The sequence below is a fragment of the Collimonas antrihumi genome, assembly GCF_018304965.1.
GTDB classification, from domain to species: Bacteria; Pseudomonadota; Gammaproteobacteria; order Burkholderiales; family Burkholderiaceae_D; genus Collimonas; species Collimonas antrihumi.
In genome coordinates this window covers 57,089-276,363 of sequence record NZ_JAGQED010000003.1, presented here as the reverse complement: position 1 = coordinate 276,363, position 219,275 = coordinate 57,089, and the positions used below count along the sequence as shown (strand labels likewise).

Below are 219,275 nucleotides of genomic sequence, written 5' to 3'. Positions count from 1 at the left end.
CGTTGGTCAGGTGCCACACGGAACTGGGATTTGAAGGACGAGGTCTGGCTTAATCCGGAACGGGTTCAGCCGGAAATACTAAAGCAAGCTGCTTGAAGTGACGCGACATCTTTATTGACAACTACCGATACTGCGATCCAACCGTATATCGGCTTGAAAATGGGGCTCAGTGCCGTGCGCAATAAAGCTTCTGCCGACAATCCACTAATCGAAGATATCGACAAATTGATGGCAATGGCAGCACAGGTCATTGGCGATTTACGTCGTTATGCTGGAACATTTAAAAATGCACTGGGACAGACTGAACCGGTATTTCTCGTGGTTCTGCGTCAGCAAGCTGCGCAAGTCAGGGAATTCTACGGGATCGATATCGAGGTCAGCATGGAGGGTGAGCTCAACGTCAGCGATCGCCTGATTGCGGAGGTAATGCAAGTCGTGCGCGAAGGGTTGAGCAATATATGCAAGCACACCGTCGCGCAACGGGGATGCGTAAAACTCCAGTGTGCAAACGGATGGTTGAAGATTCAGATCGAGAATGAAGGCGCCGGTGCTCCGGCAGTCGACTTCATGCCGCGCTCGATTACCGAGCGCGCTGCAGCGCTGGGCGGAAGAGCACATGTGAGGTCAGGGACGGACGGCGGCACATCCGTACAAGTCGAGATACCCGTTTGAAGAGGTGAAATCATGAAGCCGGTAGATGCAGCCATTCGCGTAATGCTGATCGACGATCATCAGACCATGCTGTGGGGATTGGGTAAATTGATTGACGGTGAGAAACCACGGATGGAGGTGGTCGGAACCGCGCGAGATTGTGAAGAAGCTCTTGCTAAATTTGAGAAACTGCTTCCAGATGTCATTTTGCTAGACCTTGACCTGGATGGAAAAGACGGCCTTGATATCCTTCCGACCCTGCTAGCGAATGGCGTGTCACGCGTATTGATCCTGACCGGCGAGCGCAAGCAAGCGACGTTGGATGTGGCGGTTCTTAGGGGTGCACGGGGAATATTGCACAAGGATGCCTCGGCGGAACAAGTGCTGAAGGCAATAGAAAAAACCCATCAAGGCGAACTTTGGCTTGACCGTGAGGCGCTCGGCAGGGTATTCGGAGAACTCATGAACCCTTTGGCTGCGCGCAAACCTGACTCTGAAGCGGAAAAGAAAGCAACACTGACAGCCAAGGAACAAAAAATCATTCACACGATTGTGGAGGGAAGCGGCGCTTCGAATAAAACGCTGGCGCAGCGGCTGTTCATCTCCGAGCATACGCTGTGCAACCATTTGACTTCGATATATCACAAGCTGGATGTGAGCAATCGGCTTGAGTTGTATGTTTATGCGATCAAGCATCAATTGGGGAGTCCCAACCCTTGATTTGCCGGAATATGAAAATCGATAGTGTAGCAACCAACACGCCCGCAACGATATCAACTAAATAGTGCCCGCCGAAGGTGGGTGTTGACAATAGAAGCAGAAAATTCAGTACAACAATTGCGGGGAACAGGAACCGCTGGCCACGATGCACATACATGAATATGACCGCCATAGCCGCATGATATGAGGGAAAAGTGACGATACCCTCCATGGTAAGCGACGAGAAATTTTTCTGCGTCCCCGCCAGCAGATGAAACAGATCGGCTAAATGAGTGGCGCGTGCCATTTCTATCTTGAAATGATAAAACGCACCGACAGCCGGAAAAGTACCAGCGACCACCTCCGTAAGGCAAAGCGCAACAACGGCCATGCAGAACAATTCCCGATTTCGATTCGCGCGTTCAGCGTGGGCAAAGAAGATGATTGATCCGATAATTTGCGGTATCAGACTAAAGTAGGCAAGAAACAGGACGACATCAAGAATGCCGTGCGTCCGGATGAATTCAAACCACCCTGGCCAATAAAATCCAAGTACAGCGTCAAGCTTGGTAAATTCAACATCGTATAAGGGCATGCGCATGTATGCGACAAGATACGAGAGAATGCAGCCAAGTTCTGTAAAGCTGAGCCACATCGCGGCATAGTAACCGATCTCAGAAAGACGCCGGCTGCGGCCCGAAATAGCATAAAAACCCCACAGAGAGAGCATAAGCGCGACGACAGCAAGTACCCTTCCATAGTCTCGAAAAACAAGCCCCACCTGCCTTGACCAGGTTATGTCTACCGCCAGAAGTAACAATATTACAAACAACTCCGAAAATCGGAATAAATTGGCTTGCCATGCTGATAGCTGATTGGCTCTGTTGTAAACAACTGAAAACATCATGCCTCCTCCGCCTCCACGTTTTTTTGTATGCTGCGCTTTAAAATATCGTCTGGCAGCAGCATCGTTCCCACTGAGCCGAGCTGAGCGAGGCATTTGTGTGGTTTGCTTACACTCCCACTGGCAGGTCGAAGCTCGTATTGAATGACGCGGGAAAAAACAACGCAAAGTAGTTTTGTCACAATGCGCTCTTCGCCTCAATTAATTTTTCAGCGAGTTATTCAATCGCCTCCGCACTTCTCAGAACCGTTGGCTGAGGATCGCGCACGTTGTTCACGGATCGGCCGGTCTTCAAAAAATAGAGCGGGCGATGCTTGCTTTCGTCGAACATGCGCGCAAGGTACTCCCCGATGATGCCGATACCCAGCAGTTGCATACCACCGAGAAACATGATAGCGACCAGCAAGGATGGATAGCCAGCTACCGGGTTGCCATAAATTAGCGTGCGCAAGATCATGTAGAGGCCATATCCGAACGCTCCGACCGCACTGGCCAGACCGACGTAAGTGGCCACCTTGAGCGGAAGCCCGGTAAACGAGGTAATTCCCTCGAGAGCGAAATTCCACAGCTTCCAATAATTCCACTTTGTGGCGCCTGCGAAACGGGGCGCGCGCCGATAGAGAACCGCCTTTTGCGGGTAGCCGATCCAGGTAAACAGGCCCTTCATGAAACGGTGCTGTTCACGCAGCTGACCGATCGCTTCGACCGCGCGCCGACTCAGCAAGCGATAATCGCCTGTATCTTCGGGAATCTGGACCCGACTCATTTTCTGGATCAGGCGGTAAAACAAAAACGCTGTGACCTTTTTGAACACATCCTCGCCGTCACGGCATGTGCGCTTGGCGTATACGACGTCGTACCCGGCAAGCCATTGCGCGACAAGTTCGGGAATCAGTTCCGGCGGATCTTGCAGATCGGCGTCGATGACAATTACGGCATCGCTGTCGGTGTGATCCAGGCCGGCGGTAAGCGCAATTTCCTTGCCAAAATTACGGCTCAGGTCAACCAACGTCACGCGCGCATCGCGCATCTGCAACCCGTTGATGACGTCGACCGTCCCGTCGGTGCTGCCATCGTTGACGTAAATGAATTTGCTATTCATCTCCAACGTATCGAGCACAGCGCCCACCCGCCGATGGAACTCAGGCAAGACTTCCTGTTCGTTAAAGACCGGGACCACAACGGACAGCGTTCTCCGGGGAAGTTGTTCTATCTCCATTTTATCGAGTAGCATCGCCTGCCCTCCAAATGAGAAAACATGTGACGTACAATCACGGCGCATCAGGATTCAATTCGCGCCAGTTAACCTGGTTCCTGGTTAGCTGACCTACTCAGCAGTGCGTGGTACTTCTGGATATCGCGCAGCAAGACTGAATGGTGTTCGTCAAGAAAGACCTCTTTGAAACTGCCGTCCGCCAACAGCAGTTGCCGGATCGGTGCGTCCTTGCCAACGATGGCAAAGTCTATCGAGAGCCGGTCGAATTTCTCTTTCCAGTTGGCTTTGCCTTCATAGATATCGAGAAAATCCGTAAAAAACTTGTCCCCGTACATGTCTGCACGCCCGTCAATAAACACTTTCAAGGCGGGCGACAAGCGATAAATCAAATAGCCTCCTTCACCGTAATTATTAAACATATTGCCGGTGATGCCGTTGGCAGCCACAAAACTGGCGGCGTTGACCGGCAGTACTTCATTGGCTTTCTCCTTGTCTTTGGAATGAAATGTCGGCGCGTAGGCAACCAGGCTGGTAATTAGGATAGCCAGAACGATCCAGTTCAATACGAATTCACCTTGACCCAATTCTTTACTACTGAGCCATTTCACACACCACGTCGCCAGACTCGATCGAAGCCAACCCCTCGAAATAGCCGCTATGGTGCCTCGTGAAAGTGCGAGAGCAATGAAAGGAGTGACGGCCAGGACCGCTACCGGAATATGCCGGGCCGCCAAGAAACCGATCACAAGGAAAAATGAGGGAATCAGAATTTCCGTGACATCAGGTTTACGTGATGCAAAAGTGTAGGAAAGGATGAAGAGCAGGACAAGCGCCAGGTATGCTTTTGGGCCGAAGTCATGGAAATTCGGACTTTGCCATTCCTGTATCCGCTCGTTCGCCGCCATGCCGAGCACTTGGAAGGGATACAGCCAATGCGCCAGGAATCCTGGATTGATCAAACTCGCTAGCGTTGTAGCGCATGTCACCTGCGTCAACCAGACCAGGCGCTGCTTTTGCTGGTGCGCGCGCACAGGGCCTATCCAGTAGCTAATCCATTCGCAGGCCGTGAACAGGCTGATGAGCGCGATGCCGATCACGTAGCCACCGTGAGCGTTTACCCAGATGATCATCAGGAACGGCAGCAGGAGCAGGGATCGTCCTGCGTTGTAATATTTATGGCTCAGCAACACAAACAGGAAGATAGCGAAGCAGGTATAGGTAACCAACTGCGGTCGAGGTGAAATACCGACGACAAAAGGAACAAGGGCGACAAGCATCAGGACAGATGCGGCCGACGTAGACTGCCCGATCCGCCGCGTGAGGACAAAGACGAGGCCGAGGGCGGACATCGCGAAAGTGACTGTTAACAACTTGACGCCCAATGGCCCCAGCCATGCGAACATGCCGTATAGCACAACCTCAAAGAGCCATTCATGCAGCACCCAAGGTTGTCCGAAGCGTGTGAATGAGAAAATATCACCCGCTGGCAGCGCGTGACGGGAGACGATGTATTCCCCCGTTTTGAGATGCCAAAAATAGTCGGGATCAATTAGGGGCTGAATAAAAAACAGCAACAGGAATACGGCAATGAACGCCAGCCTTGTTTTATTGAGGAGCGCCGTTATGGTCATCAACATGGTGAGCAGACTTTCATGTGCGTCGACATTAAGACACCGTTTTAAATTGAATCAGCACAAACGATCCCGTGAAACCCAATAAGTTGAAACTAGAATCCGCATCTCTCATTGCACCGCAAGCCATGTGGCATTTGCACCGTTGCGTCTGGTCCTTTCGGCGTCATCTCAAGTTCTCAATGGACTCCACTCAGCAGTGGCAGTATGGTTCGGATAATTTGAATTGCCGCTGGTCCCATGATGACCATGATGATCGCCGGGAAAATACAGACCACCAGCGGAAACAGCATTTTCGTAGGGACCTTGGCAGCCATTTCCTCAGCACGCATTTGTCTCTTATTCCGCAAATCGTCGGAGAATACGCGTAGCGATTCGCCAATGCTTGTTCCAAATTTATCTGCCTGGGTCAACATGGCGGCGAATGTACCGATTTCTTCAACACCGGTGCGTAGCGCAAGATTGCGCAAGGATTTCTCACGCGTACCGCCTGCCCTCATTTCCAGATTTGTCAGATGCAGTTCCTCCGCTAACGCGACACTTTTCATCTTGATTTCATCGACCACTTTAGTGAGACCGGCATCCAATCCCAAACCTGCTTCTACGCAAATCAGCATCAAATCAGCCGCATCAGGAAAATTTTCGAAAATCTCCCGCTTACGACTTTTTATCTTCCAATGAAGCAGGACGTTAGGCAGGTAACAACCAATCATCGCTGACAAGACCACATACAGTAGGAGTGTCATACCCTCAATGCTAGTCGATGATCTAAGCACCAGGAATGCCGTTGCCGCAAAGGCCAGGGGCAGCAATGTCTTGATGCCAAAATAGATCAGATGCGCATCAATATGGCGGATCCCGGCATTGAGAAACTTGATTCTTAGCGGCGACGTTTCCCAATTGCCAGTCGGTGAAGACAACTTGGCGAACGGGCCGACGAGGTTCACCATAGTTTCTGTCCACTGCGGCTTCTCAACCGGATGAGACATTGCTTGCAGTCGCTGCGCTGTTTTGGTAGGCGCCAACCAGACAAATACCCCTATCACTCCAAGCGTGACAGCGACGAAAATCAATACGGGAAGTATTAGCATTTTAATTATCCTTCTATACCCGGATTTTGGTTATTTTTCTGAGAATCAAAACACCTACGGCCATTAAGATGAGCATGTATTTCATGATTACAATGCCGATCGGGTCCGTCCACAAGGGAGCCATAAACTCCGGATTGAAATAATTCATGGCTGCTCCTAGTGCGAAAGGCATGATGGCTAAAATCCGGGCTGACAACCGCCCCTCGGATGACAGCACTCTTACCTTCGAAATCAACTTCAGGCGCTCCCGAATCAAGCGGCTCAGATTAGCCAGAACCTCGGTCAAATCCCCACCTGAATCGCGTTGAATGAGAACGGCGACCACGAAGTAACGCATATCGACAATCGGTACGCGTTCGCACAAGTTCGTCAATGCCTGCTGTAGCGACACACCAAAATTGACTTCGTCGTGCACGATACGGAACTCATTAGCAATTGGTTCCGCCATTTCCTCCCCGACCATTTGCAATCCAGATGAAAAAGCATGTCCGGAACGTAGAGCTCTGGTCACCAGGTCAAGCGATTCAGGTAGTTGCTGCTCAATCGTGGTCAACCGAAGGTTCCGTTTTCTGCTTACATACAATAAAGGCAGAGCCGCAGCGGCAGCACCGATCAACAATCCCAACAGGATCGATTGATGAGCCAGCACACTGACGATCATGCAGGTTATGACTGCTGATGCCGCACAAGATAACAATAGCTTGGATACAGCCCAGTCCAGACCTGCCTGGAGGATGAATCGGTCCAGTCTTTGCGCTCTGGGAAGACTCAGCAGCAGTCGCTCAAACCCGGGGGTTTCGCTCAGCATGCGCTGTTTCAATAACTGCGATTGGTGAGTCCTATCCAGCGAAGCTGAAAGTACCCGGAGCCGATTCGCAATCTTCCTGGCCTCAGGTCCCTTATATGATTGCCACATCATGTAAATGCCTTCCAGAAGGAGGACTACAGCGACGAAAACCAGCACCGCTATGATCAAGAAGGCGTTACCGCCGATCGATTGCAGCATGATTTACCCTCCTCTCATTGGTAGTGTTTAGTGGGATCGAACATGGCGTCCGGCATCACCACGCCAAACGCACGCAGACGCTCCGTAAACTTCGGTCGCACGCCTGTTGCGTGGAAATAGCCTTGAACGTCGCCATCGAGGCCAATTCCGGTTTGCTTGAAAGCGAATATTTCTTGCATGGTAACGACCTCCCCCTCCATGCCTGTTATCTCCTGAATGCTGGTGATTTTGCGCTTTCCATCGATTAATCTGATGCCCTGAATCACCACCGTGATTGCTGAAGCAATTTGCTGTCGCGCTGCTTTGTGCGGAAGACTCAAATTCGCCATTCCGATCATGTTCTCAAGCCTGGACAATGCATCTCGCGGCGTGTTGGCATGGATGGTAGTGAGCGACCCCTCGTGACCGGTGTTCATCGCTTGCAGCATATCGGCCGCTTCCGCTCCGCGTACTTCGCCAATAACGATCCGGTCAGGCCGCATCCGCAGTGCGTTGCGTACCAAGGCACGCTGGGTAATCTCGCCCTTGCCCTCGATATTCATAGGTCGCGTTTCCATCCTCACCACATGAGGCTGCTGCATCTGCAGTTCGGCGGCATCTTCTATCGTGACAATCCGCTCCGATGCAGGAATGTAGCCGGACAAGATATTCAGCAATGTCGTCTTGCCGGAGCCGGTGCCGCCTGAGATGATCATGTTGACCTTGGCTTTACTTAGTCCTTCCAGCATGAAGGCCATTTCTGGCGTCAAGCTCTTGTATTCGCTCACCAGATTATCCATTTTCAGCGGAATATGGGCGAATCGCCGGATCGACATCATAGGCCCATCCAAGGCCACCGGTGGAATGACTGCGTTGACCCGCGAACCGTCAGGCAGCCGGGCGTCCACCATGGGGCTGGATTCATCTATCCGCCGGCCGACCAGGGACACGATCTTGTCAATTATGCGCAACAGGTGTTTTTCATCGGTGAAGGTGACGTTGGTAAGCTCCAGCTTGCCCCTGCGCTCCACATAAATCTGCTCGTAGGAATTGACCAGGATGTCGGATACCGTTGGATCAGCCATCAACAACTCAAGCGGACCAAATCCCAGCATTTCATGCTGAATGTCACGAATCAGCGAGCGTCGCTCGACATCATTGATCACGGCCTGCTCTTCGTGCAGCAGACGCTCAACCATCGCAGCGATTTCCTGCCGCAGCATTTCTGGAGCTAAGGTCTCCAATACTGTTAAATCGAACTTATCCAGCAGCTTGAGATGCATCCTTCCCTTCAACAGCTTATACGCATCACTTGCCACCTGGAGTTGCGGCTGCGCTTGTGTCAGTGGCTCTATCCTGGCGGCGTTTAGTTTTTCTCGAAAAGACATTTTTATATGCTCCCGTTATGCTTACTTGCTCACGCTTGGATCGAATTGCAATTTTTTCGCTGCTCTGATGACACTACTTATGCCCGCCTGAACAGACGTTCCAACAAACTGCGACTTTCTTCCTCTTTGGGACTCAGCGTCAGTGCGAACGCGGCCAGGTTCTTCGTCACAGCATTGGAACGCGCCGTTTCGATCATTGGATCACCGTGGTTGATCGACGCATTCACCTCTTTATAGGAGTTGGGAACGGTGTGCAGAATGTCGGCCCCCAAGGAGTGGCGTATATCATCAACACCTATTTCCCCGCTCCTCTCGAAGCGATTGACAATCAGCTCGATCTTATCTTCCGGATAGCCCAGCGATGTGAATATTGCGAGCAATTTTTTTGCGTTTCGAAGGTATGGCAGTCCTGCTTGCAATACGGGAAAAATCCGATAAGCCCGATCCAGCGCCTTGATAGCAAGCGTGTCCAGCGTTCTGCCCACATCCAGCAATACAAAGTCATACTGGGTTACTGCCAGGCTGAGGATGATCTCGATATACTCCGGCTTGATTTCCATGGCTTGCGATGGCTCTTCGGGCGCCGCCAATATGCAGTAGTTCGGTGAAATCTTGACCGTACTGGCTGCGAGCAACGATGCATCCAGCCGGTTAATATCCCGGGCAACATCTGCCAAGGTGGAGATCGGCTTGCCGTCATGCACGAACGACAGCGCATCACCGAATTGCAGATTCAGGTCAATCAGCAGCACAGATTTGGTGTCCGCCAACTGGTAGCCGAGATTGGTCGCCAGGAACGTGGCGCCGCTGCCGCCTTTACAGGGCATGAATGCCAGTATCTTGCCGACCGGCGGGACATGCGCGCCGAAACGCTTGGCTGCGATGCGACTTACCGCTGCTTCCAACGCGCCGGCGGTCACCGGCGATGGCAGTACTTCCCGCACACCGGCACGCATCGAGTTGATCAGAAATTCCGGGGTCTGGGTCGCGCAGAGCAAAATGACTGCAATGCCAGGATGATGGGTAGTGACATATTCGACCTGGGCAAGTTCGGCCGGATCGCAACACATTCCCTCAACAAGCATCAGATCTGGCTGCTCCTGTTCAGCAACGACGCGCATCTTGCTTTTACCACCTTCAATGAGAGTAACTGAATGCGAACACGCGCCGATTATTCTACCCATCTCTTGTAGATTATTCATATTGGGAGAAATTATCGCGATCTTCATTTGATCCCTCTTGGCGTTGATTGTGGCGATGTCACTGGGCTAGGCGCGGCGGCGTATAGGTGCCGTAATAGGGGCCGACCCCGCTGGAACCGCTGCTGATCGCGCCTTGAATAAAGTGACCCTGAATGTACTTGCCGCTCCCCCCCTGTATATCGTCAATGTGAAAGCCGGCGAACCCAACAATCGGTGTTTGCGTATTCGTGCTCCAACCGGAAGGCTGGTTGACAACGACCACCGTGACGTCCGCGCCCGGTGGCGTCGGATACTGGCTGGACAGAGAGTTATAGAGTGAGTCCTTGGTGCCCGGTTGAATCCACGTGTTATCTGTTATGTTCAGTGCCGTCGGGTTGCCATTAGCGATCAAATCTCGCACCGTGGGCACGTCATTCGCATTCTGTTGAAAGGAAGTCCACTGACCTGATTCGCAGCTGGGATAATGATAGGACGAACCGATCCTGACTTCCCATGGCTGGCCCAATTTCGATAATCCATAGGGATCGACATCCCCTGATTTGAAGAGAACAGGTTGACCTTTAACTGAATCCCAATATTGGTCAAACATGCACTGGTTGATGGCAACCGGAATCAAGGCTCCCGGCACCACGCTGCCCGGAGAAGAGATAACGGCAACTGCTTTGGCAGTCATCGGCACATCGGATCCGCCAAACATCCATCGGGTCAGCATCGTGATAGGCCCGTTATTCTTACCCACGTCTTTTGTGATGGTGACTCTCACCGCTGGCTTGTCATCGTTTGTCAGCGGAGTAAAGGTCTTAGACAGCGTTCCGCCTGACGGACTCTTCGTTAGCAAATTCCAGTACCCCACATCAATCTGGTGCCCCGAATCCGTGGTGGAAATAGCTCTGTTGTCAGCCGTATTACGGCCCAGTTCATCGGTGGCTTTGGCGCTGGCCCTGTCCCAGTTCAACGTCGTCGACGTAGCACTTGTGCATTCCGTCGTGGATCCGGCAAGCGATTGCCTGTCCAGGCAATTAGCGCCAGCCAGGGCGGCCGCATCTGCCACATTTTGCATTTCGTTGCGAACGATGAATACTCTGCCTACGTCGATTGCAGCTACTGCAAAGCCGGTTAGGACCAAAAGTATGCCCGCCACGAATACAAGAACCGACCCCTTTGCTTGTAGCGACATGGCATTGAACTTAGACATGATGTTGGCCTTATTCATGATTCATTTGCGTAGTGGAAACCAAGGTAATTGCGCTTCCGACAGTGTTGGGGCCAGTCCCTAGTGACCACCAGGATCCTAAGGAAAATCCTTTAACTGCGTAGGATACGGTGACTGTGACAGGCGTATTGAAAACCGGGGCGGCAGAGGGGGACACGGTGATAACAGGATCTGCGGAACCCGCTCCCCCAGTACAGGTACTAGTACGTGTGCCGCTATTGACGGTGATGAGCGCGCTTTTGGCATAATTGCAAGCTACCTGCTTTATCGTTGCCGGATCCCATGCCGCAGTACTCAAGACTATCCCTTGCCGTGCCGCTTCCCTACTGGCGTTGGTGATAATAGCCTTGTCGTAGGCAAGAATGCCGAAATCCAGGACAGCAAAGATAATCAAAATCAGGAACGGCAGGACCAGCGCAAATTCCACGGCCTGCGAGCCTTTCTGTTTGTTGCTGTCCATGTTAATTCCTTTTTCTGGGAAGCAATGAGAGGTAATGCCTACTCTTAATGCTTACCTCTCATTGACACAACCACTACCATCTATTAAGTGCATGTACTACCCGCAGTGAAGCAAGTGATAATACGATTGACTAGCACGGAAAACGAATTCACAAGCCCTGTCGTGGCGTCTCCCAAAGCAACGACGAGTGCAATCGAGATTACGGCGATGATTAATCCGTACTCAACAACTTGGGAACCGCTTTCATCTTTTATAAGATGGACTAGATTCTCGACAACGGCAGTCATAAGAAAATCTCCAAATGGGATGATCACGCCACGCTGGCTTGCCTACTCCTAGTTGCAAACGGTGTTAGCTGTAAAGCAGGCCGTCACCCTGGTAATGAGCGTATTAAAAGAACCTTTGAGACCACCACTGGTCGCGCCGCTTAACGCCACCACTAATCCAATAGAAACTACAGCGATGATCAGCGCATACTCGACAACTTGGGCGCCGTCTTCGTCTTTCGCAAAAGATTGGATGGAATGTTCGACTGAGTTAATAAATTTTTTCATTTTTTTTGCCTCTTGAAGATAGTTGTGAATAAAATTTACTGCGCCGATATTGCATGGGTACCACCTACTTCTCCTTCAGAACAACAAACTACAACAACAAGTGAAGTTTTTTCCTGTGTAGCCCCTCCTCGATCATCAAGATCGCCGGTTCGTCATTTAGACTTTATGGAGATCCGCCGCTGCCAATGTTCCCACCAATATTGATGACATTGACCGCTGGCGGCGGCGATCTAAAGGTGCCCTGATAAAGAATAATGGTCTCCCTAGCCGTTTTGCCATCCATACCTGCCACCTGATCGGGATTCTTTCCAGCGTCAGGATTAATGGTCATCTTGAGTTTGGCCGCGCGCACGGCGTCGCCGAACTTGGTGTCGTAATTGGGGGTCATCGTCGAGCAGCCCGTCGTCAGGACGAGCAACAGTGCGATTGCGAGCTTGTTCATGGACTTTCCTTTTTTTATTTGATTTCAGGAGCGGCGACGGCAACAGAACTAGTTTCTGCGACAGGGGCTGGCACTATCGCAGCGGCTGGAGCCAGAACTGGTGCTGCATCTGCGGCCGGGACCGGTGCTGGAGCAGGGGCCGGAACCTGTGCTGGAGCAGAACCTTCCAGGCTGCCGTTGAAATACACCTCGCCACGACTAGGCACAACATGGTTATCCGTCGGCAGCACAGGTACTTCCGCCAGCGGCTTCACCAGGTGCGGCGTAATCACGAACAACAGTTCCGTCTGGTCGGTCTGGAACTCGGAACTCCTGAACAGCGCCCCCAGGACCGGCACCTCGCCCAAGCCAGGAAAGCGCTTCATGGACTCAGTGACGTTGTTCTTGATCAAACCGGCAATGGCGAAGCTTTGTCCATCGTTGAGTTGCACCGTGGTGTCTGCCCGGCGCACAGTCAGTGATGGCAGCACTGCCGTGACGCCACCGACAGTAGTGAATGGCGAGCCAACCTGCGACAGATCCGACACTTCCGACACCATCTTCAAATTGATCCGGGTGCCGTCCAGCACGGTAGGCATGAACTTCACGCCAATGCCGAATTCCTTTTCTTCAAGCGTAATCGTGGGCACGCCATTGTTGTTGGTTTGCGATACCGGAATGAAAATCTTGCCACCCGACAGGAAGCTGGCTTGCTGACCGCTGATGGCCATGATGTTCGGTTCAGCCAACACCCGCACCAGCCCATCATTCTTCTGCCCATCCAGATTTACCGCGGTTCTGCCGATCTTCAACGCCTGCAGCAAGCCACCGCCGTTGCTCAAGAAACTGGACAGCAAGGAGAAGCTATTGCTGCCGCCGTTGCTGGCACGGGTCAGGTTGACACTCGCACCTAGTTTGTCGAGCAGCGTCTTGCTGACTTCGGCGATCTTCACCTCCAGCATTACCTGTTGCGGGGTCATGATGCGCAGCATGTTAACCACCCTCTTGCCGTCGCCATAGGCAGTCGCCAGGTTCATCGCCTCGTCAAGCTTGACGGCATCAGTAACTTTGCCGGTCAGCACCAGTGCGTTTTCTGCTCCCCGCACTCTAATTCCGGTTTCTTCAGGCATCAATTCGGTTATCTTGGCTTGCAGGCTGCCCGGATCGACGGTAACGATGATGTCCTTGATGACGCAGCGCCCATTCGAACCCTGCAAGACGACATTCATGGATCCGGTCTTCTTCCCTAGAAAGAACAGCTCTGTAGGGCTGAGTAGCGTGATTTCCACATCTGCCACGCCATCCGAAGCTCCCTGTGCCGGCGCTGGCGGCGCATTCCCCGGTGCTGCCGGTGCGTTCTTGTCGTTCGCTGCAGGAGGCTTGCCAGCCCGGCTCGACGACTGGCCGCCGATCAGCATGCGCGCTGCGGGAGTATCCAGCCTGATGACGCTCGATTTTCCGAGCGTGACATAAGTCACAGGATCGACCGTTACGGATCCGCAAGGTTTCAAACCTGAGGAGCCAGGGGCGTGAGTGGCAAAAGGTGCGGTTGCCGCGAAAGCGCCACCAGTCGCGGTCAACGCAGCGAAGAAAATCGCATTTTTGTAGTTGTTATTCACTTGAACTGCTCCCTAGATTGTTTTAATTAAAAACAGTTGAGCGCTCGGCTTCCGTTTTGAATTACCTCGACACATTCCGAGGCTGGCGCCATCGCCGGCTTGCTGCGCGCTATCCTGGGCTTGGCAGCTGCGACCTTGGTCGGCAGCGTCGCCTGTTCTACATGCTCTCCAAACAGTTGGTTCTTGGTTATGCCTGCTGTGCCTACCGTCTTCTGGTCCACCTGGTTACGCAGCACCAGTGACAGCGTGCCGACACTCCGGGCAAGATCAAGTTTCTCCGCATCTTCCAGCGACAACTCCAGCGTCACGGCACTGACCACCTTGGGCTTGGTATCGTCCCGACCCGACTCCTGCGCTACCGCCAGCACCAGTACATGCTCCAGTACCGTTTTACTAATCTGTTTGCTTTCTTCGCCTTTGCCCTTGTCCTGCTGCGCATTCACCACGACATCGACATAGTTGCCAGGGAGTGCGAATCCGGCGACGCCGACCACGTCATTGACGCGCACCGTCATTGCTCGCTTGCCCTCTGCAATCACAGCCGAAAGACCGCCTTGCGTACCGATCGGCGCCAGCTTGCCGTCGAGTATGGCTTCGCCGCGCAGCACACCAACTTTCACCACCCGATCCTGCACATCCTTGATTTCCTTGAATGCGCCGGCAGGCACCGACCCGCTAGGCCAGTCAATGGTCGACAGCATTTGTGGATTGATCTTGCTGCCCAGTTCGATATCGGTCACGGCTACCACGACCTTGTTGGATGCGATGCTCCCTTGCTGCGATACCCATCCCGCCGCATAGACCGCGGCTCCGAGACCGATCACCGCTGCCAGTAACAGCAATCCGAGTGCTTTGATGTTTTTCATGTCCGGTCCCTGTCAGGTTTAACGCTTAGAGCTAACCACCTACAAATAACCCAGTTGATTCGCCACCACATAGCCAATGGTGCCGATGCCAATGCTGACGCCATACGGCATTCTCCCTACCGATCTGCCTGCATCCAGGCTGACATCCGGCTTGAAGCCTCCGGTTGCAGAGAACACCATGGTTTGCACGATATTCTTTACGTTGATCAAAATGCGCCCCAGCGCTTTGTTAAACAACGCGAATCCCAATGCAACGATGCCGCCTGCGATGAAAGTGGCGATGACCGCAAAGACGATATAGGGAACGCCAAGGAACGTCCCGACCATCGCCATAAGCTTCACATCTCCCGCCCCCATCGCCTTGATCGCATAGAGCGGCAGCATCATACAAAAGCCCAACAGCATGCCCTCTAAACCCCACAGCAAACCTGCCGGCAGCGAGACCGCCGCCGCAGTGCTGTAGATCAGGCCGAACAGCGTGCCGCTCGCGGTCAGCCAGTTCGGTATCTTGTAGGTGCGGCAATCGCTTACTGCGGCAATGATGAGCAGGATGAACAGCACGCATGTGCGTGGATCTGTCACCAGCATGCCGAGAAGCTCAAGTAGCGCGTAAAATTCATGCATGATCTGTCTCTATGTCTATGTTCGGTGATAAGACATGTATCCGGAAAATCGCTGGAGCTTGAAATCGCTCTGATTTCTTACATTTCCTTGACCAGCGCTAGCAGCATCAGCAAACAAACTACGACGATAAGCGCGCCTACCAGCGCAAACTCTATTAGCGACGCGCCAGAATCTTCCTTCAGGAAATACCTGGCGGCATGCGACAGATCCTTGGAAAATCGCATAGGTTTCTCCTGAATTATTTTTCATGATTGACTCGGCTTGTCTCAACTGAGCAGCAATGTTTGTATTGTTGAGTGGAGTATAGGCAGGAGAAAAAGCGGGGGTATGAACGATGAGTCCTTATTTGAATAGGACCGAGCGCCTTATTTTGATTGGGAAAAGGCAGGAGGAATCCACTAGGACGAATAGGAGAAATCCGTCCAAAAACGTGTCGTTGCTGGCAAGCAACTGGAAAGCGCGCTGACGAATAATCCCGGCGTCAGGCGTAACAAGGCGTAAAAATAATTTCCGAATGGATTTATCCTGCCCGCGCTGGTGGATTTATCCTGCCGGTCCTGGATTAAATGGAGGCACTCGGTCCTATTCAAATAAGGACTCTCCTCTCGTGTCCCCACTTCCTATCCTGCTTATACTCAACTCAACAACACGAGCATTGTCGTATCAAGCTGGAACAGATCAGGGACAACGATGACAACCGCATTGCGCGATCGCAGTAAAGCCTGCAGATCCAACTAATTTCTCCGCTCAGTCTGTAATGGCTGATTTCCGCTCCTGATTCCAGTCGAGCGGTTTTTTTTGTCCTGCACGAAAGCGCAATCAGGAATCGCTCCAGCCTCCACCCATCGCCTTGTATAAATTGATCCGGTTGCTTTGTTCAAGCAAACGCAATGAAATCAGATTTTGCCTGGCGCCGTACCAGCTGCGCTCGGCCACCAGCGAATTCAGGTAGCTGTCGAGACCACTACGGTATCGCGCCTCCGACAGGCGATAGCTCTTGGCGGAGGCATCGGCCAGCCGTTGCTGGGCTGACAGGCGCTGATCGAGCGTTGCCCGCTCGGCCAACGCATCGGCGACTTCCCTGAATGCGGTCTGGATCGCCTTTTCATAATTCGCTATCTCGATCTCTCTGCTCACTTTTGCAACATCGAGGCTGGCGCGATTGCGGCCGGCGTTGAAAATCGGGACATTGATAGATGGCATGAAACTCCATGCACCGCTGCCTGCCTTGAACAAACCGGCCAGACTGCTGCTGGCAGTGCCACCGGCGGCCGTCAGCGTAATGCTGGGGAAGAATGCCGCGCGCGCCGCGCCGATATCGGCATTGGCGGCGATCAGGGTCTGTTCCGCGGCTAGCACATCGGGCCTTTTCAGCAACAGCACGGAAGACAATTCTGCCGGCGTCGCCAGGAGCGGCGCGGATGCATTCGGGATGCTATCCGGAAGCAAGTGCGCCGGCACGGTAATGCCGGCCAACAGATTGAGCGCATTAGCGTCCTGTTGCGCTCGACTGGTAAATTCGCCGAGATCCACCTGGGCCGCTTCGACGCTAGCTTGCGCAGTCGACAAATCGAGGCCTGAAGTAGCACCTATGGCGTGGCTGCGCTGACTCAGATCGTAGGAAATCTGCTGGCTTTTCAAGGTGTCGCGCGCCAGCTGCAAACGTTCGCTATCTGCAGCCAGCGCCAGCCACGCGCCGGCAACTTCCGCCACCAGGCTGATCTGGACACTCCGCTGCATCTCGACATTGAACTGATAGGACGCCAGTGCCGCTGCACTGAGATTTTGCAGGCGCCCGAAAAAATCCAGCTCGTACGAACTGAAGCCCAGTTGCACGCTCTGGTTGCGGGCGATCACTGCGGCATTGGCGCTGCCCTGCCCTGCGGGCGTTCGTGTGACACTGCCACCGGCAGTCACGCCGAGCGCTGGAAAGCCGGCCGCATCCTGGATACGGTACTGCGCGCGCGCTTTTTCGATGTTCAGTACCGCTATCCGCAGATCGCGGTTGTTCGCCAGCGTCAATTCGATCACTTCACGCAAGCGCGCATCCATGAAGAAGTTGCGCCAGTCAATCACGTCGGCCGCTTCCTGCGCCGTACCTTGGGTTGCCCCTTGGGACCAGGCAAGCGGCACCGGCGCCGCCGGCCGCACATAGTCGGGCGCCAGGTTAATACAACCGCCAAGCAGGATTGCCAGGCTCGATACCATTACGGTTTTCAATATTGGCTTACGCATCAAATCATGCATCACTCACCTGCCTTTTGCAGTGCTGCTGCCGGCGTTTGCTCACCTGCACGGCGCTTTTGGAACAAGCGGCAGATCAGGTAATAAAACAAAGGGGTAAAGAAAATTCCCAGCAAGGTCGCTGAAATCGTCCCGCCCAGCACGCCGGTGCCGATAGCGCGCCGGCTGGCCGATCCGGCGCCACTGGCCAGCGCCAGCGGCAGCACGCCGAACATGAATGCAAGCGAAGTCATCAAGATCGGCCGCAAGCGCAGATACACCGCTTCCAGCGTCGCATCAAGCAACGATTTTCCTGATTCGTGCAGTTGCTTGGCGAACTCGACGATCAGGATCGCATTCTTGCAAGACAAACCAACCGTGGTCAGCAGGCCGACCTGGAAGTAGACATCGTTCGACAAACCGCTGGCAGAGGTCAGCAACACAGTGCCGATGATCCCCAGCGGCACGATCAAGATCACCGCAAACGGCACCGACCAGCTTTCGTACAAGGCCGCCAGGCAAAGGAATACGAACAGGATGGAAGCCGCATACAGCAGCGGCGCCTGCGAACCGGACAGGCGTTCCTGGTAGGATTGGCCGGTCCATTCATAGCCTATCCCGACCGGCATCTGCGCCATGATGCGCTCCACTTCCTGCATCGCCACGCCGGAACTGACGCCAGCCGCCGGCTCACCGACGATTTCAAAGGACGACACGCCGTTGTAGCGCTCCAGCAAGGAAGGTCCGTAGGTCCAGCCGGCGCTGGTGAAGGCGGAAAACGGCACCATCTGGCCGGCAGAATTTCGCACATGCCATTGTTCCAGGTCGTTCGCTTGCATCCTGAAGCGCGCATCGCCCTGCACATAGACGCGTTTGACGCGGCCATTGTTGAGGAAATCGTTGACGTAGGTGCCTCCCATCGCAGTCGACATGGTGGAGTTGATGTCTGCCGTGCTCACGCTCAGTGCGCCAGCCTTGCTGTCGTCGATCTCGATCCGGAACTGCGGCGTATCGTCGAGGCCGGTGGTGCGCACGTTTGCCAGCTTGTCACTCTTGTTCGCCAATGCAATGAACTCGTCGCGCGCTTTCATCAGCGCCTCGTGGCCGACACCACCGACATCCTTCATCTGCACATCGAACCCCGAACTTTGCCCAAGGCCGCGCACTGCCGGCGGCAAGATCACGAAAACCCGCGCGTCGCGTATCTTTGCCAGATCCTGGTTGGCCCTGCGGGCAATCTGGGCCGCGCTCTGGGATTTGTCCCTACGCTCGCTCCAGTCTTGCAGCTTGATAAAGGCGCGTCCGACGTTTTGGCTATTGCCGCCCGAACCGGAACCGGTGACCGACAACAAGGCGTCAATGACTTCCGGCTGCTTCAGGAAATACTGTTGCACCGTGCGCATGACCTGGGTCGTCTGTTCCTCGGTTGCGCCCACCGGCAGCTGGATCTGCGCGTTCAGCACGCCCTGGTCTTCATCCGGCAGGAAGGACGTCGGCAAACGCATCAGGCACACCGCCATTGCCGCGACAATCAGGACATAGGTCAACAGGCTGCGGCGGCCGCGTCCCAATACACCGGCGACGCCGGACTGATAACGTCGCGCGTTACGCTCGAAAGTGCGGTTGAACCAGCCGAAGAAACCTTTCCGGGCAACCTGGCCGTGAGCATGCGGTTTGAGCATGGTTGCGCACAGCGCCGGTGTCAGCGTCAGTGCGACCAGTACCGACAAGCTCATGGCCGACACGATGGTGATGGAAAACTGGCGGTAGATCACACCGGTGGAGCCGCCGAAGAAGGCCATCGGAATGAACACTCCCGACAGTACCAGCGCGATGCCGACCAGCGCGCCGCTCACCTCTGACATGGCCTTGCGCGTTGCTTCCTTTGCGCTCAGCGCTTGCTCCGCCATCAGGCGTTCGACGTTTTCCACGACCACGATGGCGTCATCGACCAGCAGGCCGATCGCCAGCACCATGCCGAACATGGTTAAAGTATTAATCGAATAGCCGAACAGCGACAGCACGCCGAAGGTACCCAGCAAGACCACCGGCACCGTAATCGCCGGGATGAAGGTAGCGCGCAGGTTCTGCAGGAACAGGTACATGATCAGCACCACCAGCACGATCGCTTCCAGCAAGGTCTTGACCACTTCCTGGATGGAAACGCGCACAAACGGCGTGGTGTCGTAGCTGACCGTGCTGCTGAGTTTCAGGGCCGGCGGAAAATACGGTTCCAGCTCTTGCAGTTTCGCCAACACTGCCTTGGAGGTCGCCAGCGCATTAGCGCCCGATCCCAACTGCACTGCCAGGGCCGCCGAATGCCGGCCGTTCTGCTGCGCCTTGACGTCGTAGCTCTCGGCGCCGATTTCAACCCGCGCCACATCCTGCAACCGCACTACCGCGCCGTCGCTGGCCGATTTCACAACGATCTGGCGGAACTGCTCCGGCGTACTGAGTTTACTACGAGCTGTAACGGTAGCGTTCAGCTGCTGGCCCTGGATTGCCGGCAAACCGCCCAGCTGTCCGGCCGAAACTTCGGCATTCTGCGCTTCCAGCGCGCGGCTGATATCGGACGGCATCAGCGAATATTTATGCAATTTACCGGGATCGAGCCAGATGCGCATCGCATAATTGGTACCGTAGGCGGTGACGTCGCCGACGCCTTCCACCCGGCTGATCTGGTCAGTCAAGGTGCTGTTGATGAAGTCTCCGATATCCACCCCGGTGACATTCGGATCACCTGAAACCAGCGACACGATCATCAAGGTATCGCTGGCGGCCTTGGTCACCGTCACGCCAGTGCTTTGCACCGCCTGCGGCAAGCGCGAACTGGCTTGCTGCAGCTTGTTCTGCACCTGCATCTGCGCCACGTCCGGGTTGGTGCCGGCTTTGAAATTCAGGGTAATGTTGGTCCTGCCGGCGGAACTGCTGGAGGCTGACATGTACTCCAGGTTATCGATGCCCTTCATTTGCTGCTCGATCACCTGAGTGACCGAATCTTCCAGCGTCTTGGCCGATGCGCCGGCGTAATTTGCCCGGATATTGACCTTGGGAGGAGCGATGTCGGGATACTGCTCCAGCGACAGCGAAAAGATGGAAATCGCACCGGCCAGCATGATGGCGATGGCCAGGACCCATGCAAAGATGGGCCGGTTGATAAAGAAATGCGCCATGATCTGTTCCTTAGCGCGCGCTGATCTGCTGCAGATTGGCCGGCGACCTGGACGGCGATTTGGACGGCCCGGCACTCATGTCGACGGCGCGGACGCTGTCACCTGCCTTGATTTTTTGCAAGCCATCGACGATCACCTTGTCGCCCGCCTGCAAGCCTTCGCTCACCCACCAGCGATTGCCGATGGCGCGTCCTACCGTCAACGCGCGCCTCTGGACTTTGCCGGCGTCGTCCAGGATCAGGGCCGTGGCGGCGCCCAAGGCATCGCGGGTAACCGCTTTCTGCGGCACCAGGATGGCTGCTTCATCGATCGCTTCTTCCAGTTGCGCCCGCACATACATCCCGGGCAGCAGCATGCCGTCCGGATTCGGGAATTCCGCGCGCAGCGTGATCATGCCGGTGCCGGTGTTGACGCTCAGGCCGCTGAATTTGAGTTTTCCCGGCTGTGGATAAACGCTGCCGTCTTCCAGCACCAGCCTGACCGGTGCTTCGTCGCGGCCGACAGCCTTGATATTGCCGCTGGCCAGCTCGCGCCGCATGCGCAAGACATCGACGCTTGATTGCGTCACATCGACATAGATCGGATCTATCTTCTGTATGGTGGTCAAGGCGACGCTCTGTTGCGCCACCACCAGCGCGCCTGGTGTTACTGTCGAAGTTTCGATGCGGCCAGAGATCGGCGCCGCTATACGGGTAAATTCAAGATCGATGGCCGCCGTCTTCAGCGCCGCGCGCGCGACTTCCAGCGCCGCCTGGTTTTCACTGAGCACGCTTTGCGCATCGTCGTTATCCTGCTTGCTGACGGCGTCTATCTTGTTCAGCTCGATATAACGTTCAGCCTTCAGCCTGGAGGCGCGCAGCGTGGCTTCCGCTTTCGACAGCGAAGCCTTGGCGCTGTCGAAAGCAGCCTGATAGGTGGCCGGATCGATCTGGTACAAGGCTTGTCCTTGTTTGACATTCGCGCCTTCGGTAAACAGGCGGCGTTGAATGATGCCGCTGATCTGCGGCCGGATATCCGCCGTCAGGTAGGCGACAGTACGTCCGGGTAATTCGGTCGACACCGACTGCCGCTCCGGCTTCACGGTCACGGTGCCCACTTCGGCTGCCGCCTTGGGTGCCGGCACATCGGTTGATCGTGAGCAGGCGCCAAGTACGGCAACGACCAGCAGCGGGGTCAGCATCAGTTTCAGCAAGGATTTTCTTGGTAGCATGGCTGTGGTCGCAACCGCCCTGTCACAATGTGCACCTGGACATGGCTGCGATCTTGAAATTTATCGAATCTGCCATGGTAAGAACCAAATGTGGAGGAATATTGAGGAAGCCCGCAGTCCGGAAAACTTCCCAAGACCGGCGTTCCTTGCTACCCTAACCCGCAAATCCACTCGCCTCCAAGGATCTTGCCGTGCGTCTCATCCTGCCCGGAACCAGCATCAGACTGAAACTTTTTTACGCCATGCTCGCCATGGCGATAGCGGTGATTGTCGCCATGAGCGTGGTTGCGCGCCTCAGTTTTACACATGATTTCCTCGGTTACCTGAATGAGCAGGCGCAAGGACGGATGGAAGAATTGATACCGCGCCTCGAACAGGCCTATCGCGAACACGGCAGCTGGCAGTTCATGCAGGAAAATCGCGGCACCTGGTATGACCTGCTGCGCACCACCCGCCCCGAGCTCGACCCGGACGCGCCATTTTCCCGGTATGCACCGTCGGGGTCAGACCTGACAGGTGCCCATTTGCGCTTTACCCTGCTCGACGCCGACCGCAATTTCGTGATCGGCTTCCACGGCATGCAATCGGATGCCTTGCTGCGCCCTTTGATGCGTGACGGCGCCATCATAGGCTGGGTGGCGTTGACACCGTTCGAGAGTGTCATTGCCGCCATCGACCAGCGCTTCCAGCACAACCAGCTGCTGGCCCATCTGTTGATCGGCCTGGCGTCGATTCTGTTTACCGGGTTTGTCGCCGTCAAGATAGCCAATGTCTTGCTGTCGCCGCTTACGCGTCTGGCGCAAGCCACGCACCGACTGGCCGGTGGTGACTACAGCACCCGTGTCGAGGTGGCGACGCAAGATGAAATCGGCCGCCTGTCCGCCGATTTCAACCAGTTGGCGCTGACGCTGGAACGCAATGAAAAGATGCGGCGCGACTTCATGGCCGACGTCTCGCACGAACTACGGACGCCGCTCGGCATACTGAACGGCCAGTTGGAAGCTATAGAAGACGGCTTGCTGGACACCAGCATGGATACCGTCAAATCCTTGCAGTCGGAAGTCAGCACGCTCAACAAGCTGGTCAACGATTTATATGAATTGTCGCTGGCCGATGCCGGTGCGCTGACTTACCGCAAGGCCGATATCGATATCGGCGTGCTGCTGCGGTCCAGCCTGCAATCCTACGAAGAACCCTACCGCGAGCACAGGCTGGCTGTCGCTATCGACCTGCCGCAGCAACCGATGCTGGTACACGCCGACGCCGGCCGCCTGCAGCAATTGTTCAAGAACATCCTGGAAAACACCCTGCGCTACACCGACAGCGGCGGTCGCCTGCAGATCAGTGCGCGGCGCGAACAGCAGCGCTGGCTGCTGCAGTTCGACGACAGCGCGCCCGGCACCACCGCGGACGCGCTGCCGCGCCTGTTTGAACGCTTCTTCCGTGCCGACGCCTCGCGCAACCGGGCACATGGCGGCGCCGGACTCGGGCTGGCGATCTGCCAGCACATCGTCGATGCGCATGAAGGCGGCATCAGCGCCGATGCTTCCGCGCTCGGCGGCCTGCGCCTGAGCATCTGGCTACCTGCCAGCCTGGTCTGAATATTCATTATGCCGATAGATACCTTCAAATTTTCCGCCCCGGCCAGCGCCGACATCCTGATTGTCGAGGATGAACCGAAAATGGCCGAATTGCTGCAAACCTACCTGACCGCCGCCGGCTATGCCTCACGCTGGATCAGCGACGGCCGCGAAGCATTGCCGCAGGTGCGCAGCCGGATGCCGGACCTGATTTTGCTCGACGTCATGCTGCCGGGTTGCGACGGCTGGCAGATTTGCCGCGAACTGCGCGAGTTCAGCGACGTCCCGGTCTTGATGCTGAGCGCGAGGATCGGCGAAGAAGACCGCCTGCAAGGGCTGGAACTGGGCGCCGACGACTATATCTGCAAGACACCCTTCAGCCCGCGGGAAATCGTGGCGCGGGTAAAAGCGATGCTGCGCCGCCGCCAGCGCGACACTCCCGCTGCGGCTTCATCCACAGCCCTGAGCATCGACCATGAATTGCATAGCGCCAGCATCGATGGCGTGACGCTCAATCTGACGCAGCAGGAATACCGGTTGCTGAAGGCGCTGGCGGCGGCCCCGGGACGGGTGTTCTCGCGCGACCAGTTGCTGGATAAGCTGCATGACGACTACCGCGCAGTCACCGACCGCGCGGTCGACAGCCATATAAAGAACCTGCGGCGCAAGCTTGAACCATTCTTTGACGGACGCAATGTCATCCACGCCATTTACGGTGTCGGCTACAAGTTTGAAATCACTGAGCCGTAACGCCGCGCTCAACGGCTGATCCGCTGAAAAAAACGTTCATGTCAAACGCTTGTCATATTGTTTCGTTAAGATATATTCCAGATGCGCACGTGGCTATCGATATGTGAGTAGATTCACGAATAGCCTTGTCACTTTGCAGATAGCACTGGACGGCTAGAATCTTCTCACATATCGATAGCTCAAAAAAAAATGGGCCGGAAGGCTAATGCCGTTCAGTTAAGACGCCAGAGATATCTCCCTCATGCGTCGTTCCCGCGAACGTGGGAATCCATTTTTCATTGTTTCACTCGGTAATTTGGATCCCCGCGTTCGCGGGGATGACGGAGCCGCCGTGGCGGCTGGTCACGTCATATCACTTAACTGAACGGCATTGGGGCCGGAAGGCCCATTTTCATTCTAATGGCCGTGCCGCGGATGGCCGATTGCAGATGTTCGCCTTGCCTGCCGGCTTAGCAGCAATGTCACTACTGCCGACACAGCCAGCGTTGCCGCAACTACGTAGAGGCCTGCAGCATATCCGCCGGTCACATTCTTCAACCAGCCGATCGCAAACGGGCCGACGAAGCCGCCGAGATTGCCTACTGAGTTGATCATTGCTATGCCTGCTGCTGCACCCGCTCCCGACAGGAAAGAGCTTGGCATGGCCCACAACGGCGCCTTGGCGGAACTGATACCGACATTTACCGCGACCAGTGCAAGAACCACCAGCAACGCCGTGGTCGCCAGGCCGGCAAAAACAAGGCCTACGCATGCCAGCACACAAGGAATCACGACGTGCCAGGTGCGCTCTCCGGTACGATCCGAATGCCTTGCCCACAGGATCATGGCGACCACAGCGACAACACTCGGCACACCGGTCAGCAAACCGGTTTCCAGCGGAGTGAAGCCAAATTCACGAATGATCAGCGGCGCCCAAAGGCCCAGCGTATAAAGGCCGGCGGAGGTGCCGAAATAAATCAGTGCGAGCGCCAGGACACGCGGATCTTTCAACGCGCTAAAAGCGCCTGCGGTATGCCCTGCATTGGATTGTCTTGCATCGGCTTCAGCCTTCAGTTTGGCAATCAGCCAGTCACGCTCGTCGGTCGCCAGCCATTCCGCCTTGGCAGGGGTATCGGTCAGGTATTTCAATACAAAAAAGCCGAGAATCACAGCCGGGACTGCCTCAATGACATATAGCATCTGCCAATCTGCCAGGCCGAAGATGGGCGGCAACTGCATGATTGCGCCTGACAGCGGGGAGCCGATCGCTACAGAAATCGGCACCGCGGCCATGAACCAGGCTGCCGCGACTGCGCGTTGCTTCACAGGAAACCACAAGCTCAAATAAAGAATGATCCCGGGGAAGAAGCCTGCTTCGGCAACACCCAGCAAGAAACGCAATGCATAGAAGCTGTTCGGCCCGACAGCGAAGGCCGATATGGCAGAGATGATGCCCCAGGTAACCATCACTCGCGCGATCCAGATGCGCGCGCCGACACGATGAAGTATCAGGTTGGACGGGACTTCAAATAAGAAGTAGCCGATGAAAAACAAACCGCCGCCCAAGCCGAATGCCGTGGGCGAGAGGCCGATTGCCTTGTTCATCGTCATCGCAGCAAAGCCGACGTTGACACGGTCAAGGAAGCTGACAAAGTAAAGCACCATGACAAACGGAATAATGCGCCACATGAGCTTGCGGGATACGCGGGATTCGAGATCGGATTTCATTGTCTCCTCCTTGGAGGTTATAGCGTTGTATTGTTAAAAAATGGATAGTGCTGCCGAGGAAACTACCGTTTAAACCGGTTCTTTTTAAATCAATTCGCGGTAGTACGGGTCGCTTTCAGTCTGGGCGATGATGAGACCCATCATGCGAACGGCTTCAACCGGATATTTACCGCTGGCGGATTCAGCCGACAGCATCACGGCGTCCGCACCGTCATAGATGGCAGTAGCAACGTCAGACGATTCCGCGCGTGTCGGCACCGGCGCCGAGATCATGGATTCAAGCATCTGCGTGGCGACGATGACCGGTTTACCTGCCTTGCTGCAGGCACGCACAATGCGTTTCTGTATCGCAGGAACCTGTTCCGCAGGCATCTCGACGCCCAAATCCGTCAGATCGTCGGAAGCGTTCATTTCCGGGTCCGTGTCGAAAGCAACCAGCAGGCAGTCAATGCAATAAACATGATGTCTCCAGCTTTATTTTTGCAAGGGGTAGTGAAACCCCGGCTCAGTGCGAGCCGGGTTGCTCCCCATATTTTTATGTTTTACCGGCCCGGACTTGCCGGGCAGCTGATGGCTACGCAGCAGCTTTTTCTGCTGGAACTGCGGCATTTTCAATGAATGCACAGACAGCAGCAGTCACTTGTGATGTTGTGGCATTGCCCCCCAGATCGCGGGTGTGCAAGGAAGTGTCGGCAGTAACCGCTTCGACAGCCTGCATGACACGTTTTGCAGCGTCATATTCGCCCAGATGTTCGAGCAGCATCACAACCGACCAGAAAGTGCCGACCGGGTTGGCCAGCCCCTTGCCCATGATGTCGAACGCCGAACCATGGATCGGTTCGAACATCGATGGATAGCGGCGCTCCGGATCGATATTGCCGGTTGGCGCGATACCCAGGCTGCCTGCCAGTGCCGCTGCCAGATCGCTCAGAATGTCTGCATGCAGATTGGTAGCGACGATCGTATCCAGCGTTGCGGGACGATTAACCATGCGCGCCGTTGCAGCGTCGACCAGTTCCTTGTCCCAGGTCACATCAGGAAATTCTTTTGCAATTTGAACCGCGATTTCATCCCACATCACCATAGCGTGACGCTGCGCATTGCTCTTGGTGATAACGGTCAGCATCTTGCGTGGGCGGGATTGCGCCAGGCGAAATGCGAAGCGCATGATGCGTTCCACACCGGCACGCGTCATCATCGAGACGTCCGTAGCCGCTTCGATCGGATGGCCTTGGTGGACACGGCCGCCGACGCCGGCATATTCACCTTCGGAGTTTTCGCGGACAATCACCCAGTTCAAATCGTCTTGCTTGCAACGCTTCAACGGCGCGTCGATACCTGGCAGGATGCGGGTCGGGCGCACATTGGCGTATTGATCGAAACCTTGGCAGATTTTCAGGCGCAAGCCCCATAAGGTGATGTGATCGGGAATATCCGGGTCGCCTGCAGAACCGAACAAGATTGCGTCCTTGTCACGCAGCGCATCCAAGCCATCGGCCGGCATCATCGCACCGGTCTTGCGGTAGTAGTCGCCGCCCCAGTCGAAATCTTGAAATTCGAATGCAAATGTCTTGTTTGTCCTGGCCAGCGCCTCCAGCACCTGCTGGCCTGCCGGAACAACTTCCTTGCCGATGCCGTCACCTGGAATAGTTGCGATGCTATAAGTTTTCATGGTTTTCACGGTTTTCATGTCTCCTGCCTTTCAAGAATGTTTGGTGTGACTGCACTTTACCTACGTTTTTTGGCAAAAACCGGTGCTAAACTTAAAGCATTCTTAACTATTATTCACAAGTGAGACGCCATGCAAGATACGGTTCTGCCATCGGATTTGGGCTTTTTCTCAACCCTTGCAGCTTCTGGAAGCCTGAGCGCTACCGCCCGTGAGCTAGGGCTGACCGCAGCTGCAGTCAGCAAGCATTTGACGCAAATGGAGAGCCGGGCCGGCGTGCCGCTGGTTAATCGAACGACTCGGCGGATGATGTTGACACCGGAGGGCGAGCTTTACCTGGAACATGCACGCCGGATTCTGGACGAAATCAACGAACTTTCGGAGTTGCTTGGCAGCGCCAAGAAGCGGCCGGAGGGTCTGTTGCGTGTCAACGCAACGCTTGGGTTCGGGCGAAGCCATGTGGCGCCGGCGATCTCTAAATTCGTCGCCGCTTATCCGCAAGTATCGGTGCAACTACAGCTGTCGGTTATGCCGCCGCCGCTAACCGACGACACATTCGACGTCTGCATCCGATTCGGCGAGCCGCCGGATACACGAGTCGTCGCGCGGCGTCTAGCCCCCAATCGCCGAGTGTTATGCGCAACACCGGCTTACCTGGCGCGACGCGGCACGCCAATCACTCCGCACGATCTGGCGAAGCACAATTGCATCGGTATCCGGCAAGGAGATGAAGCGTATGGCGTATGGCGCCTGACGACCGGAAGCGGAGCGGCCAGGAAAACGGAGACCGTGAAGATCCGCGGCAACCTGACAACCAACGATGGCGAAATCGCAGTGAAATGGGCTTTGGATGACCATGGCATTTTGTTGCGCGCCGAATGGGATGTGAAACAATATCTGCAGGATGGCAAGCTGGTTCAGGTGCTGTCTAATTGCGAGACGCCCAATGCAGATATTTTTGCAGTCTATTCACAGCGTCATCAGATGTCGAACCGGATTCGCGCGTTCGTGGATTTTATTGCGGCAGAGTTGGCGCCCGCTGCGCAAGCTGCGTAATAGAGATTTCGCAGATAACTACCAAGCCGCCACACATCCGTCAGTACGTGGCTCGGTGCCGCCGCATAACACACCGTTCTGATCGCGCCAGATGATCTGGCCGCGGCCGAAACCGAGTTGATTGGCCGACCACGACACCTCGTGCCCGAGGCCGCGCAAGCCGCGGAATATGTGCTCGGCATTGGTATGCTCGATGCTGACATTATTGCCGCTCTCCCATTCCCAGCGCGGAGCGTCGAGCGAGGATTGCGGATTGAGGCCGAAGTCCACCGTGTTCATGACCATCTGCACATGTCCCTGCGGCTGCATGAAGGCGCCCATCACGCCGAACGGGCCGACCGCGTGGCCGTCCTTGGTCAAAAAACCCGGGATGATGGTGTGATAAGGCCGCTTGCCCGGCGCCAGGCAATTCGGATGGGCTGCATCGAGCGTGAAATTGTTACCGCGGTTATGCAAGGCGATGCCGGTTCCCGGCACCACCAGCCCTGAGCCGAAGCCCATGTAGTTGCTCTGGATAAAAGATACCATGTTGCCTTCATTATCGGCGGTGCTCAGGTACACGGTGCCGCCGCGCGACGGCTGGCCGGCCACTGGCAACGTCGCGCGCGCGCCGATCAGTTGGCGCCGCTCATCGGCATAAGCATCAGACAGCAGATCCTCGACCGCTACCCGCATGTGCCCGCTGTCGGCGATATGCGCCAGGCCGTCGGCATAAGCCAGCTTGATGGCTTCGATCTGACGGTGATAGGTCTGCAAGGTATCGCGTTCGCCGAAGTCGAAGCCTTTCAGGATATTCAAGGCCAGCAACGCTACCAGGCCGTGGCCGTTAGGTGGAATTTCCCAGACATCGTAACCACGGTAGTTGCTGCTGATCGGGGCCACCCATTGCGGCTGATATGCCGCCAGGTCGGCAGTGTCCAAGTAACCGCCGGCGGCGCGCACGAAGGCTGCAGTCTTTTCAGCCAATGCGCCACGGTAGAAACTGGCGCCATTGTCGGCGGCGATCGCACGCAAGGTATCGGCATGTCCTTGCGAACGCCAGATTTCGCCGGCGCGTGGCGCCCGGCCGCCTGCGTCAGCCACACTGAAAGTATCGAACCAGGACTGAAAATGAGCGCCCTCGAACTCATCTCGACATGATTTGTATGCCTGTTGCCAGGCAAACGCCACCATCGGCGATACCGGATAGCCGTCTTGCGCCAGTGCGATGGCGCCGGCCATGGAGTGCTCCAGCGGCAGCTTGCCGAAACGTTCAGCCATGCTGGCCCATGCCCCCGGCGCACCGGGTACGGTGACCGGCAGCGCGCCGTACTTCGGCATGCTTTGATGCCCGGCCGCATGCAGTTTATCGATGGAGATTGCCTGCGGCGCGGCGCCGCTGGCATTCAAACCATGCAATTCGCCCTTGTGCCAGATCAGCGCAAAGGCGTCGCCGCCGATACCGTTGGCAGTCGGCTCAACTACCGTCAACGCGGCGGCGGCAGCGATCGCCGCATCGATGGCGTTACCGCCGGCTTGCAGCACTGCCAGCCCGGCTTGCGCGGCCAAAGGTTGCGAAGTCGCGACCATGCCGCGTTTGGCATACACCGCGCTACGGCGGGAGGTGTAGGGATAATGATTAGGGTCGAAGGTAAACATATGCTCTCTTATCGATAAACGATGCGGCGTGACGAACATATGATGTCGCAAGTCAAAATCAATGTATACAAGGAAGTAGACAAGTCTTTAGACAATGCAGACTGTGCAGGCCACGCATTAAGCATGTCAAACGCTCGCGAGAACTAGCGTTTTGTGGCCGCCTTGCCGCAAATCAGTTTGATCCCCGCATCTGCCGTCTCCTCCAGCGATGCACGCGTATCGCCGGCACGCGAGCGCAGCGCTAACGTATGTAAAACAGCCGATGCCAGCTTCGCCAGCAGCGCCGGTTCAGCATCGGCATCGAGCTCTCCCTGCTCTAGCGCCCGCTGCAAGCGTATCTCGAAAGCCGCATCAAAACTGCGCAAGCCATTCCCCAGGCGATCACGTACTTCGGCATCCGTCACGGCTTGCGTCGCCGCAGTGCCGATCAGCAGACAACCACGCGCCTCGCTGCCGGCCGGCAGATACATCGCCAGCGCCAGGTGGTAGATCTGGCGCAAAGCTTGCGTCAACGGCAGGTCGGCGGCCAAGGTCTGGTCCATCTTGCGCCGGCTGGCCTCGACGTAACGATCCAGGGTCTGCAAATAAAGCGCGTGCTTGTCGCCGAACGCGGCGTATAGGCTCGGCCGGTTCATGCCAGTGGCCGCGCTCAGGTCGTCCAGCGAACTGCCGCCATAGCCGGTATGCCAGAACACATCGCGCGCGCTATTAAATGCCTGCTCGGGATCATAGGCGCGCGGCCGGCCGCGGGCTCGCTTGTTTTCTTTTTGTTCCATACGGTATAAAAATATTGACCAAGGTATTTTTGTACATTATAGTACAAAATAAATGCCCAAAAGGAGATTTCAGATGAACCTGTACTTTTCCCCGCTCGCCTGCTCGATGGCAACCCGGATTGCGTTCTACGAGGCAGATGCGAAAGTCGACTATATCCAGGTCAATACCAAGCTCAAGCAGTTACAGGACGGTGCCGATTTTTACGCCATCAATGCACTTGGGCAAGTGCCTGTATTACGTACCGGCGACGGCTCGCTGTTGAGCGAGAACACTGCCATCCTGCCCTACGTCGCCGAACTTTTCCCTGATGCGCAACTGGCGCCTTCGGACCGGCTGCAACACGCCAGGATGCAACAATGGCTAGGGTTCATCAGCACTGAACTGCACAAAGCCTTGTTCGTCCCGCTGCTCGATCCGCACGCCTCCGAGCCGGTAAAGACCTACGCACGCGAGCATGCGGCATTGCGTCTCGGCCATCTGCAAGAACATTTCACTTCGCACGAATTTCTGCTCGACCGTTTCAGCGTTGCCGATGCCTACCTGGTCACGGTGCTTAACTGGGCGCCGTACTGCGGCATCGATCTGGCGCAATGGCCTCAGCTCAAAGCTTATTTCGATCGGCAGCTGCAACGCCCCAGCATCGCCAAGGCACTGGCCGAAGAACTCGCTTTGTATCGCGCGAAATCCTGAAGCCGGCAAATTTGGCCGGCTGTTTTTTTCGTGCCATCGCTTCAAAAAAAAAGAAATAAACTTTCGTATGTGGCTTAGCGAACAGATAAATGCTTCGCAATTGGCTAAAGTTATCCTGTCTTCCCCGCCCGGCCTCCGAAGCTTGGCGGTTTAAGCTTAGCGATAAGTACGCTGCGCCTGCTTTGGAGACGAGATTGCGTTACAAACAATTTCATCGGGAGACGTAAGTGTAAATATCGGACTACCGGGGCTGGCGGTCGGGAAACATACCAGCACCACTCTTTCAAATTCGTAAATTCCCGTGCTACTGGCAGTTACATTAAACCGGCGATGGACGCCGCAAAGAATGCTATCGTTCTTTGATTGTGCGTTGCCTCGGATTACATCAGAAGATCCTCAGATCCTCCCACCGACTGCAAGGAGTTGCCAAATGAGCTCGACGCTTTCCACCTCCGCACTCGACGAATTGTGCGTCAACACCCTGCGCTTCCTGTCGGTCGACGCTGTCCAGCAAGCCAACAGCGGCCATCCAGGATTGCCGCTGGGCGCGGCGCCGATGGCGTACGTGCTGTGGACGCAGTTTCTCAAGCACCACCCCGCCAATCCCCGCTGGTTCGACCGCGATCGTTTCGTACTCTCGGCGGGCCACGGTTCTGCCTTGCTGTACAGCCTGTTGCATCTCACCGGTTATGACCTGCCGCTAGCCGAGCTCCAGCATTTTCGCCAGTGGGGCAGCCGCACACCGGGCCATCCGGAACGGGGCTTGACACCTGGCGTTGAAGTCACCACCGGTCCGCTCGGCCAGGGTTTTGCCAACGGTGTCGGCATGGCGATGGCGGAAGCCAACCTGGCCGCGCGCTACAATCGCGGCGATCTGGATATCGTCAATCATTTTACCTACGGCATCGTGAGCGACGGCGACCTGATGGAAGGCATCGCCTCGGAAGCCGCGTCGCTGGCCGGCCATCTGCAGTTAGGCAAACTGATTTACCTGTACGACGACAATCGGGTGACCCTCTCCGCCGGCACCGATATCACTTTTACCGAGGATCGGGCACGTCGTTTCGATGCCTATGGCTGGCACACGCAGATAATAGAAGACGGTAACAATCTGGCGTCGATAGCGCGTGCGCTGGACGCCGCACGCGGCGAAACCGGGCGGCCCTCCCTGATACTGGTGCGCACCCATCTCGGTTACGGCTCACCCAACAAGCAAGACAGTTTCGAAGCACACGGTTCCCCGCTCGGCGTCGAAGAGCTGCGCCTGACAAAACAGAAGCTGGGCTGGCCGGAGCAGCCGTCGTTTTATATTCCCGAAGCCGCCGCTGCACATTTTCTCGAAGCCGGTGAATCGGGGCAAAAAAGCGAATCGGCCTGGCACGAAAAATTCGCCGTCTATCAGCAACAATTCCCGGAACTCGCCTTGGAACTGCAGCAACTTATACAAGGTGGAGCGGCAGCCTTGCCTGCCGGCTGGGATGCAGATATCCCGCAATTCCCTGCAGACGCCAAAGGCATGGCGACACGGGTCGCATCGGGCAAAGTCATGAACGCAATCGCCGCGCATCTGCCGGCACTGATCGGCGGCTCAGCGGATCTCGATCCTTCGACTTATACCGCGTTGAAAGGATTGGGGGATTTCGAGCCTGCCGACATCATTGCCGGCGACAGACAAGGTTCCGACGGTGGCGGCTGGAGTTATGCCGGCCGCAACCTGCACTTTGGCGTACGCGAACTTGCCATGGGCGCGATTATCAACGGCATGGCGGCTCACGGCGGCACGCTGCCGTTCGGCGCCACTTTCCTGGTTTTTTCCGATTACATGCGGCCGGCCATCCGCCTTGCCGCTCTCATGGGCCTGCAGGTAGTCTATGTGTTTACCCATGACAGCATCGCGCTGGGCGAAGACGGCGGCACCCATCAACCAGTAGAACAACTTGCCAGCTTGCGTGCGCTCCCCAACCTGATCGTGCTGCGTCCGGCAGATGCCAACGAAACCGCGATTGCCTGGCGGGTAGCAGTGCAATCGCATGAGCGGCCGGTGGCACTGGTGCTGACGCGGCAGAACGTTCCAACCTTGGATCGCAGCCAATTTGCACCGGCCGAAGAGTTGCGGCGTGGCGCCTATATCCTGGCCGACGCTCCTGACGGCAAACCGGACCTGATCCTGATTGCGAGCGGCTCGGAAGTCGGGCTGATCGTGGCAGCGCGACTACAATTACTGGCGCAAAACATCCAGGTGCGGATTGTCTCGATGCCGAGCTGGGAACTGTTCGACGAACAGCCGCAGACATATCGCGACTCGGTGCTGTCGCCGGCAATTGGCGCAAAACTGGCGGTGGAAGCCGGCGTGGCGCAAGGCTGGCATCGCTATGTCGGCGATCATGGCGACGTGCTGGCGATAGATCATTTTGGCGCCTCGGCTGCGGGTGAGGTCGTGATGCGCGAATATGGCTTTACCGTCGACAACGTGTGCCAGCGCGCCCTCGCCCTACTGCGCTCCTAACCAGCCGCCGCTAAAACCGGCACGCTGCAAACCGTTTCTGATATAGGGACAATTCCGCGTCAGACGCCAGAGCATTTCACTGCGATAGTTCTCTATCATCAGGATGATCGGTCCCTGGTCGATGCCGAAGTGCCAGGGCGATACCCAACCGTAGGGGTTAGCGCAGTTACATGGGAAGCTTGGATTGAATGTCGCCTTGAAACCATAAGGGTTGCCGGTTTTCAGATCGACCTGATGCACAAAATAATCGATGGTCGGCAAGACGATTTCTGGCGCAAATGGCAGCGAAGCTACCACTACCCATGGCGCAATGGTGCCGTCATCGGGACCGTGCGGTACGCCGCGCGCCACATAGTCAAAGAACTCCCGCTTTACGCCATTGACATCGAGTGTCGCCGGGCCGGGGCCGTCGCTTGCGGTAATGCCCCAGCAATATTCACCATAACCGGCGAAACCACCGGGATTGGCGATCGCATATTGCTGTTGGACCAGTGTGGCGCGGCGGCTGTTTTCGAAATAGTCGATGCCTTTCCCGCGCATGGGGCCGTCTTGTATGCCGCGAAAATCCACCCATATATGCGACAGCTGATGCGTAAACATGGAGCCGGAATAAAAATAATCGTAGCCGTAGCTACGCTGCCACTGATAAGCCGAGGTCCAATCGGAGTAACTATCTGCAGGCAAAGGATGCGACGGCGAACCCAGCCCGAGGATGTACAACAGCAGCGCCTCGTCATAGCCGTCCCAGCGGTTGGCCAGAAACCCGGACTCCGGTTTCCATCCCATGGATACCGCCTCGCCGCCATTCTGCGCCCATGGCCAGTCGACACGCAGATAAAGCGCTTCGGCCAGCCTGCGGATTTCTCCTTCGTCAGCACTAGCCTGATCGTCGAAATAGCTGCCTGCCGTCAAGGCTCCTGCCACGAAAAAAGTAGTGTCGATCGTGGACAGTTCGCATTGCCAGGCCCGGCGGCCGGTTTTCATATCCAGGAAATGATAGTAGAAACCCCGATAGCCGGTGGCATCCGCCTCCGTTCCTTGCGGGCTGTTCCAGAAAAATCGCAAAGTCCTCAATACCCGTTTGACTGCCTCCGCACGCTTGATGAAACCGCGTTCGATCGCCACCGGATACGCCGCAAGCGCCAGCCCCACCGCGGCAATGCTGGCAGGCCAGCCAAGTGCGGTCTTGTCGATCACCAGGCCGCTTTCCAGATTGGTCTCGTGCATGAAATAACTGAATGATTCGCGCTGCAGCATGTCCAGTTCGGCTACTGTCGTCAGCGCTTTGCGGTTCATGTTTTAGTTACATCCAAAGAATGCGAACTGTCTGCCAGAGCGGCATCGACAATCGCCTGCGCCTCTTGCACGATGCGCTGCAAATGATCCTCGCCGTGAAAACTTTCGGCGTAGATCTTGTAGATATCTTCCGTGCCTGACGGCCGGGCGGCAAACCAGCCGCCTGCCGTCACCACCTTCAATCCGCCTATGGCAGCCTGGTTGCCTGGCGCCGTGGTGAGAATATCCTGGATTTTTTCGCCGGCCAGCTCATCGCGCTGCACTTGCTGTGGCGATAATGCCGACAGCATTTTTTTCTGCGCCGGCGTGGCACTGGCTTCAACCCTGGTGCTGACAGGATCACCCAGCTCGGCAGCCAGTTTACGGTAAACCTCGCCGGGATCGCGGCCGCTGCGTGCCGTGATCTCCGCCGCCAGCAAGGCTGGCGCCAGGCCATCCTTGTCGGTAGTCCAGACCGAGCCATCAAGCCGCAGAAAAGTGGCGCCGGCGCTCTCTTCGCCGCCAAAACCGAGTGAACCGTCGCTCAAGCCGCCGGCGAACCATTTGAAACCGGCCGGCACTTCATACAGCTTGCGATTCAGCCTGGCGCTGATGCGATCGATGATCTGACTGCTGACAACCGTCTTGCCGACGCTGGCATCCTTCGACCATAAGGTGCGGTGCTGGAACAGATAGTCGACAGCAACCGCCAGATAATGATTAGCCGGCAGCAGCCCGGCACTTTTTGTGACGATGCCGTGGCGGTCATGATCGGTATCGCAGGCAAAGGCAATATCGTAACGATCCTTCATTCCAAGCAGGCGCTGCATGGCGTAGGACGACGACGGATCCATGCGAATCCTGCCATCCCAATCTACTGTCATGAAACGGAAAGTCGGATCGACTTCGTCGCTGACCACGGTCAGGTTCAACCCGTAACGTTCACCTATCCGTTCCCAGTAATGCGCGCCGGCTCCGCCCAGCGGATCGACACCGAGATGAATGCCGGCGTCGCGGATTACCGCCATATCGATTACCTGGTCGAGCTCGTTCACATAGGTGTTGAGATAGTCGTAGCGATGCGTGGTGGCCAGACGCAGCGCCTTCTCCAACGGCATTCTCTTGACATCCTTGAGCGCATTTTTCAGATGAGCATTGGCTGCGGCCTCGATCCAGCCGGTGACATCGGTATCGGCGGCGCCGCCATTCGGCGGGTTGTACTTGAAGCCGCCGTCTTCCGGCGGATTGTGCGAAGGAGTAATCACGACACCGTCGGCAAAGCCGCTGCTGCGGCCTTTGTTGTATCTGAGAATGGCGTGCGAAATTGCCGGCGTCGGCGTGTATTCGTCGCCCTCTGCCAACATCACGTCTACACCGTTGGCGGCCAACACCTCGAGCGCGCTGGCGCAAGCAGGAACCGACAGCGCATGGGTGTCGATGCCGAGGAACAGCGGGCCGTTGATGCCCTGTTTGCTGCGATAGGCGCAAATGGCTTGCGTGATGGCGAGTACATGCGCTTCGTTAAAGCTATGCGCGAGGGAGGACCCACGATGCCCCGAAGTACCGAAGGCAACGCGCTGGTCCGGAATTTCCGGATCCGGGACATTTGTGAAATACGCTGTGACCAGCCTGGGCACATCGGCCAATAATGCCAATGGCGCCGGCTTACCGGCCAGGGGACTTATTTTCATCATTTTTTCCTGGGCAGTGGCAACCAATATTTTTGATATTTTCGGCCACTGCCGTCATCAATCTTCCTGTGGTTTGGCCGGCTTTTCGACATGACCGCCGAACCCTTGCCGCATCGCCGACAAGACCTTATCGGCGAAATCACCTTCGCCGCGTGAACTGAAACGCGTGAAAAGAGCGGCGCTCAAAATCGGTACCGGCACCGCTTCGTCGATGGCGGCGTTGATGGTCCAGCGCCCTTCGCCCGAATCCGACACGTGGCCGGCGTACTGCTCCAGTTTCGGATCGTTCAGCAGCGCACCGGCGGTCAGATCCAGCAACCACGAGCCGATCACGCTGCCGCGCCGCCAAAGTTCGGTGATCTCGGGCAGGTCCAATTCATATTGATAGTGCTCGGGATTGCGCAGCGGCGTCGTTTCTGCATCCTTGTCATGGTTGCGCTTGCCGATATTGGCGTTGCGCAGGATGTTCAAGCCCTCGGCATAAGCGCCCATGATGCCGTACTCGATACCGTTATGCACCATCTTGACGAAATGCCCGGCGCCTTGCGGACCGCAATGCAGATAACCCTGCTCGGCGCTACTGTCAGACTTCTTGCGGCCTGGCGTTGCACTTGCCGCATCAACTCCTGGCGCCAGCGTGGCAAAGATCGGCGCAAGATGCTGCACGGCTTCCTTATCGCCGCCAATCATCAGGCAATACCCGCGATCGAAACCGGCGACACCGCCGCTGGTGCCGACGTCGACGTAGTGGATCTGCTTTGCTTGCAATTCGACGCCGCGCCGAATGTCATCGTGATAATACGAATTACCGCCGTCGATCACGATGTCGCCAGCGTCCAGCAAGGGCGTCAGCAGCGCCAGGTTTTCATCGACCACGGCAGCCGGCAACATCAGCCACAGCACACGCGGCTTGCTCAATTTGCTCACCAGGTCTTGCAGTGAAGATGCGCCTGTCGCGCCGGGATGCACCAACGCCTGGACCGCATCCGGATGAATGTCATATACCACGCATTGATGGTCGCCACTGGTCAGGCGCCTTACCATGTTGGCGCCCATGCGCCCCAGTCCAATCATCCCTAACTGCATCGTGCATCTCCTCGCTGAATAATCTTTACTTTGGAATCTTCCTGATTTCGCTACGTTTGCGCGTGATGCTTACGTCGATTTTACAACTCTGCTTTCCTGCCTTTTTCTATCATCGAAATGGCAAAAACACGAGCCTCTGCCTCCGCTTCCTGTTCGCTGGAAAAGACGGTGTCAACCGCAACCCGTTGCGACGGAAAAATATCATTTCGATGCATGGGATTGGTGGATGGCGCATAAATGGCCAGATTGGCGACCCAGCCTTCGCTGTCGGGCAACTGAATTCCGGAATATTCGATTTCATAGTTACCAATTGTTTCGGTACGCATTGCAGTCTCCAGGCAGTGTGCAAATTGCAGTGTGTAAATCGCCCCCCTGCATCTGCAGGACTTTGTATTCTGTCACAATAAACGCCAGACTTCCGGCCAGCTCATTTTTTGATCAATACTACTACGGTAAACATCTACCGAAAATTCAGGTCAGCGATCGCCAGGCAGGCGATCTTGCGATCTTGCGATCTTGCTTTGTACGCCAGCGTACAGACCTTGTGATCTTTCCCGATTATCTTGGTTCCATACTTAGCCGGGAAAAGTCACTGCAATCACAGCAACCACAGCGTTAAGTTCCTGTCGCAAGCTACGCGCTCTTGCCTGCGACCCAGTCTTTCAACCACCTCTCTAGGGGCCAAGCATGGGCACCATCTTACTCATTCTCTTGATTCTCATCGTCATCGGCGCTTTACCGAGCTGGCCACACAGCCGCAACTGGGGTTACGGCCCCAGTGGCATCACCGGCCTGATCGTTGTCATCCTGATCGTCATGTTGCTGACAGGGCGACTGTAAACCCGTTTCGGCAATAAAAAGCGCGGCGCGATTTGCGCCACGCCGCTTCCCGAGATGCCGGATAATCGCCTAAAACAACGCGCTATCGCTGCGCGCGGCGATAGCGCTATTTCTTGGCCAGGATCACGCCTGCCAGGAATCCCACACCGGCCGCTGCAGCCAGTGCGCGCCACGGATTCTCTCTCACATAGACTTCTGCGGAATCCGCCATTTCCCTGCCAGCGACCATTGCATTCGCTTGCGCCCCTTGGGCTGCGAGTACTGCCCTGTCGAGCAGCCGCATGCCACGATTTCGCATTTCTTCCGCCTTGTCGCCGGTCAAATCAGCGGCTGCCAAAAATAAGGCTTGCGCATCATTGATCAGTTTTTTTACGTCATCGTTGACGGCCTTCAAATTTGATTCCAACAAGATATTCTCCTCAAGATGCTGGTGAGGCGCGATCGACGCGCCAATGTTGTCCGACAAAATGACGCGCGGCATTCAAGCCAGCAAATCCCGCATATCGTCAGCGTGCTCCTCTTCCTTGGCCATGATGCCGACCAGCATATGGCGCGTGGTTGGATCGCTGTCGCCGATGCGTTCAATCATCTGGCGATAGGCCTCGATGGCGACACGTTCGGCAATCAGATTGGCTTTGATCATGGACTTGACGTCACCGGCATCATCGTATTCCGCATGACTGCGCTGCACCAGCGTACCAGGATTGAAATCAGGCTCGCCGTTCAACTGCACGATACGTTCTGCGATCTGATCGGCATGCCCCTGCTCTTCCATTGCATGCTCCAGGAATTCCGCCTTGATGGAGCCATTTTGCAGGCCGGATGCCGTGTAATAGTGGCGTTTGTAACGCAGCACGCAAACCAGCTCCGTCGCCAGCGCACCGTTGAGCATGTCAATTACTTGCTGCCGATTTCCCTGGTAACCCGCTGTTACTGCGCCATCGTCCATATTTTTGGCGGCCGCGCGAATGGCTGCGGTATCGATTTCAGAGGAAGTTGTTTCAAGTGTTTTTTTTGATGCGTGCATGGTTTCTCTCCATAAGAATGAGGAAATGGCAGAGCGTCAGAATCGAATCCTGCCAAGCTGCCATTGACAGGCCACTCAAGGATTCCGGCGCGCGATATCAACGGCAATTCTGTGCCGAAGCAATGCGTCCAATGTACGTCGTATATCGCGAGAGATCGGTACGCTGACGCACATACCCGCCGTTTTAATGCCGAACATATCGGCACATTTCCATATACATTGTTCGCTAACGTACAGACCGGAATAGCGCTCAACAATAGGCTTCTTTTGAGCAATAGCATGAAAACGTGAAATTCCTGCCGTAGCGCATTAAGCAAACAACAACACGGCTAACCTCAAACGAATATTGAGACTGACTTTCTGGCAGGCGGCTCACAAATGACAAATCCAAATCCAAAAGAATCTTGGCTGAAGAAGCTAGGGCCGGGCCTCATTACCGGCGCCGCAGATGACGATCCCAGCGGCATTGCCACTTATTCCCAGGCAGGTGCGCAGTTTGGGTTCAATCTGTTGTGGACGCTGTTTCTGACCTATCCGCTGATGGTTGGCATCCAGATGGTCAGTGCCAAAATCGGCCGCGTCAGCGGTCATGGCCTGGCTACCAATATCCGCCGTCACTATCCGCCTTGGCTGTTATATGGCATCGTCGGCTTGCTGCTGGTAGCCAATACGATCAATATTGCTGCCGATGTTGCCGCCATGGGAGAAGCATTGAAACTGCTGGCGGGCGGCCCCGCGCATTTATATGCATTCGGCTTCGGTCTATTGTCGCTTTTGCTGCAAATTTTGATTCCCTATAATCGTTACGTCCGCCTGCTGAAATGGCTGACGCTGGCTTTGCTAGCCTATGTCGGCACCGCATTCGTGGTGCATACGCCGTGGACCGAGGTGTTGGCAAAAACCGTTTGGCCGCACTTATCCTGGAAGCCGGAATACATCACTACGGTAGTGGCCGTATTCGGCACCACCATCAGCCCTTACCTGTTTTTCTGGCAAGCTTCGCAGGAAGTGGAAGACCTGCAAGCCAATCCGGACGCTAAACCGTTGAGAGATGCCCCTGACCAGGCCAGCGCCAGCTTTCGCCGGATCAAGACCGACACCAGCCTTGGCATGGGCTTTTCCAACATCGTCGCCTACTTCATCATGCTGACGACAGCGGTCACCCTCGGCCTGCACGGCGTCACGGATATACAAACCTCGGCGCAGGCGGCTTCCGCATTGCGCCCGATTGCCGGCGAGTTCGCCTTTTGGCTGTTTAGCGCGGGCATCATCGGCACCGGATTGCTGGCGGTCCCGGTACTTGCCGGTTCAGCCGCCTACGCCATGGCGGGGGCTTTCCACTGGAAAAACAGCCTGGAACTGAAACCTGCGATGGCCCGAAAATTCTATGGCATCATCGCCATCTCGACCGCCATCGGCGTAGCGCTCTGCTTCGCTCCCATCGATCCTATCAAGGCACTGTACTGGAGCGCTGTGATTAACGGCGTCATTTCGGTGCCTATCATGTGCGTGATGATGCTGATGGCTGCGCATCCGAAAATCATGGGACGATTCGTGATCACCGTCAGATTGAAGAGATTAGGCTGGCTCTGCACCGGAGTCATGGCGCTCGCCGTGCTGGCGATGTTTTGGACGCTTGGGAAATAGGCCGGCTTTGGTAGATCCTATGATTTAAAAAAGCGGAGTCGGCAGCAAATCTATCCTTAAAATAAAAGTTCGACGAATTACCTTAAGGAGAACGAAATGAGGCCGACCAGAGCGAATTCCGATCGATATTCGGAGTTCGCCCCGAGAAACTGCTAAGCTGTAAAGCGTAGGACGGTCCGCAGCGCACCAGTCTGTCCCTACGGCCTCCATCCCTACTGCCCCCTGTCGACCGCCCCTCTTGACAGCGAACGCGTGCTGTTGCCTGAAGCGATATTTTGCAGGGCCAGAATCAGATCTCTGACAGAAATGTCTACGCTCTGTGATCCGATTCTTCTCAGTTTCATTGCACAAATGGAAACGTCAGAATTGAAAACAGACCATACATCTCTCTACGACAGCTTACTCGGCATCAAGAACGCATTGCTGCCCGGCAGCATGCGCAACGGACAGGCAGAGGATGAATTACCACTGCGCGCAGAACTGTTCAGCGCCTTGCAGATGGAACAACACGGCCGTATCCTGGCCAATGCGCACAAACTCAGCAGCGAACGCGGGCGCGACCAGCTGCTGTCGCGTCTGGCCGACAATGAAAATGTCATCATCGACGCCTGCAACCAGCTGACCGAAGCGATCAAGGCTAGCCGCCAGGTCACCCCTGCCGCCGAATGGCTGCTGGATAATTTTTATCTGATTGAGGAACAGATCCGTACCGCCAAACGGCATCTGCCAAAAAACTACAGCAAGGAACTGCCACGCCTACTGCGCGGCAACTCGGCCGGCCGGCCGCGTGTCTATGACATTGCGCTGGAAACCATTTCGCACGGCGATGGCAGGGTCGATCCTGAAAGCCTGAGCCGCTTCGTCGCCGCCTACCAGCAAGTTACGCCCCTGAAGCTGGGTGAGCTGTGGGCGATTCCTATCATGCTGCGCCTGGCGCTGATCGAAAACCTGCGGCGCGTTGCCACCCATCTGGCCAACACGCGTCTCAACCGCAATCTGGCCGATTCCTGGGCCGACGCCATGGTGGAGAGCGCTGAAAACGATCCCAGCAACCTGATTTTGCTGGTGGCCGACATGGCGCGTTCCAATCCGCCGCTGGATAGCGCGTTCGTGGCCGAACTGGTACGCCGCCTGCAAGGACAAAGCCCGGCGCTGACGCTGCCCTTGACCTGGCTGTCGCAACGCCTGGCGGAATCCGGCCAGACCATCGAGCTGCTGGTTCAGTCTGAAACTCAGCAACAAGCCGCCGATCAGGTATCGATCAGCAATAGTATCGGCAGCCTGCGTTTCCTGAGCGCCATGGATTGGCGTGAATTTGTCGAGACCATGAGTGTGGTCGATCATATCTTGCGCAAGGATCCGGGTGATATTTATGCTCGCATGGACTTTTCCACGCGCGATCACTATCGGCACGTCGTCGAAAAAATTGCCAGATACAGCCCACAGTCGGAATTCGACATTGCCGAGCATGCGGTGCGCCTTGCCGGCGCCCAGGCAACTGATGCCGACCAGCACACCGCGCATGTCGGCTATTACCTGGTCGGCAAAGGTTTAACGCAGCTGGAACAAGCAGCAGCGGCCAGGCTGCCATCGATGGAAGTGTTGCGACGCGCTGGCAAAGCCGCGCCGCTGGCCGCTTATCTGGCCAGCATGCTATTGATCACCTTGGCGGTCACCGGCGGCATCGTCGCCAAGGCGTATGACGATGGCGCAGCCGACTGGCTGCTGGCAGTGGTGGCGGCACTCGCGCTGGTAGCCGGCAGCCAGCTTGCGCACGCCATGGTCAACTGGCTGATTACCTTGATCGCCATACCGCACCCGTTGCCGCGCATGGATTTTTCGAGCGGCATTCCAGCTGAATCGCGCACGTTGGTGGTAGTACCTACAATACTGTTCACCAGGCAAAACATCGATAACCTGACCGAAGCACTTGAAGTGCGCTATCTGGCCAATCGCGACGCCAACCTGCGTTTTTGCCTGTTGACCGATTTCGCCGACGCAAAGGCCGAAGCGATGCCGGAAGACGACGGCCTGTTGCAGCATATCGAACACAACATTCAGGAATTGAACAAAAAATACCAACAGGATCAAGACAGCAATTTCCTGCTGCTGCACCGCCCGCGACGCTGGAATCCGCAAGAAAAGACCTGGATGGGTTACGAGCGCAAGCGCGGCAAACTGGCTGATCTCAACGCGTTCTTGCGCGGCGGAGCGGAACAAAGCTTTTCGCTAATCGTCGGCAATACGGAAGGTTTGCGTAATATCAGATACGTGATCACGCTCGATACCGATACCGAAATGCCGCGCGACGCCGCCAGAAAATTCGTGGCCACCATGGCCCATCCGCTGAATCGCGCACATTATGACGCCAGCCGCCAGCGCGTGGTCGAAGGCTACGGCATCCTGCAGCCGCGGGTGGCGGTCAGCCTGCCCAGCGCCGGCGCCTCACGCTACGAACTATTGTGCGGCGGCGAAACCGGCATCGACCCTTACACCCGCACTGTATCGGATGTCTACCAGGATCTCTTTGGCGAAGGCTCTTTCGTCGGCAAAGGCATCTACGATGTCGACGCCTTTGAACAGACATTGAAGGACCGCATGCCGGAAAACCGCGTGCTCAGCCATGATCTGCTGGAAGGTTGTTATGCACGTGCCGGTTTGCTCAGCGATGTCCAGCTGTACGAACAATATCCCTCACGCTACAGCGCCGACGCCAACCGTCGCCATCGCTGGATACGGGGCGACTGGCAGATAGCTTCCTGGCTGCTGCCGAGGGTGCCGGGTGTGCGCGACGCGGCAAGCGGCAAGATCGGCCATCACCGCAATCCGCTTTCGGCCTTGTCGCGCTGGAAGCTGTTCGACAACCTGCGGCGCAGCGTGGTCCCGTTTGCGCTGACGGCCTTGTTGCTGGTCGGCTGGATCGGTTTGGCTTCGGCCTGGTTCTGGACCTGCGTCGCGCTCGGCATCTTGCTGATTCCATCCATCTGCGCCAGTACGCTAAGCCTGCTCAGGAAGCCGGATGATGTACTGTTTCGTCAACATTTTTCCGCATCGCTGCGCGCGGCTCTGCAGCATTTTGCCCATGCTGCCTTGACCTTGATTTTCCTGCCGTATGAGGCCGCAATGAACCTCGACGCCATTATCCGTACACAATGGCGGATACTGGTTTCGCATAAAAAACTATTGGAATGGAACCCGTCCAGCGAAGCCAGTCGCCAGGCCAGGAACGGTTTGTTGTCCTACTATAGATCGATGTGGACCGCGCCGGTGATCGCACTTGCCACGGCGGCTTGTCTGGTGCTCAGGAATCCACACGCGCTGCAAGCGGCTGCTGTGATTTTGCTGCTGTGGTGGTCGTCACCCGTTATCGCGTATTGGATCAGCCAGCCGATTGCGCGCCGCGTGGCGCAACTGTCTCAGGAACAGACACGCTTCCTGAAATCGCTGTCACGCAAGATGTGGCTGTTTTTCGAAACCTATGTCGGTCCCGAAGATAACTGGCTGCCGCTAGACAACGTACAGGAACACCCGGTGGCGGTTGTCGCGCGCCGCACCTCGCCCACCAACATCGGCCTGTCCTTGCTGGCCAACCTGAGCGCCTATGATTTCGGCTACATACCGTCCGGACAGCTGCTCGAAAGGACTCAGAACACTTTCCAGGCCATGGCTTCCCTGGAACGCTACCAGGGGCACTTCTACAACTGGTACGACACGCAATACCTGAAACCGCTGCACCCGATCTATGTTTCAACGGTGGATAGCGGCAATCTTGCCGGTCACCTGATGACTCTGCGGCCTGGCCTGACCGGCTTGCTCGATACGCCGATATTCGACACCAGGATATTTGCCGGCATCCGCGACACCTATGAAATCCTGCGCGACACGGCAGGCGGCGGACCGCTCGCGAAACTTATCCAGTTCGAAAAGGATCTGGAAGCCGCCTGCCAATCTGCGCCGGCCACACTGATGGTAGTGCACGACTGCTTGCAAAGCCTGAGCCACTGTTCGGCAAGTTTCGTTGCCGGCCTCGACACCGTTCCCGATACCCAGCTCAATGTCTGGGCCCGCGCCCTGGCCAGCCAGTGCCGTGAAGCCCTGAATGAGTTGAACATCCTGACGCCATGGGTACATATGCTGGCGCCGGCGGATTGGATAAATGAGTTCCCGCAGCTGGACCAGATTCCAACCTTGCGGCAACTGGCGCGGATACATGCCGATCTGGCGCCGCTGCTTGAGGCGAAGCACGCTGCTGGCGATGGCATGCCGCAAGCCGAAGCGCAACCTGGCCTAAGTCAACTGGTGGCCGAGGGCAGCCGCCATGCCGCCGAGCGCATGCTGCTGATCGAACAGCTGGTAACACAAGCCGCAGAGTTTTCTCACATGGAGTATGGCTTTCTGTACGATCCGGCCACCCATCTGCTGGCGATCGGCTACAACATCAGCGATCGCCGGCGCGATGTCAGTTTCTATGATCTGTTAGCCTCCGAAGCCAGGCTCGCTACCTTCGTCGCCATCGCTCAAGGGCAGATCCCGCAGGAAAGCTGGTTTGCGCTAGGGCGCCAGCTCACCATCGCCGGCGGCGAACCGATCCTGTTGTCGTGGAGCGGCTCGATGTTCGAGTACCTGATGCCTCTGCTGGTGATGCCGAATTTTGAAAATACCTTGCTGGCCCAGACTTACCGCTCGGCGGTAAAACGGCACATCGAATACGGCTTGCAGCGTGGCGTGCCGTGGGGGATTTCGGAATCGGGTTATCACACTTTCGATGCCAGTCTTAATTATCAGTATCGCGCATTCGGCGTGCCTGGCCTCGGCTTCAAACGCGGCCTCGGCGACGACCTGGTGATCGCTCCGTATGCCTCGATGATGGCGCTGATGGTGGCGCCGGAAGAGGCTTGCCGCAACCTGCAGCAATTGTCGGCTGAAGGCTTCGAAGGCGAGTACGGCTTCTTCGAGGCGATCGACTACACGTCGTCGCGCGTTCCGCGTGGACAGCCCAGTGCCGTAATCCGCTCATTCATGGCGCATCACCAGGGCATGGGCTTTTTGTCACTGGCCTATTTGCTGCTCGACGCGCCCATGCAAAAGCGTTTCGAATCGGACCCGCTATTCCAGGCCACCATGTCGCTGCTGCACGAGCGTGTGCCGAAAGCCAGCGCAACTTATTCGAACACCACGGAACTGGCCGACATCCGCACTGCGGCAGTCGACCAGGGCATGCAAATGCGTGTGCTGCGACGCCCCGATCCACGGACTCCGGAAGTGCAGCTGCTATCCAACGGACGTTATCACGTGATGATCACCAGCGCCGGTGGCAGCCGCAGCCGCTGGAACGACCTTGCCGTCAGCCGCTGGCAAGAAGATAGCACGCGCGATAACTGGGGCACTTTCTGTTATGTGCGTGAATTGAACGGGGGCGAACCGGGTCATTTCTGGTCGACGGCATTCCAGCCCACACTGGCGCCGGCGGACAGTTACGAAGTGATCTTCTCCGAAGGCCGCGCAGAATTCCGCCGGCGCGACAACAATTTCGACATGCATACCGAAATCGTGGTGTCGCAGGAAGACGACATCGAATTGCGCCGTACCCGTATCATCAATCGCTCGCGCACGCTCCGTACCATAGACATCACCAGCTACGCCGAGGTGGTGCTGGCGCCGGCCGCGGCCGATGCCACCCATCCGGCATTCAGCAATCTCTTCGTGCAGACTGAAATCGTCGCGGCCCAACGTGCCATCCTGTGCACGCGCCGCCCGCGCTCGATGAATGAAAAAATGCCGTGGATGTTCCATCTGATGGCGCTGCATGGCGCCGAAGTCGGCACGGTATCGTATGAAACCGACCGCATGCAGTTTATCGGCCGCGGCAATACCGTCGCCGCACCGCAAGCGATGCGCAATCCCGGGCCATTGGCAGGTAACGCCGGCCCGGTACTCGATCCGATCGTCGCCATCCGTTATCAAATCACGCTTGAAGCAGAACAGACTGCCACCATCGATATGGTGACCGGTATCGGCGATTCGCGTGATGCCTGCCTCGGCTTGATAGAGAAATACCAGGACAGGCATCTGGCAGACCGCGTGGTCGAACTATCCTGGCCGCATAGCCAGGTGGTGCTGCGTCAGCTCAACGCCAGCGAAGCCGATGCCCAGCTATATAGCCGGTTGGCGAATTCGGTGATTTACGCCAATCCGCTGCTGCGCGCCGACGCCAGTATTCTGATCCGCAATCACCGCGGTCAATCCGGTTTGTGGGGTTACGCTATCTCCGGCGATTTGCCGATCGTGCTGGTGCGGCTCAAGAGCCGGGAAAACATCGAGCTGGTGCGCCAGCTGGTGCAAGCGCATGCGTATTGGCGCTCGAAAGGACTGGTGATCGATCTGGTCATCTGGAACGAAGACCACGCCGGCTATCGGCAATTATTGCAAGAACAGATCCTGGGGCTGATTTCGTCGGTGACCGGCGCCCACGAAATCGACCGCCCCGGTGGCATCTTCGTGCGATTGATCGATCAGATCTCCGAAGAAGACCGGATTCTGTTCCAGTCGGTGGCCAGGGTGATCTTGAGCGACGGCCGTGGCACGCTGGCGGAGCAAATCAACCGGCGCGACCTGATGGAAATCCGCGTGCCGCGCCTGACGCCGGCATTGAGACAGGCGCCGTTCGCCATCGCGCAGGAGATTGAAGTGCCCAGCCGGGATCTGCTGATGGAGAATGGCCTTGGCGGCTTTACAGCGGACGGACGCGAATATGTGATCATTACCTCCAGCACACAGGTCACGCCGGCGCCATGGGTGAATGTCATAGCCAACCCGCAATTCGGCAGCGTCATTTCTGAAAGCGGACAAGCTTACACCTGGGGTGAAAACGCCCATGAATTCCGCCTGACGCCTTGGGCTAACGATCCTGTCAGCGACATTGGCGGTGAAGTATTTTATTTGCGCGATGAGGAGAGCGGACATTACTGGTCCCCTACTCCGCTGCCGCGCCGTGGCACGGGCGACTATGTGACACGGCACGGCTTTGGCTACAGCGTGTTCGAGCACGTCGAAGATGGCATTGTGTCCGAGTTGACCGTGTATGTCGCGATGGATGCATCGGTTAAATATTCGGTACTGCGGGTGCGCAACGAATCCGACACGGTGCGCAAATTGTCTGCTACCGGCTATGTTGAATGGGTGCTCGGCGATCTGCGCCCAAAAACTGCCATGCATATCGTCACTGAAACCGATCCGGCTACCGGCGCGTTGTTCGCGCGCAATCCCTACAACACCGAATTCACCGATCGCACCGCGTTCTTCGATGTCGACGCCGGCGCCCGCAGCATCAGCGGCGACCGTAACGAATTCATCGGCCGCAACGGATCCTTGCAAAAACCTGCGGCGATGGAACGTGTCCGCCTGTCAGGCAAGGTCGGCGCCGGCCTCGACCCTTGCGCAGCGTTGCAGATGCAATTCGAGCTCAACCAAGGCCAGCAACGCGACATCGTGTTCATCCTCGGCATGGCCGATACCCGCCAGACTAACGTCAGTAACCTGGTGCAGCGCTGCCGTGGCGCAGCTGCTGCACAGAACGCCTTGCAAGTCGTGCATGCGTTCTGGGAGCGGACGCTAGGCGCAGTCCAGGTCGAGACGCCGGACCAGGAACTCAATCTGCTCGCCAACGGCTGGCTAATGTACCAGGTCATCGCTTGCCGCCTGTGGGCGCGTAGCGGCTACTACCAGTCCGGCGGCGCCTTCGGCTTCCGTGACCAGCTGCAGGATGCAATGGCTCTGGTGCACAACCAGCCGCAACTGTTGCGCGCCCAACTGCTGCTGTGTGCGGCTCACCAATTCATCGAAGGCGATGTCCAGCATTGGTGGCATCCGCCTACCGACCGTGGCGTGCGCACCCATTGTTCCGACGACTACCTGTGGCTGCCGCTGGCGGTCCATCGTTACGTCAGCACTACCGGCGATAGCGGTGTGCTGGAAGAAAGCGCACATTTCCTGGAAGGCCGTGCGCTCAATCCGGAGGAAGACTCTTACTATGACCTGCCAGGCCATTCGAGCCAGGTGGGTACACTCTATGAGCATTGCGTGCGCGCCATCGAGAAGGGCTTGAAATTTGGCATACACGGCCTGTCCCTGATGGGATCATGCGATTGGAACGACGGCATGGACAAGGTCGGCGACAAGGGCAAAGGTGAAAGCGTCTGGCTCAGTTTCTTCCTGTATGACGTGTTGATCGGTTTCGCTGAAATAGCCGACATTCACCAAGACCAGGTTTTCGCCGGTCGTTGTCGTTCTGAAGCCGGGCAACTGCAGAAAAACATCGAAAAAAACGGCTGGGACGGCGGCTGGTACCGCCGCGCCTATTTCGACGACGGGACTCCGCTCGGCTCGGCTCAAAACGTCGAATGCCAGATCGATTCGATTTCGCAAAGCTGGGCGGTATTGTCCGGCGCCGGCGATCCGCAACGCGTGCGGACGGCGATGCAGGCTGTCGACAAGCGGCTGGTGCGGCGCACTGAAGCCATTATCCAGTTGCTGGACCCGCCGTTCGACAAATCCGACCAGGATCCCGGTTATATCCGCGGCTACGTTCCCGGTGTACGCGAGAATGGCGGGCAGTATACCCATGCGGCGATCTGGACCGTGATGGCGTTTGCCAAACTGGGGAATCATTGGCGCGCCTGGGAATTGATGCGGCTGATTAATCCTCTCAACCATGGCAAGACCGCCAGGAAAATCGCTACTTATAAGGTCGAGCCTTATGTTGTCGCCGCTGACGTCTATGCCAGAGCGCCGCATGTCGGCCGCGGCGGCTGGACCTGGTATACCGGATCAGCGGGATGGATGTATCGCCTGATTGTCGAATCGCTGCTGGGCCTGAAACTGGAAGGAGACAAACTGCATGTCACGCCCTGCCTGCCGAATGACTGGAAGACCTATCGCATGAATTACCGCTACCGCGACACCATGTACAGGATAATAGTCACGCAAACCGTGGTCGGCGATGCTGGTACTCAGGTTACCGTCGACGGGGTTATGCAAATGGATGCGGTGATCGTCCTGCAGGATGACAAGCGCGAGCATGCGGTGGAAATAGTGCTGCCTGGGCGGCCAGATGCGGAAAAACCCTGATCCCTATGCAATTCGCTAGTTTCACAAACGTTGCAGCCAGCTGCGCGCACCTTGCAATGAACGGAACTCGCTCACCGAGCGGCATGCGATATGCGGATGACGCGCCTGCAACATCCGCGACAGCGCAGCGCCCGGCCCCAGTTCCAGCGCCGCTGTGATGCCTTGCTCGGCACAGGCGTCCATGCAATCGCTCCAGCGTATGGTTTGCGCCAATTGCTGCGACAGCACCGTTATCGCCGGTTCTTTTTTTGTCAGGACTTGCCCGCTCAGGCCCGAGAGCACAGGCACTGGCGGATCTATCGAAAACTGCTGACGCAGTTGCTGCGCAAATGGCAGGACTGCATGGTCCATCAAGGGAGTGTGGGAAGCTACCGTCACCGGCAGTACACGGATTGTGCCGCCCAGACGCTCGATTTCGCTGGTTGCCGCATGCATATCCTGAGCCAGACCGCCCGCGATACAGCTATCGGCGTCGGTCTCAATCGCCACATATAAGCGGTATGGCGCCAGCAAAGCCGCAAGCTTGCTGGCAGCAATGCCGCTAACCGCGAACAGGATTTGAGAGGATGCCGGCTGCAGGCAAGCGTCCATCAGCGCGGCACGCGACCTCGCCAGCTGGATCGCTTGCGACGCGGAAATTGCGCCGGCGACATGGTAGGCAGCGATCTCGCCGACGCTATAACCGGCGACCAATGCCGGCGGCGGCAACAACGGCTGCAACGCCGACCAGACCGCAGCTATCGCCGCCACTATCAGCGGCTGCGCCAGCCGGTTTGAAAACAACAAGGCGTCATCAGCCAGTATCTGCTGCAGCGGTTGCCCCAGCGCGGTATCGGGCAGCCATTGCTGCAGCAATTCCACGGTTGCCGGATCGGAGCGCGGCAGATCGAACATCGCAGCATGCTGCCCGCCCTGCCCCGGGCACAGGATTGCAAGGCGCGGAGTCATATACGATCCACTTCGCGGTGTGGCTTAAAGCCTGTTTGAAATCTATCTATAAACATCAATATGCCCCCCCTCTCTGCAGATGCGCATTGACGACATAGTGATCCGGGGTCGGAGTCTAATGCCGTTAAGTTAAGCCACGAACGGTATTCTTTAGATGGACCAATGCGGTCACTCCGTCATCCTCGCGAACGAGGGGATCCATGTTGCAGAGCATGGTGGTTAAAATGGATTCCCGCGTTCGCGGGAATGACGTGCCAAGCGCTATAACCGGTAACCTTAACTTAACGGCATTAGGGCCAGAGTCGGTTAGTTCGGATTGCTCGTCGCGTATACCGTAAAAACCTTGGTGACTTAACGCAGCACGTAACCATCCTTACCAATCACTGTCAATTCAATGAAATTGAGGCCATCGCGGCTGTTCGGGCCATATTTAAGCGCCATGCCGCCTATATCGTAACCGCCCATGCCTTCCAGACCGCTGACCAGGCTTTCGCGGGTCGGTTGTTTGCCGGCGCGGCGCAAACCTTCTACCAATACCTTGGCAGAAATGAAGCCTTCCAGGGTCGGATAGGAATCGGACAATTCACTGCGGGTCTTGAGCGCTGTCATGAATTCCTTGGAAATCTGCGTGCTCGAACTTCTTGGATTCGGGAATACCTGCGTCATGCCGAGGCCGCGCGCATCTTTACCCAATCCTTGCAAAAACACTTGCGAACTGACATTCGACAACGCAATCAGTTGCTGCGAGCCGCCGGCCTCGCGGTACTGTTTGATAAATGCCGCGCATGGCTTGGCGGTGCATATCAACAGTACTGCTTGTGGTTTGGCATCGAAAATCTTTTTCACCGCACCTTCCACCGCCACCGTGTTGCGCTCGTAATTGGCGATCACCGGCTCCGGCAATTTATGTTTCTTGATCGCCTGCTTCAAGCCTTCCAGCGCGTCGTTGCCAAACGAATCGTTGGACACCAGCACGCCATAACGCTGCAACCCCATGCCGGACAACTGCTCGATGGCGGTGCCGACTTCATCCCGGTATTTGGAGCGCACATTAAACAGATAGTGCTGCATAGGTTCATGCAGCGAAGTAGCGCCGCTGACCGGGGCGATCAAGGGCACTTTGGCCTCATTGATGGCGCTCATGATGGATTCGGTGGTCGGCGTGCCGCGATACAGGAACAATGCGAACGCATTCTTTTCATTCAACAGCTTACGGGTGTTTTCGACAGTACGCTTGGGTTCAAAGCCATCGTCGAGCGATTCCAGCACGATCTTGCGGCCGAACACGCCGCCTTGCTTGTTGACGATGTCGAAATACAATTGCGCGCCGGCCGTTGCCTGTTTTACTTCCTCAGCCGCAGTACCGGTAAAGCCGGCCGACTGGCCGATCACGATGGTGTTGGAGGTAATGCCCGGTTCAGCGTTAGCGCTACCAACTGCAAGCAAGCCAAGCAAACCGATGCCGACAGCCAAAGACAACTTCTTCATTTATTCTCCAGAGATGATAAGGATCAATTGATCGATGCATTAAGTGTTTGGTCGAGGCAGTAGCAGCATGGGCGATCGGCAGACGGTCTCGATCACCGCAAGTAGCTAAGTCCATGCATGAAATAAGTGGCGGCCAATAAGTCGGCTGCGCCACCGGGCGACAGCTTATCCTGAATAAATACCTTGTGGCAACTAATTGCGCGCTCGCGCCAGTCTTCTGTTGCGCAGCCGCCTGCATCCAGAAATTGACGGGCGCTGGTTTTCACCTTATCGGCGCCGGCCAGCCCGCCCCTATGGTAGAGATTAGTGTCGTTGATTGTTGCCATCAAGGCAAACAAAGTATCGATAGCAGCGGCATCGTAGCCGCGCCCTGCTCGCAGCGTCTGCAGAAAACGTGGCAAGGCAAGCTCGAACAAGGACGGGAAGCCAAGCGCAGCCTCTTCGCTGGCGCCGCTCACTGCGTATTTTTGCGCAACCTGCGTACCATGCGACGTCGCCGTCCGATCCTGCATATGCCGGCTCAATCCGTCGCCCCATTGAATCAGCAAGCTAGCGCGAATCGCAGCTGCCGACAACGGCATGCGCCGAGCATGACAATAACCCGCCGTTGCGCACAACATGCCAAGACAAAAAATCGCCCCTCTATGGGTGTTGATGCCGGCAGTGGCTTGCAACATGGTTTGCTCGGCATCCATGCCCAGTTGCTTCAGCACGGCAAATTCCTTGCCTGCCATGCCAGCCTGCGTAATCCGTATGAAATAGTGGCGCAGCGCAAACAGGCTACGCATGAAAGTGACGGCGTCCATGTCAGCGTGACTACCGCTGTCCACCGGCGACACCAGCCCGGGTTTTGGATAGAGTTGCAATTCACGATACAGACTACGCAAGGCTAGCTGGCCGACCGTCAGGCAAAATGCGCGCTGCTGGCGCGAACTCTGCTGTTGCGCCAAACCTTCGCGGCGCAATTGTGGAGACTGCGGGGGCCGCGTATCGACATGGTGATTGGTCAGCATCATGCGCCCTCCAGAGTGGAGATCAGTGCTGCCAGGGGCGTCAGCTTGACTACATTCCCGGTCTTGACTAGCACTCGTTGCCGGCTGTCGGTCTGCAGCGCCTGCCAGCATTCCTTCCAAGCCACTGCCTGGCCTTCCGCAAAAACGATTTCGCCATCCAGTGGCAGCAGTGCCGCATGTTGCGCCAGCAAGCCAAGGCCGCGCGTCAATTCTTCGGCGCTGACGGGCGCAAACAGCAGATCGATATCCGAACCTGTCCTGACGTAGCTTTGCTGCGTCAGGATTTGCCAGGCCCAGGAACCGTATATCCGCATCGCTATGCCGCTGTTCACGCAATCATCGGCAAACGCATGCAACGCGCCACTCCAGCCGGAGGGCGCATGTTTCAAGGCTGCTCGTAATGCCAGCGGATCAGTAATCCGCTGCACGTCGGCAAGCTGCACCTTGAAAGGGATTCTGGTCTTGTCGCCGTTGCCGTCAGGCGGCAGTGCCAGCCCGAGACATAACTGATCTTCCGGAATGCCCGCTTCACGGCGGCGCAGGACCGCCGGCCAGTCATGATGCCGCCAGCGTTGCAGCACGGGCTGATAATCCCGCTCTGCCGACACTGTTTGCGCTGCGCGTTGCCAGCCCTCGGCGCTCAGCCAGACCAGGCTATGGCGGGCCAGCATAATCCATCACAGCCTGGGTTACCTGCCAAGCCTGGCTGCGGCCACCGCGTTGCAGGCCGGCTGCGCTGCGCCGGTCTTGCGGGTCGGCCTCGCGCAAAGCCGTTACCAGTTGCCGGGCCAGATCGCCATCCCAGATCGCTTCGATGCCGCCCATATGCAGATAATTGACGGCGCCGGGTGCAAATACAGGGTTGCTCTTGGCCAGCTCTGTCAGTCTTGCTTCAGGCACCTTGGTAATCCTCGCCATGGCTGGCAGACCCATGACGCGGATGGTGGCGTCCGGCAAGGCATAACAGGCGTCGGCCATCAAGCCGCTGGTGATAAAGCCGCCCGACAATGCCTGGTCGTAAACCAGCCCGACGATCTTGTGCTGCCGCCGCCGCGCCAGGTCGATACACTTTGCCAGCTGCGCCATATAGCTGTTAATGCCCAGCATTTCATCCCGATGCCGCAGGCGCTGGCCTTGGGTATCAACCAGGATCACGATGGATCGTTGCGGATGCTGGCGGACGGTCGCCAGGATCGCCTGCGCCTGCAACAAAGCGATTTCAACGCCGATCGCAGCATGGCCGGTAGTGCCGATCACCGTCACGGTGCTACCGTCGACCTCTGCCGTGCCGCTTAAGAAATCATCTTTCTCGACCACGGTATGGCCATCGGGGAACAGCTTCGCTGTCAGGGCTTTCCAGTCCATGTTCAAACTCCCAGCCGCAATTCGGCAGTAGCGGCAACGAAAGCATCCGCTTCCAGCATCGGCAGCTGGTTGGCATCAACCACGCCGATTCCACTCCAGATATCGAGCGGATCGGCAGCGGCGCCAAAGCGGACGATACGGTTCTGTAAAAATTGCTGTTCTGCTTCCAACGCCGCCAGCGTCAAGGGAATATTACCGGCGTTGGCATGGGATTCTTGCGCCAGGTCGAACGCTGCCTGTCGAAACGCGGCGTTGCTGTCGGCCACCAGCATCTGGCAATCGCCAAGCAAATAACGATGCTTGCCGCCGCTGGTGCGCCATACCAGCGCACGGTCGCGCGAATCGAATTCTTCGACGCCGTTAGCCGTCTCTATCACCTCCGGCCCCGACATCGCCAGCCGCCCTTCTTCCGACATCACGATCGCATTGGCGCAGCGGGCGACGATGCCCATGCCGCCGAAGCAACCGTTGGAACCGCCGACCAGCACAATCACTGGAATACCGGCAGCGCGTACCCCAAGCAAGGCGCGCATGACTTCAGACACGGCAATCAGCCCGGCGTTGGCTTCATGCAGACGCACGCCGCCGGTTTCCAGCAACAGCAGCACGGCATACGGGCGGTCCCGCAGAGCGCGTTGCAACAAACCGGTGAGCTTGGCGCCATGCACCTCGCCCACCGCGCCGCCCATGAAACCGCCCTCTTGCGCCGCTACGAATACGCACTCGCCGTGCAGCCGTCCCTGGCCGATCACCACGCCATCGTCGAACGACACCGGCGCGTCCAGCTGGCCCAAATGCGGGCTGACAATCCTTAGCGCTGGCGGCAGGAATTCATGAAAACTGTCGACATCCAGCACCGCAAACAAGCGCTCGCGCGCGTTCGCTTCCAGGTAGCTGCTCATGGCGTGTTCCCTGTCATTGCCTGCAACGCCTGATCCAGGCGCAAGCTGACCACCGCCGGGGTGGCCCCCATGTCATTGATCGCGATACGGGCGTCGGCCAGTTGCCAGCGCTCCTGGAAATCGCCCAGCACGGCTTCCCAGATAGCGCCGAATCCGCGCGCCGCAGTCCTGATTTCAATCGTGCAGGCGCCGTTCAGCGCGGCCGGTTCGACCAGCACTTCCAAGTTACCCGAACTGACCACGCCGGACAGCTGGGCAGCGGGCGGAAGCCGGTGCTTACCGTGCTCAAAACGAAAATTCAAAGTTTCCACAAGACCTCCATTCACCAGCTTATTGCACCAACTCTTTGCTGCAGCCGTCTTTACCAGTTCCTGAAGCGCCTTGGCGGACTATACAAACCGCCCGAGGCACGCACCAGATCTTTCATGCTTTTCGCCGCCAGCAAGTCGCGCGTCGCCAGCCGCTTATCGATGCCGAGATCTTCAGGCCGCCGGATAATCCCGCGATCACGCAAGTTCTCGACCATGCGTTTGTCGCGCCCCAGCCCGACCGGGGTATAGCCGGCAACCCCGCGCACCGCCTGCTCGCGTTCTTCGTCGCTGCGGCATAACAGCAGATTGGCTAGTCCTTCTTCGGTCAGGATGTGGCTCACGTCATCGCCATAAATCATCACCGGCGGAATCGCCATATCGGCTTGTTCAGCCAGTTCCCAGGCATCCAGCCGCTCGACGAATGCCGGCTGCATGTGCTCGCGGAACGTCTCGACAATTTGCACCACCAGCTTTTGTCCGCGCGGGATCTGGTTCTTGCCTTCGCGCGCCTGGCGTCCGGCTTTCAGCCAGGCCGGGCTGGCATGGCGCCGGCCGCGTGCATCGGCGCCCATGTTCGGCGCGCCGCCGAAACCGGCGATGCGGCCGGCGGTCGCGGTCGATGAATTACCCTGTAAATCGATTTGCAGAGTCGAGCCGATGAACATGTCGCAGGCATAGTGACCGGCCATCTGGCTGAAAGCGCGGTTGCTGCGCATGGAGCCGTCGCTGCCGACAAAGAAAACGTCCGACCGGGCACGGATGTACTCTTCCATGCCGAGTTCGGAACCGAAGGAATGGACAGACTCGACAAAACCGGCTTCGATCGCCGGGATCAACGCCGGATGCGGATTAAGCGCCCAGTGCTTGCAGATCTTGCCTTTCAAACCCAGCGATGCCGCATAGGTCGGCAAAATCAGTTCAATCGCGGCAGTGTCGAAACCGATGCCGTGGTTCAGACGCTGCACCTGGTATTCAGCATAAATTCCCTTGATCGCCATCATCGCCATCAGGACCTGGATCTCGGATATCTGCGCCGGATCGCGGGTAAACAATGGTTCGATATAGTGCGGGGTCGGCGCTTCCACCACGAAGCTGACCCAGTCCGCCGGAATATCCACGCGCGGCAGCACATCGACTATCTGGTTGACCTGGGCGATCACGATGCCGCCGCTGAAGGCAGTGGCTTCGACAATCGCCGGCGTGTCTTCGGTATTCGGCCCGGTGTAGAGATTGCCGTGGCGGTCCGCCGCCTGCGCCGCGACCAGGGCCACCCGCGGCGTCAGGTCGACAAAGTAGCGGCCGAACAATTCCAGATAGGTATGGATCGCGCCGATATTCAGCTTGCCAGCCGCCACCAGCCTGGCCAGGCGCACCGCCTGTGGTCCGGAAAAGGAAAAATCCAGACGCTCGGCGACACCGTTTTCAAACACATCCAGGTGTTCCGGCAAGGCCAGCACCGACAGCAGCATGTGCAGGCCGCTGATACGGCCGGAATCGAGTTTAGCCAGGGCCTTGGCCAGGAAATCGGCCTGTTTCTGGTTATTCCCCTCCAGGCAAACCCGGTCGCCGGATTCCAGTACGCTGTACAGCAAATCCGCAATCCGTCCGGTGTCTACCAGTTTGCCTTTGCAGGCGCTGCCAAGAACGTTGGCGGCGCGCTGCAGGCGCTGTTCGCGATTAGTATTGCGTAAATCCCAGCGCCGCCCGTCCATTACCTTACTCCCATCAACATATCAGGCAATCCGGTGACAATGCCGGGGAACAGGCAAAGCAGGATGATCGCCAGGAACATCAGCAGCAAGAACGGCAACGTGCCTTTGATCACATCCGATAATGGAATATCGGGCGCAATGTTCTTGATGACAAACAGGTTCAAACCTACCGGTGGATGAATCAAACCCATTTCCATCACCACCGTCATCACCACGCCGAACCAGATCAGGTCGAACCCTGCTTCGCGCAGCGGCGGCAAGATGATCGGTGCGGTCATCAGGATGATCGATACCGGCGGCAGGAAAAAACCAAGCACGATCACCATCACCAAGATCACCGCCAGCAGCAGCCATTTCGACAGATGCAGGGCGACCACCCATTGCGCCGCCGACTGGCTGATATGCAGGTAACTCATGACATAGGAATACAGCAAGGACATGCCGATAATCAGCAGCAGCATGCAGGATTCCTTGATGGTCGAATTCAGGTACGGCATCAGGTCGCTTGGCCGCCACATGCGGTACACCACCGCGATCAGCACGATCGCCAGCAATGCGCCAAGGCCGGCGGTCTCGGATGGCGTGGCAAAACCGCCGTACAAGGCAATCATCACGCCGATCAGCAAAATCAGGAAAGGCAGCACGCGCGGCAGCATTTCAACTTTTTGCGCAAGGGTGAAATGCTCGTCGTCCAGATAGGCTGACTTGGCGCCGCCCTCGCTGTAGATGGCATGGGCGATCCGGTATTCCTTGCGCGCCCGGTACACGGCATAACCGGCAAACAGGACCACCAGCAGTACGCCAGGACCGACACCGGCCAGGAACAGCCGGCCCAGCGATTGCTCCGACGCCACCGCGTACAGGATCATGGTGATCGAAGGCGGCAGCAAGATGCCGAGCGTACCGCCGGCAGCGATGATGCCGGCGGCAAAGCCCGGCGAATAACCGCGCCGCCGCATTTCCGGAATACCGGCAGAACCGATCGCCGAACAAGTTGCAGGCGAAGAACCGGCCATTGCTGCAAACAACGCGCAGGCAAAGACGTTGGCGATGCCGAGGCCGCCCGGCACCCGGCTCAGCCAGGCATGGATCGCCGAATACAGATCGCGCCCGGCCGGCGATTTACCGATAGCCGCCCCCTTCAAGATGAACAGCGGAATCGACAGCAAGGTGACCGAGGCAATTTCCTCGTAGACGTTCTGTGTAATCGTATCGAGCGAGGACGCAGGCATGAAGAAGTACATGAAACCAGTCGCGACGACACCGAGCGCGAACGCAATCGGCATGCCGGAACACATCACGACAATCGTGACGATACCGTACAAGACACCCAAGGTAAGCGGACTCATTGCTCTCCGGAGACAGTTTTAGGATTAGCAGCAGTGCCGCGGTCAGTCAGGCGTGTCAACACTTGCACCAGTATCTGCAAGGTCAGTACCGTCATGCCAAGCGCCATCAGCGAATAGGGAATCCACAATGGCGGTGCAAAGGTGGATGAGGTAGTCTGGCCTTCCGACCATGCTTCATGGAACAGCGTCCATGATTTCCATGAAAAGAATCCGCAGAACAGGAAAGAGATCACATCAACCAGCAGCAAGCGCACGGCGTTCACCCCGGCCGGCAGTATCGAGGACAAGGCTTCGATGCCGATGTGGCCGCGATACGATTGGGCATAACCGGCACACAGGAAAATCACGCCGACCAGCATGAATACCGTGGCGTCGTCCTGCCAGTCGGTAGGAACATGAAAGAAATAGCGCGCGACCACTGAATAAGTCATGATCAGCGCCGTCAGCATCAGCGCTGCCATGGAAAGATACAGCGCCAGCTTATTGAAGCGTTCGAGGACGCCGGCCAGGACCGCCACTACCGGATTATCCGGCATGGCAGGCAAGACGGGTCCGGCGGTCGGCTTCGCGTCGAAGCCGTGGCTCATAGGAGTTTCTCAGCCAGTTTCAGCAATTTTGCGCAGTTATCGTTTCTTGCAGCGTAGTCCTTCCACGCTGTAGTACGTGCGATGTCCTGCCACTTCTTGACGGTCGCAGCGTTCAAGTCGACTACTTTGGCGCCGGCTTTTTGATAGACCGCAGCCACACCGGAATCATCGAGCCGCGCAGCGTCAAGGGCAAACTTCTCCATGTCGGCGCCGACGGCCATCACCGCTACCTGCTGTTCCTTGGTGAGACGGTCGAAGGTCGCCTTGGAAATCATCAAAGGTTCCAACATATACCAATAGGCCTTATCGCGGCCGCTGGTCAGGCTCTTGGAAACTTCTTCCAGACGGAAGGAAATCAGCGAGGTAGATGACGTCATGGCGGCATCCATCGCCCCGGTCTGCATCGCCGCATAGATTTCGTTGGAAGGCAGCGTCACGACTGCAGCGCCGGCTTCTTTCAAGATCAAATCCATTTCACGCGAACCGCCGCGTACCTTCAGTCCCTTGACGTCGGAAGGATCGACGATCGGCTTGGTGCGGGACGCCACACCGCCGGCCTGCCAGATCCAGCTGACGATGATGACACCCTTTTCCAGCAGGATGCGCGACAATTCCTTGCCGACTTCCGCATTCTTCCAGGCCGCGCCTTGCTCATACGAAGTCACCAGGCCAGGCATCAGGCCGATGTTCACTTCCGGGACTTCGCCACCGGCGTAGTTAAGCGGCACCAGGGAAAAATCCAGGGCGCCTTTACGCATTGCAGAGAATTGGGAGTTGGTCTTCATCAATGAAGAGCCGGGATAGATTTCGAACTTCAGGCTGCCGTTGGTGCGCTTGCCGACTTCAGCGGCGAACACGCGGGTCAGGCGATCACGGAAGTCGCCTTCGCTGATTGTCCCGCCGGGAAATTGGTGCGAAATTTTCAGGGCGCTCGACTGCGCCCAGACTGACGGCATTGACCAGAACGGTGTGCTCGCTAGCGCGCCCAGCACCGCTCTTCTGCTGATTAAAGGCATATCTCCACTCCTCTGTTGGAAAAATTATCGATACAGTTTTAGCTACTTTTCACGCCATTATTGCTGAAGATAGATGCTATGTATTCTTCTTTCATTTCCTTGTATACACAATATTCCATAAAACATTTTCATGTCAACGAATAAATACGCTTTACAATCAAATCTCGGATACACATAATCCCAGAAACGGCCAAATTATGCTCACGACAAAAAATCGCTCGGAATCGCTACGCGAAACCATCGAAGAAATGATTGCAGTTGGTGAGTTTCGCCCAGGCCAGCATCTCGATGAAACCGACCTGGCCATCAAGTTCGGCGTGTCCCGCACTCCTGTGCGGGAGGCGTTGATCCAGCTGGCTTCGATGGGCATCGTAGTGACCCGCCCGCGGCGCGGCACCGTGGTTGCCGAAATCGGTCCACGCCAGCTGGTGGAAATGTTTGAGGTGATGGCGGAACTGGAAGCCATGTGCGGACGCCTGGCGGCGCGCAGGATGTCCAGCGAAGAACACGCCAGCCTGCTGGCGGCGCATCAGGCCTGCATGGAAGCGCGCGATGCGCACGATCCCGACATCTATTTCTACAAGAACGAAGCCTTCCATGGCGCCATCTATGAAGGCAGCCATAACGCCTTCCTGGTGGCCCAGGCGCAGTCGCTGCAACGCAGGCTGCGGCCATATCGACGGCTGCAACTGCGAGTGCGCGATCGCTTGAATGCCTCGTACCAGGAGCATGACGGCGTAGTGCAAGCCATCATCGCCGGCGACAGCGAACTGACTGCCGACTTGCTACGCCAGCACGTCACGGTCCAGGGCCAGCGCTTTGCCGATCTGATCGCCTCGCTGCAACAGCTGATTGTCAAGCCGGAGCCGCAGTACAAATATATCTAGCGCATTACTGCCCGGCCAGGTCCCGGCAGCGACCGGACCCGGCCGGGCCAGCCCGCTATGCACCGGCATGCACTGCAAGACGCCGAAGACGACTTCCATCATCGTGAAGCCGAGAATTGCTGAGACGAGTGGCGTTGAAGTGTCCGCTACTGAGCGCGCCGGAGGCTGGATAGAAAGAACTGCGGGGTTTCACACTGCGAGCCCCCTCCTTCTACGAGCGGATCAGTCAGTCACTGGCCGTACGCTACGCTGCGATGGGCTCGATCTTCGGTCGCTTGACCTTACCTGCCTGGTGTAAATCGTATTGCAGCTGCATTCCTGCCCACAGTTCAGGGCTGGTGCCAAAGGCAGCACCAAGGCGATACGCCATGTCAGGAGAAATCCCCGCAGCGCCGGTAACGATGCGTTGAAGCGTGACGCGACCAACGCCAAGACGGGTGGCCGCGTCCGTCACCGTCACGTCGCCCAAGTACTCTCTTAATACCTCGCCAGGGTGTGCGGGTTGTGCATTCGAGTCATATAAACCTCCGTAAAAATCAGTGATAGCCGCGATAATCAACAAGAATCGCATCAATACCATCAAAAGCGAAAATCATTCGCCAGTTCCTAATGCCGTTAAGTTAAGCCACGAACGGTATTCTTTAGATGGACCAATGCGGTCATTCCGTCGTCCCCGCGAACGCGGGGATCCATGTTGCAGAGCATGGTGGTTAAAATGGATTCCCGCGTTCGCGGGCATGACGTGCCAAGCGCTATAACCGGTAACCTTGACTTAACGGCATTACCCATAGGGGCTAACGGTAGGTATATTCGCTCCAATGTTTCTGCTGCAGGCGCTCCGCCGTATCGGGACATCGTTGGCAGGACAGGGGCTAAGAGCAGCTTAGTGCCTAAGTTCGCCAATCGATATATACACAAGAATATTACGATAATCCTGTGCTTGATATGCGACCTACTTACTACTATGCGCAAATTCGAGCGAGAGATTACCCTCCAGCATTGATATTGATAGGCAATTTCGCCCCGTTACTTGGCAATCCACTGGCCACGTCCTATATTTAGTAGGCTTGTTTGGCAATTGGCGGAGGTTGTCATTTTCTGGACGATGTCCGGGCCGTTTTTCGATCACCACTGGAGGATCGCAAATGAGGAACATCTCTATCCTGTCAGCAGTTCTTGCCGCAGTTCTCGCGGGCTGCGCCTCAGCCCCATCGGACTCCGGATCCATGACAGCGCACACGGAAGTTTGCAAGGCGACCAATGAGCAGGAAATCTCAGCCTTGTTTGACCGATGGAATAGCTCGCTGCAAACCGGCGACCCGCACAAAGTTGCCGCCAATTATGCCGAGCGCTCCGTCCTTCTCGCCACTGTATCGAACAAACCGCGGCTAACCCAGGCCGAGAAGGTGGATTACTTCCAGCACTTCCTTGAAAACAAGCCCGCAGGAAAGATCGACTCGAGAACAATAGAAATTGGCTGTAATACTGCGGTTGACGCCGGACTCTATACGTTCACCTTTGGTACTACGGGTGCGCAAGTCAAGGCTCGCTACACATACACCTACAAGTGGGATGGAAAGCAGTGGTTGATTACAAGCCACCACTCTTCCGCGATGCCGGAGAAGACCTGAGGCACCAACGGGCATACCCTTCGGTCGAACTGACCGTCAACAGGCTGCGCCTTTCCCTCGGTCACACACATCAAGCGTTGGCAGACTGCTTTTTTGCGAAACATGACCGTCAGCTTCGGCTCGCCTAAGCTGACGTGATCTTTCCATATAGCCTACTTATTGCCGTCGCGATATAATTCGCCCCGCACCTCATCTCTTCGGTGCTGAAACCCTCGTAAATCATCCATGTTACGTATCCGCCGTCAAAAACTCGTTGTCTGGGCCTGCCTGTTTGCCATCTGGCTGGGTATCCTCATGCCGACGGTTTCACAGTCCCTCAAGGCGGCTGGAACGATACAGATATACAACGACATCTGCACCGCGGCCGGACTGGTGCATGCCGGCCCGTCTGACAGCGGCAAGTCTTCCGCGCCGAACCCCGATCACTGGAACGCCTGCGGCTACTGCACTCTGCTGGCCAATAGCCCGCCGCCGGCTGTTTCTTTCGACTTGTTGCCGATAAGTGCTACAGTTTCCACACATGCCGGCTTGCCGCTATACAGCTACATTCCACCACGTCCGTTTCGCGGACAGACTCACCCGCTCGACCCTCCCCTGACGCTTTCCTGATTTCCATTACCGGCATCTGAGAAGCCGTCTATCTCCGGTTGCGCCTGCAATCCGGGGACGATTATCGTTTGAAGTCCAGGGGAATTCATGTTTGATTTGCTCGCGCAAACCAAGAGCGTTTCGACGCGCCGTTATTTATCATCACCACATTTTTTACACCACGCATCCCGATTATCTACAGCGCTGCGGCCACTGCCGCTCTCCCTCATGCTCGCCCTGCCCGTGCTGTCGCAAGGCGCATGGGCGGCCGAGGATGATGGCCATGCGGCCCACGAAGTGCTCCACAACGTGTTCGTCACCGGCGCCAGGGAAAAGCGGGTGCTTGATCCCAACCTGCCCGCCAGCAGCGAACGCATCACCGCGTCGCAGTTAGAAAATCTCAACGTCATCAATACCGAAGACGCCTTGAAATACATGCCGAACATGGCGATTCGCAAACGCTTTATCGGCGATGAGAATGCCACGATCTCGGTGCGCGGCAACGGCACTTCGCAAACCGCGCGCAGCCTGGTGTATGCCGACGGCCTGTTGCTTAGCAATTTCATGGGCAATACCCATAGCTTTCCACCGCGCTGGTCCATGGTTTTTCCGGAAGATATTGCGCAGGTGGATGTGATCTACGGCCCATTTTCTGCTCTGTACCCGGGCAACTCCATGGGGGCGACGGTAGCGATCACCACCAAGATGCCGACCAAACTGGAAGCAATGGCCAAGGCCCAGGTCTTCAGCCAGCAATTCAACCTGTTCGGCGTCAACGGTCATTTCGACGGTAACAAGAGCACGGCGGCGATCGGCAACAAGGTCGGCGACTTGTCCTTCCTGCTCGGCATAGACCACCTCAGCAATGCCGGCCAGCCGTTTGTCTATGCCAGCCAGCCGCGTTCCACCAAGGTTGCGACTGCCGCTGCGGTTCCGGTCACTGGCGCCTACCCATATACCGATCCTAACGGCGCTCCCGCCACCATCTTCGGCGTCAATGCCGAGGGTGCCGAACGCGCGGTGAAGGATCTGTTCAAGTTCAAGGCTGTCTACGATATAACGCCGGCGGTGCAGGCCGGCTTCACTTTCGGCTACTGGCGCCAGCAGGTCAGCAACAGCACCCAGACCTTCTTGCGCGACGCCAAGGGCAATCCGGTGTATTCGGGCCTGGTCAATATCGACGGCTATCAATACAACCTGCCGGCATCCTTCTTTGCGCCGGCGGCCAGCGAAAGCGAGAACCAGTTGTACGGCCTGACGCTGAAAACCCGTAATGCCAGCGGCTGGAACTACTCGGCCATCGCATCGTATTTCGATGTATCAAAGAGCATTTCCAGATCCGCCAGCAGCGGGCTGACCAGCAATCTCAGCGGTGTCGCCACCTATGGCGATGGCTCAGGCTGGAAGACGCTGGACCTGGCGGCCGACTATAAACCGGCGGCCATCGGCGCCGGCAGCCATTGGCTGACTTTCGGTTACCACTACGATAATTATTTCCTGGAAAATACCACGCTCAACCTGAGCAACTGGCGCAGCAACGATGGCGGCGGTTTCAACAATGCCTTTGCCGGCAAGACTGAAACCCAGGCGCTGTTTGCGCAAGACGCCTGGCAAATGAGCCCGCTCTGGAAACTGACCTACGGTTTACGCTATGAAGACTGGCGCGCTTACGATGGCGCACGTGCGACCAAAGCTGCGGCCCAGCGTTACGACAACCGCAACCTGTCTTACTGGTCGCCCAAGGCGGCACTATCGTATAAGGCTACATCTGACCTGACGATTCGCTTTTCTACGGGACGCGCTTACCGCTTCCCCACCGTCAGCGAACTGTTCCAGGGCAGCCTGACCGGTTCCACGCTGGTCAACAACGACCCGAATCTCAAGCCTGAAAACGATCTGGCGAAAGAACTGAGCGCCGAATGGTCGCAATTGAACGGCATAGTGCGCATGTCTTTGTTTGAAGACGATGTGAAGAACACCTTGTTCAGCCAGACCAACACGACGGTATTCCCCAACGTTACCAGTATCCAGAACATAGACCGGGTACGCTCGCGCGGGATAGAACTCAGCTATTCCGCCGAAGACGTCTTCCTGCGCGGGCTGGACCTGAGCGCCAGTGTCGGTTACACCAGATCGATCATCATGGAGAACAGCAAGAATCCGGCGACCGTCGGCAAGAATTTTTATCGTATTCCTTTGTGGCGCAGCAACCTGGTCGGCAGTTATCGCATCAACGACCAGGCCAACGTGATGCTGGCCGGGCGGTACTCCGGCCGGCAATACAACACGCTGACCAATACCGACATCAATCCGGGCACCTTCGGCGGCACCAGTTCTTTCCTGGTGTTCGACACCAAGCTGACGTTCAAGCCGACTAAAAATACGGAACTGGGACTCGGCATCGACAACCTGACCAATCGGCGCTACTACGTCTATTACCCCTACCCGGGCCGGACGCTGTACCTGGAAGCCAAGATCAGCCTATAAGCGGTCAAAAACCCGGATCGGACCATTATTTTTGGCAAGGAACATTCATGCAAACAATCAATCAGCAACAAGCGGAGGATGAGACAGGCTCAGTCTCATCCCGCAATTACCGCATCCTGTGGCGCTGGCATTTTTATGCCGGCTTGTTCGTGATGCCTTTTTTGATCGTGCTGGCGATTACCGGTGCAATCTATGTCTTCAAACCGCAGATAGAAAGCGCTCTCTACGGTGACAAATTGTTTGTGCCCGCCAGCACCCAAGCAAGGCTCGGCTACGACAAACTGCTCGGCATCGCCGCCAGCGCGCTGCCGCCGGATGCAACCGCCAGCTCGATTGCCGTCAGCCAGGATCCAAGGCGCAGCACCGAAGCGGTATTTCGCCTGCCTTCCGGCGACAGCAGCAGCGTGTACCTCAATCCGTACACCGGCCAGGTGCTGGGCACGCTCAGCGTCGAGCACCGGCTGATGAAACAGGTGCGCCAGATCCATCGCGATTTGCTGCTGGGAAGATGGGGCGGCTGGCTGATGGAGCTGGCGGCCTGCTGGACCCTGATCATGGTCGGCACCGGCATCGCCTTGTGGTGGCCGCGCAAGCAGTTTTCGGTGTGGGGTACTTTGCTGCCCCGCCTCAGTTTGAGCGGCCGGGCCATCTGGCGCGAACTGCATCTGGTGATCGGCATCTGGATCTCGATAGGCGCGGTGTTCTTCATCATGAGCGGCTTGCCGTGGTCCAGCTTCTGGGGCAAGAATTTCCAGGCTGTCGTCACCTGGGCCAGCTTTGCGCAACCGCCAGCGGCCGCGAAGAGCGAGCACGCCCACAGCGCAGCTACCCAGGCAGACGGCCATGGTGCAATGGCTAGCATGCCCAACATGCAAACGATGCAAAAGAAGATGCAAGACCTGCCTCTTGCCGAAATTCCGTGGGCGGTGGGCGCAACCACGGTGCCGATGTCGCATGGCATGCAGCATCAACCGCTGGCAATTGATCAGGTAGTGGCGATCGCTGCGCACAACGGCATGCAGACCTATCAGCTCGCGCTGCCCGGAAAGAGCTCCGATGTTTTCACCGCGTCCTATGCCCCGGGTGCAGGAGAATTCGTGCGCTCGGATCTTGACCGGCAACGCACATTGCATATCGACCAGTACAGCGGAAAAATCATGAAAGACCTGCGCTTTTCCGATTACAGCCCTGTCTCCAAGTTGGTGACCTTGGGTGTTGCGCTGCATATGGGAGAATATTTCGGCTTGGCGAACCAGCTGATTTGCGCAACTATTTCATTAACCTTGCTGGGAATGGCGGTCACCGGTTTCGTGATGTGGTGGAAGCGCCGCCCGCAAAACTCCATAGGCGCACCAAAGCGCGTACTGCAGCCGACGCCGTCGATCACACGCTGGAAAAGTTATATGGCGATCCTGGGCATCATCTTTCCGTTGATGGGAGCGACGATGCTTGCCGTATGGCTGGGCGACACGCTGTTTTTCCGAAAGCGGGCCTGAATTTCCAGAACCGCTTGACTCCAAACCCGGTCAGGAAACGACTTCCACACGATTGCCGCCTGCTGCCATTTCACCGATGACAGCAGCATCGGCAAAACCTTCGCGCCGGAACAGTCCCAGCACCTGCTCAACCGCAGCGGGATCACAAGAAACCAGCAATCCGCCCGACGTCTGCGGGTCGCTCAGCAAACTGCGCTGTACCGCTGTGATGCTGTCGGCGAGCGTCACGTCGTGCGCGTAGCCGTTCCAGTTGCGGCCGGAGGCGCCGGTGATATATCCTTGCTCGGCCAGTTGCTGCACTTGCGGCAGCAAGGGGATCGCCCCCATCTCTAGCCTGGCCGACAACTTCGCCGCGCGCGCCAGTTCCAGCATATGCCCTAGCAATCCAAAACCGGTGACATCGGTCAACGCGTTCACGCCAGCCAGTTCAGACAACAAGCGGCCCGGCTTATTCAGTTTGGTGGTGTTGCTGATGAGTGCTGCATAACCGGCGGCGTCCAGCTTGCCCTTTTTCAATGCCGCCGACAAAATGCCGACACCGATCGGCTTGCCCAATATGAGTTTATCGCCCGCCTTGGCGCCGGCGTTGCGCTTGACCTTGGACGGATGGACCAGGCCCAGCACCACCAAGCCATAGATCGGCTCGACCGAATCGATGGTGTGGCCGCCGGCAATCGGGATACCTGCCTCCGCACAGATGGACTCGCCGCCCCGTAGAATCTTGCCGATGACCTCCACCGGCAATTTGTCGATCGGCATGCCGACCAGGGCCAGCGCCATGATCGGCGTGCCGCCCATGGCATACACATCCGAAATGGCATTGGTAGCGGCGATGCGGCCGAAGTCATACGGATCGTCGACGATGGGCATGAAAAAATCGGTGGTCGCAATCAAGGCCTGTTCGTCGTTGAGCTTGTAGACGGCGGCATCGTCGGCGGTTTCAATCCCCACCATCAATTCTTTCGGCACCGGGAAGCCGTTTGAGTTCTTGAGGATTTCCGCCAGCACCCCCGGCGCGATCTTGCAGCCGCAACCGCCGCCGTGTGAAAAGGAAGTCAGTTTGATGTTTGGTTCAGCGAGATCGGACATAGGGATCCTGGAATTGAAATCTGTAAGAATGTAGATGAAGCATACGCTTCATCCGGGCTTATTTGTCTTGATGCAGCTGTCTTGCCACGCGCTGAAAAGTGCTGTCCGAAATATCAGGAAGATCCAATATCTGCGCCTCGGAAAACTGATCGAAATTTCTCTTGATCGACTGCCCATAGGCGGGATCATAATGTTTCAGCAATAGCTCATCAACCAGTTCCTCGATCCGGCCGGATGAGCTCAGCTGCTGCCAGTAAGCGACCTTCTCGCGCCCGTGGACGTAAGTCAGGCAAGCCAGCTGGGTGTTCAGCAAAGCGGGATCGGTAACGAAGTGGGCATAATCTTCCAACAGCAGCCGCACACGATCCGGCCGCGACAGCGCAACCGCAAAACATGGCGAGCCGCGCACGATTTCCATCAGCACTTCCGGCACCCGCAGATTGCCAACCTTCTTGCTCTCGGATTCGACGAATACCGGATACTGCGGATCGAATCGCTGCAGCGAATCCCAGATACGGGTCTCGAAAGTCTTTTGCGAAGGCTGCAATTCAGCCGGCAGATTGCCCAGCACCGAACCGCGATGCGCCGCCATCTGCTCCAGGTCGAGTACTTGCGCGCCCTGCTGCGCCAGCACTTGCAGCAAGCGGCTCTTGCCGCTGCCGGTAGGACCGCAAATCACCTTGAACCGGAAGCGCTGCGGCAACTCGGCCAGGCTGGCGTTGACGTATCTGCGGTAGGTCTGGTAACCGCCATCGAGTTGCACTACCGGCCAGCCGATTTTTGCCATGACGTGCGCCATGGCGCCGCTGCGGTTGCCGCCGCGCCAGCAGTAAACCAAAGGCGTCCATTCGCGCGGCTTATCAAGGAACAGCGTTTCGATATGTGACGCAATGTTGCGCCCGACCAGCACCGCACCCAACTTTTTCGCTTCAAATGCATTGACCTGCTTATACATGGTCCCCACCTGCACCCTCTGCGCGTCGTCCAGCACCGGACAGTTGATGGCGCCGGGAATATGGTCCTCGGCAAACTCCGACTGGCTGCGGACATCGATGATGGCATCGAATTGCTTGAGTTGAGGAAGGACTTCTTGAAAAGAAAGTAATGCAGGGTATTTCATTCGCGTTTTTCTAAATCGATTTTTGGCTGGCGGAGCGACAGTAGTCATGCATTATAAGCATTTGCTCCGCCCCGCATTAAATCGCGCGCACTCTTCAGGAGTCATCCTGCTGCGACAACATGCCCCAGGCCAGCCGCACCAGTTCATCTTCAAATTCAATACTGCCGAGCAGTGGCGATCTTTCCAGCGAAGCGCTGCGGATGGTGCCGATAACGGCCCGGGTAACCACGAACATCATGGCTGGCGTGGGCGGCCTCAGCTTTGGATGGTGGATTCTTTGCATGCTGATGGCAATCCGTTCCGCCGTCTCACGCAGGGCCTGGGTAATATCTTCGTGATGATCGTGTTGCCAGGCAAAACGGATCATCGCGCGCTTTGCGCTTCTGCCGCTGCCTAGACCTTCGATATTGATGCGGATGAACTGGCGCAGGAAGGTTTTCGGATCGAGCTGGCCTACCTGGTTCTCGGCGCTTTCCATCAATGCATCGAGCTCATCCATCACGCGCCGCCGCTCGCGCGCGATCAGCGCGGTCAGTATGGCCTCCTTGCTCGGGAAATACTGGTACAGGGTGCCAATCGAAAAACCGGCCTTTGCAGCCACCTTATTGGTAGTCAGGCCGGCTTCGCCTTCGCTTTCCAAAATGTGAGCAGTGGTCTGGAAAATGGTCTCGATGGTGCGCTGCGCGCGCTCTTGCGTGGGCAGTTTACGCATGATTTCAGAGGAAGAAGCTGGATTGGTCTTGGCCATGTCGACACCTGTCAAAAACTGAGCAACTTGCGAGTTTAAAAACTGAATAAAGCTCAGTATAGTACTTCTGTCGATGCATCACATCGTTACCTAACATCCTTACCTGATATCGCTATTCCATAAAGGCAGTCCGTGAACACATCCAATCCGTTAATGGTAAGAAAACTATTGGTCGACCTGTCGCAAGGCTTCCCGCGCCACTGGCTGGCGGGCAAAGCTTTCCGCACGCAATTCTTCAATGCCTTATCGATGAGTTTTCCAGTCGGAGAACAAGAGTTCATCGACTCCGTGCGCGCCTCCGCCCGTTCCTTGCCGGCGGAAGCCAAATACGCATCCCTGCACGCCACCATCCAGGATTTTGTCGGCCAGGAAGCCACCCACCGCCGGATACATTCCTTGTACAACGCCGAACTGGAAAAACAAGGCCTGGTCAATCACTGGCAACACTGGGCCGCCGACATGATCGCCTTGGGCAACAAGCGCAACGTGCCTGAAATCAGCAAGCTGGCCGTTACCGCCGCCTTTGAACATTACACCGCGGTGCTGGCCGATCTGACCTTGCGCTATCCCGCAGTGCTGGAAGGCGCAGACCCGATGCTGGCGACACTGTGGCGCTGGCATGCGGTGGAAGAAACCGAGCACAAGGCAGTTGCGTTCGACTTGTATCGCGCACTAGGCGGCAGCTACAAGAAGCGGGTGCGTTGGTATGCTTTTGCCATGTCGCGTCTTAATGTGATGGCAACCAGGCAAACCATCAACAATCTCTGGCATGACGGGGTTTTGTTCAAACCAGGCACCTGGATCGATGCTGCGCGCTTCTTTTTTGGCCGCCACGGCCTGGTCTGGCTCACTGCCATCCCTCTGCTCAGGTATCTGAAACGCGACTTCCACCCTTGGCAGCATGACAACCGGGAACTGGCTGCAGATTGGCTTACCGCCAATTCCGAGCACTATTCAATCGTACGCGGGCCGAAAGAAGCTTGAACAATTGCAACGAAACTCCTGAACTTCTGTCGAATCGGCTGAATATTGAAGGCGTGATGGACTAAAATGCCACCGCCGCTTTAATTTAGCCGATTCAAGGAGTTTTCGTTTATGTCCAGGATGTACAGCTTTTCGCGCGCCACGCTACCGGTTTTGCTGGCTGGCGCCCTTGCCGCCTGCTCAACCACCAAACCTACGGTCTATCAAGGCGAGGAATTCAGCGAAACCAGCACCTTTTCCCACGATTTTGCCACCTCTGCTCCGGCTACCTGCGAAGCGGCGCGTCGCACCTTGCTGAGCCAGGGTTACATCATCAAGCAGGCCAAGGACGATCTGGTCGACGGCCACAAACACTTCCAGCCGGAGAGCGACGTGCACGTGGAAATCGAATTCCATGTAGTGTGCGCGCCTAACGGCAAGCTGGGCAAAAGCACCACGTTGTTTGTCAGCGCCACCCAGGATCGTTACGCGCTCAAGAAAACCAACAACTCCGCCAGTGTCGGGCTGAGCGTGCTGGGTTCGGTATCGATGCCGATTGGCAGCACCTCCGACTCATTGGTCAAGGTCGCCAGCGAGACGATTCCAGCCGGCCAGTTCTATGACCGCTTCTTCGGCTTGATCGAACACTACCTGGGTCTTGACAGTGGCTTGCCTGTGGCCGATTTCGATGATAAGCCGGCGCTGCCGGTCAAATCTTCGACAAAAACCTCCGAATAAGGTCGTAGGGTGCGCACGCTTTTGTGCCCACGCGGACCTCAAACACATCGGTCACGTTTATAGATAACGCGTGGGCACAAAACGTGCCCACCCTTCTTAAAACGCTTTCTTCAAGCCCACCTGGAAAGAGTTGGTCTTGTTACCGCCCGCAAACTGGCCGCTATAACTGGCATAAGCGCTGAAATCAGTCGCCAATGCAATGCTGGCGCCGAGATCAAGGCGTGCGCTATTGGACGGCCCCATGTACGCTGGCAAACCGAAGCTGCCGCCCATGCCGACGACGTTGGCACGCACATCGCGCTCGCTGTCTTCAAACTCTTTTTCCCACGCCAGCTTGGCAAACGGCTGCACCGTATATTTGCCCAGCGCGAGCTTGCTGGAGACTTGGGCGCCAAGGCTGGAAACCAGCGAGTTGCGCTTTTGCGACTGGAAATTCATCGCTGTGCTGTCGTTGCCGTTTTCCATATAGCCGCCAACATGGACTTGCTGCCAGGTCAAGGCGCCGACCGGACCGAGGACCGCTGCGCCAAGGTCGAAATCATATTGACCACCGATGCGCAACAAGAACTGATGGCCATTGGTGCTGCCGGTCTCGCTGCGGGTGGCCGCCCCCAAGGCAATGTTACGCGTCACGTCGTTATACTGCAGCGAGCCGACCATGCCGAGGCCGTTAAGCGCCCAGGCGCCGTCACGGTATTGGGTATAGGCCGACAGCATGGCTTGATCCAGCTTGAAACCACCGGTATCGCCGCCGAAATGCGCCCGGTTATGCGCAAAGCCGAAAGCGCCGCCGACCGTGACATTTTGATTGACCGCGTAGTCGACGCCAATCGACAAGCTGTTGGATGAACCATCCAGGCCGGGATTATTGCCGTTGTGATCCAGACTTTGGTGGGTGTTGTCGTACGCTGCATAAGCTTCGACCTGCCCTGCCCGCGGTGTCAGGCGCAGACGGTCGTCGATCACCCGGGTGAAGGTTTGAGCGCTAGCCAGCGGCGCTTCTGCCAGCATGCCGATCTGACCGGGAGCCTGCAATACCGATTCGATGTATTGCGCAAGAATCGCGTGGCCGGCGCCGGTCGGATGAACGCCGTCGGCAAACAGATAGGTTTTATCGGCATTCGGCGCAACCAGGGTCGATGTGGTGCACGTCGAAGAACTGGTGGTACAGGCCGGCGTGGTGACGTTGGTAAAGCCGTACAGACCAGGATTAGCGATAGCTTCACGCAGCAGGCCGAAGGCGTTGAGCGCAACGATATTGCCGCCCAGGCCACTCAAGCCGCTATTCAAGCTGGTATTGAAACTGGTTGAAGCCGCAGTCCACAAGGTGGCCAGTGCCGGAATCGACGCTCCCTGCGGGGTGCGGCCGATGTCGGGCAAATTGATCACGATCACGGTGCCGGCACCGGCTTGTTGCAATTGCTTGACCAGGCCGATCACATTGCCGGCTTCTCCGGTAACTTGCTGGATGGTTTGCACCGCGGTAGCAAGCTGGGTCGACGGATTCAGCAACCCGGCGATATTCGTCTGGGTGTAGCCGAACACATCGTTGGCGCCGGCCCAGACCGCATACAAGCCCTTACTGTCCAGTCTTGGATTAGCGGCCAGATAACCCCGGACCTGGCTGGTGACCGTCGGCACCAAAGGTGCTGTGGCTGCATCCGGCCAGCCGTTCTGGCTGGTCACGCGGGCGCCGCCGACGGCATAATCGGTGCCGCCGGCAGGCTGGGCGCCGGACGGCGTCAGCACTGCGGCGGGATTGGCAGTGGCGCCGTATTTGTGGGCCACGATTTGCGCCCAGACCGGATCCGGGTTGGTGGTGAACGATGGCTGCCTGCCGACGCCGGTAAAATATCCGCTATCGGTCAGCGAATCGCCGAAAAACACCATCTGGGAAAAATTCGCCGCGCTTGCCGGCGCACAAAAGACAAACCCGGCGCCGAATACTGCCGCGGTGCGTGTCGCCATAGTCAATGCACGGGCCATCGGGCGCAGGCGGAATTTGGGTAAAGATAATTGCAAGTGTGTCTCCTTCTTGTATTTATATTATAGATATCGCGTCGTTAATATCTTCCAGCCCGGCATCGTTGTCAATCAAACTGCATAGACAAAACATTCGGAATGCAACGGCGCCGCGCGCGTCGCACCAAATGGCTTGTCAAACGTGCTGGTTTTCACGCCATTTGTGCCAAACTGTGTTACGTTCGCCGCCAAAAACTGACGCAGGCCGTTCTCTACATTCAAACCGACCATGGACAAAATAGACAAACAAATTCTCGCCATATTGCAAGAAGACGCCAGCACGCCGGTGGCGGAAATCGCCGAGAAAGTCAATCTGTCGTCGACGCCGTGCTGGCGCCGCATACAGAAGCTGGAAGAAGACGGAGTGGTGTTGCGCCGGGTGGCGCTGCTGGATGCCGAAAAGCTGAATGTCGGCGTGACGGTATTCGTCTCGATCAAGACCAATCAGCACAACGCCAACTGGTATGCCCAATTCAGCAACACCGTAAAACTGATTCCCGAAGTGGTGGAGTTCTACCGCATGAGCGGCAACATCGATTACCTGTTGCGGGTGGTGGTACCGAACATCGCTGCCTACGATGCGGTATATCAGAAGCTGACGCAGTCGAACGCGTTGTTCGACGTCAACGCCAGCTTCGCGATGGAACAAATCAAGCACACCACTGCGCTGCCGCTTGATTATGTCGGATTGGACTGATGCAATCCGCCCGGATTGCAGCTTAGGTTACTGCTTCAGTTACAGCGCCTGCTCCATACATCTGAAAGCCTGTCCCATGTCGGCCATCAGATCATCGATATGCTCCAGGCCGACATGCACCCGCACCAGGGGATTCTGGTAAGTCGTCGCCGATGCTACCCGGGTAGGCGGCTTGTCCAGCGGTAACGCCAGGCTTTCAAAGCCGCCCCACGACAAGCCGATGCCAAACAATTGCAGGCTTTCAAAGAATTTAGACAGCGCGGGACGGCCGACTTCTTTCAACTCAACCGTGAATAAGCCGCTGGCGCCAAGGAAATCACGCTTCCACAGCTTATGGCCAGGATCAGATGGCAACGCCGGATGCAATACCCGCTCGACCAACGGTTGCGTGCGCAGATATTCCGCCAGCTGGATACCGCTCTCCCAATGCTGGCGCAGGCGTACCGCCATGCTGCGCATGCCGCGCAAGGCCAGGTAGATATCGTCCGGACCGGCAGTCTGGCCGAAATCATGGGCGCCGTGCTTGAGGATGCACCAGGCCCGCTCATTGGCGCTGGCGACACCCAGCAAGGCATCGGAATGGCCGACGATGTATTTGGTAGCGGCATGGATCGACACATCGACACCGTGTTCGAACGGTTTGAAAAACAGCGGCGTGGCCCAGGTATTGTCGAGCAACACGTAGGCGCCGACTTTATGCGCTTCTTCGGCGATGGCCGGAATATTCTGCACCTCGAAGGTCCACGATCCGGGGGACTCGACAAACACCACGCTGGTATTCGGCCGCAGCAAGGTGCGGATTTCGCCGCCGATCAAGGGGTCGAAATACTCCACTTCAACGCCCATGCGACGCAATACGCGATCGGCAAAGGTCCGGGTCGGGCCATACACGCTGTCGGTAATCAGGATATGGTCGCCGCTTTTGACGAAAGCCATGATGCTATGGGTACAGGCAGATAAACCCGATGGAAACACCAGGCAGTTGTGGCCGCCTTCCAGCGTCACGATCGCCTGTTCGAAGGAACGGGTGGTTGGCGTGCCGAAACGGCCGTAGTTGGACATGGGATTATCAATCTGGCGGCTGGCTTCCCAGTCTTCCAGGTTGTTGGCGATGATGGTCGAACCGCGGAACACCGGCGTATTGACCATTCCCGCGAAACGCGCCGGTTCGCGGCCGCAATGCACCAACTGCGTATCGACATGCGTGGCCGGGGAACCTGAGGAATTATCGGGAGACATAAGAAATACTCCATGCTGAACTGTACGGCGAGATTACCTGGGTCTATTGTAGAATTCTGGACGTGGAAAATTATTGCAACAAATCGCCTTAAATCAGGATTTATTGGAATATTTTTCTAACATTTCAATAATTAAAAGAAATTATTCACAAAACAACAAGAAAATCTGCAGCCTGGTGCCTCCTGACTACTAAGCTAAGCCATTCGATATATATGCAATTCATATCAATGGCGCACAAATCATATATTTGACACGGCGTTATGGGCGAGGCACTCTAGGGCTAGCCCTGCAGCCATTATTTCTGGAGATGTAAATCATGCCGCAATATCGTTCCCGCACCACCACCCACGGCCGCAACATGGCCGGCGCCCGCGCCCTGTGGCGCGCCACAGGCATGAAGGACGGCGATTTCGACAAGCCGATCATTGCCGTGGTCAACTCGTTTACCCAATTCGTCCCGGGTCACGTCCATCTGAAGGACTTGGGCCAGATGGTTGCCCGCGAGATCGAAGCCGCCGGCGGCGTTGCCAAGGAATTCAATACGATTGCGGTCGATGACGGCATCGCCATGGGCCATGGCGGCATGCTGTACTCGCTGCCATCGCGCGAACTGATCGCCGATTCGGTCGAGTACATGGTCAACGCCCACTGTGCCGATGCGATGGTATGCATCTCCAATTGCGACAAAATCACCCCGGGCATGTTGATGGCTGCGATGCGCCTGAACATCCCGGTAGTGTTCGTTTCCGGCGGTCCGATGGAAGCCGGCAAGGTAGTCGAAAAGCTGCCAGGCGTTGCCGTGATCGATCAAAAGGTTTTCAAGATCGACCTGGTCGACGCCATGATCAAGGCTGGCGACGCCTCGGTCAGCGATGCCGACATTGCTGAAATCGAACGCTCCGCCTGCCCGACCTGCGGCTCCTGCTCCGGCATGTTTACCGCCAACTCGATGAACTGCCTGACCGAAGCGCTCGGCCTGGCCCTGCCCGGCAACGGCACCATTCTCGCCACTCACGCCGACCGCAAGGAATTGTTCCTGCGCGCCGGACGCCTGATCGTTGAACTGGCCAAGCGCCATTACGAACAAGATGACTACTCGGTCCTGCCGCGCTCGATCGCCAGCAAGGCTTCGTTTGAAAACGCCATGACGCTGGACGTCGCCATGGGCGGCTCGACCAACACCGTGCTGCATTTGCTGGCCGCAGCACAGGAAGCGGAAGTCGATTTCAAGATGGCCGATATCGACCGCATCTCGCGCCATGTTCCTTGCCTGTGCAAGGTAGCGCCGATGACTGACAAATACCATATCGAAGACGTGCATCGCGCCGGCGGCATCATCAGCATCCTGGGCGAACTGGCGCGCGCAGGCTTGCTGGATACCAGCCGTCCGACGATTCACAGCCAAACACTGGGCGACGCCATCGCCAATAACGACATCACGCAAACCCAGGATCCGGCAGTGCACAAGCTGTTCAGCGCCGCTCCCGGCGGCGTGCCGACCCAGGTTGCGTTTTCTCAGGAAAAGCGTTTCACCAGCCTGGATACCGACCGCGACAACGGCTGTATCCGCAACAAGGCGCACGCTTATTCGCAAGACGGCGGTCTGGCGGTCTTGTACGGCAACCTGGCGGAAAACGGCTGCATCGTTAAAACCGCAGGCGTCGACGAAAGCATCCTCAAGTTCAGCGGCCGCGCACGCGTGTTCGAAAGCCAGGATGACGCGGTGGAAGCGATCCTGGGCGATACAGTCCATGCCGGCGACGTCGTTATCATCCGTTACGAAGGACCGAAAGGCGGCCCTGGCATGCAGGAAATGCTGTATCCGACTTCGTATATCAAATCCAAGGGCCTGGGCAAATCCTGCGCGCTGTTCACCGATGGCCGTTTTTCGGGCGGTTCGTCCGGCCTGGTGATCGGCCATGCTTCGCCGGAAGCGGCAGAAGGCGGCGCCATTGGCTTGGTGGAGGAAGGCGACACCATCGAAATCGACATCCCTGAGCGCCGCATGCACCTGAAAATCAGCGATACCGAACTGGCGCAACGACGCGCTGCGATGGAGGCCAAAGGCAAGGATGCCTGGAAGCCGGCCAACCGCCAGCGTTACGTCTCGCAGGCATTGCAGGCCTATGCTGCGATGGCAACTTCGGCCGACCGTGGCGCGGTGCGTGACATCAGTCAGTTGAAACGTTAAGCGACATGCAAGCTTGTGTCGTAACGTTTACTTAACAAGAAAAATGTAACTCTCTGTAAAAGAGGCCGGTGCAAACCGGCCTCTTTTTGCTTCTACTCCCTTGCCGGCGCTCAATTTTCGCGCCTCGCCAGACTCCTCCCCAGGTCATATTCTTTGTCACGATATGGTAAAGTTGCGAACTGTTTCCTGTGGCAGATCCTGCACGACATTACCGCAACCGATTCCCTGGCGAATCTTATGGCAGTCCCTGCATGTCTCCCCGTTAACGCTACCCCCTAAACCACACTATCGGATTGGCATCTAGCAACAGATGACGTCGTTGAATAATTCCGGAATGCAAAGAAAAACAGTCGCCATTATTGGCGGCGGCCCTGCTGGCCTGATGGCTGCCGAGGCGTTGGCTGCAGGCGGCGTGCAAGTGGATGTTTACGACGCCATGCCTTCCGTCGGCCGCAAATTCCTGCTGGCCGGCAAAGGCGGCATGAACCTGACCCATTCCGAACCCTACGACGCCTTCCTGTCCCGCTACGGATCGCGCGCTCCTCAAATTGCGCCGTTGCTGGCCCAGTTCACTCCGGACGCGTTACGCGAATGGGTTCATGGTATGGGCATCGAAACCTTCGTCGGCTCATCCGGCCGCGTTTTCCCGACCGACATGAAAGCTGCGCCTTTGCTGCGCGCATGGCTGCATCGCTTACGCCAGGCCGGTGTGCGGTTTCATATGCGCCATCGCTGGCTGGGCTGGGCTGAAGCCGGAACACTGCGCTTCGATACACCGCAAGGGCAACAAACCGTCAGCGCCGACGCCGTTGTGCTGGCGCTGGGCGGCGGCAGTTGGGCGCGTCTTGGCTCGGATGCCAGGTGGGTGCCGCTGTTAAGCCAGCGCGATATTGCAGTTGCACCGCTGCAGCCGTCCAATTGTGGATTCGAGGTTGGCTGGAGTGAATATTTTCGTAGCCGCTTTGCCGGCGATTATCTGAAATCGGTCGCTATTACCGTTGCGCATGAGGATGACCCTGACGGTCAGCCGGCATCTCGTAAGCAAGGCGAGTTCGTGATTACCACCGAAGGCATTGAAGGCAGCTTGATTTATGCCCTGTCGGCCGGCTTGCGCGATCGGATTTCTGCCAGCGGCAAAGCGCTGATTCAGCTCGACCTGCTGCCGGACTGGCCTTTGCAGCGGGTGATCGACGAAGTAACGCGGCCGCGTGGCGCGCGTTCCTGGTCTAGCCATCTGCAAAGCCGTTTGGGACTGAAAGGCGTGAAAACCGGTTTGTTGCGAGAGCTGGTTACAGCAGCCGATTTTGCGGATCCATTGCTTCTGGCGCACGCCATCAAGGCGTTGCCGCTAACCTTGCTGGCGACCCGACCTATCGACGAAGCCATCAGCAGCGCCGGCGGCGTCACGTTTGAAGGCATGGACCAGCAACTCATGCTGAAAGCCTTGCCGGGCGTCTTTTGCGCCGGCGAAATGCTCGACTGGGAAGCCCCCACCGGTGGCTACCTGCTAAGTGCCTGCCTGGCCTCCGGACGGGCTGCCGGCAATGGCGTTTTGAACTGGTTACGGTAACATGACGACGGCTGAATTGATGAAGGAAGGAAGTGTGAATCCAGGCAGGCTATCGCAGGCGGACCTGCAGCAGGCCGGTGAATGGCGCACTTCCAAGACCGTTGGCGTGGTGGTGTCCGTCCTGGTCCACATCATCGGCATCTGGTTTTTGCTGACGAAGCTGACGATCGAGACGCCAATGTCGCCGCCGCCTGGCAATATGGGGTTGCTGCTCATCAGCGCAGCGCCGGCGCCCAGCAGCGTGCCGCCGCCGAAACTCCAGACGCCTCCGGCCAAGCCGAAATCCCCGCCCAAACCGCGCAAGACAGAGCAAAAACAGGAACAGGTTCGCAAGCCCGCCGCCCCCCCTGCCGCAGCGCCGCAACCAACCATTCCGCCGCCGCCCGATGCGCCTAAGTACGAGCAATCGGTGCAAGAGGATTTTTCTTCGCACATCCAGGCTGCACGCCAGCGGCGCGAAGCAGCCCAGACCCAGGAACGCGCCGAAGCCGGCGAAGCTGCGGAAGAAGCGCCACAATCGCCGAACGACATTGCACGCGCCAACATCCAGGCCCAAAGAGGCTGGATGGGTATCGACAAGGACAAATCCGGTGGCATATTCCAGGTGCGCGATAAAACGCCGTTCAGCGCCAGTTTGATTTTCCGCGGCTGGAACGCCAGCGCCAGCCGGAGTGCGCAGCAGAATATTCCGGTTGAACGCGGCAGCGAAGAAAGCATCGAAATGGCCATCATCAATAAAATGATAGAGATGATCCGCAAGAAAACCAGCACCGACATTCCCTGGCGCTCGCAACGCCTGGGCCGTGTCATTACGCTCAGCGCGCGCTTGAAAGATACCGCCGAACTGCAACAGTTCCTGATGCGGGAAATGTTTTTCCAGGATAGCGCGCCGAACAGGTAAGCCCAAGCCGGCGTAGCCAATCCCCATATCTGTATTGCTGACATCTCGAACCGCAAAAAATGTCGGCTACGCCCTTGTTCGGCTTACAAATTCGCAATCCATGATCAATATGACATCAATAAAATCATCTTGACATAATATCACGAGGAGATGATAATTGGCCGATCCCAAGAAATGGAAAGTGTCTTTTCACGACGAATTTGATCCCGAATTCGACGCGTTCTCAGTAGATGTTCAAGATGAATTGCTAGCTGTTGCCGCCGCCGTAAAGGAACTCGGACCAGCCGCCGACCGGCCCCATGTCGGAACGCTGGAGAACCCCAGGCACCCCAATATGAAGGAGCTTCGCTTCAAGGCAAACAACGGCGCGGAAATTTGGAGGGCCGCCTTTGCCTTCGACCCTGATCGTGAAGCGGTCATCTTGGTGGCAGCCGACAAGCAAGGCATTGATGAAAGCAAGTTCTACAAAGATCTGTTGAAAAAGGCCAACAAGCGTTTCGATAAGCACTTGGAAGATATCAAGTTTGCTGAAACTGCCAAGCCTGCGAAGACGAAGACCAAAAGCGCCAAGGGGAAGAAATAGGAGATGGACATGGGAAGAAATCTAGACGACGTCATCAAAAGCCTGCCGGCTGGTCGCCAGGCGAAAATTGCAACTCTTTCTCAGAAAAAAGTCGAAGAGATGATCGCACACGCCGCTACGCTCACCGATTTCCGCAAAGCTGTGGGAAAGACCCAGGCTGAGGTGGCCAAAGAGCTCGGCATCAAACAGAACGCCGTTTCGCAACTCGAAAAGCGCTCCGACACCTATGTCTCCACACTGCGTCGATTCTTGAAATCTCTTGGAATGACACTGGAGCTGTCAGTCGTCGCAAAAAACGGCACCCGAATCGACCTGCCGAACTTCCTGCCGTGGGACGATACCGAAGCGTTCGCCACGATGCCCACAAGAGCTCCTGCAAAGAGAGCGGCTGCCGCTACCAAATCCGCACCAAACGCGACCAAAAAGAAAGCAACTCCCTCGCGCAAGCATGCCGCACCGCCCCGGTAATGGTCTGGTTTAGCCAAGCCGGCACCCTTGCGTACCGGGACATCCTAAACCGCAAAGAAATAGCCGCTAAGCCTTGTTCCGCTTACAATATCGCCTATTCCCGAATATTAGCGATCAGACGCGATTCCGCGCCTGAGAAAGAATCCATTTAATGCAATCAAATTTTCAACAACGGGCCGCCCGATGACGGTAGCGGCACAAAAAGTTTCACCTGGCATGCAGCAATATCTCGGCATCAAGGCCGACTATCCGGACACGCTTGTGTTCTACCGGATGGGAGATTTTTATGAACTGTTTTTCGAGGATGCGGAAAAAGCCGCGCGCCTGCTGGGCATCACGCTGACCGCACGCGGCACTTATAACAATGCGCCGATCAAGATGTGCGGCGTACCGTTTCACTCCGCCGATCAATATCTGGCCAAGCTGATCAAGCTCGGCGAATCGGTGGCGCTGTGCGAACAAATCGGCGACCCTGCCACCAGCAAGGGGCCGGTCGATAGAAAAGTGCTGCGCGTGATTACGCCCGGCACCTTGACCGACTCCAACCTGCTGCCGGAAAAATCGGATCAGCCTTTGCTGGCGCTGTACGTCACCCAGCAACGCAAGGTGATGAAGGTTGGTCTGGCGTGGCTGTCGATGGCCAGCGGCGCGCTGAAGATGATGGAATTCGCTTGCGATCCGGAGACGCTGGATACCCTGCTGAAGCAGGAACTGGAACGGATTGCACCGGCCGAGATCCTGGTGGCCGACATGGTCGAAGCTATGCTGGCCAGTAACGTGGTCGACAAGACCACCACCGTGCCGGAATGGCACTTCGATATCACCCACGGCCTGAAATCCCTGCTGGACCAGCTCGCGGTCAGTAGCCTGAGCGGTTTCGGCGCCGAAGGCTTGAGCGCTGCCATCGGCGCTGCCGGCGCCCTGCTGCGCTATGCCCAGTCGACTCAGGGCAAAGGCTTGCAGCATGTGCGCACGCTCACGGTCGAAACGGAAAACGAATTCATCGGCCTCGATGCCGCCACCCGCCGCAACCTGGAACTCACCGAAACCATACGTGGGCAGGATGCGTCATCCGGCGCACCTACCCTGTTTTCATTGCTGGACCACTGCCGCACCGCGATGGGATCACGCTTGCTGCGCCATTGGCTGCACCATGCCAAGCGCGATCAAGCTGTTGCGCGCGGCCGCCATGCGGCGATCGGCGCCCTGATCGCCGCCGATACCGGCAGCGCCATCTCCGGCACGCTGAGCGCAGTGCCGGATATCGAACGCATCACCGCCCGCATCGCCCTGCTGTCAGCGCGGCCACGCGACTTGGCCGGCTTGCGCGACGGCTTGCTGCAACTGGATTCCCTGCGCGCCGACATCGCCATGTGTGGCAGCCAGAATCAAGCTGACAATCAAGCGCCGCTGCTGCAGGAACTGCAATTTGCACTGGAAACCCCGGTTGATTGCCTGCAGCTGCTGCAAAGCGCGATCGCTACCGAACCATCGACCATGGTGCGCGACGGCGGCGTCATCGCCACCGGTTTCGATGCCGAACTGGACGAATTGCGCGGGCTTTCGGAAAACGCCGGCCAGTTCCTGGTCGACCTCGAAACGCGCGAACGGGCCCGCACCGGAATTGCCAATCTGCGCGTCGAATACAACAAGGTGCACGGCTTCTACATCGAAGTCACGCACGGCCAGACCACCAAGGTACCGGATGACTACCGCCGGCGGCAGACCTTGAAAAACGCTGAGCGCTATATCACGCCGGAATTGAAAGCGTTTGAAGACAAGGCTTTGTCGGCGCAAGAACGCGCGCTGATACGCGAGAAAGCGCTGTACGAGCAGATTTTGCAAGATTTGGCGCCGCATATCGGCACCTTGCAAAACATCGCCCACGCACTGGCGCAACTCGATACGCTGGTAGCCCTGGCCGATCACGCCGCACGCCACGACTGGTGCGTGCCGCAGCTGGTGACGGAACCTGCAATCCAGATCGTGCAGGGCCGCCATCCGGTGGTCGAAAAGCAGATTGAACGCTTCATAGCCAACGACTGCCAGCTGTCCACCGAACGCAAGCTACTGCTGATCACCGGCCCTAACATGGGCGGTAAATCGACATTCATGCGTCAAGTGGCGTTGATCACGCTGCTGGCTTATGTCGGCAGTTACGTACCCGCCGACAGCGCCGTCCTGGGCCCGATCGACCGCATCTTCACCCGTATCGGCGCCGCCGACGACCTGGCCGGCGGCCGCTCCACCTTCATGGTTGAAATGACCGAATCGGCAGCCATCCTCAACGGCGCCAGCGAAAACTCGCTGGTGTTGATGGATGAGGTCGGTCGCGGTACATCCACCTTTGACGGCCTGGCGCTGGCATGGGCAATCGCCCGTCATCTGATCGACGCCACCCGCAGCTTCACCTTGTTTGCGACGCATTATTTCGAGCTGACCCAATTGCCTGACTTGCACCCGTCGGCAGCCAACGTGCATTTGTCCGCTGTCGAGCATAAGGACAGCATCGTCTTCCTGCACGCAGTGCAAGCCGGTCCGGCATCCCAGAGTTACGGCTTGCAGGTGGCGCAACTGGCCGGCGTGCCGCCGCCGGTGATCCGCGCCGCCCGCAAGCATCTGGCTTTGCTGGAATCGCAATCGATGCAGCCGACGCCGCAATTCGATCTGTTTGCGCAAGTCGCCAATATGGATGACGACAGCGACAAGCAGACTTTGGATAGTGAGCTGATGATTGCCCTGGATAGCATCGATCCCGACGCTTTGACTCCGCGTGAAGCGTTGGAGCAGCTATATCGCCTGAAGCATCTCACTGCGACGCAGAAAGCCTGATGAACGCCTTCGCCTCTCGCAGACTGCCGTTTCGGCCAGCGTTATTACTAACGCTGGCGCTGGCGGCAGGCTGCGGCGCGGCGCAGGCCGAAACCACCAATTTCAGCTTTGGCGTGATCGCACATGTCTTTCGCAGCGGCGCGGATGAAACTCCGTTACGCGACGCCATCAGCGAAACCGATGCCGATAATCTTGCCTTCGTTGTGGCAAACGGCATCAAGGCCAGCAGCGAACCCTGTACCGACAAGCTGTACAGCCAGCGCAAGGCACTGCTGAACAGCGCAAAAAACGGTTTGATCGTATCTTTATCAGCCAGCGACTGGGTTGCGTGCAAAACTTCGGCCGACCGCTCTGCCTCCATAGAACGCCTGAGCCGGATCCGCGACTTGTTTTTTTCTGACGAATTTTCTTTTGGCGACAGCAAGATTCCGTTGATCAGGCAATCGACCTCGCCCAAGTTTCGCAGCTACGTAGAGAATGCGCGCTGGGAAATCGGCAATGTGATATTTGCCACGATCAACCTGCCGGCCACCAACAATCACTACCTGCCGGAAGGCGGCCGTAACAGCGAATTCGAGGACCGGCAAATCGCCAACCGGGAATGGCTGCAACGGATTTTCCTGAATGCATCGCAGAAGAAATCCGATGCGGTTGTCTTGTTTTGCGATGGCGATCCGCTGGCAACCCAGCGCCACCGTGCCTTCGACTTTAATATCAAGCGTGACGGGTTTTCCGAGATCCGCCAGAAAATCAGTTCGCACGCGGCGCATTTTGAAGGCAAGGTGCTGGTCATTCACGGACCACATGGCAGCAGTTCGCCACCCCCGGCGAACATTATCTGGCAGCGCAATCTGGGGGATCTGGAGATCCCGAGGGGCTGGCTGAAAATAACCGTGAATCCGGCCAACCCTAAACTGTTCGAACTCGGCAAACCTGCCGATTCGCAGACGCTCTCTAGGCGATAGCCGTATCGTAGGGTGGGCACGCCTTTGTACCCACCCTACGAATTAGTGAATAGGATGACTGCGGAAATGGTCATCCGCGCCATCGTCGTCCAGATCGTCGTGATGATGACCGTGGGCGCCGTGGACATGCTGATGGGCGATTTCTTCTTCCGATGCGGCACGGACTTCCGTCACGCTCAGATCGAAACGCAGGGCTATGCCGGCCAGCGGATGATTACCGTCGAGCACAACCTTGTCGTCGGCAATGTCGGTCACCGTGAAAATCAATGCCTGCTCTTCTTCATCCTCGTTGTCTGGCGTGCCTTCAAATTGCATGCCGACTTCCAGCGGTGTCGGCAAGCGATTGCGCGGCTCTATCTTGACCAGATTCGAGTCGTACTCGCCAAACGCGTCGTCCGGCTCAACTTGCAGCTCGGTTTGATAGCCGACTTCCTTGCCATCCAGCGCCTCTTCGATTTTCGGCAACGTGTTTTCGTACCCGCCGTGCAAATACACCATCGGTTCGCTGCTTTCTTCGATCAGATTGCCTTGGGCATCTGACAATTTGTAGCGCACAGTCACTACCGTATTTTTGGCAATCTTCATGATCATTCCTTTCATTTAACATGCGTTGGGATTATACCCGCTGATTACACGCCAATTCGTGAGCCGGGCCTAATTTTGCGGCATACAACCCGATATAATGACGAAATGAAAAATTCCACACTCCTGGGCGGCCTGTCCCCCGCGCACTTTTTACGCGATTACTGGCATAAAAAACCCTTGCTGATTCGTCAGGCCTTGCCCGGCTTCAAGCCCTTGCTCTCGCCAGAGGCCCTGTTTGAACTGGCGCAGCGGGACGACGTCGAATCACGCCTGGTGACGCATTTCAAGCAGCAATGGCAAGTAACCAACGGTCCTGCCAACGATTTGCCGAGTACCGACCAAAAGGATTGGACCCTGCTGGTACAGGGCGTCAACCTGCACGACGACGGCGCGGATGCCCTGTTGCGCCAGTTCCGCTTCATTCCCGATGCGCGGCTGGACGACCTGATGATCAGCTATGCCACCGATACCGGCGGCGTCGGTCCGCATTTCGACTCTTATGATGTGTTTTTGTTGCAGGCTCACGGCCAGCGGCGCTGGAAAATAGGGGCTACCCAAGACCTCACCCTGGTAGAAGGCAGCGCGCTGAAGATACTCAAGAATTTCGAGCCCGAGCAGGAATTTATCCTGGAACCCGGCGACATGCTCTACCTGCCGCCGCAATACGCCCACGACGGCACCGCAATCGGCGAATGCATGACGTATTCGATCGGTTTCCGCGCCCCGCCATTCCAGGAGTTGGGTGAAGCGTTCCTGCAGTTCATGGCGGATTCCATCGACCTGCCGGGGCGCTATGCCGATCCCGACCTGGAACCCAGCAAGCATCCGGCGGAAATCAGTGGCAGCATGCTGGCGCAAATCTCGGATGAACTCAATAAAGTCCGTTTCACCGACGACGATATTGCCATTTTTGTCGGCGAATATCTGTCCGAACCGAAAGCCAACGTATTTTTCGAATCGCCGGCGCGGCCGCTGACGCTGGCGCGCTTTACCGCCGCATTAAACAAACGCGGCGTGGCGCTTTCACGCAAAACCCAGATGCTGTATCGCGGCAAGCATGTATTTATCAATGGCGAGTCATTCGCCGCCGGACGTGCCGACAAAACATCATTGACATTGCTGGCAGACCAGCGCCGGCTCGACAGCGAAGCCGCCGCCAAAGTCTCGACCGACGTGCTTGAAGCGCTCTACACCTGGTATGAAGACGGCTGGATTACGCTAGGCTGAGCGCGTCAGGTATAAAAACAATAAAATCAGGATTTTATGGCTGATGTTTAAATAGGCATAAGAGAAAGAAGATATTCTCTTAAAACATTGAAATAGAATACATAATATTTTGAATAAGACTTTATTTTAATGTCATTAACAATAAAACAAATACGGGATTACTTAATCCGATTTGCATAAATATTATCTGCAAGTGACATTATTTAACAAATCAGCTGCGAAATGTATGTATCTCAACATATCTGCCGGGAGTCGCCATGCAACGACGGCGAATGTGTTTTCGGCGGCAATTTTGAACGAACGCAGTGAATCGCACCCGCCAGCGAAATAGAAGCGGTTACCAGCACCTCTGAAAGCGCTGTTGCATTGATACAAATTCTTACCAAATAGCAAACCGTTAATGTCATATTTAACAAATTCCAGCTATAATTCTGAGCTGGAAAGTTTTTGTTGCATCGCGATGCGCAGTCCCGGCAAAGCACTGCGAAAACATCCTGTAGAGCGATAATTACCGGTAATTATTCATCGCAAAATTTTTGATTACTACTGAAGGAACATTCATGAAAAAAACACTGTTGATCGCATCCCTGTTGGCTCTGACTCTGGCTGCTTGCGGCAAAAAAGACGAAGCTCCTGCCGCTGACGCTGCTCCTGCTGCATCCGTTGCTGCTCCTGCTGCCGCTGACGCTGCTGCATCCGCTGCATCCGACGCTGCTGCTGCTGCAACTGCCGCTGGTTCGGCTGCTGCTGACGCTGCAACTGCTGCTGGTTCCGCTGCTGCTGCTGGTTCCGCTGCCGCTGATGCTGCTCACACAGCTGTTGACGCTGCTGCTGACGCTGCTAAAGCTGCTGCCGCTCCTGCTGCTTCCAAGTAATCATTGGTTGCTTAAAAAAAGCCGACCCCTGGGTCGGCTTTTTTATTATCGAAATTATTGTCGAAAATTTCGGATGAAGTTCGCGCCTCACGGCAATTGACAGCTTCACACGTCACGCACCACTTTCCTTACATCTCGATCCAGTCGAAGCCCTCTTCCTGGCACGCGATCGTCACTTCCACCAATTCACTATGACGCGCACCGCACAGCGCCGCGTACGCCAACTCCGGTAAATTGTTACGCACACTCAGGTGCGCACCGACTACCTTGCGCAAACGCGACTGATCCAGCGCCGCCAGGATTTCACGCGCAACATCATTCGACAAATGCCCGTACTGGCCGCCGATACGACGCTTGAGCGATGGCGGATAAGCCGAATCGCTGAGCATCTGCCGATCGTGATTGCATTCCAGCACCAGCGCATCGCTACCGCCGAGGACTTGCACCAGATGTTCGGTAAGCTTGCCGGCGTCGGTCAGCACGCCGAGCCGGCGATCGCCGTCGGTTGCCACGTATTGCACCGGCTCTCGCGCATCGTGCGGAACCGTATAGGGAATCAATTGAAGATCGCCGATGGCGAAGCGATCGCCGTCGCGGCAAAAATTAACCGCGACATCGTTGGTGCTGTCCTGACGCAAAGCTTGGTAAGTACCGTAGGTGAGCCACACCGGCAAGCGATGACGACGAGCGAATTTGAAAACGCCGCCGATATGGTCCTGATGCTCGTGGGTGACGATAATTGCGGAGAGTGCGGCGCCATCCAGACCCAGGCGGGCCAGGCGGCGTTCGGTTTCCCGAATGCCAAAGCCGCAATCAAGCATCACGTTAGTAGTCGTGCTGCCTGATGTTGCTGAAATCAGCAATGCATTGCCTTCGCTACCACTACCCAGACTTGCGAATTTCAAGAGTAGTTCCTGGTTCCTGGCAGCTTCCTGGTAGCGTTAACCATGGTTCCGCATTGCGTCTTTACGACTGGCGGCCAGCTTACTTCAGCTGTTCGTTCAACAAAGCCAGGATCTTGTCGGAAGTTTTCGACAGTTCAGGCTTGCCATCCTTGTTCAACACGGCAACCTGGCTGCCGGCATCAGTACCCTTGACCAGAATACGGTAACTAGCCGCATTTTTCGCCTTGTCGCTATCCGAGCTGCTGAAAATCTTGGCGAAGAAACCCTTGTCCGATTTCTTGTTCTTGGCATCGGCATCCTGATCGACATAACGTACGTAGTAAGTACCTTGCGTACGGTCGCGGTCTTCCACGGTGAAGCCGACGCGGTCCAGCGCCAGCCCGACACGACGCCATGCGCGGTCGAATCCTTCATCAACCTGCACGTAATCGCCGGCAGCGTTCTTGACCAGCTTGGAGCGTGCATGCAACGATGGCGCATTGGCGACCGCAGCCTTGGCCTTCACTTCGTCGCTGCCCAGACGCACCATCAGGCGCGACAGGAATTCAGCTTCCAACTGCGGATCGGAAGGACGTGCAGTCCAGATGCTCGATTCCTTTTGCGCACCGGACAACACTTCTTCCGCGCCACGTTGGCTGATGTAAATCTCGGTAGTGCCATTCGGTCCGCGTTCCAGGCGGGTGCGGAACTTGTCGCGCTCACCGGTCGAATACAGCGAATCGAATACCTTGCCGAGCGTGTTGCGAACGAAATCCTGCGGAATCTTGGCGCGATTTTCAGCCCAGTCGGTTTCCATCACACCGGTTTCCGAATTCTCGATATTGATCAGGAAGCCAGAGTCCTGCCAGAAATCCTTGACCTTAGGCCACAGGCTTTCCGGGCTTGCATTGACCACCAGCCAGCGCTGCGAACCATCGCGCTCGATGTGCATGTCGGGAGTAGCGTTAGGTGCAATCGCTGCGGCAGCTGCGGCCGGGCGAACGCTCTGGTCGAGGTTGTAGCCGGAAGCGGTCGCAGTGCCTGCATTCGCTTCAGGAATCGCATAACGATTTTCGCGCTGCAACTGAGTCAGATCAGGAGGGATATCCAGTTTTGGCGCCGTCACCTTGCCTGCGCTTTTATAATCGATGCGATCCGGCTCGAGCACCGAACTGATCGACGAGCATCCTGCCAGACCTGCTAGCGCCAAGGCGATGACAGCGCTACGTTGTGTGAGACTGATTTGAGTCGATGAAATGTTCTTGCGAATAGTCATGTGGATACAGGATCAAAAAAACGAGAGAAGTTCTAGGGAAAACGCCTGTCAGCGCAGCTTATTTTAATACACCCGATTCACGCAGCGCCGCCCGCACCGTTTCATGAAACTCGGCGGCCAGCGGCACCAACGGCAAACGGATACCGTCAGACATCATGCCCATCTCTGTGAGCGCCCATTTCACGGGCAGAGGATTCGGTTCAACAAACAATTTATTATGCAGCGGCAAAAGCTTGTTGTTCAGTTTGACAGCTTCAGCAACATTTCCGTTCATCGCGGCGACGCACAACAGGTGCATATCGCGTGGCGCGACGTTGGCAGTTACCGAAATATTACCCTTGCCGCCGCAGAACATCAGCGCCATTGCGGTAGCGTCATCGCCGGAATAGACAGCAAAATCGGCCGGCGCCAGGCGAATCAGATCCGAGCCGCGGCCGATATTGCCGGTTGCATCCTTGACGCCGATAATGCCAGGCACTTGCGCCAGGCGCAGGATGGTCTCGTTGCTCATGTCCGCCACGGTACGGCCGGGGACATTGTACAAAATGACCGGCAAATCGACCGACTCGGCGATTTTCTTGAAATGCTGGTACATGCCTTCTTGCGTCGGCCGGTTGTAGTAAGGCACAACCTGCAGCGATGCATCGGCGCCGGCTTCCTTGGCAAAACGGGTCAGCTGAATCGCCTCTGCCGTGGAATTGCCGCCGCTGCCGGCAATGATAGGAATCCGTTTGGCCGCGTGGTCGACCGCCAGCTTGATCAGGGCACAGTGCTCTTCCACCGTGACCGTCGGCGACTCGCCTGAAGTGCCGACGATGACGATGGCGTCGGTTCCTTCTGCGATGTGCCAGTCAATCAGCTTTCGCAAACCTGGCAGGTCGAGACCGCCGTCAGTGTGCATGGGAGTAACGATTGCAACAATGCTGCCCTTGATCATGATCGTGAATGCTAAAAAATAAAAGACTGATTGTAGCGGATCGCCGTGGCTATGGGTTATTTCAGCTTGTAAATCAGTTTACAAATACAATTGCCACATGGAAATATCAAGCAACCCGCCTACACCCTGAACCAAACTGCTTACGCGGTACGCAAGCTTGAAGCTGCGCTGGCGGCACCCTTAGCGGAGCCCTTAGTGGCCCCCTTAATGGCGCATATCCGCTGCACCATAGCCGGTTTCGGCCCTTCCACATAGCCATCCTCAAAGGCCACCACGCGCCAGTTGCTGCCCGTATTGGCCGTATCGGCGGCCAGCAAGTCCAGCAATTCGCCAGGCTGCAGCAAAAAATCAGGATTGGACGGCTTGCCAAATTGCGCATTACCGGCGGCAAACGTTTCATAGAGCAAGACGCCCTGCTCTGCCACGCTTTCCAGTATCGCAGGAAACAAGGGCCGATGCAGGTAGTTGGTCACCACCACGGCGCTGAACCGACGGGACTGGAATAGTGCCGCAAGCGCATCCGAGGGGCCGGCTTCCAGCTCAATCTGGCGCGTAGCGATATCGCTTATGCCGGCAGCGTCGATCTCGGCCAGCAATTCCGGATTGCGATCAACCGCCAGCACCTGCAGGCCTCGCTGCGCCAGCCACAGAGCATGACGGCCATTGCCGCAAGCCAGGTCCAGCACGGTACCAGCCGGTATCAAGCCGCCGAAGCGGCTGACCCAAGGTGAGACTAGATTTAGCGGGACTGCATTTATCAAGATGTCATCCCTGGCCAGGTCGGGTTGCACGGGTTGCACAGGTTGCATAAACAGGCTACATAAATTATTTAAATCGCCCGTCATTCCCGCAGACGCGGGAATCCAAGCTGCATAAAATGGATTCCCCACCTTGGTGCCCGCGTTCGCGGGGACGACGCCGCTGCGCACTTTAGTTGTAACTCAAGCCCATCGCCTCGCGCACATCACGCATCGTATCCTGCGCCAGCTTGCGCGCATGATCGCAACCGTCTGCCACAATCGCCCGCACCAGTGACGGATCGTCAAGATACTGCTGGGCGCGTTCGTGCATCGGCTCTTGTTCCTTGATGATGGCGTCGATCACCGGTTGCTTGCATTCAAGGCAACCAATGCCTGCGCTGCGACAGCCCTTGGTGACCCATTCCCTGGTTGCATCGTCGGTATACACAACGTGGAATTGCCATACCGGGCATTTGTCCGGATCGCCGGGATCGGTGCGGCGCACCCGCGCCGGGTCGGTCGGCATGGTGCGGACCTTCTTGGTGACCACAGCCTTGTCTTCGCGCAGGGCGATGGCATTGCCATAACTCTTCGACATCTTCTGGCCGTCCAGCCCCGGCAAACGCGAAGCTTCCGTCAGCAGCGCTTGCGGCTCCGTCAGAATCAGCTTGCGGCTGCCTTCCAGGAAACCGAACAAGCGTTCGCGATCTATCATCGACAGGTTCTGGGCATCGTCCAGCATAGCCTTGGCCTGGCCTAGCGCGTCTTCGCTGCCCTCCTGCTGGAATTCGGTGCGCAGTTCGTTGTAGAGCTTGGCACGTTTGCTGCCCAGCTTCTTGACGGCTTCCTGGGCCTTTTCTTCAAAGCCCTTTTCCTTGCCGTACAGATGATTAAAACGACGGGCGATTTCACGCATCATTTCAACGTGCGGCACCTGGTCGTCGCCCACCGGCACCTGGCTGGCGCGATAAATCAGCACATCGGCGGCTTGCAGCAGCGGATAACCGAGAAAACCGTAGGTCGCCAGGTCGCGGTCGGCGAGTTTTTCCTGCTGATCCTTGTAGGTCGGCACCCGCTCCAGCCAGCCCAGCGGCGTCGCCATCGACAGCAGCAAATGCAGTTCGGCGTGTTCCGGCACCCTGGACTGGATGAACAGCGTGGCCTGCGAGGGATCGACCCCAGCTGCCAGCCAGTCGATCAACATGTCCCAGGTATTGGTTTCGATCTGGCTGGGATCGTCGTAATGGGTGGTCAATGCATGCCAGTCGGCGACAAAAAACAGGCAAGGCAGCTCGGATTGCAGCCTCACCCAGTTTTTCAAAGCGCCGTGATAGTGGCCAAGATGCAAAGCGCCAGTCGGGCGCATACCAGAGACAACACGGTCAGGGTACATGGGTGATTAAATTAGCGGAGTAAAAAGGAAATTGGCAACGTGATGAATTGCAGCAAATCAAGCGCGAACGAACGAACCGGATTGACCCAAAGATACAACAACGATACACCACCGATTTTAATAAAAAGCAGTGCCAGTACAATAAAAAAACCATATGGTTCGATTTTCGCAAACTGATATGCATATTTATTCGGCAGCAAACTTGTGAGGATGCGCCCCCCGTCTAAAGGAGGAATTGGAAACAGATTGAAAGCAAACAGCGCCAAATTGACCAGAACACCGGCTTTAGCCATCAACGCAAAAAATTCTTCCGGTCCGTAAAACGTCACTGAAAACTGGTAGAGCACGAACCATACCAATGCCATGAAGAGATTCGCCGCCGGCCCGGCCAGCGCGACCCAGGCCATATCCCGCTTGGGCTTGCGCAACTGGCCGAAATTAATCGGCACCGGCTTGGCATAGCCGAACAGAAAGGCGCCGCCGGTAGAGAAATACAGCAATATCGGGATCAGGATGGTGCCGAGGGGATCGATATGCTTGATCGGATTGAGGCTCATGCGGCCCAGCATATAGGCGGTGGAATCGCCGAAATACCTGGCGGCGTAGGCATGCGCGGCTTCATGTAGCGTAATCGCGAAAAGCACGGGCAAGGCATACACTGCGACGGTTTGGATAAGATCATTCATGGGCGGGATTCTATCAGAGGGGCGCTAAGACACGGCGAAGCATGCGACAAATGGTCCGCGGGCAGGCTGTATTTGGCGGGGAAATTTCAAAAAGGCAATAAGGACAAAGTATCAAATATCGGGAACAAGTCCTTACCTCACGCTAATAATCCAACTTTCCAACAATCACAAACCAAACAAACCTGCATCGCCACGTCCCTGGCGTATCAGTTCCGGCTCGTCGCCGGTCAGGTCAATCACCGTGGTCGGTTCCAGGCTGCAGGCGCCGCCATCGATCACCAGTTCGATTTGCTTTTGCAGTTGATCGCGCACTTCTTCCGGATCGGTCAAGGCATGCTCCTCACCCGGCAAAATCAAGGTGGTGCCGATCAATGGCTGTCCGAGTTCTTCCAGCACCGCACTCACGATACCGTGCTGCGGCACGCGCAGGCCGATGGTCTTTCGCGCCGGATGGCTCAGGCGGCGCGGCACTTCCTTGGTTGCTTCCAGGATGAAGGTATAAGCGCCCGGCGTTGCGCTTTTGAGCTGGCGGAATTGGCGGTTATCGACCTTGGCATACAGCGAAATCTCGCTCAGGTCGCGGCACAGCATGGTCAGATGATGCTTGTCGTCGACACCGCGGATACGCCTGACGCGTTCTACCGCATCCTTATCGTCCAGCTGGCAGACCAGCGCATAACAGCAATCCGTGGGCAACGCGACGATGCCGCCGGCCCGGATGATTTGTACCGCCTGATTGATCAGCCGCAGTTGCGGATTATCTGGATGGATTTGGAAAAACTGGCTCATGGCTCGACATTCTAAATCTAAAAATGAAAAACGGCGCTAGCCTTCAGGCTAGCGCCGCCCTGCGTACTATCAGAAATTACAAGGCTGTCGCTTGTGGATCGCGCAACGCTGCAATACGTTGTTCTATCGGCGGATGGCTGGAAAACAGCGCCATGAAACCCGGCTTGTCGTTGATGCCCAGCGCTGCCATCGACTCAGGCAGTGTCGCCGGCGCAACCCCGCCCAACCGTGCCAGCGCCCGTTGCATCGGCAACGCACTCCCCAGCAACTTGGCCGAACCTGCATCGGCGCGGAACTCGCGATGACGCGAAAACCAGGCGACGATCATCGATGCGCCTATCCCCAGCACGATCTGCGATACCAGCACAGTCGCCATGTAACCGATACCAGGGCCGTCATTATTGCCACGCGACAAAGCGCGATCGACAGCATAACCGATGACGCGTGACAGGAACACCACAAAAGTATTCACCACGCCCTGGATCAGCGTCATGGTGACCATGTCGCCGTTGGCGATGTGGGCGATCTCGTGACCCAATACCGCCTCGACCTCTTCCTTGGTCATGCTTTCCAGCAGGCCGGTGGAAACCGCGACCAGCGCGGAATTCTTGAAAGCACCGGTGGCAAACGCATTCGGATCGCCCTGATACACTGCCACCTCTGGCATGCCGATGCCGGCACGTTGCGCCAGTTTGGTGACAGTATCCACTAGCCACAGCTCGGTCGAATTGGACGGTGCGGTAATGATGCGGGCACCGGTCGACCATTTCGCCATCTGCTTGCTGATCAGCAATGAGAAAATCGAACCGGTGAAACCGACCACCAGTGAAAACACCATCAGCATCGGCAGGTTAAGACCGGCGCGCGTCAGGAAACGGTCCACGCCCAGTAACGACAAAACGACGCTCATCACTAGCATCACAGCGATATTGGTAGCGAGGAACAAGAAAATACGTTTCATGTAGAAAACTCCGGAATGGGAAAGAAGTGTCTTTAAAATAAGGTCGCCGACGCAAATTTCAAGGGCTGAAGAGACAATTATGCCAGACTGCCGACCTGTCAAAACAGCACATTTGAATAATATTTTCACAACAAAACAATTGTTTCATACAACGCGCCAAGAAACCTGCATGCTTGAAATCACTGAACCAGCCACACCACCCTCTTTCATCCGCCAAATCAGCCGGCCGTTTCTGCGCGATCGCTTGATGCACTTGCTGCTGATCGCCGCCATCATTCTGTCTGTTCTTTCACCACAGCCATTCGCCGAATACCAGACCTGGGTCGACTGGAACACCATCGCGACGCTGGCCGGCATGCTGCTGCTGACCACGGGCATCGAAGTCAGCGGCTACCTGGAACACCTGGGACGGACCATCATCAACCGGTTGCAGCAGGAACGCGTGCTGGCCATCTTCCTGGTGGCGGCGTCGGCCCTGCTGTCAACCGTGCTGACCAACGACATCGCGCTGTTTATCATGGTACCGCTGACCGTCGGCCTGGGCAGCATCAGCGGCTTGCCGATCGGCCGCCTGGTCATCTTTGAAGCATTGGCGGTGAATGCCGGCTCATTGCTGACGCCGATCGGCAACCCGCAAAACATCCTGCTGTGGCAGCGCTCGCATCTGTCCTTTGCCGGCTTCACCTGGCAAATGGCGCCGCTGGCTCTTGCGATTTTTTTGCTATTACTGCTGGCGACCTGGTTCTGCTTCCCCAAACAAACCATACACGTTGAACTGGAAGACAACCCTGCTTCTTATCGGGTCGGTTTGCTGCGGACTTGCGGGTTGCTCTACCTGGCCTTCGTGGCGTCGGTGGAACTGGGGCATCCTGGCTGGGGCTTGCTAGGCGTGGCGGCTGCGGCGCTATTATTCTGCCGCGAAGTCATCGCCAAAGTCGACTGGAGCCTGCTCCTGGTGTTTATCCTGATGTTCATCGATATCCGACTGCTGACACAGTTGCATTTCATCCAGGACCGGGTGGCGGCGATCCCGCATTTTTCCCGGTTTGAACTGTTTATGACGGCCCTGCTCGGCTCCCAGGTCATCAGTAATGTTCCGGCCACCATCCTGCTGGTGAATTATTCCGATGCTTACAAGGTGATCGCTTACGGCGTCAATGCCGGCGGTTTCGGCCTGGCGATCGGATCGCTGGCCAATATCATCGCGCTGCGCATGGCGCCGGAACGCCATCTGTGGCTGCGCTTCCACCTGTATTCCTTTCCCTTCCTGGTTTTGTCGGCGCTGATTGCGTGGTTGCTGTTGGCTTAAATTCCTGCATCGAACCCGCAGCCTTCAGCGGAAAAACAAAAGCCTGGTCAAAAAAGTGTAATCAGCCTCGGTCGCCATCAAGCCCACCAGCACCAGCAAGCAACCGGGCGGCAGCAAGATCGCGATAACCAGCGCCAGGCGCTCCCAGGCCATGTGCATGAAGAAGGCGACGATCAGCCCTGCCTTCATCAGCATCAAGACCAGGATCAGGGTCCAGCGCAGGTAGCTGTGGAAATTAAAATAGTCGACCAGGTAAGACAGCGTGCTGAGCACGAACAGCAGGCCCCATATCTTGAGATACAGGCTGATCGGATGTTGTTGTCCTGTGGCGGAAGTCACGAGCGCACCTACCAGAGATAAAACAAGGCAAAAATGAAAACCCAGACCAGATCGACAAAGTGCCAGTACAAACCGGCGATTTCTACGATCTGGTAATTCCCGCCGATCTTGCCAACTTCGTCATAGCGGCCTCGCAGCAACCGCACAGCCACCGTAATCAGGTAGATCACACCCGCCGTCACGTGCAAGCCGTGGAAACCGGTGATCATGAAAAAAGTCGAGCCGAATTGCGGCGCGCCCATCGGATTGCCCCAAGGGCGCACGCCTTCCTGCAAAATCAACTTACTCCATTCGAACACCTGCATGCTGACAAAACACACGCCGAAACCGGCGGTGGCAATCATCAGGATGGCCGCCTTTACGCGCTCGCGGCGATAGGCGAAATTGACCGCCATCGCCATCGTGCCGCTGCTGCTGATGAGCACGAAGGTCATGATGGCGATGAGCAGCAGCGGCACCTCGGTGGAGCCGATCTTCAGGCCGAACACCAGGCTTGGATTGGGCCACGGAATGGTGCTGGAGATGCGCACCGTCATGTAGCCGATCAGGAAACAACTGAAAATGAATGTATCGGACAGCAGGAAGATCCACATCATGGCCTTGCCCCACGATACCTGGAACGCCTGCCGGTCCGAAGACCAGTCCGCCACCAGTTGCTGCCAGCGGCCGACAGCCGGTGCGGTTGCAGGTGATGGCGCAGTTGTCATGCTCATACATCCTCCTTTATGGCAGCGTTATGGCAGCGCCGTCAACGCGTGCCGCAGACCAGCCGTACCAGTTCCGGTGTCAGCCAGCCCAGCGCAGCAAACAACACCACCCAGACCGCCAGCAGGAAATGCCAGTAACGCGCGCATAGTCCTGCGCGCCAGGCAAGGCGGCGCCGGTCTGGCCGCCACGCAGTATTCGCGGTAAATCCCCAGGCCAGCAGTCCGCCCGCCACATGGAGTCCATGCATGGCCGTCAACAGATAGAAAAAACTGGCGGCCGGATTGCCGCTGGCCGTCACATGCATATTCATCAGAACTTGCCATCCCCACCATTGCACACCCAAAAAAGCAAAACCACAGAAACCCGCGGCGATCAGCAAAGTACGGGTGCGTTTCACTTGCAATGCGCGCGCAGCGACCGCGGCCGAATGCAACAACACGCTGGACAACACCAGCATCGAAGTGCTGAGCCATAGCTGCCATGGCATCGCCAGCGGCGACCAGTCGTTGGCGTCCATGCGCATCACGTAAGCTGCCAGGAACAGCAGGAACAACGCCGTCGCGACACCCATGAACAACCACAAGGCGACGCTGACGGCGCTGCTGCGCTGATTGCCAGACAAGCCATACCCCAGTCCCGGCTGCAGGTAGCCGCCTGCCGGCGGTTTCAAAATGGCGGCTTGGTGCATGTTATTCATGTCAATCATGCCAATGCCTCCTTAGCGATACGCGATTCCGCATCGCCCGCCACCGGCGGTGCATTTTGCGCAATGAAATCTTGTGGCGCGCCAGGCACGCTGTAGGTGTAGGCGCCGCGATATACCACCGGCAGCTGCGGCCCCCAGTTACCATGGGTAGGCGGGGTCTCCGGTGTCTGCCATTCCAGCGACGCGGCGCGCCATGGGTTCGGAGAAGCAGGCTTGCCGCGAAACACGCTCCAGATCAGATTAAAGATAAACAAGAGTTGCGCCGTCGCCACCAGCAACGCAACCACGGTAATGAAGGTGTTCAGCGATTGCGCCGAATCGGGAATGAATTTATAGCCCTCGAAGGCATAGTAGCGGCGCGGCATGCCAAGGATGCCGAGATAATGCATAGGGAAGAATATTGCATAGGTGCCGAGGAAAGTGATCCAGAAATGCACTTTCCCCATCCCTTCGTTAAGCATGCGTCCGCTTACCTTCGGATACCAGTGATAAATCCCGCCAAAAATCACCAGCAAGGGCGACACGCCCATCACCATGTGGAAATGCGCCACCACGAAATAGGTATTGGAGAGCGGGATGTCGACGCTCACGTTGCCGAGAAACAACCCGGTCAGGCCGCCGATAAGGAAGGTACTGACGAAAGCCAGCGCAAACAACATCGGTACCGACAGATGGATATCGCCATTCCACAAGGTCAGCAGCCAGTTGTATACCTTGATGGCAGTAGGCACCGCAATGATCAGGGTGGTAGTCGCGAAGAAGAAACCGAAGTATGGATTCATGCCGCTGACGAACATATGATGCGCCCACACAATCACGCTCAGCACCCCTATCGCCACGATCGCGTACACCATGGTGCGATAGCCGAAAATGCTTTTACGCGCATGGACGCTGATCAGGTCCGACACGATGCCGAACGCAGGTAACGCCACGATATACACCTCGGGATGACCGAAAAACCAGAACAAGTGCTGGAACAGCAAGGGGCTGCCGCCTTTGTAACCGGTGATCTGCCCCATCGATACCAATGCCGGCATGAAGAAGCTGGTGCCCAGCGTGCGATCCAGCAGCATCATGATGCCGCTGACGAACAGTGCCGGAAAAGCCAGCAGCGCCAGGATGGTGGCGACGAAAATTCCCCATACGGTGAGCGGCATGCGCAGCAAGGTCATGCCCTCGGTGCGTAGCTGCAGCACGGTGGTGACGTAATTCAAGCCGCCCATGGTGGCGGCGACGATAAAGATCAGCAGCGATACCAGCATCAGGATGATGCCCCACTCATAACCCGGCGTGCCCGGCAGGATTGCCTGCGGCGGATACAGGGTCCAGCCGGCGCCTGTCGGCCCGCCCGGCACGAAGAAACTGGTCATCAGAACAATCACCGAGACCAGGTAAACCCAGAAACTCAGCATGTTCAGGTAAGGAAAAGCCATGTCGCGCGCACCCACCATCAACGGAATCAGGTAGTTGCCGAAGCCACCCAGGAACAGTGCGGTGAGCAGATAGATCACCATGATCATGCCGTGCATGGTCATGAACTGGTAGTAATGCGGCGCATCGATAAAAGCGAATTTTCCGGGAAAACCCAGTTGCAAACGCATCAGGTTCGACAATCCTACCCCCACCAGGCCGGCCAGGATGGCGACGCTGGCGTACTGGATCGCAATCACCTTGTGATCCTGGCTCCAGACGTATTTCCGAAAGAAGCTTTGCGGTGCATGGTGGGCGCTGTCGTCGGTGTAGGCCATGGCGTTCCTTGATTAACGTAATGAAATGCGTAATGGTGTTATGGAGCGGATTTTTGTGCTTGCTGCGCAGGCGTGGCTGTTGCCGGCGCACCGTAGGATTTGATGTATGCCACCAGCGCCTCCAGTTCGGCGTCGCTTATCTCGATTTTCGGCATCATCGGCGCAAAGCCCTTGACCACGCGCGCCTGCGGATTGCGGATGAAATTCTTCAGATAAGCTTCGTCCACCAATGCAGTGGCGCCGTTCTCCATGGTTTCGGTTTTACCGAACAAACCCTTCCAGGTCGGACCTACGCGCGGACTGCCATCCACCGTATGACAGGCAACACAGGCTTTAGACTCAGCCAGCGCCTTGCCTTGCGCCACCAGAGCATCGCCAGCCGGGGCTGCACCAACGGCGCCAGCGGCAGCAACCGCCTGCGCCACCGAAGCAGGCGCCGGCGGCGCCATGCTCTGCGCAAACGTCGGTTGCGCTTTCAGCCATTTTTGAAAACTTGCGGCGTCTTCCACTACGACATAACCGCGCATGCCCGCATGGCCGACACCGCACAATTGCGCGCACAAAACTTCATAGCGGCCGATCTTGTCCGGCGTGAACCAGAATGAAGTCACCATGCCCGGCACCATGTTCATGCGAGCGCGGAACGGCGGCACATAAAAATCGTGCAACGTATCCACCGATCGCAACAGCATCCTGACCGGCTGGTTGATTTGCAGATGGAGTTCGTTGCTATTGATCAGCACATTGTCCTGGCCGGCGGGGTCGGCAGGATCCAGTCCGAACGGATTGGCGGCGCTGATCAGGTCGACGCCGGAGCGCCCCAGCTTGCCGCTGGCGCCTGGATAGCGAAACCGCCATTGCCATTGCTGGCCGATGACCTCGACATCCCGCGCATTCGCCGGCACCGTGACGTAAGCCGCGTAGACAAACAGGCCCGGCGCCAGCAAGCCCATGATGGCGATGCTGGTGGCGATAATCAGCCAGCGTTCAAGTTTTTGATTGTCGGGCTGATAGGCCGCGCGCCGCCCTTCGCGATGACGAAAGCGCAGCAACGTGTAGACGATGAACAGATTGATAACGACGAAGAAAATGGCAGTAATGACCAGCGTGATGGTCAGCGTATCGTCCATTTGCCGCCAGTTCGATGCCAGCGGGGTCAACCACCATGGGCTGAAAAAATGGAACAGCAGCGAGGCAACCAACATCAAGACGAGTGCAACAGCCATGGCCATAGCTATTCTCTCCCCTGCAAGCAATGCCCGCAGCAGTGACTTAGACGCAATGAAGACTACTCTTTGATCGCTACAGACGGCAGCGATTCGACGCAACAACGCGATCTGTCCAGCGGATCAGAATCGGAATCCTGATCCGTTGACAGTCACATTGACAGTCACAATTAACCGGTGTGCGCAGTTATTGTCCGATCGGCCGTTCCAGCTTCCAATAAATGATTGCCGCCGTCATACCGAAAATCAAATGGGCAACCACAGTCGCCCAACCGCGCATGTCAGCAAACCATGAGAAGAAGCGGGCCATGCCGTAGAAATTGAACAGGTAAACGGCCAGGCCGAACACAGCGCCGGTCAGCAATACCATGCCAACGCTGGAGTCAAAGTGGAAGGGTGCGATGATGACGGCCAGAATCAGGCCCAAAACAATGCCCAGCACGTAGTGAGTGGCAAGGGCCACCGCTACCACGCCGACACTGAAGGTGCTTGCCTGCATCGTATCCGGTCCGAGGACGATGGCGGCAACCATGCGCGACGTGATCCAGGGGCTGGTATCCATGAACAAGGTTGACCAGAGCAATTCCAGCACCATCACGACTGCACCGGCGGCAAAACCGGAGACTGCTGCGGCTGGCCAGTCTGGCAAGCGATTCTCCAGGTGATGCGAATGCATGTGAAGTTCCATGATGACCTCCTGAAAGGCAATAACCAACAACCACATCGTTGTTGCAGATATGGCAAGGCCGCGAGCAATACACTCTGCTGCAGGCTCACTTTCAGAGTAGTACAGAATCATAGACATGCAAAGGAAGTAACTATGCTGCGACGCAGCAGGTGATATCGCCGACGCAGGACATTTCGAGGGATTCAGAGCATTGGGGGAATTGCCATGTTGCCGGGGTTACAGAATACCCGGTTACGGAATTACCAGTTGTACCAAACCGGTGTGACGCTGTCAGGCAACGGCGGCAACGCGCCAAGATCAACCCGCGACTCGGCAGGGCTGTGGAAATCGGAGCCGCGCGAGGCCAGGAAACCGTAGTTGGCGGCGACCTTGGCGTAATAGGCATATTGGTCTGGCGTGTGGCTGCCTGTCATGACTTCGATCGCGGCGCCGCCGAGTTGTTTGAACTCGCTGAAGAAGGCGTCGAATGCCAGGTCGCTCAATTTGTAGCGTCCCGGATGCGCCACTACCGCCACGCCGCCGGCGCCGCGAATCCAGCGCACTGCCTGCTCCAGCGACGCCCAGCGATGCGGCACATATCCGGGATTACCCTCAGTCAGAAAATTGCGGAATACTTCACTGGTATCGGCGCAACGGCCGATTTCCACCAGATAGCGGGCAAAATGGGTACGCGATATCAAATCGGGATTGCCGACATGTTTCAAAGCACCTTCGTAGGCATCAGGAATCCCTGCAATCGCCAGTTGCTCCGCCATTTCACGTGCGCGCCGTTCACGGCCGCCGCGAGTTGCGATCAGCCCCTGCACCAACTCAGGATTGGTTTCATCGATCTGTAAGCCGACAATGTGGATAGTCTGGCTGGCCCAGGTGATCGAGATCTCAACCCCGGCCACATAGGATAGTTCAAGTGCCGCCGCGGCTGTCCGTGCCTCGCTGATGCCGCCTACTTCATCATGATCGGTCAGTGCCCATATATCGACGCCATTAGCCTTGGCGCGCGCAGCCACTTCCATCGGCGCCAAAGTGCCGTCGGAAACATTGGAATGGCAATGGAGATCAACGTTCAACATCAAAAGTCCGTACAGGGAAGACAGTAGTCAAGCTGCAATTGTACGCCCCTTGGAGCGCTCATGCTGCGAACGCACATTTCCTTGCCTACCGGATATCGATCCGTAGCCTGCTTCATCATATGGCGCGGAGCCGCTTGAACATCTGAACACCTATCTGACGCTAAGCCAGTTCATCTTGAAGAAACTGCTCGATCAATTCCGCCAGCGCCTGCGGCTGGTCGTGATGCAACATGTGCCCGGCATCCGCAATGATCGCACTCCTGGCCTGCGGCAGCTGCGCGATGCGGCTATCGATCTGGTCACGCATCACTTCCTGGCCGCCCATCCATTGCCACATATTGGTGTGCTCCGCCTCGACGCATAGCACCGGCGCCGTCGTGGCGCGCCAGCAGGCTAGCATTTCCTCCACTCTCGGCAACACCGGATTGATGATTTTATGCGCGGGATCGGCCAGGATTTCCCATCGTCCCGAATCATTCTGGCGCGACCAGTTCCCAGCCAGAAATGCAGCGCGCTGATCGCTTAAGCGCGGATTGGTTTTCTGCAAGCGCGCGGCCACGGCGGCCTGGTCCGGGTAACTCTGCAGGGCTGCCGCTTCGGCCAGTTGATCCAGCCATTTGGCATAACGCTTGGGCGCCAGTTCGGCCGACAGATGTTCACCGCCGAAACCTTCCAGGTTGATCAGCGCCTTGATCCGTTGCGGGCGTGTGCCGGCGTACAACCCAACCGCGTAGCCGCCCATGCTGTGGCCAAGCAAATTAACCGGCGCATCGGCTGAATAATGCTGCAAGATGCCATCCAGGTCGGCCAGGTAATCGGGAAACCAATAGCTGTCCACCGGCGGCCCCTCGGTCAGGCCAAAGCCGCGCCAGTCCGGCGCGATCACATGCCAGTCACGCTGCAGGCAATCGACCACGAACTGGAACGAGGCCGATACGTCCATCCAGCCATGCATCATGAAAATTTTCGGGGCGCCGGCGCGGCCCCAGTGACGTACGTGATAACGCTGGCCGCGCAGCGGGATGAATTCTGAACGAGATACTTTCATTTGCATGGTGTGCGCACAAGGCTAGAAAATTAGGCAGGAAATTAAGCAAAGAATCTAAGCAAGAAACTGCTCGAGATTGAAATTGGACTCCAGTTCGGCTCCAGAGAATTTCTCCGTCAGCCAGTGTTCGGTGCGCGTACGGCCGGCGTCACGCAAGGCGTGGATGAAGGACGCTTTGGTATTCAATTTGCTGGCAACGCTCAGCTGGCTCATCAGCGCTTCCGAGTCGATCACATGGATGCGCAACTCCTTGAGCCGCTCATGCATTTTGCCGCGCGCCTCGGGATCGGCTTCGGTTTCGCGCTTGGCCAAAGCTAGTCCGCCCAGTTCGGTGAAAAAAGTCGAGCTGAAACTGATTTCACTCAAACGCTGGCCGATCTCGTCAGTGCCGGTGGGTGTCAGCGGACGGCGGAAGGGATGCAGCAGCACCGCCAATATATCGGGCGAGTTGCACAAATGCAGCAAAGGAAAGATCGGCGGATTAGCGGTCAGGCCGCCATCCCAATAGGCTTCGCCGTCGATCTCGACCGCATGGTGCATCGATGGCAGGCAAGCCGATGCCAGCAAAGCATCTTGCGTCAGATCGCTATTGCGAAATATGCGCAAGCGGCCGGTGCTGACCTGGGTTGCGGCGATGAACAGCTTGACTTTGCCTTCTGCGCGCAAACGTTCGAAATCAATCTGCTTGCTGAGGATATCGCGCAAGGGGTTCAGGTCAAACGGGTTGAGTTGATACGGCGAGAACATCCTGGTCACGGAAAACATGTGTTTCAGCAACGCCGACGATGTCGCCTGTGCGGCGATCCCGGCCTCGCTCAATGCCTCCGGCCGCATGAAACTGTACAGATCCCTGGTGCTGACGCTATCCCAGAAATCCGCCAGCGCCTGCCGCGCGCCGTCACGGCCGCCGATAGCCAGGCCGTAACTCATCGCTACCGCATTCATCGCGCCGGCGCTGGCGCCGCTGATGCCCTCGATCTCGATCCGGGGATCTTCCAGCAGGCGATCCAGGGCACCCCAGGTAAACGCGCCGTGCGAGCCACCGCCCTGCAATGCCAAAGTCACTATCTTGTTTTGCATGAAAATCATCCCTGAAGATTGCTATCGGTTGAATCCAATCGTGCCCGCACATTATTTTATGCGCATGACAAGATACGACCATATGCTCCTTCCCCCTAATTTACCAATCTTTGGATCGGCGCGTTTGCTGAACATGGATTTGCGATCTGAAGCCCAATCCGGCGCCAGGCCATCCGGATTCGCCAGGCGCTCGTTACGCTCCAGGCCGGTTATCTGCGCCATGCCCTCTGCCGACAGCACGATGGGATGCTGATAGTCATGGATGTCCTTTGGGTTGAATGGGAGCCGATTAATGGAAGAACGGAAGATAAAAAGTGAAAGGCGTACTGTGCGCGCATTTTTTGTTGCAAAAAATACATACATCGTCAAATGATATTTGCAACCACATCAACAATTAACATCCTGATCTAACAAAAAATGGAAACAATAGGAAATATGAAAAGCTGTTGCCTATTAGTAATGCCGTTCAGTTAAGACGCCAGAGATATCTCCCTCATGCGTCGTTCCCGCGAACGCGGGAATCCATTTTCATTGTTTCACTCGGTAATTTGGATCCCCGCGTTCGCGGGGATGACGGAACCACCGTGGCGGCTGGCCACGTCATATCACTTAACTGAACGGCATTGGTTGCCTATCAGTCGTTTTTACAATTCCCGACTAGTTCGACTATTAATTCACGTTGAATTTCATTTATAATCACCGCGATAAATTAAATCTAAATAAGAATCGATTACATAATCACTCTCATTTACAATGTAATACATACCAGCCAGCAAAACGGGTTCACATGCCGTATTAGCCAGCCAAAAATTCCGCTTCGTCGTTGAAGCCAAACTTTTTTGACAACTAAAACAATGAACCGCCTTAACCCGATTGCCGCTGCCCTGGTCGCAGTGTTCGCCGCTCCCCTGACCTTGCATGCACAACCAGTCCCTCCCCCGAAAACAAATGCCGCACCAGCGGTGCTGCAAGAAGTAACGGTAGAAGGCAGCCGCGGCGATTTCAACGCCAATGGCACTTCCCTCACCAAATTGCCCGCCGACCTGCATGACGTGCCGCAATCGGTTGTTGTGGTGAACAAGGCGCTGATGCAATCGCAAGGCGCGAGCTCGCTGGCGGATGCATTGCGTAACGTTGCCGGCATTACCTTGGGCGGCGCGGAAGGCGGCCAAATCGGCAACAACATTAATTTGAACGGGTTTTCCGCGCGCACCGACATCTATCTGGACGGCTTCCGCGATCGCGGCCAGTACTATCGCGACACCTTCGCCATCGATGAAGTCGAAGTGCTGATGGGCCCGTCATCGATGCTGTTCGGCCGCGGCTCTACCGGCGGCGTGATCAACCAGGTGACAAAAAAGGCCAATCTGCGTGCGTCGACTGAAGTCTCGGCATCGGCCACCACCAACGGCCTGGTTCGTACCACCGCCGACTATAATCGTCCGCTGTCGGACACTTCCGCGCTGCGGCTGTCGGCAATGGCGCAAAATGGCAAGGCAACCACGCGCGACCAGACCGATGTCCAGGATTTCGGCCTGGCCGGCTCCTATGCATTCGGCATCGGCACCCCGACTGAAATTACCTTGTCGGCCCTGGTGCAGCACAATCACGACATGCCGGATTACGGCCTGCCGCCGCTCAATGGCCATCCAGTTCCGGTCGACCGCAATACCGCCTACGGCCTCAACAGCGACCACACCAACCAGGATGTGGCGGCGCTGAACGCCACCATCAGGCACAAGATCACGCCGGATGTCGTGTTGCGCAACCAGACCCAATTCAACTATGTCCGCACCAGCGCGGTAGAGACTGCGCCCAACACCATCGGCACGGTTTCCGCCACCGGCTTTACGCCGCTGACGCCATCGGCTATCAGCGCGCTGCCGTTGAGCGGCTTGTACGTGCGCGGCCAAAGCCATGATCGCGACATCCGCGACTATTCGATTTTCAACCAGACCGAACTGTCCGCCAAACTCAGCACCGGCAGCATCAAGCATGAGCTGCTGGTGGGCCTGGAACTCGGCCATGACGGCTACGACAACCAAGGCTACTACCGCAACGGCAGCTGCAACGGCGTGGCATTGAACGCCGCCTCGGCGGTAGCCGGTTATAACGACTGCGTGCCGCTGCTCAATCCAGGCTACAGCACGGCTGGCAGCAATGTCGCCAGCAAGGCCGGTAACCGTGCCGGCGGCTCCGCCAACACGATTGCCACCTACGTCAACGACACCGTGGCGCTGACGCCTGAATTCAAACTGGTCGGCGGCCTGCGCTTCGACAGATACATCGCCAGCATCACCAATTCGCTAAACTCGACCAATGCGCCTGCGGCCGCCAAGAACACCACCCTCGCCTCCGCCCAGCAGACAGTCAACTTCACCAGCGTGCGCGCGGGCGGCATCTGGCAGCCAAGCGCGGAGCAGTCTTACTACCTGTCCTACGGCACTTCGTTCAACCCGTCGCTGGAACAGCTGACCGGCACCACCGGCCAGCAAAACCTCGATCCCGAAAAAAACCGTTCCTACGAACTGGGCGGCAAGTGGGATCTGCTCAACGGCAAGCTGTCGCTCAACTCGGCCATCTTCCAGATCAAGAAAGAGAATGCGCGCAGCCAGATCACCACCGGCGTATATGAGCTGGATGGCACGGTCAGAGTCAACGGCGCACGCGCCGGCGCCGTCGGCAGCATCACCAAGGATTGGCAAATCGCGCTCGGCTACACTTACCTCGACGCCAAGGTGATCCAGTCTTCCGGACTCGACGGCACGCTGGGCAAGATCCCGGTCAACACGCCAAAGAATACGCTGACGACCTGGTCCACCTACAAGGTCGCGCCGCACTGGGAAGTCGGCGGCGGCGCCACTTACATGTCGGCACGCTACGCCAACCCTGCCAACACCGTGCAGGTCGGCGGCTATACACGTTGGGACGCGACACTGGCTTACACCCAGCCGAAATACGATATACGCTTGAATTTGTTCAACCTGACCAACAAGATGTATTACGATTCGCTGATCCAGTCCGACGGCGGACGTTCGGTCCCAGGCAACGGCCGCACTGCCATGCTATCGCTCACCTATCGTATGTAGCCTTGAAGAACCGTTCATGCTGATTGCCATTCCCGAAGTGCTCAACGCACAACAGCTCGACGCTGTGCGTGATTTGCTGGACCAGGCCGGACCGGCGTGGGTCGACGGCCGCGTCACGGCCGGCTACCAGGGCGCGGCGCTCAAGTTCAATCAGCAGATCGATGAACGCTCCGAAGTGGCGTTGCAATGCCAGCAGATCATTCTGGGGGTATTGGAGCGCCACCCGCGCTTTATCAGCGCAGCGCTGCCGAATACGGTCTACCCGCCGATGTTCAACCGCTACGGCGAAGGCATGACCTTCGGCGCCCATGTCGACGGCAGCGTGCGGATCAATCCGCATGACGGCCGCAAGCTGCGTACCGACATCTCCGCCACCCTGTTCTTGTCGGACCCGGCCTCGTACGACGGTGGCGAGCTGCAGATTGAAGACAGTTATGGCATGCACTCGGTAAAACTGGCTGCCGGCGATATGGTGATTTATCCGGCCACCAGCTTGCATCAGGTGACGCCGATCACCCGCGGCGTACGCACCGCCTGTTTTTTCTGGGTACAAAGCCTGGTGCGCGACGATGCGCAACGCAGCATGCTGTTCGACATGGACAACGCGATCCAGAAACTGAACCAGACCAACGCCGACGAGCAAGCGCGGCGTACCTTGATCGGCTGTTATCACAACCTGATGCGGCAATGGAGCGAGACCTGAAGGTCATCTGAACCCCACTTGAAACGCGTCTGAAATTGGGCCAACGCCGCAGCAGGCATTAATCTGCTGCGGTGTTACTATAGTTGGCTAGCCTCACGATTCGCTTGTGCGAACGGCTGAAGGCGGCATCGTTAAAACAACACTCCTGGCTGCACTCCTGGACTATTGACGATTTGCAGTTAATGCACCTTTTCCAGCAAAGAGTGGTTGCGATGCTTTCGGAGTCCCCAGTTTCCCCCGAGTACCTCAGCGAGGCGCTGCAGCTGCATTTGGCCGACGATCTGGTCGAGCATGGCTGGTCCCAGCAAAACATTTTCTTGCCGGCGCAACTGACGCTGGAGCTGGCCGCCGAATGCCGTTTGCTGGCAACCAGTGGCGCCCTGAATGCGGCCAGCGTAGGCCGCGGCACGACGCAAGCGATACGGACCGATATCCGCGGCGACCAGATTCTTTGGCTTAAAGCCGGACAATCGCCGGCATGCGACCATTATCTGCACATCATGGAGAATTTGCGCGTGGCGCTCAACCGCGAGCTTTTTCTAGGACTGGTGGATTATGAAAGCCACTTTGCGCTTTACGCGCCAGGCGCTTCTTACCAGACCCACCTGGACCGATTCCGCGACGATGACTGTCGCACGGTGTCGGTAGTCATCTATCTCAATCAAGACTGGCTGCCGGAACAAGGCGGCGCCTTGCGCTTGCATCCGCAGGGCGAGTGCACGCAAGACATTGCGCCGCTAGGCAGCCGCCTGGTGCTATTCCTGTCGGCTGACATGCTGCACGAAGTACTCCCGGCGACGCGTGACCGCCTGTCCCTCGCCGGCTGGTTCAGACGACGGCCCGCCTAAGGTAACTAGTTGTGAATTAAGAAACTTCGACTAAGCCCTGGCCCATGTGTCCGGGATGCGCCCGGCATGTCTCGGCATGTCTCGGCATGTCTCGGCATGTCTATGCAGCGCGCGGTGGCCTATACTGTTTGTATGACTTGCCGGCTGCTACCTGACCTATCCGGTTACCGGGCACCCGCGCAAAGCCATCCTCGACAAGGAAGGAGGCACAAAATGCCCTGGAATTTCGCCTGGTTCGGACTAGTCGCATTCGTTTTCGTATTGCTCATCCTGCTGAATGCGGCAGTATACATTTTTCGGGAATATGAGCGTTGCGTAGTCTTCACCCTGGGACGGTTCTCCGGCGTCAGAGGGCCGGGGCTGGTGCTTCTGATTCCGGCCATTCAACAGCTGGTCAGGGTGGATTTGCGGACCGTCGTGCTGGAGGTGCCGACGCAGGACGTAATCTCGCGCGACAACGTGTCGGTACGGGTTAATGCGGTGGTTTATTTCCGTGTCACCGATCCCAAGAAAGCCATCGTCGAGGTAGCCAATTTTTTCAACGCAACCAGTCAGTTGTCGCAAACCATGTTGCGCTCGGTGCTGGGCAAGCATCAGCTGGACGACATGCTGGCCGAGCGCGAAAAACTGAACCTCGCGATTCAGCAGGCGCTCGATGCGCAAACCGACTCCTGGGGCATCAAGGTTTCCAATGTCGAAATCAAGCAGGTAGACCTGACCGAATCGATGATCCGCGCCATCGCACGGCAAGCTGAAGCAGAACGCGAACGGCGCGCCAAGGTGATCCACGCCGAGGGTGAGCTGCAAGCATCTGAAAAACTCTACCAGGCAGCCCACGTATTGGCGCAGGAACCGCAGGCAATCCTGCTGCGCTACCTGGAAACGCTGACCGTGATTGGCGCCGACAAGAACACCACGGTCGTATTCCCATTGCCGATGGATCTGCTATCTTCGTTCCTGGGAGATAAAAGAAAGACGCCGTAGCCGGCGTCAAATTCAGTTCAGCCCGGGATACGTGAGTCGTACTGCGGCAGGGTTAAAGCCAGCCATGCCACAACGCATTTTTGGCGTTGCCATATAATTGGCTTTCCAAAATTTCCCGTCACCCGGCGCGCCAGGAATACCTCCAATCATGCACCCAATTACGATCGATACCCTCGCCGCTTTCCCGCTACAGCTAGAGGCGCATTTTGCCGCCATTCCCGCCGAATTTCGGCATTGGACGCCAGCCTCCTGGGAAGGCGTGCCGAGTGAACCGTTCACCGCCATCGAACAGATTTGCCACGTACGCGACATCGAGATCGACGGCTATCAGCTACGCTTCCGGCGCACGCTTGATGAAGTCGATCCACTTCTGGTTTCGATCGATAGCGACGCCCTTGCCAGCGAGCGCGGTTACGCCGCCGCCAATCCGGTTACCGTCTTCACCGCATTTCGCGCAGCGCGGGCCAAGACAGTCGAACTGCTATCGAACCTGAATCCAGAACAGTTCAAACGCAGCGCCGAATTTGAAGGTTATGGCCCTGTCACGCTACGCGGCCTGGTGCACCATCTGTGCAGCCACGACCAGCAGCACCTGGCGGGCTTGCAGTGGCTGCTTGGAAAAATAGAGACCGCTCGCAGGTGACATTCAGAACGCCGGCATCGACTTGCTTTAACATGGCACTCCTCCGATTTGTTTGCGCTGTAAACAGATCAGTCTACCGATGAATCGCGATCGATGAAGCCTCCCTGACGACAACGCCGGCGGCAGATCCATCGTCATTTGGTGTATCCTTTCCGGATGAACAGCGAAACCGACATCCAACTCAGCGGGCCATTCAGCGTTACCGACGCCACTGGCCGTAGTCATAACATAAAAGCAATTCGTATTTTCGATGAAGGCTATGGAATCATCGACGTCTATATCGATTTCGCCTCGGCGATCGGCAAAGACCGCCTGTATGAAGACAAAGTACTGATCGCCCAGGTTCTGGGCCAGTTGCGCAAGATCGGCTACGTCGGCCCGGACTTCGGCCACGGCGATCTTGGTTTGCAGGACGACAAACTGATCGTGCTGGAAGCACCGGAAGAATTCAATGCGTTCGCGGCAAGCAAAGGCTGGAAAAACCTGGCTGACGAATTTGCCGAAGAAGACTACGCAGACGATGCAGACAGCAACGACAACAGCAACGGGCAAGCGGCATCAAGCTCGAAACTTGACGCTCTCAAGAATAAATTCAAAGCCTGATTTTTACCAAAAACGTCATATCGACCTCGACAATATGATTACCGACATCGAGCAGTAAGTAGGGTGGGCATGAATGCCCACGCGTGACCGCGATAGCCGGAGTGCGAACGTACGCGTTACCGAAACAGTCATCTGCCACGAGTCAATTCCGCGTGGGCATTCATGCCCACCCTACTAGCTGAAGGCAGGCAATACTTACTTAAGTTCTGCAAGCTTTTTCAACGCCGCCAGCACTTCCGGGAAATCCGCGGTCACCATCGGCCCGAAATCGGCCGCGGCCGGTCCGGTAATCTCGGTGCTGTAGATGACCTTGCTGCCGCCGGAAGCCAGCGGCACGATTCTGTGGTGCACCAGTATCCGGGTGCCGTCTATGATCGTCTCATCGGTAAAACTCTGGTTCTCTTTGACATCGATCAAAGTGGTGGTAAACACGTCCTCGCCGGGAGGTTGCATCGAGAACGTGGTGCCAACCGCAAATGCGCCGTGGATCTCGATGTTATCAATCCCCTGGTTCCACTTTTTCCAGCCCTCTACGTCTGCAAACAGCTTCCAGACCTGTGCCGGCGTCGCTGTTGTTTCAATACTATCTTCGTGAGCCCACATGGTGTTGTCCTCGTTGTCTAAGGAAGCATGGATTGCGTGACGTTAATCCAAACATTAATTTAGCATGGCTACAGAACAGACCAACCTGCGCATAAAAAAAAGCTCGCCGCAGCGAGCTTTTTTCCACACCGGATTCAGTTGTTAAAACTGGTTCATCGTATTGTCTTTACCAGATGCTTTCAGAGCAGCTTCGCCACTGAAGTAATCTTTGTGATCATCGCCGATGTCTGAACCGGCCATGTTCTGATGCTTGACACAAGCGATAGCCTGGCGGATTTCCTTGCGCTGAACGCCGGCAACATAACCCAACATGCCCTGGTCACCGAAGTATTCTTTTGCCAGGTTGTCAGTCGACAATGCAGCGGTGTGATAAGTCGGCAGAGTAATCAGGTGATGGAAAATACCCGCTTCACGCGCTGAATCGGCTTGGAAAGTCCGGATTTTTTCATCTGCGGCAATTGCCAATTCAGTTGCGTCGTACTCAACGCTCATCAGCGCAGCGCGATCGTAAGCAGAAACGTCTTTGCCTTCGCTTTTCATGAGGTCGAAAATTTGCTGACGGAAGTTCAGTGTCCAGTTGAATGACGGGCTGTTGTTATAAACCAGCTTGGCATTTGGAATAACTTTACGAATCGCTTTGACCATGCCGCCGATCTGAGCAATGTGTGGCTTCTCGGTTTCGATCCAAAGCAAGTCGGCGCCGTTATGCAGAGATGTAATGCAATCCAATACGCAACGCTCTTCACCGGTACCGGCGCGGAACTGGAACAAATTGCTAGGCAAACGCTTAGGGCGCAGAAGCTTGCCGTCGCGCTTGATGACAACGTCGCCATTGTTCATGGATTCGGTAGAAACTTCTTCAACGTCCAGGAAGGAGTTGTATTGATCGCCCAAATCGCCCGGCTCGCGAGTTACCGCGATTTGTTTGGTCAGGCCTGCACCCAGTGAGTCGGTACGCGCAACGATGACACCGTCGTCTACACCCAGCTCCAGGAACGCGTAACGCACGGCACGGATCTTCGCCAGGAAATCTTCGTGAGGAACAGTTACTTTACCGTCTTGGTGGCCGCACTGCTTTTCATCGGAAACCTGGTTTTCGATCTGGATACAGCATGCACCCGCTTCAATCATCTGCTTAGCCATCAGGTAGGTCGCTTCAGCATTGCCGAAACCGGCATCGATATCGGCAATGATTGGCACTACGTGGGTGACGTGGTTATCAATTTTGTCCTGGATCGCTTGCTTGGCAGCGCCTTGAGCACCGTCCAATTGGCGGAACAAACCGCCCAGTTCACGTGCATCGGCTTGGCGCAGGAAAGTGTACAGCTCCCTGATCAGGTCGGCTACGGCAGTCTTCTCGTGCATGGACTGGTCAGGCAACGGGCCGAATTCGGAGCGCAACGCAGCAACCATCCAGCCAGACAGGTACAGGTAGCGACGGTCGGTGTTGTTGAAGTGCTTCTTAATCGAAATCATCTTCTGTTGACCGATAAAACCGTGCCAGCAACCCAAAGACTGGGTGTATTTGGACGAGTCAGCGTCGTAGTTTGCCATGTCATCGCGCATGATCTTGGCGGTGTACCTGGCGATATCCAGACCGGTTTTGAATCTGTTCTGGGCGCGCATACGTGCGGCAGATTCAGGATTAATCGCGTTCCAGGCACTACCTTCTTTGTCTTTCAGGCTGGCAATGGCTTTGATGTCGTCTTGATATTGTGACATGTGTATATCCTAGATAATAAAGCAAGATTGAGAAAAAACGAATTGTGTGGCGATACATCTGTTCACTCTCGTACGAAAACCAGAGTGGTGAAATCGAAGAAAACTGCATGGAGAAATAATAGCGGTTTTTTTGAATATCGACCATGTCTTATATAAGACATATGACTTAAATTAATTCGTTTATTTTCAATGCCTTATGCTCTATTTTTTGCTATGTGAAATTAGTTTTCAAAAAAATGACTCCGTTTTCCTGATTTGCTTGGCACTCGCATCCCACAATGTGGAGCTAATTTTTCGCATAGTGGAATATCCGGGACGGGACTGGTGACGCCGAACTTGCCGTTTGACGAGCGGCGCAGCGGGTTGCGAATCCAGCGCAATGATTTGGATAGCGCAACCGGATCGTCAGAACTGACGATTTTGAAGAAAATAAACAGCTGTGACCATTAGAACGCACCCCCGGGCACGCGCACCCATCCCTCCATCAGCACCCGGGCGCTGCGGCTCATGATGGCTTTGGTCACACTCCATTCGCCGTTTGCCTGGCTGGCTTCCGCACCCACCCGCAAGGTGCCTGAAGGATGCCCGAAGCGCACCGCTGTTTTCGCGCCGCCGCCGGCGGCAAGGTTCACCAGCGTGCCGGGAATCGCCGCCGCGGTGCCGATGGCTACCGCTGCCGTACCCATCATGGCGTGATGCAGCTTACCCATGGACAGCGCACGCACCAGCAAATCGATATCGCCGGCGTCGACCTGCTTGCCGCTGGAAGAAACGTAGCTGGCTGGCTTGGCGACAAACGCCACTTTTGGCGTGTGCTGGCGATTCGCTGCTTCATCGAGCTGCTTGATGAGACCCATGCGCAGCGCGCCATGCGCGCGAATGGTTTCAAATTTGGCCAATGCCTCGACATCGCCGTTGATGGCGTCCTGCAGCTCGGTGCCGGTGTACCCGACCGCTTCCGCGTTCACGAAGATGGTCGGGATGCCGGCATTGATCATGGTGACCTTGAGCCTGCCGACACCCGGAACCTCGAGGTCGTCAACCAGATTCCCGGTGGGGAACATGGATCCGCCCTCGCCCTCCTCGTCAGCTGCGGGCGCCATGAATTCAAGTTGCACCTCCGCCGCCGGGAACGTGACGCCGTCAAGCTCGAAATCACCGGTTTCCTGCACGGCGCCGTTGGTGATCGGCACATGGGCGATGATGGTCTTGGCGATGTTCGCCTGCCAGATACGCACAGTCGCCATGCCGTTTTGCGGAATGCGTCCGGCATCGACCAAGCCGCTGGCGATCGCGAACGAACCAACCGCGGCGGACAGATTGCCGCAATTGCCACTCCAGTCGACAAATGCTTTATCGATGGCTACCTGGCCAAACAGGTAATCGACATCGTGATCGGGCTTGCTGCTCTTGGACAGGATCACCGTCTTGCTGGTGCTCGAGGTCGCCCCGCCCATGCCGTCAATCTGCTTGCCGTAAGGGTCCGGGCTGCCGATGACACGCAACAGCAATGCATCACGTGCAGTGCCGGGTACCTGCGCTGTTTCGGGTAAGTCTTGCAGGCGGAAGAACACGCCTTTGCTGGTGCCGCCACGCATGTAGGTGGCGGCAATCTTGATCTGGTGCATGTGGGTCAAAGCGTGGGCCATTTTGTGTTGTCCTCTTCAGGCAGCCGTTGACGATTCGAGGAAGTCTTGAGCGAAACGCTGCAGCACGCCGCCCGCTTCGTAGATCGAAACTTCTTCCGCAGTGTCAAGACGGCAAGTCACAGGCACTTCCACACGCTCGCCGTTCTTGCGATTGATGACCAGCGTCAGCGTCGTGCGCGGAGTGCGTTCACCGATCACGTCGAAGGTTTCAGTACCGTCGATGTTCAAGGTGATGCGGTTGACGCCAGGCTTGAACTCCAGCGGCAGCACGCCCATGCCGACCAGATTGGTGCGGTGGATGCGTTCAAAGCCTTCCGCTACGATGGCTTCCACGCCTGCCAGGCGCACGCCTTTGGCGGCCCAGTCACGTGAGGAGCCCTGGCCGTAGTCGGCGCCGGCGATCACGATCAACGGCTGCTTGCGCTCCATGTAGATCTCGATCGCTTCCCACATGCGGGTGACCGTGCCCTCTGGCTCCATGCGCGTCAGCGAACCCGCCTTCACCTTGCCGTTTTCCTTCACCATTTCATTCTTCAAGGTGGGATTAGCGAACGTGGCGCGTTGCGCAGTGAGATGATCGCCGCGATGGGTGGCGTAGGAGTTGAAGTCTTCCTCAGGCAACCCCATCTTGGCCAGGTACGCACCCGCTGCGCTATCGAGCATGATGGCATTCGATGGCGACAGGTGATCGGTGGTGATGTTGTCGCCCAACACCGCCAGCGGACGCATGCCCTTCATCGTACGCTCGCCAGCCAGTGCGCCTTCCCAGTATGGTGGACGACGGATATAGGTGGTCTGCGGACGCCAGTCGTACAGCGGGCTGACTTTCTCGCCGTTATCGGCAACCACGGCAAACATCGGCTCGTAGACCTTGCGGAACAACTCTGGCTTGACGCTGGAGGCGACGATGGCATCGATTTCTTCATCGGACGGCCAGATATCTTTCAGCGTCACAGGATGGCCATCGGCGTCGATACCCAGGATATCTTTCTCGATATCGAAACGGATGGTGCCAGCGATGGCGTAGGCCACCACCAGCGGCGGCGAGGCCAGGAAAGCCTGTTTGGCGTAAGGGTGGATACGGCCGTCGAAATTTCGGTTGCCCGAGAGGACCGCGGTGGCGTACAGATCGCGCTCCACCACTTCCTTCTGGATGACCGGATCCAGCGCACCGCTCATGCCGTTGCAAGTGGTGCAGGCAAAGGCCACCACACCGAAGCCCAGTGTTTCCAGTTCCGGCATCAGTCCGGCTGCTTCCAGATACAGCGCAACCGTCTTGGAGCCCGGCGCCAGCGAGCTCTTTACCCACGGTTTGCGAGTGAGGCCACGGGCATTCGCGTTGCGCGCCAACAAACCGGCAGCGATCATGTTGCGCGGGTTGTTGGTATTAGTGCAGCTGGTGATGGCGGCGATGATCACGGCGCCGTCTGGCATAAGACCTGGTTCATTCTCCACCTTGCCGCTGATGCCGCGCGCGGCCAGTTCGGAAGTCGGCACGCGATTGTGCGGGTTGGATGGCCCGGCAATGTTACGCACCACGGAGGACAGGTCGAACTTGATGACGCGTTCGTACTCGGCGTGCTTCAGGCTGTCGGCCCAGAGTCCGGTTTCCTTGGCGTAGATTTCCACCAGCTTGACCAGCGCATCGTCGCGGCCGGTGAGCTTCAGGTATTTGATGGTTTGCTCGTCGATGTAAAACATCGCGGCGGTGGAGCCGAACTCCGGCGCCATGTTGGAAATGGTCGCGCGGTCGCCCAACGTCAGGTGCGAAGCACCTTCACCGTAGAACTCGAGATAAGAGGACACGACCTTCTGCGCGCGCAAGAACTCGGTCAGCGCCAGCACGATGTCAGTCGCAGTGATGCCCGGCTGCGGCTTGCCGCTCAGCTCGACGCCGATGATATCCGGCAGGCGCATCCAGGAGGCGCGGCCCAGCATCACGCTTTCAGCTTCCAGGCCGCCGACGCCGATGGCGATTACGCCCAGCGCATCCACCATCGGCGTGTGGCTGTCGGTACCGACCAGGGTATCCGGGAAGGCGACACCATCTTTCACCTGCACCACCGGCGACATGCGCTCGAGGTTGATCTGGTGCAGGATGCCGTTGCCCGGCGGGATCACGTCGACGTTCTTGAACGCCTTCTTGGTCCAGTTGATGAAGTCGAAACGGTCTTCGTTACGACGGTCTTCGATGGCGCGGTTCTTGCCGAATGCATCTGGATCGAAGCCGCCGCACTCGACGGCTAGCGAATGGTCCACCACCAGCTGCGTCGGCACCACCGGATTGACCAGGGCCGGGTCTCCGCCCTGTGCGGCAATCGCGTCACGCAGGCCGGCGAGATCGACCAGTGCGGTCTGGCCCAGGATGTCATGGCACACCACGCGGGCCGGGAACCACGGAAAGTCGAGGTCGCGCTTGCGCTCGATGAACTGTTTCAGGGAATCGGTCAGGGTCGCAGGGTCGCAACGGCGCACGAGGTTTTCGGCCAGCACGCGCGAGGTGTATGGCAGCTTGTCGTAGGCGCCAGGCTGGATGGCATCGACCGCGGCGCGCGTGTCGAAATAATCCAGCTTGGTGCCAGGAAGAGGTTTGCGATTTGCAGTGTTCATGGCTCAGTCAAGAAAGGGGTAATGGTCAGGCTTAGGCTTTACCTAAGGTCCTTAAGTGCAGCTCCAATAACCTTGTTACGTTATTGGCAACCCCGTCATTCCCGCGAGCGCGGGAATCTATTTTAAATCAGCAACTTGGATCCCCGCGTTCGCGGGGATGACGGAGTTTTTTAGAGGTCACCTCAAGTGACTAGCGTTTGCCGATCGGCACAAACTCCAGATTATCCGGGCCGACGTAGTTAGCCGACGGACGAATGATCTTGTTATCGATACGCTGCTCGATCACGTGCGCGGCCCAGCCGGAAGTACGGGAAATCACGAACAACGGTGTAAACATCGCAGTCGGCACGCCCATCATGTGGTACGAGACGGCCGAAAACCAGTCCAGGTTCGGGAACATCTTCTTGACATCCCACATCACGGTTTCCAGGCGCTCGGCGATGTCGAACATCGCAGTCGAGCCCGCTTCCGCCGACAACTTGCGCGCCACTTCCTTGATGACCTTGTTGCGCGGATCGGATACGGTATACACAGGATGGCCGAAACCGATCACCACTTCCTTGTTCTCCACCCGGCTCCGGATGTCGGCTTCCGCTTCATCCGGATTGTCGTAACGCTTCTGGATTTCAAACGCCGCTTCATTCGCGCCGCCGTGTTTCGGGCCGCGCAAGGCGCCGATTGCGCCGGTGATGGCGGAGTAGAAATCAGAGCCTGTGCCGGCAATCACGCGGCTGGTAAAGGTGGAGGCATTGAATTCGTGTTCCGCGTACAGGATCAGCGAAACGTGCATCGCTTTTTCCCACGAAGCGGACGGCTTCACGCCATGCAGCAGGTGCAGGAAATGGCCGCCGATGGAGTCGTCGTCGGTTTCAACCTCGATGCGCTTGCCGTTGGTGCTGAAGTGATACCAGTACAGCAGCATGGAACCGAATGACGCCATCAGGCGGTCGGCGATGTCGCGCGCACCCGGTGCATTATGGTCGTCTCTTTCTGGCAGCGTGCAACCCAGCACCGAGACGCCGGTGCGCATCACGTCCATCGGGTGCGATGCGGCAGGCAGCGCTTCCAGCGCGGCCTTGACGCTGGCCGGCAAGCCGCGCAAGGATTTCAATTTAGCCTTGTAGCCTTTGAGTTCGGCAGCAGTAGGCAGCTTGCCGTGTACCAGCAGATAGGCGATTTCTTCGAACTCGCAGGTGTCGGCGATATCCAGGATGTCATAACCACGGTAATGCAGATCGTTGCCGGTTTTACCGACGGAACACAATGCAGTGTTACCTGCGGTTACGCCGGACAGTGCGACGGATTTTTTTGGCTTGAAAGAGGTTGACTGCGCGGTTGCTTGTGCTTCACTCATTTTTTAGTCTCCTGACGGAAAGGAATAGGTGTAAAGGGATTGCCTTAAATGCAGATGTCTTATTTTTTCTGGGCCGCAAACAGGGCATCCAGATGCCGTTCGAAATCGTGATAGTTGATCCGGTCATACAATTCCATGCGTGTCTGCATGGTGTCGACCACGTTCTTTTGCGTGCCGTCGCGGCGGATTGCGTTATACACGTTTTCGGCCGCCTTGTTCATTGCACGGAAGGCCGACAACGGATACAGCACCAGGCCGACATCGGCTGATTTCAACTCTTCTACTGTAAACAACGGCGTTGAACCGAATTCGGTGATGTTGGCCAATACCGGCACCTTGACGGCAGCCGCGAACTGCTTGTACATCGCCAGCTCCGTAATCGCTTCCGGGAAGATCATGTCGGCGCCGGCTTCGACGCAGGCCACGGCGCGATCCAGCGCCGATTCCAGCCCTTCCACCGCAAGCGCATCGGTACGCGCCATGATCACGAAATTCTCATCGGTACGGGCATCGACTGCTGCCTTGATACGGTCGACCATTTCCTGCTTGCTGACGATTTCCTTGTTCGGACGATGGCCGCAACGCTTGGCGCCGACCTGGTCCTCGATGTGGATCGCTGCCGCGCCGAACTTGATCATCGATTTGACGGTACGCGCAACATTGAAGGCGCTGGCGCCGAAACCGGTATCCACATCGACCAGCAAGGGCAGGTCGCAGACGTCGGTGATGCGGCGCACGTCGGTCAGCACGTCGTCCAGATTGGAGATGCCGAGATCGGGCAAGCCGAGCGAACCGGCCGCGACACCGCCGCCGGACAGGTAAATCGCCTTGAAACCGGCGCGCTTGGCTAGCAATGCGTGATTTGCATTGATTGCGCCGATCACTTGCAATGGGGATTCTTCTTGCATCGCCTTGCGGAAGGCCGCGCCTGCGGAATATTGACTCATGTCTTCTCCTGATGGATTGCTAATTTGTTTCATGCAGTTGCCTGCAACGGGTCTTTTCATCTATACAGCAATCGCCGTGCCAAGCACGATACGATAACTAACGAGGCAGGCGAAAAGTAGCATTAATCCAATAAAATCAAATATTTACGCAATAAAATTGCAAATAATCAAATTAATCGAATTCGAGCACATGCAACGGAATTGTTTCAAATCATGTTACATTCATGAACACTGAAACGTCAGCATTAAACATATCTGAAACATGCCTCCCTCACCTCCAGCCCCACGTGATGCCAGCCATGCCGGTAACCCCGGCCAAAAACCGGTGATCTGGACCGTCTCGGTCTCACGCCTGTCCGACCTGTTTCGCGACATTACGCTGGAATACGACGACCGCGCCATTATCGAGCCCATTCATCTGGGATTCGACGAGGCCGCGCGCCATATCCGCGAACGGATGGAAACCGAGCGCTGCGATGCGGTGATCGCCGCCGGTTCCAACGGCGCCTACCTGAAAAGCCGGCTATCGGTACCTGTCGTGATTGCCAAGGCCAGCGGCTTCGACGTGCTGCAGGCATTGTCGCGTGCGCGCCAGATCACGCCCGACATCGGCATCATCACCTACCAGTCGACGATGCCGGTACTCAAGGAATTCCAGAACGCATTCGGTTTCAACATACAGCAACGCGATTACGCAACCGAAGAAGATGCGCGGGCACAAATCAATGAACTCAAGGCCAGCGGAGTCAAGGCGATTGTCGGCGCCGGCCTGATCACCGACCTGGCTGAAGAAGCCGGGCTGGCCGCGGTATTCGTCTATTCCGCCGCATCGATCCGCCAGGCCTTCGACGACGCGCTGGAAACCGCACTCGTGACGCAACTGGAATCGAACCGTAGCCACAGCCGTAGTGCGCCGCTGGCCGACACGCTGCGCGCCAAGCATGGCCTCAACGATTTGCGTGGCGATTCGCCGATGATGGAAAACCTGCGCCAGTCAATCGTACTGTATGCCAAATCGCAGGCCACGGTGCTGATCCAGGGCGAAACCGGCACCGGCAAGGAACTGGTAGCGCAAGCGATTCACCGTGAGAACCCGCGCGCGCTCATCGGCAACAAGCCATTTGTCGCGGTCAACTGCGGTGCAATTGCGGAATCGCTGCTGGAGTCGGAATTGTTCGGCTATGAAGAAGGCGCATTCACCGGCTCGCGTCGCGGCGGCCACGCCGGCCTGTTCGAAGCGGCCCATCGCGGCACGCTATTCCTGGATGAAATCGGTGAAATGCCGCTGGCGCTGCAGACGCGCTTGCTGCGGGTGCTGGAAGAGCGCGAAGTGGTGCGAGTCGGCGGCACCCGGCCGATTGCGGTCGATGTCCGCATCATCAGCGCCACCCATTGCGACCTGGAGCAACGCGTACGCGAAGGCCGTTTCCGCGCCGACCTGTTTTATCGCCTGGCCGTGCTGCGCCTGACGCTGGCGCCGTTGCGTGAACGCCCGGAAGACCTGATCGCGCTGGCCGAATGGTGCCTGAAAAAAGCGCTGGCCGCGCTTGGCGCCCGCCCGCATCCGAATCTGCATGCTGAAATTATTGCTTGCGCGCCACTGCTCGGCGCCTATGCTTGGCCCGGTAATGCGCGTGAAGTACGTAACTTGATGGAAAGACTGGCGCTGTTCCTGGCGGCCGAGCCATTGCAGGCACTATCTCCCGCCTTCATCCTCAGTGTCGCGCCGGAATTCGCCCGAACATCGGGGCCTGCGCCTAGCGTCGCGCCGGCGTCCTCAAGCGCCGCGCCACAGACCGCCGAGAGCATCACGCACGTGCTGGCCCGTTTCGATGGCAACCGCGAAGCAGCCGCCAGGTATCTCGGCATTAGTCGTACCACGCTATGGCGTAAGATCAGGAATCAATGATCAGCAGCAATATATGACCATAGCCTTATTTCGAATAAAGCTATATATAAGCTATAGTCATAAGCCTGAACGCGATCAAATGGACACCCAAAGCAGCCAAGCAACTCCGCAAGAAGGACGAGCCGATTAGAGGTCCGATTCGTGATGCAGTCAGTACGTTGGCAGCCATGCCCGGCTGTCAGAATGTCAAAGCCCTGACCAGGCACGAATACGGATATAGGCTTAGAGTCGGCAACTACAGAGTGCTGTTTGACTGGTCAGGCGAAATCAAGATTGTTGAAATTCAAGAAGTGAGGAAACGCGATGAACGCACCTACTAATATCCAAATAATCAACGGGCCGGATGGTAAGCCGGTCTTTGTTGTGATGCCCTACGAGGAATATCTCCGCGCTTACGAACAAGACCGTGACTTAATCCCTCACGAAGTCGTTAGCGCTACTGTCGACGGCGCAAGCCCCGCTCGCGCCTGGCGCGAATATCTGAAGCTGACACAGGCTGAAATTGCTGGCCGGCTGGGTATCTCACAACCTTCCTATGCAAAACAAGAAGCCAGCGAAAACCTGCGTCCGGCTTCGATTAACAAGATAGCTGCCGCGCTCGGCATTACACCCGCACAGCTTGATTTCTGATAGAAGCTCGACAGCGATACGTCGATGGCAATGCGAACTATGGGAATGGATCGGGGCAGGACTGGATGTGGGCCGTAGATGAAGCCTTGAAGCGAATCCTTGAAGCGAAGCCTTGAAGCCGCTTACATCAAATTGATCGCAAACTCAAAAACGAATTCCCCGTTTTCGACTGAAACCCGCATGGACAAAGACTTGGAAATGGTGGGAAGTACAAGTTTCGAACTTGTGACCTATCGCGTGTGAGGCGATCGCTCTACCCCTGAGCTAACCTCCCGGAGAGGTCGCTATTATGGCATAAAATTTCCGGTAAATAAAGCAGGCGCTGAGACGATTTGGCATCCCCTCGTCCAGCCCCTGCTCCGCCAGCCTTATTGGCGCTTGGCTTCCAGCACCCCTTTTACTTCGCGGATCACGGTCAGGGCTTTTTGCAGCTGGGCGGTGGAAGCGATTTCCGCGGTGAATGCCATCCGCGCATGGGCCTTGGCACTTTGGGTGCTGACGCCGATGACGTTGATCTTTTCACGCAAGAACACTTCCGAGATATCCCGCAGCAAGCCTTGGCGATCGCTGGCCAGCACGAAGATATCCACCGGGTAGACGGTTTCCGCTTCCGGTGCGCCCCAGGTAGTCTGGATCACGCGTTCGGGTGCCTTGATGCGCATCTCGGCGAAATTCTTGCAGTTTTCGCGATGGATCGACACGCCTTTGCCGCGCGTGATGAAACCGACCACCGGATCCGGCGGCGCCGGCTTGCAACACTTGGCCAGTTGCGTCATCAAGCCGTCGGTGCCAACCACCAGCACCCCTGATTTGCCGCCATGCGTCACGCTTGAGGCGCGGCTCTTGCGGGTAATTGCCGCTTCTTCCAGTTCGCTGCTGTGCTCGACCGGTTTGACGCCGTCATCGTGCAGGGCTTGTTCCACATGGCGCAGGCTGAATTCATCCTTGCCCAATGCCAGCAGCAGATCTTCCAGCTTGGGAAAATCCAGCTTGCGCGCCAGTTCTTCCAGATTGACTGCCGTCTTGCCTTCACGCTGCAAGGTCTTGTCCAGCATGCTGCGGCCAGTGGCCAGGGTCTCTTGCTGCTCGATCGCATTGAACCAGGCGCGCACTTTGGAACGGGTGCGGGCGCTTGCGGCATAACCTGGCGTCAGCCAGTCACGTGAGGGACCGGCGCCGCCGGGGGCGTTTTTGGCGGTGATGATTTCTACTGTCTGGCCGTTCTTCAGCGGCGTATTCAACGGCACCATGCTGCCATCGACGCGCGCGCCGCGGCAGCGATGGCCGACATCGGTATGCAGGTAGTAGGCAAAATCGATGGGCGTGGCGCCGCTGGGCAGTTCGATTACGCGGGCTTGCGGCGTCAACACGTAGATGTGGTCGTTGAGCGTGGCCTGCTTGAGCTTTTCCAGCCATTCGCGGCGGCTGTCTTCTTGTTCGACAACCGCATCCACCACATCGCTTTTCCAGGCCAGCAATTGGCGCAGCCAGGCGATTTTTTCGTCGTATTTCTGCGCCGAGAAATTGGAGCCGCCGGATTCCTTGTAGCGCCAGTGGGCGGCCACCCCGTATTCGGCGAAATGGTGCATTTCCTTGGTGCGGATCTGCACTTCCAGCGCCCGCTCATCGTCTGCCAATACCACCGTATGCAGGGACTGGTAGCCGTTTTGCTTGGGGCGTGAAATGTAGTCGTCGAATTCTTTCGGGATCGGCACCCATATGTTGTGGACGATGCCCAGCACGGTATAACAAGTCTTGACGTCATCGACAATCACACGGAACGCACGCACGTCGTACAACTCGGAAAAATCGAGTTCCTTGCCCTGCATCTTGTTCCAGATACTGAAGATGTGCTTGGGCCGGCCCGACACTTCAGCCTTGATGTCGGCCGCTGCCAGCTCGCTGCGCAAACGCGTGATCGCGGCATCGACAAAACCTTCGCGCTCGATGCGCCGCTCTTCCAGCATCTTGGCGATGCGCTTGTAAGTCACCGGATCGATGAAACGGAACGACAGGTCTTCCAGCTCCCATTTGAGCTGCCAGATTCCGAGCCGGTTGGCCAGCGGTGCATACAAATCCAACGTCTCGCGCGCGTACTGGCTGGTGCGCGCATTTTCCATCTTGTGCTCGGAAAAATAACGCAGCGCGGTCACGCGCGAAGCCAGCCGTACCAGCACCACGCGCATGTCGGTCGCCATCGCCAGCAGCATCTTGCGCAAGGTTTCCACCTGGCTGGCGGCCTGCTGCGCAGCATTCTTGCCGCGCATGACTTCTTGCGGTAAGCCGGAGGTAAAGCCGTGCAGCCGCATCAATTGCCGGATGCCGCCGACCAGATCCGAGATCTCCTTGCCAAACCGCTGCTCGATAAGGTCGGCGTGGCTGGCGTCGAACAATGGCAGTTCGAACAGCAAGGCAGCGATCCGGGTTTCGACATCGGTATCGAGCATGGCCAGTATGCTGGTTACGCCTTGCGAGAAATCGAGCGCGCTCTGGCCGGTAGCGATGAAATTATCGGCGTACAGCGGCTCGACGAAAGCCAAGGTGTCAAGCACGCGCGCGCTATCCTCGGCACTCAAGCCGGCGGTGCACTGCTGGATTTGCGTAGCGCGTTGTGTTGCAGTGAGCGAAACCATGCTTACATCTTTATTTTTGTGCTGCGACCACGATAATTTCTATCAGGATTTCCGGACGGGCCAGCTTGGCTTCCACCGTCGCTCGCGGTGGCGCATTGTTGGCCGATACCCACGTATCCCAAACCGCATTCATGCCATCGAAATCCTTGACGTCGGCCAGGTAGATCTGGCACGACAGGATGTGATGCTTGTCGCTGCCGGCTTCCGCCAGCAGACGATCGATATGGGCCAGCGATTCACGCGTCTGGCCTTCGATGTTCTGGGTAGTGTCTTCTGCCAGTTGGCCGGCCAGGTAAACGGTACCGTTGTGGATGGCGACTTCGGAAAGTCTCTTGCCGACATGCAGGCGTTGGATAGCCATAATTCGTCTCCTGAATTTAATAACAACCTAAACAATAATCAAGTAACCAAGCGATAACTCAGCAACAACAAATCAGCCGATCAGAAAATCGGTGACAACTTCTATCTGGTCGGTATGCAGGAAGGTTGGCGCATGGCCGACACCGGGCAGCTCGACCAGCTTCGCTTTGGGTCCGATTTCCGTCATGCGCCGAGCCGTCTCCGCTGACAGCAAATCGGATTCGGCGCCACGCACCAGCAAGGTCGGGCAGGTAATCGCCTGGTACGCTTTCCACAACAGCATTTCCGACAACTTGATGGTTTCTTCGCTGGTCGAAATGAAAGGCTGGGCCAGTTTCAAGTCGTAATGACGAATCCATTGGCCTTCCTCATTCTGGCGTAAAACATCGCTAGCCAGCTTATGCCACTCGATGTCTGCGTGCGGGCCGAACGATGCCGAGATGGAGCGGATATAGGCCACAGCCTCGTCAAATGTAGCAAAACGCATGTCGGCGCCGATATAGACGCCGATGCGCCCCATCGCCTCCGGATTCAGGTTGGGACCGACATCGTTCAATACCAGCTTGCGTAGGGGATTTTCCGGCAACGAAGCCAGCCCGATACCGATCAGGCCGCCCATCGAAGTGCCGACCAGGTCGACGGTTTCGGCATTTAGCCGCGCCAGCAAGGTGACCACGTCGTTCAAATACTGCGGCAGCACATAATATTGCGGATCGCGCAACCAGTCGGAGCGCCCGCGGCCGACCACATCGGGGCAAATTACGCGATAGGTATCGCATAACGCGCGCGCCAGCTGATCGAAATCGTCCGAGACGCGCGTCACGCCATGCAGACATAGCAATACATTGGGATTGTGCGGATCGCCCCATTCCTGGTAAGCCATCTTGTGCAAACCGGCGGGCGAAATACATTGGACAGTCTTGTGCGCGGCTATTGTCATTGCGATCCCGTTTCGGTAAAGACTTGATGGATGGCAGTAAGCAAAACTGGGGGCAAACATTATGTTTTGCTTTGCGTATAAACAACATCTTATCGCATATGCCGCTACCCTTGCACGTTACCTCACACAGAACCGCTTAAAAATTGCGTTATCGATTAAACACGATCGCCCTTCAACAGATTTCCGCAAGTAAAAAAAAAAAGCGGCGTGTGACACTCAGTGCCACACGCCGCCTGATTGCACCAAATTTCAGTGTAGCGCGCTCAGATCCAACGGCGCACCGGTTTGCGCGACGATATCTTGCTGGCTGACGCCAGGCGCCAGCTCAACCACCTTCAAGCCTTGCGGCGTCACATCCAGCACGCCAAGATCGGTGATGATGCGATTGACGACGCCGACGCCGGTCAGCGGCAAGTTGCAGGCATCGAGAATCTTGTGCGAGGTGGAGCCGTCCTTGGCCTTGGCAACGTGTTCCATCAACACCACCACCCTGCCGACGCCGGCCACCAGATCCATCGCGCCACCCATGCCTTTGACCATCTTGCCGGGGATCATCCAGTTCGCCAGATCGCCATTCTTGGAGACCTGCATCGCGCCGAGTATGGCGATGTTGATTTTGCCGCCGCGTATCATGGCGAACGAATCCGCCGAGCTGAAATACGACGATCCCGGCAACGAAGTCACAGTCTGCTTGCCGGCGTTGATCAGGTCGGGGTCGACCGCATCGTCGGTCGGGAACGGTCCTATGCCCAGCAAGCCGTTCTCCGACTGCAGCCAGACTTCAATCTCTTGCGGCACATGGTTCGCCACCAGCGTCGGCAAGCCGATTCCCAGGTTGACGTAAAACCCGTCCTGCAATTCCTTTGCCGCCCGCGCGGCCATTTCATCACGTGTCCATGCCATGGTGTGTCTCCGTATTTTCTTGTGTTATGCCGTGCGTTATGTTGGACGAACGGTACGCTGCTCGATCCGCTTTTCCGGCGTCGCATTGATCACGATGCGATGGACAAATATGCCCGGCGTGTGGACCTGGTCCGGATCGATCTCGCCGACCTCCACCAGATGTTCGACTTCGACTACGGTGATTTTTCCGGCCATCGCTACATTCGGATTGAAGTTGCGGGCAGTCTTGTTGAATACCAGGTTGCCGCTGCGATCTGCCTTGTAGGCTTTGACCAAAGAGATGTCGGCCACCAGCGAACGCTCCATCACATATTTGGCGCCGTCGAACTCACGGACTTCCTTGCCCTCGGCGACCAGGGTGCCGACGCCTGTTTTTGTAAAAAATGCCGGAATGCCAGCGCCACCGGCGCGCAACTTTTCCGCCAGCGTACCTTGCGGCGTAAATTCAAGCTCCAGCTCGCCTGCCAGGTATTGCCGTTCGAATTCTTTGTTCTCGCCGACATAAGAGGCGATCATTTTCTTGATCTGGCGGGTAGCCAGCAGTTGCCCGAGGCCAAAGCCGTCGACACCAGCATTATTCGAGATAGCAGTCAGATTTTGCACGCCGGAATCGCGCAACGCCAAGATCAGCGCCTCAGGAATGCCGCACAGGCCGAAACCGCCTACGGCGATGGTCTGGCCATCCTTGACTATGCCGGCCAACGCGCTTGCCGCGTCAGGATAAACTTTGTTCATACCGATGTCTCCTGTTTGTGTAAACTCGCACTATTATTGCTTTAGGTTCAGTCTGTTAGGATATGACGAAGTGATGCTTCCAACAATACCGTAAAAATACGAATTTCAAGCATACTGGCGGATTGTCTGCCGGTATGTGGCAACTGTGTAACCAACATCTGACTGATTCATCAAGTGCCCTTGCCTAATATTGCTGTCGATTATGCTTCCATTTTTGCCCACGCGCCGATAGGCATGTGCGTCTCCGAACGCCGCATCATGCAGGTGTGCAACCTGGCACTGGCGAAAATGTTCGGTTACCAGCCTGGCGAGTTGAACGGCCAGTCGTTTCAGGTTCTGTATCCGACGCAGGACGAATTTGAGCGCACCGGCGCCCGTATCGTGCCGATCATGAATGCCAAGGGTATCTATTCCGACGAAAGAATCATGCGGCGCGCCAACGGCGAGTTGTTCTGGTGCCATGTCACCGGCCATGCGCTGGTGCCGGAAGACACCCATGCTGCAGGCATCTGGACTTTTGAAGATTTGAGTGAAAAGCGCCGGGCTTCGGCCACACTCTCGCCGCGTGAGCGGGAGATTGCGGCGTTACTGGTGGAAGGTAAGACCAGCAAGCTGATCGGCAAGCAGATCGGACTGAGCCCGCGCACGGTGGAAATGCACAGGGCCAATCTGATGAAAAAATTCACGGCATCGACTTCCAGCGAACTGGTGCATCGCCTGCTGGGCATTTCCCAAAACGAAGGCGTTTAGAGCCTGATTCTTAAGCCGCAAGCACCGGATTAGTCAGCAACTGACGCAGGTCGTCGGGCAAAGGCATGGATTTTTCCAGATCGAAATCAACCCAGACTATCTTTGCCGTTCCTTCCGCAAACACCACTTCCGGCAAGTCGGCACGGCGGATTTCATAGCTGGCTTCGAAACTCGAGCGGCCAATCGCGCCAATATAGGATTTGACCTCCACATCGCAGGGATATTTCAATTGTCGCAAGAAACTGCATTGCGCATTGACCAGGACCGGTCCGTGGCGAGCGTCAAAGTCGCTGCCTAGTTGCTGCAGCCATTCGATACGTGCCTGTTCCATATAACGGAAATAGACGGTGTTGTTGACATGGCCGAGCGCATCCATATCACCCCAGCGCATGGCGATCCGCGTTGTGTGAACGTGTTTTTTGTTTTCCATTGCTCTAACTTTCCTAACTACTCCGTTTGGGGGGCTGCAACAAGCGAGGAACACCACTATACTGCCGACGAAACCTAGCATTCTGCCGCAAAATCCTACACAATTAGCACATCCGTTCGAAAAATTAATTATAGGTAAAGAGACAATGACTCCAACCCAAGGGCAGAACCAACAGAGCCTCGTCGAGCAATACGGCCCGCGCGAAGCCATGGAATATGACGTAGTGGTGGTCGGCGGCGGGCCAGCCGGCCTGGCTGCGGCGATCCGCTTGAAACAGCAAGCCACCGGACAAGGCCGCGAAGTTTCAGTGTGCGTCTTGGAAAAAGGCAGCGAAATCGGCGCCCATATCCTCTCCGGCGCAGTGATGGATCCGCAGGCGCTGACTGAGTTGCTGCCAAACTGGAAAGAACTGGGCGCACCGCTAACGACCGAAGTCAGCGAAGACCGGTTTCTGTTCCTGACCGAGAAAAAAGCCTACAAGACGCCTAACTGGCTGCTGCCGACTTGCTTCCAGAATCATGGCAACTATGTCATCTCGCTGGCAAACGTGGTGCGTTGGCTGGGCCAGCAAGCGGAACTGCTCGGCGTTGAGATTTTCCCCGGCTTCCCGGCGGCTGAAGTGTTGTATAACGACGACGGTTCGGTCAAAGGTGTCGCCACCGGCAATATGGGCGTGGACCGCCATGGCCAGCCGACCGATGCTTTCCAGCTGGGCATGGAACTGCACGCCAAATACACCCTGTTTGCCGAAGGTGCGCGTGGCCATCTGGGCAAGCAGTTGATGGCGAAGTTTGACTTGAACAAAGGTAAAGACCCGCAAACTTACGCTATCGGCATCAAGGAATTATGGGAAATCGATCCTAAGCTGCATCAGCCGGGCCTGGTGGTGCATACCGCAGGCTGGCCGCTGGATACGCAAACCTATGGCGGGTCTTTCCTGTATCACCTGGAAAACAACCAGGTTGCGGTTGGCTACGTGGTCGGCCTGGCTTACGAAAATCCCTACCTGTCGCCGTACGAAGAATTCCAGCGTTACAAGACGCATCCGGAAATCAGCAAGTTTTTCGAAGGCGGCAAGCGCATTTCCTACGGCGCCCGCGCGATCACCGCTGGCGGCCTGCAATCGCTGCCTAAGCTGACCTTCCCTGGTGGTGCATTAATTGGCTGCGATGCCGGCTTCCTCAACGCCAGCCGCATCAAGGGTAGCCACGCCGCCATCAAGACCGGCATGCTAGCCGCCAACGCGGCATTTGAGGCCTTGGGCAACAATCGCCAGTTTGATGAACTGACCGCTTACAGCGAAGCGTTCGAAAAATCCTGGTTGCATCAGGAGTTGCACAAAGCGCGCAACTTCAAACCGTGGATGAGCAAAGGCCTGTATCTCGGCACCTTGATGGTCGGTATCGATCAGGTTGTATTTGGCGGCAAAGCGCCATGGACCTTGCGTCACAGCCATGCCGACCATGAATGCCTGAAACCGGCGGCTAACTATGCGCCGATCAAGTATCCGAAACCGGACGGCAAGCTGACCTTCGACCGCCTGTCGTCGGTGTTCATTTCCAACACCAACCACGCTGAAGACCAGCCGATTCATCTGACGTTGAAAGATCCGAACGTACCGGTGAATGTCAATCTGCGCGATTACGCCGGCCCGGAAGCGCGTTACTGCCCTGCCGGCGTGTATGAATTCGTGACCAACGAAGACAATACCGAACGCCTGCAAATCAACGCGCAGAATTGCGTGCATTGCAAGACTTGCGATATCAAGGATCCGACGCAGAATATTGTGTGGGTGACGCCGGAAGGTGGCGGCGGACCGAATTATCCGAATATGTAGAAATTACAACGTAGGGTGGGCAAGGTTTTGTGCCCGCGCGTTACTGCGACAACAGCGGTGGTGGCTTTAAGGTCCGCGTGGGCAAAAACTTGCCCACCCTACGATTTCAACGTATCAAGGCAGCTTCCAGTTGCCTGCCACGATTTTTTCAAGCCAGAAGGTACCGATTACCGTTTTGACGTCGGTAACCTTGCCTTCCCTCACCCAGCTCAGCATGTCCTCTAGCGGCGCCTTGAACACATCCAGGAATTCGCCGTCATCGAGTTTGCGCTCGCCCCCGACCAGGCCGCGCGCCAGGAACAACTCCAGATGCTCGTCGGCATAGGCGATCGCATTGTGAATCGTGCAGACATGTTGCCATTCGGTGGCGGTATAACCGGTCTCTTCCAGCAGCTCGCGCTTGGCGCAACTCAGGTGGTCTTCGCCCGGGTCGATTTTCCCGGCCGGGTATTCAATGAATACGCGTTCCAGCGGGTAGCGGTACTGCCGCTCGAGCAAGACCGTGCCGTCTTCAAACAACGGCAGGATGACCACTGCACCGGGATGCTTGATGTATTCGCGCGTGGTCAGTTTGCCGTCAGGCAGTTGCACCGTATCGCGCTGCACTTTGAGGAAGTGACCGTCATAGGCTTCCGCGCTGTCGATCCGGGTTTCTTTCAGGTGACGATCCATGCGGGTACTCCGGAGGAAAGGGTTAAGGCACGCCAGATAGGGAGATTGTAATACCTGGCGGTGCAAACGGTGCCAGGGCACCGTTCCACGCCGACGCGGCTAGCTCAGCGGTGTTTCTTCAGATAGCGCAATACGTAGCCGGGATAGGCCAGCACCAGGAACATGCAGCCGGTGACCGCATAAAACTCCCAGCGTTGCGTGAACGTATTGCCGATATTCGCTTCCAGGACGTAGGCGACGGCGCCGACCAGCGCATACAGGGCCAACAGCTCCAGCAAGCGCATCCAGACCGGCTTGACCGCAGCCTGGCCCTGGCTGCGGGATTTGAGTGGAATCAGTGCGAACAGCCGTTCGTTAAAAAACGGCAGGTTGGCGGCCAGCAGCGCCAACAGAATCACGAACCAGCTGGAGAGAGAGACGTTCACGGAATCAGGACACTACTTTGCCAAGGAACGAGGTCAAGGTCTTGACGATCGCCGTGGTAGTCGCATCCATCAGCATGCCAGGCCACAGACCGAGCACCAGCATTGCCAGGCCATTCAGGCTGAGCAATACCCGCACATCAAGGTGCGCGACAATCGGCGAGCTATCTTGCGGCTCATCAAAATACATCAGCTTGATCACGCGCAGATAGTAATAGGCGCCAATCAGGGAGAACACCACGGCGACCACCGCCAGCCAGACCTGGCCAGTGCCGAGCACGGCCTGCAGCACGGACAATTTGGCGTAGAAGCCGACCAATGGCGGGATACCTGCCAGCGACAGCATCAACACCAGCATCACGCCAGCAAACCAAGGGCTGCGTTGATTCAAACCCTTGAAGTCGTCCATGCTTTCCGCTTCGAAACCGGAACGTGCCAGCAGCATGATCACGCCGAAGGTACCGAGCGTAGTCAGCACGTATGTGATCGAATAGAACAAGGCCGAGCTATAGGCATTAGCCGCCGAGAACAGATTACCGTCGACCACGCCGGCCAGCAGGCCGAGCAGCATGAAACCCATGTGGGAAATGGTCGAATACGCCAGCATGCGCTTGATATTAGTCTGCGCAATCGCGGTGATGTTACCGATGGCCATCGACAGCACTGCCAACACGGTCAGCATTTGCTGCCAGTCGAAAGCCAGGGGCAACAGTGCTTCGATCAGCAGGCGGAAGCAAATCGCAAAAGCCGCCAGCTTAGGTGCGCCGCCCAACAACAGGGTGACTGCAGTCGGTGAGCCTTGATAGACGTCAGGCACCCACATATGGAACGGCACCACGCCAAGCTTGAACGCCAGGCCAGCCACCACGAACACCACGCCGAATACCAATACGGTCGGGTTGATGCCGCCGGAGGACGCAGCGCGGGTGACTTCCACCAGGTCGAGCGAACCGGTAGCACCGTACAGCATCGACATCCCGTACAGCAGGAAACCGGAAGCCATTGCGCCCAGCACGAAATATTTCATCGCCGCTTCAGTCGCGACAGCGCTATCGCGGCGCAATGCCACCAGTGCGTACAGCGACAAGGACATCAATTCCAGGCCCAGGTAAATGCTGAGGAAATTGCTGCCGGAGATCATCACCATCTGACCCAGCAAGGCAAACAGCGCCAACGGATAGAACTCGCCGCCGAGGTTACCGCTGACCATGCCGCGTTCGCTCACATAACGACGCGAATACACCAGCGTGATGCCGACTGCCACATAAGAAACCAGCTTCAACAGGCTGCTCAGAGGGTCCGAGACGAACATGTTGTGGAAAGTGTAGACCGTCTCCCCGCTTTGGAACGCACCCAGCGTCAATACGAAACACACAGCCAGCACGGCCAGCGTCAGGTAATAGGTGAAATGGCGTTTGGCATCCGAAACAAACATATCGATCAGCAGCACGACCGAGGTCGCAATCAGCAGAAAGATTTCCGGATAAACAGGGATCAGATTCATGTTATTCATTTATTTGCCGCTTATTTTTTATGCACTCGGTACACTATGTAGTCAGTTTAGCTTGGTGATCGCGACATGCTTCAGCAGATCGGCTACCGATACTTGCATCGCATCGGTGAACGGCGCCGGATACACGCCCATCGCGATGACGGCAATCGCCAACACACCCAGCATGAAGAACTCACGCTTGTTCAGGTCCAGCATCTCTTTCACATGCGAATTGGTAACAGCACCGAACACCACACGCTTGACCAGCCACAGCGAATACGCCGCGCCCAGGATCAACGCGGTTGCAGCCAGCAGCCCGATCCAGAAATTGAACTTGACCGCGCCCAGGATCACCATGAACTCGCCGACGAAGCCGGAGGTGCCTGGCAGGCCGGAATTGGCCAGCGAGAACAACACGAACAAGGCAGCGAAGCGCGGCATGACATTGACCACGCCACCATACGCGGCGATCTCACGTGTATGCATGCGGTCATACAGCACGCCGATACACAGGAACATTGCGCCGGACACAAAACCGTGGGAGATCATTTGCACGATACCGCCCTGCAAGCCGATGTCGTTGAAAATGAAGAAACCGAGGGTGACGAAACCCATGTGGGCAATCGACGAATAGGCGATCAGCTTCTTCATGTCGTTCTGCACCATCGCCACCAGGCCGATATAGATCACGGCGATCAGCGACAAGGTAATGATGAAACCGGCCAGATAGTGGCTGGCGTCAGGTGTGATCGGCAGCGAGAAACGCAGGAAACCGTAACCGCCCAGCTTCAGCATGATTGCCGCCAGTACCACGGAGCCGCCGGTTGGCGCTTCGACGTGGGCGTCCGGCAACCAGGTATGTACCGGCCACATCGGCACCTTGACGGCAAACGCCAACAGGAAAGCCAGGAAAATCAGGATCTGCGCCGTCATCGTCAGCGGCAGCTGATGCCAGGTCAGGATGTCGAAACTGCCGCCCGACTGGAAATACAGGTACAGCAATGCAACCAGCATCAACAGCGAACCCATCAGGGTGTACAGGAAGAACTTGATCGCTGCGTAGACGCGGTTGGCGCCGCCCCAGACACCGATGATGATGAACATCGGGATCAGCGTCGCTTCGAAGAAAACGTAGAACAGCAAGCCGTCCAGCGCGCAAAAGACGCCAATCATCACGCCAGACAGGATCAGGAAGGCGCCCATGTATTGCGCGACTTTCTTCTCGATCACTTGCCAGGCCGAGATCACTACCATCACGGTAATGAAGGCCGTCAGCGGCACGAACCACAACGAGATGCCGTCGATACCCAGGAAATAATTGATGTTGAAGCGGTCGATCCAGGCGGCCTTTTCAACAAACTGCATGCCATGGAAACCGTTATCGAACTGGCTCACGAGCGGCAAGGTCACCACCAAGCTGACCAATGCGCCTAGCAGCGAAAGCCAGCGCACCAGAGTTGGATTGTCGTCGCGGCCCACTGCCAGGACGAGGATACCGAACGCGACCGGACACCAGATCGCGAGGCTGAGAAGAGGGAAAGTTGACTGCATCATATTTATTATTTATCTACCTTGCTGAGTATGCCGAGTTTGCTGAATTTGCTGAATTTGCTTTAGCTGCTTATTTGGCAAACGGGAACGGCATGAACCAAACCAGGAAACCCAGCACGCCGATAATCATCACGAATGCATAGTGATAGATGTATCCGGACTGCCAGAGACGGGTAATTTTCGAGAACCAGTTGACTGCCTTGGCGCTGCCATTGACGATCAGGCCGTCGATCAGGCCACGGTCGCCGGCATTCCACAAGCCGCGGCCCAACATGCGGGCGCCACCGGCGAACACCACATCGTTGAATTTGTCCATGTAGTACTTATTGTCGAGCACCGTGAAGATCGGCAGGAACTTCTGCTTGATCGCTGCCGGCAGACGCGGATTAACCATGTAGCAGTAATACGCTGACGCCACGCCGGCGATGGCCAGCCACAACGGCGCCGAGCTGAATGCATGCGCGACCATGCCGACCGGACCATGGAAATCATTGCGCAGCTCTTCCATTGCATGGTGCGCCTCATTGACGAAAATCACGTCCTTGAAGAAGCTGCCGAACAGCATTGGCTCGATCGCGAAGAAGCCGATGATGGCGGATGGAATCGCCAGCAGGATCAGCGGCAAGGTCACCACCCAAGGCGACTCGTGCGGTTTCTGGCCTGGTTCCAGGCCATGATGGCCCGGCTCTTCGTCGTCATGTTCATGGCCATTGTGCGCCAGGCCGAAACGCTCTTCGCCATGGAACACCATGAAATACATGCGGAACGAATAGAAAGCCGTGACAAACACGCTTGCCAGCACTGCAAAGTAGGCAAAGCCGGAACCGAACAGCGTCGATGCGTGAGCCGCTTCGATGATGCTGTCCTTCGAATAGAAACCGGAGAAGAACGGTGTGCCGATCAATGCCAGCGAGCCCACCAGCGAAGTGATCCAGGTAATCGGCATGTATTTACGCAGGCCGCCCATGTTGCGCATGTCTTGATCGTGATGCAGGCCGATGATGACCGAACCGGCGCCAAGGAACAGCAAGGCCTTGAAGAACGCATGCGTCATCAGATGGAACACCGCCACCGAGTATGCCGAAGCACCCAGGGCCACGGTCATGTAGCCGAGCTGCGACAAGGTGGAGTAAGCCACCACGCGTTTGATGTCGGTCTGGATGACGCCGAGGAAACCCATGAACAAGGCAGTAATCGAGCCGATGATCAGGATGAACGACAACGCGGTGTCGGACAATTCGAACAGCGGCGACATGCGGGTCACCATGAAAATACCGGCGGTCACCATGGTAGCGGCGTGGATCAGTGCGGAAATCGGGGTCGGGCCTTCCATCGAATCCGGCAGCCAGACGTGCAACGGAAACTGCGCCGACTTACCCATGGCGCCGATGAACAGGCAGATACAGGCTACGGTCAGCAACATCCAGTCGCTGCCCGGCAAGGTCAGTTGCGCCAGCATGCCCTTTTGCGCGAATACTTCGGTGTAGTTCATCGAGCCGGAATACGCCAGCAACAAGCCGATGCCGAGGATGAAGCCGAAGTCGCCGACACGGTTGACCAGGAACGCTTTCATGTTAGCGAAAATCGCAGTCGGACGGGTGTACCAGAAACCGATCAGCAGATACGACACCAGCCCCACCGCTTCCCAGCCGAAGAACAGCTGCAGGAAGTTGTTGCTCATGACCAGCATCAGCATCGAGAACGTGAACAGGGAGATATAGGCGAAGAAACGGTTATAACCCTCGTCGTCTTTCATGTAGCCGATGGTATAGATATGCACCATCAGCGAGACGAAGGTCACCACGCACATCATCATCGCGGTCAGGCTGTCGACCAGGAAGCCGATCTCCAGCTTGACGCCGCCTACCGTCATCCAGGTGTACAAGGTACCGTTGAATGTGGCGCCGTCGATCACCTGCAGCAAGGTCTGCACGGAGATGATCAGGGCGATCAGCACGCCCAGGATCGTGACCGTGTGCGAAGTCTTGCGACCGACCAGGTTGCCGAAGAATTTGGTACCGAATAAGCCCGCGATCGCAGCGCCAGCCAGAGGCGCCAACGGTACGGCAAGAAGTAATTGTGGGTTAAGTTGCCCCGCCATGATGAACCTTATCTTTATTCGTTATGTGTCTGTGTATTCTTTATCTGCTTACTCTTGTTCCGGCAAACCTGCCCTTGCAGGAACAAACCGCTTAGCCCTTAAGGCTGTCCAGATCTTCCACGTTGATGGTGTCCAGGTTACGGAACAACGCCACCAGGATTGCCAGGCCAATCGCCGCTTCGGCAGCTGCTACGGTAAGGATAAAGAAAACGAAAATCTGTCCGGCCGCATCACCCAGGTAATACGAAAATGCGATGAAGTTGATGTTCACCGCCAACAGCATCAATTCGATTGCCATCATCAACACGATGAGGTTTTTGCGATTCAGGAAAATGCCGACGATGCCGATCGAGAACAGGATCGCGCCAAGGATCAGATAGTGAGCGAGCGAAAGTGCCATATTGCGTCCTTGTTATTTTTGTGGTGCCGCTGGTGCAACGGGGTTAGCGGCAGGGTTAACAGAACCTCCAGGCGCAACCGGGTCGACCTTGGCTTCCGATTTCATCTTCACGATGCGAACCCGGTCGGTGCTCTTGACCTTGACTGCAGCAGAAGGTGAAAAATACTTGGTGTCTTTGCGGCGGCGCAATGTCAGGGCGACGGCGGCAACGATCGCCACCAGCAGCACGACGGCGGCAATTTCAAAGGCGTACACGTATTCGGTGTAGATCAGCATACCCAGCGCCTTGGTGGTGCCGATGTTGGCCGAGGCCGCAGGAACGTCGGCATCTGAACCTTGGAAACCGTGGAATATGACGGCAGCCATTTCAAGCACGATAACCGTGCCGACTGTCGCCGCCACCGGGAAATACCCCCAGAATCCTTCTCGCATCTTGTCGAGGTTAATATCCAGCATCATCACCACGAACAAGAACAGCACCATCACCGCGCCGACATACACCAGCACCAGCACGATGGACAGGAATTCCGCTTTCAACAACATCCAGATACCGGCCGCGGAGAAAAACGACAACACCAGGAACAGCGCGGCATGCACCGGGTTGCGTGCGGTAATTACGCGTAAGGCGGCGATTACCAGCACCACCGAAAACGCGTAGAACAAGAAGGTCTTAAATTCCATAATGGCCTATAAACAAATTGTGGGACAGAGTTTAAGAGCCACCGTAGCGTGGCGAATTACTCTGTCCCCAACTAATCAAACAGTTAGCGATACGCAGCATCCGCTGCGCGTGCCGCAGCAATTTCAGGTTCGTAACGATCACCTACCGCCAGCAGCATTTCCTTGGTGTAGTACAGATCGCCACGTTTTTCACCGTGATATTCCAGGATATGGGTCTCGACGATCGAATCGACCGGGCAAGACTCTTCGCAGAAACCACAGAAAATACATTTGGTCAGATCGATGTCGTAACGCGTGGTGCGGCGCGAACCGTCCTCACGCTGCTCGGACTCGATCGTGATCGCCATTGCCGGGCAAACCGCTTCACACAATTTGCAGGCGATGCAACGCTCTTCACCGTTCGGGTAGCGGCGCAGCGCATGCAAGCCGCGAAAACGTGGCGATTGCGGCGTCTTCTCTTCCGGGAACAGCACTGTAATCTTGCGTGCGAACAGGTAGCGGCCGGTCAGCCGCAGCCCTTTTAGCAACTCCAGCAGCATTAAACTGCCGAAAAAATCCTTGATGGCTTCCATTTACACTAAACCTTCCATTACTTCCAGATATTCCACGGACTTTGAATCCAGGCAGCGACGATCACCAGATAGGTGAGAACCAACGGGATAAATACTTTCCAGCCCAAGCGCATGATCTGGTCATAGCGATAGCGCGGGAACGAAGCGCGTACCCAGATAAACAGCGACAACATGAAGAAGGTCTTCATGCCGAGCCAGATCCAGCCAGGAATCCAATCCAGCATTGCCAGCGGCGATGCCCAGCCACCCAGGAACAGCAGCGTTGCCAGGATCGAGATCAGAATCATGTTGGCGTATTCGGCCAGGAAGAACATCGCGAACGACATGCCCGAGTATTCAATCATGTGACCGGCGACGATTTCCGATTCGCCTTCCACCACATCGAACGGGTGACGGTTGGTTTCGGCAATCCCCGAGATGAAGTAAATCGCGAACACCGGCAGCAACGACAACCAGTTCCACGACAGCACGCCGACGCCGTGATCGTAGAAATAACCCTTGCTTTGGGCCATCACGATTTCGGTCAGGTTCAAACTACCCGACACCATCAACACGATGACCAGGGCAAAGCCCATCGCAATTTCGTAGGACACCATCTGCGCCGAAGCGCGCATCGCGCCGAGGAACGCATACTTTGAGTTGGACGCCCAACCGGCAATGATCACGCCGTAGACTTCCATCGAAGTGATGGCCATCACAAACAGCAGGCCGGCGTTGACATTAGCCAAAACAGTTTCCGGACCGAACGGCACCACTGCCCACGCAGCCAAGGCCGGCATGATGGTCATGATCGGTGCGATGAAGAACAGTACCTTGTTGGCGCGTGCCGGCAAGGTGACTTCCTTCAGCAACAGCTTGAGGGCATCGGCGATCGGTTGCAGCAAACCGGCAGGACCCACCCGGTTAGGGCCGAGACGGATATGCATCCAGCCGATCAGCTTGCGTTCCCAGTAAGTCATGTAGGCTACGCACAGCAACAGCGGCACGACGACGACGATGATCTTGATCAGATTCCAGATCAGCGGCCAGAGGAAACCGAACCAGTCGGCGCCGGTGGCATTGATGGCGGCGATGAAATGATCCATCATGCTTTCTCCACTACGATAGAACCAAACATCGCACCCAAGGCTGCGGTCGAGGCATGCGAAGCGGCTACCCGCACCACATTTTCCGGCAGCGAAGGATCGATCGCCGCGGCCAGCGCAGCAACGCCCTGCCCTTGTTTGAGGTTGACGCGATCGCCAGCGGCGATACCCAGTTTTGCCGCCAGCGCTGCCGACAACCATGCTTGCGGCGCCTGGCCGTCAACGGTTTCCTGCAACGAGGCCGCACGACGCACTATCGCATCGGCGAAATAAATAGGCACATCGGCTAAACGTTCCAAACCGCTGTTCGCAGTCTGGGTTGCAGCTTGACCTGCAGCTTGCGGCACCAGATCGCTGAAGTTGTTCAGACGTGCTGACAGATTGGCTTCCGCAACTTCACCAGTACCCAGCACCTCATCGCGAATTGCTTCGGAAGTGTCGTAGTCGAAACCAGTCAGGCCCAGCAGGTTACCCAGTACGCGCAATACCTTCCAGGCCGGACGGGCATCGCCCATCGGACGGACGGTGCCGTTGAAACTTTGAGCACGGCCTTCGCAATTGACGAAAGTGCCGGAGGTTTCGGTAAATGGTGCAATCGGCAGCAACACGTCGGCATAGTCGGCGCCGTGTTTGTATGCGGATAAAGTCACGACCATCTCGGCCTGCTTCAGTGCCGCAACAGCGACTTGCGGATCATAGCTGTCCAGCTCCGGTTCAGCGTTCAACAACACATAAGCCTTGTGCGGCTGAGCGAAAATTTGTTGCGCGTTGCGGCCGCTTTTTCCACCCTTCGCGGCGGCAGGCAATGCATTCGCCCAATAACCGCCGACAGTATTGCCAGCCTCAGTCATGTAGCCGAACCTGGCGTCAGTCTGCTGTGCAATCCATTGCGCCACTGCGTGCAGCTGCGAAGCTTGCGGATGCTGTGCCGCTGCGTTGCCGAGCAATACCGCTTTCGCAGCGCCGGACAACAGGCTGGCAGCAGTTTGTTTGGCTTCAGCCGAAGCTTCGACATTCTCGAAGCCGGCAGGTACTGCGATGCTCTTGGCTTGTGCCACAGCAACCGCCACCTGACCCAATACCGACAACCAGGCCGACGGCGCGGCGATCATCTTGTTAGCGACCGGCATCAGCAGATCGTCGTCAGCTGCATGCAGGATGCTCAGCTTGGCGCCGCGCTTGACGCCCAGGCGCAGCCGTGCCGACAACAGCGGATGATCCTTGCGCAGGAACGAGCCGATGATGAAAGCGCGATCCAGCTGTGCGAATTCGTTGATCGACATGCCCAGCCATGGCATGACTTTGCCATCCAGGGCGAAATCGGACTGACGCAGGCGGAAATCGATGTTTTCCGAACCCAGGCCACGCACCACCTTTTGCAGCAGCGACAATTCTTCCAGTGTCGAATACGGCGTACCGACAGCGGCAATCGCGTCGGCACCATGTTCATGGCGAATGTTACGCAAACCATGCGCCACATATTCCAGCGCAGTTTGCCATTCGACTTCCTGCCATTTGCCGTCTTGCTTGAGCATCGGCTTGGTCAGGCGTTCGGCGCTGTTCAGGCCTTCATAGGCGAAGCGATCCTTGTCCGATAGCCAGCATTCGTTGACATCGTTGTTTTCCAGCGGCAGCACGCGCATCACCTTGCCGGATTTGACTTGCACCACCAGGTTGGCGCCAAGGCCATCATGCGGGCTGACCGATTTGCGGCGCGACAATTCCCAGGTACGGGCGCTATAGCGGAACGGCTTCGATGTCAATGCGCCGACCGGGCACAGATCGATCATGTTGCCGGACAGTTCGGAGTTGACAGTCTTGCCGACGAAGGTAGTGATCTCGGAGTGTTCACCGCGACCGACCATGCCGAACTCCATCACGCCGGCGATTTCCTGGCCGAAGCGGACGCAGCGGGTGCATTGGATGCAACGGCTCATTTCCTGCATCGAGATCAGCGGGCCGGCATCTTTCGGCGCCACGACACGCTTCTCTTCTTCGTAGCGGGAGGACGATTTACCGTAGCCGACCGCCAAATCCTGCAACTGGCATTCGCCGCCCTGATCGCAGATCGGGCAATCCAGCGGATGGTTAATCAGCAGGAATTCCATCACGCTCTTTTGCGCAGTCGTCGCCTTGTCGCTGCTGGTGCGCACGATCATGCCGGCAGTTACTGGAGTGGCGCAGGCAGGCAGGGCCTTCGGCGCTTTTTCCACCTCGACCAGGCACATGCGGCAGTTGGCCGCAATGGAGAGTTTTTTGTGATAGCAGAAATGTGGAATGTAAGTGCCAATCTTGTTGGCAGCATCCATTACCATGCTGCCCTCCTGGACTTCCACTTTCTTGCCGTCTATTTCGATTTCAACCATGGCTTTGCTTTTCTTGCCTAAGTGTTTTGCACGCGCTGTTTGCGCCATACTCTAAATAACCCCACCCCGTCATTCCCGCGAACGCGGGAATCCATCCTAGCTGCGATCCTAAGCAGTAACCTGGATCCCCGCGTTCGCGAGGATGACGCGGCAGTTAGCCTTAAACATATGCAGGCACCAAGCAGTGTTTATGCTCGATGTGATACTCAAATTCTTCGCGATAATTCTTCAGGAAGCCGCGCACCGGCATCGCTGCCGCATCGCCGAGCGCACAAATGGTGCGACCCATGATGTTGCCCGCTACCGTATCCAGCAGATCCATGTCTTCCGGACGACCGTGTCCGGTTTCGATGCGATGCACCAGGCGATACAGCCAGCCCGTGCCTTCACGGCATGGCGTGCACTGGCCGCAGGATTCTTCAAAATAAAAGTACGACAGGCGCAACAGCGATTTCACCATGCAACGCGTTTCGTCCATCACGATCACTGCGCCGGAACCGAGCATCGAGCCGGCCTTGGCGATCGAATCGTAATCGAGATCGGTATCCATCATGACCTCGCCTCTGATCACCGGTGCGGACGAACCGCCAGGGATCACGGCCTTGATCTTTTTGCCGCCGCGCATGCCGCCAGCCAGTTCCATCAGCTTGGCAAACGGTGTGCCCAACGGCACTTCGTAATTGCCCGGCTTTTCGACGTCGCCCGAGATCGAGAAGATCTTGGTGCCGCCGTTGTTCGGCTTGCCGAGTGCCGCATAGGCTTCGCCGCCCATGTTCAGCAGGAACGGCACGGCTGCGAAGGTCTCGGTATTGTTGATCGTGGTCGGCTTGCCGTACAGGCCGAAACTGGCCGGGAACGGTGGCTTGAAGCGCGGCTGGCCCTTCTTGCCTTCGAGCGATTCCAGCAATGCGGTTTCTTCGCCGCAGATGTAGGCGCCATAACCGTGGAATGCATGCAGCTGGAAGTTGAATTCGCTGCCGAAAATCTTGTCGCCCAACGCACCGGCGGCACGCGCCTCTTCCAGCGCTTCTTCAAAGCGCTCGTAGCCGGACCAGATTTCGCCGTGGATGTAGTTGTAGCCGACCGAGATGCCCATGGCGTAAGCGCCGATGGCCATGCCTTCAATCAGCGAATGCGGATTGTAGCGAATGATGTCGCGATCCTTGAACGTGCCAGGCTCGCCTTCGTCGGTATTGCAGACCAGGTATTTTTGTCCCGGGAACTGACGCGGCATGAAGCTCCACTTCAGGCCGGTAGGAAAACCCGCACCGCCGCGGCCGCGCAGCGAACCGGCTTTCAGTTCAGCGATGACTTGTTCCGGCGTAATGCCTTCGGAGAGGATGCGCTTGAGGGCGGTATAGCCGCCGCGCTTGACGTAATCGGCGTAGTGCCAGTTGTCGCCGTCCAGGTTAGCCAGGATCAGCGGATTGATATGACGATTGTGCAAACTGGTCATTTAGGGGTTACCTCACTGAGTTCCGCCAACAAGCCGTCAATCTTTTCGTTCGACATCCAGCTACACATGCGTTTGTTATTGACCAGCAGCACCGGCGCATCGCCGCAAGCGCCCATGCACTCGCCTTCAACCAGGGTGAACTGGCCGTCTGCGGTGGTTTCACGGAAACCGATGCCGAGCTTGTGCTTCAGATGCTCCGCCGCCCGATCGCCGCCGGACAACTGGCATGGCAGATTGGTGCAGATGCTGATCTTGTGCTTGCCGACCGGCTTGGTGTTGTACATATTGTAAAAGGTCGCGACTTCCTGCACCGCGATAGCCGGCATGCCGAGGTAATCCGCGACATCCTGCATGGTTTCCGGCGCCAGCCAGCCCTTTTCATCCTGTGCAATCGCCAGAGCGGCCATCACCGCCGACTGTTTCTGGTCGGCGGGGAATTTCGCTACTTCGCGATCGATCTTTTTGTATGTATCTTGACTTAACAACATGTGTTGGCCATTCGTGCGCGATGTTTTGCGCGAGTAGTTAGTAACAAATTCGCATAAATTCCATAGGATTCAGCAACTGACTTCAGGAGACTCTAAGAACCGTAGCGAGCGGCTCAAGGTCTGGTCGAGAAGCGGAGCTGTACTTTAGTACAGCGAGCATCGCAGACCAGGGATTGAGTCGCGCAGTAGGTTCTTAGAGTCTCCTTAACGGTCGATTTCGCCGAACACTATATCTTGCGTACCGATGATGGTAACGGCATCGGCAATCATGTGGCCCTTGGCCATTTCGTTCAAACCCTGCAAATGCGGGAAGCCAGGTGCACGGATTTTCAAGCGGTACGGCTTGTTGGCGCCATCCGACACGATATACACGCCGAATTCGCCCTTTGGATGCTCCACTGCGGCGTAAGCTTCGCCCGGCGGCACGTGGAATCCCTCAGTGAAGAGCTTGAAGTGATGGATCAGCTCTTCCATGTTGGATTTCATGTCGACCCGCGACGATGGCGCAACCTTGTGGTTGGTTGTCATCACAGGGCCGCTGTTGTTGCGCAGCCATTCTACGCATTGCTTGATAATCCGGTTGGACTGGCGCATTTCTTCAACCCGCACCAGGTAACGGTCATAGCAATCGCCGTTCTTGCCGACCGGGATATCGAAGTCGAGCAAGTCGTACACTTCGTACGGCTGCTTCTTGCGCAAATCCCATTCAACGCCGGAACCGCGCAGCATCGCGCCGGTAAAGCCCATCGCCTTGGCGCGCTCTGGCGACACCACGCCGATGCCGACCAGACGCTGCTTCCAGATACGGTTATCGGTCAGCAGAGTCTCGTACTCATCCACGTATTTCGGGAAGCGCACGGTGAAATCTTCGATGAAGTCCAGCAAGGAACCCTGGCGATTTTCGTTCAGGGCATTGATGGCTTTTGCATTGCGCACCAGCGATGCCTTGTGCTGCGGCATGGTATCCGGCAGATCGCGGTAAACGCCGCCCGGACGGTAATAGGCAGCATGCATGCGGGCGCCGGAAACGGCTTCGTAGCAATCCATCAAATCTTCACGTTCGCGGAATGCGTACAGCAGCACTGCCATCGCACCGACGTCCAGCGCATGCGCGCCGATCCACATCAGGTGATTCAGCAGACGCGTGATTTCATCGAACATGACGCGGATGTACTGCGCGCGCAGCGGCACTTCAAGACCGAGCAGACGTTCGATCGCCATCACGTAGCCATGCTCGTTACACATCATCGACACGTAGTCGAGGCGATCCATGTAAGGCACTGACTGCAGATAGGTTTTTTGTTCCGCCAATTTCTCGGTGCCGCGATGCAGCAGGCCGATATGCGGGTCGGCACGCTGGATGACTTCACCATCCAACTCCAGCACCAGGCGCAAAACACCATGCGCGGCCGGATGTTGCGGACCGAAGTTCAGCGTGTAATTCTTAATTTCTGCCATTATTTGATCCCGTAATGTTCTTCACGAATCACCCGCGGCGTAATTTCGCGCGGATCGATCGTTACGGGTTGATAAATTACGCGTTTTTGCTCAGCGTCGTAGCGCATCTCGACATAACCCGACACCGGGAAATCCTTGCGGAACGGATGGCCGATGAAGCCGTAGTCGGTGAGGATGCGGCGCAAGTCGTTGTGACCTTCGAACAGGATGCCGAAAAAGTCGAAAGCCTCACGCTCATACCAGTTGGCCGAAGCCCAGATATCGGTCAGCGAAGCCAGCATCGGCATTTCGTCGTCCGGTGCAAACACGCGGACGCGCAGGCGCCAGTTGTGTTCGATCGACAGCAGATGGGAAACCGCCGCAAAACGGGCGCCTTCCCAGATACCGTCGCCATAGGTCGAATAATCGACGCCGCAGAGGTCGATCAGTTCTTCAAAACGGGTATCGGCATGATCGCGCAGGACGCGCATCGCTGACAGGTAATTCGAAGCCTTGACCACGATCGTGATCTCGCCAAAGGCCACTGTCAGACTTTGAAGGTCGTCGCCAAGCGCATTGCGCACGGCGGCTTCCAGGGTTTCCAGTTTGGTCGTCATGGTGTTCTCTTAGCGCGCAATCGTATTGGTGCGGCGAATCTTGTTTTGCAGCTGGATAATGCCGTACAACAGCGCTTCTGCAGTCGGCGGGCAGCCAGGAACGTAAATATCGACCGGCACAATGCGGTCGCAACCGCGCACCACCGAATACGAATAGTGATAGTAGCCGCCGCCGTTAGCGCAGGAGCCCATGGAAATCACCCAACGCGGCTCCGGCATCTGGTCGTACACCTTGCGCAAGGCAGGCGCCATCTTGTTGCACAGCGTGCCTGCCACGATCATCACGTCAGACTGGCGTGGCGACGGCCGGAAGATTACACCAAAACGGTCCATGTCGTAGCGCGAGGCGCCGGCATGCATCATTTCCACGGCACAGCAGGCCAGGCCGAACGTCATCGGCCACAAAGAGCCGGTGCGGGTCCAGTTGATCAGTTTGTCAGCCGTAGTGGTGACAAAGCCTTCGTTCAATACACCTTCAATAGACATCGCTTACTCCCAATCCAGAGCGCCGCGTTTCCAGATATACCAGAAGCCCACCACGAATTCAGCGATAAACACCATCATCGTGATAAAGCCCTGCCAACCGAGGTCGCGCATGGCAACCCCCCACGGGAAGAAAAATGCGGTTTCCAGATCGAACAAAATGAACAAAATGGCGACAAGGTAATAACGCACATCGAATTTCATGCGCGCATCTTCGAATGCTTCAAAACCGCATTCGTATGGAGAAGTTTTTTGGGAGTCGGGCCGATGCGGCCCAAGTACACGACCGAGCACTTGCGGGGCAATGCCAACCGCGATACCGATCAGAATAAACAGCAGGACGGGAAAATAATTTTCGAGGTTCACGATTTTGCGCCAGTAGTTTGAACGATTAGCAGAATGATTTGCCGGTTCGAATTCTCAAACCTGACGCCCCCAATCCGGCAAACCACGCCACAAGTTCCTCGACAAAAAGCCAGCGCAGGGGCAACCGTTGCTGGCCTCATATTCTTTGGTGCCGACGGCGAGACTCGAACTCGCACAGCTTTCGCCACTACCCCCTCAAGATAGCGTGTCTACCAATTTCACCACGTCGGCATAAGCGACTATTTTAACCTGATTTGGTACTTTTGTTCAATGCACAATCGAGTTAAAAGTCAGCAATTTCACTCTTAAGACTACTTATTTAGGAATTTGATTCGACTGCGCGCTACCCGTCGACGGTGCAGGCACGGAAGCAGCCGCACTAGCCGATCCGGAAGCAGCTGCAGGCGCCGCAACCGGCTCTGCCGATGTCGCTGGAATTGCTGCTGCAGGTGCAGGCGCCGAAGCTGCCGGCAGATTTTCCATCACGCCGCCGGTCACTGCCGAACGATGATTACCCAGGTACACCAACGCCAAAGTCGCGATAAAGAAAATCGCCGCCGCCAGGCCGGTCGACTTCGACAGGAAATTCGAAGAACCGGTGGCGCCAAACAAACTACCTGAAGCGCCGGAGCCGAAAGCCGCACCCATATCGGCACCCTTGCCATGCTGCAGCAGCACAAGGCCGATAATCGTCAACGCCGACAACACCTGAACGATGACAATGATGTTAAATACTGTGTTCATTTAATGATTTCCAATGAGAGTTGATTCTTTGTGATTCTTTGTGATTCTTTATGATTCTTTGTTTTTACTAAATTACCAAATCCGGACTACCGGGCTGCAGCGACGATCGCCAGAAAATCAACCGCCTTCAACGCTGCGCCACCGATCAAACCACCATCTATATCCGGCATGGCCAGCAATTCGGCGGCATTGTCAGGCTTCATGCTACCGCCATACAAAATCTTTACCTCGACCGCAGCCGCAGGATTTTTCCCAGCCAGTTTTGCGCGCAAGGCCGAGTGCACATCTTGCGCCATTTGCGGAGTCGCCGTCTTGCCGGTCCCGATTGCCCACATTGGTTCGTACGCCACCACAACCTTCGCCAGATCAGCAGCATCCAGCACATCCAGCACCGCTGCCAGCTGCCGCCCTACTACAGCCTCGGTCTGGCCGGCTTCACGCTCGGCCAAAGTTTCGCCGACGCATACGATAGGTGTAACGCCGGCCTGCAGAGCACGTACTGCCTTCTGCGCCACCAACGCATCGCTTTCAGCATGATAAGCGCGCCGCTCGGAATGGCCGACGATAGCGTACTGACATGCAAAATCCTGCAACATGCTGACCGCGACTTCGCCGGTATAAGCACCTGCGGCGTGCGCGGAAACGTCTTGAGCACCCCAGGCAATTGCCGATCCGGCAAGCTCAGCCTGGCATTGGGCGAAATAAGGGGCCGGTACGCATAAGGCGATATCGCAAGCCTGCGCCGTCAGGCCAGCCTTGATTTCCGCTATCAATGCAGCATTGGCAACCAGACTGCCATTCATCTTCCAGTTACCCGCTACAAGTTTACGACGCATATTTACCAAGGCCTAGGTTTTCAATAACCCGGCATTCTAACGCGTCGGAGGGAAAGCGGTCAAACCGGCAAGAAATATATGGCGGCCGATTTTACAGTCGAGCCATGGGCTGACAGCATGATTCTAGCGCCAGGCAACGCAAGAAAATGCTTTCGCAGCAGCAATACTCCGCGCAAAAAGTGCCATATCGACATTGCCGCCACTCACCATTACGCCGACTCTTGCTCCCGAAAACGCCACGACCCGGTGCATCACTGCGGCCGCAGCCAGGCAACCGGCCGGCTCGACCACGATCTTCATCCGTTCGGCAAAAAACTGCATTTGCGTGCGCAATTGATCGTCGCTCACGGTAACGATGTCTTTTACACACATTTTCAGAATCGACAACACCAGCTTGCCGACGTGCTGCGTTTGGGCGCCTATTCCGCCACGCGTCGGCGGAACATCCAGCGGCTGCTATCGGAATCCTGCGGGATATATTGATAGCCGCCCAGGTCGAATGCCTTGAGTTTTTCCGCATTGGTGATTTTGTTCAATGCGGCGTAGCGCGCCATCATGCCGCGCGCCCGTTTGGCATAGAAGGAAATAATCTTGTATCTGCCGTTTTTCCAATCCTCGAATACCGGCGTGACGATACTGGCGTCGAGCACTTGCGGCCGGACCACCTTGAAATATTCCTCGGACGCCAGGTTCACCAGCGTGTCGGATTTTTGCTGGCTCAGCTGCTGGTTTAACGCCTGGGTCACCGTATCGCCCCAGAAAGCGTAGAGATTCTTGCCGCGCGGGTTGGCCAGGCTGGTGCCCATTTCCAGCCGATACGGCTGCATCCGGTCCAGCGGCCGCAACACGCCATACAAGCCTGACAGAATCCGGATGCGGCTCTGCGCATAGTTCAACTGGGTAGTGTTCAAGGAGGCCGCATCCAGACCTTCGTAGACATCGCCGTTGAAGGCCATGATCGCCTGCTTGGAATTACTGCTGGTGAATTTCTTCGACCACGACGCAAAACGCGCCGTATTCAGCTGCGCCAGCGGATCGGAGATCTTCATCATGCTGCCGATCTGGGCTGGCGACAGTTGCGTCAAGACGCTGATCAACTCTGCCGAGTGGTCGATGAAATCCGGGGTAGTGTGCGTTTCGGTCGTGCTGGGAGTGTTGTAATCAAGGGACTTTGCGGGCGACAAAACGATCAGCATGTGACATCCAAATAAACAAAAAAACAGAAGAATGTCCGCAATGATACCGAAACAAACCGTTCGGCGCTGGCGATGCCGCCATCGGCAACTGCTATCGTCACTCAGTCAAAAACGCCTTGCGACAGATCGCGCTCGAATTCAGCAACCCAGATCGAACCGTCTCCGGTCGGATATTGTTTTTTGCGGCCGGTGGATTTCCTGCTGACAGTGACAAAGCCGGTAAGCGCGAATATTTCATCGGTTTTGGGATCCGTCGTATCCACCTCATGCAATTCAAAATCGTCGGCAGCCAGATTCTGCGCCGACAAGATCGCATGGAAATCCTTCTTTTCGTCCGGCTCGATTAGCTTCATGTTCGCCTCCCGAAGTGACAGCAACTGATAACCAGTGACATCGCGAATGCTCACCATAGCACGCTAACGCCGGCAGCGCTTTTCACCCGGGCCAGCGGCACTAAAATTGACTGGCAAACAATTTCGTCTCCGAACCGTCATCCTTGAGCTGCAGCATTTTTTCAAATTTCAGGCCTATTTTTTCCAGCACTTTGATCGATTGGTGATTGTCCGGCGCGGTAATGGCGACTATCCGCTGCAGGCCGCAAGTCCGACGGCCATGCTCCAGTACGGCCGATGCAGCCTCGTAGGCGTAACCATTGCCCCAAAACTCCGGCAGAAAGGCATAGCCGATATCGACGTCCGGCAAAGTCTCTCTTTTGATCAGGCCGCATATGCCTATCGGCTGCGCGCCATCTTTCAATTCAGTCATGTAGAAACTGAATCCATAACGCTCCTGTGCTGCTATCGGGCCGTTCAGGAGCGCCTCGCGTGCCGCTTCCAGCGTTCTGATGCCGCGGTCGCCGATGAACCGCAGCCATGAAGGCTGGTTCACCAGCCGTAGATAAAATTCAGCATCGTCCTCATTCAAGGTACGCAAAATCAAACGCTCTGTCTCAAGAACTTTCATGGGCTTCGTTTTTCCTTTGGGTGGGAATTTACCTGTAGCATGGGAGCATAAGCACTAGGATGATAATTGTCTACCGAACGGTAATTACGTCTCGGCCCGTTGGCCTGGCGACGTACATCATTCCGCCGCCACTTTCTCGCTCCTGCCGGAAGATGGCTTGACGGACTGGCGGCCGAGGTAAAATGCGCGCTACCGCTTGATGGAAATCCGCATGAATTCTGACCTACCCGCTGACCTCCCCGCTGACCTACCCGGCGACCTACCCGCCGACACACCCGCAACAGCCCAAAGCCGCCAAGGCAAACCACGCATCGTCATCGACACCAATGTCTGCCTCGATCTGTTTGTTTTCCACGATCCGCGGTGGGCCGGCTTGATGGCGGCATTGCAAAGCGGCGCAGTCGAAGCTGTCACCCGCGCCGACTGCCGCCAGGAATGGCAAATGGTGTTGCATTATTCACATCTCCCCATCACCGATGACACCCGGGCCGCCTTCAATGCCGAATTTGACACCTTGATCACCTGCCTGGCAGCCGAAGCGCTGACACCGCGCACCGACATCCGCCTGCCCATCTGCACGGATCCGGACGACCAGAAATTCCTCGAACTGGCGTTGGGCGCCCACGCCACTACCTTGATCACCAAAGACAAAGCGTTGCTGAAACTGGCGCGCAAGACGGCCAAGATAGGCCTTTTCGCCATCATTCCGCCGCAGGCATGGGGCTTGCCGGCCGCGGTGGGTTTCTAGTCCGTTCTTTAGCCCACAGAAATTCGCAACCGGCTGTGCAGTCTCGGACAAAACGCTAAAATGCCAGATTCAGACAGACTCCGAGATTGATAGCAGATGAACCGTGATTTAAGAATTCCTGGCGGCGACATTGCCGCAGACCGCGCTGCCAAACAGCTTCAATCCAAACTCCCCAAGGTCGGCACCACTATTTTTACGGTGATGTCGACGCTCGCCAGCGAAAAATCGGCGGTGAACCTGGGGCAAGGATTCCCCGACTTCGATTGCGATCCGGTCTTGGTCGATGCGGTTACCGACGCCATGAAGAACGGCTTCAACCAGTACCCGCCGATGGCAGGTGTGCCGGCTTTGCGCCAGGCCATCGCCGCTAAAATCGAAAAACTGTACGGCCACAGCTACGATCCGGCCACCGACATCACCGTCACCGCCGGCGCCACCCAGGGCTTGCTGACCGCCATCCTGTGCGCGGTGCATACGGGCGACGAAGTGATCGTGATTGAACCGGCGTACGACAGCTATGCGCCAGCCATCGAACTGGCCGGCGGCAAGCCGGTGCTAGTGCAAATGACGCTGGGCGCCGATGGTTACGCCATACCGTGGGACCGGATTGCAGCGGCAGTCAGCCCGCGCACCCGCATGATCATGATCAATTCGCCGCACAATCCGACCGGCAGCGTACTGACCCTGGCCGATATCGAAGCGCTGAAAGATATCGTGCGCGGGACCGGAATCCTGATCTTGTCAGATGAAGTCTATGAGCACATGGTGTTCGACGGTGTACGCCACGAATCGATTTGCCGCCATCCCGAACTCGCGGCGCGCGCCTTTGTCGTTTCCAGTTTTGGCAAGACCTATCACGTCACCGGCTGGAAAATCGGCTATGTGGCGGCGCCGGCGGCGCTTTCCGCGGAATTCCGCAAAGTTCATCAATACAATGTTTTCACCGTCAACACGCCGGTGCAGCATGGCATTGCGCAGTACATGCAAAATCCCGCGCCCTACCTGGAACTGCCGGCGTTTTATCAACACAAGCGCGACCTGTTTCGCGATGGCTTGAAGCAAACGCGCTTTAAACTGCTACCGGCCGACGGCACCTATTTCCTGTGCGTCGATTACTCCGCCATCTCATCGTTGAGCGAGGCCGAATTCGCGATCTGGCTGACTTCTGAAATCGGCGTCGCTGCAATTCCGGTATCAGCGTTCTATCAATCTCCGCGTGAATCGGGCATCGTCCGTTTCTGCTTCGCCAAACAAGACCAGACCTTGCAGCAGGCGCTGCAGCGATTGGCAAAAATCTGAACACATTTCAAACGCGCACGAAACAAACAACGCAAGCACCACCACATACAAAAAGGAAATGGTCATGATCGATGTCTATAGCTGGGCCACACCGAACGGTCACAAGGTACACATCCTGCTGGAAGAATTGGGCCTGCCCTATCGTGTGCACGCAGTCGACATCGGCGCCGGCGACCAGTTCAAGCCGGACTTCCTGTCGATTTCACCCAACAACAAGATTCCGGCCATCGTCGATGCCGACGGCCCGGACGGCAAGCCGATTTCCCTGTTCGAGTCGGGCGCGATCCTGGTTTACCTGGCCGGCAAGAGCGGTAAATTCCTCGGCCATACCGATCGCGAGAAATTCAACACCCTGCAATGGCTGATGTTCCAGATGGGCGGAGTCGGACCAATGCTGGGCCAGACTCACCATTTCCGCATCTACGCGCCGGAAAAGATAGAGTACGCCGTCAATCGCTATACCAACGAAGCCAAGCGCATCTATGGCGTGATCGACAAGCAATTATCACAACACCATTACCTCGCCGGCAATGAATATACGATCGCCGACATCGCCACTTTCCCATGGATTCGTTCCTGGAAAAACCAGGGCATAGAACTGGGCGACTTTCCGCATCTGAAAGCCTGGTTCGATACGATCAGCGCGCGCCCTGCGGTCAAGCGCGGCGTCGAAGTGCTGGCCTCGGCCCGCAAGCCACTGACCGACGACAAGGCGCGGGATATCCTGTTTGGCGCTCAGCAATATCAAAAAAGATAAAGAACTGTGGGTAATGCCGTTAAGTCAAGGTTACCGGTTATAGCGCTTGGCACGTCATTCCCGCGAACGCGGGAATCCATTTTAACCACCATACTGTGCAACATGGATCCCCGCGTTCGCGGGGATGACGCAGTGACCGCATTGGTCCATCTAAAGAATACCGTTCGCGGCTTAACTTAACGGCATTAAGAACTGTGGGTAGCTAACCACCAACTTTTCCAGCTTCAGGATAACTAACCGCCAATATTTCCAGTTCATCAAGCCCGGCCGGCGTCAGCAAGGTCACGCTCTCGCCTTCATGGGCCTTGGTCAACGCACGCGCCACCGGAGAAATCCAGCTGATCTTGCCATGCAAGGGATCGAGTTCATCGATGCCGACGATGGTCACCGTGTGCTCTTCGCCGGCGTGATTCTGGTAAGTCACCGTGGCGCCAAAAAATACCTGGTCGCGGCCGTGATGCACGCTCGGATCGACCACTTCGGCCAAATCCAGGCGCTTGGTTAAAAAGCGGATGCGGCGGTCGATTTCACGCAGCCGGCGCTTGCCATAAATATAATCGCCGTTTTCGGAACGATCGCCGTTCGAGGCGGCCCAGGAAACGATGCGCACCACTTCCGGCCGATCCACATCAATCAGACGCAACAGCTCGTCTTTCATGCGTTGATAGCCTTCCGGCGTCATGTAATTCCTGGTGCCGGGCGGGATCGGCGGCAGTCCGAATTCCAGATCGTCGTCATCGCCTTCAGATTCTTTTACAAATGCCTTGTTCATAGCTGACATTGTAGTTCCAATTGCGCCGCGACTACAGATTTGACTCTGAAGCATGGCTTTTCTTGCATTGCGGTATGGTAAAGTCGGGCTGGTGCAATGTTGCCCGTGTTGACTTTAGATTCCGTCATATGCCTGCCAATTCTTCCCGCAATGCCTCTTCCTCTCCTTTCCGGATCGGCCTCGCCACCAGCCGTAGCCATCAGCACGGCCCCGATTCGGCGCTGGCGCAACTGCTCACGGGCAGCCGCCATCTCATCGAGCAGCAATTGAAGCCGCAACTGATCGTGGTCGGCCGCACGCTGGACGCCATGCAGCAGCTCGGCTTGCTGGTTGACTACCCGCATATCGAACGCTTCCCTTACGGCCGTCACGGCGGCCTGATGAAACTGGTGTCACGGGTGGTCGACGCCGATCCGGCGCGCAACCTGGATGCGGTGATCTACCTGATGGATCCGGTCGATCCGTCGTCGACCTTTCCGGAAGCGGTAGCCTTGAAGCGGCAATGCGTGATTCACGGAAAGCCGTTTTTATCGACGCTGGCCGGCGCCCGCGAATGGCTGGAGCTGGAAGGCATGGCGGCCGGCGCTGCACCGAATCCAGAACTCGACCCGACTTTCAATCTGGGGCAGGAAGGCATCGCGCTGATTGCACACGACGCCATGAAAGAGCGGATGCTGGACATTGCGGAACGTCATTTCCCGCTGCTCGACCAGTTTGCATTTCGCTGCGCCACCGGCACCACCGGCAGCCTGCTCAATAAGCTGGCGCAAAAAATCAAAGGCGAGGAAGCCGGACGCAACTGGGTAAAACCCTTCCTCAGCGGCCCGCTGGGCGGCGATGCCCAGATCGCTGAACTGATCCTGGATCGCCAGCAATGCCGGCGCGTCCTGTTTCTGGAAGATCCGCACGTCGCGCGCCAGCACGAAGCGGATATCCAACTGCTGGAACGCGCTGCCCGCACCGTCACCGACTACGCGCTGTGTATCAGCGATGCTGAATGCGGCGAACGCTGGCTGACCTTGTTGCACCAGCGCGCCGCATTGGCAAAACGCTAATCTGCCGCCAGGATTTTGTTGGGTGTGTAAAGGCAAAGTTGAAATGTCCGCTTTGAGCAAAGTTGAGATGTCCGCTTTTTTGAGCATTTTAGACACCTCGACTACGCTTTAGAGCGGACATTTTCTTTGCTGCCATGACGCCTTGAGCGACCACGGCGGTGGGCGGATTGTCGCGATAGTAGCGGTTGCGCGGCGCGGCCTTTTGTCCGGCTTGAGTTGGTCTACGGTGTAGTGCAACCCCTTATTGTTCACCTCAATAGGCCTTGCGGAGCGTGGCAGCTTGAATTATGCCGCGGCGGCTGCAGGTTGATTGCCAACCAGTTGCCGCTGCCAGTTGCGCAAGCCGATAATGGCCAGCACGATGAACGCGGCATACAAACCCGCGGTCAGATTCAGGTCTTTGTAGATATATACGCCGACATAGATGATGTCGACCACGATCCACAGCCACCAGTTGGCGACGTATTTGCGCGCCATCCAGAACTGGGCCACCAGGCTGAAACTGGTCAGCGCCGAATCCAGCCAAGGAATGTGCGCATCGGTAAAACTGGCCATGACATAACCCAGCACCACGCTCCCTAGCGCCCCGGCCAGCAGGCCTGCCAGCAAGCCGGATTTCGGCAAGCGCTGCGGTTGAATATGACGGGTGTCTGGCTGGCTATTGTTCTGGTCCGCCCCGGCCCTGCTCCACTGCCACCAGCCGTACAACTGCATGACCGCAAAGATCAATTGCAGCAACAAGTCCGAATACAGTTTCGCGTCCAGGAATATCCGTGCATACAGCAGCACCGAGACCAGGCCGATCGGCCAGCACCACAAATGGCGGCGCGCAGTCAGCCACACTGCCAAGGCGCTGATGATGACTGCACTGATTTCCAAGCCTGACATCAGGACTCCTGTAGATTGTTTTTACGGTCGCTGCGGCGCTGCAGATGATCCAGCAGATATTGGCCGGCATCGCTATTGAACCACTCGGCATGGCCGAGGAAATAAGTATCGTAGGCCAGCGCCGAGTTCTCTGCAGATTTCTGCACACCATGAAAATACGCCAGCTCCGACAGCGCAAATTCAGCATGCGCCAAAGGTAGCAATGCCGGCAAGGCGGCCGCCTCCAGCGCTGACAACGGACTTACCGCCTCGTACGCATCGAGCATGGCATCCAATTGATCGATATGCACCAGGCTGCGTCGATCGACAGGCATCGATGGCAGGGCCAGCCACTCGATCAGGTTGCGCTCGATGGCGATGGCAAGATCGTAGACGGCGCAGGTACGATCGGCCAGCCCGAAATCCAGCACGGTTGCTACCGCAACCGGTCCGTCCGCTTGCCACAGCAAATTGGAAGCATGCCAGTCGTTATGCGTCCATAAGGGCGTCAAGCCGTGCAACATGGGGCTTAAGCGTGCATGGAACGGCAACAGCACGCGCATCACTTCCTGTTGCCAGTCACGCTGCGCCAGGTAGTCTGCCAATGCCGGCCGCTCCTGTATGTAATCCCCGATCCTGCTCAGCACTTCTTGCGGCTCTTCAGTATTGAACAGGGTAAAGCCGGACGCCAGCAATTTGATGCTGCGCGCAGGCGCATCGTAACCGCGCGCCGCGAGATGCAGCCGGGCCAGCGCGCTGCCTGCAGCCGCCGCATCCGCAGTGTTGATGAAAGGAGTCCATGAGGTCGCATCGCGATAGCGGTCAACGCCGGGCCCGACGCGCTGCACCTCGTACGTCCAGTCACCTTCGGCATGGGCGGTGCTGCCGTCGCTGGCTTGCAATACGTCGCTGACTGCCATTCCATGCAGCCGCAGATGGGCCATGAAGCGGTGTTCATCCGTCAACTCGTCCGCAGTCCGGATCACTCGCAACAAGCGCTTTACAAATACCGGGCCCGATTCCGTGTCCGCGACGCAAGCACTGGAAAACGGCCGCGGGCTGTGCCAATTCAGGCGCGTGACTGCGCCGACCTGCGCGACCTGCGGATAGTGGCGCAATAGCCGCGCCACTTCATCCAGGGTCAATGCCGGCCAGCTCGACGCCACCGCATCCAGCCCCATGCCGTGGCTCAACACCGCAGGCACGCCTTGGCCGGTTGCGTCATCTTGTCTTGGGTCGCTCATGCGGCGTTCCTGATCCGGATCAAAAGTCGTACTGAACCGACAAGCGGGCGGTACGCGGTGCGCCCAGATGCAGATAGCCGTCACCGATGTATTCGCCGACATCTTTCCAATAACGCTTGTCGAACAGATTATCCACGCTCAGGCGCACCACCGTAGCATGCCCCGACAAGCTGGTCTTGTAACGCAAGCCGGCATTGAACAAAGAATAAGCCGGCACGTCGACGTTGCCTTCCCGCGTGGCCGCTTTGGTGCCGCTGTATTGCCAACCGCCTAGCACACTCAGGCCGGTAATCTGCGGCACCGTGTAGGCTGCATACAGGGCGGCGCGCAGCCGCGGCACGTTGATGGCTTGATGGCCGTCATAAGCCGGTGTGCCGGTATCCTCAGCGCGTGCCTGAATCATGGCCATGCTGGCCGTCAGCCGCAGTTGCTTGGTGACCTGGCCGGCTGCGCTCAGTTCTATCCCGCGATGCGTTTCGGTACCTTGCTGGACATAGGTAAAACCATTCTCGTCCGGCATTGGATATTCGTAAGGCTTGGTCATCTGGAATATGGCTGCGCTCAGGCTGAGCTGGTCGCGCCAGTCGTATTTGACGCCGGCTTCAACCTGACGCGACACGGTCGGCGGCAAGAAGGTAAAGGCATTCTCGGTCCACCACGGCGCCTGGCCGCCCATCGTCAAACCCTTGCTGTAGCTGGTGTACAGCGTCAGGTCCGCTTGCGGTTTGTATACCAGGGCGATCTGCGGCAACAGCAATGATTTTTCTGTGGTGCGCGTAGCCGCGCCGGTAATATCCAGCGCCCGTTCATTTACCCACACCTGGCGGGCGCCTGCGATCAGTTGCCATTGCGGATTGAAACTCAGGCGATCGACCGCAAACAAAGCCTTCTGCCGGCTATCCAGGCGCAGATAGGAAGCGTCCGGCGTCAACGGCGACGGCGCATAGACGATCGGATTCGGGTTGTAGATATTGTCGCTGCCGACAAATTCATTGACGCCATCGCTCTGCGCCACGGTGCGGCGGAACATGCTTCCCCCCAAGGTCAGGTCGTGACGCAGCTTGCCGGTATCGAGATGCCCTTGCAGCACCGCCTGCAACTGGTCGTTACGTCGCGTGTCGTCAGGAAAACGATAATCGTAGATATCGAAATCGCCGCCGGCACTGAAATAACGCGCTGGCGTCCCGCCGTCGCCGCAGGTGGCGCCATAACCGCAACCATACGGAAATGCCGAGTTATCGTCGATCACCACCCGGCTGCGGCTGGCCGCCATATACGCGTGCCAGTCCGGTGTCAGGTCAAGATCCAGGCGAAGGTTCAGGTTGACCGAGTTGATCGTTACCGGCTTGGCCCACGGTTGCGCGCCGAGCAATTTTTCCGGCGAGACATTGCTTGGGATGACCGTGCCCCCCAACAACTGGTAGCCCGGTGCGGAGCGTTGCTCGCGATGCTGATACTCGGCGTCGAATTGCAGCCGCGCCTGCGGTGTGATCACCCAGTCGGCGGCCAGCGAAGCGAAATTGCGCTCGCCGTCGGCGTCGTTCACATACGAATGCAGGCTTTCGTGGGCGGCGTTGATGCGGATGCCGAACTGTTTTTGCTCGCCGAACAAGGTGCCGATATCGGCCGCCAGGTACCGCGAGCCGCGCGAGTCCGTCTCAAGCGTGACAGAGCGCACATCGGCCGGACGCTTGGTCACATAGTTGATCAGGCCGCCGGGAGCAGCCATGCCGCTTTGCAGGCCGGCCAGTCCCTTCAGGATTTCAACGCTCTCTTTATTTTCAAGCGCCACATTCTGCTCGCCGGCAATGCTCATGCCATTGATCTGGTAACTCGATGCCAGATCCAGCGCAAACCCGCGAATGGTAAAGTTTTCGTAGTAGCCGACCGGCGCGTAATTGTCGCCGACCGCGGCATCGTTGCGCACTACTTCACTCAGCAAACGCGACTGCTGGTCGTCCAGCTGGCCACGCGTGATGACTGAAATCGAAGCCGGTGTATCCAGCAAGGAAGCCTCGCCAAATGTCCCAACCGAAGCTGATCTCTTGCGATAACTATCGGCGCCGGGTCCGGCACCGGTTACGGTGATGGTCGGCAACGTCGGGGCGCTGTCCACTTTGGTCTGCGCTTGCCCGGTCTGTGCGGGAACATTTTCCGCAGTCTCTTTTTGATCGGAAATGCTTTGCGCATGCGCCATGTGGGCGGTGGCTGCGGCAATTAATGTAATCAACAGTTTTTTTCTGGCTGGCAATGGCAACGTGCGGGTGCGGTTAGCTACAGAGTGAGATTCTTTTATATTTATCATTATTTTGTTGTTATATATACATGCCAATTGATTAACGCGTATATATGAAGTCTAAAAATCCGGAGGCGATTAAAACAGGACTCGCATTATCCGTCTTTTTGATTAGATTGGAATTAGAGCGTGAGCAATATCGACCTTTGCATCCACAACTCCTATTTCTTCGTATACCAATATGACGCAATTTGAAATCCAAAGGAGGTGCGCTCATGGTTAGCCGACGCAATATGATCTTGAGAACTGGCGCAGCGATGTTGACGGGTGGCCTGGCAATCCTTGGGCGGCGGGGGTTTGCCGCTGAAACCTTTGAAATCACCCACACCGATGCCGAATGGAAACAACGGCTGACGGCAGTCCAGTATGCAATCTTGCGGCAGGAAGGTACGGAGCGGCCGTTTTCCAGCCCGCTCGACCATGAAAAACGCGCAGGCACCTATTTTTGCGCCGGTTGCGATTTAGCGGCTTTTTCGTCCAGGAACAAATTCGATAGCGGCACCGGTTGGCCCAGCTTCTGGCAACCGCTGCCAAACGCGATTGCCACCAGGACCGATACCACGTTCGGCATGAAGCGCACCGAAGTGCATTGCCGCCGTTGCGGCGGCCATCTGGGCCACGTATTTGACGATGGCCCGAAACCTACCGGGCTGCGTTATTGCATGAACGGCGCCGTGCTGACGTTCAAACCTGAAATCTGAACCTGGGCTCAAATCTACAGCCTTGCACTCAGTCTTATACGCGGCGAGTGCCGGTATCGACAGCCTTGGTCTGTCCCGATTCCAGCGTAAAGCCGGCGCCGGAATCGGTGCCCAGCACCTTGACCAGGTAAGGCATCAATTCTTTCAGCATCGGCTCCAGCGTCCATGGCGGGTTGATCACGAACATGCCGCTGCTGTGCAAGCCGAAGCCGTCCGGCGATGGCGTCTTCACCGTCAGCGTGACGTTCAGCCAGCCGTTGGCTTTCATGCGCTTCAGCTTGTCCGGCATCTGGCGTGACTCCATCCGGTTCAACAGCGGATACCAGACGGCGTAGGTGCCGGTGGAAAAACGGATCAGCGCGTCTTCAATGGTGTTCTTGACGTGGCGGTAATCTTCCTTGACCTCATACGGCGGATCGATCAGCACCAGGCCGCGGCGCGATGGCGGCGGCAGCAATGCCTTCAGGCCGAGGAAGCCATCGCCCAGATGGATCATGACGCGTTTACCGCGGCCATTGCCGCGCGGGTTGCGCTCGGCCTCCAGGCGGCGGAAATTATCGGTCAGGATCTTGCCGTCGCTCGGATGCAGCTCAAACAGGCGCAGGCGATCCTGCTCACGCATGACGGCATCGGCGCAATATGGTGAGCCCGGGTAGTAGCGCAGCTTGCCGTCGGGGTTCAACTGGCGGACTACGTCTACATACTCCGCCACCGCCGGCGGCAGATCCTTGCGATCCCAAAGGCGGCTGATACCAGTCTCGAACTCGGCGTTTTTCGACGCATAACCGCCATCCAGCGCATATACGCCAGCGCCGGCATGGGTGTCGATGACCATGTAGGAGGTATCTTTCTGGCCCAGGTAACGCAATAACTGGATGGTGACCAAGTGCTTCAGCACATCGGCATGATTGCCCGCATGGAAGGCATGGCGGTAACTCAACATAGGAAACTCTATCGTGGTGAAGTGTGTTGCCACACTCTACATCAAAGAAGCGGTCGGCTACTGTGCAGAAGTGCGGCGAGGTGGCTTGGGAACTGCGTAGTGCAAAAAGTAGTGCAGCAAAGCGCCCCGTGCGCAAACGACCCGCATTCTAACATTGCAGCAATCGATAAGAAAAAGCTATTCGAAAAGCTATTCGACCAAGCGATCTTCAGCTTGCATTTTCAACATCTCTTCGGCCACCTTGACGCAAGCTTCGATATGCCGGTTTCCGATAGCCCGGAATGCAGAAAAACCAATCGCCGCCGACACCATCTGGCCGGCGATAGGCACCAGCCGGGTAGCGTTCTTCGACACCAGCTTGACGCCGCTGCGCGTGAGGATTTTAAGCATCAGCTCACGTGTCACCATCCGGCCCACCAGCGTGCTGCCGAGGCCGACGATCGTGCTATAGGTTGCCACCTTGAGTTTAGGCTGGAGTTTTTCGATCTGTTGCGGCGTCATGCCGAATTCGGCATTGATGTCTTCGATCAGGCGCGACAGCAAATGGATATCGACTGCGATATCGACGCCCATGATCGGCAGCGCCGAAGCGCCGGCAGACAGCAGCGCGCGCTTGGCCACCATCTGCCGGCAGCGCTGACGCACCGTGTGCAGCGCATGTTCGGAAGCGGGAATCAGGATTCCCGCTACCTCCTTGGCAGGCTTGCGCCCGCGCAGCCGGTCTAGCATCAGCTCGCTGCCTTGCCTTTGACAAAGCCGTAGATCAGCAACAGGATGAAAGCGCCAACGATGGAGCCGATGAAGCCCGCGCCTTGGCCGGCGTGGTACCAGCCCAGAGCCTGGCCGACATAACCCGCCAAAAACGAACCGGCAATGCCCAGCAAGGTAGTCATGATAAAACCCATGTTCTCCTTCCCTGGATGAATCAACTTAGCAATCACGCCAACTATGAAACCTACGACAATTGTCCACAGAATTTCCATTGAAGCTCCTAAGAGTTGTTATTGGCTGCGGGCCGCTTGTTGTAGTAAAACCGGCGGCCCGGCGTCCAATATAGAGCAAAGCTTGCTGCCGCGCAGTGTCTGGACAGCAAATTTATGTGAAATATTGCCTCAGAGCCACTAAAATAAATATCAAACTGGCAATATTGTCCGCAAATTTTCTGTTTCAGACTGCGCTATGCATGCAGCTCTTGCGCGCGATCCAGCCGGAAATACGCATCCAGCAAGGAGGTCTTGTAGACCGCGCCCAACAATTCCGGATCCTCATGGCTGCGCACCACCGGCAACCGCTCGCCCTGATGATCCAGGAAAGACTGCAACGCATCCCCCAGGGACATCTCCGGCGTCACCACATGCAGGAATTCGCGCCGCACAAAATCTTCCGCCACCCGCGTTTGCGTATCGCTCTTCTCCAGCAGGCAGGAAGTAATGTCTTGCAACGCCACCACGCCGCAATAGCGATAGCGCTGGTCGACGATGTAAATATATTTAACCGGATATTTCAGGAACAGCCCGCTGATTTCAGCAAACGATGCCGTCAGCGGCAGCACGGTATCCGCCGGCCGGATCAGTTCGCTCATGTGGATGCCGCGCAGGCGTATCCGCTCTTGCGCGTCGCGATTCCGCTTGATCGTGATGTCGTACATGGAAGCGCCGTTGATACTGCGCGCAATGAAGTAAGCCACCACGCAGGACAACATCAGCGGCAACACCACCTGATAGCTCAAGGTCATCTCGAAAATCATCAGGATCGCCATCAGCGGCGCGCTGGTCGCCGCCGCCAGGAACGCGCCCATGCCCACCATCGCATAGGCAAACGGCGCCGAGGTGGTGGCTGGCAGCACGACATGCAACGCCTGGCCAAACAGATAACCGATGGCGGCGCCGACAAACAGCGTCGGCGTGAAGATGCCGCCGACCGCGCCGGAGCCGGTGGTGATAGCGGTGGCCACCACCTTGAACAACAGCATCAGCAATACGCTCCACCACAGCCAAGGCGTATGCAGCAGCGAATTGACCACGCTATAGCCGTTACCCCAGACCTCCGGCACCCAGATCGAAATCAGGCCTACCAGCAAGCCACCCAGGCCCAGCCGAAGCGGTAACGGCAACGCGGTCTTGGTAAACAGTTTTTTGGAAAATCCCAGCAAACGCAGGAATTGCGGTGCGGCGATGCCGGCCATAATGCCTAGCAACACGAACCACAAGATCTCGATGCCGGCGATCGGCGGGAACGGCGGCATCTCATAGGCCGGATGGTAGCCGGGCAATTCGCGCATGGTGATGTTGGCGACCACCGAGGCCACCACCACCGGCCCGAAACTCTCCATGACAATCGCACCCAGCACGATTTCAGTCACGAAAAATGCGCCGGCAATCGGCGCGTTGTAGGCAGAGGTAATCCCGGCCGCCGCGCCGCACGCCACCAGCAGGCGCAAGCGCGCCGGGTTGAAGTGCGTGAAACGGCCCACCAGCGATGCCGCCAGCGCCGCCAGCTGCACCATCGGCCCTTCGCGCCCGATCGAACCGCCGCTGACCACTGTCGCCAGCGAAGACAAACTACGCAACAAACTCTGCCGCACCGGAATGTTGCCGTCGCCAATCGCTACCGCTTCCATGTAGTCCGAGGTAGCGCTGGACGGCATGCGCTTCGCCAGCAACAGGATCGCGCCGGCTATCAAGCCACCGGCGGCCGGCAACAACAACCGCATCGGCCACGGCAAGCTTTTGGCCATGGCGACAAAACTGCCGCTCTGGCCAGTCAGCAGCTGCTGCAAGCCGTAGATGCACTCACGGAAAAGCATCGTCGCCAGCGCCCCCAGGAAACCAACCACCGCTGCCCATAACAGCATCGAGTGGCTTTCCGAAAAATGGAACTGCCGCTGCAGGCGAATCCGGTATCTTAAGAGCGTGCTACGTGGGAGCATAATGTGCGATGGCAAGGAGATAGTGGTTGGGATACTGCCGCGTTACCTGGCTACTGGGCTGCCGGGCTATCAGGCGCCGCCATCAGCGCGTCGAAATACGCCATATCGGCAGCCACCGCCGCTTCCGCCTTGATTTGCATTGCTTGATAACGGGCGATGATCTCATGCCCGATTGGCGTGACTTGTGCGCCGCCGCCTTTTGCGCCGCCAGTCGCGGTCGCCACCAGCGGCGACTTGAAGCATTGGTTCATTGCCTCTACCAGCAGCCAGGCGCGGCGATAAGACATGCCGATAGCGCGCGCAGCAGCAGAAATCGAACCGCTTTGATGGATGGCTAGCAACAGCGCCGCCTTGCCAGGACCGAAGGCGATTGCGTCGCCCTGCATCACTCTGAGTCGAATCGATTTGGAATTTGCCATATGCGGGATTGTAGCAAGGAGGCCGGCAGCGATTCAGGTATTTTATTGACAAGCACGCTGCGCCAGCAGGATTTCACGGTGTTTCAACGCGCTTCCAACCCCGTTTCAACTCGGTGCAAATATTATTAAAGTTGACCTGCGCTGTATCCTGCCATATATTTCGTTTTTGCCTTTTTGCCTTTTTGCCATTTGCCGCCCAGGAGATATTGCGATGTTGCTTCGGATGTTACTTCCTCTTAAACGCCTCGTTCTTGCTAGCGCCCTCCCTCTGATGCTGCTGACGCCGGCAGTGCATGCGGCCGATCTGGTAGTTTCGGCTGCCGCCAGCCTGACCAATGCTTTCAGAGATCTGGGCCAGTCGTTTGAAGCCCAATATCCGGATACCAAGGTGATACTCAACTTCGCTGCATCCGACGTCTTGCTGCAGCAAATCGTCAAAGGCGCGCCGGCAGACGTATTTGCTTCCGCCGACCAGGAAGCCATGAACAAGGCCGAAGCTGAAAAAGCGGTGGTCGCCGGCAGCCGCAAGAACTTTGCGAATAACCAGATCGTGCTGATCGTGCCGGCCGATAGCCAGCTGCACATCCAGCAATTGCAGGATCTGACCCAGCCGGCGGTCAAGCGCATCGCATACGGCAATCCGGCTTCGGTGCCGGTCGGCCGTTACACCAAGGCTGCGCTGGAACACGCGAACCTGTGGGATGCGGTTGCCGCCAAGGGCGTGCCAGCGCAAAACGTACGGCAGAGCCTGGATTATGTGGCGCGCGGCGAAGTCGAAGCCGGTTTCGTTTTTTCCACCGATGCCGCGATCATGCCGGACAAGGTCAAGGTTGCAATGCGCGTACCTGCCCAAACCACAGTCAGCTACCCGATCGCCGTCACCGCCAATACCAGGCAAGCTGACATGGCAACCAAATTCGTCGCGTATGTTCTGTCGCCGACCGGCCAGGCCACACTGGCGCGCTATGGCTTCTTGAAACCCTGATGACAGAGTGTTATCGTCAAGCTCTTCAGCACAGCATCAAGGGTAAGCAGTGAATAGAAAGCAAAAACCATGAACAGCGGAGTATGGGTTGCCCTGACGCTGTCGTTGAAAGTTGCAGGCTGGGCGACACTGCTTAACATGCTGTTCGGTGTCGCTGCCGCCTATGGCTTGTCGCGCTGGCGCTCGCCAGCGCGCGATCTGGTGGATGCTATCCTGACCCTGCCGCTGGTATTGCCGCCGACAGTGCTTGGCTATTATCTGCTGGTGCTGCTGGGCCGCCGCGGCGTGTTCGGCGCCTGGCTGGAAAAATGGGGCATCGAGCTGGTATTCACCTGGCAAGGCGCGGTGATCGCCGCCACCATCGTTGCCTTCCCGCTGGTCCTGAAATCAGCCCGCGCCGCCTTTGACAATGTCGATGTACAACTCGAAAATGCCGCCCGCGTGCTGGGTGTGTCGCAAGCCGGCGTGTTCTTCCGCGTCACTTTGCCGTTAGCGTCCAAGGGTATTGCTGCAGGTGTATTGCTGGCCTTCGCCCGGGCATTAGGCGAGTTCGGCGCCACCCTGATGATCGCCGGCAATCTGCCAGGCCGCACCCAGACCTTATCGGTCGCCATTTATGAGGCCGTACAAGCCGGCGACGACCAGACTGCCAACCTGCTGGTGCTGATTACTTCGGCGACCTGCATTGTGGTGTTGCTGATCGCCGGCCGCCTGCTGCCGAAAAGCCAGCGGCGCAGGCAATCGCGATGATGACGACCTTGCCATGACCATCGAAATCCGTATACGCAAACATCTGCAAGCCGACGATCGCGGCTTCAATCTCGATATCGCCCTGCATACCGAGAGCGACCGCGTGGTGCTTTACGGCCCTTCCGGCGCCGGCAAGAGCCTGACCTTGCAGGCGATCGCCGGTTTGCTGACACCTGACGATGGCCTGATACGCCTCAAGCAAAAGCCATTGTTCGATAGCGCGGCCGGAATCTGTCTGCCGCCACAAGAGCGCAAGGTCGCCTATCTGTTCCAGGACTACGCTCTGTTCCCCCACCTTACCGCGGCCCAGAACGTGGCTTTCGGCTTGCGTTCAGGCTGCTTCAATCTGCGCCACCCGCAGGATCATCCGGCTGTAAGGAAATGGCTGGCCTCGTTCGAACTGAGCGCCGCCGCCAATAGCTATCCGCATCAATTATCGGGCGGCCAGCGACAACGCGTGGCGCTAGCCAGGGCATTGGTGCTCGAACCGGATATCTTGTTGCTGGACGAACCGTTTTCTGCGCTGGATTTGAGTTTGCGCGACAGGATGCGCCGTGAATTGTCCGAGCTGCAAAAGCAATTGAACGTGCCGATGATGGTGATCACCCACGATCCTGCGGACCTGGCCTTGCTGGGTGACGAAATATTCGAGATCCGCGACGGCATGATTGCGCCGGCGCCATCCGCCAGGACGTAAAAAAAGCGCAGCCGAAGCTGCGCTTTTGGTTACTTGATTTCTTTGCTTAGAAAATGTGACGGATACCGACGGCGACACCAGTCACGCTATCCTTGCCAACCAGTTCCGACAAGGCTGCATTCTTAGCCTTGTTGTAATCCACCGTACCGTAGACCTGGGTCCGTTTGGACAAGGCATATTCCGCAACACCGACCAGCGCGTAACGAGTGCCGTCGCCCAGATTGCCCAAGGTCGCGACCGTGACGTTCTTGCTCTTGTCGTAATAGCCAGCCGCTGTCAGCGACCAGGCTGGAGTTGCCTGGAAGGTCGCACCCAGGAAGTAAGCATTGTCCTTACGCTCGACACCGCCGATGCCGCCGTTCATGGCAGCCACGCTGTTCGAAACGCCGAAATACGCAGGAGTGGTGCCAGTGCTGTCCTTGATCCGATAGTAGCCGCCGAACAGCTTGGCCGCGCCCAAGGTGTAGGAAAGGCTCAGGTTATAGGCAGTGTCTTTCCAGTCCGAATTGGTCGGGCTGACAGTTTGCTGAAAGCCGCCGCCAATGGCAAACGGGCCAGCGGTATAAGCCAGCGTGCCGCCGATCTGACTACCGCGCCTGACCGATCCGGCCTGCTCGCCCGCAGCATAGCTCACACCTGCTGCCAGGCCGCCGAACGTGCCGTAATACTTGAGCATGTTCGAATTGCGGACCAGGGTCGCGCCAGCTGGCATCCATGCATTCTGGTCGTAATTGCCGACTGTCAGCGGATCGAAGTAATCTGCCATGAGATCGAACAGCGGAGTCTGTTGACGGCCCACGGTAATCTGGCCGAAACTGCCTTTCAGACCAACGTAGGAATGACGGTTGAACAAGACACCAGGGCTGGACATGCCGCCGGTGTCGGAATTAAAGCCACTCTCGAGACGGAAAATCGCTTTCAGGCCACCGCCCAGATCTTCAGAGCCTTTGAAGCCCAAACGACTGTTCGAGATCGCGCCATTCGTGACTATGAAGTTTTTCTGTCCGGCTGCGTTATCGCTGCTGAGATATCGGATGCTGGTGTCGACAATACCGTAGATGGTGACATTGGTTTGCGCCATAGCGCCGCCGCTGACCAACCCCGCCGCAGCCAATAACAAAGTAATTTTTTTCATGCACGTCTCCATAGGTTGAACATTTTTAGATTTTTTTCGATGGCATGGCCACATATTGCTACGTCGCCTTAGCCATCGCCTTACCGCCACTTCTACTTGCCCCTTACTACTTGCTACTAGCGTGCTGCCATTTCAGCGTTGTCGGGGGGGTAAGGCTGAACGGACATCATATCAGCACAACTTTCCCCCAAGACAAGCTGTTGTAAAAACCCCACTAGATTTATTCCGATTTCAGGACGCCGCGGCGTATCTGATCGCGCTCGATCGACTCGAACAGCGCCTTGAAATTGCCTTCGCCGAAGCCTTCATCGCCTTTACGCTGGATAAACTCGAAAAACACCGGACCCAGGGTAGTTGCTGAAAAAATCTGCAGCAGCAGGCGTTGACCCTGGTCGTCCGAGACGCCATCCAGCAGGATGCCGCGCGCTTGCAGTTCGCCGGTCGGCTCGCCGTGGCCGGGCAAACGCCCTTCCAGCATCTCGTAATAGGTTGCCGGCGGCGCTGTCATGAACGGCGTGCCCATTTTCTTCAACGCATCCCAGGTCTTTACCAGGTTGTCTGTTTGCAAAGCAATATGCTGGATCCCTTCGCCATTGAACTGCATCAGGAATTCTTCGATCTGGCCAGAACCCTTGGATGACTCTTCATTTAGGGGAATCCTTATCTTGCCGTCTGGCGCGCTCATCGCTTTGGATGTCAGCCCGGTGTATTCGCCTTTGATGTCGAAATAGCGGACTTCGCGGAAATTGAACAGTCGCTCGTAAAAGGCAGCCCAGTGCGCCATCCGGCCGCGGTACACGTTGTGGGTCAGATGGTCGATGGTTTTCAGGCCGGCGCCGGCAGGATTGCGCTCGACGCCCTCGATGAATTCAAAATCGATGTCATAGATCGATTTGCCCGGAGTGAAACGATCGATCAGATACAGCGGCGCGCCGCCGATGCCTTTGATCGCCGGCAAGCGCAGCTCCATCACACCGGTATTGATCTCCATCGGCTCGGCGCCGCGCTCCAGCGCGCGCTGGTAAGCCAGGTGCGCATCATGGACACGAAACGCCATGCCGCACGCCGACGGGCCATGCTCTTTAGCAAAGTAATAAGCAGGACTTTTCGGCTCGTAGTTGATGATGAAATTGATATCACCCTGGCGATACAGCGTCACATCCTTGGAGCGGTGACGCGCCACCTTGACGAAGCCCATGGCTTCGAACGCCGGCTCCAGCACGTTCGGCGTTGGCGATGCGAACTCGACGAATTCAAAGCCGCACAGGCCCATAGGGTTTTCAAACAGATCGGACATGGTGTACTCCTGCAAATAAAGTCTGGTGGACCGGGTCGAAACGGATCAGCTGCGGGTAGCAGCTTGCCCCGGGATTTCTGGCGTAATCAATTGCTGCAAGGCGATTTCAAAAGCCACTTTCGCAATACCGGTATGGCTGGCGGAATGGCTGTGGCATTTTTCAAGAGCGGCGGCCACCGTTGCCGAGACGTCGCCGAAGATGGCTTCATCCGATATCTCGACCTGGCTTTGCATCAGGAATGCGAAGGCGCGCGCCATGCCGCAATTGGCGACAAAATCCGGTATCACGGCGACGCGGTTATCGGCGTGCTCATAGATCGGGCCGTAGAATATGTCGCTGTCGGCAAACGGCACGTTGGCGCCGCTGGAAACCACTTCGAGGCCGTTGGCGATCAGTTGATCCACCTGCTCCTGCCTGACCAGGCGCGAGCCGGCGCAAGGCAGGAAGATATCGGCGCCGATGCTCCAGATCGCTGCATTGCAAGCCTCGAAGGACAGCATGTTCTCGGCGATCAACTGGTTGCCCTGCTTGGCGAGGAACAAGGCATGCACTTCTTCATGGCTGAAGCCGCCGGCATTGACCAGGCCGCCATTGCGGTCGATGATGCCGACCACGCGCGCACCGGCCTTGGACAAGTAATACGCAGCAGTCGAGCCGACATTACCCCAGCCCTGCACGATCACGCGCTTGCCTTCTACGCTACCGCCATACAAGCGGTAGTAATGCAATACGGATTCGGCCACGCCCCAGCCGGTGATCAGGTCTGCCACCAGGTATTTGCGGCTGGCAGCCGGCGTGTAGCGCACGTCTTCCACCACCTTGGCCACGCCCATGCGCAACTGCCCTACTTTCTGGATCCGCTCACTATCGCTAGGCTGGAAATGGCCATTTACGATTCCTTCCTGCGGATGCCACAGACCATAACTTTCGGTCATCGGAATCACCTCATGGACCTCATCGACATTCAAATCGCCGCCGGTGCCGTAATAGGTTTTGAGCAATGGCGTCACCGCCCTGTACCAACGGCTCAGCACGCCATCCTTGCGCGGATCGGCAGGATCGAAATCGATGCCCGATTTAGCGCCGCCGATGGCCGGGCCGGAGACGGTGAATTTGACTTCCATGGTCTTCGCCAGCGACTCGACCTCGCGCCGGTCCAGGCCGCTGCGCATGCGGGTGCCACCGCCGGCGGCACCGCCGCGCAGCGAATTGATGACAATCCAGCCGCGCGCCGGGGTTTCCGCGTCATGCCATTCAAAGACGATTTCCGGCGCTTTGCTTTCAAACGCATTGAGTAAAGCCTTCATACTTCTCCTAGGGATATCTGTAGCTGCAATAACGTTGTACGTTGTATGTTGTACGTTGCGCGCGGCCGCATGTTTAGCCGAGCAACAATTTGTCGTCATCAATTTTTTCACCGCGCGTGGTTTCAAACATGCGCAGCAGATCCGGCACATCCAGGCCGCGCCGCTGCTCGCCATGCACGTCCAGGATCACTTTTCCCTGGTGTAGCATCACCGTGCGGGTGCCGTAATCGAGCGCCTGCCGCATGCTGTGCGTCACCATCATTGCCGTCAGCTGGCTGGACTCGACGATCTTGGCGGTCAGCGCCAGGATGAAGGCCGCGGTTTTCGGATCCAGCGCGGCGGTATGCTCGTCCAGCAGCAAGATGCGCGACGGTTGCAACGAAGCCATCAACAGGCTGACTGCCTGGCGCTGGCCACCGGACAACAAACCCATCCGGTCGGACAGACGGTTTTCCAACCCCAGGCCGAGAATGCTGAGCTTTTCCCGGAACAGTTCGCGCATGGAACGGTTCAAGGAGAAGCGCAGGCCACGCTTGGCGCCGCGCTTCCACGCCAGCGCCATGTTTTCTTCAATCGTCAGGCTTTCGCAAGTGCCCGCCATCGGATCCTGGAACACCCGCGCCACCAGATCGGCGCGCTGCCAGCTGGTACGCCGGGTAGCATCGGCGCCATCGATCGTGATGCTGCCGCTATCCACCATCAGGTCGCCGCAGACCGCATTCAACATGGTCGACTTGCCGGCGCCGTTGGAACCGATGACGGTGACAAACTGCCCTGACGGAATCTCTAACGAAAGACCGCGCAGCACCTTGTTTTCGATAGGCGTGCCGGGATTGAAAGTAATTTCCAGATTATTCAATTGCAACATCAGTTTTCCCCTTCCCGGGTGGCCGGCACGACACTGGTGCCAGAAGGTTTGAGTTTCGCGTTGCCGCGCATGCGGCCGTAGCTGCGCTTGAAGTTAGGTATCAACAGCGCGAACCCGACCAGCAATGCCGTCACCAGATTCAGGTCCTGCGCCTTGAGGCCGATAAAATCCATATCCAGCGCCAGTGCGATGAAAAAGCGATAGAGCACGGCGCCGAAGATACACGCCGCGGTAGTGATCACCAGGCTGCGTGCCGGCACCACTGTTTCGCCGATGATCACCGCCGCCAGTCCGATCACGATGGTGCCGATGCCCATCGAAATATCGGCGCCGCCCTGTGTCTGTACATACAGCGCGCCAGCCAGCGCCACCAGCGCATTGGAGATAGCCAGGCCCCAGACAGTCTGGCGATTGGTAGAGATGCCCTGGGCGCGCGCCATGCGCGCGTTGGCGCCGGTGGCACGCATCGACAGCCCGGTCTCGGACGCAAAAAAGGCATCCAGCAAGATCTTGGCAATCAGTACGATCACTACCATCACCAACGGCTGCACCCAGTAATCCGGCAAATCGCCGATGCGAATCGTGCTGAACACCGTCGGCTCGCTAATCAGCGCCACGTTAGGTTTGCCCATGATGCGCAGGTTGACCGAATACAGCGCAATCATCACCAGGATACTGGCCAGCAATTGCATGATCTTGAGATACACATTCAGACAGGCGGTCACGCAGCCTGCCAGTCCGCCGGCCAGCAGCGCGACGAAGGTAGCGAGGAATGGATTCCAGCCAGAGACAATCAGCGTTGCGGCAACTGCGCCGCCGAGGGGAAAACTGCCGTCGACCGTCAGGTCGGGAAAATTGACGACACGAAAAGACAAGAACACGCCAAGCGCGACCAGGCCGAAAATCAGGCCGATCTCGATGGCGCCAAGCGAAGCGATGAGCGACATATACTTCCTTTACTTCCTAAATAAGCTACAGAACCACCTCGCCAATGGCCGCCGCAGCCAGGCTGCAGGCCGCTGGCGAGGTGGCTCACCAACAAAACAGAATCAGACGAATGGATGGCCGCAACGGCCATCCACGCACATCTTATTGTTCGACAACCTTGGCCGACTTGATCAGTTCAGGCGACAAGGTCAGCCCCTGTCTTTGCGCAGCTTTAGGATTAACGTAGAGTTCAAATGTCGTGCTGGTTTGCGAGGCGATCTTGCCAGCCGCTTCACCCTTCAGGATGCGCACCACGATCTTGCCGGTTTGACGGCCCAGATCGTAATAATTCAAACCGATGGCAGCTGCCGCACCGCGCTTTACCGCACCGGTGTCAGCCGCGACGATAGGCAACTTGGCTTGTTCCGCCACTTTGACAATGCCTTCAAATGCCGACATGACATTGTTGTCGGTAGGCGCGTAAATGACGTCGGCTTTGCCGATCAGGCTCTGCGTGGCGCTAGGCACATCGATGGTGCGGGCGGCAGCGGCTTCGACCAGAGTCAGGTCGGTGCCGGCCAGCAGTTTCTTGAGGGATTCGACGATGGATACCGAATTCGCTTCGCCCGGGCTGTAGATCACACCGATGCGCTTGGCCTTAGGCGCGACCTGGCGGATCAGATCGATCTGCTTGGCCAATGGCGACATGTCGGAAACACCGGTGACATTGGTGCCGGAAGCATCCCAGCTCTTCACCAGCTTGGCTGCGACCGGATCGGTTACCGCTGCGTACACGATAGGCACGGTCTTGGTGGCAGCCACCAGCGCCTGCGCGGAAGGAGTGGCAATCGCCACCGCGACATCCGGCTGGCTACCGGCATACTTGCGGGCGATCTGCGACGCCGTAGCGTTGTTGCCTTGCGCGCTTTGGTATTCGAATTTCAGATTCTTGCCAGCCTCGTAGCCGGAAGCTTTCAACTCATCCTTGACGCCATCGCGCACAGCATCAAGCGCCGGATGTTCAACGATTGCCGTGACTACCACTGTTTTGTCGGCCGCATAGGCGGCGGAAGCGGATACACCCGCCAGACTGAGCAAGACTACAGATGCGATCGCAGAACGCAAGAAAGGAAATTTCATGGATTTGTCTCCAAATAGGTCAGTTTGGGTGCCGGGAATCGGCTTCTTTATTATATTGCAACAAAGGTTTTCTCCTTGCGGCGCTATATAGTATTTTGAAAAAAGTATAGCTTTTAACGTTGAAAATTGGTTTGCGAGTTGAGGCCGTTTTTTAACGGGTTATGAAATATAATTTCGCTACAAACCCATAAATCGAGAATAAATTGCACAAAATTGATATCGATCAAATCGACCGCAAAATGTTAACTTTTTTGCAGAAAAATGGTCGCGCATCCAATCTAGAGCTGGCGGAAGCCGTCAATTTATCGGCGCCCCAATGCCATCGCCGCCACCGCCGGCTGGAAGAAGCGGGGTTCATAGTCGGCTATGAGACCAGGTTGAGCCCCGCCAGCCTCGGCTTAAACGTGATTGCCTTCGTCCACGTATCGATGGAAAAAGGTCATATCAACGATTTGTCCGGATTCAGGACCGCCATCAACGAATGGCCGCAGATTCTGGAATGCTACTCGATTACCGGTGATTTCGATTATGTGCTGAAGGTCACCGCACACGACTTGAAAGAACTGTCGGATTTTCTGATGGAAAAGCTGATGCGCATGCGCGGCGTCAGCGGCGTCCGTTCCAGCGTCTGCCTGGATGAAATCAAAGCGACCAACATGCTGCCGTTGCCGGCCGCGTAAAGCGTCAGCCAAATGAAAAGGCCGCATCCTTGTGAGATGCGGCCTTCCAGGTTATTGGCAAGATAATACCAGCGACCTCTAAAACTGTCGTCATCCCCGCGAACGCGGGGATCCAAGTTGCTGCCTAAAATGGATTCCCGCGTGCGCGGGAATGACGGGGTCGCCTAGACGGGGTCGCCTAGACGGGGTCGCCAATGACGCGGAAGAAACTATTCGAAGCCGCTTTATGCAACCTTCGCTTCGAAGAATTGCTCATCTTCAGTCGAACCGTGCAAAGCGGTGGTCGACGACTGACCTTGCTGGATAGCCTGGGTCACTGCATCGAAATAACCGGTGCCGACTTCGCGTTGATGCTTGACCGCGGTAAAGCCCTTGTCGGCGGCGGCGAATTCGGCTTCTTGCAGTTCGACGAATGCGGACATCTGGTTGCGCGCATAACCGTGCGCCAGGTTGAACATCGAGTAGTTCAATGCATGGAAACCGGCCAACGTGATGAACTGGAACTTGTAACCCATGGCGCCCAGTTCTTTCTGGAACTTGGCAATGGTCGCGTCGTCCAGGTTCTTTTTCCAGTTGAACGATGGCGAGCAGTTATACGCCAGCATCTTGCCCGGGAACCTGGCATGCACCGCTTCTGCGAATTTCTTGGCGAAAGCCAGGTCCGGCTTGCCGGTTTCACACCACACCAGATCGGCGTATGGCGAGTAAGCCAGTGCGCGCGAGACAGCCTGGTCGATACCTGGGCGGGTCTTGTAGAAACCTTCGACGGTACGCTCGCCAGTCAGGAAAGGCTTGTCGTTTTCATCGACATCGGAAGTCAGCAAATCGGCCGCTTCAGCATCGGTACGAGCGATCACCAGAGTCGATGTACCCGAAACGTCGGCCGCCAGACGCGCTGCGTTCAGCTTTTCAACTGCTTCGCGGCTTGGCACCAGCACCTTGCCGCCCATGTGGCCGCACTTCTTGACGGATGCCAGCTGATCTTCGAAGTGAACACCGGCTGCGCCGGCATCGATCATCGATTTCATCAGTTCGTAGGCATTCAGCACGCCGCCGAAACCGGCTTCTGCATCGGCCACGATAGGCGCGAAAAAATCGATATCGTTTTTGCCTTCCGACCATTGGATCTGATCAGCGCGCTGGAAAGTATTGTTGATACGCTTGACCACCAGCGGTACCGAATTGGCTGGATACAGCGATTGGTCAGGATACATTTCACCGGCCAGGTTAGCGTCGCCGGCAACTTGCCAGCCCGACAGATAGATGGCTTTCAAGCCAGCCTTGACCTGTTGCATAGCTTGATTGCCGGTCAGTGCGCCGAGGGCGTTGACGAATGGCTCTTCGTGCAGCAATGTCCACAGTTTGTCGGCGCCGCGCTTCGCCAGCGAATGTTCGATCTGTACCGAACCGCGCAAACGAACCACGTCTTCCGCTGAATAATTGCGGGTAACGCCTTTCCAGCGTGGGTTCTCTGCCCAATCCTTGGCCAATGCTGCTACTTGCTGTTCACGTGTAGTCATCGTCGTTCTCCTGTTAAGTTGAAAACAAAAAGCAAAATCAAATCCGATGACTAAATAGTAGGCTTATCTGTGCGCGGCAACAATGTCTTATATAAGACACATAAGTATTTTTATTTCGTTTAAATTCAATAGCTTAACTTTCTATTTTCGCGATGCGGAATAAAATTCCTGAGAGTGAAATATGCAAATGGTGCTTCGCATTTTCGAATTTCATATTACGAAACGCAAATTCCGCATTATGAAATACTGCATTCGAAGACGGGGCGTCATCTCCCCGCCTTATATTCAGAACGATTTTGTCATCGACAGATAGAAACCGCGCCGCTGCCCGAACTGCGGCGCGCCGACACCGATGCCGGAACCGTCGCGGATTTCGTAGACCTTGTCGAACAGATTGATCACGCTCAAACGCGTAGTGAACTTGCCGATCGGGCTATCGTTGAACACATGGCTGGCGCCCAGGTTGACCTCGGTATACGCAGGCAGGTGATCGGTATTGGCGAAGCCGCTGCGCAAGCCGCTGCCGAACAACGCGTCCGCGGTCCATGTCGTGCCCTGCCACAGATAGGAGACGCCGGTCGATGCGGTGATGGCTTGATCGTGATCCAGATGCACCCAGTGGCTGGAGATGTAGTCGAGCTTATCCTGCGAAAAGTTGTACTGGCCGGATACAATATTTTTGCCCAACGCCGTGGCGCGCGCCAGATTCAGGTAGGCGCCCAGATTATCCTTGCGATAGTTCAGTGTCAGCTCCAGGCCGTAGACTTTCCCCTGTGCATAGTTAAACGGAGTGAACAGCAAGGCTGATCCGAACTGCCCCTCGTCCAGCAGGTTCTTGACTTTCTTGTAGTAGCCATCCAGACCCAGCGTCAGGTGCTGCGTCAGTTGATGATTGACGCCCAAGTCGAAATAGTCCGAGCGCTCTGCCTGCACCGGGTCGTTCCGGCTGCTGGCGGAAGCATTAGTAGTGCCGTTGAAGCTGGCGATGGTGCTGGAGCCGATCAGCTCGCTGGCAGGCGGCGTGAAGTATTTGGCGTAACCGGCATGGAAGGTAGTCTGCGGCGTCATCTGATACACCACGCCGATGCGCGGACTGAACTGGCTGGCGGTGACATAGGCATTCACCCAGTCGGCGCGGGCGCCGTAGTTCACGGTTACCTTATCGCTCAGCTTCCATTCGTCTTGCAGATACAAGCCAGTCTGGCTGGTGGTCTTGTGGCTGCTGTCGGCCAGCGAGATCGGTTGCGTAGACGTTTGAGCGCCGCTGTCGTCGGCCGGGAAAGTCAGGGAATTGCTGCTGTTTTTCAGGTTCTCGCGCGTAGTGTAGATGCCGGCGCGCAGCGTATGGCTGGCGTTCAAACGGTAGCTGCCGTCAGCCTGCAAGCCGTTCGCCAGACCGCTCCGCAATACCCGTGAGGCGACGCCGGTATACATAAGGTCGCCGGCCTGGTCCGGCTCGAACAGCACTTTCGAGTAACGGCTGAATGCCGCCACTTGATAGTCGATGTCGGAGCCGATTTTTCCTTGCAAGGCAAGAATCCCGTAGCGGTTGGTTTCGCGCTGCCGTTCGTTCAGGTTGGCCGACGGGAAGTCGGTTACGCCGTCGAGCTGGAAACCTGGCGTCTGATCCGGGCGGTTCGGTATCTGGAAGCGGCCGTCCGAATTACCCAGGATCAGGCTGACGCGCGTATCCGCATCGAGCAGGTAGGAAAAATAACCGAAAGCCTTGTTTTGCAAAGTCCGGTCATGCAAAGCGCGCGAGGCGCCGGTAGGATTTTCGATACCCAGGTTGTTGGCTTCGAAGGAACCGTTGATGTAATAGCTGAAGGAATCGGTGCTGCCGCTGACATCGCCGCTGACCTGGCGCGTGTTGTTGCTGCCGATCTGCACGCCGATATTGCCGCCATTGACCAGTTCGCCGGTCTTGGTATGAATATCGACGACACCTGCAGTCCGGTAGCCATATTGCGCCGGCAACGCGCCGGTAAGGACGCTGACGCTGTCGACAAAGCGGGTATCCAACGTCTGGCCGAAGCCGGAAATACTTTCCGGCAAAATGATGCCGTTCAGCCGATATTGCAGATCGGCGTGGTCGCCTCGCACATGCAACTGGCCGAAGGAATCCTGCGCCACGCCGGGGGCGCGCAGCAGGACTTCATTGAACGCGGTGTCCTCTCCTTGCGGCATGGCGGCGATTTCCTTGCGGCCGATGCGATAAATGCTGCTGCCGGTTTCTACCTGGATCCCGTTCCTGGCGCGATCCAGCCGATTGGCGGTGACCACCACCGCATTGTCGGCCTTGACCGTGTTTGCCTGGCTGGCTTTCAAGGTTATATCGGCGGTTGCGCCGGCCTCGTCGGCGACCGTCACGGTGCCGTTTTCCGATTGGAAGGACGGCTTGCCAACGCTGATGGCATAACTGCCGGGGGCAATGTCGCTAAAGACAAAGTGCCCTTGCTGATCGCTCTTGGTAGTGCCTACGGCCTTGCCGGTCGCATCTTTCAAGGCGATGGTGGCGTCTGGCAAAGGATGGCCGAGCGCATCATGGATGGCGCCGCTGATTTGTTTGGGGGCGGACTGCGCATACGCCGCAGGAACAGCAAAGCCGTAGGCAAGCGCAATCAGGGCGCTTAGGCGCAACAGGCGTGTTTTCATTCTCAAACTCCAATAAGGGGGAATAGCCCCGCGAATAACCCGATCGCCGAGCTGCCGTGCTGTCATTTTCAGATCGGCGGTAAACACCGCAACACGAACCGGAAATGACGCCCAGACAACTTCAAGGCTGTCTCTGGTCAGAAATAATGGGATAACAGAAGGTCAGACGGCGACGGTCGGCGGGGCTTGAGAATGCGGAATCAGGAAGTGTTTCTGCGCCGGCATGAAGGCATAGAGCGGTTCGATAGCGGTGCGATACGCAAACACCAGGACCGGTGTCAGCACCGGCACCGGGCTGGATGGGACAGGGGACGGGAAATCGGCAGCCAGGTCGCAGCTGATGCAGTCGGACGAAGTTTCGGCCAGGCTGTGATTGTGAAATGCCATCCCGACCAGTTGCAGCACCAGGATCGCCAGCGCCAGCCATAGCGCGAACTGCTGCAAGCGCAGCTTGAAGCGGCGCCGGGCGTGGAAATGCGGTTCGACGATCAGCCGCATGAGAAGCTCGCGCGGCTACATGAGATGGCGCTCTCTCGCAAATCTGCAGACGAACCGGTCTCGCGCGCTAAGCGCAGCGATAACTGGACAGGAATGGTCTGAAGATACATGCGGTTTTGGCCAGGCTTATGTGGCTTGCATAACTTGTGTGGTCGACGGGAATCAAAGACGGCAAGCTGCAAGTGTAATCGCGAACCGGTATTGCTTGCAAGGTAATTGCAACAGAGTTGCATAAATTAATCGGCATTTGGTTGGCAATGAGCGCGGAGCGCAGCTAACCAGCCTATGTGCTGAGGGCCGCGGTATCAGCCACATCCATGTCGACCTTGATATATTCGATGTTCAACGTAATGGCCTCGCTGTAACGCAGCACGAAATAATCGCCGTCAACCCCGTAGAAGCGCGCCAGATCCTCTGCTACGGTGGTGCTGTCTTCCTTGTCGGCGACCAGGGGCCGCCGCATCACCTGCGACAAGATGAGGCGATCCAGGCTGCCGCCGGCATCGACAAAAAAATCATCCAGGATGCCGGTAAACAATACTGCCTGGCCAGCCACATTCACAATCGCAGATACAGCGATAAGGTCGGGCTGCCGATCCTGGTCGAAATCGGCGCCGGTCAGCAAGTAGTACCACGGTGCCTGGTTAAAGCGTAGCCAGGGAACATACCAGCCGGCGCCGGAGCGGTCCAGCCGAAAGCGGGTGATGGCGAGCCGAAAACAATTCGGCACGACCCAGGCACCGGCATACAAACTCAGGAAATACGCGCATATCCAAGGAAATTGCTGGGCAATCCCCTGGATCGCCCTGGCTTGGCTGGCGGGATCGGATGACAACAGTTCCAGCAACAATAGCGGTTGCAGCACATGTCCGAATACCACTGCAGACCCGAGCAACCACAAGGGGTGGAAAACGCAGTTCCACAGCATCGCCTCGGTGACAATCTGTCCGAACGGAGAATAATCAAGGGAAATGCGCTCTGCCCGCTTAAATCGGGAGCGAGCAATAAAACCGGGGAGTAACAGCAGGAAGACGATTAAAGCAGGGAGCGCTACATTCATCGGCTAGATTCGGCGGCTAGATTCGGCGGCTACGTTCGTTGTTCCGCTCAGGCGGCCTTGGGAACGACTTTGATACGGTACTGGACAGTCCCCTCTTGCGCAGAATGCAAGCTGATCACGTCTTCGTCATTGGAGACCGTGGCGGCTGTAGTGGATAGCGACGATTTGGAGTTCTTGCTGGCCAGGTAGGCGCGCAACTGCAGCGTCGCGCCAGGGTCAGCGAGAATTCTTTTGGCCAATTCGCTTTGGAGTGCTTTCATAGTGAGCCCACTATGCCATAAAAAAACATCTTTTGCATGATGTCATTCCAACACCTTCACCCCGGCATCTTCATGCAACGGAAGCATGGCTTAACAGCGTATTTGTTATATATAAATAACTATATATAACTTTGGTGTATATAGGACCGCTGATAAAATTGCATGCCTGACTGAACACTGTGAAACAAACCCGTGATTCGTATCGAGCATCTGCATAAAACCTATCCGCTGGAACGCACAGCTAGACCCACCGCCGCCGGCATCTCCGTCGCTGCATTGTCCGACATCAACCTGCATATCAAGAAAGGCGAAATCTTCGGCATCATCGGCCGCTCCGGCGCCGGTAAAAGCACCTTGATCCGCACCCTCAACATGCTGGAACGCCCGTCCAGCGGGACAATATCGATCGAGGGTGAAGACATCACCGCGCTGGACAACAACGGCCTGCATCGGCTGCGCCAGAGGATCGGCATGATTTTCCAGCATTTCAACCTGCTCAACGCCAAGACCGTGGCCGCCAATATCGACTGGCCGCTGAAGATTACCGGCAAGTACACGCAGCAGGAACGCTCCGACCGGGTAACCGAATTGCTCGACCTGGTCGGCCTGAGCGAACACCGTGACAAGTATCCCGCGCAATTGTCGGGTGGCCAGAAGCAGCGTGTCGGTATCGCCCGCGCACTGGCCAACACGCCGCACCTGTTGCTATGCGACGAAGCCACCTCTGCGCTTGATCCGGAAACCACGCAAGCGATCCTGCGCCTGCTGCTCGACATCAATCGCAAGCTGGGCCTGACGATTGTGCTGATTACGCATGAGATGCAGGTCATCCGCAATATCTGCGACCGGGTTGCGGTAATCGAGGCTGGCAGCATTGTGGAGGCCGGCGATGTCGCGGAAGTATTTCTCCATCCGCAGCACGCAGTGACCAAAAGCATGGTTGCCGAAAGCGCGCCCGCCATGTTCCTGGCGGAGACGGCATTGCAGCCATCTACGTTGGCCGGCATCACCCAGCTGCGCGGAATGCTGGTGCGCCTGACCTATGTCGGCGACATCACCTACCAGCCGATCCTGAGCAGCATCGCAGCCGCCACGCCGGCGCTGATCACTATCCTGCAAGGCACCATCGCGCGCATCAAGGACACGCCCTACGGCCAGCTGCTGGTGGAATTACGCGGCGAACCGGCCGATGTGGCGCAGGTCTTCGCCACCCTGGACCAACACAATATCCGACATGAGGTATTGGCATAATGGATTTTTCTCTCATCGACTGGGCCGACATCTGGCAAGCCACCTGGGAAACCCTGGCCATGACCGGTTTTTCCTTGCTGTTCACGATATTGCTCGGCCTGCCGCTCGGAATCCTGCTGTTCATCACCGGCAAACGCCAGCTGCTTGAACAGCGCGGCATTTACCGGGTACTGTCGCTGATCGTCAACGTACTGCGCTCGGTGCCATTCCTGATTTTGCTGATCGTGATGATTCCGGTCACGGTGATCCTGGTCGGCACCTCGCTCGGCGTACAAGGTGCAATTCCACCGCTGGTGCTGGGTACTGCGCCCTTCTTCGCACGCCTGGTGGAAAACGTGCTGCGTGAAATCGACCGCGGTGTGGTTGAAGCCTGCCAGGCCATGGGCGCCAACAAGCGCCAGATCATCTTCGGCGCGCTGTTGCCGGAAGCCCTGCCCGGCCTGATCGCCGCCACAACGGTTACCGCGATTGCCTTGATGTCATATGCCGCCATGTCCGGCGTGATCGGCGGCGGCGGCCTGGGAGACCTGGCGATCCGTTTCGGTTACCAGCGCTTCCAGACTGAAGTCATGGTCACCACGGTTGCCGTGCTGGTGGTGCTGGTGCAGGTATTGCAGTTTTCCGGCGATCGGCTGGTGCAGCATTTCACACGCAAATGAGCAACGTAGCATAACTATTACCAGCTCGTCGTCCCCGCGAACGCGGGGATCCATTCTACAGTCAACATGGATTCCCGCGTTCGCGGGAATGACGGTGATTTAAAACGACTTACGTGTTTTTATTTACTTAAACAGTCTTTTTTTTAAAATCCAAAAAGGGAGTTCATATGTCACGCAAATTTTCGTTATCGCTGGGACTGGCTGCAGCCGTTTTCTCGACCTTCAGCCTGATCGCTCCGGCGCAAGCCGCCGACAAGCTGGTGATAGCCGCGACACCGGTACCGCATGCCGAAATCCTGGAATTCGTCAAGCCGATCCTGGCCAAGGAAGGCGTCGATCTGCAGGTCAAGGTATTTACCGACTACGTTCAGCCGGCGGTGCAGACCAACGAGAAACGGGTCGACGGCAATTTCTTCCTGCATCTGCCCTACCTGAACGAATTCAAGAAGAATCACAAGAACGATGTCGAAGTAGTCGTTACCAAGGTACACGTCGAGCCGTTCGCCGGTTACTCGACCAAGTACAAGAAACTGGCTGACTTGCCGGACGGTGCAACGGTTGCCATTCCGAACGACCCATCCAACTCCGGACGCGCCTTGCTGTTGCTGTCGCGCCAGGGCCTGTTGAAACTCAAAGATCCCGGCAATATCTCGGCTACACAAAAAGACATCGTCGAAAATCCAAAACACCTGAAGTTCAAGGAACTTGAAGCGGCGACCTTGCCACGCGTGCTGAACCAGGTCGACCTGGCCTTGATCAACACCAACTATGCGATCGAAGCCAAGCTCAATCCGGTCAAGGATTCGCTGTTCATCGAAGACGCCAATTCGCCTTACGCCAACTTGCTGGTTGCCCGTCCGGACAACAAGGATAGCGCTGCCGTGAAGAAACTGGCGGTGGCATTGAATTCGCCGGAAGTGAAGAAATTCATTGAAGAAAAATACAAAGGCGCTATAGTGCCGGCGTTTTGATTGACGCAGATCGGTTAATTGATCGACCCTAGTCGATGGCAACCTGCTATAAAAAACCCCTCGCAATTTGCGAGGGGTTTTTTAGTTTAAACTGGTAGTTTGACGATTAACTAAAACATCGACCTCAGAGGCATATCATGGAAGAAAAAGTGGAAACAAACGCATCTCAGCGCGATGCATTCCTTGAAGAAAAAGCATTTAAATCACGTACCGTGCTGGTCTTCGGCCAAATTAACGATACGCTTGCGCGGGATGTTGTCAGGCAGCTGATAGCCCTGTCCGGCGAATCCAAAGCACCGATCAATCTCCTGGTCTGCTCACCCGGCGGGCACGTTGAATCGGGCGACGTGATCCATGACGTCATTCGATTCATCGACGCGCCGGTCAACATGATCGGCAGCGGCTGGGTTGGCAGCGCGGCAGTCAACGTATTCCTGGCAGTACCTAAAGAACGCCGCTTCTGCTTGCAAAACACGCGTTTCCTGATTCATCAGCCGAGCGGCGGGGTTGGCGGCCAGGCTTCCGATATCGCGATCCAGGCGCGTGAGATCATTCGCGTACGCGAACGCATCGGCGCCTTGATCGCTAAAGAAACCGGGCAGAAACCGGAAAAAGTGATGGCTGACATCGACCGGGATTACTGGATGTCGGCGCCGGAAGCGATAGAGTATGGCCTGGTGTCGAAATCAATCGTGAGCTCCAGAGAACTTTCGTAACTCCAGACCAGGATCGGTTCCAATCAACCTGAAACCTGACCTGACGCGCAATGAATAAAGGGGAGCAAGTAACACTTGCTCCCCTTTTATTTTATTACCCTTGCATGTTTTTCCGCTTTGCTATGCAGCCTTACTATGCCGCCTTACGCTCCTGCGCCACGCTCTCACGCAGGCGCTTGGCTGCCAGTACCATGTTTTCCAGCGCCTCGTAAGTCTCAGGCCAGCCACGTGTCTTCAGGCCGCAATCCGGATTAACCCACAAGCGCGCATCGGGAATCACGCCGCGCGCCTTGTGCAACAGGCGTTCCATCTCATCGACTTGCGGTACCCGCGGCGAGTGGATGTCGTAGACGCCCGGACCGATGTCGTTGGGGTAGGCGAACTGTCCGAAACCATCCAGCAATTCCATATCCGAACGCGAAGTCTCGATGGTGATGACGTCGGCATCCATCGCTGCAATCCACGGCAGGATGTCGTTGAATTCCGAGTAGCACATGTGAGTATGGATCTGGGTTTCGTCGCCGACGCCGGCAGCGCTGATCTTGAACGCGCGCACCGCCCAGTCCAGGTAATGCGGCCAGTCGCGTGATTTCAACGGCAAGCCCTCACGGAAAGCCGGTTCGTCGATCTGGATCATGCCGATGTTGGCTTTTTCCAGATCGCAGACTTCGTCGCGCAAGGCCAGCGCGATTTGCAGCGCGGTGGTTTCGCGCGGCTGGTCGTCACGCACGAAGGACCATTGCAACATGGTCACCGGACCGGTCAGCATACCCTTCATCGGCTTGCTCGTCAGGGTCTGGGCAAACTGGCTCCAGCCCACGGTCATCGCTTCCGGACGATACACGTCGCCATAAATAATCGGCGGTTTGACACAGCGCGAACCGTAGCTTTGCACCCAGCCGTTGGCAGTAAAGGTGTAGCCCCACAACTGCTCGCCGAAATACTCGACCATGTCGTTACGTTCCGGTTCGCCATGCACCAGCACGTCGAGACCGAGCTGTTCCTGCTTCTCCACCACGACGCGGATTTCTTCGCGCATCTTGTCGAGGTAATCCAGGTGACCTATTTCACCGCGCTTGTAGGCGGCGCGTGCCTGGCGAATTTCCGCCGTCTGCGGGAATGAGCCGATGGTGGTGGTCGGGAAAGCCGGCAATTGCCATTTGGCTTGCTGCCTGGCGATGCGCGCAGCAAAACCGGCAGAACGCTCGGCATCGGCCGCCGTTACTGCAGCCAGACGCTTTTGCACCAATGGATTGTGAATGCGGCTGGAGCTGCGGCGGCTGGCCTGGGCCGCACGCGAAGCAACGAATTGCGCTTCCACTTCGGCTGTCTTGCCATTCAATGCCAGCTTGAGGGTGACGATTTCGGCCAGTTTCTGGGTGGCAAACGCCAGCCAGCTTTTCAATTCGTCGTCGAGCTTGGTCTCGTTGGCCAAGTCCACCGGCACGTGCAGCAATGAGCAGCTGGAAGCCACCCACAATCTGTCGCCGAGTTGCGCCTGCAACGGCTTGAGCTTGGTCAATACCTGGTCCAGGTCGGTACGCCACAGGTTGCGGCCATCGACCACGCCCAGCGACAGCACCTTGTCTTGCGGCCAGCCGGCAGCGATCTGCTCCAGCTGACCGGCGCCGCGCACCAGATCCAGATGGACACCGGCTACCGGCAACGACCGCAGCAGTTCAGCATGTTCGCTGACTTCGCCGAAATAGGTGGTCAGCAGCAATGCCGGCGCTTTGCCTGCCAATTGCGCATAGGCAGGGGCAAAGGCGGCACGCCAGGTGGCGTCCAGTTCCAGCGCCAGGATCGGCTCATCGATCTGTACCGATTCGATGCCGGCAAGCTGTAAACGCTGCAGCAATTGCTGATATCCCGCCAGCACCTTGGGCAACAGATCCAGCTTATGCGCGATGCCAGACTTGATCTTGCCTTGATACAGCAGCGTCAGCGGACCGACCAGCGCTACTTTTACGCGATGGCCGAGCGCACGTGCTTCGGCAATCTCATCGTGCAGCCAGTCGACGCCGCCGTCGAACTGCACATCGGCGCTCCATTCCGGCACCAGATAGTGGTAGTTGGTATCGAACCACTTGGTCATTTCCATCGCGAAGTGATGCTTGCTGCCGCGCGCCAGCGTGAAATAGTCGGCCAGCGTCAACTGCTTCGGATCGAAACCGAAGCGGCTTGGAATCGCGCCCAGCAACGCCAGCGTGCCCAGTACCTGGTCGTACCAGGCAAAGTCGCCGACGGTCACGAAGTCGAGGCCGGCATCCGCCTGCGCCTGCCAGTGACGAGCGCGCAATGTGGCACCAGTGGCGCGCAATGCAGCTTCATCGGAAGCGCCCTTCCAGAACGACTCTTGGGCAAATTTCAGTTCGCGGTGAGCGCCGATGCGCGGAAACCCTAGTACGTGTGCCAATGCCATCTTTATCTCCATAAAAAACAAATTCGATGACTCGCATGTTGGGCCAACCTAGATTATGATTCAAACGATAAATATTAAGAATCAACTTGAATTTTACTCATACACAGAAATTTAATTAACAATCAAACAATAAGTAAGAAACCAATATGCAATCCATCCTGGAACTACGCCACCTGAAAACCCTGCACGCCCTGCGCGAAGCCGGCAACCTGCTGCGCGCCGCGACGCTGCTCAACGTGACCCAGTCGGCGCTGTCGCATCAGATCAAGCAATTGGAAGATCATCACGGCACCACGCTGTTTGAACGCAAATCGGTGCCGGTGCGGTTTACCCCGGCCGGCGAACGCTTGCTGAAACTGGCGGATGCGGTATTGCCGCAAGTGGCGGAAAGCGAGCGCGACCTGGTGCGGCTGGCGCAGGGCGTGGCCGGCCAGTTGCGGATTGCAGTGGAGTGCCATACCTGTTTCGACTGGCTGATGCCGGCCATGGATATTTTTCGCAAGCGCTGGCCGGAAGTGGAGCTGGATATCGTCTCGGGCTTCCAGGCGGATCCGGTCGGCCTGCTCTATGAGCATCGCGCCGATGTCGCGATCGTGGCTGAAGTCGACCTTGACGAAAAGGTGGATTACCACGCCTTGTTCAGCTTCGAAATCGTCGCGCTGGTGGCGCATGATCATCCGCTGGCAGGCAAGGAATATCTGGTTGCAGAGGATTTTGCCGGCGACACGCTGATTACCTATCCGGTGCCGGACGACATGCTCGATGTGGTACGCCAGGTGCTGAAACCGGCCGGCGTCCAGACCGCGCGCCGTACCACAGAGTTGACGGTGGCAATGCTGCAGCTGGTTGCCAGCCGCCGCGGCATCGCCACCCTGCCGATCTGGGCCGCGCAGAATTATCTGACGCGCGACTATGTGCTGGCCAAGAGAATCACCGCCGGCGGCCTGACCGGGCGGCTATATGCGGCTTGCTTGCCGGAGATGTCGCAGCAATCGTATCTGGCCGACTTTGTCAGCACTACGCGCGAAAGCTGCTACGTCAATCTGCTAAGCGTGGAACTGCTCTGATTGCTGCAGCTGCGCCGGCGATTACCTGACTACCGGTCGCACTGCAGATAGCCGTTTATATTGCTGAAGCTACCGCTTCTGCAGGAACGCAGGGAGATTGAAGAGCGTATCCTGCGATTGTTGTCGCCGCCGCAAGTTGCTTCCAGCACACCGCCTCGAATCCCTATCTCCGAGCAAGACTGCAGGTAGCTCCCCGGCGGCAAGTCTCTGTTGGAACCACCATAGTCGCGGCCACCCCCGCCCATGCACTGCAGGTTGCCGTTGATGTTTTCAAAACTGCCGCTACGGCAAGATGACAGGGGAATCGCCGTCCTTCTGCCGCCATTATCGCCGCCGCAAGTAGCTTCCAGCATGCCACGCCGCACCACGATATCGCGGCAAGAATCGCGATAGCTCCCTGGAGGCGTCCAATTGCCGCGGCCGCGGCCGTAGTCGTTATCGTTGTCGTCGCCGTACGAGCGACGGTCGTCATATCCGCCATAAGCGACGATGGTCGGCGCATTGCCATAGCTGCCGGAAACGGCAGGTGAGACAGGTGACGCAGGTGAATATCCGCTATAGCCGTTGTCGTAAGGGCCTGCCGCACAGGCGGTAAACGCACCGCAGGCAACGATGGCCAGCATGGATTTGATTGTCATTTTTATCTCCATTCAACAAAGCATTTTGTATCCTCTAATTATACTTCGGCAAAATAGGGATTTCCCTGAAGTTTTCCTGACGATCAGGACCAACTGGGAACGGAGACCGTGTTCCTGAGAATTTCAGCGGCGTTCGCCGCCACCGAACGTTTGTAGCGCGAAAGATGCGGCGCCAGCGTGCCCAGCGCCAGGCAAGCGGCCTCCGTTGCTCGTCCCTGCAGCAGATAAGTAAGCGCAAGAATGGCCCGCGTTTCATCGTATAAAGCGGTGCCATAACCAGCTTCTGCATAACGTCCAAGCTGGGCTGCAAGCAGCAGCTCGCTCTCTTCCAGCCGCCCCAGCAAACGCAAAGTACTGCCGAGCTGGATCGAGGCGCGAGCCTGGCGATACGGATCGAGATCTTTGCTCGCCAGGGCGGCCCGATACAGCGGTTCCGCCGCCGATTCCAGTCCCGCTGTATCGCGCGCGCAGGCACGCTCGAACAAAGCCACGGCATCATTCGCCGGCCGCTCTGCCGCCAGCGCATCGATACCGCTTACCAGCGCCATGGGCGAAATCGTATCGACCTGTTGCCACAGCGCAGCTACACGGGCTTCCCACTCCTGCATGGCGCCGCTCATGCTTTCATGGCTGCCAAGGCGCTCTGCAGATCGTTTTTCAGGTCGGTAATATTTTCTACTCCGACCGACAACCTGACCAGTGAATCGCTGATCCCGAGCTTGGCCCGATGCTCTGCCGGAATGGTGGCATGGGTCATGATGGCGGGATGTTCGATCAAGCTCTCTACCCCACCCAGGCTTTCTGCCAGTGCAAAAATCTTGCAGTGTTCCAGGAAACGTTTGGCGCCGGCCAGGTCGCTATTGAGTTCTACCGAGATGATGCCGCCATAACCCTGCATCTGACGCTGCGCCAGTTCATGCTGCGGATGCGAAGCCAAACCCGGATAGTGGACCCGTTTAACCTCTGGCAGGCTTTCCAGCCAACTGGCCAGTCCGAGCCCATTTTCGCAATGACGCTCCACCCGCAACGCCAGCGTCTTGACACCGCGCAGGGCCAGGAAACTGTCGAACGGTCCGGCGATGGCGCCCACCGCATTTTGCAGGAATGCCAGGCGCTCGCGCCATTCTGCCTGGCGTGCTTCGCGGCCGACCACGGCGATGCCGCCGATGATGTCGGAATGTCCGTTCAGATATTTGGTGGTTGAATGCAGCACCACATCGAAGCCGAAGGTGAGCGGACGCTGCACCATCGGACTAGCGAAAGTATTGTCGGCGACGGCGATGATGCCACGCTCACGGCAGATCTTGGCGATCGCGGCCAGGTCAGCCAGTTTCAGCATCGGATTGGTCGGCGTTTCGACCCAGACCATTCTGGTTTCCGGCCGGATCGCTGCCAGCACATTGGCCGGATCAACCATGTCGACGAAACTGAACGACAGGCCGGCGCTGCGCTTGCGCACCTTGTCGAACAGACGATAGGTGCCGCCGTATAAATCGTCGCCGGCCACCACATGGGCGCCGCTATCGAGCAATTCCAGCACGTTGGCCGCGGCTGCCATACCGGATGCGAAGGCAAAACCCTGTGCACCCTCTTCCAGGTCGGCCACGCAGCGCTCCAGCGCCCAGCGTGTCGGATTGTGGGAGCGGCCGTAATCGAGCCCCTTGTTGACACCAGGGCTTTGCTGCACGAACGTCGAGGTGGCGTAAATCGGCGGCATGATGGCGCCGGTAGTGGGATCGGGAGCTTGCCCGGCATGAATCACGCGGGTGGCGAAATGCATGTCGGACGGATGCTCGGCATCGTTGCTGATGGTCATGACAGACTCCTTCGAAGATGGTTGAGCAGATCGAAACGGGTAATCAAACCGTAGAAGCGGTCGCCGTCGGCAATGATGGCGACCAGGCCACGGGCTAGCGTACTGCGTAGCGCATCGACACTTGCCGTCGGCGCCAGTTTTTCTATCGCGCTGGTCATGGTGCTGCTCACCGGATCGCTGAAATGGGCGGCATCGGCAGCGACTTTCAGCAGCACGTCGGATTCATCGATAATCCCGATCACGTGCTGGCCCCTCCCCTCCGCCTCCATCACCGGCAATTGCGAAACCTCCGCGCCGCGCATACGGTTAAACGCTGTCATCAAGGTATCGCCAGGCGCCACGCTGATGACGCTGCCCTCGTCGTAACGACGACCGATGATGTCGCGCAAATCGCCCGCCAGTTCGCGCTTGAGCAAACCCTGGTCGTGCATCCAGTTGTCGTTGTACATCTTCGACAGGTAACGCGTGCCGGTATCGCAAACGATTGTGACGACGCGTTTCGGCTTGCTCTGCTCACGGCAATAACGCAGCGCCGCCGCCAGCAAGGTGCCGGTCGACGAGCCGCCCAGGATGCCCTCCGCGCGCACCAGCTCGCGGGCGCTGCTGAAACTTTCTTCATCGCTGATCGTATACGTGTGCTTGACGCCGGACAGATCGGCGATGGCGGGCACGAAATCCTCGCCGATTCCCTCGACTGCCCAGGAACCCGGGATTGATTCTATTTTCCCGGTATTGACATATTCGGCCAGGATAGAACCTTTGGGATCGGCCAGGACAAACTCCAGCTCCGGCTGCGCCTTGCGGAAAAAACGCGTAAGCCCGGTAAGCGTGCCAGCCGAACCGACACCGCAGACGATGGCGTCGAGCTGGTGCCCGCATTGCTCCCAAATCTCGGGGGCAGTACTTTGTTCATGTGCCAGGGGATTGCTTGGATTGTTGAATTGGTCGGCATAGAAAGCACCTGGCATTTCACGCGCCAGGCGCGCTGCGTAATCCTGGTAATACTCGGGATGGCCCTTGCCGACATCCGATCGGGTCATATGGACCTCGGCGCCGAGCGCTTTCAGATGCTGTATTTTCTCCACCGACATTTTGTCCGGCACCACCAGGATCACACGATAGCCCTTGGCGCAAGCAACCAGCGCCAGGCCCAGGCCGGTATTGCCGGCGGTCGCTTCTATCACGATGCCGCCAGCTTGCAGACGGCCATCCTGTTCGGCCGCCTCTATCATGGACAGGCCGATACGGTCTTTGATAGACCCGCCGGGATTTTGCGATTCCAGCTTGAGGAAAAGCTGGCAGCAGCCGGTATCGAGCCGCGTCACTTCTATCAACGGCGTGTTGCCGATCAGGTCCAGCACTGCGGGGCGGCTTGACAAGTTCATGAGCAGATCTTCCTGTTAGAAAATCGACAGCGGTTGGGCTGCCTGCTTCAAAAAATACGACCAACCTATCTTATCAGTTCTTTGCCGGGTTATTTTAGTGCCTGAAACTTGGGTAACGAACTTGGGTAACACCTAAGCCGGCAATTTTGCCGGTGCGCCCAGAATCGGAAATGGAAAATGCACCGAAAAAATCGTCCCACCTGCAGCACCAGGCTCGACGGTGATCCTGGCGCCGTGATCTTTGGTGATATCGCGCACGATCGCCAGGCCTAAGCCGTTGCCGGCGACATGGTCGTCAAGCCGATGATAGCGGTTGAAAATCAACTCCTGCTCGGACGGCGCAATCCCCGGCCCCGAATCCTCAACCGAAAAAATCCCGCCATCCTTGCCTTGCAGCGTATTGACCGTGACGGTGCCGTTATGCGGAGAATAGCGGATGGCATTGTCAACCAGATTATCGATCAAATCCCGCAACAGGAAATGATCGCCCATTACACGCGTCGGCTGCAAATTGAAGCCGAGGTCGATATTCTTCGTGTGCGCCTGCTCGACGAAATGCTGGATCGATTCCTCCACCAGTTTGTTGAGCTCAACCACGCGCAAGCGCTCCTTCTCGAACTTGGCCGGTTCGGCGCGCGCCAGCGTTAGCAATTGATTGGTCTGGCGGATCATGCGCTCGGTCGACGACGTCATCAACGCGATCGAATGCGCGCTTTCCGGTTCGTTCGCGTGCCTCTGCAACAGCCATTCCAGCTGGGTCCGGAATCCTGCCAGCGGCGTGCGTAACTGATGTGCGACATTGGCGAGAAAATTCTGCTGCGCCTTGGCATCCAGTTGCACCTTGTCCAGCAAGCCGTTGATGGCCTTGACTACCGGGCTAAGTTCGAGCGGCACATGTTGTTCGTCCAGTGCCGACAAGTCGTCGCCGCTGCGCGCATTCAGGTCCAGTTTCATTTTTTTCAACGGTAGCAGACCCTTGCTGACCGCCAGCCAGATGGCGGCAATCAACACCAGGGCCAGTACCCCCTCCAGCAGCATCAACGCAAAAAATATCACTGAACGGATATGCGTGCGTTTGCGTAAAGTTTCGGCAACGCCGATGAATACCGGCTGATTGCCGATCATGGTTTTCAAGGCCACGACCCGTACCGGTTCACCGCGCATGAGGCCGTCGTAAGGAGTCGGATCGTTCAATTGTTCGTTTTGCGGCAACACGGGGAAATCTGCGTCGCCGGCGAGCAGCTTGCCCTGGCGGTCGCGCACCACCAGGAAGATGGCGTCGAAATGATCGACTCGCAACACTTGCTCGGCTTGCTTCGACAAATCGATTTCGACTTCCGCACCGGCCTCGTGCAAACGCGGAATCATGGCCCAGCCGGCATCCGCCAGGCTCTGGTCGAAAGCAATCTGGGCTGGAATCCAGGCCAGCCAATAAGTCAGGCCGGCGCCGACGAAATTGACAATCAGCAGCGGCACGATCAGCCACTTCAGCAGACTGATACGGATGCTGGGCATGCTCATGACTCGGTTTTTTCCAACATGTAGCCGAACCCGCGTATGGTCCGGATCTCGATCCCGGCATCGGCGATTTTCAAGCGGATCCTGGATATGTAGACCTCGACTGCATTTAGGGTCAGCTCTGCGCCCCAGGGCAAAATGGCGTCGATAATCTGCTGCCGCGATACCACGCGTGACGCTTGCTGCAGCAGATATTCAAGCACCGCCCATTCGCGCACCGACAGATCGATAGTCTTGCCGTTGATTTTTGCGCGCCGCGATGAAGTGTTCAGCGACAAGCCGCCCAAATGCATCTCAAGCGGTTGCGGCGCGCTACGACGCAGCAGCGCGCGTACCCGGGCCACCAGTTCCTGGGTAGCGAACGGCTTCACCAGATAATCATCCGCCCCTAGTTCGAGGCCGTAGACCCGGTCTTGCACCGAATCACGGGCGGTCAGCAGCAACACCGGCACATGGCTGCCCCGCGCACGCAGGCGGCGAATCACCTCGAAACCGTCGATACCCGGCAAGCCGATATCCAGCACCACCGCTGAAATTTCCGTGCGCTGTAGCAGCGCGTCGGCATCGTTACCGTTCTGCACCACATCGACCACCATGCCGTGGCCTTTGAAAATGCGCAAGATGCCATCTGCCAGCACTGAATCGTCTTCTACCAAAAGAATATGCATATGTCCTTCATCATTCTTGAAATCTGCCCCGGCGGAGGGCACCCATCCAATATTATTTTTATCGCAACAATTCGCGCCATGCCATGCCGTGCCGTGCCGTGCGCCAATTTTAATCGGTAGACGTCGCGTACAACGATGCCCTGCGATAATAAACGCTTGACCTAGAGCGCACTCTAACTTTTAGACTTTATTCCATGGCCACTACCATTACGATCCAACAAGCTGCGGCAGCTACCGGACTCAGCATCCACACTTTGCGCTATTACGAAAAGATAGGTTTGATCGATCCTGTCCCGAGGCAAAGCAATCAGCATCGCATGTATCGCCAGGAAGATCTGCTCTGGATCGAGTTCCTGCTCAGGTTGCGCGCCACAGGCATGTCGATACAGCAAATGCTGCGCTATGCCGAACTACGCAGGCTGGGGGAGCAAATTGGCAGTGTGTCAGAGCGCAAGGTAATGCTGGAACGGCATACGGTAGCGCTGGAAGCTGAACTGTTGGCGTTACAGGAAACGCTGGGGATATTACGCGACAAAATCGCGCTTTATGCCGGCCTGGAACAAAAATTGAAAGCCACCATCGACGCATAACGCATTTGGATAATATTGGAGAATCGCATGGAACAAAGCACTTACGAAAGAGGTTTGCAACGGTTAAAGGAAGTGGACGATATCGCTGGCGAGAAAGTGATCGACAGCCTGGCCGACATCTCTCCCGACCTGGGGCGCTATGTCATCGAATTCGGCTTCGGCGAAATCTATTCCCGCCCCGGACTCAGCTTGCAACAGCGCGAACTGGCCACGGTGGCGGCGCTTACTGCCATGGGCACGGCGCAACCGCAATTGAAGGTGCATCTGGCAGCCGCCTTGAATGTCGGCCTGTCACGCCAGGAGATTACAGAAACGATTATCCAGATGGCGCTGTATGCCGGTTTTCCTGCGGCATTGAATGGCATGTTTGCGGCGAAAGAAGTGTTTGCCGAACACGATAAGCTGGCCTGTTCGTAGGCGGTGAATACTAAGCGCGGCCGGAATCAAACTCGGTTCCGGCTCGCTCCGCTTGATCAGGACGGAGCCGCAGCACAGATTCCAGACGGCACATCAACAGAAAACCTGGCATGTGCGATTTTTAAACCACTTCGAGAATGATGATCCCGAAAACATCTGCCATGTGGACACCCGATAAAGCGTCCGACTGCCAGACGATGTGGCCATGGTGGCGGCCCTCGCAACACGGCGCAGGTTGAACTCTGCTGTGATTGAAGTCTAAGGGAGCAGCGCATTTTCAGGAAATACTGATTCTGGATATGGCTATAAGAAAAAACGATGGCTCACCGCCTTCGTCAATTACATCCAATACCTACCGCGCAAGAATTTTTGCATGCAGCCACTGACCACTGCGGCACAACTCGTCAGTCACCTCCAGCACCACCCGCTCAACCGCAGCCGCCGCAGTCGTCAGCGGAATATTCTTGGAAGAACACAAGGTCAGCGTGCGCGACAGCTTTGCGCCGCTGATCGCATAAGCCGTCATCTCGCCGCGCTTGATTTCCGGCAGCAGCGGCGCTACCGGCAAGATGGTGGCGCCGATATCCGCCAGGATGGCCGATTTCATGATCGTCACCGAACTGATTTCGATCACGTTATCAAGCGTCAGGCCGGCAGCCCGGGCCACGCTCTCGATGCGGGGCCGCACGCCGTGCTGAATGCCGGGCAATATCAGCTTTGCCTTGACGGCGCGTGCGAAAGTCACGGAACGGCGGGTTGTTGCATACTGAGAGCCGGTGCGCGTGATAAACATCATCTCTTCCTCAACCAGCGGCGTCGTAGCAAATGCAGTCAGCTGGCCGTCATCGAACAACACCGCCAGGTTGAGACGCCCGGTCTTCAATTGCTCGATCAGGTTGCCGGTCAATTCTTCCGTCAATTGCAGCGAAATATCCGGATATCTTTCACGCATTGCGGTCAGCAAGGGCAATGCCAGGGTACCGGAAGCACTTTGCGGGATGCCCAGGGCGACCGTGCCTGTCGGCTTGTCGGTCGACTGCGCGACAGCGGATTTGGCGTCGTTTACCTGTTTCAGGATCGCTTGCGCATGCTCGTAGAAAATCTTGCCGGCGTCGGTGGCAATCACCCCTTGTGCGGAGCGATGCAGCAGCTGTGCAGCCAATTCGTCTTCCAGTTGTTTGATCTGTTGCGTCAAGGCCGGCTGGGCGATATGCAACACCCGCGCGGCGCGCGACAGCGAACCATGATCGACGATGGCGACAAAATAGCGCAGTTGACGCAATTCCATAAAGCGCGGACCTCAAGATATGTGTGGGCGGTATGCTCGGCTAACTCATCTGGCACTCGCAGTGTAAACGACTTCTCCCTGCCAACCGTGAAATCGCCTCGTAGCCATTCCGCACCCGTACGGCTACAATGCCCTTCAGCAACATAGCAAAATCGAGATTTGCAGCTGTCGTTTTTTATACGTTTCTTATAAGTTCTTACAACTAAACCAATAGGCCGAGAGAGAGACATGTCCGACATTCCAAGCGCAACAAGTTCAACCAGCACTCCCGCCAGCAAAGCATTCGAAGCCGCCACCTATGCCAAGGTGACCTGGCGCCTGCTGCCCATGCTGTTCCTCTGCTATGTCGCCTCCTATCTGGATCGCGTGAATGTCGGTTTCGCCAAGCTGCAAATGCTGAACGACCTGAAATTCAGTGAAACCGTCTACGGTCTGGGCGCCGGGATTTTTTTCCTCGGCTACTTCATTTTTGAAATACCCAGCAACATGATTCTGCACAAGGTCGGCGCCCGGCTCTGGATCGCCCGCATCATGATCACCTGGGGCCTCATCTCCGGCGCCATGATCTTTGTCGATAGCCCGACCACGTTTTATGTCATGCGCTTCCTGCTTGGCGTGGCCGAAGCCGGCTTCTTCCCCGGCGTCATCCTGTATCTCACCTATTGGTATCCGGCTCACAGGCGCGGCAAGATGACGGCGCTGTTCATGACCGGGGTACCGATATCCGGCGTCATCGGCGGCCCGCTGTCAGGCTGGATCATGAAAGCCATGCCTGGCGTGCATGGCCTGGCAGGTTGGCAATGGATGTTTATCCTGGAGGCGATTCCCTCTTTGGTGCTGGGTGTTGTCGTGATCTTTTATTTGCAAGACCGGATCCGCGGCGCCAGCTGGCTGAGCGAGGAAGAAAAGCAATTGCTCGAATCGCATATACAGGCAGAAAGCAGCCAGAAGATAGAAGGCTCCCTGGGCCAGATGTTTGCCAATCCTCGCGTGTGGCTGATGGCGCTGATCTATTTTTGCTTCGTCATGGGCTTGTACGGCGTCAGTTTCTGGCTGCCGACCATTATCAAGACTACCGGCGTCACCGATACCTTCAACATCGGCATGCTGACGGCCATCCCATACGCCACAGCGGCAGTAGCGATGATCTTGATCGGCCAAAGCGCCGACGCAAGGCGCGAACGGCGCTGGCATGTGGCGATTCCGGCGCTGCTGGGCAGCATCGGCCTGATCCTGAGCACGGTCTACGATCACAATACGCTGCTAGCCATGTCGGCGCTGACCTTGGCAACCATTGGTATCATTACCGTATTGCCGTTGTTCTGGAGTTTGCCGACGGCGTTTCTCGGCGGCGCGGCGGCGGCGGCCGGGATTGCTTTGATCAATTCGCTCGGCAACCTGGCTGGTTTCGTCAGCCCTTACCTGGTCGGCTGGCTGAAAGACCAGACCCACAGCACCAACAGCGGCATGTTTGTATTGGCGGCGTCGCTGGTACTGGGCGCGTTGCTGACGCTCTCGGTGCCGAAGCACCTGGTGAACAAGTAACTCGCAGCTTTAACCGGATTGGCGCAAATCACCTACAGAAGGTAATGCCGTTAAGTTAAGCCACGAACGGTATTCTTTAGATGGACCAATGCGGTCACTCCGTCATCCCCGCGAACGCGGAGATCCATGTTGCAGAGTATGGTGGTTAAAATGGATTCCTTCGTTCGCGGGAATGACGTGCCAAGCGCTATAACCGGTAACCTTGACTTAACGGCATTACCTGCAGAAGGGAAAGGAACGGCATGCCAGCCCTCGAATTCAGAAATGCTACCGAAGCGGACATGCCGTTCCTGATCGCGCTGCGCAATGCCACCATGAACGAGCACCTGGAGCGGGTTAACGCCGCGCGCGACGAGGCCGCGCAACTGGCGCGCATCCAGGCTCTGTTCGAACATGCGCGAATCGTCTCCATGAATGGCCGGGATATCGGCTTGCTGAAAGCCTACAAGGAGCCAACGCGATGGAATATCGCGCAGATCCAGATTGCCCCGGAATTCCAGAGGCAAGGTCTGGGCCGGGCCATCATCGAAAAGGTCTTGAACGAAGCCAGCCGCGATCAATTGCCCACAACGCTGAGGGTATTGACCGGTAATCCGGCAAAGCGGCTATATGAAACGCTGGGTTTCAGGGAAGTCGGCCGGGAAGGTGTGGACCATCTGATGGTCTGCCCACCTCGGCCAAATCCATTCCCTGCTTCCACTTCTGCTTCCGCTTAAGCCGCACCCGTAATCCCAAACTCCCTCTCAAATAAAAAAACAGCAAAGTGCTTGCATTCAAACTCGCGTTGGATAATAATTTAAATGAGAATCATTACCATTTAAAGATATCCGCTCAAGGAGTATTTGATGAACAGTTCGCGCAAAGCAGCAGACCCGGCCGTAGCCGAGGACTATCGTACGCCGCCGGAGTTGTTGATTTCGGCGGTGTTGCACCTGATCTCTCAATACAATATGCACAACCTGGCGAGCGACGCCAGCGTGCAGTCGGCCAGGACGATTGAACGGCACTTGCGCACCCTGTCGGACTGGCCAGGACTGGCGCCGGTGCTGCGCGCCACTTGCCAGCAACTGTCGGAGCAATGGATCTCGATGATTGAACGTGCCTTACCCAAGCAAAAAAATGACCGTTCAGCGCTTCGTTCAACATTCATCACGCGCCTGATTTCGGGCACGCGCGCCCTCTGACGTCACGTCCTCCGACATCAATTATTAATGTAACCAATGCGCGTTTCAGCAAGTTTGCGAAACCGCCGATGTATTCCCCCGGAAGGGAGTAAATCCGTCTCTTGCCCGACCTGAAATGGTGATCGCCAACGACCTGCCCGTTGCTGACGATAACCGCCAAGTTTCAGCTCGTGCATCTGGCGGAGTGTGTGTCCTTATCGGCATTAGCCAGCACTGTAACGGTCTCTCCTCCTGCTACAGTCGATAGCCAAGCCGTTTTTTTCCAGAAATCAGCACAATCCTACGATGTTTGGTGGCCTTGTCCTACAATGGAAATTCCGTCGGCGACGTAGTATCGAGGCAGATGTAACCTGATTCTTCACTCGAAAATAGGAGCGCATATGATTTCCGGCCTGCACCTGACCCCCATCGTCTCGTTGATTGCGGGGGTGCTTATCCTGGCGATTCCACGCCTCCTGAACTACATTATCGCGCTGTATCTGATAGTTATCGGCCTGATTGGCTTGTTCGGCCGCTAAGTGATCCGGTCCGTGCCTGGATGCAAAATCCACACGGATTTGTCAATATTTTGCGCCATGCAGCAAGTGATGCTTGACAAGGCCCGACTTTATCTCATACATTAAGTGCATGTTTTCCACACGCACCCAATCCTGCTCTCTACTACACGTTGCTGGCGCCCTGCCTGCAATGCTGCTAGTGCCGCTACTAGCGCTATCGCTACTACGCGCACTATGATCTCGACCCCGTTCTGACGGGGACATCACTGGCAGCAATCGCACCAACTGCGCCAGACAAGAAATCAACGGCAGTAAAACTGAGATTCGTTAATGAATCTCGATTTTAAAGAGCAAGATCACATGTACTCCAAGCCACTTCGCTTTACCTTCTTCCGCTACAGCAACACGCTCGTCGCCATGCGTTTGCTTGCTTTGTTACCGCTGCTACTGCTATCGCTCCAGCTACTGCTACCGATCGGTTGCCTGGCCTCGCGTTAATTTTCGAGTGGCAGTCAGGCAGCCTTCTTGCTACTCCCGAATTCCGTTCCATTTCATCAGCACACTTCACCAGCTCCAAGAGAGGCCTAACATGATGTTGCACAATCCCGCTGTCAAGTATCGCCCGTTCCCGCCGATTCCATTGAGTGATCGCACCTGGCCCAATCAAGTCATCAGCGCTCCGCCGATCTGGATGAGCACCGATCTGCGCGACGGCAACCAGGCCCTGATCGAACCGATGGACGCCGATCGCAAGCTGCGCTTCTTCAAGTTGCTGGTGAAGATAGGCCTCAAGGAAATTGAAGTCGGCTTCCCTTCCGGTTCGCAAACCGATTTCGATTTTGTCCGCAAGCTGATTGAAGAAAACCACATCCCGGACGACGTCACCATCATCGTCCTGACCCAATCGCGCGATGACCTGATCCGCCGCACCGTCGATTCGCTCAAGAACGCCAAGCAAGCCATCGTCCACCTGTATAACCCGATCTCTCCGGCCTGGCGCCGCATCGTGTTCAACAAAAGCCGCGAAGAAGTCATGGAAATCGCTGTCTCCGGCACGCGCCTGATCAAGGAATTGACCGACGCCCGCCCGGAAACACAATGGCGTTATGAATATTCACCGGAAACTTTCAGCACCGCCGAGCTGGATTTTTCTAAAGAAATCTGCGATGCCGTGGTTGAAGCCTGGCAAGCCAGCCCGACGCGCAAAGTCATTCTCAATTTGCCGAGCACGGTCGAGTGCGCCACACCGAATGTATTTGCCGACCAGATCGAATGGATGCACCGCAATCTGGCGCGCCGCGATGCCACCATCATCAGCGTCCATCCACACAATGACCGCGGCACCGGCGTTGCCGCCGCCGAACTGGCCGTGATGGCTGGCGCCGACCGGGTTGAAGGCTGCTTGTTCGGCAACGGCGAACGCACCGGCAACGTCGACCTGGTGACGCTGGCTTTGAATTTGTACACCCAGGGCGTCAATCCTGGGCTCGATTTTTCCGACATCGACGAAGTACGCCAATGCGTCGAAGACTGCAACCAGATCCCGGTCCATCCGCGTCATCCGTATGTCGGCGACCTGGTCTTTACCGCCTTCTCCGGCTCGCATCAGGATGCGATCAAGAAAGGCTTCGCCGCGCAGAAGGCTGATGCTATCTGGGAAATCCCCTACTTGCCGATCGACCCGGCCGACCTCGGCCGCAGCTACGACGCCGTGATCCGCGTCAACAGCCAGTCCGGCAAAGGCGGCATGGCCTATCTGCTGGAACAGGAATACGGCCTGGCCATGCCACGCCGCCTGCAAATCGAATTCAGCCGTGCGATCCAGAAAGCGGCAGATGCAACCGGCAAGGAAATTGCCGCCAGCGACATCTACACCATCTTCAAGCAAGAGTACCTGGACAAGCAAACCCCTTACGTGTATCGCGGCCACCGCATGAGCGAAGATTCCAGCCAGGCACAGCCGGTCAAGATCGAAATCGACATCGTCCGCGATGGCCAGGTCCACACCTCGAGCGGCCATGGCAACGGCCCGATCGACGCCTTCGTCAATGCACTTGGACTGGATATCAAATTGATGGATTTCCATGAGCACGCCATCAGCGCCGGCGCCGACGCACAGGCCGCCAGCTATATCGAATTGCGCCTCAACGACGCTCCCACCGGTTTCGGTGTCGGCATCGACGCCAATACCTTGACGGCATCGTTCAAAGCTATCTTGAGCGCAGTAAACCGGCAAATTGAAATTGCCGGCAACGCGGCCAATCAGGGCATCGTCGACAACGCAGCGGCGGCCTAGTTTTTTTTTGATTATTTGATTGTCGTGGCGATCACACGGCAATCGATTTCAGTACAGCCCGGGTATTACCGTGCCGCGGGCTTGCACAGGGTTGCAGGACGCCAGCTACAAACCGGCATCCTGCGCACTGCCGCCTGGCTATAAATGCGACAATACGATTCCCGATTTGTTTAGCAAGAAACCTTTCTTCAGCCAGGTCCTTACATGTCCGCCAACTATCTACCGAAAGTACGGGATCAGTATGAATCCCTGCCTTACCCTCCCTGCAATCCGCAAGACGAAAAAAAACAATTGACAAGAACCTGGCTGGAAAGCCTGGCGATGATCAATCATTATTGCTTTTCAGGAAAACAATCGTTCAGGGAACACTTCCGGGTCTTGGTGGCAGGCGGCGGAACCGGTGACGCTACAATTTATCTGGCCGAACAATTACGCGACACCGATGCTGAAATCGTACATCTGGATTTAAGCCTGGCAAGCATAGCGCTTGCCCGTGAGCGAGCAGATATCAGAGGCTTGAAAAATATCACGTGGGTCCAGGATTCGCTGCTGAACCTGCCCGAACTTCAACTAGGCAAATTCGACTACATCAACTGCAGCGGCGTCCTGCACCATCTTGAAAATCCTGACGCCGGCTTGAAGATGCTGCGTGCCGTGCTCAAAGACACTGGCGCCATGGGCCTCATGGTCTATGCTACCCATGGCCGCACCGGCATCTACCAGATGCAAGAGTTGATGCGCCTGGTGAATAACAATAGTGACGATAGCGACAGTGGCAATGAATTAGACGTAGCCACCAGGATCGGCAACACAAAGGAGATTTTAAACACCTTGCCCGCTTCGAACTGGTTCATGCGTGGCGAAGACCTGCATCACGACCATAAATTGGGCGATGCCGGCATCTACGATTTGCTGTTGCACTCTCAGGACAGAGCGTACACGGTGGGACAGCTGTTTGACTGGATCCAGGATACGCACGGTCTTAACCTGGAGCTTACGGATGTTGGACGTGGACGCTCGCCCTACCTGCCGCACATGGTCTTGGGTAAAAAGCCGCCACGGAATTTGGATACCCTGAAGAAGCAATCAACCCGGCGCCAATATGAAATCGGCGAACTGCTGATTGGCGACATCATCACCCATTCATTTTATGTCACCCGGTCGGCAACCTGCAAAGCGCCGTATGGCGACGCCGATTACGTTCCGTTTTTCTATCACGAGCCTTTAACCGGCCCGCTGATGGCTCAGGTATTCGGTACGAACAAGGGACGCCCGTTTGCTCTCAATCATCAGCATTCAGGAATGGCGCTGACAGTGAACCCCGGAAAATACGGAGCAAAAATTTTACGTCATATCGACGGCAAGAACAGCTTCCAGCAAATCTTCGACACCATCCGGAAAGAACCGGAATTTAGCCACGCAGCGCCGAGCAATCAGGATTTTTTTGCCGATTTCCTTGAGTCCTTCGAGACGCTCAATGCGCTGGAGCGGCTGTTACTGCGGCACGTTTCGACAGATGAAATTCGGTAATGCAGATAGCACGAAAGAGCGCAATGCGCTCTTTCGTGCCATTCCAACTGATCAGACCGTTACCAGTTAATCAGCAAGCGGTAAGCGGTCTTTGATTCAACCCTGGCCAATCAAGCCATTGCCACTGCGCTGGTCAGATCGTTGATACGCGTACGCGCTGCCGCAAAGCCGGCTTCTTTCGCTTCAGGACCATAGTTAAGGCCGTCGGCGCGAACTATTTCGATATCGGTAATCCCGATGAAGCCGAACACCAATTTCAGATAGTCTTCATGGGCGATGCCAGTAGGGCTGCCTACATGTTTGCCGCCTGCGGTCGACACGATCACGACGCGCTTGCCTTTGACCAGGCCTTCAGGGCCCTTGTCGCTATAACGGAACGTAACGCCGGCGACACAAATCTGGTCGATCCATGCCTTGAGCTGGGTCGGCACGGTGAAGTTGTACATCGGCGCGCCGAGCACGATCACATCGGCTGCCAGGAATTCATTAAGAATCGCTTCGTTCAGTTCCACTTCCAGCTTTTGCGACAGATTGCGTTTTTCCACAGGTGTACCCTTGGCCGCAAAAGTCGCGCCGCTCAAATGGGCAGTAACGTCTTTGCTGAGGTCGCGGTAAGTCAGTTCAAGATCAGGGTCCGCGGCTTGCAGCGTTGCCACTACTTCACGGGTCAGTTGGCGTGAGGCAGAAGCGTCGCCGAGAATGCTGGAATCAATATGTAAGAGTTTCATGATATATGCCGTTTCGATTAAATTAAGAGTGGGTCAAAATCTATAGCGATCCGTACATCACGATGCCAACAGAGTTTGATTTACCTGGTTATCTGAACCATTGATGACATGCTACCTCCGCATCGATAATAGAACTAGATAGCAAAAATAAGATATATTGTTCTATATACAGAACAATGGATGATTATCATGCAAGATCTGAACGATCTGTATTTCTTCGCTAATGTGGTGCAGGAAGGCGGTTTTACAGCTGCCGGCCGTAGCCTGGGCATCCCTAAATCACGCTTATCCAGGCGCATATCGGAACTGGAAAGCCGGCTGGGTGCCAGGTTGCTACAGCGCAACACACGCGGGATCGCCATGACCGACCTCGGCAATCGCTATTACCAGCATTGCCAGGTAGTGATTGCCGCCGCCGAGGCGGCCGAGCTGGCAGTCACCAGCTCGCTGGCGGAACCGAGCGGCACGGTACGGGTTAGCTGCGTGGTGCCGATTGCCCAGTCCGAAGTGGCCACAGCGCTGCCGGCATTCCTGGAACGCTACCCGAAGGTGAATATCGACCTGGTGTTTACCAACCGCCGCGTCAACCTGCTGGAAGAAGGGATCGATGTCGCAGTAAGGGTAAGAGCTCCAGAAGATGAAGATCCGAACCTGGCTACCAGGCGTTTGCGCGCTGCCACCGGCCTGCTGGTGGCAGCGCCTGATCTGATGTCCAGGTACGCAGTTCCGCAGCATCCACGCGACCTGGTGAAACTGCCCTTCCTCGGCGCCGCCGAGCGTGACCGCCGCGTCCACCTGCAACTCGATGGCCCGCACAACGACCGTTACGAACTGGTGGCGGAACCACGGCTGGCGGTAGAAGATTTTGCGTTGCGCAAACTGGCGGCGCTGCGTAGCCTGGGCTTGACCATGCTGCCGAGCGATTACTGCATGGAAGAACTGCGCCAGGGAACCCTTGTGCATGTGCTGCCGGAATGGACCATGCCGGCCGGCCATGTGCAGGTGGTCTATCCGACCCAGAGAGGCTTGCTACCTGCTGTACGCGTGTTTGTGGATTTCCTGATCGCGCATTTGAGCAAGCTGTAAGCCGTAAAGACTCAGGAACGCGCCAGCCGGATTCCGCTGAACTGCCAGCGCGCAGTTGCAGGAAAAAAATTACGATAACTCAGGCGTGCATGGCCGTCAGGCGTGGCTAATGAAGAACCACGCAACACGTATTGATTCACCATGAACTTGCCGTTGTATTCGCCCACTGCTCCCGGCAATGCTACATAGCCGGGATATGGCGCATAGCTGCTGGTGGTCCATTGCCAGGCCACGCCAAAGTAATCTGCTGCGGAATCTGCTACCTGGGCCGCCGCCGCAAGCTCCCACTCCGCCTCGGTGGGCAACCGCGCGCCGGCCCAACGCGCATAAGCCTCGGCTTCAAAAAAGGAAATGTGGGTGACCGCCTCATGCAAGGCTAACGGCTGCAAGCCGTGCAAGGTAAATTCGCGCCAGGAAGAATCGAATTGCGTATACGCCGCTTGCCAATATAACGGCCGCGTCAGTTTCTGCTGCTGCACCCATTCCCAGCCGGCAGCCAGCCACAACAAAGGATTCTGGTAGCCGCCAGCTTCCACAAAAGCCAGGTATTCGCCGTTGCTGACCAGTCGCGACGCCATGGAAAACGGTTCGACGAACTGCCGGTGCCGCGGCGTTTCATTATCGAAAAAAAATCCCTTTCCGGCATGCCCGATCTCGACAATCCCGGCTTCAAATGGCTGCCATTGCAAGGCCGTCGCCATAGCAGTATTATCAGCCGCCTCTGCCATCGCATCCGACGTCAGGTACGGCGGCTGCAAGGGATTCATGGATAGCAAATGCTTGATATCGGTCAGCATTAATTCCTGATGCTGCTGTTCGTGCTGCAATCCAAGTTCGACCAGCGCAGTCAATTGCTGCCTCAGGTCCGGCGCCAGTGCTTGCCCCAGCAAAGCCAGCAGCCGTTGATCGACGTTCTGCCGATAAGCCTGTACTTCAGCCAGCGAAGGCCGGGTCATCAAACCGCGTTGCGCACGCGGGTGCTGCTCGCCTACTCCTTCATAATACGAATTGAACAGAACCCGGAAGGCTGGATGAAACGGCTGGAAGCCGGTTTCAAATTGTTCGAGGATGAAGGTTTCAAAAAACCAGGTGGTATGCGCCAGATGCCATTTGGCAGGACTGGCGTCCGGCATCGATTGCACGCAGCAATCCTCTGCCGACAACGGCTGCACCAGCCTGCCGGTCTGGCCGCGTATCGTGGAAAACGCTCTGGCCAGCTCATTTGCCGGCTTATTTGCCAACGCATTTTTCAACTTTTGCATCGCGCTCCTGTCAGGCTCGTTCAGGCTACCTGGGCATGGCAAACCATGAACCAGTTGTTCGGATCGCACCAGGTCTGCACCGCGCCGAATCCGGCTTGCTGCAACATGTCGACAAACCCTTCCCGGGTGTATTTGTAGCTGCTTTCGGTATGGATCCGCTCGCCCCGCGCAAAACGCCGCACGCCGCCATTCTGCCAATGGACGGTGAGCTCGTGCCTGGCTTCCAGATGCATTTCTATGCGATGCTGTTCGCTATTGTAGAAAGCCCGATGACGCCAGTCTTTCGGACGGAAATCGGCATCCAGCAAGCGATTTACATGATGCAGCAGATTCAGGTTGAACGCTGCGGTGACACCCAGCGAGTCGTCGTATGCCGGATTCAATATCGCCTTGTCCTTGATCAGGTCGACCCCGATCAGCAGGCCGCTGCCGTCGCTGCTGCCGATGCCCTTGCGAATCCGGCGCAGGAACATCAACGCCTCCAGCGGCGCGAAATTACCTATCGATGACCCCGGATAAAAAAACTGCCGGCGATCCATGCCTAACGCTGCCGGCAGCTCCAGCTCGGAAGAAAAATCCATGCCCAGGCAGGTCATCTCGATCTGGGGAAATTGCTGCTGCAGCGCATTCACCGCTTCCTCCAGGAATTGCACCGAGATATCGACAGCCACATATTGCCTGGGCTGCAAACTCGGAAACAACCGTGCCGCCTTGCTGCAATTGCCTGCCCCCAGATCGATCAGAATCGCATCGGGTCCGACGGCAGCGGCAATCTGCTGCGCATGCAGCGCGAAGATCGCCGTTTCGGTACGCGTCGGATAATACTCAGGCAGCTCGCAAATCGCGGCGAACAGGCGAGAACCGAGAACGTCGTACAGATATTTGGGAGAGGTATGTGCGTGCGCCGCCAGCAGGCCGGCCACCAGTTGCTGCTGAATCTCGTCCTGCGCAACGCAATTTTGCGCTGGTTGCGACAATTGAGCCAAAGGATTCTCCTGAGATGGCAATCATTAAGAAATTACACATTTCACTACAGGAATTCGGTTCCGCTCCATTGAGAGCCTGCGCTACGGCGCAACATCCACTACACTAGCAAACGCAAACTGCTACGCAAAGCCAGGCACGCTGTACAAAGTATATCGATATTCGTTTAATGGATGAAGTTCCCTTTCAAGAGAATGCGTATGAACGCATATTTCAGGCGATTTCGAGCCCGGCTTTTAACCGATTGCAATACAAATACATGAAATATTGACACAAAACCATTTTTCGCGAGGCCTCGTCGCAAGACCACGCAGTTCGGCCTCGTTATATGACCTCGTCGCAAGACCTTGCAATAGCGTTGCCAGACCAAGCTTGCAGCGAATCGCGCTGCCCTCCACTGAAACCGACATGACAACCATCACTTCCAAAGAACCTGAAAAACGCAGTCTGAGCACGCTCATCGGGCTGGTTCCCTTCCTGGCCCCGTATAAACGGCAATTTGTAATGGCCAGCCTGGCTCTGCTGGTGGCCGCCGGCGCCACCCTGGCGATTCCCTATGCATTCCGGCAGATGATCGATCTGGGCTTCAGCACCGGCGGCATTCAGGGCGCCAATCACATCGACATGTATTTCCTGGCCTTGTTCGGCGTCGCCTGCGTGTTGGGAGTCGCCACCGCGGCGCGCTTTTACATGGTGTCCTGGCTTGGCGAGCGGGTCACGGCCGACTTGCGCAGCGCGGTCTACTCGCACGTCGTCACGCAAAGCCCGCAGTTTTTTGAAACCACCAAGACTGGCGAAGTGCTGTCGCGTATCACCACCGATACCACGCTGATCCAGGCGCTGGTCGGCACCAGTATTTCGATGGCCTTGCGCAACGCCCTGCTATTCATCGGCGGCATGATCATGTTGTTCATCACCAGCGTCAAGCTGAGCGCGATCATCCTGGTCATGCTGGCACTGGTGGTGCTGCCGATCGTCTGGTACGGCCGCCGCGTGCGCAAGCTGTCGCGCGCCTCGCAGGACCGGGTGGCCGATGCTTCGGCGATGGCTGGCGAGATTCTCAATGCGATGCCGACGGTGCAAGCCTTCACCCATGAGAACATTGAAGCGCAGCGCTTCGACGTCTCGATTGAAAATGCCTTCGGCACAGCGATGGAACGCATCCGCGCGCGTTCCCTGCTGACCATGATGGCGATCCTGCTGGTGTTCGGCGCCATCGTGTTTGTGCTCTGGCTGGGCGCCCATGCCGTGGTTCAGGGCCGCATGAGCGGCGGCGAGCTCGGCCAGTTTATCTTGTACGCCGCGTTGCTGGCGGGCTCCATCGGCGCCTTGGCCGAAGTCATGGGCGATGCTCAACGCGCCGCCGGCGCCACTGAACGGTTGCTGGAATTATTGTCGGCGCAGTCGCCGGTGCAATCTGTATTGCTGCCGGATACGCTGCCGCCGCGCACTGTACAAGGTGCGGCATTAACTTTGGAAAACATCGGTTTCCGCTATCCGTCGCGCCCGGAGAGCGCCGCCCTGTCTGGCCTGTCGCTGGACATCCGGCCGGGTGAGACCGTCGCCCTGGTCGGCCCTTCCGGCGCCGGCAAAACCACCCTGTTCCAGCTGTTGCTGCGCTTTTACGATCCGCAGCAAGGCAGCGTCAAGCTCGATGGCGTCGACATCAAATATCTCGATCTGCATACCTTGCGCAACGCCATCGGCATCGTGCCGCAAGACACTATCATTTTCTCCGCCAATGCGATGGAAAACATTCGCTACGGCCGGGTCGGCGCCACCGACGCAGAAGTTATCGCCGCAGCAAAAATGGCTGCCGCCCATGAGTTCATTGAACGTCTGCCGGAAGGCTACCAGGCATTCCTCGGCGAACGCGGCGTGCGTCTGTCCGGCGGCCAGCGGCAGCGTATTGCGATTGCCCGTGCGCTGTTGAAAAATCCGCCGCTGTTGCTACTGGATGAAGCCACCAGCGCGCTCGACGCCGAGTCTGAACGCGCCGTACAAGGCGCGCTGGAAGCGGCGATGGTCGGCCGCACTACCCTGGTCATCGCCCATCGCCTGGCTACCGTGCAGCGCGCCGACCGCATCATCGTGCTGGAACACGGCCATATAGTCGAAACCGGCAATCACGCCGAACTGGTCGCCCAAAACGGCTTGTACGCCAGCCTGGCGGCATTGCAGTTCAACGGCCTGGTCGACGCATAAGCCGACACATAAGCCGACGCATAAGCAAACCCACAGGAAAACAACATGACCTTTTTATTTTCCCCATTGAAGTTACGCGATGTGACGCTGGCGAACCGGATTGCCGTTGCGCCGATGTGCCAGTATTCGGCAGAAGACGGCTTCGCCAATGACTGGCATCTGGTGCATCTTGGCAGCCGCGCGGTCGGCGGCGCCGGCCTGATCATTTTCGAAGCCAGCGCGGTGCTGCCGCAGGGTCGTATTTCGCCGCAGGATCTCGGCATCTGGAAAGATGAACATATCGCGCCGCTGCGCCGCATCACCCGTTTTATCGAGCAGCAAGGCACGGTCGCAGGCATCCAGCTGGCCCATGCCGGCCGCAAAGCCAGCGTCTGGCGTCCCTGGGAAGAACGGCAAGGGCGAGTCGAACCGGAGCAAGGCGGCTGGCAAACCGACGGGCCATCGGCGATTCCGTTTGACGCCAGCTACACCACACCCGGAGCGCTCACCGTCGATGGCATAAAAAGCATCGTAAAGGCATTTGCCGATGCCGCGCTGCGCGCGCATCAAGCTGGATTCAAGGTGGTTGAAATCCATGCAGCGCATGGTTATCTGCTGCATCAGTTTTTATCGCCGATCAGTAATCATCGCACCGACCAGTACGGCGGCTCGTTTGAAAATCGCGCACGGCTGGTGCTGGAAGTGGCGGCGGCGGTGCGCCAGGTCTGGCCGGAGCAACTGCCATTGCTGGTACGTCTGTCCGCTACGGACTGGATTGACGGCGGCTGGAATGTCGACGAAACCGTGGCCTTGAGCGGCCTGTTGCGTGAGGCCGGGGTCGATCTGATCGACGTTTCCAGTGGCGGCAATATTGCAGCTGCCACCATCCCGGTAGGCCCGGGCTACCAGACACAATTCGCCGCAAGAGTCAGGAAAGAGGCTGGCATCGCCTGCGGCACGGTCGGCATGATTACCGATCCCGGCCAGGCCGAACACATCCTGCGCACCGAACAAGCCGATCTGGTGTTGATGGCGCGCGAACTGTTGCGCGATCCTTATTGGCCGTTGCACGCAGCCGATGCACTGCACGATGTCACTTCATGGGCGCCGCAATACATGCGCGCAACTACACGAAAATCGCCGCAGCGGCCAACGGTCGACTACAGCGATAATTGAGGTAACGGATGTAGGGTGTGGGCACTGGTGCCCACGCGTGAACTCACTCCGCGTACATGCCTATTTCCGTGTCACGAGAGTCGGCACTCCGGTTATCGCGGTAACAGCGTGGGCAACATTGCCCACCCTTCTTTCTTATTTTTTACCCGACTTGCCCAGGTCGGCCGACACTTCGGCAATCAGCCGCCGCAGCCACACCACATCCGGCGCCACATGCGAGCGCGCATGCCACAGCATGTAAAAACGCATTTTCGGCATATCGAACGGCAGTGTAAACATGCCTATCGGCCAATCCGCGATGATGTGCTCGGCAAATTGCCGGCCGGTGGTAAAAATCAAATCCGATTTCGCCAGCACATGCGGCACCAGCGCAAAATACGGAATCGTCACCTGCACATTGCGCTTCAAGCCTTGCTCGGCCAAGGCAGCATCGATACCGCTGCGATGCCCTTCAATATAGGGCGTCGGCGCCAGATGCGGCATTTCCAGATAATACTTCAGGGTCAACCCCTTCTTGGCTACCGGATGATCGCGATGCATCATGCAGACCACATCGTCATCGAACAATTGCGCCAGGTGCAGATGCTCGGGCGGATCGGGCCAGTTGCCGATCACCAGGTCGAAGCGGCCGTTTTCCAGTGCGTTGGCGTAATCCAGATTGGCATCCAGCGCATGCACCATCAGGCTGGCGCCGGGCGCGCGCCGGCGCAGCTGCTCGATGATGGAAGGGATCAGCAGCATGTTCAGGTAATCCGGCGTGGCGATATGAAATACCCGCGCCGTGCTGTCGGCCTCGAAAGCCGCTACCGGCGCTGCGATTCGTTCGATGACTTCCAATCCCTGTTTCGCCAGCGCCAGCAATTCCTGCCCGCGTTCGGTAGGCACCATGCCGGTTTTGCCGCGCACCAGGATGGCGTCGCCGGTCAGTTCGCGCAGGCGCTTGAGCGTATTGCTGATGGTCGGCTGCGATTGGCCTAACTTGATTGCGGTACGCGAGACGCTCTTTTCCACCAACAAGGTGTGCAAAACGCGTAGCAAGTAGGTATCGAGGTGATGATTGGTACGGGATGTCATGGGCGGCGCTAAAATTAGTATAGGGATGCGAACGTTCAGACAAGAATATTGCACAATAAACCTCACTAGCATAACGGATATGCCTGTGCATGGGTAGACGTCGCCAAAGCACGACAGGCGTGACTTCAGGTATCGAATCAACATCGATTTTCCGTACAGCAATCACAAAAAATCGGCTGCAATTAGACGACCGGTCTAATTTAGATTAAAATCGACAAATCATGAGAGCAAACTACGATACAACCAAGCGTCACATCCTCGACGCCGGACAAAAAATCATTGCCGTCAAAGGTTTCTCGGGCGTCGGACTGAGCGAGATCCTGAGTGCTGCGGCTATTCCGAAAGGCTCCTTCTACCACTACTTCGGATCGAAGGAACAATACGGCCGGGCGTTGATGGAGCAATACGTCGACGATTACCTGCAAGCATTGGAAGATGTCCTGCAAATTGCGGTGCAACCGGTGCAAGAGCCTGCCCGCGAACGGCTGCTGCGTTACTGGAGCCACTGGCGCGACACCCAATCTGGCTCAGAAGCCATGGATAAGTGCCTGGTAGTCAAACTCAGCGCCGAGGTCGCCGACCTGTCGGATGAGATGCGCCTGGTTTTGTGCGAAGGCACGCGACAAGTGATGGCGCGACTGGCGGACTGCATCGCCGAAGGGATCGCCGATGGCTCCCTGCGGGTCGAACTGGAACCGCAAAAAACCGCGCAAATGCTTTACCAGTTATGGCTGGGCGCCAGCCTGCTAGCCAAGCTCCAGCAAGATCGCAGCGCTCTCGAAAACGCCATGGAGGTTACCTTGGATGTACTGACAAGACCGGCGCCATAGACTTCCCCGACACCGACAACACTAAATTAAGGCACGACACAAGCGCGCAATGCCGTTCAGTTAAGTGATATGACGTGGCCAGCCGCCACGGCGGCGGCTCCGTCATCCCCGCGAACGCGGGGATCCAAATTACCGAGTGAAACAATGAAAATGGATTCCCGCGTTCGCGGGAACGACGCATGAGGGTGATATCTTTGGCGTCTTAACTGAATGGCATTACGACACAAGCGCGTGCTTTTTTTACCGCTCGATTAGTTGAGCGGTCTACTTTTCAAGGAACCCGCATGCTGAATTTTGAATTCTACAATCCCACCGGCAGCGAAGATGCGCGTCGACCTGGCCATCGAACGCACCCGTGATTTCTTTGAAAGCCTGGGCATCAAGACTAGGCTGTCGGACCACGAACTGGGTCAGGACGCGGTCGAGACCGTGCTCGGACAGCTGGACAAACACGGCATGACAGCGCTGGGCGAACATCAGGACCATACTCTGGCTGTCAGCCGCAGCATTCTCGAAGCAGCATTGTAAATTTGACATCCAATTTGATCTTTAGCTAATTTCGCCCGTGCCGGCAGAACATCGCTGGCACTCATTTCACCGAAGGAGTAGCCAACATGTCGCAAAGTACATCCCAGAGCAAAACCGTCAATCGCCGCATCCTGCTGGCCTCGCGCCCGCACGGCGCGCCAACTGCCAATAATTTCAAGATCGATGAAAGCCCGGTGCCGACACCGGCCGCCGGCCAGGTATTGCTGCGTACCGTCTACCTGTCGCTTGATCCCTACATGCGCGGCCGCATGAGCGACGCTCCTTCTTATGCGCCGTCGGTCGAGGTCGGCGGAGTGATGGTCGGCGGCACGGTGTCGCGGGTCGTAGCTTCCGAACATGCTGACTACAAAGTGGGGGATCTGGTCCTCAGCTACAGCGGCTGGCAAGACTACGAACTGTCGGACGGCAAAGGCCTGACCAAACTTGACGCCAAACTCGGCAAACCGTCCTACGCCTTGGGCGTGCTTGGCATGCCCGGCTTTACCGCCTACATGGGCTTGCTCGACATCGGCCTGCCGCAAGCCGGCGAGACCGTGGTGGTAGCAGCCGCTACCGGCGCCGTGGGTTCGGTGGTCGGGCAGATTGCCAAGATCAAGGGTTGCCGCGTAGTCGGCATCGCCGGCGGCGCAGACAAGTGCAAGTATGCGGTGGAAGAACTGGGGTTTGACGCCTGCGTAGACCATCGCGCCACCGATTTCCCGCAACAGCTCGCAGCCGCCTGCGATAAAGGTATCGATGTGTATTTTGAAAACGTCGGCGGCGCCGTGTTCAGCGCTGTCCTGCCTTTGCTGAACCTGCACGCGCGGGTGCCCGTATGCGGCCTGATCGCCAACTATAACGCCACCGACAAACCGCAAGGACCGGACAATCTGCCGGGACTGATGGGCAGACTGCTGGTACGCCGCATCAAGATGCAAGGTTTCATCATTTTCGACTACTACCATCGCTACCTGGAATTCTTCAATGAGATGAGCGGCTGGTTCGCCGCCGGGAAAATCAAATTCCGGGAAGATATCGTCGACGGTCTGGAGAATGCACCGCAAGCCTTTATCGGCTTATTGGAAGGCAAGAACTTCGGCAAGCTGGTGATACGCGCCGGCGATGAATGAACCATCGCGCCATCGAGCTATTACGCAGCACACACTCAAAAGGAATTCAGATGAAGATATTAATGGTACTTACCTCCCACGACCAGTTGGGCAACACAGGTAAGAAGACCGGCTTCTGGCTGGAAGAATTTGCCGCACCCTACTACGCCTTCCTGGATGCCGGCGCCACTATCACACTGGCATCACCGCAAAGCGGACAACCGCCGCTCGACCCGAAGAGCGACGAAGCCGATGCGCAAACCGAGGCTACTGAACGGTTTCGGAAAGATGCGGCGGCGCAGGCGGCATTGGCATCGACCATTAAACTGGCGAGCGTGCAAGCTGCGTCTTATGACGCCGTGTTCTATCCGGGCGGCCACGGTCCATTGTGGGATCTGGCGGAAGACAAGGATTCGATTGCGTTGATCGAAACCATGTATGCCGCGGGTAAGCCGGTATCGGCGGTATGTCATGCGCCGGGTGTCCTGCGCCATGCACGGGCGGCAGATGGTAGTCCGCTGGTGAAGGGTAAGAAGGTTACCGGCTTTTCAGATAGCGAGGAAGCGGCTGTGCAGTTGACGGATATTGTGCCGTTTTTGGTGGAAACTGAGTTGAAGCGGCTGGGTGGGAATTATAGTAAGTTGGCGGATTGGCAGAGCTATGCGGTTACTGACGGTAATTTGATTACCGGGCAGAATCCGGCTTCTTCGGTTGCTGTGGCGGAGCGGGTTTTGAAGTTGTTGGGGTGATTTGTATTCTCGACTGCTACGGGATGTACTCCGTGGTCCGTTAAAAGGGGTCAGAGCCGCGCGGGGAGTGTAATTTACGACGATACAACTGTCGTAAAAAAACTCTGCCCCCCATTTAACTGCCACTTATTTGGTGCCGAAAATCCGGTCGCCGGCATCGCCTAAACCAGGCACGATGTATGCGTGTTCGTCCAGATGCGAATCCAGGCTTGCCACATATAGCTTGACCCCAGGATGCGCATTCTGGAATACCTGCACACCTTCGGGTGCAGCCACCAGCGCCAGGAAAATGATTTGTTCGTCGCCGACGCCGCGCTTCTTCAGCACATCGACCGCATGCACCGCGGAATTACCAGTGGCCACCATCGGATCGCATACGATAAATATACGCTCCGCCAAATCCGGCAAACGCACCAGATATTCAACCGGCTGATGCGTCGCAGGATCGCGATACACCCCGATATGACCGACCCGCGCCGAAGGCACCAGATCCAGCAAACCATCACTCATGCCAATCCCCGCCCGCAACACCGGCACCACCGCCAGCTTGCGGCCGGCAATCACCGGCGCCTCCATGCTTTGCATCGGCGTCTCGATCAACTGCGTGGTCAGCGGCAAGTCACGCGTGATTTCATACCCCATCAACAGCGTGATTTCACGCAGCAGCTGACGGAATGTGCGAGTGGATGTTTCCTTACTCCGCATGTGAGTCAGCTTGTGCTGGATCAGCGGGTGATTAAGGATGAAAAGATTGGGGAAACGTGGGTCGCTGAGCATGATCGGGGAGTAAATAAAATGGGTGGATGGAGGTCGATGGGAAGCGGACAAGGCGTAATCCGAACTCAACATCCTAAATACAAAAAAGGGAGATTTCTCTCCCTCGTTTCTTCAGCATTCATTCAACTGCTTGCTCTACCTTGGGCATCAGCAAATTCAGTATCTGTTCCAGTTCGTGACGCACTTCGACAAGATTGATTTCATCTTGCTTCGGCTCGGCGGCAAGCTCGGCTTCAGCGCTGCTGCCGAGGCGGCCATCGAGCTTGTTACGAGCGCCGCTGATGGTGAAGCCATGCTCGTACAGCAGTTCACGGATTCGGCGGATCAACAACAC

The 219,275-nt window shown here is 56.8% G+C and carries 201 protein-coding genes, 2 tRNA genes and 2 pseudogenes (1 of these 205 cut by a window edge); 69 read left to right on the top strand and 136 right to left on the bottom strand.

Annotated features, from left to right (window positions below):
• Positions 1–114: 114 nt before the first annotated feature.
• Together KHU29_RS05245 and KHU29_RS05240 are read left to right on the top strand one after the other, a co-directional pair.
• Positions 115–672 carry a sensor histidine kinase gene (locus tag KHU29_RS05245; protein WP_211451616.1) on the top strand — a complete coding sequence of 186 codons (558 nt, stop codon included), beginning with the start codon at positions 115–117 and terminating at the stop codon, positions 670–672.
• 12 nt (positions 673–684) lie between these two features.
• Positions 685–1,371, top strand: coding sequence for a response regulator (locus tag KHU29_RS05240; protein ID WP_246541512.1), 687 nt, complete (start codon positions 685–687; stop codon positions 1,369–1,371).
• On the opposite strand, the gene KHU29_RS05235 is transcribed toward KHU29_RS05240, so the two are convergent.
• The 19 genes from KHU29_RS05235 to KHU29_RS05145 form a co-directional block, all read right to left on the bottom strand.
• The gene (locus tag KHU29_RS05235; RefSeq protein WP_211451615.1) at positions 1,340–2,257 is read right to left on the bottom strand and encodes a phosphatase PAP2 family protein; all 918 of its coding nucleotides are present in this window, start codon (positions 2,255–2,257) and stop codon (positions 1,340–1,342) included. The two genes, KHU29_RS05240 and KHU29_RS05235, sit on opposite strands and share 32 nt — an antisense overlap.
• A 214-nt stretch (positions 2,258–2,471) precedes the next feature.
• Positions 2,472–3,488, bottom strand: coding sequence for a glycosyltransferase family 2 protein (locus KHU29_RS05230; protein ID WP_246541510.1), 1,017 nt, complete (start codon positions 3,486–3,488; stop codon positions 2,472–2,474).
• 68 nt (positions 3,489–3,556) lie between these two features.
• Positions 3,557–5,107, bottom strand: a complete 1,551-nt coding sequence (locus KHU29_RS05225; RefSeq protein WP_211451614.1) for a hypothetical protein — start codon at positions 5,105–5,107, stop codon at positions 3,557–3,559.
• Positions 5,108–5,280: 173 nt separating this feature from the next.
• Positions 5,281–6,192 (bottom strand): type II secretion system F family protein, encoded by a 912-nt coding sequence (locus KHU29_RS05220; protein WP_211451613.1) that lies wholly within the window; start codon positions 6,190–6,192, stop codon positions 5,281–5,283.
• 13 nt (positions 6,193–6,205) lie between these two features.
• Entirely contained in the window at positions 6,206–7,198 is a 993-nt protein-coding gene (locus KHU29_RS05215) for a type II secretion system F family protein (RefSeq protein WP_211451612.1), read from the bottom strand.
• A 14-nt stretch (positions 7,199–7,212) separates the two neighbouring features.
• On the bottom strand, positions 7,213–8,565 hold the full coding sequence (locus tag KHU29_RS05210) for a TadA family conjugal transfer-associated ATPase (RefSeq protein WP_211451611.1): 1,353 nt from the start codon (positions 8,563–8,565) through the stop codon (positions 7,213–7,215).
• 77 nt (positions 8,566–8,642) lie between these two features.
• On the bottom strand, positions 8,643–9,794 hold the full coding sequence (locus KHU29_RS05205) for a CpaE/TadZ family protein (RefSeq protein WP_211451610.1): 1,152 nt from the start codon (positions 9,792–9,794) through the stop codon (positions 8,643–8,645).
• Positions 9,795–9,825: 31 nt separating this feature from the next.
• Positions 9,826–10,980 carry a pilus assembly protein TadG-related protein gene (locus KHU29_RS05200; protein ID WP_246541508.1) on the bottom strand — a complete coding sequence of 385 codons (1,155 nt, stop codon included), beginning with the start codon at positions 10,978–10,980 and terminating at the stop codon, positions 9,826–9,828.
• Complete coding sequence (locus KHU29_RS05195; RefSeq protein WP_211451609.1) at positions 10,973–11,440, bottom strand: TadE/TadG family type IV pilus assembly protein; 468 nt, start codon at positions 11,438–11,440, stop codon at positions 10,973–10,975. The genes KHU29_RS05200 and KHU29_RS05195 overlap by 8 nt, the downstream gene beginning before the upstream one ends.
• A gap of 83 nt (positions 11,441–11,523) precedes the next feature.
• A complete protein-coding gene (locus KHU29_RS05190; RefSeq protein WP_211451608.1) occupies positions 11,524–11,727 on the bottom strand; it encodes a Flp family type IVb pilin in 204 nt (67 codons plus the stop codon).
• Between the two features lie 48 nt (positions 11,728–11,775).
• Positions 11,776–11,994 carry a Flp family type IVb pilin gene (locus tag KHU29_RS05185; RefSeq protein WP_211451607.1) on the bottom strand — a complete coding sequence of 73 codons (219 nt, stop codon included), beginning with the start codon at positions 11,992–11,994 and terminating at the stop codon, positions 11,776–11,778.
• A 163-nt stretch (positions 11,995–12,157) separates the two neighbouring features.
• Positions 12,158–12,436 (bottom strand): hypothetical protein, encoded by a 279-nt coding sequence (locus KHU29_RS05180; protein WP_211451606.1) that lies wholly within the window; start codon positions 12,434–12,436, stop codon positions 12,158–12,160.
• 14 nt (positions 12,437–12,450) lie between these two features.
• Positions 12,451–14,034: a type II and III secretion system protein family protein gene (locus tag KHU29_RS05175; protein ID WP_343216026.1), complete on the bottom strand. Its 1,584-nt coding sequence runs from the start codon at positions 14,032–14,034 to the stop codon at positions 12,451–12,453.
• Positions 14,035–14,060: 26 nt separating this feature from the next.
• A complete protein-coding gene (gene cpaB, locus KHU29_RS05170; protein ID WP_211451605.1) occupies positions 14,061–14,900 on the bottom strand; it encodes a Flp pilus assembly protein CpaB in 840 nt (279 codons plus the stop codon).
• A gap of 39 nt (positions 14,901–14,939) precedes the next feature.
• Positions 14,940–15,524 (bottom strand): A24 family peptidase, encoded by a 585-nt coding sequence (locus KHU29_RS05165; RefSeq protein ID WP_211451604.1) that lies wholly within the window; start codon positions 15,522–15,524, stop codon positions 14,940–14,942.
• 77 nt (positions 15,525–15,601) lie between these two features.
• Entirely contained in the window at positions 15,602–15,748 is a 147-nt protein-coding gene (locus KHU29_RS05160; protein WP_211451603.1) for a Flp family type IVb pilin, read from the bottom strand.
• A gap of 595 nt (positions 15,749–16,343) precedes the next feature.
• Positions 16,344–17,759 (bottom strand): efflux transporter outer membrane subunit, encoded by a 1,416-nt coding sequence (locus KHU29_RS05155; protein ID WP_211451602.1) that lies wholly within the window; start codon positions 17,757–17,759, stop codon positions 16,344–16,346.
• An 11-nt stretch (positions 17,760–17,770) separates the two neighbouring features.
• A complete protein-coding gene (locus KHU29_RS05150; protein WP_211451601.1) occupies positions 17,771–20,920 on the bottom strand; it encodes an efflux RND transporter permease subunit in 3,150 nt (1,049 codons plus the stop codon).
• Positions 20,921–20,930: 10 nt separating this feature from the next.
• Positions 20,931–22,112: an efflux RND transporter periplasmic adaptor subunit gene (locus KHU29_RS05145; RefSeq protein WP_246541506.1), complete on the bottom strand. Its 1,182-nt coding sequence runs from the start codon at positions 22,110–22,112 to the stop codon at positions 20,931–20,933.
• A 209-nt stretch (positions 22,113–22,321) separates the two neighbouring features.
• On the opposite strand from KHU29_RS05145, the gene KHU29_RS05140 reads away from it, so the two are divergent.
• Positions 22,322–23,731 carry an ATP-binding protein gene (locus KHU29_RS05140; RefSeq protein WP_343216025.1) on the top strand — a complete coding sequence of 470 codons (1,410 nt, stop codon included), beginning with the start codon at positions 22,322–22,324 and terminating at the stop codon, positions 23,729–23,731.
• A gap of 9 nt (positions 23,732–23,740) precedes the next feature.
• Positions 23,741–24,460, top strand: coding sequence for a response regulator (locus KHU29_RS05135; RefSeq protein ID WP_211451599.1), 720 nt, complete (start codon positions 23,741–23,743; stop codon positions 24,458–24,460).
• 396 nt (positions 24,461–24,856) lie between these two features.
• Here KHU29_RS05135 and KHU29_RS05130 read toward each other — a convergent pair whose 3' ends face one another.
• The 3 genes and pseudogenes from KHU29_RS05130 to KHU29_RS05120 all read right to left on the bottom strand — a co-directional run bounded on the left by KHU29_RS05130 (position 24,857) and on the right by KHU29_RS05120 (position 27,839).
• Positions 24,857–26,167 carry an MFS transporter gene (locus KHU29_RS05130; protein ID WP_211451598.1) on the bottom strand — a complete coding sequence of 437 codons (1,311 nt, stop codon included), beginning with the start codon at positions 26,165–26,167 and terminating at the stop codon, positions 24,857–24,859.
• Positions 26,168–26,254: 87 nt separating this feature from the next.
• Positions 26,255–26,554, bottom strand: a pseudogene (locus tag KHU29_RS05125) (pyruvate kinase); the annotation flags it as partial.
• A 187-nt stretch (positions 26,555–26,741) separates the two neighbouring features.
• On the bottom strand, positions 26,742–27,839 hold the full coding sequence (locus tag KHU29_RS05120; protein WP_211451633.1) for a tartrate dehydrogenase: 1,098 nt from the start codon (positions 27,837–27,839) through the stop codon (positions 26,742–26,744).
• A gap of 129 nt (positions 27,840–27,968) precedes the next feature.
• On the opposite strand from KHU29_RS05120, the gene KHU29_RS05115 reads away from it, so the two are divergent.
• Positions 27,969–28,892 carry a LysR family transcriptional regulator gene (locus KHU29_RS05115; RefSeq protein WP_211451597.1) on the top strand — a complete coding sequence of 308 codons (924 nt, stop codon included), beginning with the start codon at positions 27,969–27,971 and terminating at the stop codon, positions 28,890–28,892.
• Between the two features lie 18 nt (positions 28,893–28,910).
• On the opposite strand, the gene KHU29_RS05110 is transcribed toward KHU29_RS05115, so the two are convergent.
• Positions 28,911–30,530: a gamma-glutamyltransferase family protein gene (locus KHU29_RS05110; RefSeq protein WP_211451596.1), complete on the bottom strand. Its 1,620-nt coding sequence runs from the start codon at positions 30,528–30,530 to the stop codon at positions 28,911–28,913.
• Positions 30,531–30,673: 143 nt separating this feature from the next.
• On the bottom strand, positions 30,674–31,306 hold the full coding sequence (locus KHU29_RS05105; protein WP_211451595.1) for a TetR/AcrR family transcriptional regulator: 633 nt from the start codon (positions 31,304–31,306) through the stop codon (positions 30,674–30,676).
• A gap of 73 nt (positions 31,307–31,379) precedes the next feature.
• On the opposite strand from KHU29_RS05105, the gene KHU29_RS05100 reads away from it, so the two are divergent.
• Positions 31,380–31,997 (top strand): glutathione binding-like protein, encoded by a 618-nt coding sequence (locus KHU29_RS05100; protein WP_211451594.1) that lies wholly within the window; start codon positions 31,380–31,382, stop codon positions 31,995–31,997.
• Positions 31,998–32,427: 430 nt separating this feature from the next.
• Positions 32,428–34,503, top strand: a complete 2,076-nt coding sequence (gene tkt, locus KHU29_RS05095) for a transketolase (RefSeq protein WP_211451593.1) — start codon at positions 32,428–32,430, stop codon at positions 34,501–34,503.
• Here tkt and KHU29_RS05090 read toward each other — a convergent pair.
• From KHU29_RS05090 to KHU29_RS05075, 4 genes are all read right to left on the bottom strand, one after another.
• Complete coding sequence (locus tag KHU29_RS05090; protein ID WP_211451592.1) at positions 34,489–35,799, bottom strand: glucoamylase family protein; 1,311 nt, start codon at positions 35,797–35,799, stop codon at positions 34,489–34,491. The two genes, tkt and KHU29_RS05090, sit on opposite strands and share 15 nt — an antisense overlap.
• Complete coding sequence (gene pgm, locus KHU29_RS05085) at positions 35,796–37,469, bottom strand: phosphoglucomutase (alpha-D-glucose-1,6-bisphosphate-dependent) (protein WP_211451591.1); 1,674 nt, start codon at positions 37,467–37,469, stop codon at positions 35,796–35,798. The genes KHU29_RS05090 and pgm overlap by 4 nt, the downstream gene beginning before the upstream one ends.
• Before the next feature lie 57 nt (positions 37,470–37,526).
• On the bottom strand, positions 37,527–38,555 hold the full coding sequence (gene gnd / locus KHU29_RS05080; RefSeq protein ID WP_211451590.1) for a phosphogluconate dehydrogenase (NAD(+)-dependent, decarboxylating): 1,029 nt from the start codon (positions 38,553–38,555) through the stop codon (positions 37,527–37,529).
• Positions 38,556–38,635: 80 nt separating this feature from the next.
• Entirely contained in the window at positions 38,636–38,881 is a 246-nt protein-coding gene (locus KHU29_RS05075; RefSeq protein ID WP_211451589.1) for a hypothetical protein, read from the bottom strand.
• Between the two features lie 361 nt (positions 38,882–39,242).
• Here KHU29_RS05075 and KHU29_RS05070 point away from each other — a divergent pair, with 361 nt between their 5' ends.
• Positions 39,243–39,395 carry a DUF3309 domain-containing protein gene (locus tag KHU29_RS05070; RefSeq protein WP_092358678.1) on the top strand — a complete coding sequence of 51 codons (153 nt, stop codon included), beginning with the start codon at positions 39,243–39,245 and terminating at the stop codon, positions 39,393–39,395.
• A 106-nt stretch (positions 39,396–39,501) separates the two neighbouring features.
• Here the strand turns inward: KHU29_RS05070 and KHU29_RS05065 are convergent, their stop codons facing one another.
• A complete protein-coding gene (locus KHU29_RS05065) occupies positions 39,502–39,804 on the bottom strand; it encodes an ElaB/YgaM/YqjD family protein (protein ID WP_211451588.1) in 303 nt (100 codons plus the stop codon).
• A 72-nt stretch (positions 39,805–39,876) separates the two neighbouring features.
• Positions 39,877–40,422 (bottom strand): ferritin-like domain-containing protein, encoded by a 546-nt coding sequence (locus tag KHU29_RS05060; RefSeq protein WP_211451587.1) that lies wholly within the window; start codon positions 40,420–40,422, stop codon positions 39,877–39,879.
• A 378-nt stretch (positions 40,423–40,800) separates the two neighbouring features.
• Between KHU29_RS05060 and KHU29_RS05055 the strand changes: the two genes are divergently transcribed.
• Positions 40,801–42,069 (top strand): NRAMP family divalent metal transporter, encoded by a 1,269-nt coding sequence (locus KHU29_RS05055; protein WP_211451586.1) that lies wholly within the window; start codon positions 40,801–40,803, stop codon positions 42,067–42,069.
• A gap of 435 nt (positions 42,070–42,504) precedes the next feature.
• Positions 42,505–51,195 carry a glycoside hydrolase family 94 protein gene (locus tag KHU29_RS05050; RefSeq protein ID WP_246541533.1) on the top strand — a complete coding sequence of 2,897 codons (8,691 nt, stop codon included), beginning with the start codon at positions 42,505–42,507 and terminating at the stop codon, positions 51,193–51,195.
• Positions 51,196–51,216: 21 nt separating this feature from the next.
• On the opposite strand, the gene KHU29_RS05045 is transcribed toward KHU29_RS05050, so the two are convergent.
• The 11 genes from KHU29_RS05045 to dctP all read right to left on the bottom strand — a co-directional run bounded on the left by KHU29_RS05045 (position 51,217) and on the right by dctP (position 61,886).
• Positions 51,217–52,143 carry an ACP S-malonyltransferase gene (locus tag KHU29_RS05045; protein WP_211451585.1) on the bottom strand — a complete coding sequence of 309 codons (927 nt, stop codon included), beginning with the start codon at positions 52,141–52,143 and terminating at the stop codon, positions 51,217–51,219.
• A 351-nt stretch (positions 52,144–52,494) separates the two neighbouring features.
• Entirely contained in the window at positions 52,495–53,631 is a 1,137-nt protein-coding gene (locus KHU29_RS05040) for an ABC transporter substrate-binding protein (RefSeq protein ID WP_211451584.1), read from the bottom strand.
• A 92-nt stretch (positions 53,632–53,723) separates the two neighbouring features.
• Positions 53,724–54,647 (bottom strand): triphosphoribosyl-dephospho-CoA synthase MdcB, encoded by a 924-nt coding sequence (gene mdcB, locus KHU29_RS05035; RefSeq protein ID WP_246541504.1) that lies wholly within the window; start codon positions 54,645–54,647, stop codon positions 53,724–53,726.
• A complete protein-coding gene (gene mdcG, locus KHU29_RS05030; protein ID WP_211451583.1) occupies positions 54,644–55,315 on the bottom strand; it encodes a malonate decarboxylase holo-[acyl-carrier-protein] synthase in 672 nt (223 codons plus the stop codon). The genes mdcB and mdcG overlap by 4 nt, the downstream gene beginning before the upstream one ends.
• Positions 55,299–56,009 carry a biotin-independent malonate decarboxylase subunit gamma gene (locus KHU29_RS05025; RefSeq protein WP_211451582.1) on the bottom strand — a complete coding sequence of 237 codons (711 nt, stop codon included), beginning with the start codon at positions 56,007–56,009 and terminating at the stop codon, positions 55,299–55,301. Before KHU29_RS05025 ends, mdcG begins: the two co-directional genes overlap by 17 nt.
• A gap of 2 nt (positions 56,010–56,011) precedes the next feature.
• On the bottom strand, positions 56,012–56,911 hold the full coding sequence (locus tag KHU29_RS05020; RefSeq protein ID WP_211451581.1) for a biotin-independent malonate decarboxylase subunit beta: 900 nt from the start codon (positions 56,909–56,911) through the stop codon (positions 56,012–56,014).
• Positions 56,908–57,222, bottom strand: a complete 315-nt coding sequence (gene mdcC, locus KHU29_RS05015; protein ID WP_211451580.1) for a malonate decarboxylase acyl carrier protein — start codon at positions 57,220–57,222, stop codon at positions 56,908–56,910. The genes KHU29_RS05020 and mdcC overlap by 4 nt, the downstream gene beginning before the upstream one ends.
• Before the next feature lie 50 nt (positions 57,223–57,272).
• Positions 57,273–58,934 carry a malonate decarboxylase subunit alpha gene (gene mdcA / locus KHU29_RS05010; protein WP_211451579.1) on the bottom strand — a complete coding sequence of 554 codons (1,662 nt, stop codon included), beginning with the start codon at positions 58,932–58,934 and terminating at the stop codon, positions 57,273–57,275.
• On the bottom strand, positions 58,934–60,283 hold the full coding sequence (locus KHU29_RS05005; protein WP_211451578.1) for a TRAP transporter large permease: 1,350 nt from the start codon (positions 60,281–60,283) through the stop codon (positions 58,934–58,936). Before KHU29_RS05005 ends, mdcA begins: the two co-directional genes overlap by 1 nt.
• A complete protein-coding gene (locus tag KHU29_RS05000) occupies positions 60,280–60,870 on the bottom strand; it encodes a TRAP transporter small permease (protein WP_211451577.1) in 591 nt (196 codons plus the stop codon). The genes KHU29_RS05005 and KHU29_RS05000 overlap by 4 nt, the downstream gene beginning before the upstream one ends.
• Positions 60,867–61,886, bottom strand: coding sequence for a TRAP transporter substrate-binding protein DctP (gene dctP, locus KHU29_RS04995; protein WP_211451576.1), 1,020 nt, complete (start codon positions 61,884–61,886; stop codon positions 60,867–60,869). The genes KHU29_RS05000 and dctP overlap by 4 nt, the downstream gene beginning before the upstream one ends.
• A gap of 197 nt (positions 61,887–62,083) precedes the next feature.
• Here dctP and KHU29_RS04990 point away from each other — a divergent pair, with 197 nt between their 5' ends.
• Positions 62,084–62,773 carry a GntR family transcriptional regulator gene (locus tag KHU29_RS04990; RefSeq protein ID WP_211451575.1) on the top strand — a complete coding sequence of 230 codons (690 nt, stop codon included), beginning with the start codon at positions 62,084–62,086 and terminating at the stop codon, positions 62,771–62,773.
• 244 nt (positions 62,774–63,017) lie between these two features.
• On the opposite strand, the gene KHU29_RS04985 is transcribed toward KHU29_RS04990, so the two are convergent.
• Complete coding sequence (locus KHU29_RS04985) at positions 63,018–63,353, bottom strand: HigA family addiction module antitoxin (protein ID WP_246541529.1); 336 nt, start codon at positions 63,351–63,353, stop codon at positions 63,018–63,020.
• A gap of 565 nt (positions 63,354–63,918) precedes the next feature.
• On the opposite strand from KHU29_RS04985, the gene KHU29_RS04980 reads away from it, so the two are divergent.
• The 4 genes from KHU29_RS04980 to KHU29_RS04965 all read left to right on the top strand — a co-directional run bounded on the left by KHU29_RS04980 (position 63,919) and on the right by KHU29_RS04965 (position 68,975).
• The gene (locus KHU29_RS04980) at positions 63,919–64,404 is read left to right on the top strand and encodes an SgcJ/EcaC family oxidoreductase (RefSeq protein ID WP_211451574.1); all 486 of its coding nucleotides are present in this window, start codon (positions 63,919–63,921) and stop codon (positions 64,402–64,404) included.
• Between the two features lie 225 nt (positions 64,405–64,629).
• A complete protein-coding gene (locus tag KHU29_RS04975) occupies positions 64,630–65,013 on the top strand; it encodes a DUF2946 domain-containing protein (RefSeq protein WP_211451573.1) in 384 nt (127 codons plus the stop codon).
• A gap of 207 nt (positions 65,014–65,220) precedes the next feature.
• Positions 65,221–67,479: a TonB-dependent receptor gene (locus KHU29_RS04970; protein WP_211451572.1), complete on the top strand. Its 2,259-nt coding sequence runs from the start codon at positions 65,221–65,223 to the stop codon at positions 67,477–67,479.
• A 47-nt stretch (positions 67,480–67,526) separates the two neighbouring features.
• Positions 67,527–68,975: a PepSY-associated TM helix domain-containing protein gene (locus KHU29_RS04965; protein WP_211451571.1), complete on the top strand. Its 1,449-nt coding sequence runs from the start codon at positions 67,527–67,529 to the stop codon at positions 68,973–68,975.
• A 30-nt stretch (positions 68,976–69,005) separates the two neighbouring features.
• Here KHU29_RS04965 and selD read toward each other — a convergent pair whose 3' ends face one another.
• The 3 genes from selD to KHU29_RS04950 all read right to left on the bottom strand — a co-directional run bounded on the left by selD (position 69,006) and on the right by KHU29_RS04950 (position 71,932).
• Entirely contained in the window at positions 69,006–70,064 is a 1,059-nt protein-coding gene (gene selD / locus KHU29_RS04960; RefSeq protein ID WP_211451570.1) for a selenide, water dikinase SelD, read from the bottom strand.
• A gap of 58 nt (positions 70,065–70,122) precedes the next feature.
• Positions 70,123–71,184, bottom strand: coding sequence for a tRNA 2-selenouridine(34) synthase MnmH (gene mnmH / locus KHU29_RS04955; RefSeq protein ID WP_211451569.1), 1,062 nt, complete (start codon positions 71,182–71,184; stop codon positions 70,123–70,125).
• 94 nt (positions 71,185–71,278) lie between these two features.
• Complete coding sequence (locus tag KHU29_RS04950; RefSeq protein WP_246541502.1) at positions 71,279–71,932, bottom strand: TetR/AcrR family transcriptional regulator; 654 nt, start codon at positions 71,930–71,932, stop codon at positions 71,279–71,281.
• A gap of 153 nt (positions 71,933–72,085) precedes the next feature.
• Between KHU29_RS04950 and KHU29_RS04945 the strand changes: the two genes are divergently transcribed.
• Positions 72,086–72,916: a metal-dependent hydrolase gene (locus KHU29_RS04945; protein ID WP_211451567.1), complete on the top strand. Its 831-nt coding sequence runs from the start codon at positions 72,086–72,088 to the stop codon at positions 72,914–72,916.
• A 111-nt stretch (positions 72,917–73,027) separates the two neighbouring features.
• Positions 73,028–73,633: a DUF2242 domain-containing protein gene (locus tag KHU29_RS04940; protein ID WP_211451566.1), complete on the top strand. Its 606-nt coding sequence runs from the start codon at positions 73,028–73,030 to the stop codon at positions 73,631–73,633.
• Positions 73,634–73,729: 96 nt separating this feature from the next.
• Here KHU29_RS04940 and KHU29_RS04935 read toward each other — a convergent pair whose 3' ends face one another.
• The gene (locus KHU29_RS04935; RefSeq protein ID WP_211451565.1) at positions 73,730–75,655 is read right to left on the bottom strand and encodes an autotransporter outer membrane beta-barrel domain-containing protein; all 1,926 of its coding nucleotides are present in this window, start codon (positions 75,653–75,655) and stop codon (positions 73,730–73,732) included.
• Between the two features lie 229 nt (positions 75,656–75,884).
• Between KHU29_RS04935 and KHU29_RS04930 the strand changes: the two genes are divergently transcribed.
• Positions 75,885–76,352: an Lrp/AsnC family transcriptional regulator gene (locus KHU29_RS04930; protein ID WP_092414362.1), complete on the top strand. Its 468-nt coding sequence runs from the start codon at positions 75,885–75,887 to the stop codon at positions 76,350–76,352.
• 39 nt (positions 76,353–76,391) lie between these two features.
• On the opposite strand, the gene metC is transcribed toward KHU29_RS04930, so the two are convergent.
• Positions 76,392–77,591 carry a cystathionine beta-lyase gene (gene metC, locus KHU29_RS04925; RefSeq protein ID WP_211451564.1) on the bottom strand — a complete coding sequence of 400 codons (1,200 nt, stop codon included), beginning with the start codon at positions 77,589–77,591 and terminating at the stop codon, positions 76,392–76,394.
• Between the two features lie 316 nt (positions 77,592–77,907).
• Here metC and ilvD point away from each other — a divergent pair, with 316 nt between their 5' ends.
• From ilvD to KHU29_RS04890, 7 genes are all read left to right on the top strand, one after another.
• Positions 77,908–79,782, top strand: a complete 1,875-nt coding sequence (gene ilvD / locus KHU29_RS04920) for a dihydroxy-acid dehydratase (protein ID WP_211451563.1) — start codon at positions 77,908–77,910, stop codon at positions 79,780–79,782.
• Positions 79,783–80,116: 334 nt separating this feature from the next.
• A complete protein-coding gene (locus KHU29_RS04915) occupies positions 80,117–81,352 on the top strand; it encodes a TIGR03862 family flavoprotein (RefSeq protein ID WP_246541500.1) in 1,236 nt (411 codons plus the stop codon).
• Between the two features lies 1 nt (position 81,353).
• Positions 81,354–82,253, top strand: coding sequence for a hypothetical protein (locus KHU29_RS04910; RefSeq protein ID WP_211451561.1), 900 nt, complete (start codon positions 81,354–81,356; stop codon positions 82,251–82,253).
• A gap of 157 nt (positions 82,254–82,410) precedes the next feature.
• Positions 82,411–82,836, top strand: coding sequence for a type II toxin-antitoxin system RelE/ParE family toxin (locus KHU29_RS04905; RefSeq protein ID WP_211451560.1), 426 nt, complete (start codon positions 82,411–82,413; stop codon positions 82,834–82,836).
• 9 nt (positions 82,837–82,845) lie between these two features.
• Entirely contained in the window at positions 82,846–83,304 is a 459-nt protein-coding gene (locus KHU29_RS04900; RefSeq protein WP_211451559.1) for an XRE family transcriptional regulator, read from the top strand.
• A gap of 183 nt (positions 83,305–83,487) precedes the next feature.
• Positions 83,488–86,136: a DNA mismatch repair protein MutS gene (mutS, locus tag KHU29_RS04895; RefSeq protein WP_211451558.1), complete on the top strand. Its 2,649-nt coding sequence runs from the start codon at positions 83,488–83,490 to the stop codon at positions 86,134–86,136.
• Positions 86,136–87,101: a hypothetical protein gene (locus KHU29_RS04890; RefSeq protein WP_211451557.1), complete on the top strand. Its 966-nt coding sequence runs from the start codon at positions 86,136–86,138 to the stop codon at positions 87,099–87,101. The genes mutS and KHU29_RS04890 overlap by 1 nt, the downstream gene beginning before the upstream one ends.
• 42 nt (positions 87,102–87,143) lie before the next feature.
• Here KHU29_RS04890 and KHU29_RS04885 read toward each other — a convergent pair whose 3' ends face one another.
• Positions 87,144–87,686 (bottom strand): FKBP-type peptidyl-prolyl cis-trans isomerase, encoded by a 543-nt coding sequence (locus KHU29_RS04885; protein WP_211451556.1) that lies wholly within the window; start codon positions 87,684–87,686, stop codon positions 87,144–87,146.
• 105 nt (positions 87,687–87,791) lie between these two features.
• Between KHU29_RS04885 and KHU29_RS04880 the strand changes: the two genes are divergently transcribed.
• Together KHU29_RS04880 and KHU29_RS04875 are read left to right on the top strand one after the other, a co-directional pair.
• The gene (locus tag KHU29_RS04880) at positions 87,792–88,913 is read left to right on the top strand and encodes a cupin domain-containing protein (RefSeq protein WP_211451555.1); all 1,122 of its coding nucleotides are present in this window, start codon (positions 87,792–87,794) and stop codon (positions 88,911–88,913) included.
• A 663-nt stretch (positions 88,914–89,576) separates the two neighbouring features.
• A complete protein-coding gene (locus KHU29_RS04875; protein WP_211451554.1) occupies positions 89,577–89,888 on the top strand; it encodes a hypothetical protein in 312 nt (103 codons plus the stop codon).
• A 28-nt stretch (positions 89,889–89,916) separates the two neighbouring features.
• Here the strand turns inward: KHU29_RS04875 and KHU29_RS04870 are convergent, their stop codons facing one another.
• The 8 genes from KHU29_RS04870 to htpX all read right to left on the bottom strand — a co-directional run bounded on the left by KHU29_RS04870 (position 89,917) and on the right by htpX (position 97,454).
• On the bottom strand, positions 89,917–90,693 hold the full coding sequence (locus KHU29_RS04870; RefSeq protein WP_211451553.1) for an MBL fold metallo-hydrolase: 777 nt from the start codon (positions 90,691–90,693) through the stop codon (positions 89,917–89,919).
• Between the two features lie 79 nt (positions 90,694–90,772).
• On the bottom strand, positions 90,773–91,948 hold the full coding sequence (gene bamC / locus KHU29_RS04865) for an outer membrane protein assembly factor BamC (RefSeq protein WP_211451552.1): 1,176 nt from the start codon (positions 91,946–91,948) through the stop codon (positions 90,773–90,775).
• A gap of 58 nt (positions 91,949–92,006) precedes the next feature.
• Positions 92,007–92,885: a 4-hydroxy-tetrahydrodipicolinate synthase gene (dapA, locus tag KHU29_RS04860; protein ID WP_211451551.1), complete on the bottom strand. Its 879-nt coding sequence runs from the start codon at positions 92,883–92,885 to the stop codon at positions 92,007–92,009.
• A 140-nt stretch (positions 92,886–93,025) separates the two neighbouring features.
• On the bottom strand, positions 93,026–93,649 hold the full coding sequence (locus KHU29_RS04855) for a class I SAM-dependent methyltransferase (protein ID WP_425514448.1): 624 nt from the start codon (positions 93,647–93,649) through the stop codon (positions 93,026–93,028).
• Positions 93,650–93,815: 166 nt separating this feature from the next.
• Positions 93,816–95,018 carry a tryptophan--tRNA ligase gene (locus KHU29_RS04850; protein ID WP_211451549.1) on the bottom strand — a complete coding sequence of 401 codons (1,203 nt, stop codon included), beginning with the start codon at positions 95,016–95,018 and terminating at the stop codon, positions 93,816–93,818.
• An 11-nt stretch (positions 95,019–95,029) separates the two neighbouring features.
• The gene (locus KHU29_RS04845) at positions 95,030–95,704 is read right to left on the bottom strand and encodes a site-2 protease family protein (protein ID WP_211451548.1); all 675 of its coding nucleotides are present in this window, start codon (positions 95,702–95,704) and stop codon (positions 95,030–95,032) included.
• Positions 95,705–95,869: 165 nt separating this feature from the next.
• Positions 95,870–96,493: an L-threonylcarbamoyladenylate synthase gene (locus KHU29_RS04840; RefSeq protein ID WP_211451547.1), complete on the bottom strand. Its 624-nt coding sequence runs from the start codon at positions 96,491–96,493 to the stop codon at positions 95,870–95,872.
• Between the two features lie 76 nt (positions 96,494–96,569).
• Entirely contained in the window at positions 96,570–97,454 is an 885-nt protein-coding gene (gene htpX, locus KHU29_RS04835; protein WP_211451546.1) for a protease HtpX, read from the bottom strand.
• Between the two features lie 169 nt (positions 97,455–97,623).
• Between htpX and KHU29_RS04830 the strand changes: the two genes are divergently transcribed.
• On the top strand, positions 97,624–98,763 hold the full coding sequence (locus KHU29_RS04830) for an SLC13 family permease (RefSeq protein ID WP_211451545.1): 1,140 nt from the start codon (positions 97,624–97,626) through the stop codon (positions 98,761–98,763).
• A 24-nt stretch (positions 98,764–98,787) separates the two neighbouring features.
• Here KHU29_RS04830 and KHU29_RS04825 read toward each other — a convergent pair whose 3' ends face one another.
• The 10 genes from KHU29_RS04825 to KHU29_RS04780 all read right to left on the bottom strand — a co-directional run bounded on the left by KHU29_RS04825 (position 98,788) and on the right by KHU29_RS04780 (position 107,745).
• Positions 98,788–99,102, bottom strand: coding sequence for a cytochrome C oxidase subunit IV family protein (locus KHU29_RS04825; RefSeq protein WP_092414380.1), 315 nt, complete (start codon positions 99,100–99,102; stop codon positions 98,788–98,790).
• Between the two features lie 8 nt (positions 99,103–99,110).
• Positions 99,111–99,815, bottom strand: coding sequence for a heme-copper oxidase subunit III family protein (locus KHU29_RS04820; RefSeq protein ID WP_425514446.1), 705 nt, complete (start codon positions 99,813–99,815; stop codon positions 99,111–99,113).
• Between the two features lie 35 nt (positions 99,816–99,850).
• A complete protein-coding gene (locus tag KHU29_RS04815) occupies positions 99,851–100,507 on the bottom strand; it encodes a cytochrome c oxidase subunit 3 family protein (RefSeq protein WP_246541526.1) in 657 nt (218 codons plus the stop codon).
• Between the two features lie 5 nt (positions 100,508–100,512).
• A complete protein-coding gene (gene ctaD, locus KHU29_RS04810) occupies positions 100,513–102,264 on the bottom strand; it encodes a cytochrome c oxidase subunit I (RefSeq protein ID WP_211451544.1) in 1,752 nt (583 codons plus the stop codon).
• Between the two features lie 38 nt (positions 102,265–102,302).
• Positions 102,303–103,496 (bottom strand): cytochrome c oxidase subunit II, encoded by a 1,194-nt coding sequence (locus KHU29_RS04805; RefSeq protein WP_211451543.1) that lies wholly within the window; start codon positions 103,494–103,496, stop codon positions 102,303–102,305.
• 181 nt (positions 103,497–103,677) lie between these two features.
• A complete protein-coding gene (locus KHU29_RS04800; RefSeq protein ID WP_211451542.1) occupies positions 103,678–104,178 on the bottom strand; it encodes a hypothetical protein in 501 nt (166 codons plus the stop codon).
• Between the two features lie 239 nt (positions 104,179–104,417).
• Positions 104,418–105,248: a 3',5'-nucleoside bisphosphate phosphatase gene (locus KHU29_RS04795; protein WP_211451541.1), complete on the bottom strand. Its 831-nt coding sequence runs from the start codon at positions 105,246–105,248 to the stop codon at positions 104,418–104,420.
• Between the two features lie 160 nt (positions 105,249–105,408).
• Entirely contained in the window at positions 105,409–106,296 is an 888-nt protein-coding gene (locus tag KHU29_RS04790; protein WP_211451540.1) for an alpha/beta fold hydrolase, read from the bottom strand.
• A 54-nt stretch (positions 106,297–106,350) separates the two neighbouring features.
• Positions 106,351–107,376, bottom strand: coding sequence for a patatin-like phospholipase family protein (locus tag KHU29_RS04785; protein WP_211451539.1), 1,026 nt, complete (start codon positions 107,374–107,376; stop codon positions 106,351–106,353).
• 51 nt (positions 107,377–107,427) lie between these two features.
• Positions 107,428–107,745 (bottom strand): hypothetical protein, encoded by a 318-nt coding sequence (locus tag KHU29_RS04780; protein ID WP_211451538.1) that lies wholly within the window; start codon positions 107,743–107,745, stop codon positions 107,428–107,430.
• 485 nt (positions 107,746–108,230) lie between these two features.
• On the opposite strand from KHU29_RS04780, the gene KHU29_RS04775 reads away from it, so the two are divergent.
• The 6 genes from KHU29_RS04775 (at position 108,231) to KHU29_RS04750 (ending at position 114,246) form a co-directional block, all read left to right on the top strand.
• Positions 108,231–110,465: a TonB-dependent receptor gene (locus KHU29_RS04775; protein ID WP_211451537.1), complete on the top strand. Its 2,235-nt coding sequence runs from the start codon at positions 108,231–108,233 to the stop codon at positions 110,463–110,465.
• Positions 110,466–110,481: 16 nt separating this feature from the next.
• The gene (locus tag KHU29_RS04770) at positions 110,482–111,168 is read left to right on the top strand and encodes a Fe2+-dependent dioxygenase (protein WP_211451536.1); all 687 of its coding nucleotides are present in this window, start codon (positions 110,482–110,484) and stop codon (positions 111,166–111,168) included.
• Positions 111,169–111,380: 212 nt separating this feature from the next.
• Positions 111,381–112,016: a 2OG-Fe(II) oxygenase gene (locus KHU29_RS04765; protein WP_211451535.1), complete on the top strand. Its 636-nt coding sequence runs from the start codon at positions 111,381–111,383 to the stop codon at positions 112,014–112,016.
• Positions 112,017–112,229: 213 nt separating this feature from the next.
• Positions 112,230–113,000, top strand: coding sequence for a slipin family protein (locus tag KHU29_RS04760; protein WP_211451534.1), 771 nt, complete (start codon positions 112,230–112,232; stop codon positions 112,998–113,000).
• 148 nt (positions 113,001–113,148) lie between these two features.
• Positions 113,149–113,643 carry a DinB family protein gene (locus KHU29_RS04755; protein WP_211451533.1) on the top strand — a complete coding sequence of 165 codons (495 nt, stop codon included), beginning with the start codon at positions 113,149–113,151 and terminating at the stop codon, positions 113,641–113,643.
• Between the two features lie 156 nt (positions 113,644–113,799).
• Positions 113,800–114,246 carry a hypothetical protein gene (locus KHU29_RS04750; protein WP_211451532.1) on the top strand — a complete coding sequence of 149 codons (447 nt, stop codon included), beginning with the start codon at positions 113,800–113,802 and terminating at the stop codon, positions 114,244–114,246.
• Between the two features lie 195 nt (positions 114,247–114,441).
• On the opposite strand, the gene KHU29_RS04745 is transcribed toward KHU29_RS04750, so the two are convergent.
• From KHU29_RS04745 to prpB, 6 genes are all read right to left on the bottom strand, one after another.
• A complete protein-coding gene (locus tag KHU29_RS04745) occupies positions 114,442–114,849 on the bottom strand; it encodes an SRPBCC family protein (protein WP_211451531.1) in 408 nt (135 codons plus the stop codon).
• A 141-nt stretch (positions 114,850–114,990) separates the two neighbouring features.
• Entirely contained in the window at positions 114,991–116,571 is a 1,581-nt protein-coding gene (locus tag KHU29_RS04740; protein ID WP_211451530.1) for an isocitrate lyase, read from the bottom strand.
• Positions 116,572–117,017: 446 nt separating this feature from the next.
• Positions 117,018–118,208, bottom strand: a complete 1,191-nt coding sequence (gene prpF, locus KHU29_RS04735) for a 2-methylaconitate cis-trans isomerase PrpF (protein ID WP_211451627.1) — start codon at positions 118,206–118,208, stop codon at positions 117,018–117,020.
• A gap of 27 nt (positions 118,209–118,235) precedes the next feature.
• A complete protein-coding gene (gene acnD, locus KHU29_RS04730) occupies positions 118,236–120,830 on the bottom strand; it encodes a Fe/S-dependent 2-methylisocitrate dehydratase AcnD (RefSeq protein ID WP_211451529.1) in 2,595 nt (864 codons plus the stop codon).
• Between the two features lie 190 nt (positions 120,831–121,020).
• Positions 121,021–122,184 (bottom strand): bifunctional 2-methylcitrate synthase/citrate synthase, encoded by a 1,164-nt coding sequence (gene prpC, locus KHU29_RS04725; RefSeq protein WP_211451528.1) that lies wholly within the window; start codon positions 122,182–122,184, stop codon positions 121,021–121,023.
• Positions 122,185–122,243: 59 nt separating this feature from the next.
• Positions 122,244–123,131 (bottom strand): methylisocitrate lyase, encoded by an 888-nt coding sequence (prpB, locus tag KHU29_RS04720; protein WP_211451527.1) that lies wholly within the window; start codon positions 123,129–123,131, stop codon positions 122,244–122,246.
• 262 nt (positions 123,132–123,393) lie between these two features.
• Here prpB and prpR point away from each other — a divergent pair, with 262 nt between their 5' ends.
• From prpR to KHU29_RS04705, 3 genes are all read left to right on the top strand, one after another.
• Positions 123,394–125,040 carry a propionate catabolism operon regulatory protein PrpR gene (gene prpR / locus KHU29_RS04715; protein ID WP_211451526.1) on the top strand — a complete coding sequence of 549 codons (1,647 nt, stop codon included), beginning with the start codon at positions 123,394–123,396 and terminating at the stop codon, positions 125,038–125,040.
• 65 nt (positions 125,041–125,105) lie between these two features.
• Complete coding sequence (locus tag KHU29_RS04710) at positions 125,106–125,360, top strand: type II toxin-antitoxin system RelE family toxin (protein ID WP_211451626.1); 255 nt, start codon at positions 125,106–125,108, stop codon at positions 125,358–125,360.
• Positions 125,344–125,670, top strand: a complete 327-nt coding sequence (locus KHU29_RS04705) for a helix-turn-helix domain-containing protein (protein WP_211451525.1) — start codon at positions 125,344–125,346, stop codon at positions 125,668–125,670. The genes KHU29_RS04710 and KHU29_RS04705 overlap by 17 nt, the downstream gene beginning before the upstream one ends.
• A gap of 199 nt (positions 125,671–125,869) precedes the next feature.
• Here the strand turns inward: KHU29_RS04705 and KHU29_RS04700 are convergent.
• The 6 genes from KHU29_RS04700 to KHU29_RS04675 all read right to left on the bottom strand — a co-directional run bounded on the left by KHU29_RS04700 (position 125,870) and on the right by KHU29_RS04675 (position 131,241).
• A tRNA-Val gene (locus KHU29_RS04700) sits at positions 125,870–125,944 on the bottom strand.
• Between the two features lie 94 nt (positions 125,945–126,038).
• Entirely contained in the window at positions 126,039–128,303 is a 2,265-nt protein-coding gene (locus tag KHU29_RS04695; RefSeq protein WP_211451524.1) for a RelA/SpoT family protein, read from the bottom strand.
• A 10-nt stretch (positions 128,304–128,313) separates the two neighbouring features.
• On the bottom strand, positions 128,314–128,664 hold the full coding sequence (locus KHU29_RS04690) for a RidA family protein (protein WP_211451523.1): 351 nt from the start codon (positions 128,662–128,664) through the stop codon (positions 128,314–128,316).
• A gap of 72 nt (positions 128,665–128,736) precedes the next feature.
• Positions 128,737–129,603 (bottom strand): alpha/beta fold hydrolase, encoded by an 867-nt coding sequence (locus tag KHU29_RS04685; RefSeq protein WP_211451522.1) that lies wholly within the window; start codon positions 129,601–129,603, stop codon positions 128,737–128,739.
• Positions 129,604–129,852: 249 nt separating this feature from the next.
• Positions 129,853–130,506 carry a 3-oxoacid CoA-transferase subunit B gene (locus KHU29_RS04680; protein WP_092357633.1) on the bottom strand — a complete coding sequence of 218 codons (654 nt, stop codon included), beginning with the start codon at positions 130,504–130,506 and terminating at the stop codon, positions 129,853–129,855.
• Positions 130,507–130,542: 36 nt separating this feature from the next.
• Positions 130,543–131,241: a CoA transferase subunit A gene (locus KHU29_RS04675; protein WP_211451521.1), complete on the bottom strand. Its 699-nt coding sequence runs from the start codon at positions 131,239–131,241 to the stop codon at positions 130,543–130,545.
• 174 nt (positions 131,242–131,415) lie between these two features.
• Between KHU29_RS04675 and KHU29_RS04670 the strand changes: the two genes are divergently transcribed.
• Complete coding sequence (locus KHU29_RS04670; protein ID WP_211451520.1) at positions 131,416–131,991, top strand: LuxR C-terminal-related transcriptional regulator; 576 nt, start codon at positions 131,416–131,418, stop codon at positions 131,989–131,991.
• 10 nt (positions 131,992–132,001) lie between these two features.
• Here the strand turns inward: KHU29_RS04670 and KHU29_RS04665 are convergent, their stop codons facing one another.
• The gene (locus tag KHU29_RS04665) at positions 132,002–132,421 is read right to left on the bottom strand and encodes an acyl-CoA thioesterase (protein ID WP_211451519.1); all 420 of its coding nucleotides are present in this window, start codon (positions 132,419–132,421) and stop codon (positions 132,002–132,004) included.
• A 145-nt stretch (positions 132,422–132,566) separates the two neighbouring features.
• Between KHU29_RS04665 and KHU29_RS04660 the strand changes: the two genes are divergently transcribed.
• Positions 132,567–134,258 (top strand): electron transfer flavoprotein-ubiquinone oxidoreductase, encoded by a 1,692-nt coding sequence (locus tag KHU29_RS04660; RefSeq protein ID WP_211451518.1) that lies wholly within the window; start codon positions 132,567–132,569, stop codon positions 134,256–134,258.
• Between the two features lie 114 nt (positions 134,259–134,372).
• Here the strand turns inward: KHU29_RS04660 and KHU29_RS04655 are convergent, their stop codons facing one another.
• The 23 genes from KHU29_RS04655 to KHU29_RS04545 all read right to left on the bottom strand — a co-directional run bounded on the left by KHU29_RS04655 (position 134,373) and on the right by KHU29_RS04545 (position 154,186).
• Positions 134,373–134,930, bottom strand: coding sequence for an NUDIX domain-containing protein (locus tag KHU29_RS04655; protein WP_211451517.1), 558 nt, complete (start codon positions 134,928–134,930; stop codon positions 134,373–134,375).
• A gap of 104 nt (positions 134,931–135,034) precedes the next feature.
• Positions 135,035–135,355, bottom strand: a complete 321-nt coding sequence (locus KHU29_RS04650) for a DUF2818 family protein (RefSeq protein ID WP_211451516.1) — start codon at positions 135,353–135,355, stop codon at positions 135,035–135,037.
• A gap of 4 nt (positions 135,356–135,359) precedes the next feature.
• Positions 135,360–136,865, bottom strand: coding sequence for an NADH-quinone oxidoreductase subunit NuoN (gene nuoN / locus KHU29_RS04645; protein WP_211451515.1), 1,506 nt, complete (start codon positions 136,863–136,865; stop codon positions 135,360–135,362).
• A gap of 42 nt (positions 136,866–136,907) precedes the next feature.
• Positions 136,908–138,398, bottom strand: coding sequence for an NADH-quinone oxidoreductase subunit M (locus tag KHU29_RS04640; protein WP_211451514.1), 1,491 nt, complete (start codon positions 138,396–138,398; stop codon positions 136,908–136,910).
• Positions 138,399–138,465: 67 nt separating this feature from the next.
• Positions 138,466–140,496 carry an NADH-quinone oxidoreductase subunit L gene (nuoL, locus tag KHU29_RS04635; RefSeq protein WP_211451513.1) on the bottom strand — a complete coding sequence of 677 codons (2,031 nt, stop codon included), beginning with the start codon at positions 140,494–140,496 and terminating at the stop codon, positions 138,466–138,468.
• 91 nt (positions 140,497–140,587) lie between these two features.
• Entirely contained in the window at positions 140,588–140,896 is a 309-nt protein-coding gene (gene nuoK, locus KHU29_RS04630) for an NADH-quinone oxidoreductase subunit NuoK (RefSeq protein WP_092439381.1), read from the bottom strand.
• A 12-nt stretch (positions 140,897–140,908) separates the two neighbouring features.
• Positions 140,909–141,577, bottom strand: coding sequence for an NADH-quinone oxidoreductase subunit J (locus tag KHU29_RS04625; RefSeq protein ID WP_211451512.1), 669 nt, complete (start codon positions 141,575–141,577; stop codon positions 140,909–140,911).
• A gap of 83 nt (positions 141,578–141,660) precedes the next feature.
• Complete coding sequence (gene nuoI, locus KHU29_RS04620) at positions 141,661–142,149, bottom strand: NADH-quinone oxidoreductase subunit NuoI (RefSeq protein WP_092414420.1); 489 nt, start codon at positions 142,147–142,149, stop codon at positions 141,661–141,663.
• Positions 142,150–142,166: 17 nt separating this feature from the next.
• Positions 142,167–143,234: an NADH-quinone oxidoreductase subunit NuoH gene (gene nuoH, locus KHU29_RS04615; RefSeq protein ID WP_211451625.1), complete on the bottom strand. Its 1,068-nt coding sequence runs from the start codon at positions 143,232–143,234 to the stop codon at positions 142,167–142,169.
• Positions 143,234–145,600: an NADH-quinone oxidoreductase subunit NuoG gene (gene nuoG, locus KHU29_RS04610; RefSeq protein ID WP_211451511.1), complete on the bottom strand. Its 2,367-nt coding sequence runs from the start codon at positions 145,598–145,600 to the stop codon at positions 143,234–143,236. Before nuoG ends, nuoH begins: the two co-directional genes overlap by 1 nt.
• A gap of 160 nt (positions 145,601–145,760) precedes the next feature.
• Positions 145,761–147,056: an NADH-quinone oxidoreductase subunit NuoF gene (nuoF, locus tag KHU29_RS04605; protein WP_211451510.1), complete on the bottom strand. Its 1,296-nt coding sequence runs from the start codon at positions 147,054–147,056 to the stop codon at positions 145,761–145,763.
• Entirely contained in the window at positions 147,053–147,544 is a 492-nt protein-coding gene (gene nuoE / locus KHU29_RS04600; RefSeq protein ID WP_092414423.1) for an NADH-quinone oxidoreductase subunit NuoE, read from the bottom strand. Before nuoE ends, nuoF begins: the two co-directional genes overlap by 4 nt.
• A gap of 204 nt (positions 147,545–147,748) precedes the next feature.
• Entirely contained in the window at positions 147,749–149,002 is a 1,254-nt protein-coding gene (locus KHU29_RS04595) for an NADH-quinone oxidoreductase subunit D (protein ID WP_211451509.1), read from the bottom strand.
• Positions 149,002–149,598: an NADH-quinone oxidoreductase subunit C gene (locus KHU29_RS04590; protein ID WP_092357603.1), complete on the bottom strand. Its 597-nt coding sequence runs from the start codon at positions 149,596–149,598 to the stop codon at positions 149,002–149,004. Before KHU29_RS04590 ends, KHU29_RS04595 begins: the two co-directional genes overlap by 1 nt.
• Before the next feature lie 9 nt (positions 149,599–149,607).
• Complete coding sequence (locus KHU29_RS04585; protein ID WP_014005578.1) at positions 149,608–150,084, bottom strand: NuoB/complex I 20 kDa subunit family protein; 477 nt, start codon at positions 150,082–150,084, stop codon at positions 149,608–149,610.
• 3 nt (positions 150,085–150,087) lie between these two features.
• A complete protein-coding gene (locus KHU29_RS04580; RefSeq protein WP_092357601.1) occupies positions 150,088–150,447 on the bottom strand; it encodes an NADH-quinone oxidoreductase subunit A in 360 nt (119 codons plus the stop codon).
• 146 nt (positions 150,448–150,593) lie between these two features.
• Positions 150,594–150,678 (bottom strand) — tRNA-Leu (locus KHU29_RS04575).
• 84 nt (positions 150,679–150,762) lie between these two features.
• Positions 150,763–151,191: a preprotein translocase subunit SecG gene (gene secG, locus KHU29_RS04570; protein ID WP_211451508.1), complete on the bottom strand. Its 429-nt coding sequence runs from the start codon at positions 151,189–151,191 to the stop codon at positions 150,763–150,765.
• 86 nt (positions 151,192–151,277) lie between these two features.
• Entirely contained in the window at positions 151,278–152,027 is a 750-nt protein-coding gene (gene tpiA / locus KHU29_RS04565; protein WP_211451507.1) for a triose-phosphate isomerase, read from the bottom strand.
• A 123-nt stretch (positions 152,028–152,150) separates the two neighbouring features.
• Complete coding sequence (locus KHU29_RS04560; RefSeq protein ID WP_246541494.1) at positions 152,151–152,399, bottom strand: PALP domain-containing protein; 249 nt, start codon at positions 152,397–152,399, stop codon at positions 152,151–152,153.
• A 47-nt stretch (positions 152,400–152,446) separates the two neighbouring features.
• Entirely contained in the window at positions 152,447–153,223 is a 777-nt protein-coding gene (gene yaaA / locus KHU29_RS04555) for a peroxide stress protein YaaA (RefSeq protein WP_211451506.1), read from the bottom strand.
• Between the two features lie 101 nt (positions 153,224–153,324).
• Positions 153,325–153,576 (bottom strand): transcriptional regulator, encoded by a 252-nt coding sequence (locus KHU29_RS04550; protein ID WP_211451505.1) that lies wholly within the window; start codon positions 153,574–153,576, stop codon positions 153,325–153,327.
• Between the two features lie 100 nt (positions 153,577–153,676).
• On the bottom strand, positions 153,677–154,186 hold the full coding sequence (locus tag KHU29_RS04545) for a GNAT family N-acetyltransferase (protein WP_211451504.1): 510 nt from the start codon (positions 154,184–154,186) through the stop codon (positions 153,677–153,679).
• A 211-nt stretch (positions 154,187–154,397) separates the two neighbouring features.
• Between KHU29_RS04545 and KHU29_RS04540 the strand changes: the two genes are divergently transcribed.
• From KHU29_RS04540 to KHU29_RS04530, 3 genes are all read left to right on the top strand, one after another.
• On the top strand, positions 154,398–154,934 hold the full coding sequence (locus tag KHU29_RS04540; RefSeq protein ID WP_211451503.1) for a putative toxin-antitoxin system toxin component, PIN family: 537 nt from the start codon (positions 154,398–154,400) through the stop codon (positions 154,932–154,934).
• A 96-nt stretch (positions 154,935–155,030) separates the two neighbouring features.
• Entirely contained in the window at positions 155,031–156,233 is a 1,203-nt protein-coding gene (locus tag KHU29_RS04535; protein ID WP_281416071.1) for a pyridoxal phosphate-dependent aminotransferase, read from the top strand.
• 64 nt (positions 156,234–156,297) lie between these two features.
• On the top strand, positions 156,298–156,990 hold the full coding sequence (locus tag KHU29_RS04530; RefSeq protein ID WP_211451502.1) for a glutathione binding-like protein: 693 nt from the start codon (positions 156,298–156,300) through the stop codon (positions 156,988–156,990).
• 202 nt (positions 156,991–157,192) lie between these two features.
• On the opposite strand, the gene greB is transcribed toward KHU29_RS04530, so the two are convergent.
• Positions 157,193–157,762 carry a transcription elongation factor GreB gene (gene greB / locus KHU29_RS04525; protein ID WP_211451623.1) on the bottom strand — a complete coding sequence of 190 codons (570 nt, stop codon included), beginning with the start codon at positions 157,760–157,762 and terminating at the stop codon, positions 157,193–157,195.
• A gap of 128 nt (positions 157,763–157,890) precedes the next feature.
• Here greB and KHU29_RS04520 point away from each other — a divergent pair, with 128 nt between their 5' ends.
• The gene (locus KHU29_RS04520; protein ID WP_211451501.1) at positions 157,891–158,817 is read left to right on the top strand and encodes a methylglyoxal synthase; all 927 of its coding nucleotides are present in this window, start codon (positions 157,891–157,893) and stop codon (positions 158,815–158,817) included.
• 285 nt (positions 158,818–159,102) lie between these two features.
• Here KHU29_RS04520 and pnuC read toward each other — a convergent pair whose 3' ends face one another.
• The 3 genes from pnuC to KHU29_RS04505 are packed head-to-tail and all read right to left on the bottom strand — an operon-like array spanning position 159,103 to position 163,125.
• The gene (pnuC, locus tag KHU29_RS04515; protein ID WP_211451500.1) at positions 159,103–159,705 is read right to left on the bottom strand and encodes a nicotinamide riboside transporter PnuC; all 603 of its coding nucleotides are present in this window, start codon (positions 159,703–159,705) and stop codon (positions 159,103–159,105) included.
• Complete coding sequence (locus tag KHU29_RS04510) at positions 159,705–160,928, bottom strand: phosphotransferase enzyme family protein (RefSeq protein ID WP_211451499.1); 1,224 nt, start codon at positions 160,926–160,928, stop codon at positions 159,705–159,707. The genes pnuC and KHU29_RS04510 overlap by 1 nt, the downstream gene beginning before the upstream one ends.
• A 19-nt stretch (positions 160,929–160,947) precedes the next feature.
• Positions 160,948–163,125, bottom strand: coding sequence for a TonB-dependent siderophore receptor (locus KHU29_RS04505; protein WP_211451622.1), 2,178 nt, complete (start codon positions 163,123–163,125; stop codon positions 160,948–160,950).
• Positions 163,126–163,439: 314 nt separating this feature from the next.
• On the opposite strand from KHU29_RS04505, the gene msrB reads away from it, so the two are divergent.
• Positions 163,440–163,925, top strand: coding sequence for a peptide-methionine (R)-S-oxide reductase MsrB (gene msrB / locus KHU29_RS04500; protein WP_211451498.1), 486 nt, complete (start codon positions 163,440–163,442; stop codon positions 163,923–163,925).
• Positions 163,926–163,959: 34 nt separating this feature from the next.
• On the opposite strand, the gene KHU29_RS04495 is transcribed toward msrB, so the two are convergent.
• The 5 genes from KHU29_RS04495 to KHU29_RS04475 all read right to left on the bottom strand — a co-directional run bounded on the left by KHU29_RS04495 (position 163,960) and on the right by KHU29_RS04475 (position 168,216).
• Positions 163,960–164,868 (bottom strand): 23S rRNA (adenine(2030)-N(6))-methyltransferase RlmJ, encoded by a 909-nt coding sequence (locus KHU29_RS04495; RefSeq protein WP_211451497.1) that lies wholly within the window; start codon positions 164,866–164,868, stop codon positions 163,960–163,962.
• Between the two features lie 189 nt (positions 164,869–165,057).
• On the bottom strand, positions 165,058–165,597 hold the full coding sequence (locus KHU29_RS04490) for a hypothetical protein (protein WP_211451496.1): 540 nt from the start codon (positions 165,595–165,597) through the stop codon (positions 165,058–165,060).
• Complete coding sequence (locus KHU29_RS04485) at positions 165,597–165,851, bottom strand: GlsB/YeaQ/YmgE family stress response membrane protein (RefSeq protein WP_211451495.1); 255 nt, start codon at positions 165,849–165,851, stop codon at positions 165,597–165,599. Before KHU29_RS04485 ends, KHU29_RS04490 begins: the two co-directional genes overlap by 1 nt.
• A gap of 194 nt (positions 165,852–166,045) precedes the next feature.
• Positions 166,046–167,797 carry a ClcB-like voltage-gated chloride channel protein gene (locus KHU29_RS04480; protein WP_211451494.1) on the bottom strand — a complete coding sequence of 584 codons (1,752 nt, stop codon included), beginning with the start codon at positions 167,795–167,797 and terminating at the stop codon, positions 166,046–166,048.
• 50 nt (positions 167,798–167,847) lie between these two features.
• The gene (locus KHU29_RS04475; protein ID WP_211451493.1) at positions 167,848–168,216 is read right to left on the bottom strand and encodes a winged helix-turn-helix domain-containing protein; all 369 of its coding nucleotides are present in this window, start codon (positions 168,214–168,216) and stop codon (positions 167,848–167,850) included.
• Positions 168,217–168,427: 211 nt separating this feature from the next.
• Here KHU29_RS04475 and modA point away from each other — a divergent pair, with 211 nt between their 5' ends.
• The 3 genes from modA (at position 168,428) to KHU29_RS04460 (ending at position 170,648) form a co-directional block, all read left to right on the top strand.
• Positions 168,428–169,201, top strand: a complete 774-nt coding sequence (gene modA, locus KHU29_RS04470; protein ID WP_211451492.1) for a molybdate ABC transporter substrate-binding protein — start codon at positions 168,428–168,430, stop codon at positions 169,199–169,201.
• A gap of 69 nt (positions 169,202–169,270) precedes the next feature.
• Positions 169,271–169,951 (top strand): molybdate ABC transporter permease subunit, encoded by a 681-nt coding sequence (gene modB / locus KHU29_RS04465; protein WP_211451491.1) that lies wholly within the window; start codon positions 169,271–169,273, stop codon positions 169,949–169,951.
• A 13-nt stretch (positions 169,952–169,964) separates the two neighbouring features.
• Positions 169,965–170,648 (top strand): ATP-binding cassette domain-containing protein, encoded by a 684-nt coding sequence (locus tag KHU29_RS04460; RefSeq protein ID WP_211451490.1) that lies wholly within the window; start codon positions 169,965–169,967, stop codon positions 170,646–170,648.
• A 46-nt stretch (positions 170,649–170,694) separates the two neighbouring features.
• Here the strand turns inward: KHU29_RS04460 and KHU29_RS04455 are convergent, their stop codons facing one another.
• From KHU29_RS04455 to KHU29_RS04430, 6 genes are all read right to left on the bottom strand, one after another.
• Complete coding sequence (locus KHU29_RS04455) at positions 170,695–171,783, bottom strand: porin (RefSeq protein WP_211451489.1); 1,089 nt, start codon at positions 171,781–171,783, stop codon at positions 170,695–170,697.
• 220 nt (positions 171,784–172,003) lie between these two features.
• The gene (gene hppD, locus KHU29_RS04450; RefSeq protein ID WP_211451488.1) at positions 172,004–173,080 is read right to left on the bottom strand and encodes a 4-hydroxyphenylpyruvate dioxygenase; all 1,077 of its coding nucleotides are present in this window, start codon (positions 173,078–173,080) and stop codon (positions 172,004–172,006) included.
• A gap of 45 nt (positions 173,081–173,125) precedes the next feature.
• Positions 173,126–174,388, bottom strand: coding sequence for a Glu/Leu/Phe/Val dehydrogenase dimerization domain-containing protein (locus tag KHU29_RS04445; protein ID WP_211451487.1), 1,263 nt, complete (start codon positions 174,386–174,388; stop codon positions 173,126–173,128).
• Positions 174,389–174,461: 73 nt separating this feature from the next.
• Entirely contained in the window at positions 174,462–175,256 is a 795-nt protein-coding gene (locus KHU29_RS04440; protein WP_211451486.1) for an ABC transporter ATP-binding protein, read from the bottom strand.
• The gene (locus tag KHU29_RS04435) at positions 175,256–176,203 is read right to left on the bottom strand and encodes an ABC transporter permease (RefSeq protein ID WP_211451485.1); all 948 of its coding nucleotides are present in this window, start codon (positions 176,201–176,203) and stop codon (positions 175,256–175,258) included. The genes KHU29_RS04440 and KHU29_RS04435 overlap by 1 nt, the downstream gene beginning before the upstream one ends.
• A gap of 142 nt (positions 176,204–176,345) precedes the next feature.
• A complete protein-coding gene (locus KHU29_RS04430; protein ID WP_211451484.1) occupies positions 176,346–177,323 on the bottom strand; it encodes an ABC transporter substrate-binding protein in 978 nt (325 codons plus the stop codon).
• A 203-nt stretch (positions 177,324–177,526) separates the two neighbouring features.
• Here KHU29_RS04430 and KHU29_RS04425 point away from each other — a divergent pair, with 203 nt between their 5' ends.
• Complete coding sequence (locus tag KHU29_RS04425) at positions 177,527–178,003, top strand: Lrp/AsnC family transcriptional regulator (protein WP_211451483.1); 477 nt, start codon at positions 177,527–177,529, stop codon at positions 178,001–178,003.
• Positions 178,004–178,227: 224 nt separating this feature from the next.
• Here KHU29_RS04425 and aceA read toward each other — a convergent pair whose 3' ends face one another.
• The 5 genes from aceA to KHU29_RS04400 form a co-directional block, all read right to left on the bottom strand.
• A complete protein-coding gene (aceA, locus tag KHU29_RS04420; RefSeq protein ID WP_211451482.1) occupies positions 178,228–179,523 on the bottom strand; it encodes an isocitrate lyase in 1,296 nt (431 codons plus the stop codon).
• A 285-nt stretch (positions 179,524–179,808) separates the two neighbouring features.
• Positions 179,809–182,178 (bottom strand): TonB-dependent receptor, encoded by a 2,370-nt coding sequence (locus KHU29_RS04415; protein WP_211451481.1) that lies wholly within the window; start codon positions 182,176–182,178, stop codon positions 179,809–179,811.
• A gap of 162 nt (positions 182,179–182,340) precedes the next feature.
• Positions 182,341–182,676: a hypothetical protein gene (locus KHU29_RS04410; RefSeq protein ID WP_211451480.1), complete on the bottom strand. Its 336-nt coding sequence runs from the start codon at positions 182,674–182,676 to the stop codon at positions 182,341–182,343.
• A 283-nt stretch (positions 182,677–182,959) separates the two neighbouring features.
• Positions 182,960–183,736 carry a hypothetical protein gene (locus KHU29_RS04405; protein WP_211451479.1) on the bottom strand — a complete coding sequence of 259 codons (777 nt, stop codon included), beginning with the start codon at positions 183,734–183,736 and terminating at the stop codon, positions 182,960–182,962.
• Between the two features lie 47 nt (positions 183,737–183,783).
• The gene (locus tag KHU29_RS04400; protein ID WP_211451478.1) at positions 183,784–183,996 is read right to left on the bottom strand and encodes a hypothetical protein; all 213 of its coding nucleotides are present in this window, start codon (positions 183,994–183,996) and stop codon (positions 183,784–183,786) included.
• Positions 183,997–184,188: 192 nt separating this feature from the next.
• Here KHU29_RS04400 and KHU29_RS04395 point away from each other — a divergent pair, with 192 nt between their 5' ends.
• From KHU29_RS04395 to KHU29_RS04380, 4 genes are all read left to right on the top strand, one after another.
• Positions 184,189–185,247 (top strand): methionine ABC transporter ATP-binding protein, encoded by a 1,059-nt coding sequence (locus KHU29_RS04395; protein ID WP_211451477.1) that lies wholly within the window; start codon positions 184,189–184,191, stop codon positions 185,245–185,247.
• A complete protein-coding gene (locus tag KHU29_RS04390) occupies positions 185,247–185,906 on the top strand; it encodes a methionine ABC transporter permease (RefSeq protein ID WP_211451476.1) in 660 nt (219 codons plus the stop codon). Before KHU29_RS04395 ends, KHU29_RS04390 begins: the two co-directional genes overlap by 1 nt.
• A gap of 167 nt (positions 185,907–186,073) precedes the next feature.
• On the top strand, positions 186,074–186,877 hold the full coding sequence (locus KHU29_RS04385) for a MetQ/NlpA family ABC transporter substrate-binding protein (RefSeq protein ID WP_211451475.1): 804 nt from the start codon (positions 186,074–186,076) through the stop codon (positions 186,875–186,877).
• Positions 186,878–187,014: 137 nt separating this feature from the next.
• Positions 187,015–187,593, top strand: a complete 579-nt coding sequence (locus KHU29_RS04380) for an ATP-dependent Clp protease proteolytic subunit (RefSeq protein WP_211451474.1) — start codon at positions 187,015–187,017, stop codon at positions 187,591–187,593.
• Between the two features lie 133 nt (positions 187,594–187,726).
• Here KHU29_RS04380 and metE read toward each other — a convergent pair whose 3' ends face one another.
• Positions 187,727–190,015, bottom strand: coding sequence for a 5-methyltetrahydropteroyltriglutamate--homocysteine S-methyltransferase (gene metE, locus KHU29_RS04375; RefSeq protein ID WP_211451473.1), 2,289 nt, complete (start codon positions 190,013–190,015; stop codon positions 187,727–187,729).
• A 146-nt stretch (positions 190,016–190,161) separates the two neighbouring features.
• On the opposite strand from metE, the gene KHU29_RS04370 reads away from it, so the two are divergent.
• Positions 190,162–191,082, top strand: a complete 921-nt coding sequence (locus KHU29_RS04370) for a LysR family transcriptional regulator (protein WP_211451472.1) — start codon at positions 190,162–190,164, stop codon at positions 191,080–191,082.
• Between the two features lie 29 nt (positions 191,083–191,111).
• Here KHU29_RS04370 and KHU29_RS04365 read toward each other — a convergent pair whose 3' ends face one another.
• The 6 genes from KHU29_RS04365 to KHU29_RS04340 form a co-directional block, all read right to left on the bottom strand.
• Complete coding sequence (locus KHU29_RS04365) at positions 191,112–191,720, bottom strand: CVNH domain-containing protein (protein WP_211451471.1); 609 nt, start codon at positions 191,718–191,720, stop codon at positions 191,112–191,114.
• Between the two features lie 83 nt (positions 191,721–191,803).
• A complete protein-coding gene (locus tag KHU29_RS04360) occupies positions 191,804–192,340 on the bottom strand; it encodes a tetratricopeptide repeat protein (RefSeq protein ID WP_211451470.1) in 537 nt (178 codons plus the stop codon).
• A complete protein-coding gene (locus KHU29_RS04355) occupies positions 192,337–193,536 on the bottom strand; it encodes a trans-sulfuration enzyme family protein (protein ID WP_211451469.1) in 1,200 nt (399 codons plus the stop codon). The genes KHU29_RS04360 and KHU29_RS04355 overlap by 4 nt, the downstream gene beginning before the upstream one ends.
• Positions 193,533–194,921 carry a pyridoxal-phosphate dependent enzyme gene (locus tag KHU29_RS04350; RefSeq protein WP_211451468.1) on the bottom strand — a complete coding sequence of 463 codons (1,389 nt, stop codon included), beginning with the start codon at positions 194,919–194,921 and terminating at the stop codon, positions 193,533–193,535. Before KHU29_RS04350 ends, KHU29_RS04355 begins: the two co-directional genes overlap by 4 nt.
• 132 nt (positions 194,922–195,053) lie before the next feature.
• On the bottom strand, positions 195,054–196,442 hold the full coding sequence (locus KHU29_RS04345; RefSeq protein WP_343216024.1) for a sensor histidine kinase: 1,389 nt from the start codon (positions 196,440–196,442) through the stop codon (positions 195,054–195,056).
• Entirely contained in the window at positions 196,439–197,107 is a 669-nt protein-coding gene (locus tag KHU29_RS04340; protein ID WP_211451467.1) for a response regulator transcription factor, read from the bottom strand. The genes KHU29_RS04345 and KHU29_RS04340 overlap by 4 nt, the downstream gene beginning before the upstream one ends.
• Before the next feature lie 194 nt (positions 197,108–197,301).
• Here KHU29_RS04340 and KHU29_RS04335 point away from each other — a divergent pair, with 194 nt between their 5' ends.
• Together KHU29_RS04335 and KHU29_RS04330 are read left to right on the top strand one after the other, a co-directional pair.
• Positions 197,302–197,697, top strand: coding sequence for a MerR family transcriptional regulator (locus KHU29_RS04335; protein WP_211451466.1), 396 nt, complete (start codon positions 197,302–197,304; stop codon positions 197,695–197,697).
• A gap of 15 nt (positions 197,698–197,712) precedes the next feature.
• Entirely contained in the window at positions 197,713–198,114 is a 402-nt protein-coding gene (locus KHU29_RS04330; RefSeq protein WP_211451465.1) for a carboxymuconolactone decarboxylase family protein, read from the top strand.
• A 352-nt stretch (positions 198,115–198,466) separates the two neighbouring features.
• On the opposite strand, the gene KHU29_RS04325 is transcribed toward KHU29_RS04330, so the two are convergent.
• Positions 198,467–199,402 carry a LysR substrate-binding domain-containing protein gene (locus tag KHU29_RS04325; RefSeq protein ID WP_211451464.1) on the bottom strand — a complete coding sequence of 312 codons (936 nt, stop codon included), beginning with the start codon at positions 199,400–199,402 and terminating at the stop codon, positions 198,467–198,469.
• Positions 199,403–199,630: 228 nt separating this feature from the next.
• Between KHU29_RS04325 and KHU29_RS04320 the strand changes: the two genes are divergently transcribed.
• The 7 genes from KHU29_RS04320 to KHU29_RS04290 all read left to right on the top strand — a co-directional run bounded on the left by KHU29_RS04320 (position 199,631) and on the right by KHU29_RS04290 (position 206,454).
• Positions 199,631–200,947 (top strand): MFS transporter, encoded by a 1,317-nt coding sequence (locus KHU29_RS04320; RefSeq protein WP_211451463.1) that lies wholly within the window; start codon positions 199,631–199,633, stop codon positions 200,945–200,947.
• 242 nt (positions 200,948–201,189) lie between these two features.
• Positions 201,190–201,663: a GNAT family N-acetyltransferase gene (locus KHU29_RS04315; RefSeq protein ID WP_211451462.1), complete on the top strand. Its 474-nt coding sequence runs from the start codon at positions 201,190–201,192 to the stop codon at positions 201,661–201,663.
• Positions 201,664–201,792: 129 nt separating this feature from the next.
• Complete coding sequence (locus KHU29_RS04310) at positions 201,793–202,131, top strand: hypothetical protein (protein WP_211451461.1); 339 nt, start codon at positions 201,793–201,795, stop codon at positions 202,129–202,131.
• A 380-nt stretch (positions 202,132–202,511) separates the two neighbouring features.
• A complete protein-coding gene (locus tag KHU29_RS04305) occupies positions 202,512–202,649 on the top strand; it encodes a DUF3096 domain-containing protein (protein WP_211451460.1) in 138 nt (45 codons plus the stop codon).
• Between the two features lie 309 nt (positions 202,650–202,958).
• Positions 202,959–203,126: a hypothetical protein gene (locus tag KHU29_RS04300; RefSeq protein ID WP_211451459.1), complete on the top strand. Its 168-nt coding sequence runs from the start codon at positions 202,959–202,961 to the stop codon at positions 203,124–203,126.
• A 91-nt stretch (positions 203,127–203,217) separates the two neighbouring features.
• Positions 203,218–204,924: a 2-isopropylmalate synthase gene (leuA, locus tag KHU29_RS04295; RefSeq protein WP_211451458.1), complete on the top strand. Its 1,707-nt coding sequence runs from the start codon at positions 203,218–203,220 to the stop codon at positions 204,922–204,924.
• Positions 204,925–205,128: 204 nt separating this feature from the next.
• Positions 205,129–206,454, top strand: a complete 1,326-nt coding sequence (locus KHU29_RS04290; protein ID WP_211451457.1) for a class I SAM-dependent methyltransferase — start codon at positions 205,129–205,131, stop codon at positions 206,452–206,454.
• Between the two features lie 110 nt (positions 206,455–206,564).
• On the opposite strand, the gene KHU29_RS04285 is transcribed toward KHU29_RS04290, so the two are convergent.
• A complete protein-coding gene (locus tag KHU29_RS04285; protein ID WP_211451456.1) occupies positions 206,565–207,182 on the bottom strand; it encodes an FMN-dependent NADH-azoreductase in 618 nt (205 codons plus the stop codon).
• A 189-nt stretch (positions 207,183–207,371) separates the two neighbouring features.
• Here KHU29_RS04285 and KHU29_RS04280 point away from each other — a divergent pair, with 189 nt between their 5' ends.
• The gene (locus KHU29_RS04280) at positions 207,372–208,268 is read left to right on the top strand and encodes a LysR substrate-binding domain-containing protein (protein WP_246541490.1); all 897 of its coding nucleotides are present in this window, start codon (positions 207,372–207,374) and stop codon (positions 208,266–208,268) included.
• Positions 208,269–208,279: 11 nt separating this feature from the next.
• On the opposite strand, the gene egtB is transcribed toward KHU29_RS04280, so the two are convergent.
• Complete coding sequence (gene egtB / locus KHU29_RS04275) at positions 208,280–209,530, bottom strand: ergothioneine biosynthesis protein EgtB (RefSeq protein WP_211451454.1); 1,251 nt, start codon at positions 209,528–209,530, stop codon at positions 208,280–208,282.
• A 20-nt stretch (positions 209,531–209,550) separates the two neighbouring features.
• The gene (gene egtD / locus KHU29_RS04270; RefSeq protein ID WP_211451453.1) at positions 209,551–210,516 is read right to left on the bottom strand and encodes an L-histidine N(alpha)-methyltransferase; all 966 of its coding nucleotides are present in this window, start codon (positions 210,514–210,516) and stop codon (positions 209,551–209,553) included.
• 406 nt (positions 210,517–210,922) lie between these two features.
• Between egtD and KHU29_RS04265 the strand changes: the two genes are divergently transcribed.
• Together KHU29_RS04265 and KHU29_RS04260 are read left to right on the top strand one after the other, a co-directional pair.
• Positions 210,923–212,719, top strand: a complete 1,797-nt coding sequence (locus tag KHU29_RS04265) for an ABC transporter transmembrane domain-containing protein (protein ID WP_211451452.1) — start codon at positions 210,923–210,925, stop codon at positions 212,717–212,719.
• Positions 212,720–212,764: 45 nt separating this feature from the next.
• A complete protein-coding gene (locus KHU29_RS04260; RefSeq protein WP_211451451.1) occupies positions 212,765–213,874 on the top strand; it encodes an NADH:flavin oxidoreductase/NADH oxidase in 1,110 nt (369 codons plus the stop codon).
• A gap of 135 nt (positions 213,875–214,009) precedes the next feature.
• Here KHU29_RS04260 and KHU29_RS04255 read toward each other — a convergent pair whose 3' ends face one another.
• Entirely contained in the window at positions 214,010–214,948 is a 939-nt protein-coding gene (locus KHU29_RS04255) for a LysR family transcriptional regulator (protein WP_211451450.1), read from the bottom strand.
• A gap of 221 nt (positions 214,949–215,169) precedes the next feature.
• Here KHU29_RS04255 and KHU29_RS04250 point away from each other — a divergent pair, with 221 nt between their 5' ends.
• From KHU29_RS04250 to KHU29_RS04235, 4 genes and pseudogenes are all read left to right on the top strand, one after another.
• Complete coding sequence (locus KHU29_RS04250) at positions 215,170–215,778, top strand: TetR/AcrR family transcriptional regulator (RefSeq protein WP_211451449.1); 609 nt, start codon at positions 215,170–215,172, stop codon at positions 215,776–215,778.
• Positions 215,779–216,105: 327 nt separating this feature from the next.
• A pseudogene (locus tag KHU29_RS04245) lies at positions 216,106–216,306 on the top strand (NADH-dependent alcohol dehydrogenase); the annotation flags it as partial.
• An 86-nt stretch (positions 216,307–216,392) separates the two neighbouring features.
• Positions 216,393–217,436, top strand: coding sequence for an NADP-dependent oxidoreductase (locus KHU29_RS04240; protein ID WP_211451447.1), 1,044 nt, complete (start codon positions 216,393–216,395; stop codon positions 217,434–217,436).
• A gap of 50 nt (positions 217,437–217,486) precedes the next feature.
• A complete protein-coding gene (locus tag KHU29_RS04235) occupies positions 217,487–218,164 on the top strand; it encodes a type 1 glutamine amidotransferase domain-containing protein (protein WP_211451446.1) in 678 nt (225 codons plus the stop codon).
• Positions 218,165–218,290: 126 nt separating this feature from the next.
• Here the strand turns inward: KHU29_RS04235 and upp are convergent, their stop codons facing one another.
• Together upp and KHU29_RS04225 are read right to left on the bottom strand one after the other, a co-directional pair.
• The gene (gene upp / locus KHU29_RS04230) at positions 218,291–218,941 is read right to left on the bottom strand and encodes a uracil phosphoribosyltransferase (protein WP_092439482.1); all 651 of its coding nucleotides are present in this window, start codon (positions 218,939–218,941) and stop codon (positions 218,291–218,293) included.
• A 118-nt stretch (positions 218,942–219,059) separates the two neighbouring features.
• Positions 219,060–219,275 carry the 3' portion of a MerR family transcriptional regulator gene (locus KHU29_RS04225; protein WP_211451445.1) on the bottom strand. Its footprint extends 192 nt past the window's final position, so only the last 216 of its 408 coding nucleotides appear in the window; its start codon lies off the right edge, out of view; its stop codon occupies positions 219,060–219,062.

Bases quoted from the DNA above. Each gene is read 5' to 3' on its own strand.
- KHU29_RS04880 (WP_211451555.1), top strand. From the start codon at position 87,792: ATGAAAAATTCCACACTCCTGGGCGGCCTGTCCCCCGCGCACTTTTTA.
- KHU29_RS04405 (WP_211451479.1), bottom strand. From the start codon at position 183,736: ATGAATGTAGCGCTCCCTGCTTTAATCGTCTTCCTGCTGTTACTCCCC.
- KHU29_RS04505 (WP_211451622.1), bottom strand. From the start codon at position 163,125: ATGGCGCATGCGCAAAGCATTTCCGATCAAAAAGAGACTGCGGAAAAT.
- KHU29_RS04385 (WP_211451475.1), top strand. From the start codon at position 186,074: ATGTCACGCAAATTTTCGTTATCGCTGGGACTGGCTGCAGCCGTTTTC.
- KHU29_RS05150 (WP_211451601.1), bottom strand. From the start codon at position 20,920: ATGGCGCATTTCTTTATCAACCGGCCCATCTTTGCATGGGTCCTGGCC.
- KHU29_RS04315 (WP_211451462.1), top strand. From the start codon at position 201,190: ATGCCAGCCCTCGAATTCAGAAATGCTACCGAAGCGGACATGCCGTTC.
- KHU29_RS04400 (WP_211451478.1), bottom strand. From the start codon at position 183,996: ATGAAAGCACTCCAAAGCGAATTGGCCAAAAGAATTCTCGCTGACCCT.
- KHU29_RS05100 (WP_211451594.1), top strand. From the start codon at position 31,380: ATGAACCTGTACTTTTCCCCGCTCGCCTGCTCGATGGCAACCCGGATT.
- KHU29_RS04840 (WP_211451547.1), bottom strand. From the start codon at position 96,493: ATGAGCCAGTTTTTCCAAATCCATCCAGATAATCCGCAACTGCGGCTG.
- KHU29_RS04660 (WP_211451518.1), top strand. From the start codon at position 132,567: ATGACTCCAACCCAAGGGCAGAACCAACAGAGCCTCGTCGAGCAATAC.
- KHU29_RS05210 (WP_211451611.1), bottom strand. From the start codon at position 8,565: ATGTCTTTTCGAGAAAAACTAAACGCCGCCAGGATAGAGCCACTGACA.
- KHU29_RS04460 (WP_211451490.1), top strand. From the start codon at position 169,965: ATGACCATCGAAATCCGTATACGCAAACATCTGCAAGCCGACGATCGC.
- KHU29_RS05045 (WP_211451585.1), bottom strand. From the start codon at position 52,143: ATGACTCCGCGCCTTGCAATCCTGTGCCCGGGGCAGGGCGGGCAGCAT.
- yaaA (WP_211451506.1), bottom strand. From the start codon at position 153,223: ATGCTGATCGTTTTGTCGCCCGCAAAGTCCCTTGATTACAACACTCCC.
- KHU29_RS04290 (WP_211451457.1), top strand. From the start codon at position 205,129: ATGTCCGCCAACTATCTACCGAAAGTACGGGATCAGTATGAATCCCTG.
- KHU29_RS04690 (WP_211451523.1), bottom strand. From the start codon at position 128,664: ATGGCTATCCAACGCCTGCATGTCGGCAAGAGACTTTCCGAAGTCGCC.
- mdcB (WP_246541504.1), bottom strand. From the start codon at position 54,647: ATGATGCTGACCAATCACCATGTCGATACGCGGCCCCCGCAGTCTCCA.
- htpX (WP_211451546.1), bottom strand. From the start codon at position 97,454: ATGAAACGTATTTTCTTGTTCCTCGCTACCAATATCGCTGTGATGCTA.
- KHU29_RS05235 (WP_211451615.1), bottom strand. From the start codon at position 2,257: ATGATGTTTTCAGTTGTTTACAACAGAGCCAATCAGCTATCAGCATGG.
- KHU29_RS04475 (WP_211451493.1), bottom strand. From the start codon at position 168,216: ATGGCAAATTCCAAATCGATTCGACTCAGAGTGATGCAGGGCGACGCA.
- KHU29_RS04285 (WP_211451456.1), bottom strand. From the start codon at position 207,182: ATGAAACTCTTACATATTGATTCCAGCATTCTCGGCGACGCTTCTGCC.
- KHU29_RS04820 (WP_425514446.1), bottom strand. From the start codon at position 99,815: ATGAGCATGACAACTGCGCCATCACCTGCAACCGCACCGGCTGTCGGC.
- KHU29_RS04590 (WP_092357603.1), bottom strand. From the start codon at position 149,598: ATGACGACCAAACTGGAAACCCTGGAAGCCGCCGTGCGCAATGCGCTT.
- secG (WP_211451508.1), bottom strand. From the start codon at position 151,191: ATGAACACAGTATTTAACATCATTGTCATCGTTCAGGTGTTGTCGGCG.
- KHU29_RS04695 (WP_211451524.1), bottom strand. From the start codon at position 128,303: ATGGTTTCGCTCACTGCAACACAACGCGCTACGCAAATCCAGCAGTGC.
- prpC (WP_211451528.1), bottom strand. From the start codon at position 122,184: ATGAGTGAAGCACAAGCAACCGCGCAGTCAACCTCTTTCAAGCCAAAA.
- KHU29_RS04550 (WP_211451505.1), bottom strand. From the start codon at position 153,576: ATGAAGCTAATCGAGCCGGACGAAAAGAAGGATTTCCATGCGATCTTG.
- KHU29_RS04265 (WP_211451452.1), top strand. From the start codon at position 210,923: ATGACAACCATCACTTCCAAAGAACCTGAAAAACGCAGTCTGAGCACG.
- KHU29_RS05205 (WP_211451610.1), bottom strand. From the start codon at position 9,794: ATGAAGATCGCGATAATTTCTCCCAATATGAATAATCTACAAGAGATG.
- KHU29_RS04310 (WP_211451461.1), top strand. From the start codon at position 201,793: ATGAACAGTTCGCGCAAAGCAGCAGACCCGGCCGTAGCCGAGGACTAT.
- KHU29_RS05240 (WP_246541512.1), top strand. From the start codon at position 685: ATGAAGCCGGTAGATGCAGCCATTCGCGTAATGCTGATCGACGATCAT.
- KHU29_RS04360 (WP_211451470.1), bottom strand. From the start codon at position 192,340: ATGAGCGGCGCCATGCAGGAGTGGGAAGCCCGTGTAGCTGCGCTGTGG.
- KHU29_RS04845 (WP_211451548.1), bottom strand. From the start codon at position 95,704: ATGAATGATCTTATCCAAACCGTCGCAGTGTATGCCTTGCCCGTGCTT.
- KHU29_RS04445 (WP_211451487.1), bottom strand. From the start codon at position 174,388: ATGAAGGCTTTACTCAATGCGTTTGAAAGCAAAGCGCCGGAAATCGTC.
- KHU29_RS05020 (WP_211451581.1), bottom strand. From the start codon at position 56,911: ATGAGCAGCTACCTGGAAGCGAACGCGCGCGAGCGCTTGTTTGCGGTG.
- KHU29_RS05005 (WP_211451578.1), bottom strand. From the start codon at position 60,283: ATGAGTCCGCTTACCTTGGGTGTCTTGTACGGTATCGTCACGATTGTC.
- KHU29_RS04440 (WP_211451486.1), bottom strand. From the start codon at position 175,256: ATGTTGCAATTGAATAATCTGGAAATTACTTTCAATCCCGGCACGCCT.
- dapA (WP_211451551.1), bottom strand. From the start codon at position 92,885: ATGATCAAGGGCAGCATTGTTGCAATCGTTACTCCCATGCACACTGAC.
- KHU29_RS04390 (WP_211451476.1), top strand. From the start codon at position 185,247: ATGGATTTTTCTCTCATCGACTGGGCCGACATCTGGCAAGCCACCTGG.
- KHU29_RS04790 (WP_211451540.1), bottom strand. From the start codon at position 106,296: ATGAAAGTATCTCGTTCAGAATTCATCCCGCTGCGCGGCCAGCGTTAT.
- nuoG (WP_211451511.1), bottom strand. From the start codon at position 145,600: ATGGTTGAAATCGAAATAGACGGCAAGAAAGTGGAAGTCCAGGAGGGC.
- KHU29_RS04490 (WP_211451496.1), bottom strand. From the start codon at position 165,597: ATGCTAGACCGGCTGCGCGGGCGCAAGCCTGCCAAGGAGGTAGCGGGA.
- mnmH (WP_211451569.1), bottom strand. From the start codon at position 71,184: ATGAAATACCCTGCATTACTTTCTTTTCAAGAAGTCCTTCCTCAACTC.
- KHU29_RS04655 (WP_211451517.1), bottom strand. From the start codon at position 134,930: ATGGATCGTCACCTGAAAGAAACCCGGATCGACAGCGCGGAAGCCTAT.
- greB (WP_211451623.1), bottom strand. From the start codon at position 157,762: ATGAACAAGGCATTTGTAAAAGAATCTGAAGGCGATGACGACGATCTG.
- KHU29_RS05070 (WP_092358678.1), top strand. From the start codon at position 39,243: ATGGGCACCATCTTACTCATTCTCTTGATTCTCATCGTCATCGGCGCT.
- KHU29_RS05220 (WP_211451613.1), bottom strand. From the start codon at position 6,192: ATGCTAATACTTCCCGTATTGATTTTCGTCGCTGTCACGCTTGGAGTG.
- KHU29_RS04260 (WP_211451451.1), top strand. From the start codon at position 212,765: ATGACCTTTTTATTTTCCCCATTGAAGTTACGCGATGTGACGCTGGCG.
- KHU29_RS04680 (WP_092357633.1), bottom strand. From the start codon at position 130,506: ATGGCATGGACACGTGATGAAATGGCCGCGCGGGCGGCAAAGGAATTG.
- KHU29_RS04510 (WP_211451499.1), bottom strand. From the start codon at position 160,928: ATGAGCGACCCAAGACAAGATGACGCAACCGGCCAAGGCGTGCCTGCG.
- gnd (WP_211451590.1), bottom strand. From the start codon at position 38,555: ATGCAGTTAGGGATGATTGGACTGGGGCGCATGGGCGCCAACATGGTA.
- KHU29_RS04740 (WP_211451530.1), bottom strand. From the start codon at position 116,571: ATGTCACAATATCAAGACGACATCAAAGCCATTGCCAGCCTGAAAGAC.
- KHU29_RS04325 (WP_211451464.1), bottom strand. From the start codon at position 199,402: ATGGAATTGCGTCAACTGCGCTATTTTGTCGCCATCGTCGATCATGGT.
- KHU29_RS05060 (WP_211451587.1), bottom strand. From the start codon at position 40,422: ATGCACGCATCAAAAAAAACACTTGAAACAACTTCCTCTGAAATCGAT.
- KHU29_RS05110 (WP_211451596.1), bottom strand. From the start codon at position 30,530: ATGTTTACCTTCGACCCTAATCATTATCCCTACACCTCCCGCCGTAGC.
- KHU29_RS05130 (WP_211451598.1), bottom strand. From the start codon at position 26,167: ATGAAATCCGATCTCGAATCCCGCGTATCCCGCAAGCTCATGTGGCGC.
- KHU29_RS04945 (WP_211451567.1), top strand. From the start codon at position 72,086: ATGGTAAGAAAACTATTGGTCGACCTGTCGCAAGGCTTCCCGCGCCAC.
- nuoI (WP_092414420.1), bottom strand. From the start codon at position 142,149: ATGGAAGCCATCAAGGATTTTTTCGGCAGTTTAATGCTGCTGGAGTTG.
- KHU29_RS04765 (WP_211451535.1), top strand. From the start codon at position 111,381: ATGCTTTCGGAGTCCCCAGTTTCCCCCGAGTACCTCAGCGAGGCGCTG.
- KHU29_RS04950 (WP_246541502.1), bottom strand. From the start codon at position 71,932: ATGGCCAAGACCAATCCAGCTTCTTCCTCTGAAATCATGCGTAAACTG.
- KHU29_RS04770 (WP_211451536.1), top strand. From the start codon at position 110,482: ATGCTGATTGCCATTCCCGAAGTGCTCAACGCACAACAGCTCGACGCT.
- KHU29_RS04785 (WP_211451539.1), bottom strand. From the start codon at position 107,376: ATGCAAAACAAGATAGTGACTTTGGCATTGCAGGGCGGTGGCTCGCAC.
- KHU29_RS04380 (WP_211451474.1), top strand. From the start codon at position 187,015: ATGGAAGAAAAAGTGGAAACAAACGCATCTCAGCGCGATGCATTCCTT.
- KHU29_RS04305 (WP_211451460.1), top strand. From the start codon at position 202,512: ATGATTTCCGGCCTGCACCTGACCCCCATCGTCTCGTTGATTGCGGGG.
- KHU29_RS04530 (WP_211451502.1), top strand. From the start codon at position 156,298: ATGATCGATGTCTATAGCTGGGCCACACCGAACGGTCACAAGGTACAC.
- KHU29_RS04480 (WP_211451494.1), bottom strand. From the start codon at position 167,797: ATGCTCCCACGTAGCACGCTCTTAAGATACCGGATTCGCCTGCAGCGG.
- KHU29_RS04280 (WP_246541490.1), top strand. From the start codon at position 207,372: ATGCAAGATCTGAACGATCTGTATTTCTTCGCTAATGTGGTGCAGGAA.
- nuoN (WP_211451515.1), bottom strand. From the start codon at position 136,865: ATGAATAACATGAATCTGATCCCTGTTTATCCGGAAATCTTTCTGCTG.
- KHU29_RS04965 (WP_211451571.1), top strand. From the start codon at position 67,527: ATGCAAACAATCAATCAGCAACAAGCGGAGGATGAGACAGGCTCAGTC.
- KHU29_RS05075 (WP_211451589.1), bottom strand. From the start codon at position 38,881: ATGCGTACCGAAACAATTGGTAACTATGAAATCGAATATTCCGGAATT.
- bamC (WP_211451552.1), bottom strand. From the start codon at position 91,948: ATGACTATTCGCAAGAACATTTCATCGACTCAAATCAGTCTCACACAA.
- KHU29_RS04970 (WP_211451572.1), top strand. From the start codon at position 65,221: ATGCTCGCCCTGCCCGTGCTGTCGCAAGGCGCATGGGCGGCCGAGGAT.
- KHU29_RS04320 (WP_211451463.1), top strand. From the start codon at position 199,631: ATGTCCGACATTCCAAGCGCAACAAGTTCAACCAGCACTCCCGCCAGC.
- KHU29_RS05050 (WP_246541533.1), top strand. From the start codon at position 42,505: ATGCGCAACGGACAGGCAGAGGATGAATTACCACTGCGCGCAGAACTG.
- KHU29_RS04335 (WP_211451466.1), top strand. From the start codon at position 197,302: ATGGCCACTACCATTACGATCCAACAAGCTGCGGCAGCTACCGGACTC.
- KHU29_RS04850 (WP_211451549.1), bottom strand. From the start codon at position 95,018: ATGTACCCTGACCGTGTTGTCTCTGGTATGCGCCCGACTGGCGCTTTG.
- KHU29_RS04535 (WP_281416071.1), top strand. From the start codon at position 155,031: ATGAACCGTGATTTAAGAATTCCTGGCGGCGACATTGCCGCAGACCGC.
- KHU29_RS04520 (WP_211451501.1), top strand. From the start codon at position 157,891: ATGCCTGCCAATTCTTCCCGCAATGCCTCTTCCTCTCCTTTCCGGATC.
- KHU29_RS05055 (WP_211451586.1), top strand. From the start codon at position 40,801: ATGACAAATCCAAATCCAAAAGAATCTTGGCTGAAGAAGCTAGGGCCG.
- KHU29_RS04410 (WP_211451480.1), bottom strand. From the start codon at position 182,676: ATGCGGCTGATCGTCGAACCGCATTTCCACGCCCGGCGCCGCTTCAAG.
- tpiA (WP_211451507.1), bottom strand. From the start codon at position 152,027: ATGCGTCGTAAACTTGTAGCGGGTAACTGGAAGATGAATGGCAGTCTG.
- KHU29_RS04455 (WP_211451489.1), bottom strand. From the start codon at position 171,783: ATGAAAAAAATTACTTTGTTATTGGCTGCGGCGGGGTTGGTCAGCGGC.
- KHU29_RS04345 (WP_343216024.1), bottom strand. From the start codon at position 196,442: ATGAGCATGCCCAGCATCCGTATCAGTCTGCTGAAGTGGCTGATCGTG.
- KHU29_RS04675 (WP_211451521.1), bottom strand. From the start codon at position 131,241: ATGAACAAAGTTTATCCTGACGCGGCAAGCGCGTTGGCCGGCATAGTC.
- KHU29_RS04795 (WP_211451541.1), bottom strand. From the start codon at position 105,248: ATGTTGAACGTTGATCTCCATTGCCATTCCAATGTTTCCGACGGCACT.
- KHU29_RS04705 (WP_211451525.1), top strand. From the start codon at position 125,344: ATGAACGCACCTACTAATATCCAAATAATCAACGGGCCGGATGGTAAG.
- KHU29_RS05040 (WP_211451584.1), bottom strand. From the start codon at position 53,631: ATGAAGAAGTTGTCTTTGGCTGTCGGCATCGGTTTGCTTGGCTTGCTT.
- KHU29_RS04595 (WP_211451509.1), bottom strand. From the start codon at position 149,002: ATGGCAGAAATTAAGAATTACACGCTGAACTTCGGTCCGCAACATCCG.
- egtB (WP_211451454.1), bottom strand. From the start codon at position 209,530: ATGCAAAAGTTGAAAAATGCGTTGGCAAATAAGCCGGCAAATGAGCTG.
- metE (WP_211451473.1), bottom strand. From the start codon at position 190,015: ATGGCATTGGCACACGTACTAGGGTTTCCGCGCATCGGCGCTCACCGC.
- KHU29_RS05160 (WP_211451603.1), bottom strand. From the start codon at position 15,748: ATGCGATTTTCCAAGGATCTGTCGCATGCCGCCAGGTATTTCCTGAAG.
- KHU29_RS04940 (WP_211451566.1), top strand. From the start codon at position 73,028: ATGTCCAGGATGTACAGCTTTTCGCGCGCCACGCTACCGGTTTTGCTG.
- KHU29_RS05090 (WP_211451592.1), bottom strand. From the start codon at position 35,799: ATGAACCGCAAAGCGCTGACGACAGTAGCCGAACTGGACATGCTGCAG.
- KHU29_RS05230 (WP_246541510.1), bottom strand. From the start codon at position 3,488: ATGCTACTCGATAAAATGGAGATAGAACAACTTCCCCGGAGAACGCTG.
- KHU29_RS04980 (WP_211451574.1), top strand. From the start codon at position 63,919: ATGAGGAACATCTCTATCCTGTCAGCAGTTCTTGCCGCAGTTCTCGCG.
- KHU29_RS04830 (WP_211451545.1), top strand. From the start codon at position 97,624: ATGCTTGAAATCACTGAACCAGCCACACCACCCTCTTTCATCCGCCAA.
- KHU29_RS04430 (WP_211451484.1), bottom strand. From the start codon at position 177,323: ATGAAATTTCCTTTCTTGCGTTCTGCGATCGCATCTGTAGTCTTGCTC.
- upp (WP_092439482.1), bottom strand. From the start codon at position 218,941: ATGCTCAGCGACCCACGTTTCCCCAATCTTTTCATCCTTAATCACCCG.
- KHU29_RS04545 (WP_211451504.1), bottom strand. From the start codon at position 154,186: ATGAAAGTTCTTGAGACAGAGCGTTTGATTTTGCGTACCTTGAATGAG.
- KHU29_RS05120 (WP_211451633.1), bottom strand. From the start codon at position 27,839: ATGAAAACTTATAGCATCGCAACTATTCCAGGTGACGGCATCGGCAAG.
- prpB (WP_211451527.1), bottom strand. From the start codon at position 123,131: ATGAGTCAATATTCCGCAGGCGCGGCCTTCCGCAAGGCGATGCAAGAA.
- KHU29_RS04495 (WP_211451497.1), bottom strand. From the start codon at position 164,868: ATGTTGAGTTACCGCCATGCCTTCCATGCGGGCAATCATGCCGATGTG.
- nuoK (WP_092439381.1), bottom strand. From the start codon at position 140,896: ATGGCACTTTCGCTCGCTCACTATCTGATCCTTGGCGCGATCCTGTTC.
- KHU29_RS04350 (WP_211451468.1), bottom strand. From the start codon at position 194,921: ATGAACTTGTCAAGCCGCCCCGCAGTGCTGGACCTGATCGGCAACACG.
- dctP (WP_211451576.1), bottom strand. From the start codon at position 61,886: ATGCCTTTAATCAGCAGAAGAGCGGTGCTGGGCGCGCTAGCGAGCACA.
- KHU29_RS04800 (WP_211451542.1), bottom strand. From the start codon at position 104,178: ATGGAACTTCACATGCATTCGCATCACCTGGAGAATCGCTTGCCAGAC.
- KHU29_RS05025 (WP_211451582.1), bottom strand. From the start codon at position 56,009: ATGGACTGGAAAGCCCTGACAGCGAAGCTGTTCCCCGATGGCCATACC.
- KHU29_RS04750 (WP_211451532.1), top strand. From the start codon at position 113,800: ATGAACAGCGAAACCGACATCCAACTCAGCGGGCCATTCAGCGTTACC.
- KHU29_RS05190 (WP_211451608.1), bottom strand. From the start codon at position 11,727: ATGACTGCCGTTGTCGAGAATCTAGTCCATCTTATAAAAGATGAAAGC.
- KHU29_RS04560 (WP_246541494.1), bottom strand. From the start codon at position 152,399: ATGTGTGTAAAAGACATCGTTACCGTGAGCGACGATCAATTGCGCACG.
- KHU29_RS05215 (WP_211451612.1), bottom strand. From the start codon at position 7,198: ATGCTGCAATCGATCGGCGGTAACGCCTTCTTGATCATAGCGGTGCTG.
- KHU29_RS05225 (WP_211451614.1), bottom strand. From the start codon at position 5,107: ATGTTGATGACCATAACGGCGCTCCTCAATAAAACAAGGCTGGCGTTC.
- KHU29_RS04900 (WP_211451559.1), top strand. From the start codon at position 82,846: ATGGGAAGAAATCTAGACGACGTCATCAAAAGCCTGCCGGCTGGTCGC.
- pgm (WP_211451591.1), bottom strand. From the start codon at position 37,469: ATGAAAATAAGTCCCCTGGCCGGTAAGCCGGCGCCATTGGCATTATTG.
- KHU29_RS05185 (WP_211451607.1), bottom strand. From the start codon at position 11,994: ATGAAAAAATTTATTAACTCAGTCGAACATTCCATCCAATCTTTTGCG.
- modB (WP_211451491.1), top strand. From the start codon at position 169,271: ATGAACAGCGGAGTATGGGTTGCCCTGACGCTGTCGTTGAAAGTTGCA.
- mutS (WP_211451558.1), top strand. From the start codon at position 83,488: ATGACGGTAGCGGCACAAAAAGTTTCACCTGGCATGCAGCAATATCTC.
- tkt (WP_211451593.1), top strand. From the start codon at position 32,428: ATGAGCTCGACGCTTTCCACCTCCGCACTCGACGAATTGTGCGTCAAC.
- mdcA (WP_211451579.1), bottom strand. From the start codon at position 58,934: ATGGACGGGCGGCGCTGGGATTTACGCAATACTAATCGCGAACAGCGC.
- modA (WP_211451492.1), top strand. From the start codon at position 168,428: ATGTTGCTTCGGATGTTACTTCCTCTTAAACGCCTCGTTCTTGCTAGC.
- pnuC (WP_211451500.1), bottom strand. From the start codon at position 159,705: ATGTCAGGCTTGGAAATCAGTGCAGTCATCATCAGCGCCTTGGCAGTG.
- KHU29_RS04250 (WP_211451449.1), top strand. From the start codon at position 215,170: ATGAGAGCAAACTACGATACAACCAAGCGTCACATCCTCGACGCCGGA.
- KHU29_RS04240 (WP_211451447.1), top strand. From the start codon at position 216,393: ATGTCGCAAAGTACATCCCAGAGCAAAACCGTCAATCGCCGCATCCTG.
- KHU29_RS04775 (WP_211451537.1), top strand. From the start codon at position 108,231: ATGAACCGCCTTAACCCGATTGCCGCTGCCCTGGTCGCAGTGTTCGCC.
- KHU29_RS05105 (WP_211451595.1), bottom strand. From the start codon at position 31,306: ATGGAACAAAAAGAAAACAAGCGAGCCCGCGGCCGGCCGCGCGCCTAT.
- KHU29_RS05155 (WP_211451602.1), bottom strand. From the start codon at position 17,759: ATGCGTAAGCCAATATTGAAAACCGTAATGGTATCGAGCCTGGCAATC.
- KHU29_RS04340 (WP_211451467.1), bottom strand. From the start codon at position 197,107: ATGCATATTCTTTTGGTAGAAGACGATTCAGTGCTGGCAGATGGCATC.
- KHU29_RS04885 (WP_211451556.1), bottom strand. From the start codon at position 87,686: ATGAAGATTGCCAAAAATACGGTAGTGACTGTGCGCTACAAATTGTCA.
- KHU29_RS05195 (WP_211451609.1), bottom strand. From the start codon at position 11,440: ATGGACAGCAACAAACAGAAAGGCTCGCAGGCCGTGGAATTTGCGCTG.
- KHU29_RS04685 (WP_211451522.1), bottom strand. From the start codon at position 129,603: ATGACAATAGCCGCGCACAAGACTGTCCAATGTATTTCGCCCGCCGGT.
- KHU29_RS05180 (WP_211451606.1), bottom strand. From the start codon at position 12,436: ATGAACAAGCTCGCAATCGCACTGTTGCTCGTCCTGACGACGGGCTGC.
- KHU29_RS04815 (WP_246541526.1), bottom strand. From the start codon at position 100,507: ATGAATAACATGCACCAAGCCGCCATTTTGAAACCGCCGGCAGGCGGC.
- KHU29_RS04910 (WP_211451561.1), top strand. From the start codon at position 81,354: ATGACGACGGCTGAATTGATGAAGGAAGGAAGTGTGAATCCAGGCAGG.
- hppD (WP_211451488.1), bottom strand. From the start codon at position 173,080: ATGTCCGATCTGTTTGAAAACCCTATGGGCCTGTGCGGCTTTGAATTC.
- KHU29_RS04355 (WP_211451469.1), bottom strand. From the start codon at position 193,536: ATGACCATCAGCAACGATGCCGAGCATCCGTCCGACATGCATTTCGCC.
- KHU29_RS04640 (WP_211451514.1), bottom strand. From the start codon at position 138,398: ATGATGCAGTCAACTTTCCCTCTTCTCAGCCTCGCGATCTGGTGTCCG.
- nuoF (WP_211451510.1), bottom strand. From the start codon at position 147,056: ATGACCAGTTTGCACAATCGTCATATCAATCCGCTGATCCTGGCTAAC.
- KHU29_RS04745 (WP_211451531.1), bottom strand. From the start codon at position 114,849: ATGTGGGCTCACGAAGATAGTATTGAAACAACAGCGACGCCGGCACAG.
- KHU29_RS04975 (WP_211451573.1), top strand. From the start codon at position 64,630: ATGTTACGTATCCGCCGTCAAAAACTCGTTGTCTGGGCCTGCCTGTTT.
- KHU29_RS04760 (WP_211451534.1), top strand. From the start codon at position 112,230: ATGCCCTGGAATTTCGCCTGGTTCGGACTAGTCGCATTCGTTTTCGTA.
- nuoH (WP_211451625.1), bottom strand. From the start codon at position 143,234: ATGGATCATTTCATCGCCGCCATCAATGCCACCGGCGCCGACTGGTTC.
- KHU29_RS04990 (WP_211451575.1), top strand. From the start codon at position 62,084: ATGCTCACGACAAAAAATCGCTCGGAATCGCTACGCGAAACCATCGAA.
- KHU29_RS05135 (WP_211451599.1), top strand. From the start codon at position 23,741: ATGCCGATAGATACCTTCAAATTTTCCGCCCCGGCCAGCGCCGACATC.
- KHU29_RS04235 (WP_211451446.1), top strand. From the start codon at position 217,487: ATGAAGATATTAATGGTACTTACCTCCCACGACCAGTTGGGCAACACA.
- KHU29_RS04300 (WP_211451459.1), top strand. From the start codon at position 202,959: ATGAATCTCGATTTTAAAGAGCAAGATCACATGTACTCCAAGCCACTT.
- msrB (WP_211451498.1), top strand. From the start codon at position 163,440: ATGGTTAGCCGACGCAATATGATCTTGAGAACTGGCGCAGCGATGTTG.
- KHU29_RS05000 (WP_211451577.1), bottom strand. From the start codon at position 60,870: ATGAGCCACGGCTTCGACGCGAAGCCGACCGCCGGACCCGTCTTGCCT.
- KHU29_RS04435 (WP_211451485.1), bottom strand. From the start codon at position 176,203: ATGTCGCTCATCGCTTCGCTTGGCGCCATCGAGATCGGCCTGATTTTC.
- KHU29_RS04415 (WP_211451481.1), bottom strand. From the start codon at position 182,178: ATGAAAACACGCCTGTTGCGCCTAAGCGCCCTGATTGCGCTTGCCTAC.
- KHU29_RS05200 (WP_246541508.1), bottom strand. From the start codon at position 10,980: ATGAATAAGGCCAACATCATGTCTAAGTTCAATGCCATGTCGCTACAA.
- nuoE (WP_092414423.1), bottom strand. From the start codon at position 147,544: ATGTTGTTAAGTCAAGATACATACAAAAAGATCGATCGCGAAGTAGCG.
- KHU29_RS04665 (WP_211451519.1), bottom strand. From the start codon at position 132,421: ATGGAAAACAAAAAACACGTTCACACAACGCGGATCGCCATGCGCTGG.
- KHU29_RS04755 (WP_211451533.1), top strand. From the start codon at position 113,149: ATGCACCCAATTACGATCGATACCCTCGCCGCTTTCCCGCTACAGCTA.
- acnD (WP_211451529.1), bottom strand. From the start codon at position 120,830: ATGAACACTGCAAATCGCAAACCTCTTCCTGGCACCAAGCTGGATTAT.
- KHU29_RS04805 (WP_211451543.1), bottom strand. From the start codon at position 103,496: ATGGCCATGGCTGTTGCACTCGTCTTGATGTTGGTTGCCTCGCTGCTG.
- KHU29_RS05115 (WP_211451597.1), top strand. From the start codon at position 27,969: ATGCAAGATACGGTTCTGCCATCGGATTTGGGCTTTTTCTCAACCCTT.
- KHU29_RS04365 (WP_211451471.1), bottom strand. From the start codon at position 191,720: ATGACAATCAAATCCATGCTGGCCATCGTTGCCTGCGGTGCGTTTACC.
- KHU29_RS04890 (WP_211451557.1), top strand. From the start codon at position 86,136: ATGAACGCCTTCGCCTCTCGCAGACTGCCGTTTCGGCCAGCGTTATTA.
- leuA (WP_211451458.1), top strand. From the start codon at position 203,218: ATGATGTTGCACAATCCCGCTGTCAAGTATCGCCCGTTCCCGCCGATT.
- KHU29_RS04370 (WP_211451472.1), top strand. From the start codon at position 190,162: ATGCAATCCATCCTGGAACTACGCCACCTGAAAACCCTGCACGCCCTG.
- KHU29_RS04485 (WP_211451495.1), bottom strand. From the start codon at position 165,851: ATGGAAATTCTGTGGACAATTGTCGTAGGTTTCATAGTTGGCGTGATT.
- KHU29_RS04915 (WP_246541500.1), top strand. From the start codon at position 80,117: ATGCAAAGAAAAACAGTCGCCATTATTGGCGGCGGCCCTGCTGGCCTG.
- mdcG (WP_211451583.1), bottom strand. From the start codon at position 55,315: ATGCTGGCCCGCCATAGCCTGGTCTGGCTGAGCGCCGAGGGCTGGCAA.
- aceA (WP_211451482.1), bottom strand. From the start codon at position 179,523: ATGACTACACGTGAACAGCAAGTAGCAGCATTGGCCAAGGATTGGGCA.
- metC (WP_211451564.1), bottom strand. From the start codon at position 77,591: ATGTCTCCCGATAATTCCTCAGGTTCCCCGGCCACGCATGTCGATACG.
- KHU29_RS04930 (WP_092414362.1), top strand. From the start codon at position 75,885: ATGGACAAAATAGACAAACAAATTCTCGCCATATTGCAAGAAGACGCC.
- nuoL (WP_211451513.1), bottom strand. From the start codon at position 140,496: ATGGCGGGGCAACTTAACCCACAATTACTTCTTGCCGTACCGTTGGCG.
- KHU29_RS04625 (WP_211451512.1), bottom strand. From the start codon at position 141,577: ATGGAATTTAAGACCTTCTTGTTCTACGCGTTTTCGGTGGTGCTGGTA.
- selD (WP_211451570.1), bottom strand. From the start codon at position 70,064: ATGTCCGATCTCGCTGAACCAAACATCAAACTGACTTCCTTTTCACAC.
- KHU29_RS04540 (WP_211451503.1), top strand. From the start codon at position 154,398: ATGAATTCTGACCTACCCGCTGACCTCCCCGCTGACCTACCCGGCGAC.
- cpaB (WP_211451605.1), bottom strand. From the start codon at position 14,900: ATGAAAAACATCAAAGCACTCGGATTGCTGTTACTGGCAGCGGTGATC.
- ctaD (WP_211451544.1), bottom strand. From the start codon at position 102,264: ATGGCCTACACCGACGACAGCGCCCACCATGCACCGCAAAGCTTCTTT.
- KHU29_RS04985 (WP_246541529.1), bottom strand. From the start codon at position 63,353: ATGGTATTGATGCGATTCTTGTTGATTATCGCGGCTATCACTGATTTT.
- KHU29_RS04585 (WP_014005578.1), bottom strand. From the start codon at position 150,084: ATGTCTATTGAAGGTGTATTGAACGAAGGCTTTGTCACCACTACGGCT.
- KHU29_RS05165 (WP_211451604.1), bottom strand. From the start codon at position 15,524: ATGCATGAATTTTACGCGCTACTTGAGCTTCTCGGCATGCTGGTGACA.
- KHU29_RS04255 (WP_211451450.1), bottom strand. From the start codon at position 214,948: ATGACATCCCGTACCAATCATCACCTCGATACCTACTTGCTACGCGTT.
- ilvD (WP_211451563.1), top strand. From the start codon at position 77,908: ATGCCGCAATATCGTTCCCGCACCACCACCCACGGCCGCAACATGGCC.
- prpR (WP_211451526.1), top strand. From the start codon at position 123,394: ATGCCTCCCTCACCTCCAGCCCCACGTGATGCCAGCCATGCCGGTAAC.